At 71.1% G+C, this 230686-nt stretch carries 191 protein-coding genes and 1 tRNA gene (2 of these 192 running past the window's edge); 104 read left to right on the forward strand and 88 right to left on the reverse strand.

The features are described 5' to 3' along the window. Positions 1 to 32 carry the final stretch of a hypothetical protein gene (locus AAFX79_04095; protein MEO1007721.1) on the forward strand. Its footprint begins 745 nt before the window's first position, so only the last 32 of its 777 coding nucleotides appear in the window; the start codon falls outside the window, past its left edge; the stop codon is at positions 30 to 32. A 7-nt stretch (positions 33 to 39) separates the two neighbouring features. Here AAFX79_04095 and AAFX79_04100 read toward each other — a convergent pair whose 3' ends face one another. Both AAFX79_04100 and AAFX79_04105 read right to left on the reverse strand, forming a co-directional pair. Then, positions 40 to 1209 carry a hypothetical protein gene (locus tag AAFX79_04100; protein MEO1007722.1) on the reverse strand — a complete coding sequence of 390 codons (1170 nt, stop codon included), beginning with the start codon at positions 1207 to 1209 and terminating at the stop codon, positions 40 to 42. Next, complete coding sequence (locus AAFX79_04105) at positions 1206 to 1808, reverse strand: RNA polymerase sigma factor (protein ID MEO1007723.1); 603 nt, start codon at positions 1806 to 1808, stop codon at positions 1206 to 1208. Before AAFX79_04105 ends, AAFX79_04100 begins: the two co-directional genes overlap by 4 nt. A 291-nt stretch (positions 1809 to 2099) precedes the next feature. Here AAFX79_04105 and AAFX79_04110 point away from each other — a divergent pair, with 291 nt between their 5' ends. After that, complete coding sequence (locus AAFX79_04110) at positions 2100 to 2942, forward strand: GC-type dockerin domain-anchored protein (GenBank protein ID MEO1007724.1); 843 nt, start codon at positions 2100 to 2102, stop codon at positions 2940 to 2942. A 191-nt stretch (positions 2943 to 3133) separates the two neighbouring features. Then, positions 3134 to 4618, forward strand: coding sequence for a leucyl aminopeptidase family protein (locus AAFX79_04115; protein ID MEO1007725.1), 1485 nt, complete (start codon positions 3134 to 3136; stop codon positions 4616 to 4618). An 18-nt stretch (positions 4619 to 4636) separates the two neighbouring features. On the opposite strand, the gene AAFX79_04120 is transcribed toward AAFX79_04115, so the two are convergent. Continuing rightward, the gene (locus AAFX79_04120) at positions 4637 to 6856 is read right to left on the reverse strand and encodes a glycosyltransferase (protein ID MEO1007726.1); all 2220 of its coding nucleotides are present in this window, start codon (positions 6854 to 6856) and stop codon (positions 4637 to 4639) included. A 179-nt stretch (positions 6857 to 7035) separates the two neighbouring features. On the opposite strand from AAFX79_04120, the gene AAFX79_04125 reads away from it, so the two are divergent. Beyond that, on the forward strand, positions 7036 to 8325 hold the full coding sequence (locus AAFX79_04125) for an NADH-quinone oxidoreductase subunit D (protein ID MEO1007727.1): 1290 nt from the start codon (positions 7036 to 7038) through the stop codon (positions 8323 to 8325). Next, the gene (locus AAFX79_04130; protein MEO1007728.1) at positions 8322 to 8567 is read left to right on the forward strand and encodes a hypothetical protein; all 246 of its coding nucleotides are present in this window, start codon (positions 8322 to 8324) and stop codon (positions 8565 to 8567) included. The genes AAFX79_04125 and AAFX79_04130 overlap by 4 nt, the downstream gene beginning before the upstream one ends. A 39-nt stretch (positions 8568 to 8606) precedes the next feature. On the opposite strand, the gene AAFX79_04135 is transcribed toward AAFX79_04130, so the two are convergent. Further along, positions 8607 to 9386 carry an SDR family NAD(P)-dependent oxidoreductase gene (locus AAFX79_04135; GenBank protein MEO1007729.1) on the reverse strand — a complete coding sequence of 260 codons (780 nt, stop codon included), beginning with the start codon at positions 9384 to 9386 and terminating at the stop codon, positions 8607 to 8609. Between the two features lie 205 nt (positions 9387 to 9591). Here AAFX79_04135 and AAFX79_04140 point away from each other — a divergent pair, with 205 nt between their 5' ends. Next, positions 9592 to 10419 (forward strand): hypothetical protein, encoded by an 828-nt coding sequence (locus tag AAFX79_04140; protein ID MEO1007730.1) that lies wholly within the window; start codon positions 9592 to 9594, stop codon positions 10417 to 10419. Here the strand turns inward: AAFX79_04140 and AAFX79_04145 are convergent. Then, positions 10416 to 11252 (reverse strand): hypothetical protein, encoded by an 837-nt coding sequence (locus AAFX79_04145; GenBank protein ID MEO1007731.1) that lies wholly within the window; start codon positions 11250 to 11252, stop codon positions 10416 to 10418. The genes AAFX79_04140 and AAFX79_04145 overlap by 4 nt on opposite strands. Positions 11253 to 11318: 66 nt before the next feature. On the opposite strand from AAFX79_04145, the gene AAFX79_04150 reads away from it, so the two are divergent. Next, on the forward strand, positions 11319 to 12134 hold the full coding sequence (locus AAFX79_04150) for a lamin tail domain-containing protein (GenBank protein ID MEO1007732.1): 816 nt from the start codon (positions 11319 to 11321) through the stop codon (positions 12132 to 12134). 56 nt (positions 12135 to 12190) lie between these two features. Next, positions 12191 to 12796 (forward strand): NADH-quinone oxidoreductase subunit NuoE, encoded by a 606-nt coding sequence (gene nuoE / locus AAFX79_04155; GenBank protein ID MEO1007733.1) that lies wholly within the window; start codon positions 12191 to 12193, stop codon positions 12794 to 12796. On the opposite strand, the gene AAFX79_04160 is transcribed toward nuoE, so the two are convergent. Beyond that, entirely contained in the window at positions 12782 to 13309 is a 528-nt protein-coding gene (locus AAFX79_04160; protein MEO1007734.1) for a hypothetical protein, read from the reverse strand. The two genes, nuoE and AAFX79_04160, sit on opposite strands and share 15 nt — an antisense overlap. Before the next feature lie 108 nt (positions 13310 to 13417). Here AAFX79_04160 and AAFX79_04165 point away from each other — a divergent pair, with 108 nt between their 5' ends. Both AAFX79_04165 and AAFX79_04170 read left to right on the forward strand, forming a co-directional pair. Continuing rightward, positions 13418 to 13798, forward strand: a complete 381-nt coding sequence (locus tag AAFX79_04165) for a hypothetical protein (GenBank protein ID MEO1007735.1) — start codon at positions 13418 to 13420, stop codon at positions 13796 to 13798. Positions 13799 to 13900: 102 nt separating this feature from the next. Beyond that, positions 13901 to 14575, forward strand: coding sequence for a DUF1579 family protein (locus tag AAFX79_04170; protein MEO1007736.1), 675 nt, complete (start codon positions 13901 to 13903; stop codon positions 14573 to 14575). 19 nt (positions 14576 to 14594) lie between these two features. On the opposite strand, the gene AAFX79_04175 is transcribed toward AAFX79_04170, so the two are convergent. Further along, complete coding sequence (locus AAFX79_04175; protein ID MEO1007737.1) at positions 14595 to 15518, reverse strand: isocitrate lyase/phosphoenolpyruvate mutase family protein; 924 nt, start codon at positions 15516 to 15518, stop codon at positions 14595 to 14597. 119 nt (positions 15519 to 15637) lie between these two features. Between AAFX79_04175 and AAFX79_04180 the strand changes: the two genes are divergently transcribed. Further along, complete coding sequence (locus tag AAFX79_04180; GenBank protein MEO1007738.1) at positions 15638 to 16183, forward strand: hypothetical protein; 546 nt, start codon at positions 15638 to 15640, stop codon at positions 16181 to 16183. Positions 16184 to 16229: 46 nt separating this feature from the next. Then, a complete protein-coding gene (gene apaG, locus AAFX79_04185; GenBank protein MEO1007739.1) occupies positions 16230 to 16676 on the forward strand; it encodes a Co2+/Mg2+ efflux protein ApaG in 447 nt (148 codons plus the stop codon). Here apaG and kynU read toward each other — a convergent pair. Both kynU and AAFX79_04195 read right to left on the reverse strand, forming a co-directional pair. Continuing rightward, positions 16673 to 17962 carry a kynureninase gene (gene kynU, locus AAFX79_04190; protein ID MEO1007740.1) on the reverse strand — a complete coding sequence of 430 codons (1290 nt, stop codon included), beginning with the start codon at positions 17960 to 17962 and terminating at the stop codon, positions 16673 to 16675. The two genes, apaG and kynU, sit on opposite strands and share 4 nt — an antisense overlap. After that, positions 17959 to 19092, reverse strand: coding sequence for an amidohydrolase family protein (locus tag AAFX79_04195; protein ID MEO1007741.1), 1134 nt, complete (start codon positions 19090 to 19092; stop codon positions 17959 to 17961). Before AAFX79_04195 ends, kynU begins: the two co-directional genes overlap by 4 nt. Before the next feature lie 158 nt (positions 19093 to 19250). On the opposite strand from AAFX79_04195, the gene AAFX79_04200 reads away from it, so the two are divergent. Continuing rightward, positions 19251 to 20201 (forward strand): hypothetical protein, encoded by a 951-nt coding sequence (locus AAFX79_04200; GenBank protein ID MEO1007742.1) that lies wholly within the window; start codon positions 19251 to 19253, stop codon positions 20199 to 20201. A 7-nt stretch (positions 20202 to 20208) separates the two neighbouring features. On the opposite strand, the gene carB is transcribed toward AAFX79_04200, so the two are convergent. Then, the gene (gene carB / locus AAFX79_04205) at positions 20209 to 23739 is read right to left on the reverse strand and encodes a carbamoyl-phosphate synthase large subunit (GenBank protein MEO1007743.1); all 3531 of its coding nucleotides are present in this window, start codon (positions 23737 to 23739) and stop codon (positions 20209 to 20211) included. Positions 23740 to 24051: 312 nt separating this feature from the next. Between carB and glmS the strand changes: the two genes are divergently transcribed. Next, a complete protein-coding gene (gene glmS, locus AAFX79_04210; protein MEO1007744.1) occupies positions 24052 to 25890 on the forward strand; it encodes a glutamine--fructose-6-phosphate transaminase (isomerizing) in 1839 nt (612 codons plus the stop codon). 24 nt (positions 25891 to 25914) lie between these two features. Here glmS and AAFX79_04215 read toward each other — a convergent pair whose 3' ends face one another. Continuing rightward, on the reverse strand, positions 25915 to 27294 hold the full coding sequence (locus AAFX79_04215) for an aldehyde dehydrogenase (protein ID MEO1007745.1): 1380 nt from the start codon (positions 27292 to 27294) through the stop codon (positions 25915 to 25917). Between the two features lie 47 nt (positions 27295 to 27341). Here AAFX79_04215 and crtI point away from each other — a divergent pair, with 47 nt between their 5' ends. Continuing rightward, entirely contained in the window at positions 27342 to 28964 is a 1623-nt protein-coding gene (gene crtI, locus AAFX79_04220; protein MEO1007746.1) for a phytoene desaturase family protein, read from the forward strand. Positions 28965 to 28999: 35 nt separating this feature from the next. On the opposite strand, the gene aat is transcribed toward crtI, so the two are convergent. Beyond that, positions 29000 to 29737, reverse strand: a complete 738-nt coding sequence (gene aat, locus AAFX79_04225) for a leucyl/phenylalanyl-tRNA--protein transferase (protein ID MEO1007747.1) — start codon at positions 29735 to 29737, stop codon at positions 29000 to 29002. Between the two features lie 87 nt (positions 29738 to 29824). On the opposite strand from aat, the gene AAFX79_04230 reads away from it, so the two are divergent. The 4 genes from AAFX79_04230 to AAFX79_04245 all read left to right on the forward strand — a co-directional run bounded on the left by AAFX79_04230 (position 29825) and on the right by AAFX79_04245 (position 32957). Then, complete coding sequence (locus tag AAFX79_04230; protein ID MEO1007748.1) at positions 29825 to 30046, forward strand: hypothetical protein; 222 nt, start codon at positions 29825 to 29827, stop codon at positions 30044 to 30046. A 71-nt stretch (positions 30047 to 30117) separates the two neighbouring features. After that, positions 30118 to 30420, forward strand: a complete 303-nt coding sequence (locus tag AAFX79_04235) for a hypothetical protein (protein MEO1007749.1) — start codon at positions 30118 to 30120, stop codon at positions 30418 to 30420. 72 nt (positions 30421 to 30492) lie between these two features. Next, entirely contained in the window at positions 30493 to 32079 is a 1587-nt protein-coding gene (guaB, locus tag AAFX79_04240) for an IMP dehydrogenase (GenBank protein MEO1007750.1), read from the forward strand. An 80-nt stretch (positions 32080 to 32159) separates the two neighbouring features. Further along, positions 32160 to 32957 (forward strand): Bax inhibitor-1/YccA family protein, encoded by a 798-nt coding sequence (locus tag AAFX79_04245; GenBank protein ID MEO1007751.1) that lies wholly within the window; start codon positions 32160 to 32162, stop codon positions 32955 to 32957. Between the two features lie 15 nt (positions 32958 to 32972). On the opposite strand, the gene ychF is transcribed toward AAFX79_04245, so the two are convergent. Beyond that, entirely contained in the window at positions 32973 to 34082 is a 1110-nt protein-coding gene (ychF, locus tag AAFX79_04250) for a redox-regulated ATPase YchF (protein ID MEO1007752.1), read from the reverse strand. 664 nt (positions 34083 to 34746) lie between these two features. On the opposite strand from ychF, the gene AAFX79_04255 reads away from it, so the two are divergent. After that, on the forward strand, positions 34747 to 35121 hold the full coding sequence (locus AAFX79_04255) for a hypothetical protein (protein ID MEO1007753.1): 375 nt from the start codon (positions 34747 to 34749) through the stop codon (positions 35119 to 35121). Between the two features lie 49 nt (positions 35122 to 35170). On the opposite strand, the gene AAFX79_04260 is transcribed toward AAFX79_04255, so the two are convergent. Continuing rightward, positions 35171 to 36121: a fibro-slime domain-containing protein gene (locus AAFX79_04260; GenBank protein ID MEO1007754.1), complete on the reverse strand. Its 951-nt coding sequence runs from the start codon at positions 36119 to 36121 to the stop codon at positions 35171 to 35173. Positions 36122 to 36292: 171 nt separating this feature from the next. Next, positions 36293 to 37207 (reverse strand): fibro-slime domain-containing protein, encoded by a 915-nt coding sequence (locus tag AAFX79_04265; GenBank protein ID MEO1007755.1) that lies wholly within the window; start codon positions 37205 to 37207, stop codon positions 36293 to 36295. 320 nt (positions 37208 to 37527) lie between these two features. Here AAFX79_04265 and murA point away from each other — a divergent pair, with 320 nt between their 5' ends. After that, a complete protein-coding gene (murA, locus tag AAFX79_04270) occupies positions 37528 to 38883 on the forward strand; it encodes a UDP-N-acetylglucosamine 1-carboxyvinyltransferase (protein MEO1007756.1) in 1356 nt (451 codons plus the stop codon). Here murA and AAFX79_04275 read toward each other — a convergent pair. From AAFX79_04275 to AAFX79_04300, 6 genes are all read right to left on the reverse strand, one after another. After that, positions 38880 to 39101, reverse strand: coding sequence for a Trm112 family protein (locus AAFX79_04275; GenBank protein ID MEO1007757.1), 222 nt, complete (start codon positions 39099 to 39101; stop codon positions 38880 to 38882). The two genes, murA and AAFX79_04275, sit on opposite strands and share 4 nt — an antisense overlap. Continuing rightward, on the reverse strand, positions 39098 to 39385 hold the full coding sequence (locus AAFX79_04280; GenBank protein ID MEO1007758.1) for an HPr family phosphocarrier protein: 288 nt from the start codon (positions 39383 to 39385) through the stop codon (positions 39098 to 39100). Before AAFX79_04280 ends, AAFX79_04275 begins: the two co-directional genes overlap by 4 nt. A 29-nt stretch (positions 39386 to 39414) precedes the next feature. Next, on the reverse strand, positions 39415 to 39897 hold the full coding sequence (locus AAFX79_04285; protein MEO1007759.1) for a PTS sugar transporter subunit IIA: 483 nt from the start codon (positions 39895 to 39897) through the stop codon (positions 39415 to 39417). A 7-nt stretch (positions 39898 to 39904) separates the two neighbouring features. Continuing rightward, a complete protein-coding gene (raiA, locus tag AAFX79_04290; GenBank protein MEO1007760.1) occupies positions 39905 to 40210 on the reverse strand; it encodes a ribosome-associated translation inhibitor RaiA in 306 nt (101 codons plus the stop codon). A 62-nt stretch (positions 40211 to 40272) separates the two neighbouring features. Next, on the reverse strand, positions 40273 to 41142 hold the full coding sequence (locus tag AAFX79_04295; GenBank protein ID MEO1007761.1) for a DUF502 domain-containing protein: 870 nt from the start codon (positions 41140 to 41142) through the stop codon (positions 40273 to 40275). Positions 41143 to 41261: 119 nt separating this feature from the next. Further along, positions 41262 to 41334: transfer RNA gene (locus AAFX79_04300), tRNA-Ile, on the reverse strand. Between the two features lie 124 nt (positions 41335 to 41458). On the opposite strand from AAFX79_04300, the gene AAFX79_04305 reads away from it, so the two are divergent. Genes AAFX79_04305 through AAFX79_04315 form a run of 3 tightly spaced genes read left to right on the forward strand, consistent with a single transcriptional unit; the run spans position 41459 to position 46981 of the window. Next, on the forward strand, positions 41459 to 42823 hold the full coding sequence (locus tag AAFX79_04305) for an efflux RND transporter periplasmic adaptor subunit (GenBank protein MEO1007762.1): 1365 nt from the start codon (positions 41459 to 41461) through the stop codon (positions 42821 to 42823). Beyond that, a complete protein-coding gene (locus tag AAFX79_04310; protein ID MEO1007763.1) occupies positions 42820 to 46140 on the forward strand; it encodes an efflux RND transporter permease subunit in 3321 nt (1106 codons plus the stop codon). Before AAFX79_04305 ends, AAFX79_04310 begins: the two co-directional genes overlap by 4 nt. Beyond that, complete coding sequence (locus AAFX79_04315; GenBank protein ID MEO1007764.1) at positions 46133 to 46981, forward strand: alpha/beta fold hydrolase; 849 nt, start codon at positions 46133 to 46135, stop codon at positions 46979 to 46981. Before AAFX79_04310 ends, AAFX79_04315 begins: the two co-directional genes overlap by 8 nt. A gap of 11 nt (positions 46982 to 46992) precedes the next feature. Here the strand turns inward: AAFX79_04315 and AAFX79_04320 are convergent, their stop codons facing one another. The 5 genes from AAFX79_04320 to AAFX79_04340 all read right to left on the reverse strand — a co-directional run bounded on the left by AAFX79_04320 (position 46993) and on the right by AAFX79_04340 (position 51464). Further along, a complete protein-coding gene (locus AAFX79_04320; GenBank protein MEO1007765.1) occupies positions 46993 to 48573 on the reverse strand; it encodes a trypsin-like peptidase domain-containing protein in 1581 nt (526 codons plus the stop codon). A 77-nt stretch (positions 48574 to 48650) separates the two neighbouring features. Next, a complete protein-coding gene (locus AAFX79_04325; GenBank protein ID MEO1007766.1) occupies positions 48651 to 49421 on the reverse strand; it encodes a 7-carboxy-7-deazaguanine synthase QueE in 771 nt (256 codons plus the stop codon). Then, positions 49418 to 50146 carry a 7-cyano-7-deazaguanine synthase QueC gene (gene queC, locus AAFX79_04330; GenBank protein ID MEO1007767.1) on the reverse strand — a complete coding sequence of 243 codons (729 nt, stop codon included), beginning with the start codon at positions 50144 to 50146 and terminating at the stop codon, positions 49418 to 49420. The genes AAFX79_04325 and queC overlap by 4 nt, the downstream gene beginning before the upstream one ends. Before the next feature lie 14 nt (positions 50147 to 50160). Further along, positions 50161 to 50880: a methyltransferase domain-containing protein gene (locus tag AAFX79_04335; GenBank protein MEO1007768.1), complete on the reverse strand. Its 720-nt coding sequence runs from the start codon at positions 50878 to 50880 to the stop codon at positions 50161 to 50163. Next, a complete protein-coding gene (locus AAFX79_04340; protein MEO1007769.1) occupies positions 50877 to 51464 on the reverse strand; it encodes a GNAT family N-acetyltransferase in 588 nt (195 codons plus the stop codon). Before AAFX79_04340 ends, AAFX79_04335 begins: the two co-directional genes overlap by 4 nt. A 62-nt stretch (positions 51465 to 51526) precedes the next feature. Here AAFX79_04340 and AAFX79_04345 point away from each other — a divergent pair, with 62 nt between their 5' ends. From AAFX79_04345 to AAFX79_04370, 6 genes are all read left to right on the forward strand, one after another. Continuing rightward, positions 51527 to 52000 (forward strand): thioesterase family protein, encoded by a 474-nt coding sequence (locus AAFX79_04345; protein ID MEO1007770.1) that lies wholly within the window; start codon positions 51527 to 51529, stop codon positions 51998 to 52000. A gap of 17 nt (positions 52001 to 52017) precedes the next feature. Then, on the forward strand, positions 52018 to 56631 hold the full coding sequence (locus tag AAFX79_04350) for an AsmA-like C-terminal region-containing protein (protein ID MEO1007771.1): 4614 nt from the start codon (positions 52018 to 52020) through the stop codon (positions 56629 to 56631). A 26-nt stretch (positions 56632 to 56657) separates the two neighbouring features. Next, positions 56658 to 57800 (forward strand): LOG family protein, encoded by a 1143-nt coding sequence (locus AAFX79_04355; protein MEO1007772.1) that lies wholly within the window; start codon positions 56658 to 56660, stop codon positions 57798 to 57800. After that, positions 57797 to 58870 carry a hypothetical protein gene (locus AAFX79_04360; GenBank protein MEO1007773.1) on the forward strand — a complete coding sequence of 358 codons (1074 nt, stop codon included), beginning with the start codon at positions 57797 to 57799 and terminating at the stop codon, positions 58868 to 58870. The genes AAFX79_04355 and AAFX79_04360 overlap by 4 nt, the downstream gene beginning before the upstream one ends. 56 nt (positions 58871 to 58926) lie before the next feature. Further along, on the forward strand, positions 58927 to 59898 hold the full coding sequence (locus tag AAFX79_04365; GenBank protein ID MEO1007774.1) for a calcium/sodium antiporter: 972 nt from the start codon (positions 58927 to 58929) through the stop codon (positions 59896 to 59898). A 118-nt stretch (positions 59899 to 60016) separates the two neighbouring features. Then, positions 60017 to 61324, forward strand: coding sequence for an HD domain-containing phosphohydrolase (locus AAFX79_04370; protein ID MEO1007775.1), 1308 nt, complete (start codon positions 60017 to 60019; stop codon positions 61322 to 61324). A gap of 31 nt (positions 61325 to 61355) precedes the next feature. Here AAFX79_04370 and AAFX79_04375 read toward each other — a convergent pair whose 3' ends face one another. Next, positions 61356 to 62987 carry an HlyD family efflux transporter periplasmic adaptor subunit gene (locus AAFX79_04375; GenBank protein MEO1007776.1) on the reverse strand — a complete coding sequence of 544 codons (1632 nt, stop codon included), beginning with the start codon at positions 62985 to 62987 and terminating at the stop codon, positions 61356 to 61358. Between the two features lie 143 nt (positions 62988 to 63130). Here AAFX79_04375 and mqnB point away from each other — a divergent pair, with 143 nt between their 5' ends. The 9 genes from mqnB to AAFX79_04420 all read left to right on the forward strand — a co-directional run bounded on the left by mqnB (position 63131) and on the right by AAFX79_04420 (position 74473). Then, a complete protein-coding gene (gene mqnB, locus AAFX79_04380) occupies positions 63131 to 63901 on the forward strand; it encodes a futalosine hydrolase (protein MEO1007777.1) in 771 nt (256 codons plus the stop codon). A gap of 188 nt (positions 63902 to 64089) precedes the next feature. Next, positions 64090 to 65379 carry a pilus assembly protein PilM gene (gene pilM / locus AAFX79_04385; protein ID MEO1007778.1) on the forward strand — a complete coding sequence of 430 codons (1290 nt, stop codon included), beginning with the start codon at positions 64090 to 64092 and terminating at the stop codon, positions 65377 to 65379. A gap of 25 nt (positions 65380 to 65404) precedes the next feature. Beyond that, entirely contained in the window at positions 65405 to 66367 is a 963-nt protein-coding gene (locus AAFX79_04390; protein MEO1007779.1) for a PilN domain-containing protein, read from the forward strand. Next, the gene (pilO, locus tag AAFX79_04395; GenBank protein MEO1007780.1) at positions 66368 to 66904 is read left to right on the forward strand and encodes a type 4a pilus biogenesis protein PilO; all 537 of its coding nucleotides are present in this window, start codon (positions 66368 to 66370) and stop codon (positions 66902 to 66904) included. Further along, positions 66904 to 67506 (forward strand): hypothetical protein, encoded by a 603-nt coding sequence (locus tag AAFX79_04400; protein ID MEO1007781.1) that lies wholly within the window; start codon positions 66904 to 66906, stop codon positions 67504 to 67506. The genes pilO and AAFX79_04400 overlap by 1 nt, the downstream gene beginning before the upstream one ends. A gap of 70 nt (positions 67507 to 67576) precedes the next feature. Continuing rightward, on the forward strand, positions 67577 to 69571 hold the full coding sequence (locus AAFX79_04405) for an ATPase, T2SS/T4P/T4SS family (protein MEO1007782.1): 1995 nt from the start codon (positions 67577 to 67579) through the stop codon (positions 69569 to 69571). A 137-nt stretch (positions 69572 to 69708) separates the two neighbouring features. Further along, positions 69709 to 71841 (forward strand): GC-type dockerin domain-anchored protein, encoded by a 2133-nt coding sequence (locus AAFX79_04410; GenBank protein ID MEO1007783.1) that lies wholly within the window; start codon positions 69709 to 69711, stop codon positions 71839 to 71841. A gap of 161 nt (positions 71842 to 72002) precedes the next feature. After that, positions 72003 to 72941, forward strand: a complete 939-nt coding sequence (locus tag AAFX79_04415) for a prohibitin family protein (GenBank protein ID MEO1007784.1) — start codon at positions 72003 to 72005, stop codon at positions 72939 to 72941. A gap of 278 nt (positions 72942 to 73219) precedes the next feature. Next, a complete protein-coding gene (locus AAFX79_04420) occupies positions 73220 to 74473 on the forward strand; it encodes a hypothetical protein (GenBank protein MEO1007785.1) in 1254 nt (417 codons plus the stop codon). A gap of 19 nt (positions 74474 to 74492) precedes the next feature. Here the strand turns inward: AAFX79_04420 and AAFX79_04425 are convergent, their stop codons facing one another. After that, positions 74493 to 75305 carry a GC-type dockerin domain-anchored protein gene (locus tag AAFX79_04425; protein MEO1007786.1) on the reverse strand — a complete coding sequence of 271 codons (813 nt, stop codon included), beginning with the start codon at positions 75303 to 75305 and terminating at the stop codon, positions 74493 to 74495. Positions 75306 to 75527: 222 nt separating this feature from the next. Between AAFX79_04425 and hrpA the strand changes: the two genes are divergently transcribed. Beyond that, positions 75528 to 79502, forward strand: a complete 3975-nt coding sequence (hrpA, locus tag AAFX79_04430) for an ATP-dependent RNA helicase HrpA (protein ID MEO1007787.1) — start codon at positions 75528 to 75530, stop codon at positions 79500 to 79502. A gap of 27 nt (positions 79503 to 79529) precedes the next feature. Here hrpA and sppA read toward each other — a convergent pair whose 3' ends face one another. Then, the gene (sppA, locus tag AAFX79_04435; protein MEO1007788.1) at positions 79530 to 80537 is read right to left on the reverse strand and encodes a signal peptide peptidase SppA; all 1008 of its coding nucleotides are present in this window, start codon (positions 80535 to 80537) and stop codon (positions 79530 to 79532) included. A gap of 68 nt (positions 80538 to 80605) precedes the next feature. Between sppA and rsmH the strand changes: the two genes are divergently transcribed. From rsmH to AAFX79_04455, 4 genes are read left to right on the forward strand one after another with little or no spacing between them, the layout of a single operon-like run. Beyond that, complete coding sequence (gene rsmH, locus AAFX79_04440; protein MEO1007789.1) at positions 80606 to 81547, forward strand: 16S rRNA (cytosine(1402)-N(4))-methyltransferase RsmH; 942 nt, start codon at positions 80606 to 80608, stop codon at positions 81545 to 81547. Between the two features lie 5 nt (positions 81548 to 81552). Further along, the gene (locus AAFX79_04445; GenBank protein MEO1007790.1) at positions 81553 to 82434 is read left to right on the forward strand and encodes a LysM peptidoglycan-binding domain-containing protein; all 882 of its coding nucleotides are present in this window, start codon (positions 81553 to 81555) and stop codon (positions 82432 to 82434) included. Further along, on the forward strand, positions 82431 to 82775 hold the full coding sequence (locus tag AAFX79_04450) for a hypothetical protein (GenBank protein MEO1007791.1): 345 nt from the start codon (positions 82431 to 82433) through the stop codon (positions 82773 to 82775). The genes AAFX79_04445 and AAFX79_04450 overlap by 4 nt, the downstream gene beginning before the upstream one ends. Beyond that, complete coding sequence (locus tag AAFX79_04455; GenBank protein MEO1007792.1) at positions 82765 to 84774, forward strand: penicillin-binding protein 2; 2010 nt, start codon at positions 82765 to 82767, stop codon at positions 84772 to 84774. Before AAFX79_04450 ends, AAFX79_04455 begins: the two co-directional genes overlap by 11 nt. On the opposite strand, the gene AAFX79_04460 is transcribed toward AAFX79_04455, so the two are convergent. Both AAFX79_04460 and AAFX79_04465 read right to left on the reverse strand, forming a co-directional pair. Further along, entirely contained in the window at positions 84681 to 85388 is a 708-nt protein-coding gene (locus AAFX79_04460; GenBank protein ID MEO1007793.1) for a hypothetical protein, read from the reverse strand. The two genes, AAFX79_04455 and AAFX79_04460, sit on opposite strands and share 94 nt — an antisense overlap. A gap of 332 nt (positions 85389 to 85720) precedes the next feature. After that, positions 85721 to 88903, reverse strand: coding sequence for a valine--tRNA ligase (locus AAFX79_04465; GenBank protein MEO1007794.1), 3183 nt, complete (start codon positions 88901 to 88903; stop codon positions 85721 to 85723). Between the two features lie 88 nt (positions 88904 to 88991). Here AAFX79_04465 and AAFX79_04470 point away from each other — a divergent pair, with 88 nt between their 5' ends. Continuing rightward, positions 88992 to 90092 carry a tetratricopeptide repeat protein gene (locus AAFX79_04470; GenBank protein ID MEO1007795.1) on the forward strand — a complete coding sequence of 367 codons (1101 nt, stop codon included), beginning with the start codon at positions 88992 to 88994 and terminating at the stop codon, positions 90090 to 90092. A gap of 135 nt (positions 90093 to 90227) precedes the next feature. Here AAFX79_04470 and AAFX79_04475 read toward each other — a convergent pair whose 3' ends face one another. The 5 genes from AAFX79_04475 to AAFX79_04495 are packed head-to-tail and all read right to left on the reverse strand — an operon-like array spanning position 90228 to position 93405. Further along, positions 90228 to 91010 (reverse strand): SDR family oxidoreductase, encoded by a 783-nt coding sequence (locus tag AAFX79_04475; protein ID MEO1007796.1) that lies wholly within the window; start codon positions 91008 to 91010, stop codon positions 90228 to 90230. After that, the gene (locus AAFX79_04480) at positions 91007 to 91291 is read right to left on the reverse strand and encodes a hypothetical protein (GenBank protein MEO1007797.1); all 285 of its coding nucleotides are present in this window, start codon (positions 91289 to 91291) and stop codon (positions 91007 to 91009) included. Before AAFX79_04480 ends, AAFX79_04475 begins: the two co-directional genes overlap by 4 nt. Positions 91292 to 91303: 12 nt before the next feature. Continuing rightward, on the reverse strand, positions 91304 to 91795 hold the full coding sequence (locus tag AAFX79_04485; GenBank protein ID MEO1007798.1) for a hypothetical protein: 492 nt from the start codon (positions 91793 to 91795) through the stop codon (positions 91304 to 91306). Continuing rightward, complete coding sequence (locus AAFX79_04490) at positions 91792 to 92382, reverse strand: sigma-70 family RNA polymerase sigma factor (protein MEO1007799.1); 591 nt, start codon at positions 92380 to 92382, stop codon at positions 91792 to 91794. Before AAFX79_04490 ends, AAFX79_04485 begins: the two co-directional genes overlap by 4 nt. 21 nt (positions 92383 to 92403) lie before the next feature. Further along, on the reverse strand, positions 92404 to 93405 hold the full coding sequence (locus tag AAFX79_04495; GenBank protein ID MEO1007800.1) for a hypothetical protein: 1002 nt from the start codon (positions 93403 to 93405) through the stop codon (positions 92404 to 92406). Positions 93406 to 93552: 147 nt separating this feature from the next. On the opposite strand from AAFX79_04495, the gene prfB reads away from it, so the two are divergent. Further along, positions 93553 to 94657 (forward strand): peptide chain release factor 2 gene (gene prfB, locus AAFX79_04500; protein MEO1007801.1). Its coding sequence is split into 2 segments (ribosomal slippage): positions 93553 to 93624 and positions 93626 to 94657, totalling 1104 coding nucleotides; the frame shifts between segments, so codons are not numbered across the junction. A 21-nt stretch (positions 94658 to 94678) separates the two neighbouring features. Here the strand turns inward: prfB and AAFX79_04505 are convergent. The 3 genes from AAFX79_04505 to AAFX79_04515 all read right to left on the reverse strand — a co-directional run bounded on the left by AAFX79_04505 (position 94679) and on the right by AAFX79_04515 (position 97028). Next, positions 94679 to 95644 carry a hypothetical protein gene (locus AAFX79_04505; GenBank protein ID MEO1007802.1) on the reverse strand — a complete coding sequence of 322 codons (966 nt, stop codon included), beginning with the start codon at positions 95642 to 95644 and terminating at the stop codon, positions 94679 to 94681. A gap of 12 nt (positions 95645 to 95656) precedes the next feature. Next, positions 95657 to 96310: a YceI family protein gene (locus AAFX79_04510; protein ID MEO1007803.1), complete on the reverse strand. Its 654-nt coding sequence runs from the start codon at positions 96308 to 96310 to the stop codon at positions 95657 to 95659. Positions 96311 to 96434: 124 nt separating this feature from the next. After that, a complete protein-coding gene (locus AAFX79_04515) occupies positions 96435 to 97028 on the reverse strand; it encodes a thioredoxin family protein (GenBank protein MEO1007804.1) in 594 nt (197 codons plus the stop codon). A gap of 314 nt (positions 97029 to 97342) precedes the next feature. On the opposite strand from AAFX79_04515, the gene rpsB reads away from it, so the two are divergent. The 3 genes from rpsB (at position 97343) to AAFX79_04530 (ending at position 99699) form a co-directional block, all read left to right on the forward strand. Then, positions 97343 to 98188: a 30S ribosomal protein S2 gene (rpsB, locus tag AAFX79_04520; protein MEO1007805.1), complete on the forward strand. Its 846-nt coding sequence runs from the start codon at positions 97343 to 97345 to the stop codon at positions 98186 to 98188. 98 nt (positions 98189 to 98286) lie between these two features. Beyond that, positions 98287 to 99108, forward strand: coding sequence for a translation elongation factor Ts (tsf, locus tag AAFX79_04525; protein MEO1007806.1), 822 nt, complete (start codon positions 98287 to 98289; stop codon positions 99106 to 99108). A 21-nt stretch (positions 99109 to 99129) separates the two neighbouring features. Further along, entirely contained in the window at positions 99130 to 99699 is a 570-nt protein-coding gene (locus AAFX79_04530) for a hypothetical protein (GenBank protein MEO1007807.1), read from the forward strand. Positions 99700 to 99720: 21 nt separating this feature from the next. Here AAFX79_04530 and mnmG read toward each other — a convergent pair whose 3' ends face one another. The 3 genes from mnmG to AAFX79_04545 all read right to left on the reverse strand — a co-directional run bounded on the left by mnmG (position 99721) and on the right by AAFX79_04545 (position 103650). Beyond that, positions 99721 to 101631 carry a tRNA uridine-5-carboxymethylaminomethyl(34) synthesis enzyme MnmG gene (gene mnmG, locus AAFX79_04535; protein MEO1007808.1) on the reverse strand — a complete coding sequence of 637 codons (1911 nt, stop codon included), beginning with the start codon at positions 101629 to 101631 and terminating at the stop codon, positions 99721 to 99723. A 147-nt stretch (positions 101632 to 101778) separates the two neighbouring features. Further along, on the reverse strand, positions 101779 to 102441 hold the full coding sequence (locus tag AAFX79_04540) for a response regulator transcription factor (protein MEO1007809.1): 663 nt from the start codon (positions 102439 to 102441) through the stop codon (positions 101779 to 101781). A 3-nt stretch (positions 102442 to 102444) separates the two neighbouring features. After that, the gene (locus AAFX79_04545) at positions 102445 to 103650 is read right to left on the reverse strand and encodes an ATP-binding protein (protein ID MEO1007810.1); all 1206 of its coding nucleotides are present in this window, start codon (positions 103648 to 103650) and stop codon (positions 102445 to 102447) included. A 318-nt stretch (positions 103651 to 103968) separates the two neighbouring features. Between AAFX79_04545 and AAFX79_04550 the strand changes: the two genes are divergently transcribed. Both AAFX79_04550 and AAFX79_04555 read left to right on the forward strand, forming a co-directional pair. Further along, positions 103969 to 106176, forward strand: coding sequence for a GC-type dockerin domain-anchored protein (locus AAFX79_04550; protein ID MEO1007811.1), 2208 nt, complete (start codon positions 103969 to 103971; stop codon positions 106174 to 106176). A gap of 90 nt (positions 106177 to 106266) precedes the next feature. Next, entirely contained in the window at positions 106267 to 106893 is a 627-nt protein-coding gene (locus AAFX79_04555) for a hypothetical protein (protein ID MEO1007812.1), read from the forward strand. A 127-nt stretch (positions 106894 to 107020) separates the two neighbouring features. On the opposite strand, the gene AAFX79_04560 is transcribed toward AAFX79_04555, so the two are convergent. After that, complete coding sequence (locus tag AAFX79_04560; GenBank protein MEO1007813.1) at positions 107021 to 110065, reverse strand: VWA domain-containing protein; 3045 nt, start codon at positions 110063 to 110065, stop codon at positions 107021 to 107023. A 10-nt stretch (positions 110066 to 110075) separates the two neighbouring features. Then, positions 110076 to 112544 carry a hypothetical protein gene (locus AAFX79_04565; protein ID MEO1007814.1) on the reverse strand — a complete coding sequence of 823 codons (2469 nt, stop codon included), beginning with the start codon at positions 112542 to 112544 and terminating at the stop codon, positions 110076 to 110078. 102 nt (positions 112545 to 112646) lie between these two features. Here AAFX79_04565 and trpD point away from each other — a divergent pair, with 102 nt between their 5' ends. Next, the gene (gene trpD, locus AAFX79_04570; GenBank protein ID MEO1007815.1) at positions 112647 to 113693 is read left to right on the forward strand and encodes an anthranilate phosphoribosyltransferase; all 1047 of its coding nucleotides are present in this window, start codon (positions 112647 to 112649) and stop codon (positions 113691 to 113693) included. Here the strand turns inward: trpD and AAFX79_04575 are convergent. Next, positions 113690 to 115936, reverse strand: a complete 2247-nt coding sequence (locus tag AAFX79_04575; protein ID MEO1007816.1) for a hypothetical protein — start codon at positions 115934 to 115936, stop codon at positions 113690 to 113692. The genes trpD and AAFX79_04575 overlap by 4 nt on opposite strands. Positions 115937 to 115984: 48 nt before the next feature. Beyond that, a complete protein-coding gene (locus tag AAFX79_04580) occupies positions 115985 to 116740 on the reverse strand; it encodes a sigma-70 family RNA polymerase sigma factor (protein MEO1007817.1) in 756 nt (251 codons plus the stop codon). A 275-nt stretch (positions 116741 to 117015) separates the two neighbouring features. On the opposite strand from AAFX79_04580, the gene AAFX79_04585 reads away from it, so the two are divergent. The 6 genes from AAFX79_04585 (at position 117016) to AAFX79_04610 (ending at position 122675) form a co-directional block, all read left to right on the forward strand. Beyond that, positions 117016 to 117936 (forward strand): hypothetical protein, encoded by a 921-nt coding sequence (locus AAFX79_04585; GenBank protein ID MEO1007818.1) that lies wholly within the window; start codon positions 117016 to 117018, stop codon positions 117934 to 117936. 193 nt (positions 117937 to 118129) lie between these two features. After that, a complete protein-coding gene (locus AAFX79_04590; GenBank protein ID MEO1007819.1) occupies positions 118130 to 119248 on the forward strand; it encodes a rod shape-determining protein in 1119 nt (372 codons plus the stop codon). A 61-nt stretch (positions 119249 to 119309) separates the two neighbouring features. Next, complete coding sequence (locus tag AAFX79_04595) at positions 119310 to 120221, forward strand: hypothetical protein (GenBank protein MEO1007820.1); 912 nt, start codon at positions 119310 to 119312, stop codon at positions 120219 to 120221. Next, positions 120218 to 120778 carry a hypothetical protein gene (locus AAFX79_04600; protein MEO1007821.1) on the forward strand — a complete coding sequence of 187 codons (561 nt, stop codon included), beginning with the start codon at positions 120218 to 120220 and terminating at the stop codon, positions 120776 to 120778. Before AAFX79_04595 ends, AAFX79_04600 begins: the two co-directional genes overlap by 4 nt. A gap of 52 nt (positions 120779 to 120830) precedes the next feature. Beyond that, positions 120831 to 121952 (forward strand): putative sugar nucleotidyl transferase, encoded by a 1122-nt coding sequence (locus tag AAFX79_04605; protein ID MEO1007822.1) that lies wholly within the window; start codon positions 120831 to 120833, stop codon positions 121950 to 121952. Between the two features lie 123 nt (positions 121953 to 122075). Beyond that, entirely contained in the window at positions 122076 to 122675 is a 600-nt protein-coding gene (locus tag AAFX79_04610) for a PEP-CTERM sorting domain-containing protein (GenBank protein MEO1007823.1), read from the forward strand. A gap of 37 nt (positions 122676 to 122712) precedes the next feature. Here the strand turns inward: AAFX79_04610 and AAFX79_04615 are convergent, their stop codons facing one another. After that, positions 122713 to 123705 (reverse strand): CorA family divalent cation transporter, encoded by a 993-nt coding sequence (locus AAFX79_04615; GenBank protein MEO1007824.1) that lies wholly within the window; start codon positions 123703 to 123705, stop codon positions 122713 to 122715. Next, the gene (locus AAFX79_04620; GenBank protein ID MEO1007825.1) at positions 123702 to 127217 is read right to left on the reverse strand and encodes a mechanosensitive ion channel domain-containing protein; all 3516 of its coding nucleotides are present in this window, start codon (positions 127215 to 127217) and stop codon (positions 123702 to 123704) included. The genes AAFX79_04615 and AAFX79_04620 overlap by 4 nt, the downstream gene beginning before the upstream one ends. A gap of 133 nt (positions 127218 to 127350) precedes the next feature. Here AAFX79_04620 and AAFX79_04625 point away from each other — a divergent pair, with 133 nt between their 5' ends. From AAFX79_04625 to prmC, 5 genes are all read left to right on the forward strand, one after another. Next, positions 127351 to 127836, forward strand: coding sequence for a DUF1579 domain-containing protein (locus AAFX79_04625; GenBank protein MEO1007826.1), 486 nt, complete (start codon positions 127351 to 127353; stop codon positions 127834 to 127836). An 87-nt stretch (positions 127837 to 127923) separates the two neighbouring features. Beyond that, positions 127924 to 130827, forward strand: a complete 2904-nt coding sequence (gene polA / locus AAFX79_04630; GenBank protein MEO1007827.1) for a DNA polymerase I — start codon at positions 127924 to 127926, stop codon at positions 130825 to 130827. Continuing rightward, positions 130828 to 132537: an amidohydrolase gene (locus AAFX79_04635; GenBank protein MEO1007828.1), complete on the forward strand. Its 1710-nt coding sequence runs from the start codon at positions 130828 to 130830 to the stop codon at positions 132535 to 132537. After that, positions 132534 to 133148: a GNAT family protein gene (locus AAFX79_04640; protein MEO1007829.1), complete on the forward strand. Its 615-nt coding sequence runs from the start codon at positions 132534 to 132536 to the stop codon at positions 133146 to 133148. Before AAFX79_04635 ends, AAFX79_04640 begins: the two co-directional genes overlap by 4 nt. Beyond that, the gene (gene prmC / locus AAFX79_04645) at positions 133145 to 134020 is read left to right on the forward strand and encodes a peptide chain release factor N(5)-glutamine methyltransferase (protein MEO1007830.1); all 876 of its coding nucleotides are present in this window, start codon (positions 133145 to 133147) and stop codon (positions 134018 to 134020) included. Before AAFX79_04640 ends, prmC begins: the two co-directional genes overlap by 4 nt. Positions 134021 to 134046: 26 nt before the next feature. Here the strand turns inward: prmC and AAFX79_04650 are convergent, their stop codons facing one another. Next, on the reverse strand, positions 134047 to 135762 hold the full coding sequence (locus tag AAFX79_04650) for a response regulator (protein MEO1007831.1): 1716 nt from the start codon (positions 135760 to 135762) through the stop codon (positions 134047 to 134049). Between the two features lie 168 nt (positions 135763 to 135930). On the opposite strand from AAFX79_04650, the gene AAFX79_04655 reads away from it, so the two are divergent. From AAFX79_04655 to AAFX79_04665, 3 genes are read left to right on the forward strand one after another with little or no spacing between them, the layout of a single operon-like run. Next, a complete protein-coding gene (locus AAFX79_04655; GenBank protein ID MEO1007832.1) occupies positions 135931 to 136962 on the forward strand; it encodes an ABC transporter ATP-binding protein in 1032 nt (343 codons plus the stop codon). Then, entirely contained in the window at positions 136953 to 137675 is a 723-nt protein-coding gene (locus tag AAFX79_04660) for a hypothetical protein (protein ID MEO1007833.1), read from the forward strand. Before AAFX79_04655 ends, AAFX79_04660 begins: the two co-directional genes overlap by 10 nt. Continuing rightward, positions 137672 to 139816 (forward strand): hypothetical protein, encoded by a 2145-nt coding sequence (locus AAFX79_04665; protein ID MEO1007834.1) that lies wholly within the window; start codon positions 137672 to 137674, stop codon positions 139814 to 139816. Before AAFX79_04660 ends, AAFX79_04665 begins: the two co-directional genes overlap by 4 nt. Here AAFX79_04665 and AAFX79_04670 read toward each other — a convergent pair. The 8 genes from AAFX79_04670 to AAFX79_04705 all read right to left on the reverse strand — a co-directional run bounded on the left by AAFX79_04670 (position 139775) and on the right by AAFX79_04705 (position 147966). Next, positions 139775 to 140287 carry a hypothetical protein gene (locus tag AAFX79_04670; protein ID MEO1007835.1) on the reverse strand — a complete coding sequence of 171 codons (513 nt, stop codon included), beginning with the start codon at positions 140285 to 140287 and terminating at the stop codon, positions 139775 to 139777. The genes AAFX79_04665 and AAFX79_04670 overlap by 42 nt on opposite strands. Before the next feature lie 27 nt (positions 140288 to 140314). Beyond that, positions 140315 to 141304: a hypothetical protein gene (locus AAFX79_04675; protein ID MEO1007836.1), complete on the reverse strand. Its 990-nt coding sequence runs from the start codon at positions 141302 to 141304 to the stop codon at positions 140315 to 140317. A gap of 41 nt (positions 141305 to 141345) precedes the next feature. Next, positions 141346 to 143919: a hypothetical protein gene (locus AAFX79_04680; GenBank protein MEO1007837.1), complete on the reverse strand. Its 2574-nt coding sequence runs from the start codon at positions 143917 to 143919 to the stop codon at positions 141346 to 141348. Further along, positions 143916 to 144290, reverse strand: coding sequence for a hypothetical protein (locus tag AAFX79_04685; protein ID MEO1007838.1), 375 nt, complete (start codon positions 144288 to 144290; stop codon positions 143916 to 143918). Before AAFX79_04685 ends, AAFX79_04680 begins: the two co-directional genes overlap by 4 nt. 66 nt (positions 144291 to 144356) lie before the next feature. Next, on the reverse strand, positions 144357 to 145901 hold the full coding sequence (gene rho, locus AAFX79_04690) for a transcription termination factor Rho (GenBank protein ID MEO1007839.1): 1545 nt from the start codon (positions 145899 to 145901) through the stop codon (positions 144357 to 144359). Between the two features lie 271 nt (positions 145902 to 146172). After that, positions 146173 to 146811 carry a dephospho-CoA kinase gene (gene coaE, locus AAFX79_04695; protein ID MEO1007840.1) on the reverse strand — a complete coding sequence of 213 codons (639 nt, stop codon included), beginning with the start codon at positions 146809 to 146811 and terminating at the stop codon, positions 146173 to 146175. Next, positions 146798 to 147358 (reverse strand): hypoxanthine phosphoribosyltransferase, encoded by a 561-nt coding sequence (gene hpt, locus AAFX79_04700; protein ID MEO1007841.1) that lies wholly within the window; start codon positions 147356 to 147358, stop codon positions 146798 to 146800. Before hpt ends, coaE begins: the two co-directional genes overlap by 14 nt. 41 nt (positions 147359 to 147399) lie before the next feature. Further along, positions 147400 to 147966: an inorganic diphosphatase gene (locus tag AAFX79_04705; GenBank protein ID MEO1007842.1), complete on the reverse strand. Its 567-nt coding sequence runs from the start codon at positions 147964 to 147966 to the stop codon at positions 147400 to 147402. Between the two features lie 99 nt (positions 147967 to 148065). Here AAFX79_04705 and AAFX79_04710 point away from each other — a divergent pair, with 99 nt between their 5' ends. Next, entirely contained in the window at positions 148066 to 149475 is a 1410-nt protein-coding gene (locus AAFX79_04710; GenBank protein ID MEO1007843.1) for a glucose-6-phosphate isomerase, read from the forward strand. 3 nt (positions 149476 to 149478) lie between these two features. Here the strand turns inward: AAFX79_04710 and AAFX79_04715 are convergent, their stop codons facing one another. The 5 genes from AAFX79_04715 to AAFX79_04735 form a co-directional block, all read right to left on the reverse strand. Beyond that, positions 149479 to 151506, reverse strand: a complete 2028-nt coding sequence (locus AAFX79_04715) for a thioredoxin-like domain-containing protein (GenBank protein ID MEO1007844.1) — start codon at positions 151504 to 151506, stop codon at positions 149479 to 149481. A 63-nt stretch (positions 151507 to 151569) separates the two neighbouring features. Continuing rightward, positions 151570 to 152739, reverse strand: a complete 1170-nt coding sequence (locus AAFX79_04720) for an RluA family pseudouridine synthase (protein MEO1007845.1) — start codon at positions 152737 to 152739, stop codon at positions 151570 to 151572. Continuing rightward, the gene (locus tag AAFX79_04725; protein ID MEO1007846.1) at positions 152736 to 153644 is read right to left on the reverse strand and encodes a hypothetical protein; all 909 of its coding nucleotides are present in this window, start codon (positions 153642 to 153644) and stop codon (positions 152736 to 152738) included. Before AAFX79_04725 ends, AAFX79_04720 begins: the two co-directional genes overlap by 4 nt. Before the next feature lie 53 nt (positions 153645 to 153697). Next, positions 153698 to 154639: a GTPase gene (locus AAFX79_04730; GenBank protein ID MEO1007847.1), complete on the reverse strand. Its 942-nt coding sequence runs from the start codon at positions 154637 to 154639 to the stop codon at positions 153698 to 153700. Then, a complete protein-coding gene (locus AAFX79_04735) occupies positions 154636 to 155454 on the reverse strand; it encodes a type III pantothenate kinase (GenBank protein ID MEO1007848.1) in 819 nt (272 codons plus the stop codon). Before AAFX79_04735 ends, AAFX79_04730 begins: the two co-directional genes overlap by 4 nt. 103 nt (positions 155455 to 155557) lie before the next feature. On the opposite strand from AAFX79_04735, the gene AAFX79_04740 reads away from it, so the two are divergent. The 8 genes from AAFX79_04740 to AAFX79_04775 all read left to right on the forward strand — a co-directional run bounded on the left by AAFX79_04740 (position 155558) and on the right by AAFX79_04775 (position 164441). Continuing rightward, positions 155558 to 156634, forward strand: coding sequence for a hypothetical protein (locus AAFX79_04740; protein MEO1007849.1), 1077 nt, complete (start codon positions 155558 to 155560; stop codon positions 156632 to 156634). A 435-nt stretch (positions 156635 to 157069) separates the two neighbouring features. Next, complete coding sequence (locus AAFX79_04745; protein MEO1007850.1) at positions 157070 to 160417, forward strand: hypothetical protein; 3348 nt, start codon at positions 157070 to 157072, stop codon at positions 160415 to 160417. Positions 160418 to 160558: 141 nt separating this feature from the next. After that, positions 160559 to 160918 (forward strand): STAS domain-containing protein, encoded by a 360-nt coding sequence (locus AAFX79_04750; protein ID MEO1007851.1) that lies wholly within the window; start codon positions 160559 to 160561, stop codon positions 160916 to 160918. Positions 160919 to 160965: 47 nt separating this feature from the next. Then, positions 160966 to 161406 (forward strand): ATP-binding protein, encoded by a 441-nt coding sequence (locus tag AAFX79_04755; protein MEO1007852.1) that lies wholly within the window; start codon positions 160966 to 160968, stop codon positions 161404 to 161406. 186 nt (positions 161407 to 161592) lie between these two features. Next, positions 161593 to 162831, forward strand: coding sequence for an IscS subfamily cysteine desulfurase (locus tag AAFX79_04760; GenBank protein MEO1007853.1), 1239 nt, complete (start codon positions 161593 to 161595; stop codon positions 162829 to 162831). 53 nt (positions 162832 to 162884) lie between these two features. After that, positions 162885 to 163307 (forward strand): Fe-S cluster assembly scaffold IscU, encoded by a 423-nt coding sequence (iscU, locus tag AAFX79_04765; GenBank protein ID MEO1007854.1) that lies wholly within the window; start codon positions 162885 to 162887, stop codon positions 163305 to 163307. A gap of 104 nt (positions 163308 to 163411) precedes the next feature. Next, positions 163412 to 163774, forward strand: a complete 363-nt coding sequence (erpA, locus tag AAFX79_04770) for an iron-sulfur cluster insertion protein ErpA (protein ID MEO1007855.1) — start codon at positions 163412 to 163414, stop codon at positions 163772 to 163774. Between the two features lie 190 nt (positions 163775 to 163964). Continuing rightward, positions 163965 to 164441 (forward strand): acetolactate synthase, encoded by a 477-nt coding sequence (locus AAFX79_04775; GenBank protein ID MEO1007856.1) that lies wholly within the window; start codon positions 163965 to 163967, stop codon positions 164439 to 164441. An 18-nt stretch (positions 164442 to 164459) separates the two neighbouring features. Here AAFX79_04775 and AAFX79_04780 read toward each other — a convergent pair whose 3' ends face one another. The 4 genes from AAFX79_04780 to AAFX79_04795 form a co-directional block, all read right to left on the reverse strand. Continuing rightward, positions 164460 to 164921, reverse strand: coding sequence for a hypothetical protein (locus AAFX79_04780; GenBank protein MEO1007857.1), 462 nt, complete (start codon positions 164919 to 164921; stop codon positions 164460 to 164462). Beyond that, positions 164909 to 165478 carry an N-acetyltransferase family protein gene (locus AAFX79_04785; GenBank protein MEO1007858.1) on the reverse strand — a complete coding sequence of 190 codons (570 nt, stop codon included), beginning with the start codon at positions 165476 to 165478 and terminating at the stop codon, positions 164909 to 164911. Before AAFX79_04785 ends, AAFX79_04780 begins: the two co-directional genes overlap by 13 nt. Next, complete coding sequence (locus AAFX79_04790; protein MEO1007859.1) at positions 165475 to 166494, reverse strand: FAD-dependent oxidoreductase; 1020 nt, start codon at positions 166492 to 166494, stop codon at positions 165475 to 165477. The genes AAFX79_04785 and AAFX79_04790 overlap by 4 nt, the downstream gene beginning before the upstream one ends. A gap of 189 nt (positions 166495 to 166683) precedes the next feature. Continuing rightward, positions 166684 to 168276: a hypothetical protein gene (locus tag AAFX79_04795; GenBank protein ID MEO1007860.1), complete on the reverse strand. Its 1593-nt coding sequence runs from the start codon at positions 168274 to 168276 to the stop codon at positions 166684 to 166686. A gap of 179 nt (positions 168277 to 168455) precedes the next feature. Between AAFX79_04795 and ald the strand changes: the two genes are divergently transcribed. After that, the gene (gene ald, locus AAFX79_04800; protein MEO1007861.1) at positions 168456 to 169571 is read left to right on the forward strand and encodes an alanine dehydrogenase; all 1116 of its coding nucleotides are present in this window, start codon (positions 168456 to 168458) and stop codon (positions 169569 to 169571) included. Between the two features lie 92 nt (positions 169572 to 169663). On the opposite strand, the gene AAFX79_04805 is transcribed toward ald, so the two are convergent. Continuing rightward, a complete protein-coding gene (locus AAFX79_04805) occupies positions 169664 to 170563 on the reverse strand; it encodes a sigma-70 family RNA polymerase sigma factor (GenBank protein MEO1007862.1) in 900 nt (299 codons plus the stop codon). Between the two features lie 372 nt (positions 170564 to 170935). On the opposite strand from AAFX79_04805, the gene AAFX79_04810 reads away from it, so the two are divergent. The 6 genes from AAFX79_04810 to AAFX79_04835 all read left to right on the forward strand — a co-directional run bounded on the left by AAFX79_04810 (position 170936) and on the right by AAFX79_04835 (position 179203). Beyond that, positions 170936 to 171715: a UvrB/UvrC motif-containing protein gene (locus AAFX79_04810; protein MEO1007863.1), complete on the forward strand. Its 780-nt coding sequence runs from the start codon at positions 170936 to 170938 to the stop codon at positions 171713 to 171715. A 4-nt stretch (positions 171716 to 171719) separates the two neighbouring features. Beyond that, on the forward strand, positions 171720 to 173048 hold the full coding sequence (locus tag AAFX79_04815; GenBank protein ID MEO1007864.1) for a CCA tRNA nucleotidyltransferase: 1329 nt from the start codon (positions 171720 to 171722) through the stop codon (positions 173046 to 173048). A gap of 156 nt (positions 173049 to 173204) precedes the next feature. After that, a complete protein-coding gene (locus tag AAFX79_04820) occupies positions 173205 to 174353 on the forward strand; it encodes a hypothetical protein (protein ID MEO1007865.1) in 1149 nt (382 codons plus the stop codon). A gap of 40 nt (positions 174354 to 174393) precedes the next feature. After that, the gene (locus tag AAFX79_04825) at positions 174394 to 175725 is read left to right on the forward strand and encodes a hypothetical protein (protein ID MEO1007866.1); all 1332 of its coding nucleotides are present in this window, start codon (positions 174394 to 174396) and stop codon (positions 175723 to 175725) included. 132 nt (positions 175726 to 175857) lie between these two features. After that, positions 175858 to 177606: a M3 family oligoendopeptidase gene (locus AAFX79_04830; GenBank protein ID MEO1007867.1), complete on the forward strand. Its 1749-nt coding sequence runs from the start codon at positions 175858 to 175860 to the stop codon at positions 177604 to 177606. Positions 177607 to 177667: 61 nt separating this feature from the next. Continuing rightward, positions 177668 to 179203, forward strand: a complete 1536-nt coding sequence (locus tag AAFX79_04835) for a carboxypeptidase M32 (protein MEO1007868.1) — start codon at positions 177668 to 177670, stop codon at positions 179201 to 179203. Positions 179204 to 179271: 68 nt separating this feature from the next. On the opposite strand, the gene AAFX79_04840 is transcribed toward AAFX79_04835, so the two are convergent. The 3 genes from AAFX79_04840 to AAFX79_04850 are packed head-to-tail and all read right to left on the reverse strand — an operon-like array spanning position 179272 to position 180396. Then, the gene (locus AAFX79_04840) at positions 179272 to 179466 is read right to left on the reverse strand and encodes a hypothetical protein (protein MEO1007869.1); all 195 of its coding nucleotides are present in this window, start codon (positions 179464 to 179466) and stop codon (positions 179272 to 179274) included. 14 nt (positions 179467 to 179480) lie between these two features. Next, complete coding sequence (locus AAFX79_04845) at positions 179481 to 179660, reverse strand: hypothetical protein (protein ID MEO1007870.1); 180 nt, start codon at positions 179658 to 179660, stop codon at positions 179481 to 179483. 49 nt (positions 179661 to 179709) lie between these two features. Then, the gene (locus AAFX79_04850; GenBank protein MEO1007871.1) at positions 179710 to 180396 is read right to left on the reverse strand and encodes a class I SAM-dependent methyltransferase; all 687 of its coding nucleotides are present in this window, start codon (positions 180394 to 180396) and stop codon (positions 179710 to 179712) included. A 69-nt stretch (positions 180397 to 180465) separates the two neighbouring features. On the opposite strand from AAFX79_04850, the gene ribB reads away from it, so the two are divergent. After that, positions 180466 to 181635 carry a 3,4-dihydroxy-2-butanone-4-phosphate synthase gene (gene ribB / locus AAFX79_04855; protein ID MEO1007872.1) on the forward strand — a complete coding sequence of 390 codons (1170 nt, stop codon included), beginning with the start codon at positions 180466 to 180468 and terminating at the stop codon, positions 181633 to 181635. Positions 181636 to 181847: 212 nt separating this feature from the next. Continuing rightward, positions 181848 to 182549, forward strand: a complete 702-nt coding sequence (locus tag AAFX79_04860; GenBank protein MEO1007873.1) for a DUF1579 family protein — start codon at positions 181848 to 181850, stop codon at positions 182547 to 182549. Between the two features lie 18 nt (positions 182550 to 182567). On the opposite strand, the gene AAFX79_04865 is transcribed toward AAFX79_04860, so the two are convergent. Next, positions 182568 to 183785, reverse strand: coding sequence for a diphosphate--fructose-6-phosphate 1-phosphotransferase (locus AAFX79_04865; protein ID MEO1007874.1), 1218 nt, complete (start codon positions 183783 to 183785; stop codon positions 182568 to 182570). Positions 183786 to 183932: 147 nt separating this feature from the next. On the opposite strand from AAFX79_04865, the gene AAFX79_04870 reads away from it, so the two are divergent. Together AAFX79_04870 and AAFX79_04875 are read left to right on the forward strand one after the other, a co-directional pair. Next, a complete protein-coding gene (locus AAFX79_04870) occupies positions 183933 to 187073 on the forward strand; it encodes an amidohydrolase family protein (GenBank protein ID MEO1007875.1) in 3141 nt (1046 codons plus the stop codon). After that, positions 187073 to 188392 (forward strand): imidazolonepropionase, encoded by a 1320-nt coding sequence (locus AAFX79_04875; protein ID MEO1007876.1) that lies wholly within the window; start codon positions 187073 to 187075, stop codon positions 188390 to 188392. The genes AAFX79_04870 and AAFX79_04875 overlap by 1 nt, the downstream gene beginning before the upstream one ends. Before the next feature lie 24 nt (positions 188393 to 188416). On the opposite strand, the gene AAFX79_04880 is transcribed toward AAFX79_04875, so the two are convergent. Then, positions 188417 to 188983: a hypothetical protein gene (locus AAFX79_04880; protein MEO1007877.1), complete on the reverse strand. Its 567-nt coding sequence runs from the start codon at positions 188981 to 188983 to the stop codon at positions 188417 to 188419. 100 nt (positions 188984 to 189083) lie between these two features. Here AAFX79_04880 and AAFX79_04885 point away from each other — a divergent pair, with 100 nt between their 5' ends. Continuing rightward, positions 189084 to 190409 (forward strand): aminotransferase class V-fold PLP-dependent enzyme, encoded by a 1326-nt coding sequence (locus AAFX79_04885; GenBank protein ID MEO1007878.1) that lies wholly within the window; start codon positions 189084 to 189086, stop codon positions 190407 to 190409. 38 nt (positions 190410 to 190447) lie between these two features. Further along, positions 190448 to 191002 (forward strand): cysteine dioxygenase family protein, encoded by a 555-nt coding sequence (locus AAFX79_04890; GenBank protein MEO1007879.1) that lies wholly within the window; start codon positions 190448 to 190450, stop codon positions 191000 to 191002. On the opposite strand, the gene AAFX79_04895 is transcribed toward AAFX79_04890, so the two are convergent. The 9 genes from AAFX79_04895 to AAFX79_04935 all read right to left on the reverse strand — a co-directional run bounded on the left by AAFX79_04895 (position 191003) and on the right by AAFX79_04935 (position 200017). Continuing rightward, entirely contained in the window at positions 191003 to 192298 is a 1296-nt protein-coding gene (locus tag AAFX79_04895) for a GC-type dockerin domain-anchored protein (protein ID MEO1007880.1), read from the reverse strand. A 50-nt stretch (positions 192299 to 192348) separates the two neighbouring features. Continuing rightward, positions 192349 to 193674: a serine hydroxymethyltransferase gene (gene glyA / locus AAFX79_04900; protein MEO1007881.1), complete on the reverse strand. Its 1326-nt coding sequence runs from the start codon at positions 193672 to 193674 to the stop codon at positions 192349 to 192351. A gap of 46 nt (positions 193675 to 193720) precedes the next feature. Beyond that, positions 193721 to 194647, reverse strand: a complete 927-nt coding sequence (locus tag AAFX79_04905; GenBank protein MEO1007882.1) for a metallophosphoesterase — start codon at positions 194645 to 194647, stop codon at positions 193721 to 193723. A gap of 22 nt (positions 194648 to 194669) precedes the next feature. Beyond that, the gene (locus AAFX79_04910) at positions 194670 to 195545 is read right to left on the reverse strand and encodes a serine/threonine-protein kinase (GenBank protein ID MEO1007883.1); all 876 of its coding nucleotides are present in this window, start codon (positions 195543 to 195545) and stop codon (positions 194670 to 194672) included. A 348-nt stretch (positions 195546 to 195893) separates the two neighbouring features. Further along, the gene (locus AAFX79_04915; GenBank protein ID MEO1007884.1) at positions 195894 to 196592 is read right to left on the reverse strand and encodes a peptidoglycan recognition family protein; all 699 of its coding nucleotides are present in this window, start codon (positions 196590 to 196592) and stop codon (positions 195894 to 195896) included. Positions 196593 to 196736: 144 nt separating this feature from the next. Continuing rightward, positions 196737 to 196976 (reverse strand): hypothetical protein, encoded by a 240-nt coding sequence (locus AAFX79_04920; protein MEO1007885.1) that lies wholly within the window; start codon positions 196974 to 196976, stop codon positions 196737 to 196739. A gap of 117 nt (positions 196977 to 197093) precedes the next feature. Further along, the gene (locus AAFX79_04925; GenBank protein MEO1007886.1) at positions 197094 to 197675 is read right to left on the reverse strand and encodes a tRNA (cytidine(34)-2'-O)-methyltransferase; all 582 of its coding nucleotides are present in this window, start codon (positions 197673 to 197675) and stop codon (positions 197094 to 197096) included. Positions 197676 to 197694: 19 nt separating this feature from the next. Beyond that, entirely contained in the window at positions 197695 to 199029 is a 1335-nt protein-coding gene (locus AAFX79_04930) for a TlpA disulfide reductase family protein (protein ID MEO1007887.1), read from the reverse strand. Positions 199030 to 199123: 94 nt separating this feature from the next. Next, positions 199124 to 200017: an RNA methyltransferase gene (locus tag AAFX79_04935; protein ID MEO1007888.1), complete on the reverse strand. Its 894-nt coding sequence runs from the start codon at positions 200015 to 200017 to the stop codon at positions 199124 to 199126. A gap of 100 nt (positions 200018 to 200117) precedes the next feature. On the opposite strand from AAFX79_04935, the gene AAFX79_04940 reads away from it, so the two are divergent. Then, positions 200118 to 200975 (forward strand): undecaprenyl-diphosphate phosphatase, encoded by an 858-nt coding sequence (locus AAFX79_04940; protein ID MEO1007889.1) that lies wholly within the window; start codon positions 200118 to 200120, stop codon positions 200973 to 200975. Between the two features lie 10 nt (positions 200976 to 200985). On the opposite strand, the gene AAFX79_04945 is transcribed toward AAFX79_04940, so the two are convergent. The 3 genes from AAFX79_04945 to AAFX79_04955 are packed head-to-tail and all read right to left on the reverse strand — an operon-like array spanning position 200986 to position 203122. Further along, complete coding sequence (locus tag AAFX79_04945; GenBank protein MEO1007890.1) at positions 200986 to 201297, reverse strand: hypothetical protein; 312 nt, start codon at positions 201295 to 201297, stop codon at positions 200986 to 200988. A gap of 43 nt (positions 201298 to 201340) precedes the next feature. Beyond that, positions 201341 to 202309, reverse strand: a complete 969-nt coding sequence (locus tag AAFX79_04950) for an alcohol dehydrogenase catalytic domain-containing protein (protein ID MEO1007891.1) — start codon at positions 202307 to 202309, stop codon at positions 201341 to 201343. A 27-nt stretch (positions 202310 to 202336) separates the two neighbouring features. Then, a complete protein-coding gene (locus tag AAFX79_04955; protein MEO1007892.1) occupies positions 202337 to 203122 on the reverse strand; it encodes a HEAT repeat domain-containing protein in 786 nt (261 codons plus the stop codon). A gap of 82 nt (positions 203123 to 203204) precedes the next feature. On the opposite strand from AAFX79_04955, the gene AAFX79_04960 reads away from it, so the two are divergent. Beyond that, positions 203205 to 203924 (forward strand): hypothetical protein, encoded by a 720-nt coding sequence (locus tag AAFX79_04960; protein ID MEO1007893.1) that lies wholly within the window; start codon positions 203205 to 203207, stop codon positions 203922 to 203924. 2 nt (positions 203925 to 203926) lie between these two features. On the opposite strand, the gene AAFX79_04965 is transcribed toward AAFX79_04960, so the two are convergent. Both AAFX79_04965 and AAFX79_04970 read right to left on the reverse strand, forming a co-directional pair. Beyond that, on the reverse strand, positions 203927 to 204733 hold the full coding sequence (locus AAFX79_04965) for a hypothetical protein (GenBank protein ID MEO1007894.1): 807 nt from the start codon (positions 204731 to 204733) through the stop codon (positions 203927 to 203929). 11 nt (positions 204734 to 204744) lie between these two features. Continuing rightward, on the reverse strand, positions 204745 to 205545 hold the full coding sequence (locus tag AAFX79_04970) for an ABC transporter ATP-binding protein (protein ID MEO1007895.1): 801 nt from the start codon (positions 205543 to 205545) through the stop codon (positions 204745 to 204747). 69 nt (positions 205546 to 205614) lie between these two features. Between AAFX79_04970 and AAFX79_04975 the strand changes: the two genes are divergently transcribed. The 3 genes from AAFX79_04975 to AAFX79_04985 all read left to right on the forward strand — a co-directional run bounded on the left by AAFX79_04975 (position 205615) and on the right by AAFX79_04985 (position 210360). After that, positions 205615 to 206619: an NAD(P)H-binding protein gene (locus tag AAFX79_04975; GenBank protein ID MEO1007896.1), complete on the forward strand. Its 1005-nt coding sequence runs from the start codon at positions 205615 to 205617 to the stop codon at positions 206617 to 206619. Positions 206620 to 206802: 183 nt separating this feature from the next. Further along, a complete protein-coding gene (locus tag AAFX79_04980; GenBank protein ID MEO1007897.1) occupies positions 206803 to 207756 on the forward strand; it encodes a hypothetical protein in 954 nt (317 codons plus the stop codon). Between the two features lie 93 nt (positions 207757 to 207849). Further along, entirely contained in the window at positions 207850 to 210360 is a 2511-nt protein-coding gene (locus AAFX79_04985) for a VacB/RNase II family 3'-5' exoribonuclease (protein MEO1007898.1), read from the forward strand. Between the two features lie 5 nt (positions 210361 to 210365). Here the strand turns inward: AAFX79_04985 and AAFX79_04990 are convergent, their stop codons facing one another. Further along, the gene (locus AAFX79_04990; protein ID MEO1007899.1) at positions 210366 to 212240 is read right to left on the reverse strand and encodes a mechanosensitive ion channel family protein; all 1875 of its coding nucleotides are present in this window, start codon (positions 212238 to 212240) and stop codon (positions 210366 to 210368) included. Between the two features lie 126 nt (positions 212241 to 212366). Next, a complete protein-coding gene (locus AAFX79_04995) occupies positions 212367 to 213356 on the reverse strand; it encodes an ABC transporter substrate-binding protein (protein MEO1007900.1) in 990 nt (329 codons plus the stop codon). 117 nt (positions 213357 to 213473) lie between these two features. On the opposite strand from AAFX79_04995, the gene AAFX79_05000 reads away from it, so the two are divergent. The 11 genes from AAFX79_05000 to AAFX79_05050 all read left to right on the forward strand — a co-directional run. Beyond that, on the forward strand, positions 213474 to 215993 hold the full coding sequence (locus AAFX79_05000) for a secretin N-terminal domain-containing protein (GenBank protein ID MEO1007901.1): 2520 nt from the start codon (positions 213474 to 213476) through the stop codon (positions 215991 to 215993). Positions 215994 to 215996: 3 nt separating this feature from the next. Further along, positions 215997 to 217670 carry a GspE/PulE family protein gene (locus AAFX79_05005; protein ID MEO1007902.1) on the forward strand — a complete coding sequence of 558 codons (1674 nt, stop codon included), beginning with the start codon at positions 215997 to 215999 and terminating at the stop codon, positions 217668 to 217670. Between the two features lie 34 nt (positions 217671 to 217704). Next, a complete protein-coding gene (locus AAFX79_05010; GenBank protein ID MEO1007903.1) occupies positions 217705 to 219309 on the forward strand; it encodes a hypothetical protein in 1605 nt (534 codons plus the stop codon). Positions 219310 to 219342: 33 nt separating this feature from the next. Continuing rightward, the gene (locus AAFX79_05015) at positions 219343 to 220461 is read left to right on the forward strand and encodes a hypothetical protein (GenBank protein ID MEO1007904.1); all 1119 of its coding nucleotides are present in this window, start codon (positions 219343 to 219345) and stop codon (positions 220459 to 220461) included. Then, positions 220458 to 223499 (forward strand): glutamine amidotransferase, encoded by a 3042-nt coding sequence (locus AAFX79_05020; GenBank protein MEO1007905.1) that lies wholly within the window; start codon positions 220458 to 220460, stop codon positions 223497 to 223499. Before AAFX79_05015 ends, AAFX79_05020 begins: the two co-directional genes overlap by 4 nt. A 66-nt stretch (positions 223500 to 223565) precedes the next feature. Further along, complete coding sequence (locus tag AAFX79_05025) at positions 223566 to 224597, forward strand: MoxR family ATPase (protein ID MEO1007906.1); 1032 nt, start codon at positions 223566 to 223568, stop codon at positions 224595 to 224597. Beyond that, on the forward strand, positions 224594 to 225100 hold the full coding sequence (locus tag AAFX79_05030) for a hypothetical protein (GenBank protein ID MEO1007907.1): 507 nt from the start codon (positions 224594 to 224596) through the stop codon (positions 225098 to 225100). The genes AAFX79_05025 and AAFX79_05030 overlap by 4 nt, the downstream gene beginning before the upstream one ends. Positions 225101 to 225124: 24 nt before the next feature. Then, positions 225125 to 226078 carry a DUF58 domain-containing protein gene (locus AAFX79_05035; GenBank protein ID MEO1007908.1) on the forward strand — a complete coding sequence of 318 codons (954 nt, stop codon included), beginning with the start codon at positions 225125 to 225127 and terminating at the stop codon, positions 226076 to 226078. After that, positions 226075 to 228189, forward strand: coding sequence for a VWA domain-containing protein (locus AAFX79_05040; protein MEO1007909.1), 2115 nt, complete (start codon positions 226075 to 226077; stop codon positions 228187 to 228189). Before AAFX79_05035 ends, AAFX79_05040 begins: the two co-directional genes overlap by 4 nt. After that, complete coding sequence (locus AAFX79_05045; protein ID MEO1007910.1) at positions 228186 to 230297, forward strand: hypothetical protein; 2112 nt, start codon at positions 228186 to 228188, stop codon at positions 230295 to 230297. The genes AAFX79_05040 and AAFX79_05045 overlap by 4 nt, the downstream gene beginning before the upstream one ends. Continuing rightward, on the forward strand, positions 230294 to 230686 hold the 5' end (the start) of the coding sequence (locus AAFX79_05050) for an ABC transporter ATP-binding protein (protein ID MEO1007911.1). It continues 540 nt past the right edge of the window; only the first 393 of its 933 coding nucleotides appear in the window; it begins with the start codon at positions 230294 to 230296; the stop codon falls past the right edge of the window. The genes AAFX79_05045 and AAFX79_05050 overlap by 4 nt, the downstream gene beginning before the upstream one ends.

The following is a 230686-nucleotide window of genomic DNA, read 5'->3' on the forward strand; positions in this document are numbered from 1 at the left end:
CCTACCTGCCGAAATCACGGGTGAACGCGTAGCGGAGGTTCACCGCGTCGGCACGAACTGGACGGCGACGCCCGCCCACGGCTGCCACGACGCGGGATCCTCCTCCCACCAGAACAGCGTGGATTCGATCGCCGGCGGCGGCATCGAACCGGCACCGGGCAGCGGATCGCCCGCGATCGCGATGCGGACGCCATCGCCGAGCCGGCCCACCTGGTCGAGCATCCGCAGCATCGCCTCGGGCGAGCACGCCGCCTCCGCGACGAACACCGTCGGCGTCGAGCGCACGACCCGTTCCAGGTCGCCCACGAGGCCCCCATCGGCGTGCCCGAAGCCGCCGTCGATCGGACGGAACACCGCCCGTCCGGGCCCGCTCATCGCGGCGATCAGCTCGCCCCCCGCATCGCGCATCCGCCACGCGGGATCGATCAGCCCCACCGATGCGTCCTCGGCCGCCCTGCGAGAGGCGGCCAGATCGTCCGTCAGCACGACCACGACAAGCCGTCCGTCCATGGCGTGATCGAGCACATCCTCGGCGGGCATGCCGACCCGCGCCGCGAGCACCTCGGCCCACGCCGGCTCGGGAGCGGCGGCAACCGTGTCCGTTGGGGTCAGGAACACAACTTCGCGGGGCGGCGCGTCCGCATCGCCGTCGCGGGCCGCCATCCGCTGCTCATCCTCGGGGCTCTCATCGACCGGATCGTCCGACCCGGCATCGCCGCCCGCGATGGCGATCGGATCGCCCGGGCTCAGGGGCGGCGGGCCGCTCCGCAGCAAGACCGGCAGCAGCTGCCAGGCCGCGAACGCCACCAGCAGCACCGCCGCGATGCCCATCGCCGGCTTAAACCATCCGGGGAAGGACGCCAGCGATAGCGGCGGGTCGGCGTGCGACACGCCAACCGGCGAGCCCCGCCCCGCCAGCACCAGCAGCGACTGCCGCTCGTGCTCGTCCAGCACCGCCTGCGCGACGCTCGCCGGCGGCTGCGGCACATCGAGCGATCCCAGCGCCGCGCGGTCGATCCGCATCTGCTCCAGGGCCGTCGCCAGCCCGGGCTCGCCCCGGATCGCCTCATCGATCGCGCGCAGCGACGAACCGGGCGGAGCATCACCCCGCTCGCGAGCGTCGGCCTCGAGCCAATCGAGCGCGTCGGCCTCGCCCACGCCGCGTAGCCGCGCAATCGCGTCCTCGATGTTGGAGCGTTGCTGGCTCACCCGTGGTCGTCTCCCTGCGAGGCCCGCACGCCCGAGCGGCTGCGTTCCAGATCCTCGATGACGCTCCGCAGCGCCGCACGCGCCCGGAACAGCTTGCTCTTCACCGTGCCGACGGCCACCCCCAGCACGCCCGCGATCTGCTCGTACTCCAGCCCCTGCACGTCCCGCAGCACCAGCACGACCCGATGATCGGGCTGCAGCATCTGCAACCCTCGGGCCACCAGCCGCCGCCGTTCGGCCACGTCGAGGCCATCTCCGCCCCTTTGGACGCCCCGAGCGGCCTCGGGTTCCCCATCTTCGGGCCACGCGGAGCGCGAAGCCGACCGAACCCGTTCCGAACGCAGGTGGGTGTAGCACGCGTTGACGGCAATCCGGTAGGCCCACGTCGACAACGCCGATCGGCCGTGGAACTTCTCAAGGCCCGTGAGCACCTTGATGAGCGTTTCCTGCGTGAGTTCGGCGGCGGCGTCTTCGTCGCCGAGGATCCGGAAGCACACGGCGAAGATCGGCCGCTGGTACCGCTCGACGATCTCGGAGGCCGCCTGGGCGTCGCCCTCGCACGCTCGCCGCACGAGCCGGGCATCATCCTCATGGGCCACGTCGATGCTCCCTCGTCGCGCAACGAGCCGGCAGTCCAGCCTCCGCTCGATCGGCGATTGGGGTTTCCTCCGGACGACAGATTCGGTTGACTTTCCAACGCGTCTCGGTCAAACTGGGCAACAGGTTAGGGGACTCAGGTCCCGCCGTGGGGGTCAACGCATCGCACCGAACGACCGGCCAGGGTGCCGGCGTCGTACATGATGCCAGGGCGTGCGCACGATCTACCTGCCCGGAGATCGCGCCGAGAGGTCACGCCATCGGCACCACGGAAGATACAGGGGAGGTCCGATATGCGGACGTTTACGTGGTGCGCCGCGGCGCTCGGAGTTGCCGCTGCGCCGGCATTGGCACAGGTCACGCTCATCGACGACGGGTTCGAGGACTACGCGGCCGGCAGCGTTCTGACCGGCCAGGGGGGCTGGGACGTGTGGCCCGGCGGCACCGACGCGCTGGTCACCGGTGACATCGCCCGCACCGGCAGCAACGCGTTCTGGGCCAATGGACTCGAGACGGACCAGATCTTCCGGATGCGGGACGGCGGCGGCGTGCCCATCGCCCAGGACGGCACCTGGGAGTTCAGCTGCTTCGTCTACCTGCCGTCGGACGAGCTCGTCGGCGACTTCTACGTCATCATCCTCAACACCTTTAACGACGCAGACCCAGGCAACAGCAACTGGTCGATGCAGCTGCGGGTCAGCTCGCTCGATGGCGTGGTCGAGAGCCAGTTCGACGGCGCGACCACCGACGCCGTTCTCGACGAGTGGGTCGAGGTCAAGGCGGCCATCGACCTGACCAACGACCTGTTCACGATCTCCTACAACGGCGTGCCGCTCGCCGAGGACCTCGTCTGGAGCGAGAACGTCAGCGGCGGCGGCGAGACCCAGATCGACGTGCTCGATCTGTACGCCCCCGACGTCATCCCGGCCTACGTCGACGACGTGCTCTTCGTCGAGGTCTCCGCCGGCTGCCGCGCCGACTTCGACGGCGATGGCGAGCTGACGCTCTTCGACTTCCTGGCCTTCAGCAACGCCTTCGACGCGGGCGACATCGCCGCCGACTTCGACGGCGACGGCATCCTGACGCTCTTCGACTTCCTCGAGTTCAGCAACGAGTTCGACGCGGGCTGCCCCTAGGCGGCAAGTCCCCAGCTTGCCGCGCGTCGCGCGGCTTCCTCTCCGTGGCGGGCGGGCGGCCTCTTCCAAGGGCCGTCCGCCTGTGTTCGTGTCTCGCTACACTGCCCGCCCGCGAGCCGCGGCGGCCGAGCGCGGTCACTCGGAACGGCCCGGGCCCATCCACGACGCACCCTCCGACACGGGAGCCACGCATGTTCGATTCCATCTCGGTCCGCAGCCGCGGCGCCGCCAGCACGCTGGTCATCGGCTACCTCAAGGGCAAGCCCCTCAGCCCCGAGGCCAAGGAACTCGACGCCGACGGCTCCATCGCCGCCGCGCTCAAGCGGGGCGAGGCAACCGGCGAGCCCGGCAGCGTCGCGCAGGTCTTCCCGGCGGGCGGCGATCCCGCCAAGCGCGTCCTGCTCGTGGGCCTGGGCGACGCCAAGGACCTCGACGTCGCGACGCTCCGCACGATGGCCGGCCACGCGGGCCGCCAGCTCGCGGCGGCCAAGGAATCGTCCGTGCGCTTCGAGCTCAGCGGACCGCTGATGGCCGCCCGCCTCGACGTCGCCGAGGCCTACATCGCCCTGGGCGAGGGGCTGGGCCTCATCGGCTGGACCTGCGACGACTTCCGGGGGGAGGCCCGCCCTCCCCGCAAGCGCACCAAGCTGGCGATCACCGAGCCCGTCGCCCTCCGCGCCCGGGCGCTCAAGCACGGGCTTGGCCTCGCCGAGGGCGCCAACCTCGCCCGCACGCTCAGCCAGACGCCGCCCAACATCGCCACGCCGCTGTGGATGGCCCAGCAGGCCGGCAAGCTCAAGAAGCACGGCGTCGCGGTTCGCGTCCTCAAGGGCGCGACCCTGGAGCGCGAAGGCCTCGAGGGCCTGATCAACGTCGGCAAGGCCAGCGAGAACGAGCCGTGCCTCATCCGCATGGAGTACAAGCCCCCCCCCGCGCGCAAGGGCGCCAAGCCCATCGTGCTCGTCGGTAAGACCATGACCTACGACACCGGCGGCCTGAGCCTCAAGATCAACAACAGCATGCGGGGCATGAAGCGCGACAAGGACGGCGGGTGCGCCGTGCTCGGCGCTATGCACGCCATTGCCACGACCATCAAGCCCAAGGTGCCCGTCGTCGCGCTCCTATGTGCAGCCGAGAACAGCATCAGCGATGAGGCCTACCGCCCCGATGACGTGCTGACCTTCCGCAACGGCGTGACCGTGGAGGTCACCAACACCGATGCCGAGGGACGCCTCGTGCTCGCCGACGGGCTCTGCTGGGCCTGCGACAAGGAGAAGCCCGCCGCCATCCTCGACATCGCGACCCTCACCGGCGGCGTCGTCGTCGCGCTGGGCTCCACCTTCGCCGGTGTGTGGTGCGAGGACGAGAAGCTGCTCGGCCGCGTCCAGGATTCGGCCGACGCCACGGGCGAGCGCGTCTGGCGGCTGCCGATGCACCGCGAGTACCGCGACATGATGAAGTCCAGCGTCGCCGACATCATCAACAGCAACCCCAACCGCAAGGCGCACCCCATCCAGGGGGCCGCCTTCCTGAGCTACTTCGTCGACGAGAAGGTGCCCTGGTGCCACATCGACATCGCCGGCACGCACGCCGTCGACGCCGACGAGGGACCCTACATCGCGGGCCCGACGGGCTTCGGCGCCCGCCTGCTCGCGCGGCTGGCCGAGCACTGGTAGCCCCCCGAATCACCCGCCCTAGGTCGCCGCGCGGGCTCGCTCGTCGGCAGCCGTCCGGGCCGCCCTCGGCCGCACCGCAAGCCGCGCCAGGCTCTTGACGCTCTGCTGCAGCCGCACGCCCTTGAGCGCCTGGTTGACCTTGTCGGCCAGGCGATAGCGGATGTTCTCGTCGAGCAGTTCGCGGACGCGCTGATCGAGCTCGTAGCCCTCGCTCTTGGCCAGCTCGATGCGGAGGGCCCGCTCGGGCCGCCGCGCGAGCCCCGGGTGCCGCGCCAGGATGTGCGATCGCAGCGCCACCTTGCGGCTGAAGCCCTCGGTCCGCAGCATGCTGCCGGGACGGATGCGGTAGTGGAACAGGAATTCCGGCACGATCATGCACCGCTCACCGCGGCGCGCGAGGGCACAGTACAGGTCCCAGTCCTCGAAGGCGGTCAGCCGCTCGTCGTAGCCACCGGCGGCGAGCACCGCGTCCCTGCGCAACAGGGCGGTGGCGTTGCACGCCCAGTTGTCGCAGCACAGGATGTCGCGATCGAAGCCCACGGGCAGCCACGAGCCGGTGACCTCGCCCGGGGATTCGCTCCAGAACGCCACCAACGTGCCCACCGCCGCGAGTCCCGGGTCTCGGTCCATGGCCCCGACCACTCGCTCCAGAAAAGCCGGCGCGAGGATGTCGTCGGCGTCCAGCGGCAGCACCAGATCGGCCCGGGCGTGCCGGATGCCGAAGTTGCGGGCCGAACCCAGCCCGCCGTTGGGCTTCCGCAGCACCCGCCAGCGGTCTCCATCAAACTCGCGCTCCAGCCGATCGACCATCGCCCGGCTCTCGGGCTGCGTCGAGCCGTCATCGACGACCAGCACCTCGTAGTCGCCGAAGGTTTGCGCCCGGATGCTCTCCAGCGTCTCGGGCAGCGTGTGGGCCAGGTTGTAGAAGGGCACGATCACCGATACGCGGGGCTGCACGGCCGACGCGATCGGCGTCGCGATCCGGTCCGGCCGCGCGGCGCGCACCGAGCCCATGAGCGATTCCATCCGCGCCACGACGTCCCGCGGCCTGCATAGCGAGGCCACGCGCTCCCGGGCCGCCTGGCCGTAGGCGGCCCGACGCTCTGGATCGGCCAGCAGCGACTCCAGCGTCCGCTCGAGCGCCGCGCTCTCGCCGGTCGGGAACACCGCCCCGCTCACGCCGTCCTGCACGATCTCGGCCATGCCGCCCGCGCTGCCCACGATGCAGCAGCCGCCGATCGCCATCGACTCGAGCAGGGCGTTCGGGAAGTTTTCCCACCGCGACGGCAGCACGATCACGTCGGCCGCCCGCAGCAGCCCGCCGAGCTGCTCCCGGGGCCGCGCACCCTCGATCCGCACGCGCCGGCCGAGTTCGTCGCCGAACGCGGCCTCCAGATCGGCCCGCATCGAGCGCCCGAAGCGGCCGCTCTTGGTGTCGCCGCCGACCATGAGCAGGCGCATCGCCACGCCCCGGCCGAGCAGCCGCGTCGCAGCCTCGGCGAGCAGATCGACGCCCTTGCGCCGTTCCAGCCGCCCGAAGTACAGCACCAGCGGCCCCTCGCCGTCCGGCAGGTCACCGCCGTCGACCGGCGCGTCCGGCGGAGCCTTGGTGAGATCGAACGGGTACGGCACCACCTCGCCCGCGGGCGCTTCGGCGTCGGCCTCGGCGAGCATCCGCTGCGCGTGCCCGAGTAGCGCATGGCAGGGCGACACCAGCACGTCGGCCATCCGCAGGCACTCGAGTTCCATCCGCTCCAGCAGCGCCGTAGGCGTATCGAGCACGTCCTCGCCGTTCAGTGACCGCACCAGCTCGGTGGGCGAGTGCAGCCGCACGCCCAGGACGGCGTCGCCGAACGCGCCCGTGGCGTGCCGATCCGTAAGCGCGAAGTAGCCGTCGGCCCAGTACTCGGGGAACTCGATGTAGTCGAAGGGCTCTCGCTCGTGCAGCAGCCGCAGCACGCGATGGCAGGCCAGGGCGTGCCCCTGGAAGCCATACCTCGCAAAGCGGACCGACTGGTCGTGGACCGTCCGCCCCCGGTGCTTCGGATCGGCGACGTGCACGGCCACGCCCGGCAGGTGATCGGCCGCCAGCGGATCGCCCAGCCCCTCGTGCGGTGCCGTGATGAGGTGCACGTCGTGCCCCGCCGCGGCGTAGGCCCGCGCCATCTCGGCGACGTAGACACCGATGCCCGCCCCGAAATAGGGCGAGACCTCCCGGTTGACCAGGCACATCCGCATGGCAATCCCCGCGTCCGGCGTGCCCGTCCGTGGCGCGCCCCGGGGGCCGCTGCGGCACACAACCGATGGTAGTCGCACGCCCCGACCGGGCCCGGGTCGCCCCGCATGCGGCCGGTCGGGCGGACCGGCTTCTCCTAGCATCCAGAGGTGCGGGAGCCGCCCGCCCCGCGGAGACCACGATGCCATTCACGCTTCGACCGGACCAGGGCTACGACGTCGACATCGAGAACACCGGCTACCTCAGCGAACACGTCGACACCGGCGACCGCTGGACGCTGAACTTCGGCCCCCAGCACCCCGCCACGCACACGACCCTTCGATTGGTCCTCGAGCTCGACGGCGAGCGGATCGCCCGCTGCACGCCCCACATCGGCTACCTGCACAGCGGCTTCGAAAAGCTGGGCGAGGCCCTCGACTACAACCAGTATGTCACCATCGTCAGCCGCATGAACTACCTCAGCCCGGTCGCCAACGACATCTGCTGGCACCACGCCGTCGAGACGCTCTTCGGCATCGAGATCACGCCGCGGTGCAAGGTGCTCCGCACCATCCTGGCCGAGCTGGCCCGCATCCAGGACCACCTGCTGTGCGTCGGTGCCGCCGGGCTCGACCTGGGTGCCTTCAGCGGCTTCCTGTTCGCCTTCAACCCCCGCGAGAAGATCTACGACATCATGGACTTCGTCTCGGGCCAGCGATATCACCCCGACTGGACCCGAGTCGGCGGCGCCATGCAGGACCTGCCCGACGAGGAGACCTTCCAGCGGATGGTCAAGCACTTCATCCACGAGGACCTGCCCCAGGCCCTCAAGGACCTGACCACCCTCGTCGAGCGCAACCGCATCTTCCAGGACCGCACCCGCGGCGTGGGCTACATCAGCAAGGAGGACGCCCTGGCGTGGTCCATCAGCGGCCCCATGGCCCGGGCCTCGGGAGTCGTCCGCGACCTCCGCAAGGACATGCCGTACCTCTGCTACGCCGACAACTGGGACTACGAGGGCGCCGAGGCCGTTCGCTTCCAGGTGCCGGTCTGCGATGACGGCGACGTCTACGCCCGCTTCCTCGTCCGCGTCGAAGAGATCAAGCAATCCATCAAGATCATCGATCAGCTCATCGACAACATCCCCCAGGGCCCGCTCGACGTCTTCAGCGACGCCAAGACCGTCAAGCCGCCCAAGAGCGAGGTCTACGGCTCCATCGAGGGCCTCATCCAGCACTTCGAGCTCATCATGAGCAACCGCGGCTGGAAACCCCCCGTCGCCGAGGCCTACGGCGCCAACGAAACCGCCAACGGCGAGCTGGGCTACTTCATCGTCAGCGACGGCGGCCCCCGCCCCTGGCGGGCACGCACCCGGCCGCCCACGTTCATGAACTACCAGATCATGGCCAAGCTCACCGAGGGCCACATGCTGGCCGACATCGTCGCGATCCTGGGCAGCATCAACGTCGTGGCGGCGGAGCTGGATCGATGAAGCCCCCACGCCGCACGCTCATCGGTGCGACCGCGTTGGTCCTGGCAGCCCCGCTCCTCGGCGGCTGCCAGCGTACCCACACCATCGACGTCGCCAACACGGGCCGCAACCCGATCGTCATCTCGCAGCATCGCGGCGGCGGCGTCTATTCCATCGATCTCGAGCCGGGCGAGTCGGCACGCATGGCGTTGCCCGCAGGCCAGAAGATCAAGCTACCCGACGCGACAATCGTCATTCGCTGAGACCCACGCGGCCGGCTTCGACCCTGCGCCGCGCACTGCTCAGGTCGTCTGCGGCCGGCCCGCCATCGCGTCGTTCAGCCCCGAGAAGGTCCCCGCGTACGCCCCGCGCTCCCGCGCGAACCGCAGCGGCTCGCACCGCTCCACGATGATCTCGTCGCGATCGGGGTCGGCCTCCCACAGCCGCATCACCTCGGCGATGTACTCGTCGAGCGGCATCGCCCGCTCGTCGTTCGCTTGGTCGTCGCCCGTCAGGTGCGTCTGCACGTACGGCGGGGCGATCTCGACCACGTGCACGCCCGTGCCCTCGAGCTGGTACCGCATCGAGTCGCCGTAGCTCGCCAGGGCGGCCTTCGTCGCCGAGTAGGTCGCGGCGTTCGACAGCGGCACGTACGCCAGGCCGCTGGTCACGTGGGCCACCACCGCTCCATCGCGGCCGAGCAAGTGCGGCAACAGCGCGTTGGTCAGCCGGATGGGGCCCAGCAGGTTGGTCGTAATCGTCCGCTCGGCGACATCCCCCGCATCGGCGTGGCCCTCGGTGAACGACTCGAATTGCATCATGCCCGCGTTGTTGATCAGCACGTTGAGCGCTGGGAACTCGGCGGTGATGCTCGCGGCGAACCGCGCAATGTCGGTCGCGTCCGCCACGTCGAGCGTGCGAGCGTGCATGTTCTCGGAGCCGGCCGCGGCCTCCTCGAGGCGGCCGGCCGTGCGGCCCGAGATAACGACCGTGTTGCCCCGCTCGTGCAGCGCCTTCGCCAGGCCGTACCCGATGCCCGAGCCACCGCCGGTGATGAGGATGGTGTTGCCCGTGAGTTGCATGCGTGCGTCTCCCTTCGGTGCCGTTCGAGCGCGACGGTAGCCGTCCTCGTGCGGGTGCGCCGCGGAGCCGCGGGTCCAAGGACGATCACCGACGCGTCGCGAGGCCGAGGCGAGGGCTCGCGCAACCGCACCTTCCCCAACGGGTTTTCCCGACTATGCTCCATCCCACGCCGCCCGCGTCGCGGCGTGCATGGGAGATGTTGCCATGGACTCCATACCGCCGCGCGACGATGCCGCTCCGGCCCCGAGCACCACACTCACCCTCGGCTCCGCCCTGTCGGACGCCCACGGCCTGCTGGGCCGCAACTACGGACTCCTGCTGGGGGCCACCCTGCTGCTGGTCCTGCTGAACCTGGCGATCGTCGCGGTCGCGGGGCTCATCGACGCGGCGTTGGTCGGCCCGGACGCCATGGTCCAGCCGGTCTCCCAGCTGGCGAGCCTGCTCATCACCACGCCCCTTGGCATCGGTGCCGGGATGCTCGCCGCCATGCGCTACCGCGACGGCACGGGCACGCTTAGCACGCTGTTCATCGGCTTCTCGCGATACGGCGTCGTGGTGCTCATCGCCCTGCTCTACATGATCGGCCTCTGGGGGTTCATCTTTATCGGCGCCGTCGTCGTCGGCATCGCCGCCGCCGCGGCCATCGCCGCCGCCGGCAGCGTGGGCCTTGTGGTCCCGATCGTGCTTGGGCTGGCGCTCTACGCCGTGCTGATCTATTTCGCCATCCGGCTGTGGTTCGCGACGATGCTCGCGGTTGATCCGCTGGGGGCGAAGCCCGGGTCCATCGAGGCCATCCAGCTCTCGTGGTACCTCACGCACGGCAAGGTTTCGACGCTGTTCGTCACCGGCGTGGTGCTCACGCTCATCTTGATCGCGAGCATCCTGCTGCTCATCCTGCCGTTCGTGTTCTACGGACTTCCGCTCGCGGCGTGCGTCACGGGCGTGCTGTACGTCCTGGTGTGCCGCCCGACCTTCGACGACGCCGGCGACGCGGAGCCCGACGCCGAAGGCCTCGACCCGCTGCCCGCCTAGGCCAGCGGCCGCCCGCTGCCCACGCCGCTCCACTCGTCGTGCATCGCGATCAGCCGCGCCACGTCGTGGTTTGGCGGCCGCGTCTGGCCGACCTCCTCGATGAGCTCGCACACCGCGAAGCCGCGGCTGGCCTCCTCGTAGGACCGCAGCCAGGCGCGGGTGTCCTCGCTCTGCTCAACGAGCTTGTCGTACGGCAGCTTGGGTGTCGACGCGATGTCCAGCCGCCAGGGCTTGGGCGTGAGCCGGGCGCGGAAGCTGCCCTGGAATCGGCAGAGCCTCGCGTACAACTCGTCGCACCCGAGGCGATGCATGAGCTCGCCCGTTTCTGAGGACGCCGGATCCAGGGCCGGCGCGGGCAGCAGGTACCGCAGCCCCGCGAAGGTGCGGTACACCCGAGCGCCCCGGCCCGAGTCCTCGGCCCCCCACGACCGGAGGGCGTCGAGCGCGCGGCCGCCGTCATCGGGCTTCCATCCGGTCAGCTTGCGCTCGAGCCATCCGGGCTTCCGGGCCGGTGCCAGGTCGACGTCGACGAATGCCAGGCTCGCCGTGTTGAGCACCGAGGCCCCGTAGCGGTTGATCGTGATGGCGCCGATCCGCTCGCCGGCCTCGGTGGTCACGTCCTCGACGATGGGTTCGGGCTGGTCGAGCCGCTGGTACTCGTAGTGGTGCAGCGACGGATCGTCCTGCGCATGGATCTCGGCCGCGAGCCGATCGGCCTTCGCCTGCGCCCGCTCGGCGGCCTCCGCCTCACTGGCGTCGGACGAGCCCCAGGCATCCCGCCGCCAGCCTTCGATCTCCGCATGCCGTCGCGCCCAGAACCTCGCTACACGCATCGCCCCTCCGAGCATCCAACACAAGAACGCCTTGCGAAACCCCCCGATTCTGGGTAGCCTAAGCCCATGAGCCGGCCCGGTTGCATCCTTGTCCTTATGTTGACGCTCGGCCCCGCCACCGTGCTGGCCCAGGCTCCGGATGCAGCCCCGGGAGCCACCCCCGAAGCGGGCACCGAGCTGGTGCGACCCGTCGTGCCCTACCCCCATCCGCTCATCACCGAGGTGCTCTTCGCGGTGCCCACCAGCGGCGGCGATGCCAGCGGCGACGGCAGGCGGCACTCCACCGGCGACGAGTTCGTTGAGGTCACCAATCCGCACGCCGAGCCGATCGCGCTCACCGGCTACACGCTGCGGGACCGCAACCCCAGCGAGTCCAGCCGATTCTCGTTCACATTCCCGCAGCTGATGCTGCTGCCCGGGCAGACCGCCGTCGTCTTCAACGGGCTGGGCTGCACCTGGGATGGCCCCGTGGGCGACGAACACAAGGCCCCACCCTCGACCAATCCCCGCTACGAGCGGGCGTGGGCCTTCACCGCGCGGGCGACCTCCAAGTACGTCTCGTTCGCCAATACCGCCGACTGGGTGCTGCTCGAGTCGCCCGTCGGCCAGCCCGTCCAGGTCGTGGTGTGGGGCTCGCCCGATGACGCCCCCCCCGCCGACGCGCTCCACACCGATCGCGTCGACACCGGGGGGAATGGCAGCGTCCAGCGGCAGGCGGCCCACGAGCCCATGCGGGCCCACCAGCGGCTGACCGGGCGGCCGCACAGCCCGGGCGTCGCCTTCCCGGTGCGCGACGACGAGGCGACCGCCGACGAGGACGCGGACGACCTCGACCCCGGGACGACGCCAAGACCCCAAAGCGGCGGATCACCCCGGACCTAGCATCGCTCCGCCGGGGCGCGCGGCCGCCCCGGCCCAGCACACGACGGAGCACCGCCATGGCCTGGATCGCCAAGCCCTCGGGCACGACGCAGATCGAGCGTCGCGACGAGCCCTACCTGACCGACGCGATGCGCGAGGAGCTCCGCGAGCGCTACCTCCCGCGGTTCGAGACGACCCTCGCCGCCCTGCTGCCCGCGCTGCACATGATCCAGCACGAGTACGGCTGGGTGCCCGCCCAGGCCATGGAGGAGATCGGCGAGTTCCTCGAACTGGCGGCCTCCCAGGTGCTCGATACCGCCACCTTCTACGAGGAGTACGCCCTCGAGCCCCGGGGCTCGCACGTCATCGCCGTCTGCCGATCGATCGCCTGCGAGTTCTGCGGGCAGCCCGAGGTCACCCAGGCCATCAAGGACCGGCTCGACATCGACGTCGGCGAGACCACGGCCGACGGCAAGGTCTGCCTCGTCGAGCTGGAGTGCATCGGCTCGTGCGGCACGGCCCCGGTCATGCTCGTCGACGAGCAGCTGCACGAGCAGCTCACGCCCGAGCGCGCGGCCGAGCTGGCCGACATCGCGCGGACCCAGGACCGCGCCGCCGAGGCCGCCGGCCGCGAGGGCGTCGAGCCCGGCGCCTCGTCGGGCTACGACCTAGGCCATCACTAGGGCGTCCGCCTCGTGCCGGCGCACGTCCGCGGCGATGCGGATCGCCTCGACCAACTCATCCGCCCTCTGGCTGCCGATGAGCAGCCGCTTGGTGCGGCCGCCCGAGTCGTAGCGCAGCTGCGCCCCCCGGTTGCCTGCGACAGTGAGCATCAGCCCGAACGTGCGGGAGGGGCGGATGCCCCAGCCCGTCGAGTTGCGCAGGAAGACGTACTTTGCGGGCTCAACCGACACGATGGCGTCCATCGGGATCCGCCACCGGAACAGGCCGAGCATCGCCACGCGGACCTCGCGCGGCGTCACGACCGTCCGCATCGGCAGCTGAGCAATGACAAGCGGCGTGCCCAGCAGCACGGCCGCGGCCAGCGCGACCTCCGCGATGGGTGCGCCCGAGGCGAGCATCGCCCCGCCCACGAACACCAGCACCGCGACGCACGAGATCGGCACCACGTACCGCACCACGAGGTTCTGGTGCAGCCGCTGCGTCTCGGCGAAGATCGGCTCGTTGCCCTGCATGGCTCTCGGCTTCCTGAAGCGCATCGCGGCGTCCTCCGGAAGCATGCTTGGGAAACCGGCGGCTGGCGTGTCGCGTGGTGCCTCTCCGGCCTCGTCCTCGCGGCCGCGATGCTCGGCTGCCGGCACTCCTCGCTCACCGTCGTCAACGAGTCGTCCGCCTGGCTCCGCGTCACCGGCCCCCAGACGCTGCTCGCCAACGATCCGGCCCCCTTCGGTCTGCCCCCGGGCTCGTCGATCCGCCGGCCCGATTGGATCGAGACCGAGCGGCTGAGGCCCGGACCGCCCGCGGAGCTGCGCATCGAGGCCAGCGACGCGGACCGGGCGCAGCAGACCTTCTGGATCCTCCGCCTGGAGCCCCCCGGGCCCTTTCGGCTGCGGGTCCGCGGCGGGCCCGATCGGCTCGTGTTCGAGCGGATCAACGCCAGCGGCCGCGTGCTGCCCTCCGATGGGCTGGTCGCGACGCCAGATCCGCTCGGGCTGCTCCGCTAGCCGGTGACGTCCGGCCGCACCCCGGGCTCACCCCGATTTGCTTACATAGAATCCCGAACGGCACGGGCGATCGGGTGGTCGCCCGCCGCGGAGGACTCTGCCATGTTCAAGAGCAGCACCAACAGCAGCACCATGAAGCACGGCCGCACCGGGCTGACGATCATCCTGGCCGCCGTCGCGGGGATCGCTTTCGTCGCCGGCCGAGCCAGCGGACCCGACGCCCTCGGCTCCAGCGCGCTCGCCCAAGAGGGCAACCGTGGCGCCCAGGAGGGCAACCAGCCCGCGATGGATCCGTCCATGTTTGGTCGCGCCAAGCAGCACGACCACCTCGACCTGATGCTGGGTACCTGGGAGGGCACCATGCGCTTCCGCATGACCCCCGACGAGGAGTGGACCGACTTCCCCGGCACCGTCACCCGCGAGTGGATCATGGACGGCATGTTCGTGGCCGAGCACGTCAAGGCCACCGTTATGGGCATGGACTTCGAGGGCATGGGCGCCATCGGCTACAACAGCTACACCAACTCGTTCGAGTCGGTCTGGATCGAGAACCTCTCGCCGGCGATCTCGACCGCCAAGGGCACCTACGACGCCGCCAGCAAGACGTGGACCTTCGAGGGGTCGATGCACGAGGCGGGCACCGGCAAGCTGGTGCCGCACAAATGGGTGCACGACGCCTCGGACCCCCAGAAGCACACCGTCTCGGGCTACGCCAAGGACGAGGACGGCCAGTGGTGGCACAGCATGTCGGGCGAGTTGACCAAGACCTCGGGGTGAGACCGGGGTCGACGACGCCCTAGCGGTGCGCCCAGGGCTGTCCGGGCGTGTAGCCGAGCAGGTCGTACAGATCGGTGCGGCTCTGCATCTCGCCGAGCACGGCGTCGACGCCGCCGTCGCGCTTGAGCGCCGCCAGCATCCGCTCGACGGCCCCCATCGCCGCCCGCAGCGACGAGACCGGGTAGATCACGATGCGGTAGCCCAGCTCCGCGAAGCGGGCGTGGGGGATCAGCGGCGTCTTGCCGAACTCGGTCATGTTGGCCAGCAGGTAGGGCGGGTGGTCGCGGCCGGCGACGGTCACGCCCGCCATCGCCCGAGCGAAGGCCGCAAACTCGCCCTCGTCGTGCAGCCCCTCGGGGAAGATCATCGACGCGCCCGACTGCGCGTACCGCGTGGCCCGCGCGATGGCGTCGTCCATGCCCGTGACGCCCTTCGCGTCGGTGCGGGCGCACACGACGAAGTCCGGGTCGGAGGACTCCGAGGCCGCCTGCACCGCCCACTCGATCTTGCTGGCGGCGTGGTCGAGGTCGACGAGCGTCTTGCCGTCGAGGTGGCCGCACCGCTTCGGGAACACCTGGTCCTCGAGGTGCAGCCCCGCCGCGCCCGCTCGCTGATATTCGAGCACGGTGCGGCGGGCCATCTCCTCCTCGCCGAAGCCCGTGTCGGCGTCGGCGAGCACGGGCAGCGGGTCTCCTCCGGGCTCGAGCACCGTCCCGCTGACGACCTCCCGCACCGTGGCGGCGAAGCGATCGAGCGTGAGCAGCCCGACGTCGGGCACGCCCGCGGCCGCGCTCGTCGCGCCGCCCGAGACGTAGGCCGCCTCGAAGCCCGCGCGTGCGACGGCCCTTGCTGCCAGGCCGTTGAACGCACCGGGCGCCATTACGCAGCCCCGATCCATCGCGTCGCGGAGCCGGCGCCCCGGCGTTGGCGTGTTGTTCCCCATGCGGCATGCTACCCGGCAGGACGACCGAGGCCAGCCGGTGGCTCTCGGGCTGCAGGTCGGCTGGAGGCGGGGTCCGAAAACGCCGATGCCATCGAGATCCAGAGACCCGGAGCATGACCATGCCGACCGATGCCGCCCACGCCGACCAACGCTCGCCCGACGCGCCATCGGCCGAGGCCGCTCCAGGGGTGGGCCACGCCGACGCGCCGGAGGCGACGGCCCCGGTGCCCACGTCCGAACCCATCGCGAGCGCGACGCGGGCCGCACTGGTCGAGGCCAAGCCGCTGCCACCCCGCCGCAGCGATCCGTCGCTCGCGCAGGCCGTCGAGCGGCTGGAGGGCGCCCTGCGGACCATCCTGGTGGCGGTGCCCGAGCTGGAATCGCGGATCGCCCGCATCGAGAAGGCCCGCCAATCGACGCGTGCCGACGCGCTGGCGCGCCGCATCGACGAGCTCGAGGATCGCCTATCCGAGTTCGTCGCGACGGCCCAGCAGCAGCGGGCGACTCCACGCCGCACGCCCCGCGCGAAGCCCGCGGCCGACGCCCTGCGTGCCCGCAGCCGCGGCCCGTCCGCAAAGACCGGCCAGCGCAAGCCGACCTCGAGGGGCTCCCGGAGCACGGGACGATCGACCGCGAAGGCCGAGGCCCGCCGCGGCCGCCGGTAGCGCCCGCGCGAGCCTGCTATCCTCTCCGCACCGAAGGAGGGGACCCGTGTCCAGCGGCGGCTCCAGCATCAGCCTGATCGATCCCGGTCCGCACGGCTCGGATACGCCCACCGCGGTGGAGTCCGGCGTGGTCCGCGTCCGCGTCAGGCCCGAGTATCGGCCCGAGCGATCCGACGCCGCGATTCCTCGGCATTACTTCGGCTACCAGATCTCGATCACCTACGACGCGCCCGTGGGCGCACCAGTGGTCACGCTGCTCAGCCGGCGGTGGACCGTGATCGATGCGCACGGCGGCGCGGAGCACGTCGAGGGCGAGGGCGTCGTCGGCCAGCAGCCCTCGCTGCTGCCCGGGGAGCAGTTCGAGTACAGCAGCCACTGCCCCATCCGCACCCGCTGGGGCACGATGGAGGGCGCGTACACCTTCGCCGCCGAGGACGGCTCGACCTTCGAGGTCGCCATCGGCCGCTTCTACCTCGTGTCCGAGGACGCCTAGCCCCGCGCCGGCACTCGGCCCAGCGCGGCGGCGATCGCCTCGCCGCACCGCACAACGTCGGCGAAGCTGTTGTAGAGCGGCACCGGCGCCAGCCGCACGACATCGGGCTCGCGGAAGTCGGCCACAACGCGGCGATCGCCGAGTTCCCGCTGGATTGCCCGCGCGTGCCCGCCCAAAGACACCGAAAGCTGGCAGCCCCGGCGTGCGGGATCCGCGGGCGTGAGCACGCGTGCGTCCGGCGCGAGCGCCGCGAGCGTCCGCTCCAGGAAGCCGGTGAGCAGCAGGCTCTTGGCCCGCAGCGCCGGCATGCCGACGCGATCGAAGATCTCCAGCGACGCCAGCAGCGGCGTCATCGAGAAGATCGGCGGGTTGCACTGCTGCCAGCCGTCGGCTCCGGCTCGCGGCACGAAGCCGGTCTCCATCCGGAAGCGGGTCTCGGGGTCGTTGCCCCACCAGCCCGCGAGCCGCGGGAGATCGGCGTCGCGGCCGTGTTGCTCGTGCACGAAGCACCCGGCGACCGCACCGGGGCCGGCGTTGAGGTACTTGTAGCTGCACCAAACCGCGAAGTCGGCGTCCCAGTCGTGCAGCTCGAGCGGCACGTTGCCCGCCGCGTGCGCGAGATCCCACCCCACCCGCGCACCAGCGCGGTGCCCCGCCTCGGTGATCGCGGGCATGTCGAACCACTGGCCCGTGAGGTAGTTCACGCCCGAGAGCATCACGAGCGCGAGAGCCGGGCCGGCCCGTTCGATCTCGGCTAGCACGTCCTCGGTGCGGAGCGCCGCCTCGCCCGGACGCGGCGCGACGCGGATGGTGTGCTCCCGCGGATCGAGACCCCGGTGCGCGATGTGCGATTCCACCGCGTAGTCGTCCGACGGGAAGAGGTGGTCCTCCACCATGATCTTGGTGCGACTGCCCGCGGGCTGGTAGAAGGTCGCGAGCATGAGGTGGATGTTGGTCGTCAGGCCGTTCATCATCACGACCTCGCCCGGCCGACCGCCGACGAGCCGCGCCCCGGACTCGCGGAACGCCTCGTGGTAGCCGTACCAGGGCCGCCGCGAGCCCTGGTGCCCCTCGACGCCCATGCGGGCCCAGTCGTCCAGTTCCTCCTGCATCAGCGTGGGCACGGACCTGGGCATGAGTCCGAGCGAATTGCCGCAGAAGTAGGCGACCTCGGCGCCATCCTCGCCCGCGGGGATCGCGAAGTTCGCACGCTCCGCGCCGAGCGGATCCTCCGCGTCGAGCCGCCGCGCTTCGGCCGCCAGCAGTTGCAGATCCTGATTGCTCACTTGCCGGGCTCCGCGGTCTCGGCGTGGAAGGTCGCGGATCGCTCGCCCGCGGCCCGGCGTTCCTCCTGCAGGGCCGGGAACCTGTCGGCACCCAGCCCGAGGAATTCGAGCGCGGTGCCGCTGAGCAGTTGCCGCTTGGTGGCGTCGGTCAGGTCGTACATCGAGTCGATCATCGCCCCCGATCGAGCCTCGCCTAGCGGGAACGGATAGTCGCTGCCCAGCGCGACGCGGCGTTCGTCCATCATCGCGATCAGGTATCGCAGTGCATTGCGGCTGTACACGGCCGAGTCCACCCAGAACCGCGCGGGCCGGCCGTAGTCGGCCAGGTAGCTCCACGGGTTGCGCTCGCAGTCGACCGCCACGATGTCCGGCCGGCTGTTGTACCCGTGCTCGATCCGCCCGATCGTGTACGGGAACGAGCCCCCGCCGTGGGCGAAGCACACCCGCAGCTTCGGAAGCCGATCGAACACGCCGCCGAAGATCATCGCGCATACCGCGCGGGCGGTCTCGGCGGGCATGCCAACGAGCCAAGGCAGCCAGTACTTGCCCATCTGCTCGCGGCCCATCATGTCCCAGGGGTGCACCAGGATGCAGGCGTCGAGGTCCTGGCAGGCCGCGAAGACGTCCTGCACCGCCGGCTCCCACAGGTTCCAGTCGGGGGCGCCGGGCCGCTCGATGTGGCTGCCGATCTGCACGCCCCGCATGCCCAGGTCCCGCACGCACCGCTCCAGCTCGCGGATGGCGATGGCAGGGTCCTGCATCGGCAGCGTGCCGAGCGCCACGAACCGATCGGGCCGAGTGCGGCACACCTCCGCCAGGTGGTCGTTGAGCAGCCGCGCAAACTCCAGCGTGTGCTCGGGCTGCGCCCAGTAGCCGAACATGACCGGCACCGTGGACAGCACCTGCACGTCCACGGCGTTGAGCTCCATGTCGCGGAGCCGCGCGTCCACGTGCAGGCAGTTGGGCTTGACGTCCCGGAAATGCCGCCCGTCGATCGACAGCCGCGCACCGCCCGCGAAGGGACCGTCGGCGATGGGCTCGCTGGTCACCCAGCCGCCGTAGCCCGTGCGGGCCGAGAAGTCGGGCAGCTCGGGCGGCAGCATGTGGGTGTGCAGGTCGAGCTTGAACATACGCGCCCCCTCTCGGCAGTCGCGGCACTGTACGGCCCGGCGGGTCACGCGGGCGTCACAAGGCGTGGCGGCCGGCTGGCGAGCCCAGAGTTCCTGTCGTATGTTCGAAGCGAAACCCCATGCGGCATCCGGGTGCCGATGCCGACAGGAGGCACGCCATGTTGATCACGCCGCTCGTTGCCTTGATCCTGGCCGGCGCTCCCACGCTCCAGGACCACTCCGCTTCGCCGCTGGCCCGCGATCGCCAGGCCGTATCCGCCCCCGGCGAGTTCCCCCCGCCGGTTGAGCTGTACGGGCTGAACGTGCGCGTCGCGTCGCTGAATGCCTCGGTCAACGTCCACCGCCAGCAGGACGATCTAATCGCCACGCGGTCGATCGTCGTCAACGGCAGCATCCTCCGCCCCGAGCTCGGCCGGGCTCCCGACCCGGACGCGGACGCCCCGATGCCGATGGCCGCGATCCGGTCCTACGTCCAGCGGCTGGACGGCGACGGCGGCGAGATCCGCATCCACGACCCCAACAGCCGCCGGGACCACCGGCACCAACGCCGCTCGCTCAGCCAGATGCTCATGCCCAACCCCCAGATGCCCCGGGGACGCGGCTTCAGCAGCGGGTGGACGGCCCACACCGTCGTGGACGCGCTGCCGTCGCGGATCGACCGGCTGGACGCGACGCTCGACCTCGTGCGGGCGGGGCGGATCACCATCGAGAGGCTGCCCATCGAGGTCACCGACGAGCACGTGCAGATCCAGCCCGGCGTGCGGTTCCTGCTGCGCACGATCGAGCAGCAGGACCGCTACACGCGGTTCTCGTTCGAGTACTTCATCGACCGCGATCCCGAGAACGCGGGCGAGACCGCCGACGGCCTCGTGGACCTGGCGCCACTGGTGCCCGCCATCCTGCTCCGCGACAAGGACGGCAACGTCGTCCACATGTGGACGCACCTGCAGGAGGTCGAGACCCGCGACGCCCACATCTGCTCGGTGGCCGACGCGTCGGTCTCCACCCAGGCGGCCGCCCGGGCCGCATACCTGGAGGTCGTCGTGCTGGACAAGCTCTCACTAGAACGCGTGGTGATGACGATCCGGGACCTGCCGCTCGCGGGCTGACGCCGGGCTACGAGGGCACCGCTGCCGCGGCGGCCGCGGCGTGCTCCTGGAGCGCCCGCACGCCCCAGTCGCCGGCACGCAGCGCGGCGATGGCGTCCACCGCGGCCCGCGCCGCGCTCGCCGTCGTGATCATCGGGATGGACAGCCGGACCGCCGTCGAGCGGATCAGGCCCTCGTCGGTCTCGCGGCCGCTGTTGGTTGGCGTGTTGATGACCAGGCTGATATCGCCGCTCATCATCATGTCGATGACGTTGGGCCGTGCGCCCGCGGCGATCTTCTGCAGCACGGTCACCTGCACGCTGTAGCGCTCCAGGAAGCGAGCCGTGCCCGTCGTCGAGTAGACCTCGAAGCCCATGGCCCGCAACCCCCGCACGACGGGGAGGATCTCGAGCTTGTCGGCGTCCCGCACCGACACGAACACGGCGCCGCCGGTCGGCAGCGCGTTGCCGGCGGCCATGGCGGCCTTGGCGAGCGCCAGCGGCGGCGAGGCGTCTAGCCCCATCACCTCCCCGGTGCTCCGCATCTCGGGCCCCAGCACGAAGTCCACCCGCGGGAACTTCTGGTGGGGGAACACCGGGGCCTTGACCGCGAACACGCCCGGCGCGGGCACCTCGCGGACCTCCAGCTCCTCGAGCGAGGCACCCATCATCACCTGCGCCGCCAGCCGGGGCCAGGGCGTGTGCTTGCCCTTGCTGACGAACGGCGCGGTGCGGCTGGCCCGCGGGTTGACCTCCAGCACGAAGACCTCGTCGTCCTTGACGGCCAGCTGCACGTTCATCAGCCCCCGCACCCGCAGCGCGCCGGCGAGCCGCTTGGACGCATCCGCCACCGACGCGATCGTGCGGGCGGGCAGCTCGTTGGGCGGCAGGAAGCAGGTGCTGTCGCCGCTGTGCACGCCCGCGTGCTCGATGTGCTCCATGATGCCGCAGATGATGGCCCTGCCACCAGCGTCAGCACCCGCGGGATCGAAGTCGGCCAGCAGGTCGACGTCGACCTCGGTCGCGCCGGCCAGGAACTGGTCGATCAGGATGGGCGCGTCCGCGAGGCTGCCGTCGAGTCCGGCGCTGCGGACGGCCGAATCCACGTACCGCCGAAGCGCACCCGCGTTCTGGCAGATCTCCATGCCCCGACCGCCCAGCACGTAGCTGGGCCGGACCAGCACCGGATAGCCGATGCGGCCGGCGACCTCTTCGGCCTCGGCGGGCGACCGTGCGATGCCGCTCGCCGGCCGCTTCAGCTCGAGCTGCTCGAGCAGGCCGTCGAAGCGATCCCGATCCTCCGCGAGGTCGATGGACGCCAGGCTCGTGCCGATGATCGGCGTGCCCGCCAGCGCGAGCCCGTGCGCCAGATTCAGCGGCGTCTGCCCGCCGAACTGCACCACGCAGCCCAGCAGGCGGTCGTCCCCGCCCAGCGCCTCGGCCACGTTGAGCACGTCCTCGAGCGTGAGCGGCTCGAAGAATAGCAGGTCGCTCGTGTCGTAGTCGGTGCTGACCGTCTCCGGATTGGAGTTGATCATCACGCTCTCGAAGCCCATGTCTCGGGCGGCGAAGGCGGCATGGCAGCAGCAGTAGTCGAATTCGATGCCCTGGCCGATGCGGTTGGGCCCGCCCCCCAGGATGATCACCTTGCGGGCGTCCGTGACGCGGACCTCGTCGTCGACGCGGCGGGCCTCGCCCGTCTCGGCGTTGTACTCGACGACGTCGGACTCGTACGTCGAGTAGTAGTACGGCGTAGCAGCCTCGAACTCGGCGGCACAGGTGTCCACAAGCTTGTAGGCCGGCCGGATGCCCAGGCCGTCGCGGTGCCGGCGGACCTCGAGGATGGTCTCGGACTGGATGGCATCGAGGTATACGTTGGCGAGCTGCGCATCGGAGTAGCCCAGCTGCTTGGCCCGCCGCAGCACGTCGCGGGGCACGTCGCCCAGCGTCGGGAAGGCCAGCAGCTCGTCCTCGAAGGCCACGAGCTCCGCGATCTGGTGCACGAAGAACGCGTCGATCCTCGTGGCCTCGCAGACCCGTTCGATCGACCAGCCCATCTTGAGCGCGTACCGCACGTAGTACAGCCGCCCCTGGCTGGGCACCGAGAGCTTCCGCAGCAGCTTGGTGTCGTCGATGGGCCACTCGATGGGCTGCCCGTCGGCGGTCCGCAGCCCGGTCGAGCTGATGGCGTGCGACGCGTCGCCGGGCCGCGCAAAGTCCAGCACGAGCTGCTCTCGCTCGACCGCCCGCATCGCCGTCAGCCACTTGTCGTTGCGGTCCAGCCCCAGGCCGAAGCGCTTGACCTCCATGGAGCGGATGGCCTTCTGGAGGCTCTCCTTGAACGTCCGCCCGATGGCCATCGCCTCGCCCACGCTCTTCATCTGCGTCGTGAGCGTCTCGTCGGCCTCGGGGAACTTCTCGAAGGTCCACCGGGGCATCTTTGTGACGACGTAGTCGATCGAGGGCTCGAAGCACGCGCTCGTCGTCGCCGTGATGTCGTTGCGTAGCTCGTCGAGCGTGTAGCCCAGCGCCAGCCGCGCGGCGATCTTGGCGATCGGGAAGCCCGTCGCCTTGCTGGCCAGGGCGCTCGACCGAGACACCCGGGGGTTCATCTCGACGACGACGAACTCGAAGGGCTCCTCGCCGTCGTCCCGCGGCGCGGGATTGGGATTGACCGCGAACTGCACGTTGCTGCCGCCGGTCTCGACGCCAACCGCCCGCATCACCGCAAAGGCCGCGTCGCGGAGGATCTGGTACTCCTTGTCGGTCAGCGTAAGGATGGGCGCCACCGTGATCGAGTCGCCGGTGTGCACGCCCATCGGGTCGATGTTCTCGATGCCGCAGACCACCACGCAGTTGTCGCGGCGGTCCCGCACGACCTCGAGCTCGAACTCCTTCCAGCCCAGCAGGCTGCGATCGATCTGGACCTGGCCGATCATGCTCGCCGCCAGCCCGCTGGCGACCTGCGTGCGGAACTCCTCGGTGTTGTACGCGACGCCGCCACCCCAGCCGCCCAGCGTGAACGCCGGCCGGACGATCGCGGGCAGGCCTAGCTCTGCGAGGGCCTCCATCGCCTCGTCGAGGCTCGTCACCGTCTGCGACGGCGGCAGCGGCAGATCGATGCCCTCGCACACCTCGCGGAAGGCCTCGCGGTCCTCGGCCCGGTGGATCACCGTGCGGTCCGCGCCGATCATCTCGATGCCGAAGCGTTCCAGCGTGCCGTCGTCGTGCAGCGCACACGCGCAGTTGAGGGCCGTCTGGCCGCCCAGCGTCGGCAGGATCGCGTCGATGCCCTCGCCCCCGCTCTCGGGGTCGCACTCCCGCTCGATGACCTTCCGCACCGCCTCGGGCGTGATGGGCTCGATGTACGTGCGATCCGAGAACATCGGATCGGTCATGATCGTCGCGGGGTTGGAATTGACCAGAACGACCCGGCAGCCCTCGGCCCGCAGCGCCTTGCACGCCTGGGTGCCCGAGTAGTCGAATTCGCAGCCCTGACCAATGACGATCGGGCCGGAGCCCAGCACGAGGATGGAGCGAAGATCGGTCCGCTTGGGCATCCGGGTGCGGCCTCCGGGGCGGCGCCCCGCCGACGGCGGGTCGGCCTGGCGCAAAAACTCGCAGAGCGTAGGCCCGATCGCGTCCCGAATACCGTCTGGACGCACCTGCGACGCCGCATCGCGGGAACACGCACCGTACATACGCTGTACGCGGATCCCTTGGGTGGCCGCCGGAATGCGTCGCCCCCGTCCCCAGCCGCGCGTGATCGCGAACTTGTGTCAAGTCGCCGACGGTAGAGGTCGGATCTAGGAGTGGCCCCGGCAACGAGAGCGGGGCCCGGATAACTCCGATCGACAGAGGAGAGCCCCGGCATGTGCGGAATCGTCGCCTACATCGGATCGCGGCAGGCCCGCCCGCTGCTCATCGAGGGGCTCAAGCGGCTCGAGTACCGCGGCTACGACTCGGCGGGGATGGCGATCATCAACGGCGGGCTCCAGGTCGCCCGGACCGTCGGCCGCGTCGCCGCCCTGGAGAACACCGTCGAGCAGCGGGGCGGCTTCGACGGCACACTCGGCATCGCCCACACACGCTGGGCCACCCACGGCGCCGTCACCGAGGCCAACGCCCACCCCCACCGCGACGACCGCAGCGGCATCGCGATGGTGCACAACGGCATCATCGAGAACTACGCCGCCCTTCGGACCTACCTCACCGAACGGGGCCACACGTTCACCAGCGAGACCGACACCGAGGTGCTGGCCGTCCTCATCGGTGAGCTCTTCGATCCCGACAACGGCCTGGACCTCGAGCAGGCGGTCCAGGCCGCCCTCCGCGAGGTCACCGGTGCCTACGCCATCGCGGTCATCTGCGAGCGCGAGCCCGGCACGCTGGTGTGCGCACGCAAGGGCTCGCCGCTCATGGTCGGCGTGGGCAACGGGGAGTACGTCGTCGCCTCCGATCCCTCGGCCATCGTCGCCCACACCAACCAGGCCTTCCCCCTCGACGACTACAACGTCGTCAAGATCACCCGCGACCGCTTCACGACCAGCACCATCCACAACGTGCCCGTGACGCCCCGCGTCGAGCAGCTGGAGCTGGACCTCGAGCAGATCGAGCTGGGCGGATACGCCCACTACATGCAGAAGGAGATCTTCGAGCAGCCCCAGGCGCTGCGGACCTGCATGCGGGGGCGGCTCGACCACGACGAGGGCCGCGTCGTGCTCGGCGGGCTCCGCCAGTTCGCCCCCCAACTGGTCCGCAGCCGGCGGGTGATCCTGGCGGCCCAGGGCACCGCGCTGCACTCGGCCATGATCGGCGAGTACCTGCTGGAGGACCTCGCCAAGATCCCCGCCGAGTGCGAGTACGCCAGCGAATTCCGCTACCGCAACCCCATCATCGAGGAGGGCGTGGTCGTCGTCGCGGTCAGCCAGAGCGGCGAGACCGCCGACACGCTCGCGGCACTGACCGAGGCCAAGGACCGCGGCGCCCTGTCGCTGGGCGTCATCAACGCCGTCGGCTCGACCATCGCGCGCACGACCGACGCGGGGGTCTACCTCCGCTGCGGGCCCGAGATCGGCGTCGCGAGCACCAAGGCGTTCACGGGCCAGGTCGCGGTGCTCACGATGATCGCCCTGTTCATGGCCCGTCGCCGCTTCATGTCCACCGACCAGTGCGCATCCCTGATTCGTGAGCTGGAACAGGTTCCCGAGAAGATCGAGCGCGTGCTGGAGCGCAACGACGAGATCCGCCGCCTCACGCAGCGGTACGTCGAGCGTGAGAACTGGCTGTTCCTGGGCCGGGGGTACAACTACCCCACCGCCCTCGAGGGCGCCCTCAAGCTCAAGGAGATCAGCTACATCCACGCCGAGGGCATGCCCGCGGCCGAGATGAAGCACGGGCCGATCGCCCTCATCGACGAGGGCATGCCCGCGGTGTTCATCGCGACCAGGGGCAGCCAATACGAGAAGGTGATGAGCAACATAGCCGAGGTCCGCAGCCGTAAGGGCCACGTCATCGCGGTCGCCACCGAGGGCGACGAGAACATCGCCTCGCACGTCGAGGACGTCGTCTACATCCCCGACGTGCCCGAGTGCCTCAGCCCGCTGCTGGCCGTCGTGCCGCTGCAGTTGCTGGCCTACCACGCCGCGGTCATGCGGGGCCACGACGTCGACAAGCCCCGCAACCTGGCCAAGAGCGTCACCGTCGAGTAAGGGCCGCCCGAACCAGGCCTCGCGCTACCGTCCGTACCACCACCGCACGAACGAGCGCAGCCGCTCGGCCTGCCGCGGCGTCGGCGGATCCGCCGGCACCCGGAGCCGGCGGCTCGTGGTCGAGACGTGCACCGGCCGCGTCATCGCCAGCAGACCCTCGCGTCCCTGCGACGCGCCCCACCCGCTGCGGCCCAGCGCCGGGATGGGTGATCCGGGGTGCGCTGACGGGATCACCGCATCGTTGATGGTCACGGCTCCCGTGCTCAGCCGGTGCAGGTCGTCGGTGCGGCCGGCGTCCCGCGTGAACAGGCACGTGGCCAGGTGCTGGCCGAAGGAGCGGCTAAGCTCGAATGCCTCGGCCCGCGAGCCCACCCGCAGCAGCGCCAGCACCGGACCGAAGTGCTCGCCCCGCGCAAGCTCGTCCGTTGGTTCGCAGGCGACGACATCGGGCCGGAGGAGCCGCCCCTCGCCCGCCGCGCCCGCCAGCCGCCTCGCGTCGGTCGCTTCGCCCTCGTCGCACATCTGCACGGGTTGCATCGCCGCGAACTGCGAACGGAGCGCCGCCTCGAAGCGATCCGCGATGGACTCCGCCACGAGCACCCGCCTCGGCGCCATGCAGGTCTGACCCGCGTTGAGCCGCACGGCCGCCGCGATCGATCGGGCCGCAAGATCCGCGTCGGCGTCCTCCAGCACGATCGCCGAATCGCAGCCCGTCAGCTCCAGCGTGCTGGGCACGAGCCTGGCGGCGAGTCGCTCGGCGATGCGGCGGCCCACCGCCGTCGAGCCCGTGAACACGAGGTGGTCGATCGGCTCGTCCTCCACGAGCGCGACGCCGGCCTCCCGCGTCGCCGGCAGCGACCGCAGCGCGCCCTCGGGCACGCCGGCGTCCACCGCGAGATCGAGCAGCAACGCCTGCGTCCGCGGACAGCGCTCGCTGGGCTTGACCACGACGCGGTTGCCCCCGACCAGCGCCTGCACCAGCTGGATGCCCAGCAGCTGAACGGGGTAGTTCCAGGTCGCGATGATGCCGACCAAGCCCAGCGGCTCGCGCCGCATCCAGTGCCGCTGGCCGAGCTGCCAGATCGCGCCGCCCCGCCGCCGCCGGGGCCGCAGCAGCCCGCGGGCGTGTCGCTCGTGCCAGCGGCAGCTAGCCAGCAGCGGCATCAGGTCGCTCACCAGCGTCTCGAAGGAATCCTTGCCGATCTCGTCGGCCGCGAGCTCCGCGAATTCGCCCTCGGACCTCGCGATCGCGCGTCGGAAGCGGCCCACCCACGCCAGCCGCTCGCGGAGCGTCCACGCGTCCGCCGCGCTGGTGGCCTCGCCGCGCGGCGTCGCCCCGGGGAGCACGCCGCCGCTTGCTGGATGTCCCCTCGTCGGAGCCGCTGCCTCGCCCGCCTGCGCCATCGACGCAAGTATAGTGATTGCTTTGGACGCACACCCGCGGAGACCTCATGCCCACGAGCACGACCCCGGACGCCCACGCTCCCGTCGCCATCGTCGGCGCCGGCCCCGGCGGCCTCGCCGCGGGCGTGCTGCTTGCCGCCAGCGGCGTGCCGGTCCGCATCTACGAATCGCAGCCCTACGTTGGCGGCCGCACCAGCCGCATCAGCATGCAGGGCGAGAGCGGCGAATTCCGCTTCGATTGCGGCCCCACCTTCTTCCTGATGCCGTACGTGCTCGACGAGATCTTCCGCGCCGCCGGCCGGAGGCTCGCCGACGCGGTCGACCTCACGCGCCTGGATCCCATGTACCGCCTGCTGCTGGGCCGCCCGGGCGAGGAGCCCATCCGCCTCGATGCCACGCAGGACGTCGACGAGATGGCGCGACGGATCGGCGCCATCGATGACGAGGATGGGCGGGCCTTCCGGCGGTTCATCGCCGACAACCGGGCCAAGCTCGTTGCGGCCGAGCCCATCCTGCGCCGCCCGATCCGCGGCCCGCTCGACCTGCTCAAGCCCGATGCCGTCCGGGCGCTGCCGCACATCAATCCGCACAAGAGCGTGCACCAGCTGCTCTCGAAGTACTTCCGCCATCCACAGGTCCAACTCGCCGTCAGCTTCCAGAGCAAGTACCTGGGCATGAGCCCCTACGACTGTCCGAGCCTGTTCACCATCCTGCCGTTCATCGAGTACGAGTACGGCATCTGGCACGTCGACGGCGGGCTCAACCGCCTCTGCCACGCGATGGCCGGGATCATCGAGGACCTCGGCGGCGAGGTCCGCATGGATGCGCCGGTCGAGCGACTGAGCTTCGAGGGCAACCGCGCCACGGGCGTCGTGGTCCGTGGCGAGCACCAGGCCCATCCGCACGTCGTGCTCAACGCCGACGCACCCTGGGCGCTCAAGTCGCTGCTGCCCGCCGATCGCCTCGCCCGCGTCGGCGGCTACGACTCGCACGAGCGCATCGATGCCAAGCGGCATTCGTGCAGCACCTTCATGATGTACCTCGGCCTCAGCGGCGAGGTCGACCTGCCGCACCACACCATCTACGTCTCCGCTCGATATCAGGAGAATCTCGACGAGATCTCCAGGCTCGGCACGCTGAGCGAGGACCCCTCGGCCTACTGCTGCAACCCGGTGGTGACCGACGCGTCGATGGCCCCGCCCGGCTGCACCGCGCTCTACGTGCTGGTGCCCACGCCCAACCTCCGCAGCGGCGTGGACTTCGACGCCGAGCGCAACCGGCTCCGCGCCGACGCGATGGCGCAGCTCGAGCGGGTCTTCGGCATCGAGGACGCCGAGGCCCGCATCCAGTGCGAGCGGATCATCAGTCCCACCGACTGGTCCCGGATGAACATCAACCTCGGGGCGACCTTCAACCTAGCCCACAACCTGGGGCAGATGCTCCACCTCCGCCCGCGGCACCGCCTCCAGGGACTCGACGGCGTCTGGATGGTCGGCGGAGGGACCCACCCCGGCAGCGGCCTGCCCGTGATCTTCCTGTCCAGCCAGATCACCGCGAGCCTGCTGTGCCAGGACCTGGGCGTCCGCTACGCCGGCGCCGAGCACACGACGCCGGGCCTGCCCAGCACACAAGCCGCCGACGAGACGACCCTCGCCAGCGTGATGTCCTGACCGGGCCGCGTGCGCAAGCGCCAACGCATGCTCGCTCACCCGCCCGGCTCGGCCATCCCGACGATGCCGGGCATCGCCAGCTCCCCGGGTGCGGGCCACGCACACGACGCCCGCACGGCGTAGTCCACCGCATGCAGGTAGTCCTCGCCATCGACCTCGATCGCGCCGAAGCGGCCGAGGTGCTCGGTGTAGAACTGGGTGTCGAGCACCAGCGCGCCGATCCGCCGGAGCGTATCGACGAGGTGCACCATGCACACCTTGCTGGCGTCGGTGCCGCCGGCGTCGGCCGCGCTGAACATGCTCTCGCCGGCGAACAGGCCGCCCACCAGCACGCCGTAGAGCCCGCCCACGAGCATCGGCCCGCCATCGCCGTCGAGCCATGCCTCGATGCTGTGCGCATAGCCCGCGTCGTGCATGTCGTCGTACGCCCGCATCAGCTCATCTGTAAGCCAGCAGCCGGTGTCCCGCTCGCCGTCGCGGGCACACGCGCGGAGGACATCGGCGAACGCCAGGTCGGTCGTGATGCGGAACCGCCCCGACCGCACCCGCTGCCGCAGCGATCGACTGATGCGGAAGACCGGCGTGCCCGCGGCCACGCCGTCGCCCTCGACCGCAAGCGGGATGACCGCCCGCGGATCCGGCCGATACCAGTGCACGGCGCCGCTCTCGGTGTCGGCCATCGGGAACACGCCGCTGGCGTAGGCCCTCAGCAGGAGATCCACCGAGAGCTCGATGGGCGGCTCGGGATCGCGAACGGGTTCTGTTTGGTCCATCAATGCTCTTGCAATTCTGCGCGTGGCGTGCTGCAATACAAGCGGCCGAACCCCCAAGGATTAGGCGGACAGCCGGGAGGCGATGCGATGGAAGACGTGCTGCACCAGGTGCTCGACGAGGACGTGCTGATCTTTCTCGTGGGCGGCACGATTGCGATCACCGCGATCGTGTTCGGTTTCGTGAGTTCGACGGTCAAGGGCGTGGCCCGCGAGAAGACCCGCCGGGAGATCGCCGCCTACATCGCCGAGGGCTCCATGACCGCCGACCAGGGCGAGAAGCTCATGAAGGCCCAGCCCGACGACGACTAGCGGCACGCCGACGCACTCGGCCGCACCAGTCCACCAGTTGGACCACCAACCGGACTACCAGGAGGTCCCCGATGGAAGGCACCGTCGACGGTTCGATGATCGCGCTCATCAGCATCTGCGGCGGCCTGTCGATCGCCGTCCTGGCGCTACTCGGCGGCTTCGCGACGTCGCTGACGCGCACCCGCGAGCGAGAGAAGACCGCCCGCGAGGTGGCCGCCTATCTCGCCGAGGGCTCGATCAACGTCGAGGAGGCCGAGCGGGTGCTCAAGGCGGCCCACCCGCGGTTCGAGATGCCCGACCTCACCGAAGCCGGCCGCGGCTGCCGCAGCCGCCGGGCCGCCGCCGTTGCCGCGAACGCCGGCATCCACGCCTAGCGGTTCGCCCCGGTCCGTCCCGCCTCGCGCCGCACGCGGTTGACCGGAGCCACCGGTCCGCCAAGCATGAGCATGGCGACCGACACGATCCAACCGCCCTCGACCAGGCCACAGAACACCCAATCCGGCACGGGCTCGACCCCCAAGGTCGTGCTCGATGCGATCACGTTCGATGACGTGCTGCTGCTGCCCCGGCTCAGCGACGTCATGCCGGGCGATGCCGATACCTCCACGAGGCTCTGCCGGGGCATCCGCCTCCGCGTGCCGCTGGTGTCGGCCCCCATGGACACCGTGACCGAGGCGCCGCTGGCCATCGGCCTGGCGCTCGAGGGCGGCATCGGCATCATCCACAAGAACCTGCCCGTCGAGGAGCAAGCCCGCCAGGTCACCCAGGTCAAGCGGTCGGCCAACGGCATCATCACCGATCCCATCACGCTGGGCCCCGAGGACACCGTGGGCCGCGCCCGCGAGCTGATGGCCCAGTACAACGTCTCGGGCTTCCCCGTCACCGACAACGGCGCCAGCGACCTGCGCAACAAGGGCCGCGTCGCCGGCATCCTGACCCGCCGGGACCTCAAGTTCGTCGAGGACATCTCCACGCCCGTGCGCAACGTGATGACCAGCGACCCGCTGATCACCGCGCCGGCGGGCACCACGCTGGCCCAGGCCGAGGTCATCCTCAACGAGAACAAGGTCGAGAAGCTGCTGCTCGTCGACGAGCACCGCAACCTGGCCGGCCTGATCACCATGCGGGACATCGAGCGGCTCAGCCGATTCCCCGACGCCAGCACCGACGACCGGGGCCGGCTGCTCTGCGGCGCCGCCGTGGGCGTCCACCAGCACGACCGCGTCGAGGCCCTCATCGCCGCCGGCGTCGATGTCATCGTGGTCGATACCGCCCACGGCCATAGCCACAACGTGCTCGAGACCGTCCGGCAGATCAAGGTCGCCCACGACATCCAGGTCATCGCCGGCAACGTCGCCACCGCCCAGGGCGCCCGCGACCTCGCCCGGGCGGGCGCCGACGCGGTCAAGGTCGGCATCGGCCCGGGCTCGATCTGCACCACCCGCGTCGTCACCGGCGTGGGCGTGCCCCAGATCTCGGCCGTCTTCGAGGCGCTCCGCGGCGTCCATGAGGCCGACCCGAGCGATCCGGTGCCCGTCATCGCCGACGGCGGCATCCGCATGTCGGGCGACCTCGCCAAGGCCATCGCCGCCGGCGCCAGCTGCGTCATGCTCGGCGGGCTATTCGCCGGCCTCGACGAGAGCCCCGGCGAATTGGTGATCTCCGGCGGCCGCCGCTACAAGAGCTACCGCGGCATGGGCAGCGAGGGCGCGATGAACCGCGGATCGGCGGACCGCTACGGCCAGGCCGACAAGCTCGCCGGCGGTTCGGGCCGCCCGAGGCAGAAGTTCGTGCCCGAGGGCGTCGAGGGGCTCGTGCCATACCGCGGGCCGCTGGCCGAGTTCGTCTACCAGCTCGTCGGCGGACTGCGGGCCGCGATGGGCTACACCGGCTGCCGCACCGTGGATGACTACCGCCGCGACGCCCGCTTCTGCCGCGTCACCGCCGCTTCGATGGTCGAGAGCCACCCGCACGACATCCGCATCACCAAGGAATCGCCCAACTACACCGTCGAGACCAGGGGCGAGGGCTGAGCCCGGCCCACCACGCAAGAATCGAGTCCCACGCACGCCGGACCGATACCATCGGATAGATCAGGCAAGGAGACGCGACCATGTTCAGCACCGGCAACCCGGCGATCGCACAGGCCGAGTCGGCCTTCGGCAGCGGCGACTGGGCCGAACACACCGCCGCCCCGAAGGTGATGACCTACACGGGAACCATCATCAACTCGGGCATCCTGCTCACGCTGACCGCCGGCACCGCCGCAGCGCTCTGGGCGACCGCCGCCGACGGCTGGGCCTTCCCGCTGGCCATCGGCGGCGCGATCATCGGCCTCATCCTGGCCCTGGTCATCATCTTCAACCCGAAGACCTCGCCCTTCCTCGCCCCGGTCTACGCCATCGTCGAGGGCGCCTTCGTCGCGGGACTCTCCGTGTTCTGGGCCGGCTACGCAGCCTCGAAGCAGGCCGCATCCACGCAGGCGGGCGGCGTGGTATCGCAGCTGGATACCAGCCTCGTCGCCCAGGCCGCCGGCCTGACCTTCTCGATCGCCGCGGTCATGCTCGCCGCCTACGCCCTGCGGATCATCCGCGCCACGCCGCTGGTCGTAAAGATGATCGTCTTCGCCACCGGCGGCGTCGTGCTCTTCGCGCTGGCCAGCATCCTGCTGTCCTTCATGGGCATCCGGCTCTACGAGTTCGGCGGGCCCATCCACATCGGCATCGCCGGCGTGGTTGTCGTCGTCGCCGCCTTCAACCTCGTCATCGACTTCAAGATCATCGAGGACGGCGTCGCCGCCAAGGCCCCCAAGTACATGGAGTGGTACGCCGGCTTCGCCCTGCTCGTCACGATCGTCTGGCTCTACGTCAGCCTGCTCAGGCTGCTGGCCCTGCTCCGCGGCAGCGAGTGAGCCCGGGCACGCGGGTCATACGTTGAACAGGAAGTGGCAGACGTCGCCGTCCTGCATCTCGTAGTCCTTGCCCTCGACGCGTAGCTTGCCGGCCTCCTTGATGGCCTTCTCGCTCTCGTATTGCTCGAGGTCCTCGACGCCGTAGACGTTGGCGCGGATGAACCCCCGCTCGAAGTCGGTGTGGATCACGCCGGCGGCCTGCGGGGCCCGGGCGCCCTTCCGCACCGTCCAGGCCCGGATCTCCTTCTCGCCGGCCGTGTAGAAGCTCTGCAGGCCCAGCAGCCGGTAGGCCTCGCGGGCGAGCTTGGCAAGCGCGGGCTCGTCCATGCCGTAATCGGCCAACATCTCGAGCTTGTCGGCCTCGTCGAGCTCGGCCAGCTCGCTCTCGATCTTGGCGCACACCGGCACGAAGGCGTTGCCCTCGCCCTCGGCGTGCGACCGCACCCGCTGGGCCAGCTCGCCCTCACCATTCACGTCGCCCTCGTCGACGTTGGCCATGTACAGGATGGGCTTGGCCGTGATGAGCCCCAGTCCGCGCCAGGCCTTCGCCTGCTCGGCATCGATGATCTCGCCCGCGATGACCCGCGCCGGCCGCCCCTCCTCGAGCACCGGCGCGATCTTCTGGAGCACCGCGTACCGCGCGACCGCCTCGGGCTCGCGGCTCTTGGCCGCCCGCTCGGCCTTCTTGAGCGCGCTCTCGACGCCCTGCAGGTCCGCGAGCAGCAGCTCGGTGTTGATCGTCGCGATGTCCCGCATCGGGTCGATCGAGCCGTCGACGTGCAGGATGTCCTCGCCGCCGGGCGCGTGCTCGAAGCAGCGGACCACCTCGATGATGGCGTCCACCTCGCGGATGTTGCTCAGGAAGGCGTTGCCCTTGCCCGCGCCCTCGCTCGCGCCTCGGACCAGCCCAGCGATGTCCACCAGCCGCATCGCCGCGGGCAGCACCCGCTGCGTCTCGATGTAGCGGTGGATCCGCTCCAGGTTCGGGTCGGGGATGGGCACCGTGCCGACGTTGGGCTCGATGGTGGCGAACGGGTAGTTGGCCGCCAGGGCGCCGGCGTTGGTCAATGCGTTGAAGAGGGTGGACTTGCCGACGTTGGGCAGCCCGACGATGCCTGCATCCATGATCCGGAGGTCCTCGATCCGCCCTGGTCGACCGCGGGTGCCGCCGAAAGCGGGGCCAAAGGTAGGCCGCCGCGTCCGCGTGGCGGTTATCCTGCCCGCCCCGTCACGCCCGGGCTTGCCGATCGCCCGGCCCGTGGTCTACTAGGGCATCGCCCGGGTACACTCCCGCCGAGCGCTCGTAGCTCAGCAGGATAGAGCAACGGTTTCCTTCGGAAAGAGGGGCCCGGCTCCGGAAGGGGCCGAGGCGAACCGGGTGAACTCGGGGAACCCCTCCCCGGCGGCTCGATCGATCGCGGTCGCCTCCGCCGGCGGGCAATCCCGAGCCGAGCCGTCGGCGGGGTGCGGACGCGAGTCCGCGGCCGGCGGAAGGTGTAGAGACCAGCGGGTGAGCCGCCCCGGCAATACCCCCGCACCGGACCGGCTGCCCGTGCAGTCCAGCCGATCCGGAAGCGCCCGGCGCCCTACCCGAGCCGCGACGGTTCCCAAGAACCGGGCCCGGCGGGCGAAGAGATGGTCCGGACCGCGGCGAAAGCCGTGGAGCAGTCCGAAACCGTAGGTCGGAGGTTCGAGTCCTCCCGGGCGCGCTTGGCAGCAGGCACTCGCCGACGGAAGGATCCGCCGGCGCACGCATTCGGATGGAGCCGTCGCGCCGCCGGGAGGTCCCGTGCGCTCCGTCCACCGCACCACAACGCTCGTGCTGCTCGCCTGCGCCGCCGTCGCGCTCGCCGGCTGCGCGTCGGCCGTGCATCGCCGCGCCCAGGGCCCGCAGATGGCAGCGGCCGAATCCTGGGCGACCGCGCTGCCCGCGCCGGGCATCCAGCGGGACACCCTGGCGATGGCCAGGGCCGACACCGCGCTCGGATTGTCCCCTCCCGGATTCACCCGGACCGCCGACGCGTGGCCCGCTCCCGATCGTGCGACCATCAAGCAGACCCGCCGCATCCACCTCAACCGCAACTTCCGCACGCTGCTGTTCTTCACCACGCCGCGGGGAACGGCAACACGCCGCGCGCCACGGTACCCGTTCGGGCGCCCGTGACGCACGGCGTGCTGGAGCAAGCGTGGCGCGTTCGTCTCGCCGTTGAGACCTAGTCGAACGCGTTCCTGGTGCTCGGCAGCTCGACGGAGCGGAGCTGGAGCGTGGTCTCGATGCGGAAGTTCGAGCGGGTGTAGTGCCTCTCGGCGAAGAACACCTTCAACTCGTACTCGCCGCCGTCCTCCAGGAAGTTGAGGCGGTTGAGGTCCACCGTCTGGCTGACCGCGCCGTGCACGCCGCCGATGTCGATGACCATCTTGCCGTCCACGAACACCCATACGTCGTCGTCGCCGAAGAAGGTAAACACGTTCTCGGCGTCGGCGTCGTAGATGAACTCGGTCGCGAGCTCATAGGTGAAGTGGTAGTTGTGGCCCCACTGGTCACCGGCGGGGTTGCCGTAGAGCTCCCCGTCGATGGGGAAGAAGCCCTCGACCTCACTCGTGCCGCCGACGTCGTGCGCGTGGAACACGTACTTGTTGGTGCCGGCCTGGCGATCCAGCGTGATGGCCATCGGCATGGCCGCGTTCACGCCGGGCACCGTGCGGAACCACTGCGAGAAGCTCTCGCCGCTGGTGTACACGCTGCCGCTCTGCGCCGAGAGCTCGCCCGTGCTGTCGCCCTCCTGGGCGTCCATGTAGTCCACTTCCGAGACGAACGGGAACATCCTGCGGCCCTGAGCGTCGGTGAACGAGCCGCTGATCTTGTAGCCCTGGCCGTGGCCCTCGCGCAGCTGCGGCTTGCCGTCGGCATCGAGCTCGAAGTCCACCCAGCCGACCCGCAGGCCGGTGTTGTACCGCTGGAAATCCGGATGGCCCTGCTCGTTGTGCGGCCGGAAATCACGGACCGTCCCGATCAACTGCAGCTGGTTGGGCAGATCCGCGTGCGGATCGCCGCCGACGCTCTGCTGCCCGCTGCTCGTAGCAGCGGCCATGGCGAGCATGCCGGCCGCGCCGGCGACCAGCGCGGCCTGCGAGAACCGCCAGCTACGTGGCTTGTTACGCATGGTGCCTCCTTCCGCCGGTCCTCCCGGCTTGCCCCTCCACTACGGAGCAGCATTCAGGGAAAACATCCGATTCAATAAGAAGGCCGGCAACCCACTGGAGGTTGCCGGCCCAAAGAACGATCCGTCTGTGCAAGCCCGGCAAGAGCCACCGACCCTGCCGAGTGCGACGCCCTAGTCGAATGCGCCGTTCGTAGTCGGCAGCTCGACGCGGCGGAGCGTCAGCGTCGTCTCGATGCGGAAGTTGGACTGCGACGTCCGCCGCTCGGCGTGGAAGATCTTCAGGCCGTACTCCTCGCCATCCTCCAGCCACTCCAGACGCGTCAGATCGAGGAACTGCTCCCGCTTGGGATGCAGCCCGCCCAGATCGACCACGAGCTTGTCGTCGATGAACACCCATACGTCATCATCGCCGGTGAACTTGAAGATCGGGTTGCTATCGGCGTCGTACACGAAGGTCGTGTCGATCATCGTGGTGAAGTGGAAGTTCTGGCCGTCGCGGAAGTCGCCGTAGCCCTGGCCGTTGATCGGGAAGAATCCGCCCGCGCTGGCGTAGGGCTCGTGCGAGGCCGAATCGAACACGTACGTGTTGGTCCCCGGCGTGCGAACGAGCTTCAGCGGCACGGTAATGCGGACGTTGCTGCCCGCCACGTCGCGGAACCACTGCGAGAAGCTCTCCTCGGAGTAGAAGCCGTTGCTCGCGGGGCCGTCCACGAGCGTGCCCGCCACGTCGCCCTGCGCCGGATCGAACAGCGCGGGGTTGATGTTGCGGCCGCTCGAATCCTGGAACTCCTTGGAGATCTTCGACCCGCGGAGGTCCCGGACCGTCGGCAGGCCGTCCTCGTCGAGGGTGTCGTTGACCAGGCCCACCGTGGTCGTGCCCGAGAAGGCCTGGAAGTCGGGGTGCGAATCCGGGAAGTCGCGGATGACCGCGTCCAGGAAGAGGGCGTCGGGCAGATCGTCGGGCGTGGCCTCCGGGCCATTCGAGCCGGTCGCGAGCGCCGAAGCCCCGCCGAGCGCCACCATGCCGGCGGCCCCCGCGAGCACGAGAGCCCGGGTGATGCCGCGATGAGCCGTGCTGGTCCGCATGATCAACTCCTTGTCGCCGGAGGGCCGTGTCGCTAGTCAGCGTCCCTCGAATCAGCCCCTGGAACCCCTGCTGCACCGCAGCACCACGCCCCGAAGCTACCAAGCGACGCTCCCGACGAGCAAGCAACAGCCCAAGCGACCGCATCCGACCGCGTCGATCCTGCGGGTCGCCCGGGTCGCGCAGGCCCCGCCGAAGTCCGATGCCGCCGCCGCCCGATGATCCCCGTCGGCGGGCGCGCCGGCGGATCGGCGTGTTTTCGGACCGCCCCGGGCTGCGTAGCCTGCGGTCCGCCACGACGGCGACATGGAGGACGCAACGCATGGATGCGTTCGTGATCGAGGGGGGTCGGCCGCTCAGCGGCCGCATCGACGTCCACGGGTCCAAGAACGCGGCGCTGCCGATGCTGGCCGCCGCCCTGCTCACCGACGACGCCATCGAGCTCGGCGACGTGCCCTGGCTGGCGGACATCGGCAACATGTGCCGCCTGCTGGCCGAGCTGGGCTGCGAGGTCGCCGACGACGCCCCCACCGCCCGGGGCCGCACCGTCCGCGTGCAGGCGAGCGACCCGTCGCAGAGCCACGCCCGCTACCAGATCGTCCGCACCATGCGGGCGAGCGTCTGCGTGCTCGGCCCGCTGCTGGCCAAGCGGGGCGAGGCCCGCCTGTCCATGCCCGGCGGCTGCGCCATCGGCCAGCGCCCCATCGACCTGCACCTCCGCGGCCTGGCCGCCATGGGCGCCACCGTGAGCCTGACCAACGGCGACATCGTCGCGAAGGCCCCTGCGGGAGGCCTCCGGGGCGCCCGCATCTTCATGGGCGGGCCCTTCGGCTCGACCGTGCTGGGCACCGCCAACGTGATGTGCGCCGCCACGCTGGCGCGCGGCCGCACGGTGATCGAATCGGCCGCGTGCGAGCCCGAGATCGTCGATCTGGGCCGGCTGCTGCACGCGATGGGCGCGCAGCTGTCGGGCGTGGGCACCCCCCGCATCGTCGTCGAGGGCGTGCCCGAGCTGCACGGCGCCGCCCGCCGCGTCATGCCCGACCGTGTCGAGGCCGGCACCTACGCCATGGCCGCCGCCATGACCGGCGGCGAGCTGACCATCGACAACTGCCCGATCGACGGCCTGCTCGGCCCGCTCGACACCCTCCGCGGCGCGGGCGTCGAGATCGACGAGGGCCCCCACGCCCCGCTCGACGCGCCGGGAGGCGATCCGGTCCGCACCACGCTCTTCGTCCGCCGCACCGGCCCGCTCCGCCCCGTCGAGATCACCACCCAGCCCTTCCCCGGCTTCCCGACGGACCTGCAAGCCCAGGCCATGGCCATGCTCACGCTGGCGGAGGGCAACTCGGTGGTCACCGAGAAGATCTTCCCCGAGCGCTTCCTGCACGTGGCCGAGCTGATGCGGATGGGCGCCAGCATCATCCGCCACGGGCCGACGGCCGTCATCAGCGGCGTGCCCAAGCTCGTCGGCGCCCCGGTGATGGCCAGCGACCTGCGCGCGTCGGCGGGCCTCGTGCTGGCGGGCCTCGCCGCTCGCGGCCGCACCGTCATCCGCCGCGTGTACCACCTCGACCGCGGCTACGAGAAGATGGACGAGCACCTGACCGCGCTGGGCGCGCACATCGAGCGCGTCAACGACGCCGTGCTCGACGACGCCGAGGCCTACGCCAGCTAGCCGGGCTCGCCGCCTCGGTCCGAACCTGGCCGCTCATCGTCAGAGCGGTCTCGGGCCGCGTCGGCGATCAGCACCGGGATGCCGTCCCGGACGGGATATCGGATCGGCTCTCCGTCGACGTCGGCCCAGCGGCCGTCCGCGGACAGCCGCAGTGCGCGGCCCGTCCGCGGGCACCGCAGCTCCTCGGGCAGCCGCACGGGTTCGCCGCTCTCGCTCATTCTTCGTCGAACCCCCGGGCGACGAGGTCGGCGATGGCCGAGCACGCCGTCTCGCAGTCCACGCCGACGCACTTGACGGACAGCTCGACGCCCTGGGTGGCCGCCAGCAGCATCATCTGCATCACCGACTTGCCGTCGACTTCCTGGTCGTCGCGGCGGACGCGGACGTCCGAGTCGTACTGCTGGGCGAGCTGGACGAACGCCGTCGCCGGCCGGGCGTGCAGCCCCAGCCGGTTCACCACGGTCACCCTGACCTCGCACTCCTGCGGCAACGTCGACTCCATTCGGCCGGGTTTTCTCGACCTGGTTCTTGTCAGCCCGGCAGCTTCTGGTGATCGGCCTCGTGCAGCAGCTCGACGATCTCCTTGCGGCCCTCGGCCTGCCGCAACGCCCGGCGGAACGCCTCGTTGCCCAGGCTCTTGAAGATCACCTCCATGGCCTTGAGATGGTCCTCGGGGCTCGCCACCGGGCTGAGCAGCAGCACCACCGAGTACACCGGCTGGCGATCGAGGGCCTTGAAGTCGATGCCCGCCGAACGCCGCCCGATGGCGGCGGTCAGCTTCGACACCGCCGGGTGCTTGACGTGGGGCACCGCGACGCCCCGGCCGAAGCCCGTCGAGCCGCTGCGTTCCCGCCGCAGCACCGCCTCGACGATCTCCTCGCGCTCGGCCTCCGGCGCCACGCCGACGGACACGAGCGAGCCGACGAGCTCGGTGATGACCTCGTCCCGCTCGCTGGACGCGAGTTGGGGCACGATCGCGTCGGCGGCCACGATGGCGGAGAGCTTTAGTGCCATGGGCGACTCACCGCCTCTCGTGGAGCTTCTCGTTGTGGTCCCTGAGCTGGCGGATGGCCTTGTGCTGCGCCGAGTCGATCGCGGCGTACACGTCCGCGCCCGTCTCCTTGCTCACGAAGTCGTTGTGGTGCTCCACGTCAACGATGAGCTCCACGGTGAACTCGTCGCCGCTGGCCCGCTCCTGCCGCTCGATGGTCCACGTGACCTGCTGGAGCCCATCGTGGAAGCGATCGAGCTTGCCGGTCTTCTCCTCGGCGTGCTCGCGGATGGCATCGGTGATGTCCATGTGCCTGCCGATGACGTCGATGCGCATGGCGCAACCCTCCTGACAAACCCAGACCCGTCCGGCCGGCGTTTAGCATACCCGCCCGCGGGTCACGGGGCCTGCGCATCCCCGGAGGCCGCTCCGGAGGGCCGCGTGGCGTCCTCCCCATTGCTCTCGGGCGGCATGAATCGGTCGGGCACGAGCGTGCCGCCGGTGATGAAGAATCGGATCGCCTCGTCGATGGTCAGCGGCACGTCGATGGCCTCGTCCTTGGGCACCGTGATCGTGAAGCCCGTGAACGGCGTGGGCGTCGATGGCACGAACACCGCCAGGCAAGGCCGACCCGTCTGCTCCTGGATCGGCATCAGCGAGTCGCTGGTCACCAGGCCGAGCGTCCAGATCCCACGCCTGGGGTACTGCACCATGACCACCCGCCGGAAGGCCACCTTCCGCTCGCCCATCACCAGATCGACCAGCTGCTTCACGTGCGGATAGACCTGCTTGAAGCCCGGCACCTGCGAGATCAGCTGCTCCAGCCGGGCGTAGACCCGCCGGCCCAGGTAATTGCCCAGCAGCAGGCCGGCCAGGTAGATCAGCACGATGGCCACGAACAGGCCCGCGCCGCGGAGGTACCAGTGCTCGGACCAGAAGTCCCGCAGTTGCTGGCGGACCAGGTACTGCCGCGCCGCCTCCCGCTCTCGATCGCGGAACGGCTTGCCCTCGGGCAGCGCCAGGAACTCGTCGACCTCCTCGGGATCCACCGAGAAGACGTCGGGGAGGTTCTCCTCGGGCACCACCGCCGGCACCGCGTTGATCACCACCGTGCGGATGCCCGTGTTGATGGGCTCGGCCACGTTGGAGAACACGAACACGAAGGCCTGCCACAGCAGCCACAGCGTCAGGATGGACGGCAGCAGGACCGCCAGCCCGCGGCCAAAGAATCGCTTGAAGTCCTGCATGAACGTGTCCTGGCGGGTCACGCGGGGCCCTCCACGGAGCGGCGAGCGCGGCGGCGAATCGGAACCCGCACGCAGCGCCATCCTTGGCCTTCGGACACGTTGGGTTGCGAACCCGGACGCCTCGGCCCCGGGCCGCTCAATGGGCCTGACAGGACTTGAACCTGTGACCTCACCGTTATCAGCGGTGCGCTCTACCGACTGAGCTACAAGCCCTTCCGGCCGAGTGTATCGACAAGATCAGGGGAGTCAACGACTGCGGACCCCCGAGGGGCCCCCGCTGGTCGACCGCCGCGTAGGCTTTGCTCCGCCAACGGAGGGGTGCGCCGCCACCGGGTACATGCCAAACACCAAAACCAGCCGCCTCCGCACGCACCTCCCCGCCATCACGCGTGCGGCCGTCGCGGTCCTCGCCCTGGGCGGGGCCCTGGGCCTCTACAAGATCCTCGAAAACACCAAGGCCCAGCCCACGCGGGCCAGCGAATCGGCCGGCCCGCCGCTCGTCCGCGCCGTTGGCGTGGTCCAGACGCCCCTGGCCCGTCCGTGGACGGGCTACGGCACGGTGGCGGCCATGTCTGCCGCCCGCGTCAGCACCCAGGTCGCCGGCCGCGTCGTGGAGCGACCCGAGACCGTCGAGGCCGGTCTGCCCGTCCGCCGCGGCCAGCTGCTCGCCCGCATCGATCCGACCGACTTCGAGCAGCGGGTCGAGTCCTGGCGGGCCATCGTCGCCACGACCGGAGCCCAGATCGAGCAGCTCGACATCGAGCAGGCCTCCCTCGATCGCCAGCTCACCCTCGCCATCGAGGAGGCCGACATTGCCCAGCGGGACTACGACCGCGCCCGCCGCGTCTTCGAGGAGCGCGGCGGCGGCGCGCCCACCGAGCTCGACCAGCGCCTGAGCGCGCTCCGCCGCATCGAACGGGAGGTCGCCACGCTTCGCGAGCGATCGCAGGCGGTGCCCACCCGCCGCGCCGCGCTCGACGCCACCCTCCGCAGCCAGCAGGCCGACCTGCGGCTCGCCCGGGAGCAGCTCGGCCGCACCCGGGTGGTCGCGCCCATCGATGGCGTGCTCCAGACCGTGGCGCTCGACGAGGGTGACTTCGCCAGCGTCGGCCAGGAGGTCGCACGCGTCGTCGACCTGTCCCGCCTCGAGGTGCCGCTGTCTCTGCCGGTGTCGGCCGCCAACGCCATCCGCGTGGGTGATCGAGCCAGCATCACCCTCGACCTCGCGGGCGGCCCGAGTTGGTCGGGCACCATCGCCCGCCTCGCGCCCGAGGCCGACGCCGAGACCCGCACGCTGCCCGTCTTCGTCGAGGTCCGCCAGGACGTTCGGATCGAGGATGGCCGCATCGCGGCGGCCGACGATCTGCTGCGGCCCGGCCAGTTCGTGACCGGCATCGTGGTCTCGTCCCGGGCCGAGCCGAGCCTGGCCGTCCCCCGTCGCGCGATCGTGGACGGTGCGGTGCTGGTCGCCCGCGCAAATTCGCAGCCCACGGTGCGGCGTGTCGAGGTCGAGTCGCTCTTCACGTATGAGGGCAGGCTGCCGGGCGCGCCGGCCGGCGAGACGCAGTGGGTCGTCGTGCGTGGCTCGCTGGACCCGGCCGCACGGGTCATCGTCTCCAACCTCGATGAGCTGCGCGGCGGCATGGCGATTCGCCTCGATCCCGCGGATGCAGCGAGCGCCGCGATCGGCGGTGCGCCGTGAGCCTCGCGGCCTTCGGCGTCCGCAAGCCCGTCGTCGCCAACCTGGTGATGTTCGCCCTGCTGGGCGCGGGCGTCCTGCTGGGGCTGGGCCTCCAACGCGAGTTCTTCCCCGAGGTGCGGCCCAACCGCGTCGTCGTGTCGGCGCCCTACCCGGGCGCCGCCCCCGACGAGATCGAGCGGGCGCTGGCCACCAAGATCGAGGACCGCGTGGCCGACCTCCGGGACGTCGTGGAGATCAACACCACGGTGACCGAGGGCAGCGCCTCGCTGCTCATCGAATTTGCCGAGGGCACCGGCATCGACTCGGCCGTCGCCGACGTCAAGCGGGAGGTCGATGCGCTCCAGGACCTGCCCGAGCAATCCGAGCGCATCGTTGTCGACAAGCTCGAGCCCAACCTGCCCGCGGTCATCCTGTCAATATTCGGCGACGTGCCCGAGCGGGATCTCAAGGACGCGGCCCTCGAGGTACGCGACGACCTCCGCGCACTGCCGGGCATGGGCGACGTCATCGTCGACGGCATCCGCACCGACGAGATCCGCGTCGAGGTGAGGCCCGACGCCATGGTCGAGCACAAGCTCAGCCTGCCGGCCATCTCCGATCGCGTCCGTGCCGCCATGCAGGAGCTGCCGGGCGGCACGCTGCGGGCCCCGACGCAGACGCTGTCGGTCCGCACCGTCCGCGTCGAGGAGCGGGCCGACCAGGTTGCCAGCATCATCGTCAAGTCGGGCGGCGACGGACAGGTGCTCCGGCTGGGCGACATCGCGGAGATCACCAGCGGCTTCGCCGATACCGACCTGATCAGCCGCCTCGAGGGCAAGCCCGCCGTCAGCATCACCTGCTTCCAGGTCGGCGACAGCGACGTGGTCAACATCGCCGAGATGGTGAAGGCCTACACCGCCGGCATGCGGGGCGAGCCCCTGGAGCTGACCATCTCCGAGCGGATCGCCACCTTCTTCCGGGGCCTGCAGAACCAGCAGCTCGAGCGGCAGGGCAAGCCGCTGAACACCACGCCGGTCTCCGATCGGCTGCTCGCCTACGAGCGGGGCCAGGCCTGGATCGGCCGGGTGCCGGGCGAGCCCCGCATCACGACCGACCTCGCCCGATTCGTGACGGGTCGCCTCAACCTGCTGACCCGAAACGCGCTGCAGGGCGGCGTGCTCGTGTTCCTCGTGCTGGTGCTGCTGCTCAACTGGCGGGTGTCGTTCTGGGTGGCCATCGGCCTGGTCGTCTCGCTGGCGGGCACCATCGCGATGATGCGGGTCGCCGGCATCACGCTCAACCTGCTGACCATGTTCGGGCTGATCGTCGTGATCGGCATCCTCGTCGACGACGCCATCGTCGTGGCCGAGAACATCACCTCTCGCCACGAGCGCGGCGAGGGCCCGCTCGAGGCCGCCATCAACGGCGCCCAGCAGGTCACCTGGCCCGTCACCACAACCGTGCTCACCACCATCTGCGCCTTCCTGCCGCTCGCGCTGATCCAGGGACAGATCGGCGACTTCCTCGCGGCCCTGCCCGCGGTGGTCGCGTGCGCACTAGCGGTCTCGCTCATCGAGGCGTTGTTCATCCTGCCCAGCCACATGGGCCACACGCTCGCCCGGGCCGACCGAGCCAAGCGCCGCGGCAAGATGTCCTACTTCACCCGCCTCGAGAACCGCTACGACCGCTGGCGGGACGCCCTGTTTACCCGGGGCCTCATCCCCGCGTACACGCACGCCCTCGTGTGGTTCGTGCGGCGACGCTACCTGGCGCTATCGCTCAGCCTCTCGGTGCTCATCGCGTCGGCCGGCATGATCGCCGGCGGACGCCTGGAGTTCATCTTCTTCGAGAGCGAGGACGCCGAGTCGATCAACGTCACGCTGCAGATGCCCATCGGCACGCCCGTGCAGCGGACCGACGAGGTCGTCAGCGCCATCGAGGCGATCGCCGCCACGCAGCCCGAGGTCAACAGCGTGTATGCGTCGGCGGGCGCCATCGGCGACGTCAACGGCGAGGGCGGCGACCGCGCCCAGCCCCACCTGGGCCAGCTCTTCCTCGAGCTCAATCCCGTCGAGCAACGCGACCGCACCAGCGAGGACGTCATCCTCTCCATCCGCCAGGAACTCGGCGAGCTGCCCGGCGTCAAGAGCCTCCGGTTCGAGCCCATCGGCGGCGGGCCGGGCGGCGTGGCGATCTCCATCGGCATCACCGGCGAGAGCCCGACGCAGATCATGGCCGCCGTCGACGACCTGAAGGCCCAGCTCGCACAGATCGAGGCCGTCTTCGACATCGAGGATGACGCCGACGCCGGCCAGCGCGAGCTGCGCTTCGATCTCAAGGACGGAGCCGCCGAGCTCGGATTCACGCGGGCGAGCCTCGGCGAGCAGATCCGCGCGGCGATCTTTGGCCTCGAGCCCTTCACCTTCGCGGGCAACCGCGAGGACGTCGACGTCCGCGTCACGCTGCCCAAGAGCGTCCGCTCCAGCCCGGCGGCCCTCGAGAACACCTACGTCTTCACGCCCGCCGGCGTGCCCGTGCCGCTCATCGAGGTGGCGCACATCGAGGAGGGCCGCGGATACGCCACGGTTCGCCGCCTCGACCGCCGCCGCATCGTGACCGTGTCGGCCGACGTCAACCGCACGCTCGGCAATCCCGAGGAGATCGTCGCGGCGCTGCGGCCCGAGCTGGGCCGGCTCGAGCGCGAGTACCCGAGCATCCGCGTGGTCGAGCGGGGGCGGCAGAAGGAGGTCTCCGACAGCTTCGCCACGCTGCCGCTGGGCATGTCGGTGGCGTTCGGCCTGATCTTCGTGATCCTTGCGTGGCTCTTCGGCAGCTACACCCAGCCGCTCATCGTGATGGCGGCCATCCCCTTCGCGACCATCGGCATGATCTGGGGGCACATCGCCCTGGGCTTCTCGATGACGTTCCTCTCGCTCATCGGATTCGTCGCGCTCTCGGGCATCGTCGTCAACGACTCGCTCATCTTCATGGAGTTCTTCAACCAGCGCCGCCGCGCCGGCACGGGGTTGGCGCTCGCCCTGGTCCGTGCGGGCCGCGCGCGGCTGCGCCCCATCATCCTCACGACCATCACCACCGTGCTGGGCCTGACGCCGCTCATGCTCGAGCGATCCTTCCAGGCGCGCTTCCTCATCCCCATGGCGATCACCATCGCCTTCGGACTCATGTCGGCCACGGTCATCATCCTGCTCGTGCTGCCCAGCCTGCTGGCCATCCTGGACGACATCCGCGCGTTGGTCCGCCTGTTGTGGCATGGGTCGGCCAGCCCCGCGCGAGACGAGAATGCCGCCGACGAACGCACCCCCGCATCGGATGCGTAGCTCGCGGGCCGTGCTCCGCCGCATGGTGGTTTCGCTTGCCATCGTGGGGTTGCTGCTCGTGGCCGTGTACTTCGTGCTGTCGCCCGACCGCGCGGTGCTCTTCCCGCGCTGGGCGGTCGACCCGCTGCCCCCGCCGCCGGCCGACGCCGAGCAGCTCGATCTCTTCACCGACGCGGGCGATCCCATCGTCGCCTGGCTGCTGGAGCCCGCGTCCGGGGGCCCGCATCCGGCCGTGCTGCTGTTCCACGGCAACGCCGAATCGATCGCCAGCATGCTGCCGACCGCGCGGATGTACTCCTCCTGGGGCGTCGCGGTATTACTCGTGGAGTACCCGGGCTACGCGGGCACGCCCGGCCGGCCGACGCAGCGGAGCACGACCGCCGCCGCCGTCGCCGGGTACGACGCCCTGGTCGCCATGGACGGCATCGACGACGACCGGATTGCGGCGCACGGGTTCTCGCTCGGCGGCGGCGTGGCGGCCCAACTGGCCGATCGACGGCCCCTCCGCACGCTCGTGCTCCAGTCCACGTTCACCAGCGTCCGCGCGATGTTCGCCCGCAATCGCGTGCCGCCGTTCCTCTGCCGAGACCCCTTCCGCACCGACCGCGTGCTCGGGGGCTTCGACCGCCCCGTGCTGATCATCCACGGTACCGGGGACACCATCGTGCCCATCGAGCACGGCCGGGATCTCGCGGCGATCACTCCCGACGCAACCCTGTTTGAGATAGCCGGCGACCACAACGATCCGCCGCCCGACGAAGCCGCGTACATGCGCGCAATCCGGACGCACCTGGAGCGCGCCGGCGTGCTCACCGATCCGGGCGGTCCACCGCCCGGATGAGCCCGGCCGCCCTAGCGCGCCCCGCCGCGGAGCTTGACCTGCGAGCGGTGCACCATGCCGCCGTGCTTCCACTTCACGCCGATGCCCGACGCCAGGTCGGACTCGGTGAGGGCGAGCAGCAGCTCCTCGGCATTGGCGACCAAGCGGCCGTCGATGCTCATGATCACGTCGCCCGGGCCGATCCGCAGCGCCGCCGCGGGCGAGTCGGGCTCCACCGTGTTGACGATCACGCCCTGCCGCACGTCGAGGAGGTTGAACTGGTCGACGATGAACTCGTCGACGGTCAGGCCCGTGATGCCCAGCTTGTCGAAGCTCACCGCGCTCTCCAGCCGGCGGTTGAGCTCCTCGCGGCTGGCCCGCGTCCGCAACGCCAGGATCTCGGCCTGGCTGGTGACCGTTGGCGTGACCGTGAGCTCCTCGCCGCTGCGATCCACGCCCAGCTCCACCGGCTCGCCGGGGCCGATCAGCCCCGTCAGCTGCCGCAGCCGCCCGAAGGACTCGACCGGCCGCCCGTTGACCGTCGTGATCACGTCGCCCACCTGCAGGCCCGCCACCTGGGCCGGCCCGCCCTCGTACACCCGTTCGACGAAGACGCCCAGCGGCAGCGGCATGCCGGTCTCGGCGGCCACGTCGCCCGCGTTGGCAAGCTCCACGCCCAGGTAGCCCTGCTCCAGCCGGCCGTTGTCGCGGAGGTTCTCGTACACCCGCACCACGATCGAACTCGGGATCGCGAAGCCGATGCCGTTGGAGCCGCCCGACGACGTGGCGATCATGCTGTTGATGCCCACGATCTGGCCGTGCAGGTTCACCAGCGGCCCGCCGCTATTGCCCGGATTGATCGCCGCGTCCGTCTGGATGAACTCCTCGACGCGGTAGCTGCCCGCGTCGGCCATCGAGCGGCCGCCCACCGAGCGGCCCTTGGCGCTCACGATGCCCGCCGTCACCGTGTGGTCGAGCCCGAATGGGCTGCCCACCGCCACCACCCAGTCGCCGACCTGAAGCTCGTCCGAATCGGCGATCGTCGCCGGAGTCAGGCCCTCGGCGTCGAGGTACAGCACCGCGAGGTCCGTCCCGGGATCAGAGCCGACGACGTCGGCCACGACCTGGCGGCCGTCCGACAGCGTCACCAGCACCTCGTCGGCGCCGTCGATGACGTGGTGATTGGTCAGCGCGTAGCCGTCACCGGTCACGATCACGCCCGAGCCCACACCCGAGTTGATCCGCTCGGTCTTGCGCGCCAGTTCGCGGCCCAGGATGTCCCGCCGCACCCGCACCACGTTGCGGGCAGTCTGGATATGGATCACCGAGGGCTCGATGGTGCTCGACGCGCTGCGGAACACCCGGCTGAGGCTCGACGCGAACGCCAGCTCGGCCCGCATCGCCTCGTCGGGCGTCGACTCGAGCTGGTCGGCCTTGGTCTTCATCTGCAGCGTTAGCGGCTCGGGCTCGAGCGGACGCAGCTGCCCGTCCTGCTGGCCAGAGGCGGCCGACACCGCGACCGCCGTCGCGGGCGATGGCGGCAGCGCCACGCCGGCCAGAACCGCCAGCAAGAGGGCACAGGTCGTTGCGATGGCCGTGAATCGAAATGCCATGCTGGCCTCCTTCCCAACGCGTGTCGTGTACGACGCGGGACGCGCCCGGGCGGTTCGGCCGTCACGCCCCGGCCAGGTTACGTGCCCCGACGATCCCCGAACAACTCCACGTGCAGCCGGTGGGCGTACCGCCAGCCTCGGGCCAGGCACGCGTCCACCACCCACGCCACGCGGTCCGCGTCGGGGATGGTCACCCCTTCGGGCATGAGCAGCACGTCGGCCGGATCCAGGCCCCGAAGGCCCGAAACGAACTCATCGATCTCCGCGAGATCGTCGCCGCTCGTCACGACGAACTTCACCTGGTGCTCCGAGTATTCGCCGAGCAGCGACCGCAGCACCGCCGGCCGCAGCCGCGTTGCCTCGTGCCGCCGGGCCCAGCGGCCCCCGGGGTCCCGTGGATCGCCCGCGGGCGTCGAGTTGGCCAGCTTGGGGCTGATGCTCATCAGGTCGCACGCGAGGCTCCGGTGGATCGTGCCAGCCGTCTCGATCGTGATGTGCCAGCCGGCCGCCCGAAGCCCGCTTGCCAGGGGCTCGATCGCGTCGAAGAGCATCGGCTCGCCGCCGGTCAGCACCGCGTGCCGCACGCCCCGGGACTGCACGCCGCGGGCTTCGGCCAGCAGATCGTCGACGGCCCGGGTGGTCCCCTCGGGCGCCCAGCTCGCGTAGGGCGTGTCGCACCAGGTGCACCGCAGGTTGCAGCCGGCGACGCGGACGAACCACGAGGGAACGCCCGTTAGCTTGCCCTCCCCCTGCAGCGACACGAAGGTCTCGGCGATGGGCAGCACCGCGGCGCCCGCCGGCGCGTCAGCGTTCAACGTACGCGAAACCGGCAGCGACGCGCGGCTCATCGCGTGCTCCCGACCGGCTCGCCGGCGTACCGCGTCGGATCGGCGATGCCCGCAGCCTCGAAGCCCGCGTGCCGCAGCCGGCAGGCCTCGCACCGGCCGCAGGCCCGCACGCCATCCGCGTCATCGGCGGGGTCGTAGCACGATGTCGTCGCGGCGAAGTCCACGCCGAGATCCGAACCGAGGCGGACGATCTCGGCCTTCGAGAGATCGACCAGCGGCGTGTGGATGCGAACGCCCACGCCGCGCTCGGCGCTCCGCTTGGTCGCAAGCGCGGCGGCCGCCGCGAACGCCTGTATGAACTCGGGCCGGCAGTCGGGGTAGCCCGAGTAGTCCACCGCGTTGACGCCGATGAACACGTCGCCGGCGTCGAGCGTCTCGGCGTAGGCCACGGCGATCGAGAGGAACACGAGGTTGCGAGCCGGCACGTACGTCGCCGGGATGCCTCCCGCGGCGACCGGATCGCGGTCCTTGGGCACCGCGCCGCGCCCGGTCAGCGCGGACGCCGCGAAGGGCGCCGGATCCAGCTCGAAGAGGCGGTGCGACGCGGCGCCCATCGCACGGGCCAGGGCCTCCGCGCACTCGATCTCGCACCGGTGCCGCTGCCCGTAGCCGAAGGTCAGCGCGTGGCACGCAAAGCCCCGCGACGCCGCCAGCGCGAGGCAGGTCGCGCTGTCGAGCCCGCCGCTCAGGAGCACCACCGCCGGCTTGTGCTCGTGCGTGGTCATTGCCCGCCACATTGTTACGCCGGCTTGCGCAGGATGGCACCCCGCGCGGCGTGCCCCCGCTCCAGGAACTTCTTCTCGAAGTTGGTGCCCACCAGGCCCCCCTCGGGCGCCTCGGGCAGCCGCTCCAGCGGCAACCGCTCGAAGACCGGCGGCGACCCGCCGGCCGCAGCCCCACCGCCCGGCGCGCACCAGCGGCTTAGCTGTTCCTCGTAGAACGCCCAAAGATCGGGATGGTCGGTCGCCAGCCGCAGTTCGCCCCCCGGCACCAGCACCCGGTGGCACTCGGCCAGGAAGGCATCGCCAAGCACGCGGTTCTTGTGGTGCTTGCGCTTCGGCCAGGGGTCCGAATAATACAGATGCACCACATCGACGCACCCATCGGCCAGCCGCCAGCAGAAGAAGTCCACCGCGTCGGCCCGCAGCATCCGGACGTTGGCGAGCATGCCCGCCTCGCGCCGCCGGCGCACCCGGTCGGCCGCGTAGTAGTACACGTCGGCCGCTTTCTCGATGGCGAGGAAGTTGTGCTCGGGCCGCCGGGCGGCGGCTTCGACCAGGTAGCCGCCCTTGCCCGGGCCGACCTCGATCTCGAGCGGGCGATCGGGGTGCGCAAACCATCGACCCGGGTCGTGTCGGGCGGCAGCGGGATCCGATAGCGCATCGTCGGGCAGCGGGCCGAGTTCCTCGGGCGTCACGCCCACGACGCCCGGCGCGTCGTCGTGCTTGCCGCCGGTCATGCGCCCTCCCCGAGCGTCTTGCTGAGGATGAGGCTGCGGTAGTTGGTGTAGGGCCACCGCCAGTCCTGCACGACGCGGTAGCCCCGGCGCTCGTAGTAGCGTCGCAGCGGCTCGTCGGGCTCGGCCATGCTCAGCGCGAGCTCCCGCTTGCCGGCGTGGAGCGTCTCCCGCTCGATGCGAGCCAGCAGCAGCGAGCCGACGCCCGCGCCGTGCATCCGTGGATCGACGGCGAACTGCGAGAAGTGGGTGGCGTCGTGCCGCAGGAACCAGGCCGGGAACGCCGCGTCCTCGCGCTCCTGGAAGAGGATGGTGCCCACGAGTCGCTGGGCGAAGCCGTCCGAGGGCGAGCCGCCATCGCCGGCCAGGGCGACGAAGGTCTGCCCGCGGTAGCAGCGGCGGCGGGTCTGCTCGATGGTCTGCCGGCCGGCAAGCGGATCGAGGCCCATCCGCCGCTGGCCCTCGTAGGCGCGGTGCAGCAGGGCCGTGATGCTCGCGATGGGATCCGTCGCCGCCAGCGCGCGGACCGAGATCGCCGCCGAGGACGGCGCGGGCGGGCGTGGTCGGCCTTCGTCAAGGGGAGACATGCGGCGGTTCGGCGTAGGGCGTGCGGGGTCCGGAGCGAAAGCCGTAACGCTAGACTCCCTGCGTGAGCACCTCCGCATCCATCGCGGGCGATCGGACCCAGCCGGGTGACATCGCCGCCAGGGCCGTCGAGCTCCGCGTCCGCTACTGCGAGTGCGACCCGATGGGCGTGGCGCACCACGCGAGCTTCGCGCCGTGGTTCGAGCTGGCTCGCACCGAATTGCTCCGCCGCAGCGGCCGGACCTACGCGGCGATGGAGGCGTCGGGGATCTACCTCGTCGTGGCGAGCATGGAGATCCGCTTCCGCCGGCCCGTCCGCTACGACGACGTGCTGCGGATCGGCTGCGAGGCGTCGATGGTCGGCCGGGCACGCCTCCGGCACGACTACGCCGTGGAACTGCTCGAGCCGGGCGACGAAGACTCCCGGAGGATGGCCGCCCAGCCCCTGGCGACCGGGCACACGATCCTCGCCTGCGTCGATCGCGAGGCCCGCCCGACCCCCGTGCCCGATTGGCTGCGGGAGCTGGCCGAGGCGTAGGACGCGCCCGCCCACCCATGCCACGCACCGCGAACCACACCAAGCCCGCCGACGCGGCCGACCGGCCGGAGAAGCCCCGCCGTGGGAAGCGGTGGCTCCGCCGCGCGATCGTCGCGGTGCTGGTCGGCATCGCGCTGCTCGTCGGCGGCGCGCTGGCGATGCTCAGCCCGCTAGCGGGCGTGGTCCTCCGGCCGCAGCTCGCGACGCAGCTGGGCGTCGACGTCCGCGGCGGCAGCCTGCGCCTCACCACGAGCGGCGACATCGAGATCTCCAACGCGACCTTCGTCGTGCCCAACGGGAGGCCCGGCATCGTCATCGGCGATGCGGCCCGCGTCCTCACCGTGCGGCGGGGCGTGATCACGCTCGATTGGCGGGGCCGCTCGGGCGGCGGGCCGCTCGTCGAGCGGGTCGATCTCTTCGACGCGGTCGTCCGCGTCAGCAAGCCGCTGGACCGCTTCGACCTGAACATCCTGGACATCCGCCCGCCCGCCGGGGGCGCCGGCGGGCCGCTGCCGTCGGTCGTGGTGCACCGCGCCGACCTGGTGCTGGCCGAGCACGACGGCACCGGTGATATGACGACGCTGCGTGAGCTGCCCATCACGGCGACGCTCTCGCCCTCGGCCGACCGCACGGGCGCGTACGACATCGAGCTGCGGGAGGACGCGACGCGCAGCACGAGCGCGCAGCCGATCAAGTTCGCCGGCATGCTGCGGCCCGACGGCTTCAGCGGACGCGTGGGCGCGCTCGACATCGCCGACTTCGGGCCCGAGACGATCCCGCTGCAGCTCCGCGAGCTGTACACCGAGCTGCGGCTGGCGGGCCGCACGCGGGGCGCCCGCGTCTTTTACGACGAGACGACCGACGTGCTGGAGGTGGTGCTGGACGTCCGCGGCGGCGGCTCGCCCGCGCCCTTCGCCGAGGACGCCGCCACGCCCGCACGGCTCGAGCTGCACATCCCCGCGCCGGTCGACGAGGCCGGCACGCTGCGGGCGCTCATCCCCGCCAGCGGCAGCGGCACGGTGCGGCTGGTGCAGCGGCCCGCGCCTCGCGGCGTCACGCCCGTGCCCTGGCAGAGCGTGCAGGCGACCCCCGAGCCCGGCGAGCCCGGCGTGGGCACGCGGCGGCTGTACATCGAGGGCGACCTCGACACCACCATCGAGGATCTCGCCTGCGACCTGGACTTCCGCATCTGGCTCGGCGGCGGCGAGCCGCTGTATAGCTTCGGCCTGGAATCGCGGGACGAGTATGCCTTCACGCCCGACGCCCCGTTCTTCGACGTGGACAACGAGATCCTCGGCAAGCTGGGCGAGTTATTCGAGGACCTGGGCGTCGAGGGTGGCATCGAGTTCGCCGCCAGCGCGGCCCAGGTCGCCGACGGCGCGGGCACGCGTCAGATCGTCGAGGGCTCGGGGCTCATCCGCCGGGGGAAGCTGCGGTACGCCCAGTTCCCCTACCCCGTGATGGACGTCGATGGGCTGATCACCATCCGCGGCGGCATCATCGAATTGCAGGACGTGCAGGGCCGGACACCCGCGGGCTCGCCCGTCGCCGCCAGCGGCCGCATCCTGCTCGACGAAGAGGCCACCGGCGTGGACCTGACGATCGAGGCCTTTTCGGCCCCGTTCGACCAGACGCTCCGCGAGACGCTCGACGCGGTGAGCCCGGCCATCCGCGAGATCGTGATGAACGAGGCGGCGCTCGCCGAGCGCCGCGAGGCGGGCCTGCTGCGCGCGCCGGGATCCCCGGGTGCGTCCGCGCCGTTCTTCGAGCTCGGCGGCGACATCGACGCGACCGTCCGCGTCGTCCGCGAGAAGGGCCGCCTGGGCAGCACCTCGGTGCTCGTCGAGGCGTCGAGCGAGCGGTTCGGGCTGCTGCCCGAGGCCTTCCCCGTGCCGCTCATCGCACGGGACGTGGTGGTCCGCGTCGACCTGCCGCCCGAGTACGAGTCAGCGGAAGCGGGCGAGCCGCAGATGCTGGAGGTCACCGCGCCGAGCGGCACGATCTCGACGCTGTCGGGGGGCCGGGCGTCGATCGACCTGAGCGTCCGCGTGCCGCTCGGGGCGGAGGAGCTCTCGACCGCGATCGACCTGGAGGTCGACGCTCGGGGCGTGCCGGTATCGCCGCTGCTGATCGAGGCCATCCCCGAGCCGAGCGAGCCGGGGTCCGGCACGCCCTCGCCGCGGCGGCTGCTGACGCGGCTCGATCCGGCGGGCCCCATCGACGCGACGGTAGCGGTCGGGCGGTCGCACCGGGCCCGCGTCGACTGGCGAGCGGAGGTCCGGCCGGACCGCGTCGAGCTGCGGCCGCCGGCCCTGGATCCCACCCGCGATCCCATCCGACTCGTCGGCACGACCGGCGTCATCCGCGTGGACGAGGACGGGCTGACCGGCGACCTGCGGGCGGCCTGCGAGGACGGCGGCGGCATCACCACGCAGCTGCGCGTCGACAACGAGGAGAAGCGCGTGCTCGCGGTGGTCAGCTCGGTGGCCCTCAACCTGCAGGCGCACGTCGAGGACGTCATCGCGCTGTTCTCCCCCGACCTTGCCAACCAGCTGGACGAAGAGCGTCGGCTGTACCACATCGAGGGCGCGGCCAACTTGACCGCCAGCGTGCTGTCCACGCCCGAGCGTGTCGGCGCCGAGGTTCGCATCAGCCAATTACGGGACGTCCGCTTCGATTGGCTCGGCGGACGGCTGGAGCTGGACGACAGCCGCGGCGCCATCATCGTCAACAACACCGACCAGGGACCCATTGCGCGCTTCGAGCGGCTCGTGGCGCAGGGGGCGTACAACGGCGAGCCGTCGGGCCGGTTCCGCCTGCACGGCAGCATGCCCTTCGGGGCCCTGCAGGAAGCGGGCAGCCTGTACCCGGACCCCACCGCGCTCGAGATCGAGGTCCAGGGCGGGAGCATCGAGGGCCCGCTCTTCCGAACGCTCGTCGGCGACCGCATCGGCGAGGCCGGCGCGGAGATCTACGAAGAATTCGAGCCCACGGGCGAGTACGACGCGATGGTGGCGCTCCGCACCGCCGGGTACGCGGGCGGCGAGGGCGTGCGCTCGGTCCGATCGTTCGAGCTGTCGCCGTACGACCTGGAGTTCACTCGCCGCGGGGTGCGGCACCGCGTGCCGTGGATCAGCGGGCTGCTGACCGGCGACGAGCAGCCGTCGCCCGACGGTACGTCGCTCTATCGCGGGCTGATCGATGACCTGACGCTGGGCGGCGACGGCTGGTGGATCGGCCTCGACGGCCAGTGGAAGGCCGAGGACAACGGCGCCGTCTTCGGCGCCACCACGCTGGAGGGCGAGCTGGCCCCTCCCCCGCTCGACGCGGAGGGCCGGCCGGTCGCGGTGGAGCTGCTGCCCGAACCGCTGCTCGCGCTGCAGCTCGACGCCGTCGCCGCCTCCATCCGCGGGCTGGAGCTGGCGCGGGCGGGCCCGCTCTCCCTGCCCCCCAGCCGCCTGGAAATCGAGACCAACCCCGAGCGGCCGGTCCGCGTGGATCTCGACCTGCGGCTGGAGGCACCCGACCTGCGCGTCGGCAGCCGCGCGACGGGTGCGGCCGGAGCGGGCGATGGCGACGCGGACGACGACGATGCACCGCCGAACGAGGAAATCGCAGACGGTCGCGGTGCGGCGGCCGGTGCCTTCGGCCTCCGGCGTGTTGCCGCCCGGCGCCAAGCGGGCACGAGCGAGGACGCCCTCCCGGGTTCCGCTTCGCCGGCGATCAACCAGGCCCGCACCCACCTGGTCCGGGTGCTCGACGCGGCGGTGGGCATCCGCGTGCGGCCCGATGAGGCCGACGAGGTCGCGTCGATCGAGGTCCACGCGAGCCGCGGCGAGATCCGGGGCATCGCGGCCATGCAGACGCGCACGCACGCGGTGGTTCGGCCCGGCGGCCGCATCGAGTTCCCGCACGTGCTCGTGGGCACGTCGGGCGGGCGGGTCACGGGCACCGCGATGGTCCAGCTGGGAGCCGAGCCGGGCGACCCGGTGGGCTACGAGATCGACGCGACGGGCGCGGGGCTCAAGACCGAGCGGGTCATCGCGGGCCTGCAGGATCGCCCGGCGGCCGATCTCGCCAGCGCGGGCGACATGGACATCGCGCTGGGGCTGTCGGGCCGGCTCGGATCGCCCGACACGCTCATGGGCCGCGGGTCGCTGCGGATCCGCGGCGGCTCGCCGGTCGACCTGCCGCTGCCGATCCGAGCGGCGATCGAGGCGCTCAACGTCCAGGTCGGCGGCGCCCGATACGACGAGGTCAACGGCGAATTCCACATCGTGGGGCCGACGATGTCGTTCAGCCATCTCACGGCGGGCTCGGACGCGGTGGTGCTCAGCGGCCTTGGAACGGTGGACCTCATCGACGGCCGCATCGCGCTGGACATCACGTCGGTGCCGCGCAACGACTCCGTGGTGCAGGCCACGCTGCGGGCGCTGCGGGACGTGATCGTCGCCGTCGAGCTGGGCGGCACGCTGAGCGATCCGCAGACGCGGCCCAGGCCGCAGGCGCTCACGGGGCCATTCGATCGGCTCCGGCAGTTGCTGCAAGGCGGCCTGACCGCCGAGGAGTGGCGCCGCGAGCGGCTGCGTCGCTTCGCGAGGCAGGGCACCCAGCCCGACAGCGGCTGGTGAGCACGCGCGACCCTACCCTCCGCGGAATGCACGACCAACACGCAGGACGCAACCGTGCCGGCACCCCAGAAGGGGACGCTCCGGCGGGCGGCCACCGCGATGACGCGCCGCCGACCTTCAAGGGCCCGGACTGGCGGGACATCTCGACGCGGATCGACGCCCTCGTCGAGAGCGTGTCGCTACCCACCAGCGGCGGCTTCGAGAAGAAGCTGGTGGCCGATCTCGTCGCCGCCGGCCTCAAGCTGCTCACCGACGATCGCGATCGCGGCGAGCTGAAGCTCATGACCGCTGCCTTCAAGGAGCTGCGGTACGCGATGCGGGTCTTCGGCCGCTACGCCGACGCGCAGAAGATCACGATCTTTGGCTCGGCCCGCACGCCCGAGGACCACCCCGACTACGCAGCATGCGTCGAGTTCAGCCGGCGGATGGCCGAGGCGGGCTGGATGGTGATTACCGGCGCGGGCGACGGCATCATGAAGGCCGGCCACGTGGGCCCGGGCCGTCGGGCGAGCTTCGGGGCGGCGATCCGGCTGCCCTTCGAGACCACCGCCAACAGCGTGATCCACGGCGACGAGAAGCTCATCCACTTCCGCTACTTCTTCACCCGCAAGCTCATCTTTCTGTCGCAGGCGCAGGCGGTGGCGCTCTTCCCGGGCGGCTTCGGCACGATGGACGAGGCCTACGAGACCCTCACGCTCATCCAGACGGGCAAGGCGGGCATGCTGCCCATCGTCATGCTCGAGGGCCAGGGCGAGGGTGGAGGCGGGGGCTATTGGGACGAGTTCCACGCCTTCGCGCGCGACGCGCTGCTCTCGCGGGGCATGATCAGCGACGACGACACGGCGCTCTACCACCACGCCGACACGCCCGAGGACGCGGTGCGGCATGTGCTGGACTTCTACCGCAACTACCACAGCTCGCGATACGTGGGCGACCAGCTGGTCATCCGCGTGCGGCGGCCGCTGGGCGAGGACGACCTCGGGGTGCTCAACGAGTCGTTCGCCTCGCTGGTGAAGGAGGGCCGCATCACCCAGGGCGGCCCGCTCGAGGACGAGGACGACCACCTGGATCTTCCGCGGATCGTGTTCGCGCACACGCGTCGCGATTTCGGCGTGGTCCGCCGGCTCATCGATCGCATCAACGAGCTGGACGCGGGCGCCGCCCCGTGATCCGGCTGGCGGTCGCCTGCGCACTGGCGGCGGCGTGCGGTGCACCACTGGGATGCGGCGGCCGGACGGTCGTGATCGCCGACGCCCCGCCGGTGGACGTGCGGCCCGTGACCGACCTGGCCGGCCACGGCTGCGAGATCCGCGTGTGGGCGATCGAATCCCAGCGGCGCAGCCTGCAGGAGCAGAACGCGAGCCTGGCGGAGCTGTGGGACCAGTGGCGGGCCTACGAAGAATCGCGCGGCGACGAAGAGCTCTCGGAAGATGACGCCGCAGCCGCAAGCATCGCTTCGGACGTCGGGCCCTTCGAGACAGCCGAGGGCGAGCGGATCGCCTCGTTCGAGCAATTCGTAGACCTGATGCGCGACGCCGGCGGCGAATCGAGGGCCCTGCCCGAGTCGCCCGCCGACCTCGCCCTGGCCTTCGATCCCATCGAGTCGCAGCTCTGGCGCGCGAACGGGCTGCGGCTGTTGCTCGTGCCCCTCGACGAGCTGTCGAGCGTGCGCGAGGGGCTCGGCGTGGATCGGCCGCTCGAGCGCACGTGGATCGGCGAAGCGACCTCGTGGACGCACGTTGCGCGGGGACCCGCCGGCGGTCCGCGGACGCTGCGGGGCGACCTCGGGCCCATCGACCTGCCGGCCGGCAGCATGGCGCTCTTGGGCCGGTTGTGGGCCGCACCGGGCCTCGCCGGTCCGGTGCTCCGCGTCGAGATGGTGCCGCAGTTCGTGCCCGTACGCGGGCGGGCGGTGCGCGGCGGTGGCGCCTGGACGACCCGCGAGCGACCGGAGGACGCCGACGCGGGCCCCGTGTTCGATCGCTTGGTGCTCGAGGGTGCGATCCCGCCCGGGCATGCACTGGTGATCGTGCCCGATCGGGGCCCGCCCGACGCCGCGGCGCCGCGGGTCGGCCCGGTCGTGCCCCGCAGCCGGCTGGGCCCCGAGATCCTGCGGCGACGCGGCGGTGATGGCCTGCTCCGCGGCATCGCGCTGGTGCTCGTGCCGGTGCTGCCCGAGCAGTGGGACTTGTCTCGGCCCTGGGAGGACGCCGCGGGGCGTGCACCGGTCGTGCGCTAGCATCGCCGCCGTTCGAGGCCGATCGACCGGCCGATCCGCATGGAGGCGCAACCGGATTGGGCACGCTGCTCGCGATCCTGTGGCTCGTGCTGGGGCTGGCGGCTCTGGTCGCCGGCGCCGAGGTCATGCTCCGCGGCGCGGTCTCGCTGGCGCACCGCCTGGGTGTGCCCACGTTCATCATCGGGCTGACCGTGGTGGCCTTCGGCACGAGTGCGCCGGAGCTGGCCGCGGGCGTGGGCTCGGTGGTCAAGGGCGAGACCGAGCTGATCGTCGGCACCGTGGTGGGCTCGAACGTCGCCAACATCGGGCTCGTGCTAGGGATCGCGGCGCTCATCCGCCCCGCGCGGGTGCGGGCGGCGGTCGTCCGGCGCGAGGTGCCGGTCATGATCGGCGTGAGCATCCTGTTCATCTTCGCGATGCTGGGCGGCGCGGTGACCCGGCTGGACGCCATGCTGCTGCTGCTGGGCATGGCGGTATTCCTGACGTGGGCCATCTACAGCAGTCGGCACCTCGACGCGGGCGACGCGGCCATCGTCATCGAAGCCGAGCAGGAGGAGCTGGCCGAGGGCCGCCCGCGGGTGAGCATGCGGCGGAGCATCGTGCTCGTGGTGCTCGGGCTGGGCTTGATGGTGCTGGGTTCGGATCGTGCAGTCGAGGGCGCGCGCGAGATCGCCGTGGCCCTGGGCGTGCCCTCGTTCATCATCGGGCTGACGCTGGTGGCCTTCGGCACCTCGCTGCCCGAGGTGGTCACCTCCGTGGTGGCGGCGCTGCGGGGCCAGTCGGACATCGCCGTGGGCAACGTACTGGGCTCGAACATATTCAACGTGCTGGCGGTCATCGGTGCGTGCGCGGCGCTGGACACGCTGACGGTGCCCGATGCCGTGCTAGCCCGCGATGCGTGGGTGATGCTGGGCTTCGCCGTCGTGCTGCTGCCGGTGATGCTGACCCGCTTCGTCATCACCCGGGCCGAGGCCGCCCTTCTGCTGGCCGGCTATGCCGCCTACGTCGTGGTGCTAGCCCTGGCCTAGTCCGCATAAGCCGCGTCGGGGAGCATCGTCCCTCGGAGGGACGGATCGTGGCGCGTGCGGGCGAATCGCCGGCCCGCGGCTGCCGATGGAACAGGTGCGTTCCCCCCGCGGAGGCAGGATGCTCCGAGTCGCGATCCGAGAAGCCGCCCCCGGCATGCGCCTGGCGCTGCCCGTGTACCACCCGCGTCGGCCGGGCACGGTGCTGCTGAAGGCCGGCGTGGCGCTCGACGAGAAGCTGATCGAGCGGCTCCGCGAGATCGAGCTCAAGGAGGTCTGGATCAACTATCCGGGGATGGCCTTCCTGGGTCGCTTCGTCAGTCCCGAGATGCAGCGGGCCCGCTCGGAGTTATCGCACCACATCCTCTCGGCCATCGACGTCGCCTCCAGCGGCGCTCTGGCGGAGCTGGACTACACCGAGTACCGCCGCGCGATCGTCCAGGTTGTCGAGCAGCTGCTCCGCTCGCCGTCGGCGGCGTACTTCGTCGAGGAGCTATGCGCCACGAGCACGCCGCACGGCCGGCACGCCAGCTCGGTGTGCTTCCTGAGCCTGCTGATGGGCCTGAAGCTGGGGGACTATCTCGTCGCCGAACGCTCGCGGCTGCCCGCTCCCCATGCCCGCAACGTCACCTCGCTGGGGATCGGCGCCATGCTCCACGACGTGGGCATGCTCCGGCTGCCGCCCGACGCGCTCGGTCGGTGGAACCGCCACCACGACGAATCCGATCCGGAATGGCGCAGCCATGCCAAGATCGGCTTCGAGATGATCCGCCGGTCGGTGGATCCGTCGGCGTCGGCGGTCGTGCTGCACCACCACCAGGCCTTCGACGGCTCGGGCTTCCCGCGTCGCCGGGCGCCGGGCGGGGGGTCGATCGTCGTCGCGGGCCAGGACATCCACGTCTTTGCGCGGATCGTGGCCGTCGCGGACGCCTTCGATCGAATGTGCAACTCCGCCGACGCGCCGGGCGCCGAGAAGCACCCCCAGCAGCGGCGACCGAACGTCGCGGTGCTCCGCGAGATGTGCCTGGGCCCGTCCGCGGCTCGCTTCGATCCCATGGTGCTGCGGGCGCTGATGAACTGCGTGCCGGCCTATCCGCCGGGCTCCGTGGTCACGCTGAGCTCGGGGGAGCACGCGGTCGTGTGCAACTGGCGGGTGCAGGACCCCTGCCGGCCTCGCGTGCTGCCCATCGCCGAGGGACTCGCGGGCGCGGTGGGCGTCGGACCGATGGCGGGCGGGGGCATCCTCGACGCCGCCGAAGAGCCGGCGGACACCATCGATCTCGCGATCACGCCCGATCTGTGCATCGCCGAGGCGGACGGATTCGATGTCTCGACGGAGAACTTCTTGCTGCCGACGGGCGATGCCTTCAGCGTGGACAAGGCGGTCCGCGCGCAGCTGAACCGCGCCGAGTCGCTCAAGGCTTCCTAGCACGCAGAGTCTCGAACACGATGCGGCCGGATTAGCCGCTCTTGGAGGCGTCGCCACCCGCGGCGCTCGCCGCGCGGCGGCCCTCTCGGGGGGCCGGCACCGGCTGGCCCGATTCATCCAGTCGGAAGCCGACGGCCTCGAGCTGCGAGGCGTCCCAGTCTCGGGCGAGGATCTCGCCGGCCTCGGGCGAGCGGACCAGCACGGCGTCGCCCGCGCCCAGCCCGGCGCGGATCTCGGCGTGCGTCTCGCTGCGGCGGCCGACGCGAACCGGCACCTTGCCGAAGCGGCGGCCCTCGGGGATGAACACGTATCGGAGCCGGCCCTCGTTGAAGATCGCCTGCACGGGCACGGTCAGGGCGTCGTCGACCTCGTCGAGCACGATCGTGGCCTCGGCCCGCATGGAGGGCTTCAGCCGATCGTCCTCGCCCGCGTCGATGGCGATGCGAACGGTGTACTCGCGGAGGTTGGGATCCCGCCAGCTGCCGCTCTCGGCCAGCACGCCGACGGACTCGACCCGGCCGCTCAGCACGCGGGAGTCGAGGGCCTCCATCTTGACGCGGGCCGGCTGGCCCGGGCTCAGGCGGCCGGCCAGCGACTCGTGGACGCGGACCGAGGCGACCATCTCGGTGGTGTCGGGCAGCACCATGATGATCTCGTTGGGCGAGACCTCGGTGCCGGCCTGCGGCGGATCGGGGTTGCGCCAGCGGCCGTTGCGGGTGCTGGATTGGTAGACCACGAGGCCCGCACTGGGCGCGGTGAGCGTGCAGGCCTCGAGCTGGTCCTGCAGCTTGGTGAGCCGCTCCTCGCGGAGCTCGAGCTGCCGGCGGGCGTTCTTGCGGCTCGCGTCCTTGCTGGCCAGCTCGATCTCGTTCTGCTTCTTGACCCGCTCGACCTTGGCCTTGGCCTCCTCGACGTCGGAGGTCTTCTGCTTCTCGTCACGCGGCCGCTGGTAGTCGACGTAGATCTCCAGTGCGAGCGTGGCCTGCTTGAGCTTGGACTCGGCCTCCAGCAGATCGATCTGCTCCTGCTCGAAGTCGTTCTTGCTCTTGAAGTCCTTCGCGAACAGCTGCTCGCTCTGCTCGAACTTGGTGCTCAGCCGCTCGTGGGTGCGCCGGGCGCTATCGGCCTCGGACGCGAGCTGCTCCTGCATCTTCTTGTCGTCGCCCTCGCGCCACTGCATCAGCGCAAGCTCGGCGAGCTCGAGCTCGAGCATCGCGGCCCGCAACGCCGAGTCGTTGTTGCTGATCTGGATGAGGTAGGCGTTCTCGGCGGCCTCGAGGTCGGCCCGCGCGGTCTCGACGCGGCTCTCCTCCTCGGTGATCTGCTCCTCGATCTGCTCGGAGTTGAGGCGGACCAGCACGTCGCCCTCGGCGACGCGGGTGCCCTCCTTGATGACCTCGACGATGGTCGCCCGCATGTCCAGCTCGTTGCGGATCTCGACCTGGTCGCGGGCCTCGAGCTCGCCAGTGGCAACGGTCTCGATGCTGAAATCGCGGACCTCGGCCTGGACGACGTCGGTGCCGTGGCCCATGCCGGCGTCCTCGGCCGCTCGGACGACGTACCACGAGCCCGCGCCGACGAGCCCCACCGCGGCCACCGCGATGCCCAGCTTCACCACGATCGAGCCACGCCGCAACGAGCCAGGCCAGAACGGATTGGTCATGGAAGAACTCCCGCCGGCGGGCGTGATCGCCCCGGCTACGTCGATATCGTCGTCCTCACGAACGGAGAACACTAGCGTTCAACAGCCTGGATGCCCCGCCGGTTTCGTTCCGTCGCCGGAAGCCCGCGGGTTTCCTGATCGGCATGGGGAAAGACGAGCACGCGATGATGGTCGACCCGGATACGCCCCCACCCGACGACGCCGGCCCTGGCCCGAGCCCTGGTGCCCGCCGGACGCTGCTCGTGGTCGCCGCCGACGCCGAGCGGCAGGCGGTCCAGGAGGGCTTCGGGCGGCCCGGGGGCGACTTGGCGGCCTGGACGCCCCAGCCGCTGGCCGGGTGCGCCGACCTGCTGATCTCGGGCATCGGCAAGGCGAACGCGGCGGCCGCCACGGCCACGGTGCTGGCGGGGGGCGGCTACGGCCGGGTGCTGAACCTGGGCATTGCCGGCAGCCTGCCGATCGCCGATCCGCTCCCCATCGGGGCGTCGATCGCGGCCACCCGCTCCATTTATGCGGACGAGGGCATCGCCCTGCCCGACGGCTCCTTCGTGGGGTGCGCCGCCATGGGCTTCCCGCTGGGCCCGTTTGGCGATTGGGGCGTCTCTGCCGATCCGGCGCTCCTGGACCTGGCGGGCCCGCTCGTGGACGTCACCGCCCCGATCGCGACCGTGTCCACCTGCTCGGGTACTGACGCCATCGCCCTGGAGGTCGTCCGGCGGACCTGGGCGGTGGCCGAGACCATGGAGGGAGCGGCCGTCGGGCACGTGTGCGCCCGGCTGGGCGTGCCCTACCTGGAGCTGCGGATCGTGAGCAACACGACCGGCGACCGCGACGGCCAGCGGTGGGACTTCTCGCTCGCGGTCGAGCGGCTGCGCGACCTGGCCAGCCGGCTGGCGGCGGCGCTGGACGCCTAGCCGCACTCCACCGATAACCCGACCCGCACAGCCGGCACGGTCCTGCCGATCGTGCGGGCCCCCGCAGAGTCCGGGACCGAAAAGCGACACCGGGCGGCTGGATGCGGCCGCCGGGCGAGCCGATGCCTTGGGCGATGCCTCGGCGTGGCTATTGGGCCCCGCCGGCATCCCGGGGGCAGGGGTTCACCGTGGCGTTGTCCTTCAAGAAGCTGTCCGCGCTGGGATCGGCCAAGCTGATGGGCGGCTCGCTGTCGCCCATCGCCTTCGATTTCGGAACCTCGCAGTTCAAGATCCTCCAGATCACGACGGGCGCCGCGCCGCACCTGGTCGCGGCGGCTGCCATCGAGATGCCCTCGCGTCTGCGGCGGGACCCCGAGGCACGGCTGGCCTTCCAGATCGAGGCGCTGCCCAAGATGGTCCGCGCGGGGGGCTTCAAGGGCAAGCGGGCGGTGTGCTCCATGCCCGCGTCTATGTCCTTCTGCAAGCACCTGAAGGTCTCCAAGACCGATGGCATCTCGACCGAGGGCCTGATCAAGGCCAAGCTGCAGGCCTCGCTCAACTGCGACCCCTCGGGGCTGGTCTACCGGTGGGTTCCCGTCGAGAGCGGTACGGGCCGCGGCCGCGACGAGGTGATCTCGATGGGCGCGGCGCGGGACGTGATCCAGCGTCTGATGCGGGCGGTCAAGGCCGCCAAGCTCGAGCCGGTGGCGATGCACAGCGACTTCCAGGCGATCCTCAGCGCCATGCAGGCGTGCGCGCAGCAGATCGACGACCACGAGGACAAGCCGACGCTGTACCTCGAACTCGGCAGCGGCGGCACCCGCGTGCTCGTCGGCGACGGCGACAAGCTCGTCTTCGCCAAGCAGGTCGAGATCGGTGGCCGCCACCTCGACGAGTACGTCGCCCGGCAGCTGAACATCGACCTCGAGACGGCGCGGTCCACGCGGCTGGGCCTCGAGTCGCTCGTGCCCGCCGCGGCGGCTGCCGAGCCCGAGGCCGCCGAGGAGACCCAGCCCGCCGCGACCGCGGGCAAGTCGGGCCTGGCGATGCTCGAGGCCGCCATGAAGCGGTCCAAGCCGAGCACGGCAGACGAGAACGGCAGCAGCGCCATCATGTCGGCCCTCGACGAGACGGCCGTGGGCATGGAGAGCCTCGACGAGGCCATGGAGCGGACCGGCGCCGACCTGACCGAGCCCCTGGAGATCCTCACCGACGAGGTGCAGATGTGCGTCCGGTATTACAACGCGCTGCGGCCGGGCCGCAAGGTCGAGCGCGTGGTCTTCCTGGGCGGCGAATCCCGCCAGATGGCCCTCTGCACGCACGTGGCGCGGCGGCTGAAGCTGCCCGCGAAGATCGCCGACCCCCTGGCGAGCGTTACCCGGACCGGTCATGAGCCCTGCATCGGGACGGATCTGCGCGGAAGCCAGCCGGGATGGGCGGTCCCGCTGGGCCTGTGCGTCCGACCAACCGATCTTTAGACGAGTCGATTTCGGGAGGAGCGCGATGCTCGGATCACCTGGAAACTCTGGCAAGCAGGGCGGTTCGCTCGGCGGGGGCTTCCTCCCGGAGGACTACGTCCAGCGGAAGGCCGAGAACCGCGCCAACGTTATTGGCCTCTCGCTGTTCTGCGCCGTGATGGGCACGGTGGTCGCCGCCTTCTTCGTGACCAACCGCAGCTGGACCACCGTGCACCAGGAGCGCGAGAGCATCGCGCGGCAGTACTCGGCGGCCGAGCCCGAGATCGAGAAGCTGATCGAACTCGAGGAGCAGAAGGAGCAGATGCTCCAGAAGGCCGAGATCGTGACGGCCCTCATCGAACCCATCCCCCGCAGCATCCTGATGGCCGAGATCGTCACTCGGATGCCCGAGGGCATGACGCTGCTGACCGTCGAGCTGGACGGCAAGCGGGTGGCCGAGGCGGCGACGAACAAGAACGCCAAGCCGACCGATAGCCGCGCCTCGGCGCGGGGGCGGCAGACGCGCTCGCTAGGCGGCCGCAAGGCCGGCGCGAGCGCCGAGACCGAGACGTCGTCCAAGATCCTGCCCCCCCGCTACGACTACACGCTCCAGATCGTCGGCGTCACGCAGGCGAACACCGAGATCGCCGACTACCTCGAGGCGCTCAAGGCCTCCCCGCTGCTGCGGCGCGTCGAGCTGGCGTACGTCGAGTCGCAGAAGATCAAGGAACTCGCCCTCCGCAAGTTCGAGATCTCGGCCCAGATCGATCCACGGGCCGACGCGCGGGGCATCGAGCCCGACCTCGAATCGGCCGACGCCATGAAGCTCGAGGGCAACAAGATCCCGCTCGAGACCGCTGATACGACGGGCGATGAGCCGCCGGCGATCGAGCCGGTCGAGACGGTCGAGTCCGACGGCCCGGTTGAGGTCGCGGACCCCGGCGCTGAGCCCGCCGCCGAGGATCCCGAGGCGTTCACCACCGTGCCCGATGACCCGGGAGGCCAGTAGATGAAGTTCGGCGTCCGAGAGATCGTGCTGCTGGTCGTGCTGTTCGCCGTGCCACTGGCGAGCTATTGGTTCGTGTTCCGGCCGCAGAACACGCAGATCGAGCGGGCCCGCGAGGAGATCGCGCTGCGGCGCGACAAGCTCGAGCGGCTGCAGCAGGAGAGCGCCCGCCGCGGCACGCTGGAGGCCGCCACGCAGGAGATCTCCACGCGGATCGACGCGATCGAGGCGCGCCTGCCCACCAACAAGGAACTGGCCGACGTCGTCCGGCAGATTTCGGACCTAGCGACCGACGCCGACCTGCAGCAGCCGACCATCGTGACCGAGAAGCCGGTGAAGGCGGCGCTCTACCTCGAGCAGCCGCTGAAGGTGGAGCTGCAGGGCGACTTCCGCGGGTTCTACCGCTTCCTGCTCGAGCTCGAGCAGATGGAGCGGATCACGCGGATGACCAACATCAGCGTCAAGCGATCGGACTCGATCGACGGGCACATGATGGCCGAGTTCACGCTGAGCATCTACTTCCAGGATGAGGAGGCGTGATGAGCACCGATCCCGTCGGCCCCCCCGAGGGCGTCAGCGATGAGCAGCAGGGCTTCGAGGCCTACTCGCTCGAGACCAAGCGGAAGATCCCGGTGCAGCTGGTGGTCGTCGCGGTGGTGCTCGTGGTCGCGGGCGGCGTCATCTACTGGATGCACCTGCGGGGCACCTCGCCGGCCAAGAAGCTCAAGCCCGTCGAGATGAAGTTCACCATCGAGCAGACGCAGGCCCGCCACTTCGAGGGCGAGGAGCGGATCATGCGGGAGCTGACCCGCTCGGGCCCGCCGCCGCAGGTGCCGCTAGAGGACATCGACGCCAACCCCTTCCAGCTCGATCGCACGCCCGACGTGCAAGAGGCCATCCTGACCGGGCAGCCCGAGCAGACCGTGGCGCCCGACATCGCGCGGGCCGAGCGGCTGCTGGACAACGTCGTCGTCGAGATGGTGCTCGACAATCCGCGCAACCCGCTGGCGAAGATCAACGGCACGATCTACAGGCTGGGACACGAGGTCGACGGCATGCTCGAGGTGGTCGGGATCTCGGGCCGCTCGGTCACGCTCCGCTACAAGACGGTGATGCGGACCATCGAGATGGACGGCAAGTAGCAGCGTCGCCGAACGCCGCGAGCAGACTCCGCCGACCAGCGCCGCACGCCCGGACCCTCGCGAGGACGCGATGAGCAAGCACAACCTCGACGACATCCTCAGCGAGCTGGGCGGCGATCCGAGCAAGCCGGGCAAGAGCGGCAAGCACCGCATCGACGAGTCGGAGGAGGCCTTCAGCCCGCTGCCCTCGATGCCCGCCCACCAGGGCGCCGACGCCAAGCAGTCGATCGAGGACGACCCGGCCGTCAAGCGGCACACCGACGCCCCCGAGGCGCAGGTCGGCAAGGCCATCAGCGACGTGCTGTCGCCCGAGGAACTGGGCGAGGGCTTCGCCGACGAGGGCGACACCAGCGAGCTGGCCGATGCGCTGATCGCCAGCGGCACGGTCGGCGCCGGCGACGTCGCCGAAGCGCAGAACATCGTGCGACAGACCCCCGGGCGGCGGCTGGTCGACGTGCTCATCGAGCGGGGCGCCGACGAGGCGGGAGTGCAGCAGGCCGTCGCGACCGCCAACGGGCTCGCCTTCGAGCGGGTCGACCTGGACCGCGGCCTCGACGGCGGCTTCGACGGCATGATGCTCCAGCGGCTCGGCGGCGAATTCTGCAAGGAGCAGCAGGTGCTGCCGCTGCGGATGGAGGGCCAGCGTGCCGTCATCGGGCTGGTCCGCCCCGACGACGTCTTCCTGCTCGACGACCTCCGCGAGCGGCTTGGCGTCGTAGGCGTCAAGGTCGTCGTCGTCACCAGCCTGGACATCCGCACGGCGCTCGACATCGCCGGCATGGGCGAGCAGGAGCCCGCCGACGACGTCGACCTCTCGGAGATCCTCGACCAGGTCGACGAGCAGGACGTCCAGGTCGACGAGAAGAGCGACACCCAGGAGGTCAACCTCGAGCAGCAGGCCGGCGAGGGTCCGGTCATCCGCTACGTGAACTACATCATCCAGCAGGCCATCAAGGAGGGCGCCAGCGACATCCACGTCGAGCCCGCCGACAAGAAGCTCAAGGTCCGCTTCCGCATCGACGGCGTGCTCTTCGAGGGCATGAACCCGCCGGCGGCCATGTCGGCAGCGATCACCAGCCGCCTGAAGATCATGGCCAACCTGGACATCTCCGAGCGCCGCATCCCGCAGGACGGCCGCATCCGCTGCCAGGTCGCCGGCCGCAAGCTCGACCTCCGCATGTCGACGCTGCCGAACACCTACGGCGAGAAGACGGTGCTGCGTATCCTCGACACCAAGTCGATCAACGTGCAGCTCGAAGATCTGGGCTTCTCGCCCGACGCCCTGACCATCTGGCGGGGACTGGTCACCGAGCCCCACGGCATCACGCTGGTGACCGGCCCGACCGGCTCGGGTAAGACGACCACGCTGTACTCGTCGCTGCGGACGCTCGACAAGAACAAGATGAACATCTCGACCGTCGAGGATCCGGTGGAGTACCACCTCGACGGCGTCACGCAGACCCAGACGCACGAGAAGATCGGGATGACCTTCGCCAAGGCGCTCAAGGCGCTGCTGCGGCAGGACCCCGACGTCATCATGCTCGGCGAGATCCGCGACATGGAGACCGCCCTGACGGCGGTGCAGGCGGCGCTCACGGGCCACCTGGTGCTCAGCACGCTGCACACCAACGACGCGCCCTCGAGCATCACCCGCCTGGTGAACATCGGGCTCGAGCCCTTCCTCGTAGGCGCGGCGGTCAACGGCGTGCTCGCCCAGCGGCTGCTGCGGCGGCTGTGCAAGCACTGCAAGAAGCAGGACCGCCCGGGCGAGGAAATGGCCGACTTCCTGGAGATGCAGGGCCTGCCCAGCGACCAGGTGTGGACGGCGGTGGGTTGCGACAAGTGCCGCGGCACCGGCTACTCGGGCCGCGTGGGCATCTACGAGCTGCTGGCGGTCGACGATCAGCTCCGCGACATCATCGCGGGCAACCCCAACGTCAGCGAGTTCCGCCGGCTGTGCCTCGAGCGGGGCATGGTGTCGCTGCGGATGGACGGCATGGCCAAGGTCCGCGAGGGCCTGTCAACCGTCCAAGAAGTCCTCCGCGTGACCGACGGCGGCCACTAGCCGCCCCGGCGACTTCAAGCCGCGGGCATTCCCGGACTTACCTCCGAAACGACCCTGAGCTAGGCCGCGTATTGCCGGCCGGAGGCGCCGTTGTATCGGCTTGGGGGACGAGCCGGGACGGGCCCAGGAGAATCGACATGCTTCCAGACTCTGACGCCCGCCGCGGGCGGTTCCTCGCGGGGCTCGCCGGCCTTGCCATGACGTGCGCTGCCGCCTCGGCCCAGCCCTCACCGCTCCACCAGTACGACATGCCCATCGGCATCGACTCGGGGCCGCTGGCTCTGCCCGGGCTGCCCGCCGACGAGCACCAGGTCATCTACAGCGCGACCGTCGCAGCGCCCGGCGCCGTCTGGACCCGCGTGAGCTTCGGCGAGGTCGATCTGGCCGACGATGCGATCATCCGCATCACGAGCCTCGAGGACGGCTTCGACCAGCACCTCAACGCCACAACGCTCCGCCAGTGGCGCAGCACGAGCGCCTACTTCAACGGTGACACGCTGCTGGTCGAGGTGCTCGCCCGGCCCGGCGGCGGCGTCAGCCGCATGGAGATCAGCAAGCTCGTCGCGGGCGATGGCTTCGGCGCGGGCGCCTTCGATTCGATCTGCGGCCCGACCGATGATCGCGAGCTGTCCGACGACCCCCGCAACGCACGGCTCATGCCCGTGGGCTGCACGGCCTGGCTCATCGACGATTGCGCCAAGTGCTTCCTGACGGCCGGCCACTGCACGTTCTCGGCCACGGTCGTGCAGTTCAACGTGCCGCTGTCCTCTTCGAGCGGCTCGACCCGCAACCCGGACCCCGAGGACCAGTACCCGGTCGATCCGGCGTCCATGCAGTCCAACGGCGGGCTGGGCATCGGCAACGACTGGGCCTACTTCGGCACGTTCGCCAACTCCGAGACCGGCCTGACAGCCGCCGAGGCGCAGGGCGCCACCTACATCCTCGCCGATGAGGCGCCGTCGTCGACCGGTGACATCCGCATCACCGGCTACGGCAGCACCCGCGGCACCGGCGCGCCGCTCGAGTGGAGCCAGGTGCAGAAGACCCACACCGGCCCGTTCGTGGCCAAGAGCGGCTTCGGCCTCTCATACCAGACCGACACCACCGGCGGCAACTCGGGCTCGCCGGTCATCGACGAGACCACCGGGATGGCCATCGGCATCCACACGCACGCGGGATGCAGCGCCACCTCGGGCAACAACGGCACCGCCGTCGACCGCCCCGAGCTGCAGGACGCCCTCGAGAACCCGCAGGGCGTGTGCTGCCCGCCGCTGACGGGCATCGAGATCGCGGCCCCCGACCTGGACCTCATCCCGCCGGGCGAGCCCTTCGAGTTCGCGGTGACCATCACCGAGGTCGACGGCACGCTGGATCCGGATTCGGCGGAGCTGGTGTTCGACATGGGCGGCGGCTTCGAGTCCGTGCCGCTGGTGGCCCTAGGTGGCGACCAGTTCAGCGCCACGCTGCCGGCCATGAGCTGCGGCGACACCGTGCCCTACTACATCCGGGCAACCTCCGACGGCGAGGAGGCGACCGCGCCGCTCGGCGCCCCCACCACCGGCACCTACGACGCGATCGCCGCCACCGCACGGCTCAACATCGCCAGCTTCGATTTCGAGTCCGGTGCGGGCTGGACCGTCCAGGACACCGCCCTCTCGACGGGCAGCTGGGATCGCGGCGTGCCCGGGCCCTTCGGCCGCGGCGCGCCGAGTGCGGACTTCGACGGCTCGGGGTCGGCCTACGTGACCGGCAACTCGGTGGATGAGGACGTCGACGGCGGCCCGACGGTGCTGACCTCGCCGATCATCGACCTCAGCGGCGCGCCCGACAACGCGGTGCTCAGCTACGCCCGCTGGTTCAGCAACGACGACGGCGACGACGTGCTGACCGTCGAGATCTCCGACGACGCCGGCGCCACGTGGACCCGCATCGAGAGCACGGGCGACGAGGCCTTCTGGCGGGTCGTCCGCGTCCCGATCTCGGACTTCGCCAGCCTGACCAACCAGGTGCAGCTGCGGTTCACGACCTCGGACAACCCCAACGACTCGGTCACCGAGGCCGCCATCGACGCCATCAGCATCGACGGCCTGGCCTGCGGCGACTGCCGCGCCGACATCGACGGCGACGGCGACCTGACCGTGTTCGACTTCCTGGCCTTCCAGAACCTCTTCAACGCCGGCGACCTCGCCGCCGACTTCGACGGCGATGGTGCGTTGACGATCTTCGACTTCCTGATGTTCCAGAGCGAATTCGACGCCGGCTGCCCCTGAGCCGGTTCGCGAGGGCACAGGGCGGCCCCCGGGCCGCCAGGAGCGTCCCCTCCTTGGAGCAAGCCGGGGCCGATCCCAGCGATCGGCCCCGGTTTGTCTTTGGGTTTTGATCGCAATCGGATGACGCCGAAGGCCAACAATGCCGGGAAGGGAGGATGCACATGGCTCCACGTCCGATATCCGAGGCCCGGCCCCAGCCGTCGAAGGCCACCAAGATCGGCATCGTCGCCGCGGTGGTGGTCGTCGCCGGCCTGATCATCGCCAGCCGCTGCTACCACATCGTGCCCGCGGGCCACGTCTCCGTAGCGACGTGGTTCGGCGAGGTGCAGGACGAACCCCTGGCCGAGGGGCTGCACTTCCCGGTCAACCCGCTGCTGAAGTTCCACCAGTTCGACGCGCGCCAGAAGACGCACATGGAGACGGCCGGCGTGCCGAGCCAGGACCAGCTCACCACGATGATCGACGTCTCGGTGCAGTACCGCATCAAGGGGCCGATGGCGCCGGCGATCTTGCAGGACACCGGCACCGCGGAGCAGGCGCTCGAGGTGCACGTGATCCCGAAGGTCCGCTCGCTCATCCGCGAGCAGGGCAAGAGCATCGTCCGCGCCGAGGACTTCTTCCAGGAGACCACCCAGCAGCGCTTGCAGCAGCAGCTGCTCGCCGGGCTGCGCGAGTTCCTCGACCCCAAGGGCATCGAGGTGAACGACGTGCTGCTCCGCCAGATCGATCTGCCCCAGCGGCTCGTCTCGCAGATCGAGCAGAAGAAGGAGGCCGAGCAACAGGCCGAGCGGCAGAAGGCCGAGCTGGAACGCTTCCGCACCGAGCAGGAGCAGACGGTGGCGCAGGCCGAGGCCGAGCGACGCGCGGCCGAGGAGGAGGCCCTGCGGCTCAAGGTGCTGGCGGACGCGCGGGCCTACGAGATCCAGAAGATCAACGAGGCCATCGCCAGCAACCCGGCGTACATCCAGCTCCAGGCACTCGAGGCGCTGCAGGCCATCAGCAAGGATCCAGCCTCGAAGCTCTACTTCATGGACGGCACGAGCCCCAGCCCGCTGCCGCTGATGAACCTGGGCGAACCGCTGGCGGGCGGCGGGAACTAGCCCTCGCGGGAATGAGAAGCTGAGTGGGGCCCGAGGCAATCTCGGGCCCCCTTCGTTGGTGGCCAGGACACCGGCGGCGCCGGGCGTCACGCGCTTAGGGCTGCTGCGGTCAGGCCCTGACCCGGTTCACGGTGCCGCCCTCGCACCGGGCCCGGCCACCAACGAGAGGGGCCGCTCGTCCTTGCCGCGGGCAACCCAGCACTCGCCGCGATCGTATGGCCGATAGTGGGCGTAGTCTCGGATCGATCCGGTCCTTGTCGAGCCGATTCGGAGCAGCGATGACCCAGCACGGCGACGCACGCGAGCCCGGGGGCCTGCGGAGGCAGGTGATCGTCACCGCCATCCGCATGGGCTTCCTGGTGGCCTTCCTGACGGTCGCCTTGCTGTTCATCTTGCGGCCCTCCGACGCCGCCGCGGGCGCCAACGACCCCCGCTTCCACTGGGCGGTCACGCTCGCGCTGGCGGGCATCGTGGCGATCGCGGCGATCGCGGCCGACCTGCTGACGCCCCGCAAGAAGATCGCCACGCTCGTGAGCATGTTCGTGGGGCTGGTGCTGGCGACGCTCGCGACGGTCATCCTCGGCGCAATCATCGACGTCGTCGTCCAGGCCTGGGACATCAACCGGCCGGAGTTTGCGGCTCTCGCGAAGGTGCTGCTGGGCATCAGCCTGGCCTACCTGGCGATCGTCACGGTGCTCCAGACCGAGGACGACTTCCGCCTCGTCATTCCCTACGTCGAGTTCAGCAAGCAGATACGGGGCCCGCAGCCGTGGCTGCTGGATAGCTCGGCGCTGGTCGACGGGCGCGTGGTGCCGCTGGCCGAGACCGGGCTGTTCCAGGCGCGGCTGATCGTCAGCCAGTTCGTGATCGACGAGCTGCAGCGGCTCTCGGACAGCAAGGACAAGCTGAAGCGCAACCGCGGCCGCGCGGGGCTCGACGCCGTCCGCCGGCTGCAGCGTTCGTCGGCCATCGAGGTCGTCGTCGAGACCGCGGGCCCGCACGCCGACGAGGTCGACCAGGCGCTCGTCGAGCTGGCCCGCCGCCTGCCGGCGACCATCGTGACCACCGACAGCGGCCTGGAACGGGCGGCGTCGATCCACGGCGTGCGCGTGCTCAACGTGCACGACCTGGCGCAGTCGATGCGGCCCAACGTCATGCCGGGCGAACAGGTCGAGGTCTACCTGCTGCGGGCGGGCGAGCAGCAGGGCCAGGCCATCGGCTACCTGGACGACGGCACCATGGTCGTGGCCGAGGACGGCGGCGAGCGCATCGGCGAGCGGGCGATGCTCACGGTCCGCAGCACGCTGCAGACCTCGGCGGGCCGCCTCGTGTTTGCGCGGTCGGCCGGCAGCGACGACGCCGAGGAGGCGGCGGCATCCCTCGACGCAACCCAGCCTCCGCCCGCGGCAGCCGCAACTCCGGGCGTGGAGGCGGACGAGGCCGCCGAGCCCGCCCGGGTGGACGCCCGCGGCCCGGGCCGGCCGGCGCGCACCCCGGCGCGGCCCCGCAGCGGCCGCAATCCGCGTCGCTAGGCGTGCCGCCGGTGAGCCGCTAGCCGCAGCCGTCATCGAAGAGGTCGATGAACTCCAGGAAGTCGAAGAGCGTGAACAGGCCATCGCCCGTGAAGTCGGCGAGCGGATCGCCGTCGAAGAACAGCCGCTGGTAGTCCAGGAAATCGAACAGGTCGAGGGCGCCGTCGGCGTTGATGTCGGCGCGGCAGGCCTGCGAGTACAGCACGTTGATGCCGGCCGTCGCCTGGGCATCGCCGGCCATCGTGGCCACGTTCGCCGACGCCTCGACCTGCAACTCGTATTCGCCGGGCGCGAGGTCGCCGGTCAGCACGAAGCCCTCCGGGTGCGTCGCCGCGCGGAACACGATGGTGCCCCCCGATGCGCCTGGCGCCATGATTTCGCCCTCGCCGGAGACGCTCAGCGTGACCGACGTCGAGCTCGCCCCCCCGCCGCCCGACGGGACATCGAAGCGGCCCGAGAGCACGAAGGGGCCCTGCTCCGCCACACGAACCGTCAGCGTATCGGTAAGGAAGACACTCGAGCGGACGCCGGGATCGGCGATGGGCATGCCCCGCGCGGTGAGCGTGGCGTCGGCCTCGAAGGTCAGGTCGCCCGCCGGCCCGGAGTCGATGACCGCGCCCGCCGTCGCGGTGCCGCCCGAGGATTCGCCGACGATCTCGAGGTCGACGAGGAAGGGCACGTATCCGGTCCCGAGCACGACCTCGCGCTCCGGGTCGGCGAAGAGGACGACCGACGCGGTCCGGCCCGCGGCGTCGATGGGTGCCTGCGCGGTGACGCTCGCGCACGCTACGGCGCACGCGCCGGCCGCCGCGAGAATGTGTGAACATGGCATCTCTGCTGCTCCTTGGGCGCGACCCCGATTCGGGGGTTCACGTGCGTTGAGCTTACCACACGGCGCTGCGGGGTCGATGGGCTTTGCCGACGGGACTTTGGGCGTGCGCCGCTCTGAGGTCGCAACACGTTGGCGCGCAAGGTCTTGCGTTCTTTGTCCAGGATGTCCCAGGGTCCCCATCCCCGCGGATACCGGCGGCGATCTAGATACGATCAAAGACCGATGAAGGCCCTGCTGAGCGACATCGACGCCCTCCGCGACGCCCTGCCGGCGGCGATGGCGTGGGACCGGCGACGCGTGCGCCGCGACCTGCGCGCCCTGCGGCGGTCGGTGCTGGATGGCGGCGACGCCGACGCCGACGCCGCCCGCGAGGCGATCGCTGGCCTCCGCGACCGCCTCGAGTCGTCGATCGAGCGGCGCGAACAGCGGGCCAGCCGGCTTCCGGCGCCGGACTTCGACCTCGACCTGCCCGTGCTCGAGGCCCGGGCGGACATCGAGGCGGCCATCCGCGAGCACCAGGTCGTCGTGCTCTGCGGCGAGACCGGCTCGGGCAAGACCACGCAGCTGCCCAAGATCTGCGTCAACCTGGGCCGCGGGGCCGCGGGCATGATCGGCCACACGCAGCCCCGCCGCATCGCGGCGCGCAGCGTCGCCGGCCGCATCGCCGACGAGCTTGGCTGCGAGCTCGGCGGGCTGGTGGGCTACAAGGTCCGCTTCGACGAGAAGCTCGGCGACGAGACCGCCGTCAAGGTCATGACCGACGGCATCCTGCTGGCCGAAACGCAGCGGGATCGGCTGCTGGAGCGCTACGACACGATCATCGTGGACGAGGCCCACGAGCGGAGCCTCAACATCGACTTCCTGCTGGGCTTCTTGAAGCGGCTGCTGCCGAAGCGCCGCGACCTGCGGGTGGTCATCACGAGCGCGACCATCGATCCCGAGCGGTTCAGCCGCCACTTCGAGGATGCGCCGATCCTCGAAGTCTCGGGGCGGACCTTCCCCGTCGAGATGCGCTACGAGCCCCCGCAGGCGGACCTCACCGACACGCGGGAGCTGGTGCGAGCCGTCGTCGACGGAGTCGGGGCGGCCTGCGCCGAGGGCCAGGGTGACGTGCTCGTCTTCCTGCCGGGCGAACGCGAGATCCGCGAGGTCGCCGACGCACTCGGCAGGCGCAAGGACGCGACGCGGACCATCCTGCCGCTGTACTCCAGGCTGTCGGCCGAGGAACAGCAGCGGGTGTTCCGGCCCGGCGGCGGCCGGCGCATCGTGCTGGCGACCAACGTGGCCGAGACCTCGATCACCGTGCCGGGCATCCGCTTCGTGGTGGATCCCGGGCTCGCGCGACTGAACCGCTACAGCCCGCGGACGCGCGTGCAGCGGCTGCCCATCGAGAAGATCAGCCGGGCGTCGGCCGACCAGCGGGCGGGCCGCTGCGGCCGCGTCGGCCCGGGCGTCTGCATCCGGCTGTACGCCGAGGACGACTACGAGTCGCGGCCGCGGTTCACCGACCCCGAGATCCTGCGGACCAACCTCGCGGGCGCCATCCTGCAGATGAAGGCGCTGGGGCTGGGCTCGATCGACGACTTCCCGCTGCTCGAGCGGCCCGATCGCCGCGCCGTGCACGACGGCCTGGGCACCCTCCGCGAGCTGGGCGCCCTCGACGAAGAGCAGCGGCTTACCAAGATCGGCCGGGAGTTGGCGCGGCTGCCGATCGACCCCCGCATTGGCCGCATCCTCATCGCCGGCGCGAAGGAGAACTGCCTCAACGAGGCGCTGGTGATCGCCTCGGCGCTCTCTGTGCAGGATCCCCGAGAGCGACCCTTCGACAAGAAGGAGAAGGCCGACGAGCTGCACGAGGAATTCGACCATCCCGACTCGGACTTCCTGGCGTTCTGGAACCTCTGGAACTTCGCGCACGACGGCCGCAGCCGCATCAGCACGGGCCGGCTGGGTCGGCTGTGCCGCGATCGCATGCTGTCCTTCACGCGGATGCGGGAGTGGCTGGACACGCAGCGGCAGCTCCGCGGGCTGATGGTCGAGCTGGGCTACCACGTCAACGCGAGCGACGCCCCCTATTCGCACGTGCACAAGGCGATCCTCGCGGGCTTCCTGGGCGGCATCGGCCGCAAGGGCGCGAAGCGGGAGTACGAGGGCGCGGACACCAAGTTCCACGTCCATCCGGGCAGCAGCCTCAACGGCGGGGACCACGAGTGGATCGTCGCCGCCGAACTCGTACGGACTACGAAGCTCTACGCGCGCACGTGCGCGCGCGTGCGGCCGACGTGGATCGAGGAGGTCGCCGGCGAGCTGTGCAAGCGGAGCTACGACCACCCGCACTACCGCGAGACCACCGGCAAGGTGTACGCCCTGGAGCGGGTCACGCTATTCGGCATGGAGATCATCGCGAAGCGGCGGGTCGATTACGGCCGCATCAACCCGAAGGAAGCCCGCGAGCTGTTCATCCACCACGCGCTGGTGATCGGACAGCACAAGAGCGACGCGAAGGCCATCCGCGAGAACCGCGAGCTGGAGAACCGCCTCAAGAAGCTCGAAGAGAAGGCCCGCCGGCGGGACCTCGTCGCGAGTACCGAGCGGGTGTTCACCTTCTACGAGCAGCGCATCCCCGAGGAGATCTGGACGAGCGAGCGCTTCGAGACATGGCGGCGCAGGACGGAACGCGACGCGCCCGACGCGCTGCAGATGGCCCCCGAGGACCTGCTGCTCAAGGACGTGTCGGCCATCACGCCCGAGTTGTACCCCGATCGCGTCGAGGTCTCGGGTGCGGGGCTGCCGCTGCGGTACCGCTTCGAGCCGGGCGAGAGCGACGACGGCGTGACCGCGGGCGTGCCCATCGAGGCCCTGGGTCGCATGCGCACGAGCGACCTGGACTGGCTCGTGCCGGGCCTGATCGCCGAGCGTGCGCGGGCGATGCTTCGCGGGCTGCCCAAGGCCATCCGGCGGCACATCGACGGCAACGCCGTGTCGGCCGCGTTCGTTCAGTCGCTCGGCGACGACGCCCGGGACCGCGAGGACTCGCTGGCCGAAGCACTGGCGGACTTCGTGCAGCGGCAGACCGGGCTGGAAGTGGATCCCGCGGAGCTGGCGGCGGCGCACGTGCCCGAGCACACGCGACCGAACATCCGCGTGCTGGACATATCCGGCACGCCGCTGGCCGAGAGCCGCGACCTCATGGAGCTCAAGCGGCGGCTGTCGGGACGTGTCCGCCGCAGCCTGCTGGCAGCCGACGACCGCTGGCCCGACCGGCAGAGCATCACCGAGTGGGACTTCGGCACGCTGTCCGAGGCGCTCGAGATCACTCGGCCTGGCGTGCGCGTCGTGGCCTACCCCGCGCTGGTCGACGCGGGCGAGAGCGTCCGCACGGCCATGGTCGACCATCCCGAGGCCGCCGTCGCCATCAACCACCGCGGCGTGCGGCGGCTGCTGATGCTCGCGGCACGGCGGGAGCTGCGACAGCAGGTCGAGAAGCTGCCGGTGATGGACGGCCTCGCGGCGACCTACGCGGTGCTGGGCGCGAGCGGCGACCTCAGGAGGGACCTGCTGACGCTTGCGGCCGACCTGGCATTCCTGGGCGATCGCGAGTTGCCCCGGACGCGGGAGCAGTTCGACGCGGCGCTCGGTGCCGGGCTCGAACGCCTGGGGGCGGCGGCGGACGAGGCCGCCTCGCTGAGCGACGAGATTCTCGCGCGGGCGGTCCGCCTGCGGAGCCGGACCGAAGAGGGCGGCCCACCAGCGTGGGCGGCTCCGATGGCCGACATCGCCGAGCATGTTCTCGCGCTGACGCCGCCGGGATTCCTGTCGGGCACGCCGCTCGAGTGGCTCCGACGGCTGCCCCGCTACCTCGACGCCGACCGCCTGCGGCTGGACAAGCTCCGCAACGCGGGCCTGGAGCGGGACGAGCGGCTGATGCGTTCGATCGCGGCGCACGCGGACCGCTGCCGCCGGGCGATCGCCGCGGGCCAGGATGCCCTCGACCGCTGCCCCGCGCTGGCCGAGTACCGCTGGATGTGCGAGGAGCTGCGGGTGTCGACCTTCGCCCAGGAGTTGGGCACGGTCCGGCCCGTGAGCGACGCGAGGATGGAGCGGCTGTGGCGGCGGGCGATCGAGGACGCCGCCACGCAGGTGCCCGAGGCCGCCGGCGTGTCGTGGTCGGCCGCCGACGAGACCGTGCCGGCGTGAGCAATACTCAAGCCAAGGATCTGGCGGTCACGGCAGATACAGGTAGTACGCGACGCCGGGCCGCATGCCCGTCGGCAGCCCGAGACTCGCGGCATCGACGCGGATCCCGCTGACCGACGCGTCGGCCACCGCCATGGGCCTCGCGAGCGGCGCCTCGGCGTAGATCGTCTGCGGCGGCCCGCCCCGCGGCGCGTACCGAACCAGCGTCGCCGACTCCAGACCCGCGAGCTGCACGGCCTGCAAGAAGGCGGTCCGCACGCCGCCCAGCTCGTCGACCAGTCCGAGCCGCCTGGCGGTCTCGCCCGTGAACACCCGGCCATCCGTTAGCTCGTCCACCGAACCGGTGGCGAGGGCGTCGCGGCGCTGCACGACCAGCCCGCGGAACCGGCCGTAGTACTCGTCGACGAGGCCCTGCAGGATGCGGTAGTGGGCCGTCCGCACGGGCGCCAGCGGGTTGGCGATGTCCTTGTTGGGCCCGCTGGTGACGAAGCGGGACTCGACGCCGATCCTCTCGAGGCCCTCGCTGACGTTGAGCGAGGCCACCACGACGCCGATCGAGCCTGTGAGCGTGGTGGGCTCGGCGACGATGCGGTCGCCCGCGAGGGCGGCGTAGTAGCCGCCGCTGGCGGCGACCTCGCCCATCGAGATAACCACGGGCTTGCCGGTGCGCTCGCGGAACATGCGGATCTCGCGGTAGGCCATCTCGCTGGCGGCGACGCTGCCGCCGGGCGAATCCACGCGGAGCACCACGGCCCGCACGCGGTCGTCGGCCTCGGCCATCGCCAGCTGCCGCCCGAGACTCGCCAGCGGCCCGGGGCGGCTGCCCAGCAGGCCCTCGTCGGGGGCGTCGACGATCACGCCGCGCAGCGGGATCAACGCGACGCGGTCGCGGCTGCCCTCCTCGCCCACGGCCAGCACGGGCTGGGGGCGGAGCTTCTCGCGGCCCGAGCCCAGGCTGGCGTTCACGGAGATGCAGCCCGCCAGCATCGCCGAGGCGATCAGCAACGGGACGGCCAGGCGTGTCATTGCTCGCATGGGCCACTGTAATCGGTCAGCAACTGGAAAGGACCGGCGGGGTTCCCGCGGAGGCTCAATCATCCTCCGTGGCCGAGCAGGACGCATCCAGGGAACCCCGGCACGTGCCGGTCCTGCCACGAGAGGTCTTCGAGTTGCTCGGGCCGCAGCCGGGGGGCTGCTACGTTGACTGCACGGCCGGGCTCGGGGGCCACGCCAGCCAGGCGGCCGGGCTCGTGGGCCCGGACGGCACGGTGGTGCTGTGCGACCTCGATGCGGGGATGCTCGCCCGGGCCGAGGCCAGGGTCCGCGACGCCGCCGTGGGCTGCCGCGTGCTGGCGGTGCAGGGATCCTTCGCCAGGCTGCCCGAGCGGCTGGCCGAGTTGGGGCTCGCCGCCGACTGCCTGCTGGCCGACCTGGGCTTCGCCAGCCCGCACGTGGATGATCCGGATCGCGGCTTCTCGTTCCGCCGCGACGGCCCACTCGACATGCGGCTGGACCCGACCTCGGGCCCGTCGGCGGCCGACCTGATCGCGACGGCGAGCGAGGCCGAATTGGCCGAGATCCTGTGGACGTTCGGGGAGGAGCGCAACGCCCGCCGCATCGCGCGGAAAGTTGTGGCCTCCCGCGAGGCCGCGCCGATAGTCACCACGCGGGGGCTGGCGGCGTTGGTGCGATCCTGCACGAGGGGCGGATCGATCGACGCGGCCACCCGCACGTTCCAGGCGCTACGCATCGCCGTGAACGACGAGCTGGGCTCGCTGTCCTCCCTGCTCGCGTCGATCGGTGACGCGGCCCGCCTGCCGAGCGGCTCGACTTGGGTGGCACCGGGGGCTCGCATCGCCATGATCTCCTTCCATTCGCTCGAGGATCGCCTCGTCAAGCGGGCCTTTGCCGACCTCGCCAGCAACGGCCTGGCCGAGCGGCTGACCCGCAAGCCCGCGACCGCCTCGGACGCCGAGGCCGCCGCCAATCGCCGAGCCCGATCGGCCAAGCTGCGGGCCGTCCGCCTATCGACTACGCGGAGCTGAGGGGGATGCCGGGCGTGACGCGGGAGCAGAAGCTCGCACTGGTGATCGGCTTCGCGGCGGTGATGCTGGTGGGCCTGCTCATCAGCGACCACCTCGCCGCGGTGCGATCGCAGTCGCTCGACGAGTTCAGCCCCGACGAATCGGTCGTGGTGCAGCCACCCCGCAACGAGACGCCGAGGTCGCGGCGGGCGGTGGCCATCCCGCTGATCCCCGGGGACGGCACACCCGCGGCCGGGCCACGCCCCGACGCACCAGACCCCGAGACGCGGGCAATCGAGCGGCCCGCACCCCGAGAGCAGACACCCCTCCGCGAGACGCTGCTCGAGCAGGCCACCGATCGGCTGGCTCGCGGCGCCGAGTCGTTCGCGCTGGGCGCGCGAGACCTGGCGGCCAACATCGCCGAGCTCGACGTGCGGGAGATGGCCCGGCTCGACCAGGCACCCGCGACGATCCGCGTCGCCGACGAGCCCGCGCCGGCCGAATCCGCGGATCGCGATGCCGATGCGCCGCCGGAGGAGCGGACCATAGACCACCGCGTTGCGAAGCTGGAGACCCTCAGCGGCCTCGCGCGGCGGTACTACGGCGACCCCAACGCCTGGCGGAAGATCGCCAGGGCCAATCCCGGACGCGTGGGCGACAACGGCTCGGTCCGCGAGGGCGTGACGCTGCGGATCCCGGGCCCGATACAGGCGCCGCCGCCCGAGCGCGAGGCGACTGCCGCGTCGCAGACCTACACCGTCCGCAGCAACGACACGCTCAGCGAGATTGCCCAGAAGGTGCTCGGCACGATGCGGCGGCAGGACGAGATCCTCCGCCTGAACCAAGACGTCATCCGCGACCCCGACGACCTGCGGCCCGGCATGGTCCTCCGGCTGCCCAGCACGTGAGCAACGGACCGAGGCCAACCGGCGGGGCCCTCGCGTGGAAGCTGGGCTGCTGCGCGGTCGCCATCGCCTGCATCTCGGTGACGCTGCTGGTCATCCGCCAGGCGCGGACGCAGGCGGCCCACGAGTTCGCCACGCTGAGGCTGCGGGTGCTCCGCTCGGGCGAGGACTCCGCCCGGCTGCGAGCCGACATCGCGCGGCGGATCGGGCCGGCGCAGCTGCGACGAATGCTCGACGAGATCGATGGCCCGGGCGCTCCGGTCGAAGGCCAACCACGGGTTCCAACACCGCCGCTGGCGGGGATCGCTGCCGTGGCGTCGGCGGGTGCGGGCGATGGCGAGTAGAACCAGCGATCCATCGGCCGGCCGCGCCCGCTGGGTGGCCGCGGCCCTGGGCATTGGCGCGACGGCCTGGCTCGCCACGGTGCTCGTCCGCGTCGCGTGGCTGCAGATCGCCCCGCCCGAGCGGATCGACGCGGTGCTCGCCGCCCGCGAGCGGCAGCACACCATCCGCGTGCCCCGCGCCGACGTCGCCGACCGCCGCGGCCGGCCGCTCGCGGTCTCCCGCTACGTCCACCGGGTGTTCTTCGATCCGGTCCGCGTCGCCGAGGAGGTCGAGGCCGGCCGGATCACCGTCGCCGAGCTGTCTTCGGCGCTCGCGTGGATGACCGGCGAGGACGAATTCGACGTCGATCGGCGGGTGCGATCGGTGCTCCGCGAGAACGAGGCGCGGCAGCGCGAGGCCCGACGGGCGTCCACCGACGCGAACGCGATCGCCGACCCGATCATCCGCTACGTCCGCGTGGGAGACCGCCTGGACGACGAGCGGCTGGCGATCGTCCGGGCGCATCCGCTCCCCGGCATCCACCTGGAGCGGGAGGCCATCCGAGACCGCGTGGGCGGCGACCTGGTCGCGCCCATCCTGGGCAAGATCGGCAGCGATCCCATGTACGACGAGGGCATCGAGCGGATGCTCCGCGCACGCCTGGAGGGCGAGCCCGGCACGATCACGTACACCCACGACGCGGGCGGCCGCGCCGTGTGGATCGGCGCGGGCGAGGCCGAGGCGCCGCGGGCCGCCGACGCGATGCACCTGTCGATCGACCTCGAAATCCAGCGGATCGTCCGCGAGGAGCTGGACCGCGCGGTGGAGGACGCCGACGCTGCGGGCGGCCTGGCCATCGCCCTCGATCCGCGTACGGGCGAGGTCCTCGCGATGGCCGACGTGCTGCGGCCCATCGAGAACGAGCCGTACCCGTGGATCGACGGACGGCTGCCGCGGGAGGAATGGCCCCGGCACGTGGACCTCACCGGGCGGTACGCCTTCGTACGGCCCGACCCTCGGCGAGAGGACGACCCGGCGATTGCGCGCAACCGGGTGATCGAGGACGCCTACGAGCCGGGGTCGACATTCAAGGCCCTGGTGTGGTCGGCGCTCATCGACCACGATCCCACGCTGCTGGACGAGGTGTTCGAGGCCGCGCCCGGCGGCGTCACGATGATCGGCGGCCGCCGGCTGCGGGATACGCGGGCCAACGGCGAGCAGACCTGGGAGCAGGTGCTCGTCAACTCTTCGAACATCGGCATGGCCGCCGGCGTGCAGCGGATCCCGCCGGCGGATCTGCGGCGGACGCTGTCGGCCTTCGGCATCGGCGAGCGGACGCGGCTGAGCCTGCCCGACGAGGCGCCCGGACGGCTCCGCGGGCTGCGGGACTGGGGCGAGTACACGCACGTCTCGGTCTCGTTCGGCCAGGAGGTGCTGTGCACCGTCGCGCAGATCGCTCGGGCGTTCTGCGCGATCGCCCGCAACGGCGACGAGGCGGGCACGGTCCCCGCGCTGCGGCTGACGGCCGTGGGATTGGACGGCTACGACGGCCTGGTCGCCCGCCGCGCGGTCTCGCCGGCGGCGGCGCTGCGGACGCGCACGGCCACCCTGGGCATCATCGAGCGGCTCGACGCCAAGATGCGCGACGAGCGGCCGTTCTCGTACCGCATGTTCGGCAAGTCGGGCACGGCCCAGGTCTCGCCCGAGAAGCCGCACGACTGGCAGCGGCTGCCGCCCGGCGCGAACGCCTACCTGCCCCGGCAGTACGTCTCGAGCTTCGTCGCGGGCGCGCCGCTGGGCGAGCCGCGGATCGTCGTCATGGTGAGCATCGAGGACCCCGGCCCCGACCTCGTGCGATCGAGGCAGTTCTACGGCTCGAGCGTCGCGGGGCCGTCCGTGCGGCGGATCGTCGAAAGGGTGCTGCCCTACCTGGGCGTGCCGCCCGACGCGGAGCTGGCATCCAGCGATGAGAGGCCCGAGGCCGCGGACGCGGCGAGCGCGTCGGCGAACGCCGAGTAGCGCTGCTGCAGATCGGGCATCGACGTCTGCGTGAAGTACGCGATCGTCGCGACGCCGAGTTCGTCGGCGGCCACGGCGACGAACCGCCGCGCCAGGCGGCCGTAGGCGGCGTCCTTGAGCAGCCGCTGCACGCCGGCGTGGAGCCGCTCGTCGCTCCGCAGGAAGAGCCCGAGCGACCAGAGCTGGGCGTAGTAGTCGATCGCCGACGGAGGATCCTCGGCCAGCAGCGTCGTGGGATCCGCGGATACGAGTTCTGCGAGCGGACGCAGGCCGCCGCGGGCGTGGAGCGCCAGGAAATGGTCGCGGCGATCGGGATTGGCCTCTGGCACGAAGGCGTAGCGACCATCACGCTCCACGAAGCCCTCAGCCAGCACGCCCGTCATCTCGTCGACCCACGTGGGCGGACGGTCCCGAAAACGGCGCTGCACGTACTGGTGCCAGCCCTCGTGGGCGGCGATCTTGAGGGTCAGCCGCCGATCACCGCCGGGGGGCGCGAACAGGACGGCTCGCCCTCCCGCCGCATAGCCGCCGACATCGATGGCCAGCAGCGGATCGGCCGACCGCGCGATCGACTGCGCAGTGAAGCTCGCCCATTCGTCCCGAGACGCGAACACGAAGACCGGCGGGCGGCCCGAGAGCGGCGGCAGCAGCGGCCGCCCGCCCTGCAGCCCCGCGACGCGTCGGTGCCGCGCGAGCGCCGCCTCGAGGAAGGCCGGCAGTTCGGCGAGCAGTTCGGCATCATCGAGCGTCGTCAGCAGCGTGTAGCTCGGGGTGACGACCTGCGTGCCCGGGCGACCCTGGTACTCCCAGGGCTGCTGCCGCAGGACGGCCGCGGCGCCCGTGGGCGGCGGCGGAGGCGACGCGCAGGCGGCCAGGAACGCCAGGACCGCGAGCGCAACGGAGAGCGCCGCGGCGAGTCCGGCCGTCGGCGTTGGCGCGCGACCGATCAGCCCAGATGCTCCAGCGCCTCGCGCGTCGCGGCGAGTTGGGTCTTGACCTGCTCGAGCTGGTCCCGCGTCTGGTTGACGAGTTTCTCGGGCGCCTTCTCGGTGTAGCCGGGGTTGGACAACCGGCCCTCGAGCGTGGCGCGGGAGCCGTCGAGCTCCGAGACGAGCCGTTCGAGCCGCTCGCGTTCGGCCGACTGGTCGACCTCGTCGGCCAGGTTGCTCAGCCGCAGCTCGAGGTCACCGAAGGCGCAGGTGGCCGATGCGCCGTCGGGCTCGCTGGTGGTCACCTCGCCGAGTTCGGCCATCGTGCGGACGACGCCGGCCATGCCGTCGAGCGACTCGATCAGCTCAGCGGGTGCGTGCAGCGTGATGCCGCGGCGGGGCTTGACGTTGTGCTTGGCCCGCACCTCGCGGATGGCCGAGACCAGCCGGCGGGCGGACTCGACGGCCTCGATGGCGCCGCGGTCGATCCGCGCCGCGTCGCACGCGGGCCAGCCCGCGGTCGCGAGGACATCGCCCCGGCGGGACTGGGCCAGCTCGAGGCCGTCGAGCGTGGGCAGCGGGAACTCCGCGAGCCGCTCGTGCAGCGACTCGGTGATGAAGGGCGTGACGGGGTGCAGCAGCCGCAGCATGGCCTCGAGGGCGACGCGGAGCACGCCCCGCTGCGCGGCGTTCTCGCGGATGGTCGGCTTGATCGCCTCGAGGTACCAGTCGCAGAAGTCCCGCCAGAAGATCTTGTACAGCAGCTCGGCGTAGGCGTGGAACTGGTAGCTGTCGATCGCGGCGTCGGCGGCATCGATGGTCTCGAAGAGCCGGCCCAGCATCCAGCGATCGACCGGCTCGAGATCATCCCGGGCGATGCTCGCCGGCGGTGGATCGCACTCGCCCAGGATGCCCATCGCGAACCGGGCGGCATTCCAGAGCTTGTTGCAGAAGTTGCGGCCGATGTCGAACTTCGGGCTGGTGTTGCGGCCGGTCTTCGCGTCGGCCTCCACCGGCATGCGGACGTCCTGGGTCTGCGTGGTCATGTGCGCCAGCGTGAAGCGCATGGCGTCGGTGCCGTGGGTCTCGATGATGTCCATCGGGTCGACGCCGTTGCCCAGGCTCTTGCTCATCTTGCGGCCGTCGCCGTCCTGGATCATCGCGTGGATGAAGACGTCGGCGAAGGGCGGGCGGCCCGCGCCGGGCTCCTGGCCGTCGCGGGTGGCGAAGTAGCGATTGAACATCACCATGCGGCTGACCCATAGCGTGATGATCTCGCGGGCGGTGCACAGCACGCTGGTGGGGTTGAAGGCCTCCAGCAGCCCGTCGAATTCGTCGCCCGCGATGGCCGGCTCGGGCCAGCCCATGGTGCTCAGCGGCCAGAGCGCGCTGCTGAACCACGTGTCGAGCACGTCGGGGTCGCGCTCGAAGCCAGCGTCCTCGAGGAGCTGCTCGAAGTCGATCGTGCCGTGCTTCTCGGTCTCCACGGCGCCAGGCCGCCGAACGCACACCACGCAGGCCAGATCCTCGCAGTCCTGGATCTCCTGCGGCTCGCGGAGGGGCACGCCCATGTCCGAGGCGCTGACGAGGTGGTAGAGGATGGGCGTCGTGCTGTCGTGGTCCCGCAGCTTCATCATGAGGTCGACCAGGCGATCCTGGCCCGAGCCCTCCTCGCCGATGAAGCTGCGGAAGGTGCCGAACTGCTTGGTCCACACCGGGATGCGGTGGCCCCACCACAGCTGGCGGCTGATGCACCAGTCCCGCAGGTTGTCGTGCCACTGCTCGTAGGTCCTGGCGTAGCGGGCGGGATGGAAGCGGACGGCCGAATCGGTCCGCACGCCGTCGCGGGGCTTGTAGCCCTCGCTCTCCCGCTGCTCGCGCACCAGCGCCCGCTGCGCGCTGCCGCGCAGCCGATCGTCGGTCACGCGGACGTACCACTGGTCGGTGAAGTAGGGCTCGATGGCGGCGTGGCTGCGGTAGCTGTGGCCGACCGAGTGGCGGTACGGCCGGGTGTCCTCGAGCAGGCCCCGCGCCTCGAACTCGCGGCAGACGAGCGTGCGCGCCTCCTCGCGGGGCTTGCCCAGGAACACGTGCGACGCATCGGCGCCGTCGGGGTCGGCCTCGCGCCAGCCGTGGGCGTCGCTGATGGAGGCGTCGGGCGCCATCACGTTGAGGATCGCCAGATTGTGCCGGCGGCCGATCTCGAAGTCGTTGGTGTCGTGCGCGGGCGTGACCTTCAGGAAGCCCGTGGCGTAGCGGGCCTTGGCGTCGTCCGACTCGGGGTCGGCCATCACCACGTAGTCGTCCTCGACGATGGGGATGACGCGGCCGACGATCGGCAGCTGGACGCGAAGGCCCCGCAGCGACCGCGCCCTGGGGTCGTGCGGATTGACGGCCACCGCGGTATCGCCCAGATAGGTCTCGGGCCGCGTCGTAGCGACGGTGACCCACGCGGGCTGCTCGTCGGGGGTGCCGGCGGGCACGTCCGGATAGCCCCGGGCGGCCAGCTCGGACCACGTGACCGGCTCGGTGTCCCCGGGATCGCCGGCGTTCGCGGGCGGATGCACCAGCGGGTAGCGGAGGTAGTAGAAGGAGCCAGCAATCTCCTTCATCTCCACCTCGTCGTCGGCCAGGGCGGTGCCCGTCACGGGGTCCCAGTTGACCAGCCGCTTGCCGCGGTAGATCAGGCCGTCGCGGAAGAGGACGAAGAACGCCTCGCGGACCGCGCGAGCGCAGACGTCGTCCATCGTGAACCGCTGGCGGGCCCAGTCGCAGGAGGCGCCCATGGCCCGCAGCTGGTCGGTGATCTGGGCCTCGTAGTCGTCCTTGAAGGCCTGCACCCGGGCAATGAATTCGTCGCGAGAGAAGTCGGTCCGCCGCTTGCCCTCGTCCTGCATCAGCCGCCGCTCGACGACGGTCTGCGTGGCGATGCCGGCGTGGTCGGTCCCGGGGATCCAGGCGGTCTCTCGCCCGCGCATGCGGTGCACGCGAACGAGCACGTCCTGGATCGAGTTGTTCAGGGCGTGGCCCAGGTGCAGCCGGGCGGTGACGTTTGGCGGGGGTATGACGATCGCGTAGGGCGTGCGTTCGCCCCGCAGCACGGTCCGCGGATCGGCGGCGAATGCGTCGGCGGCGTCCCACCGCTCCCATGCCCGGGATTCGGCGGCCTTCGGGTCGTATTGCTTGGGAAGATCTGCCATCATGCAGGGCCGACGCGCGGGTCTGCGGCGAGTTATTCCGCCGTCTCGGGGGTGAAACCCGAGTGTAGCAAGCCGATAGTTGGGAGTGATGGATGCACGCGATGAGGCCCGGCTCGCCCTGGATCGCCTGCCGTCCCGTTTCCCGACGGACGGCGACGCGCCGAAGCGTTCGGCGTGGGGATCGATCGCGGTGGGCACACTCTCGATCGGGCTGATCGCGGCGCTGGCGGTGTTCTGGCAGACGGGCAAGCCCGGTCCGCTGGTCGCCTCCGCCGCCACGCCCAGTGCGCTGAGCGTGGAGGAGATCGACCGGACGATCGAGCAGGGCCGCACGCTGATCGCCGACGGCACACCCGAGCAGGCCGTGCCCTTGCTCGAGCAACTCGTCGACGTAGTGCCGACGGACCGCGACTCCCGCGTGGCGCTGGGGCAGGCCTACCTCGCCGCCGGCCGCGACGACCAGGCCTACCAGCAGTTCGCCCAGACGCTGCGGGACGGCCCGCCCGATGCGCAGCTCCAGTTCGCCGCGGGCACGCTGGCCTCGAAGCTGGGCCAGCCCCGCGTGGCGATCGGCCACCTTCGGACGGCCCACGACGCCGACCCGAGCAACCCCGACTACGCGCTGTTCCTGGGCCAGGCCGAACTGAAGGAGGGCCGCCTGGACCAGGCCCGCGCGGCGCTGGTGCGGTCGACGCACGCCCGCCCGGAGGATGCCCGCGCCTGGGGCATGCTGGCCGAGATCGCCCTCCGCGAGAATCGTCCCGAGATGGCGCTGCAGCACGTCGGCCGCGCTCGCCACCACGACCCCGAGAACGACGCCTGGAAGATCATCCAGGCCCGGTCGCTCAAGCGGCGAGGAGAGGCCGCCCAGGCGACCGCGGTGCTCGGCACGCTCTCGGACCAGGCCAAGCTGTCCAAGCCCGTGGTGCGGCTCGCGGGCGAGTGCTTCGGGATGCTCAAGAGGCCCGACCAGGCGGCGGCGCTCTACCGCCTGGCGTCCGACGCGAAGCCTAAGGACGGCGAGCTGGCCTTCGAGGCCGCCGTCTGGCTGGACAAGGCCGACCAGCGGCCCATCGCCCTGACCTACGCCAAGCGGGCGTTCGAGGCGGACCATCCCTCGGCCGAGGCCCTCGTCGAGAAGCTCAGCGACCAGCGCGAGTTCAAGGCCCAGCCCCGACCGGCGGGCTAGAGCATCTTCGAGTGCTCCGTCGCGGCCGTCCGGCCGCGACGCTCGCTCTCGTACGGCCTCGCCAGAGTGAATCCGGCGGGCCTGAACGAACGCACGTGCTGCGCCCGGATCGAATCGGCTCTAGGACGAGTCGCCTCAGGCAAGCCAGCGGCCGCCGTCGAGGCGGACGACCTCCCCCGTGACGTACGTCGCCTCCAGCGCGAGCCAGCGGACGAGGCCGGCGGCGTCCTCGGGCGTGCCCGTGCGGGCCAGCGGCACGCGGGCCATGTAGCGCTCCTGGCCCGCGCTGTCGGACTCGTAGCCGTCCTCGGGCCAGGCGATGACGCCCGGCGCAACCGCGTTGATGCGGGCGTGCGGCGCCAGGTCCCGGGCAAGGGACCGCGTCATCTCGACGAGGGCGGCCTTGCTCATCGAGTACGCGTTGAACCGCGACCGCGGGCGGCCCAGCACGTGCATGTCGGCCATGCACACGACCGCCCCGCCGCCGGGCATGGACGAGGCCATCAGCCGATCGGCCAGCCGCGCCGTGATCAGCAGCGGCGCAGCGGCGTTGACTGCGTACATCCGCATCACGTGCTCGGCATCCAGCGGCCAGGCACCGTCCAGCCCATCCTGGTGGCCCAGCGGGAACGGGGCGTAGACCGACGCGTTGTGCACCAGCACGTCGAGGCGGCCCGCGGCGTCGGCGGCCTCGACGCACGCATCGGCGGCGGCATCGGGCTCGGCCATGTCGACCCGCGCAAGGTGGACCCGGGCCGCGTGCCGCCCGCGGAGCTCGCCCGCCAGCGCCTCGGCTTCGTCCTTGCTCGAGCGATAGGTCAGCACACAATCGAGGCCCGCGCGTGCCAACTCGAGCGCGATGGCGCGGCCGACGCGGCGGGCCCCGCCGGTGATGAGTGCCACCGGGCGATCGCTCACGGCTCGTCTCGGCGGCGGCGATCATCGCCGGGTTCCTCGTCTGCGTCATCATCCGGCACGGCTGCCCGGCGGCCGGCCTCGGCCCAGGCATCGGGGATGTCGGACGTCGGCCGCCGTCGCTGCCCGCCGCGGGCGTTGGCGCGGCGCATCGCGGTCACCAGGGCGAGCAGCACCACGAGGGCCACGCCACCGAGCGCGAGCCCCAGCAGCGCCCACCAGCCCCGCAGCAGGTCGCTGCGTGGAGAGGCGGTCGCGACGAACTCGAGCACGGCGGGAGCCACGCCGCGAGGTTATCACCCGGCCGATGCGAGGATCGGGGTCTCGCCGCCGCGTTGGCTGGTGGGACCGCCCGGCGCGGCGGCGACCTCCAGGCCCACGACGCGGACCTCGTTGCCGACGCGGATGATGCCAGCCCGCGCCCCGCTCTCGCGGAGCAACTCGACGGCCTGGGCGTCGTCGATGCGGCGCACCCGGGCGGTGTCGGCCGCCGCGAATTGGCGCGCGACGCCGTCCCTCGTTGACGCCCGGACGACTCGGACGGCGGAAGCCGGTGCTCCCCCTGCGGCCTCCGCGATCGTGCGCTCCGCGGTCGGCGGGGCGGCGGGCAGCACGGAGGCAACGACGCCGGCGGCGAGTGCGACGACCATCGAGCCCAGCGCAACCTGCACGCCGCGGCGGCGGACGCCCCGCCGGCGGCTCGCCGCCTGCGCGAGCACGAGGATTTCGGCCTTGCGGCGGGCGAGCGTGTCATCGGGCTGCGTATTGCTGTGCTCTTGCGGAGTCATGTCTTGCCCTCCGATGGGTTCGAGTCGGTGTCCGCGCCCGCGCCGAGGCGGCGCACTCCACGGCGCACCAGCCCGTGCGCGGCGTTGCGGCTGATCCGCATGGCCCGCCCCACGGCCGCGAGGCTCAGGCCGTGGCCCACGTGCATGCGGACGGCCTGCCACTCGCGATCGCTGAGCTCCTGCATGGCGTCGATCATCTCGGCCTCCGGGGCTTCGGTCGGGCGTGGTCCGTCTTCGCGCTCATGGCCGGTGGAGCGCTCGCGCTTCCTTCGGGACGCTTCGGCGCGGAGCAGGTCGATGGCCGACGACGCGATCGCGCGGCGCATCCAGGCCCCGACGGCGGCCCAGGTGTCGAGCCTCGGCATCCGCCGCGCGGCCCGCAGCATGGCGTCCTGCACGACGTCGAGGCAGAAGGCCTCGTCGCGGCCGGTAAGCCCGCGGGCGTCGAGCAGCGCACGATCGAAGACGTACTCGTACAGCTCGGCGAAGGCCTCGGGGTCGCCCCTCGCGATGCGCGCGGTGATCGCCCGGGCGTGCTCGTCCGGGCGATCCTGGGGCGTCGGTGCGTCATGGTCGTGCTCGGGCACGCAGGCCCTCCGGCGGGATTCTTACCGGGCTCCGGCGGGCGGCTCGGCCTGCTGCAGCGCGGCGCGCAGGTCCGCGTTCTCGTCCTGGACACGGGCGAGCTTGCGCTCCAGATCGCTGACGGTGGCCACCAGCTGGCTCATGCGGCCGCGGAACTCGGCGATCTCGCCGTCGTGCTGCACCACCCGGCGCTCGGCCTCGAGCTGGGCGCTCTCAAGCTGCCGCCGCACTCCGGCGACCTCATCCCGCAGCCGATCCGCGAAGAGCGCGCGGTCGCGCATCCGGATGGCCTCCTCCTGGGTCGTGACGCCCAGCAGCTGCATGATCTGGCCGCCCAGCTCCGCCCGGCGGTCGTCCTTGTTGTACGCGGCCGTGCGATCCAGGCTGTTCATGGCCTGCTCGATCGCACGGGCCTCGTTCTTGGTGACCCGGGCGAACAGCAGCTTGGTGTCCTCGTGGAACTGCAGCTCGGCGCCCGTCTCGCCGTTGATCTCGAGGCCGATCTGGATGGCGGTCAGCACGGCGTCGTCGGTGAGGCCGGTCTGCTGCTGCAGCAGGGGCGCAAGCGAATGGACGACGGTGTGGCGGGACCCCGCGGGCGTCCGCTGCTCGCCATCGGCGGCCGGGGGATCGTCGGCGTACATCGAGACCAGCAGCACGGGCGTCGGTCCGCCGGTGTTGCTGACCTCCCAGGTGGCCTCGCGGCCGTCGGGCAGCGTCGCCGGCACGGACTCGGACAGCGCCGCGATCGTGCGCAGGGCCGAGTAGACGTCGGCCTGCTCGAGCTGCACCGGCGGCACCCGCAGCGTGCCGGCCTCGGGGGCGTAGATGATGTTGACCGGCGTGTCGCCAGAGGCCGCCCGGATCTGCGCGACCAGCTCGTCGAGCGAGCCACCCCCGAAATCGACCGACACGATCGGCATCTGGGTCAACCGCTGCGGGCGATCTTGGGCGGTCGCCGTGGATGGCGTTGCGAGCACCAGCCCGAGGGCGAGTGCGGCGGCGAGGAGCGTTCGGGTACGCATGGGGTAATGCCTCCTGGGTGCGGGCCGCGTCGGCAGCCGGTGTGGTTCTCCGCAGCTAGAGACGGAGCCGATGGCCCGGCGCGTCGTGTCGGACGAAGAAATTCGCCCTAGACTCTGGTTCGCGCGACAGTCCCCAACGGAGCCCGCATGCACTTCGAAGCCCACCAGCCGGTCATCGACGACCTCGAGGCGCGGATCTTGACCATCCGCGACTCTCTTTAACTACGACCAGAAGCACGAGCGGCTCGGCGAGCTCGAGGCCAAGATGGGCGATGCGGCGTTCTGGGACGATCCGGCGGCCGCCCAGGACGTCGTCGGCGAGCTGAAGCTTATCAAGGCCCAGATCGGCCCGGTCGACGACGTCGTGGGCGCCTTCGACGACGCCAAGGTCGCCTACGAGATGGCCCGCGAGGGCGACGACGCCGACCTGCTCACCGAAGCCGACGAGGCGCTGCACGCCATCCAGGGCCAGATGGAGAAGGTCGAGCTGCAGAGCCTGCTCAGCGGCGCGCACGACCACCGCGACTGCTTCTTCACGATCTCGGCCGGCGACGGCGGCACCGAGGCCAACGACTGGGCCGAGATGCTGCTGCGGATGTACCTCTACTACTTCGAGAACATGGGCTGGAAGGTCGAAGAGGTCAGCAAGACCTTCGGCACCGAGGTCGGCGTCGACCGCGTGACGCTGCACATCAAGGGGCCGTTCGCCTTCGGCTACCTCAACTGCGAACGGGGCAGCCACCGGCTCGCCCGCGTCAGCCCGTTCAACGCCCAGGGCAAGCGGCAGACGAGCTTCGCCACCGTCGACGTCACGCCCGAATTCGAGGAGGCCGACGTCGAGATCCCCGACAAGGACCTGGAGATCACCTTCTTTGCGCGCTCGAGCGGCCCGGGCGGCCAGAACGTCAACAAGGTGGCGTCGGCCTGCCGCGTGGTGCACACGCCCACGGGCCTGATGTTCGTCGCCAGCACGCACCGCGACCAGCCGCAGAACAAGCGGCAGGCGCTCACGCTGCTGCAGGCCAAGCTCGAGCAGATCGAGGAGGAGAAGCGGCAGGCCGAGATCAAGGAGGCCGCCGGCGGCGACCTCGGCCGCGGGTGGGGCACCCAGATCCGCAGCTACGTGCTCTACGACAACCGCGTGAAGGACCACCGCACGAGCGTCGAGGCCAACCCCACCGAGGTGCTCAACGGCAAGATCGAGAAATTCATCGATGCCGAGCTGAAGCGGCGGCGCTCGGAAAAGAACTAGCGCGGAACGATCGAGGATGCCCTAGTAGCCGTAATCCGCGGCGGTCCCCCCGTCGTCCTCGGGCAGGGTGATCAGCCGCTGCAGGCCGACGGCGGCGTGCAGCGGCAGCGCGGTGAGCGCGAAGGTCACGATCCCGAGCAGCCACCACCGCTTGATCCGCGTCGCCAGCAGGCACGAGGCGAATAGCCCGATCGCCGCCAGGGCCGCCAGCGCGACGGGCCAGGGCGACGCCGCCCCGAGCGTGCGGGCGTGGACAAAGAGCGCCGCCGTCGCAAGCACGACAAAGGCGCCAAGGCCCCGGATGATCATGCGACCGGCCGAACGCTTGAGCACCACGCAGACCAACAGGGCCGAGGTCGCGATCGCGATGAATGCGGCGTACTGCCTGGGCGGCACGTTGAGGGAGCTGAAGAAGAGGACGCCGGGCACCGCGACCAGCGCGATGGGCAGCACGAGCAGCGGCATCAGCCGGCCGTGCCGCTGGGTGGCATGCCGCAGCCCGCACTCGGCGAGCAGCACGGCAAGCCCGGTGATCGCGGCGTTGGCGGCGACCCAGCCCCACAGCATGCCGGACGACTCGAACGCCGGCAGCGGCCCGAGTAGTCCCCAGTTGAGCAGGCCCGCGCCGAGCACCGAGACGACCAGCACGAACCACCACCGCGACGGGCCGGCGGCGATGAGTGCGGCGAACACGCCGGCGAGCCCGAGCACCGCCGGGATGCGGTTCGCGACGTTGATCGGCCACCAGCCGTCGTAGGGCTCGAGCGTCCGCATCGAGAGCACGACGGCGGCGGCGAGCGCCAGGCCCGACGCCAGCAGCACGACCCGCTCGAGGACGCTCCGCGGCGCGAGCGGCTCGCCCACGCCCTCGGGCTCGAGCGGCCCGCGGCGGAGGGCCAGCAGCGCGCCACAGACCGTGAGCGCGACGACGGCGATAGTGCCCGGCAGCACGCCGGCGATCAGGGCATCACGGACGAATGGGTTCATGGAACGCCGGGGCTACTGCTCGATGCCCTGGAAAAAGACGATCAGGTCGACGCGATCGCCAAGCACGCCCTCCTGGATGTACTTGGTCATGCCGAAGTCCGAGCGATCGAAGCTGAGCCGCGCCTCGTAGCCCGACCGCTTGCCGCGGAACTCACCCTCGCCGGTGTGGGTGAGCGTAGCCGACACGGGCTTGGTCTGGCCGAGCAGGGTGAGCTTGCCCTCGACGGTCCAGCCGCCGTTGCCCGACGTGCGGAAGTTGGACGCCGTGAAGGTGCTGGTGGGGAACTGCCGCACGTTGAAGAAGTCGGCGGCGCGGAGGTGGCCGTCGCGGTCGGCGTTGCCCGTGGCGACCGAATCGGTGTTGATCGTGACGCTGAGCTGGCTGTTGGCAGGGCTGGCGTCGTCCATCGTCATCGAGCCGCTGATGCCGTGGAACATGCCGTAGAAGGGCGCAGCGCCGGCGTGGGTGATCTTGAAGATCACGCCCGAGTGCACCGAATCGAGCTGGTAGGAGGTCGTGCCGAGAGCCACGGACTCGGCCGGTGCCGGCGCGGACGACGCCGTCGCGGGCCCGGCGCCGAGGCCCGCCGTCGCAACGACGGCGGCGAGCGCCGCGGCTCCGGTGCCGATCATGCCAACGCCGCACAGAGTTCGGTTCAGTCGCATCGTCGTGCTCCTCAATTGGTGCCCGTCATGGGTCGGTACATGAACTGGTTTGCGAGTCGATGACGCGGTGCGCGGGCATCGCATCCCGGGTCAGCGCGCCGGCTTGGGTCGAGCAACGCCCCGGTCAGCCCCAGTATTCCGGCTCGTTGCCGGGCTTCCACTTGATCGAGCATCCCGTGCTCGGCTGCTGGGCCGGGTTCTGCTCCTGGCCGGTCATGGCGGCCTCGATGGCCATCCGCAGGTCGTGCCCCGTGACGGGCTCGTCGTTGCCGGGGCGGCTGGCGTCGAGCTGGCCCCGGTACACCAGCCGCTGGTTGGCGTCGAAGACGTAGAAGTCGGGGGTGCAGGCGGCCCGGTAGGCCTTGGCGACCGATTGGTCGGCGTCGTAGAGGTACGGGAAGCTGAAGCCGTGCTCCTGGGCGACCTCGTGCATCCGCTCCGGCGCGTCATCGGGGTGGGTCTGGACGTCGTTGGGCATGATCGCCACGAAGCCCAGGCCCTTGGCGGTGCAGTCGCGGCCTAGGCGGCCGATCTCCTCCATGATGTGCTTCACGAAGGGGCAGTGGTTGCAGATGAACGCCACCACCAGCACCTTGGTCGTCCGGAATTCGTCCAGCGAGACGGGGGTACCCGGCTCGCGATTGCCCGACCAGTCCGCCAGGTTGAAATCGGGCGCTTCGGTGCCCAGGTCGAGCATCGTGGATTCGACGGGTGGCATGATGCGGGCTCCTCGCTCGATCGTGGATGTCTGATTCGGGGCGTGTTCGATGTGGCGGGCGGATGCTAGCGAGGGCCGGCGCGGGCGATGCGGCCTACGCTTCCTCTCGACGCCGCGATCCCGGCGTCGCGGCGGGTTTTCCCAGATGCGTGCCGGCCTGAGTGGTTGGTCGCCGCAGCCACGAACTCCCGCGTGGTTCTCACTGGCGGCCTCGGCCGCCACCGGAAGCGCCCTGGGCGGGGCGACGCGGGCCGGCTCGCCGGCCGCGGACGGATCTCGATCCCGCCGGTGCCGCTGCACGAAGGACACGCGTCATGACCGACCAGCCCAGCAGTTCGCTCGTCAAGGACCTCATCGAAGCCGGCATCCACTTCGGCCAGCGCTCCAGCGCGTGGAACCCGAAGATGAGCCGCTACATCTACGACAAGCGCAACGGCATCCACATCATCGACATCAAGGAGACGGTCAAGGGCCTGCTGCTGGCCAAGAAGTACATCACCAACACCGTGGCCGAGGGCCGCGACGTGTGCTTCGTGGGCACCAAGCGGCAGTCCAAGGACATCCTGGAAGAGCGGGTCAAGGACGTAGGCATGCACTGCGTCACCGAGCGGTGGCTGGGCGGCATGCTGACCAACTTCCGGACTATCCGCAGCCGGCTGAAGCGGCTCGAGGAGCTCGAGGGCATCGAGCAAGAGGACAACTTCGCCAGCTACTCCAAGAAGATGGAGAGCCAACTCCGCCGCGAGATGGGCAAGATCCGCCGCAACCTCGACGGCGTGCGGGCGATGGACAAGCTGCCGGGCGCCCTAGTCATCATCGACGTCCGCCGCGAGATGACCGCGATCAAGGAGGCCCGCAAGCTGGGCATCCCGACGATCGCGCTGATCGATACCGACGGGGATCCGGACGTGGTCGACATCCCCATCCCCGGCAACGACGACAGCATGCGTTCGGTCGACGTGGTGGTGCGGGAGCTGTGCAAGGCCATCGCCGAGGGCAAGCAGGGCCGCACCATCACCGACGCGACCAAGGCGGGCGACGCCCAGGCCGACGAGGCCCCGCAGCGACGCCGCAGCCGCAGGGCGCAGTACGCGGCCGACGCACCCATCCCGGCTCCCGAGGAGCCCAGCGACGCCTCGCCGGCCGTTGCCGAGAGCTGAACCGATTCCCGCGCCGCGTTCGATCGGCGCGCACGACGAGCGAACACACAAGCCAGCGCCGCCGTCGGGCGGCCGCTTTGGATCCGGAGACTAGAGCGATGACGCAGACACAGGTCAGTGCCAAGGAGGTCATGAAGCTCCGACAGCGGACGGGCCTCTCGATGATGGAGTGCAAGAAGGCCCTGGTGGAGGCCGAGGGCGACCACCAGCGGGCCGAGGACCTCCTCCGCAAGAAGCTCAAGGGCAAGATGGACACGCGGACCGAGCGGTCCGCGGGCGAGGGCCGCATCGCGGTGGCCGTCGAGGGCGACAAGGCCGCCATCATCGAGGTCCGCGCCGAGACCGATTTCACCGCCAAGAACGAGAAATTCGTGGCGATGACCGATCGCGTCGCCGCCGCCGTGCTCGCCCACGACGCGGGCGAGGTCGGCCAGCCCGACGACGCCGCCAAGGCCATCGACGAGCTGCGGATCTCCACGGGCGAGAACATCAGCTACGGCCGGGGCAAGGTGCTCCAGGCCGACGGTGCCCGCTACGCCAGCTACGTGCACCACGACGGCAAGACCGGTGCGCTGCTGCAGGTGCAGGGCGACGCGAGCGAGGACGTGCTCCGCGACGTGTGCATGCACATCGTCGCAGCGGTGCCCACGCCCGCGGGCGTCCACGCCGACGACGTGCCCGCGGACATGGTCGAGAAGGAGCGGAAGTTCCGCCTCGAGCAGGCCATGGAGAGCGGCAAGCCCCAGGAGATCGCCGAGAAGATGGTCGAGGGCGGCATGCGGAAGTTCTTCGAGTCGGTCGCGCTCATCGAGCAGCCCTTCGTGAAGGACCCGGCCATCAAGATCAAGGACCTGGTGGGCTCGGGTACGACCATCCTGCACTTCGAGCGCTGGGTCGTCGGCGAGACCGGCGACGAGTAGCACCCAGCCGGGAGCGTGCACGTGGGCGAGCGGTACACCGTCCGGGCCAAGGTCTTCGACATTGCCCCGCAGTTCTACATCCGGGACGCCTCGGGGCAGACGGTGGGCTATTGCCGCCAGAAGCTCCTCCGCTTCCGCGAGGAGGTCATCCTCTACACCGACCAGTCCAAGAAGGCCGAGCTGCTGCGGATCAACGCCCGCAACATCATCGACTTCTCGGCCACCTACGACGTCAAGCTGCCCAACGGCACGCCCATCGGCTCGCTCCGCCGCAAGGGCCTCAAGTCGACCTTCATCAAGGACGAGTATCTCGTCTTTGACGGCGGCGAGAACCAGATCGCGACGCTCTCGGAGGACTCCGCCTGGCGGGGCATGCTGCGGCGGGCCAATGACCTGGCAGCCACGGTCTTCCCGCAGAAGTTCCACCTCCGCGACGACGCTGGCGCCGACATCGCCACCTTCCGCCAGCACTTCAATCCGCTGGTCTACAAGCTGAGCATTGCCGTGCATCGCGAGGACGAGCGGCTCGACGACCTGATGCTGATCTCGACGGGGGTGCTGCTCGCCGCCATCGAGGGCCGGCAGCGCTAAGGCCGGTCCAAGGGACGGCCCTCACCCAGCCCGTTCGAGCCGGGGCACGAGCACCGAGAGCAGCGTGACGTCGGCGGGCGTCACGCCCTCGAGCCGCGACGCCTGGCCGAAGGTGCCGGGCCGGAACCGCTCGAGCTGCTGGCGGGCCTCGGTCCGCAGCGCCGTCATCGCGGCGAAGTCGACGCCGGGCGGGATGCGGCGCCGCTCCATGTCGCGCAGCCGGCGGATTTCGGCCGCCTGCCGCCGGACGTAGGGCTCGTAGCGAATCTCGGCCGCGACCGTCCGCAGCACCCGGGGGTCGAGCGGGCGGCCGCCGGCGAGCGCCGCGGCGTCGGCCTCGAACCGCGCGTCGGTGTACGCCTGGGTGCGGAGCACGTCGCGCATCGGGCGGCCGTCGACGCGGGCGGCCAGCACGAGGCCGCGCACGTGCTCGAGTTCGCGGGCCCGGGCCTCGTATGTAGCACGCCGCTGCGCACCGATCGAGGTGGTTCCGAGCAGGCCAAGCTCCAAAGCGCGGGGCGTGAGGCGGTCGGCCGCGTTGTCCGACCGCAGCAGCAGCCGATGCTCGGCCCGGCTGGTGAACATGCGGTAGGGCTCGACGGGCGTCCGCGTGACGAGATCGTCCATCAGCACGCCCGCGTACGCCTCGTGCCGCCCGAGCACGAAGTCCGCGTCGCGGCCCGAGGCGAGCAGCGCCGCGTTAACGCCCGCGATGAGCCCCTGCGCCGCCGCCTCCTCGTAGCCGCTCGTGCCGTTGATCTGGCCCGCGAGGAACAGCCCGCGGTACGCCTTGGCCTGGCCCGTCGCCTCGATCTGGTGCGGCCGGACCATGTCGTACTCGACGGCGTAGCCCCACCGGTGCACGTGCGCCCTGCCGCAGCCGGGCAGCATGCGGACGATCTCGGCCTGGACGTCCCGCGGCAGGCTGGTCGCGATGCCGTTGCAGTACACCCAGTCGGTCTCGAGGCTCTCGGGCTCCAGGAACACCGTGTGGCTCGTGCGCTCGGCGAAGCGATGCACCTTGTCCTCGATGCTCGGGCAGTACCTGGGGCCGGCCGCGAGATCGCCGCGGAACATCGGCGCGCGATGCAGGTTCGCGCGCACGAGGTCGTGCGCCTCGGGCGTGGTCGCCGTCTTGCGGCACGGCGTGGGTTCGAGCACCGGGAATCGCTCGGCCGCAACATCGCCGATGCGCCAGCCCCGCTCGCGCGAGCCGCTTCGCGGCGTGAGCGCGCTGAACGGCTCGGGATCGTCGTCGGGCGGGTGCGTCTCCAGGCGGTCCCACTCGATGCTGCCCTTCGCCAGCCGAGGCGGCGTGCCGGTGCGCAGGCGGCCCAGCTCGAAGCCCATGTGCTCCAGCGTTGCCGAGAGGCCGACCGCGGGCGCCTCGCCGTCGCGGCCGCCCGGCGTGCGAACGTCGCCCGTGTGCATCAGCCCGCGCATGAACGTACCCGTCGTGAGCACGACCGCGTCGGCGTGCAGCGCTCGGGGAGCGCCGCCGGCGGACTCGATATGCACGCCGCGGACACGCCGGCCATCGAGCACGAATGCATCGACCGAGGCTTCGACGATCTCGATCTCGGGTCGCTGCTCGATCAGCGATCGGACGGCCCGGGCATACGCCAGCTTGTCGCTCTGGGCGCGGGGTCCGCGGACGGCCGGCCCGCGGCTGCGGTTGAGCACGGCGAAGTTGATGCCCGTGGCGTCGGCGGCGAGGCCCATGAGCCCGCCGAGCGCGTCGATCTCGTTGACGAGTTGGCCCTTGGCCAGCCCGCCGATCGCCGGGTTGCAGCTCATGACGCCGATGGTGTCGCGGCGGAGGGTGACCAGCGCGACCGACCCCGGCTCTCCCAGGAGGTTGGCCGCCGACCACGCGGCCTCAACGCCGGCGTGACCGCCCCCCACCACGATGACCCGGTACTCGCTGGTCACGGATGATCGTAGTGGGGAGCGCTCCCCTGACGCCGTCTGGATGCGGGAGTGCTCGGGCGTCCGCTCAGGCCCGCCGGATTCACTCCGGCGCGGCCGCAACAAAGCGAGTGTGCCGCCGGAGGGCCGCTACGGAGCGCTCGAGAACTCCTAGATCGTGCTGGTGTCGTGCTCGGCGCAGTCGGTGGCCTCGGCGACGCCGACGGCGATGGCCATCTTCACCAGGCACGGCAGCGTCTGGGCCTTCATCTTGCTCATGACGCGGCTGCGATGGACCTCGATGGTCTTCTCGCTGAGGCCCAGCTTGGCGGCCACCTGCTTGTTGGCATAGCCGGCGACCACCAGCTCCATCACCTCGCGCTCGCGGGGCGTGAGCGATTCGAGCCGCTCCTGGATGCCCGAGACGCCCTGCACCGACTCGCGGCGCTCGGCGTCCAGCTCGATGCCGCGGGTAATCTGCTCGAGCAGCTCCTGGTCGCGGAACGGCTTCTCGAGGAAGTCGATGGCGCCGCGCTTCAGGGCCTGCACCGCCATGGGTACGTCGCCGTGACCGGTAATCATGATGACCGGCAGCTCGACGCCGCGGGCCTTGAGCGAATCGAGCAGTTCCATGCCGCTGGAGCCCGGCATGCGGACGTCCAGCACGAGGCAGCCGGGTGTCTCCGATTCGAACTGGTCGAGGAAATCATCGGCGTTGGGGAACGTCTCGACGTGCAGCCCCACGGATTCGACGAGCCAGCGGAGCGAGTCCCGCATGGACGGATCGTCGTCGACGATGAACACGGTCGCGGTGTCGGTCTGAACCTGGGTCATGGGTTACCTCCCGGAGGATCGGTGTGGATCGCGGGACTGCCCGCCGTTGAGGCGCGCCGGCAGCACCGGCAGACGCAGCTCGAAGACCGCGCCACCCCCCTGACGGTCGCGGGCGGTCATCGTGCCGCCGTGGACTTCCGCGATGGTCTTGCAGATGGAAAGCCCGAGGCCCATCCCGCGGGCCTTGGTGGAATAGAACGGCTGGAATAGCTTGCCCTTGTCGCCCGCCTTCAACCCCCCACCGTTGTCGGCCACGCGGAGGAACGCCATGCCGTCCTCGCCGACGCCCGTCTGGACCTCGACTCGGCCGTCTCGCACGCCCGCCTCGCGCACCGAATCGGCGGCGTTGCGGATCAAGTTGAGCGCGACCTGCTGCATCTGGACGGCGTCTCCGCGAATATGCGGCAGATCTTCGCACAGCGCAATCCGCAGGTGCTGGCGCTTCGCCGAGGCACTTGCGACCGCGAGGTCAATGGCCTGTCGCACGGGCTGGTTCAGGTCGATCTCGCAGTACGAGGTCGACGACTGGGAGGCGAACGACCTCATGCGTCGGATGATTCCCGCAGCGAAGCTCGCGAGTTCGGCGCAGTCGCGGATGGCCTTCTCGAGCTGGGCGGAATCCATGTCGCCCCGCTCCAGCCGCCGCAGGCAGCCGTTCATGTAGTTCGAGATCGCGCCAAGCGGCTGGTTGAGCTCGTGGGCCATGCCGCTGGCCAGCTCTCCGAGCGAACTCAGCCGCCAGTTGTGCGCCAGCTCCTCGAGCTTCTCGCGATACTGCTGCTCGACCAGCTTCGACTCGGTGAGCGACTCGTGGGTGATCACCGCGTAGCGGCGGCCCTCGTAATCGAAGCCCGAGACCCGGACCTGGAACCAGCGCTGCCGCGTCGGGCTGTCGCAGGGATACTCCACGTAGGCCGCTTCTTGGCGGCCCGAGAGGACCGCTCGCAGCCCGCTGGCGACCTCGCTGGCTTCCGCCGGGCCATCGCCCGAGGCCGAATCACAGACTCCGAGGTAGTTCAGGCCCACCCCGGAGCTGGCGTTCTCGTAGCCGTTCTCCCGGCCGAATCGCCTCCACGCGGCGTTGACCGCCAGGATGACGCCGCGGTCGTCGAGGATGGCGACCTCCGAGGGCGCCGCATCCAGCGCAGCGGACATCAGGGCCTCGGGGTCGGCCGCCGGGTGGATGGTGGATGGAGACGAGCAGGTCATGGGCACGTTCCGTGGTTTCCCGTATAAATCCAACCACTCTGGGACATCGGGCAATCCAATTCGGCGCATAACGGCGGGAAAATGGCCGCACGAATACGGGATATTACCTATTTTTGGCCACTTTTGGGAGATCTCGAGGGTTGGGGAGAAGGTAACGGATGGAACCCCGGGCGGCTAGCCGGTGTACCGATTGGTCCCAGAACTTGACCACACCGGCCACTTTGGGCCGTTTTTGCAGACCGTTCGGCGGTATTGCTGGTAGACTGGACCTCGACCGAGAGACCGTAGAAGCCCACGAGGCGTGATAGGAGAGATCCCATGAGCGAGAACCCCCGTCGGGCGGCCATCTTGGCTGCCGCGGCAGGACTGGTGTTTGCCGCCACCGCGAGCGCCCAGTCCTCGTGCCCCGCCGATCTGGACGGCGACGGCGAACTGACCGTCTTCGACTTCCTGGAGTTCCAGAACCTCTTCGACGCCGGCGATCTCCGAGCCGATTTCGATGGCGACGGCGAGTTGAACATCTTCGACTTCCTGGCCTTCCAGAACGCCTTCAACGACGGCTGCCCGGAGGACCCGATCTCGATCGAGCTGGCCAGCGTTGATCTGCCGGCCTTCCCGTTCGCCGACTTCGTCGAGACCTTCGACGAGGGTGAGGCGATCACCATCTCGATCGATCCCTCCAAGGTCACCATTCCGAGCGGCCTCGTCGACGTCTACCTCGTCGAGGACAAGACCGCCTCGGAGTGGGCGAGCGACCCGACCCTGACCGACGCCCGCGGCTTCCCGCAGCCGTCCAACTTCAGCGGCGGCGCCTCGACGGCGGACAACCAGGTCGCCCAGGGCGGCGTGGGCTTCCTGAACGCCGACGCCGGCGAGAACATCGGCGTGCCCTACGACGTGGTCGTCGACGTCGACGGCAACGGCGAGCTGAGCGACGGCGACTTCATCGACGGGCTCGATGAGGTCGGCTTCTGGCTCTTCAAGGACCTGACCACCTCCGGCCCGGCCGCCACCACCCGCGTGAGCACCTACACCGCCACGTTCCCGGGCATCCCCTCCAGCCGCGACGAGCAGCGGCTGACCTACCCGACCGACATCGCGACCCGCGATAACGTGCCGGTGGTGATCATCGCGCACGGCAACGGCCAGCAGTACGTCTGGTACGACTACATGCACGACCACTTCGCCAGCCACGGCTTCGTGGTCATGAGCCACCAGAACGACACGGTGCCGGGCATCGAGACGGCCAGCGAGACCATCCTACGCCACACCGACTACTTCTGGGGCAACCTGGACACCATCGCCGGCGGCGTGCTCGAGGGCCGGCTCGATAAGAGCAACACGAGCTGGATCGGCCACAGCCGCGGCGGCGAGGGCGTCGCCCGCGCGGTCGACAAGATCATCGACGGCATCTACACGCCGGTGAACTACTCGCTGAGCGACCTCAACTTCGTGTCGAGCATCGCGCCGACCGACTTCCTGCTGACCTCGCGTTCGAACCCCCACGGCGTCAACTACCACCACATCGCCGGCGCCGGCGATGGCGACGTCAACGGCGGCCCCACCTCGCCCATCGTGCAGTACTTCGCGCTCTACGAGCGTGCCAACGACGGACCGGGCGACGAGCAGCGGACCAACACGTACATCCACGGCGCCGACCACAACGACTTCAACTGCTGCGGCTTCAACGACTACACGGGCCCCGCGGCGCTGCAGATCGGCCGCGCCGAGGCCCAGCAGGCCGCCAAGATCATCTGGCTGGTGCTCATCCAGAACGCCGCCCGTGGCAACGAGGCGGCCATGGAGTACATGCAGCGCCAGTGGGAGTCGACCAACCCCGAGGGCGTCCGCGACACGACCATCGTTGACCTGGAGTTCAAGGCCGCCTTCGACCTGACCGAGAAGACGATCATCGACGACTTCCAGAGCCAGCCGTCGGCCAACGTCGCCAGCTCGACCGCGGCGATCACCTTCAACGTCTCGAACGTGACCGAGGGCCGCATCGACGACGGCAACACCTCGTTCACCTGGACCTCCAGCGACCCGATGAACGGCATGACCCGCGGCAACAACGGCGGCGACCAGACCCGCGGCGTCGTCTTCGACTACAACAGCGACCGCTTCTTCGAGTATGAGCTCCCCGGCCTGCCGGTGTTCACCGACTTCACCGAGTACGAGAAGCTCTCCTTCCGCGTCTGCCAGGGCACCCGCCACCCCGAGACCACCGCGGTCACGGGCGACCAGACCTTCACCGTCACGCTCCGCGACAGCTCGGGCGGCACCAGCTCGATCAACGTCGGGGTGTACGGCGGCGGCGCCGAGGAGCCCTTCCCCCGCACGGGCGCCGGCTCGGGCGCGGGCTGGGGCAACGAGTTCGAGACCATCCGCATCAACATCGAGGACTTCGTCCGCGATGGGGTGGCCCTCGACCTGGAGAACATCGAGGCCGTCCGCTTCGAGTTCGGTCCGTCCTTCGGCACGCCCCGGGGCCGCATCGGCTTCGATGACCTGGAGCTGCTGAAGTAGGAATTCCAACGCTGATGAGGAAGAGTCGCCACGCCTAGGCGTGGCGCACCTGAACGACCCAAACCGACCAACCATCGGAGTCAGAGAGCCATGAAGTTCCTGAACATGACCATCGCCGCGAGCGCCGTTGCCGCCGTCGTGACCGCCGCTCCGCCGCAGCTTCCCGCCACGCCGGCGCCCGTCGCCGACATCGTCTTCGCCCAGCCGTTCACCCTCGACGAGGGCGAGCGGAGCACCTGGCGCAAGGACAAGCCCATGGTGGATAGCGGCTACATCGTCGTCCTCAAGGTCAACCCCGACCTGGTGTACCCCCGCCAGACCGCCGAGCCCGTGCTCTACATCGGCGACACCACCGCGCAGCGGATGAACGTCGGCTACCGCTCGGGCCACGTCGTGGCCATCGTCGGCGCCGAGATCGCCGGCGACGACGCCATGGACCTGTCCAAGGTCAAGATCTGGTTCGGCACGCCCGAGCTGCCCGAGCGGGTCGATCCGGCTCGCATCGCGCAGGAGTCGGGCTTGGCCGACGAGGCCGGCATCAAGCCGTTCTCGCAGCAGAAGATCGACGCGCTGCTCGCCCAGAACGAGACCCTCGAGGAGGCCAACATGAATGGCATCCTCGATGACGTCGCCGGCCTGATCCGCCGCTTCAGCCCGCAGGAGGAGAGCCTCGCCGACGGCCTGGACGCGAGCTCGGGCAGCAGTTCCGGCAGCTGATCAAACTCGCCCGCGAGGCGACATCCCCAGCACCAATCCCACGCCCCCGGCCTCATGCCGGGGGCGTGGTCGTTTGATGCGTGCCAAAGTTCGCTGCAGGCCCGGCTTGGCCGCTAACGCAGGTGAATTAGCCGTCGTCCTCGAACCGCTTGCGTGCGCGACGCTTGGCAGCCAGCAGGCCGCCCTCGGCCGCGTCGTCCTTCTTGGGAGCCACACGCTCGACCTTGGGCGAGGCCTGCTCCCGGCGTTGCTGGTTGGCTGCTCGCTCGGCCCGGGCGCGGAGGATCCGCTGCTGGGCCTCGAAGGCGATGCGCTGGGCGTCCTCGTCGGTAGCGGCAACGTCTACGGCGGTGCGGGTCCGCTGCACGCGGCTGGTCGCGCGGGCGCCGCCGCGGCTGCGGATGGCGCCCACGCTCGCACCCGCGGCGCTACCCCGCTGCCGAAGGCCCCGGGTCGCTCGCAGCCAGTCGGCCCCGAACGCCGAGCTGAGCAGCCGGTCCCATGCCACGCGGCGGGTGCCAACGTCTAGGAGGAGCACGGCGAGGGCCCAGGCCAGCAGCGTCCGCCACAGCGGCGTGCGGGCCTCGATGGGGCCGATGTCCCCGCGATCGAAGAGCAGCTCGGCGTCGCCCGGCGTGAGCACCCGGCCGCCCGTCTGCTCGGCCAGTGCGCGAAGCAGGCCCGCGTCCGACGAGAGCGCACGGAACTCGCTGCCGCCGCTGACCGTCACGCCCGCGAGCATGGGCGGCAGCGGCCGGCCGTCCTGCGTGCCGCGGACCACGAGCACGTACGAGCCGGGCTCGTCCGCGTCGACGGCGGCCTCGTAGGCCCCCGGACCGACCTGCGACAGCGCGGCCTGGCCGACCTGGCCCGACGAGCCGTAGACCGTGACGCCGCCTCGAACGAGATCGAGCGGCACGCCGTCGTCGTCGGCGGCGTTGAGCTCGGTGCGGATCAAGCCGTCCTCGTGCCGCACGCGGAGGTCGAGTCCCGAGTCCTCGACCGAGCGGCTCATGGCGCGGGCGAGCTGGCCCCAGAACCGCTGGTAGCCCGGCCAATCCACCCAGCGAGAGGCCCACTCGTGCGCATCGCTCGTGAAGGCCGCCACCTGGCCCACGCCGACGTTCCAGTGCGCCAGCAGCGGCTCGCCGCGGCGGGTGGCCATGGCCAGCGTGACCGACGCGTCCTCGCGGGGGCGTGTCAGGTTGACGCCGCCGAGCCTCGGCAGCTGCGTCAGGCCCGCCGTCACCGCCGAGGGCGCGGGCAGCACGACGGGCGTGATCGCCCCCTCGCGGACCAGCGGCGTGCGGGCGACGCGGACCTCCTTGAGGAAGACGCGGGGCAGCACGTTGGGATTGATGACGTGGTAGTACGAGCCCTGGGCCGCGTCGGCCACCTGCTCCATCGTGCCCAGATCGGCGCCGTCCCCCACCGCGATGGTCGAGACGGTGACGCCGTCGCGGTGGATGTCCTCGGCGATGCCCGCCAGCTGGTCGGCGTCCATCGCGCGGCCGTCGGACAGCACGATCATGTGCTTGACCTTGGCGTCGGCGGCGGCGAGCTGCTCGGCGGCCAGCCTCATGGCCGGCGCGATGCGCGTGCCGCCGCCCGAGCGGATGCCTCGGATGGCCGCCGCTGCGCGATCGGGATCGTCGTTGGGCCCCATGGGCAGCACCAGCTGCGTCGCGCTGTTGAACGACACGACGCACACGCGGTCACTGGGATCGAGGGCCGCCACCGCGATCGCCGCCGCCTCGTTGGCGATGTCCTGCTGCGAGCGGGCCGAACCCAGCACGCCGCGGCGCATGCTGCCGGAGCTGTCGAGCACGATGGCGATGGCGATCTCGGGCGTGACGGCCCGCTGGGGCAGATCCAGGTGCAGCGGCAGGATGGGCTCGAGCGGCGATCCCCGCCAGCCGCCCGCGCCGAACGAGCGCGGCCCGCCCACCATCACGAGCCCGCCGCCCATCTCCGAGACGAACGTCGCCAGCGCCCGCTGCGTGCCGCGGTCGATCTCGTCGGCCGCGACGCCCTGCAGGATGACCAGGTCGAAGGCCTCGAACTCGATCAGGTCGCTCGGGATGCCGACGGGCGGCCGCAGCTCCGCGGTCAGCCCCGCGTCGGACAAGGCGCGGCCGAGCAGCGCCCCGGGGCCGTCGGGCGCCGCGCCGCTCACGCCGTCGACGACGAGCACCGAGCCATCGCCCGGCGACAGCGTGAAGGCCGACCCGGTGTTATTCTCCAGGGCGGTGTCGGCCCGGATGCCACCGCGCTCTTCGGGCTCGAAGACGGCCCGGAAGCGGTGCACCCGGCCCGGCGGCAGCTCGACCTCCACCAGTTCGACGCTGCGGCCGGCATCGAGCAGCACGCGACGCCCGGTGCCCGGATCGGCGCCGTTGGCGTCGACTTCGCGATCGTTGAGCGTCAGCCGCAGCACACCGGCGGCCGGCGCGGTCGCGCGGAGGCCGACCCGCACGAGCACCGTCGCGCCCGACGCGGTCCGCGGCGGCGCATCGACGAACTCGACCGAGACCTCCCGTTCGACCCGGTACTCGATGGGCAGCACGTCGATCGGCAGACCGCCGCGGGCGCCCTCGCCTAGCAGCCGCGCCCGAGCGAGGTCCTCGGCAACGGCGAGGGCGTCGCCCTGTGTCTCGTTGCCGTCCGACAGCAGCAGGATGCGGCCCGCACTATCCGCCGGGATCATTGCGGCCGCGAGCCGAAGCGCCGCAGCGATGTCCGTTCCGCCCGAGCCCACCTGGGGCAGCGGGCGATCGGCGATGTCGCTCCGCGTCGGTGCGGCCACGGGCTCGGTGCCGCGGGCGAACGCCACGACGCCCAGCAGGTCCTCGTCGTCGCGCGCCGTGGCCGCCGATTCGAGGAACGCCCGGATCCGCTGCGCCGCGCCCTGCCCGTCCGCGCCGCCGTAGCGATCTACGGAGGCCGAGACGTCCACCGCGGCCACGACGGCGAGTCGATTGGTCTCCTGCACCGAACTCGCGCCCGCGAGACCCGCCGACAGCAGCGCGATGAGCACGAGCCGGGCGACCGCCGCGGAGACGCGCCGCGATGCGGTCATCGACACGAACCGCCGGTACGCCACGTAGCCCAGCGGCGCCGCGAGAAGGAGCAGCATCAGCCACCACGGGTTGTCCCACGCAAGGCCCATCATCGCGGCGGCCTCACCGCGATCCGCCTTCGGCCGGCGCGGCCTCGGCGGGCGCCGGCGCGAACTGCTCGGCGTACCGGCGGAAGACGCGGCGGATCAGCTCGCTCCGCCGCCGCGGCACGCGCTCCTGCTCGATGGCGTCCTGGGCGCCGCGGGCGGCCCGCCGCACGTCCCGCGCTATGCCCTCGACCGGACGGCCCGGCGTGTCGCGGCCCTCGCCGAACCACTCGGCGACGGTCTGCATCGCGTCGGCCTCGCCGGGCTCCTCGGGGCGGGCGTCGACGATCTCCTGCTGCCACGGATTCGTCGCAGACGGCGGCGCACCAGATCGCTGGTCACCGTCCGCGCCGCCCGGAGCGGCACCACCACCGTCCGGCCGCCCGCCGGCATCATCGGCCGGCGCATCCTGCTGCTGGTCTTGCTCGCGGAGCCGCTCGAGCAATTCCCGCTGCTCGTCGGGCGACATGCGATCGAAGGCCTCGCGGGCCCGCCGGCGGAGATCCTCGGCCTGCCGCTGCCGCTCCTGGGCCCGCTGGGGCCGCTCGGCCAGGTCCCGCAGCCGATCCGAGAGGCGACCGCCGCCCTCGCCCTGCTGACCCTCTTGATCTCCTTCACCGTCCTGGTCGGACTCTGCGCCGTCCGAGGGCTGCGATGCGTCCGGCCGCTGCGTGGGCGTGCCGCTCGGACTTTGCTGCCCCTGCTGCCCGGGCCGCTCGCCGGAGGCATCCTGCGCCTCGCCGGGCTCGCTGGGCGATTCGGATTGCGACGCGCCATCCTGGGCTTGATCCGCGATGGTCTCGTCGGGAGCGGCTTGGTCCGGATTTGGCTGACCGGGATCCTGCTGCGCCGGATCGGCTTGTGATGGATCCGGCTGCTGCGCTCCCGCCGGCTGCGAACCGGGTGATTGCTGCGGCGCCCCTTCACTCGCGGTCTCGCTCGATTGCTCGCCCTGCTGCGCGTCCGGTTGGCCACCTTCGGTCTGCTGGCCGGGCCGCTCGCCCTGCCGCTGCTCGCCCGGTTGTTCTGCCGGTCGCTCGCTTGCTTGCTCGGACGGCTCTGCGCCCTGACGCTCGCCGGCCTGCTCGCCTTGCTGGGTCTGCTGCCCCTGCTGGGATTGCTCGCCGCTCCGCTCCTGCGATTGCTCGGACTGGGGCGGCTCGGCTCCGGGATCCCGCGGGGCGGCCGGCTCGCTCCCCTGATCGGGTCGCTGGTCGGGCGGCTGCGCACCGTCGGGCGGTGTCTCGGCCGGATCCTGGATCTGGTCGGCGGCCTCCCGCAGGGCATCGCTGAGGTCTTGTGCGCCCTCGGGTCGATCGGGCCGCGGGGCCTCGTCGCTGGATGAGCCGGCGTCCTCCTCGGCGGGATCGCCGGGCGGGGTCGCCGGCGTGTCGCCGGCCTCCGGCGGGTCCGAAGGCGCCTCGCCTGCGCGGTCCTGCGTCGCTTGGGCGGCCCGCTCGACCTGGTCGGCGAGATCGCGGAGCGACTCCGCCGCCCGATCGCGGTCGGGCTGCGGCGCGGTCCCGTCGGCGGCGGCCGACTGCTCCAGCTGCTCGGCGACCTCCGCCGCCCGCTGCAGGTCGCCCCGCTGGAGCGCATCTTCCAGGCGGTCGGCGAGTTCGGACAGCGAGCCCTCCTCGGCCGGCGGCTCCGGCGTGTCGCGGCGCTCGAGTCGGGAGAGCGCATCGCGGAGGGCCTGGTCCTCATCGAGGTCGCGCTGCGAGGACTCCTCGATCGCGTCGGCGACCTCCGCCGCCGCAGACGCCGCCTCGGTGGCGGCGGCCGCCGGGTCCGCGCCGGCGGCCAGCTCGTCCTCGATCTCGCGGAGCCGCTCGAGTTGCTCCTCGATGCGGGCCCGCTCGGCGGGATCCTCGTCATCGGCGGGCAGGTCGACGACGCGGTCGGCCAGGCCGCGGACCTCGTCTTGCACGGCCTGGCGTTGCTCCTCGCTGGCCACCGTGCGGACCCGCGGCGACGGTCCCCACGGCGGCAGGTAGGCCGCCAGCAGGAACGCCCCCGCGACGAGTGCGGGCCAGGCGAGCCAGCCGCGGCCGAGCCGAACCGGCGCGACCTCGGCGGCGCGGACCGATGTCGCCCGCCCTTCGGCCTCCCGCACGGCCAGGGCGGCGAAGCCGGCATCCTCGCCGGCATCCGCGGACAGCTGCCAGGCGTTGCTGATCGTGTCGGGCAGCCCGGCGTGCGCGTCCGCCGCGGCAGCCGCGTGCTCGGGCCGGACGTCCGCCAGGGCCGCGATCGCGACGCCCGCGGCAACGCCGGCGGCCACGACGCCGGCCACTGCGACCCACGCCCAGGGTGCCTCGCCGAGCCATCGCGACGCCGCGACGAGGCCCGCCGAGGCACCGCCGGCGATCGCGAGGGACCAGGCCACGCGGTCCAGGGCGATCCGCAGCCGCCACCTCGACCGGATCCGCCCGATGAGGCGGGTCGTCTGTGCGTCGGCTCGTGGTTCGGTGCTGCGTCCCATAGCGTCCGCGGGGGCGTCGCGCTCTCGCGCCAGGTCGACGCCGTGCCGCCTCCGGTCCATACGCACGCGGGGGCCCCGCGGTGCGTCTGGTACTGTATCGGCATGGATGCGCACGACGTGCTGGGCCGGCTCTGCGCCGGGTCGACCCTCGGGGAGGAGGAGGCCTACCACGCCTTCGGGTTGCTCCTAGGCGGCGAGCTGGACGACGCCCAGATCGGCGGGCTGCTCGCGCTGATCCAGGCCCGCGGCGCCACCGTCGACGAGCTGGTCGGCGCCGCCCGCGTGATGCGCGAGAAGGCCGCGGCCGTAACGCCCGACGGCGCGCCCGAGGGCACGGTCGTCCTGGATACCTGCGGCACGGGCGGAGCGCCCAAGACGTTCAACATCTCCACCGCGTCGGCCATCGTCACCGCGGCGGCGGGACGCGGCCGCATCCTGGTCGCCAAGCACGGCAACCGCAGCCGATCGGGCCGGGGGTCGGCCGAGGTCCTTAGCGAGCTGGGCGTGAACGTCGATGCGCCGCCCGCGGTGCAGGGGCGGTGCCTGGGCGAGGCGCACGTGTGCTTCTGCTTCGCGATCCACCACCACCCCGCCGCGCGGCACGCCGCCGGGGCCCGCCGGAGCCTGGGCTTCCCGACGATCTTCAACGTGCTCGGCCCGCTCACGAATCCGGCCGGCGCGCCGCGGCAGCTCATGGGCATCTACCACGCCGATCTCGTCGAGCCGCAGGCCCGGGCGCTCGCGCGGCTCGGCGCCGAGCGCGCCATGGTCGTGCACGGCCGCGACGGCATGGACGAGGTCTCGACCACCGGCCCGACCATCGTGGGCCGCGTGGAGGGTGGCACGGTGACCATGGACGAGATCGACGCGGCCGACTACGGCCTGCCGAGAGCGACGCTCGACGACCTGCAGGTGCCCGACCTGCGGAGCGCGGCGGACGTCGTCCGCGGCGTGCTCGAGGGCGAGCGGGGACCCAAGCGGGACGCGGTGGTCGCCAACAGCGCGGCGGCGCTGCTGATCTGCGATGCGTGCGACACGATGGAGGCGGGGATCGAGCGGGCCGAGGCGGCGATCGACTCGGGCGATGCGCTGCGGACCCTGGGCAGGCTCGCCGAGCTCTCGCAGGCGAGTGAGAACGGCGCCGGCTAGTCGGCCTCGAGGCTTCGGATGGCGCTGGCGAGCTTCTTGCCGCGCTCGCCCCGCACGATCAGCCGGGGCTCGGGCACGTTGGGGTCCGCCTCGCTGGCGGCGATCCAGTAGACGCCGTCGGTCTTCTTCTGGCCGGCGACCCAGCCCTTGGCGGCATCCCAGCCCTTCGTCGACCGAAGGTCCTTGAGGCCCAGCGTCCGCCGCAGGTCGGCGATCATGGCGCCGATGGTGTCCTGGTCCTTGCGGGCGGCATCGTGCAGGTCGAGCACCTCGACGCCCGCCTGCCGCAGCGCCGACAGCCGCGTCTCGATGGCGTGCCGCGACTCGGGCGACAGCGCAGTCGCGTCGCGGACGACCAGCAGCGTGCCGTCGAGCCGCTCCTTCGAGGACGCAAAGTGCTCGAGGATCGCGGCCGGGGAGGGCGCGCTGCGCGGCCCCTGGGCGGAGGCGTGCTCCTGCGCGGCCTGCGGCGCGTAGGGGTCGTAGAACGAGTTGTTGGCCCGGTCCATCGCGGGCCGCAGCACCAGCAGGCCGACGCCGATGACCGGCATGACGATGAGGACGATCGCCAGGCCGATGCCGAAGCCCCCGCCCCGCTGCTTGCCCCGGGGCGGCGCACCGTGTGCCACGCGTCCGACGCGGCGATCGTGGGCGCGCCGCTGCGTCGCGCGGGCGCGGCCGCGGGCGTCGGCGACCTGCTCGCGGGCGGTCTTGCGGGCCGACACCGGCGTCGCGGCGCGGGCAACGACGACCGGTTCCGCGGGTGCCGCGGAGGCCTGCACTGCGGGGGCCGCGTCGTCCACGGCGAAGCTCCCCGTCCACCAGTTGAGCATGCGGACCCGCGAGCGTCCCTTCGCGGGCTGCGCAGGGGCCTCGGACTCGTCGGCGGGCGGGGCGTACGCGGCCCGCTGGACCACGGGCTCCTCGGCCCGGGCCTCGGGCTCGGCGGACGCGTGCTCGACCGCGTCGACGGTGCCCCGCATGCTGGGCAGCTGCGCGGGCTTGACCGCGAAGGCATCGTCGGCCGCCAGCACGAAGCGCACGTCCTGGAGCATCTCATCGGCCGAGCGGTACCGCTTGTCGTAGTCGGTCATCGCACGGCGGACGATCCACCGCACACTCTCGGGGCAGCGCTGCGAGATCTGGCTCAGCCCGCCGTGCGCGGGGAAGCTGTTCTCGACCACCGAGTAGAGCACCGCGCCGACGGCGTACACGTCGAACTTGGCGCCATCAACCTCGTTGACCTTCACGCCCCGCAATGCCATCCGCACCATCTCGGGATCGCGGAAGTACTCGGTGCCGTGCGTGGTCAGCGTCATGGCCGACCGCAGGTGGGTGATGAGCCCGAAGTCGACGAGGCGCGCCTTGTCGCCGTCGACGATGACGTTGTCGGGCTTGACATCCTTGTGCCACAGGCCGCCGGCGTGGTAGCCCGAGAGGGTCTCGAGCAGGTCGGCGGTGTAGCCCAGCGCGGCGTCGAGGTTCGCGTCGGTCAGGCCGCGGTTGCCCGAAACGGCGTGCAGCCGCTGGGTCAGCCGGGTGAGGCTCTCGCCCGGCGCGTACCGCATGACGTAGTGGAAGCGGCCCTCGGTCAACTCGTGCTCGAGCACCAATCCGAGCTTCTTGGCCGAATCCAGCGACCGGCTCTCGCGGACGATCTGCGGCAGGCTCGAGCCCTCGCCCAGCCCGAAGGCCTTGATGACGACCTTCTCGACGTCGTCGATGCCGCGGCGCTCGAAGGCCGCACGCTTGGAGGCATCGGGCACGGCAATGTACAGCTTGCCGCCCGAACCGCCGCCCGGCAGCGAGCCGACGATCTCGTAGCCGTCGAAGCGACCGACGCGACGGGACGGCTTGTCGGGGCCCGGCGCGGCGGCCATCAGATCGGGAATGCGGCGCTCGAAGCCCTCGGTCAGCGGCGTCAGGCACAGCAGCTCGGCGGGATGGCCGATGAGCACGCGGTAGATGGCCGCCCCCAGCGTGCGGATCTCGTCGCTCACGCCGCGGCCGTAATGGCCCACCTTGGACCAGTGGGCGATGACGATGTTGGCCACGACCAGGATGCTCAGGATGGGCACGGTGATGAGCACGCCCAGGATGCGGAGGATGTCGCTCAGCTCGCCCACGATGAAGCCGCCCAGCTTCCGCAGCACGAACGCGAGCGCCTTGAAGGCGTAGATGATCGCGATGATCGCGGCGGGGATGATCAGGACCAGGGCCAGGATCGTCAGCAGCGGTGACATGCCGGATGCCTCCTCCTCCGCGCCGGGCCTCCGTCGCCCGGCGGGGGGTCAATCCTCGACGGCGGCCTGCTCGTCCAGCCGGCGGAGCTCGGCCTGCCGGTGGTAGATCTCGCAGATCGCCTCGTCGAAGAGGTCGTCGTCCGCCTTGGTCGGATTGAAGTCCAGCCCGTTTCGCGCCGCCTCGCCCAGCTCGTCGGCGGTGAAGCTGAACTGCTCGACCATCATCCGCGCACGATCTCGGACCATGCCCCGCACCTTCGCCAGCCGGCGGCTCACCGTCGGCTCGCTGACGCCCAGCTGGGCGGCCACGTCCCGGCCGCTGAGCCCGTCGAGCACCCGCATCCGGTAGATCGAGAAGTCCATGAACTCGGCCTCGCGTTCCACGGCGCGGAGGGCGGCCTCGATCTTGGCGCGGAACACCGCCGCCTCGTAGGCCGCGTCGGCGCCCACCGTCGAGGGCACCGTCGCCCACCGTTCGTCGAGGGCAACGGCCTTCTTGCCCGAGCCCCGCTTCTGGGCCATCCGCCGATCGATCTCGTCGCCCAGCACGTGCTTGGCGATCGCCAGCAGCCACGTGCTGAAGCGGGCCCCCCGCGCCGGGTCGTACCGCTCGATCGAGTCGCTGAGCGCCGCGAGCGTCTCCTGGGACAGATCGCGGACGGTCTCGGCGCCGATGCGGCCCTTGCCCCAGCGGGTGAGTTGCAGGCGGACGACCGGGCCGAACGTCTCCCAGAGCTCGAACCAGGCGGCCTGGTCGTTGTCCCGCAGCCGCCCGATAAAGCTGGTCGTCACAGCGCTGAGCATCGTCGCTCCTCCCCTGGGCTCGGCCCGGATCGCCATCCGGGGTGCGGCCTGGGTTGCCTCCATTATGACGCCCCGAAGGCCCCGGCCGGTTCGGCCCGAGGCGTCGATCCTCGCCGGCTTCTTGGGAAGCGGGCCGCACGACTTGCCCCTGGTGTGAAATCCGGCGGGTCCGGCTCCCAATCACGGTGGCGTCAGGGCGTCGGGCCGCGTGGAAGGCCGACGCCGGCCGCCGGGACCAAGCCAACCCCCGGGGGAAAGCTAAGGAGGTCGTCACGATGCCAGTGATCAAGACTCTCGTTCGTGTAGGCGTGATCGGCACCCTGGTCGGCGGTGGTCTTCTCGCCGTGGCCGGCCCGGATCGAGTCGGCGCCGCGCTCAGCCAGGCCCGCGATCGCGTCAACGACGCCATCGACAGCAACATCGATGATCCGGTGAAGATGCGGGCCCAGCTCCGCAAGCTCGAGGCCCAGTACCCCGAGCGGATCGCCCGGGTCCAGCAGGATCTCAACAGCCTCGACCGCCAGGTCGTCGGCTACGAGCGCGAGCTGGCCGTCGCCAACCGCGTGGTCGAGCTCGCCCACGAGGACCTCGCGCAGATGCACGGCCTCTTCGACCAGGTCGAGACCGCGCAGGCCAGCGCCCGCCCGGGCACGATCGTCCGCGTCCGCTTCGGCGGCGAGAGCATGGACCTGGACACCGCGCAGGCCCGGGCCGTGCAGATCCAGAAGACCAAGGAGGCGTACGCGGTGCGTGCGCAGGACATCGCCCGGGACCTGGACCTGCTGGGCCGCCAGCGGGAGCGGCTCGTCGAGCTGCGGGACAAGCTGCACGCCGAGCGCGCCGACTTCGAGGCCCAGCTCTGGCAGCTCAACCAGCAGATCGATGCCATCGCCCGCAACGAGCGGATGATCGACATGATGGAAGCCCGCCAGAAGACGCTGGACGAGCTTGGACCCTTCGAGGCCAACAGCGCACAGCACGTCTTCGAGCGCATCGCCCAGACGCGGCACGAGCAGGAGCAGCGGCTCGAGCAGCTCGATCGCCGCCGCGAGCGGCTGAGCTACGAGGACCAGGCCAAGCTGAGCCTCGAGGGCTCCGCTCCGCGGCAGGTCATCGAGCTGGGTGCGCCGGTCCTCGAGCTGCCGCAGGTCGAGGTCGACCAGCAGCCCAAGGCCACCGGCCGGAAGGTCTTCTAGCGCCAGCTAGCGACAGGCGAACCCCGCGCGGCACCGCGCCGCGTGGCTCGCCGGCCCGACTCCCACCCAGGGGCTCCGGAGCGAATGCGCCGGGGCCCCTGTCTTTGATGAAGTTCGGCGTGCAAGCGGCCGATAGGCTCACGGATTCCTATAATCTCACGCCTGCCGCACGCCGGGGCCGATGGATCGCCCCATGCGGAGCATCCGTCGCAGCGCGATCGCGGCGGCCGGCCAGGAGGGCGACGCCCCGGTGCGGTATCTCGACCGGCTGACCAGCTTGTTCAGCGTGGACATGGGCATCGACCTGGGCACGTGCAACACCCTGGTTGCCGTCCGCGGGCAGGGCATCGTGCTCAACGAGCCCAGCGTGGTCGCCGTGCGCAAGGGCACCAACGAGGTGCTCAAGAACGGCCAGGCCGTCGGCTGGGTCGCCAAGGAGATGCTCGGCAAGACGCCCGGCTCGATCGCGGCGGTCCGTCCGCTCAAGGACGGCGTGATCAGCGACTTCCAGATCACCGAGGCCATGCTCGGCTACTTCATCCGCAAGGTAAACCAGCTGACCCGCAACTGGGGCTTCGTGGGGCCCCGCGTGGTCATCAGCGTGCCCAGCGGCATCACCGCGGTCGAGAAGCGGGCGGTGTTCGATTCTGCCGAGCACGCCGGCGCTCGCCGCACGTACCTGCTCGAAGAGCCCGTGGCGGCGGCCATCGGCGCGGGCCTGCCGGTCGCCGAGCCCACCGCGTCCATGATCGTTGACATCGGCGGCGGCACGACCGAGGTCGCCGTCATGTCGCTGGCCGACATCGCCGTCTGCGAGAGCGTCCGCATCGCGGGCGACGACATGGACGAGGCGATCATGAACCACATGCGCCGAACTTACAACCTCATGATCGGCGAGCAGACCGCCGAGCGGATCAAGATCGAGATCGGATCGGCCGCCGGCATGCAGGACGAGAGCACCGTGGAGGTGCGCGGCCGGGACATGATCAGCGGCCTGCCCCGCAAGGCGACCATCACCAGCGAGGAGATCCGCGAGGCGCTCAACGAGCCCATCGGCCAGATCATCGAGACCGTGACCCGCACGCTCGAGAAGATCGAGCCCGAGCTGGCCGCCGACCTCGTCGAGAACGGCATCATGCTCGCCGGCGGCGGCGCCCTGCTCCGCGGCCTTCCCGACGTGCTCCGAAAGGCCACCGGGCTCAATTGCCAGCTCGCGGAGGATCCGTTGACGTGCGTCGCCCGCGGAACGGCGATCTACCTCGAGCACATCGAGGAGTGGAAGGCCACGCTCGAGAACGACATCGACGTCTAGATTCGCACGCTCAGACCCCGGCGTCCGACGCTCTGCACCGGCGGGCGCACAGGCCGACGCCATGGCTGGACCACTCTCCAAGCGACCGAGCGCACGCACCCTGCTGCGGGTGACGCTCGTGCTGCTGGCGATCATGGCCGTCGCGCCCATGCGCTACACCCGATGGACGTCGGCCTTCTCCGACCTCGCGCTCACGGTGACGGCGCCCGTCAGCCACGCGATCAAGTGGGTCGCCGATCCGCTGACCAGGCCGCTCCGCCCCGGGGCCGATCCGGCGCTCGCCGAGCAGTACAAGCAGGAGCTGGACGCCAGCCGCAAGCGGGCGCTCGACCTCGAGGTCCGCGTCGAGGAACTGGAGGCCCTCGTGCTCGAGCTCCAGCGGGGGCTCGCGCTCACGCCCGACGTGGACATCCGCCAGGTCGCGGCCCCGGTCATCGGCCGGCTGAGCGACCCGGCCAGCATCGACCTGCAGGTGCGGGCCGGCAGCGGGCGGGGCGTGGTGCCCAACGCGGTGGCCGTGGTCGAGGGGTTGCAGCTGCTGGGCCGCGTCGAGCGGACCACCGCGGCGTGGTGCATCGTGCGGCCGATCACCAGCTCGGCCGCCGGGGGCATCGACGCCGTCGTGCTCACGGGGGAGGATCTGGCCAGTGGCGTGGCGTGCCGGCTCGAGCCCACGGGCGACGGCCTGCTCCGCGGACCGGCCACCTGGGTGTTCGAGCCCAGCCGCCAGGGCCCCGTCGAGCTCGCCGCGGGGCTGACCGTCCGCCTGCGGGACGACACCTGGCCCGGCAGCGCCCAGATGCTCGTGCTGGGCGAGGTCGTTGCGGTCGAGCCGGCGGCCGACGAGCCCACGAGGACCATCGTGACGGTGTCGCCGCTGGTGCCGCTGGAGCGGGTGAGCGAGGTCGTGCTCCGCGTGCCGCTCGACCCGACCGAGGACGAGACGGTCGGGGACGTGGAGGGCGGCCCGTGAACTGGATCGCCTTCGGCGTCGTTGGCTACGGGCTGCTGGGCATCGAGCGGGGCGCCCGCGATGCGCTGGCGATCGGTCCGGTGCAGCCCAGCTTCCTGCTGCCGCTGGCGGTGTACGTCGCGCTCAGTGCGCCACCGGTGCAGGCGCTCTGGGCCTGCCTCCTGATCGGGTTGGCGATCGACCTGACGGGCCCGTGGTCGGCGAGCGCCGGCGGCGTGCAGCCGCTCATCGGTGCGCACGCCCTGGGCTACGTGCTGCTCGCGCAGCTCGCCCTGATGGTCCGCGGCAAGCTGGTGCGCAACCACCTGGCGACCATGGCCGTCCTCGCCTTCATCGGGGGAATTGCGATCAATATCGTTGTCGTCGCGCTGCTCGCCCTGCAGCGGTTGTACGGCTCGGGTATCGCAACCGAACCGCTCGAGCGCCTCGTGGTCCAGCTCGGTGCATCGGCGTACACCGCGTTCCTGGCGGTCCCCATGGGCTTCGCGCTCGCCGCCATGGCGCCGCTCTTCGGCTTCCAGAGCACCGCGCCGCGGAGCTGGATGCGGCGGGCGTGACCCTGCGCTCTCCGATACCGTGGCTTCCAGACCCCGCCCGGAGACCCGACGCGTGGAACTGACGCTCTTCGACGACGGCAACGGCAAGCTGGCGCCCATCACCGATCTGCGGCCGGCCTTCGGCATCCGCATCGGCGCGTTCACCACGCTCGAGCGATGGACTCACGCGGGCCACGCCGTAGTCGGCCTGCGCGTCCCCAAGCGGGACGCGGCGCTCGCGACGTCGCGGCACGGCGACCTGGGCGTCAACGACGACGCCGCGGGTGCGGTCTTCGTGAACGGGCGGTGGCCATTGGGTGCCGAGCACGCGGAGGCCCTGGCCGGCCTCGCGGACGGCGAGGGCCTTGCGGCGGGCGACGATCTGCTAGCGGTCCGCGTGCCCGAGAGCGGGCGCTTCGTGGCCGATATCGCCGCCTGGCGCTGTGCACCACTGGACGCGCAGCTGCTCGATCGGCCGTGGCACGTGCGTTCGCTGCGGGATGCGTGCCTGGCGCACGATCTCCGCGCGCTCTCGCCGATGGGCGCCGCGACGGTGCACCCGAGCGCCCGCATCGCCCCCACCGCCGTGCTGGACGCCGGCGGCGGGCCGATCTACATCGCCGAGGGCGCCCGTGTGTCGCACCACGCCATCATCATCGGGCCGGCGTATGTCGGCCCGGGGTCGACGGTGCTCGAGCAGGCCCGCATCCGGCCGGGCACCGCGATCGGACCGGCGTGCAAGGTCGCCGGCGAGGTCGGGGGCACCATCTTCCAGGGCTTCGCCAACAAGGCGCACGACGGCTATCTCGGCGATTCGTTCGTCGGCGAGTGGGTGAACCTCGGCGCGGGCACGACCAACAGCAACCTTCTGAACACGTACGGCGAGATCGTCGTCGACCGCCAGCGCACGGGCGAGACCTTCCTCGGCTGCACGCTGGGCGACCACGTGAAGACCGCCATCTGCACCCGCATCATGACCGGCGCGATCGTGGGCACGGGCACCATGTGGGCCACCGGCCGCCCGATCGCGGGCCGCATCGAGGCCATGCGGTGGGCCACCGACGCGGGCGAGAAGCCCTACCGCATCGAGCGCTTCCTGGAGGTAGCCCGCGCGGCCATGGCCCGCCGCGATCGCGAGCCGAGCGAGGCCGAGATCGACCGGCTGCGGTCGCTCGCGGATCGAGGAGTGCCCTAATCTGGGCCCGATCCGCCGAGTGGACGCAACGGAACCGCAACGCCGGGCCATCCGCCGCACCTACGCTGGCAGCGGCCGCGGGAGGCGCGGGCCGACGCGCACCCAAGAGAGAGGAATCGAGCCATGCCTTCGATGCACCGCGTTGCCATCACGATGGGCGGTTTCGCCGCCCTCGCCGCCGCCGCACAGGCCCAGATCGCCTGGGACGAGTCGGTCTCGGGCGACATCTCGGGCGATCCCGACGCTCCCACCGCGATCACGCTGGGCCTGGGCAGCAACATCATCACGGGCCAGGTGTTCGCCTCGGACGACACGCGGGACTTCGTCACCTTCACCATCCCCGATGGCCAGGCACTGGGCGAGCTGCGGCTGCTCGAGTACTTCGACATCACCAGCGGCGATCCCGGCAACCGCGGCTTCCACGCGATCAACGCCGGCGCGACGAGCTTCATCCCCGGCCCCGATACGGCCGCCTTCTTCCTGGGCGGCGATCACCTCGACCCCGCGCCGGCCGGCACCGATCTGCTCCCGCTGCTGGCGGCGGCCCCGCTGGCGGGCACCGGCTTCGACACCCCGCTCGGCCCGGGCACCTACAGCTACGTCGTGCAGCAGACCGGCCCGGAGGTTACCGGCTACAGCATCGATCTGGTCGTGATCCCCGCGCCGGCGACGCTGGCGGGGCTCGGCGTCGCGGGGCTGCTGGTGGGCCGACGCCGCCGCTAGCGCACCGTGCGTCGCGGGTGGACCGTGCCCACCAGGCTCAGAGCCAGCGCGCCCATTTGAGCACGCCGATCTCGAGCGCGACGAACAGCAGGCCGACGCCGCACCAGAAGGCGAAGGCCCACGGCTGCGTCGTGAACGGCACGCCCGCGACGTTGATGCCCAGCACGCCCGTCAGGAAGCCCAGCGGCAGGAAGACCGCGCTGATGATCGCCAGACCATAGAGCCGGCGGTTCAGCCGCTCGGCGTCCTGCCCCGAGAGTTCCTGCCGGGCGGTCTCGGCGCGGACACCGTGCAGCTCGAGGTCCTCGGCGACGCGGGTGGCTCGATCCGCCAGTTCCTGGATGGCTCGGGCCGCGTCGGCGTCGATGAGCGACCTGGGCGCCGCGTTCAGCTCGGTGAGCGCGTCCCGCAGCGGCACGACGTACCGCCGCAGCACGAGCGTTCGGAGCCGCAGGTCCGTCGCCTCGCGACGGGTGGCCTGCTCGCCGTCGTCCATGACGCGCTCGAGCAGCTCGTCGACGGCCTCGCCGACATCGACAACGGTCGGCGCCATGCGATCCAGCAGCCGCTCGAGCAGCATGACCAGCAGCGCGCCGGCGTTGGGGACGGCTTCGTTGTCGGGCGGCAGCAGCGCCTTGGCGAGATCCTCGGCCGCACGGAGCCGGCGGAGCACCACCGTGGTCAGCCGGCCTGGTTCGAGCCACGCGCGGATCGACACCATGTCCTCGGGCCTGGCGCCCTCGGCCAGGTTCACGCCGCGGCCGATGAACAGCACGCCCTCGGGCCGCACCACGCACCTGGGGCGGGTCTTGACGATGAGCATCGCGTCGGCGACCTCGGGCGGCGTGGCGTCCTCGATCCACCGCTGCGCGGCCTTGCGGTTGTGGTCGAGGTGCAGCCAGACCCAGGGCTGGGGTCGCCACTGTTCGAGGAAGAGTTCGATGGGCTCACCGGGCATGCGGGCCACGCCCGCGGGCGACGCCGCCAGCAGCACGCCCGGCTCGCGGGCCATGGGCTCGAAGGTGATCACGCCTGCTCCAGCACGCGGGCGTCGATGCCCTCGCCGTCGCCGGCCTTGCGGACGATGTCGGCCAGCGGCCCGATCGACCGCACGTGCAGGTCGCGCTGCGGGAAGGCGATCTCGATGCCCAGCTGCTTGAAGCGCTCGGCGACGCGGGCGTGCAGCTCGGTGCGGGTGTCCAGGAAGTAGTCGAAGTGCTCGATGTACACCCGCAGCTCGAAGTTGAGCGTGCTATCGCCGAAGCCCATGAACAACGCCCGCACGCGGGGCTCGCGCATTACGTGCGGCTGGCTCTGGCCGATGTCCAGCAGCGTGCGGGTGACGATCCTGGGATCGGTGCCGTAGGCGACGCCCACCGGCACGTCGACGCGAACGCTGGGATCCGACAGCGTCCAGTTGATGAAGCGGTCGGTGATGAAGACCTTGTTCGGGATGACCAGCTCGCGGAGCTGCCAGTCCTGCACGGTGGTTGCCCGCATGCGGATCTTGGTCACCTTGCCGCTGGTCTGGTCGACGGTGACGGTGTCGCCGACGCGGACGGGCCGCTCGACGAGGATGATCAGCCCCGAGATGAAGTTGGCGAAGATCTCCTGGAGCCCGAAGGCGAGTCCGAAGGTCAGCGCGGCGGCGAGCCACTGCACCTGCGACCAGCCGATGCCTAGCGCCCCGAAGCCGATCAGGATGCCGATGATGCCCAGCATGTACCGCAGGATGGCCGAGATCGCGAACCGCGCGCCCGCGTCGAAGGGCAGCCGCTTGAGGACCGTGATCTCGAGCAGGCCCGGCAGGTTGCGGGCCAGGACCCAGGTCAGGATGATGACGATGAGTGCGCCGCCCACGTCGGCCAGCGTGATGACGCCGATGGGCTCGGACTCGCCCGAGCCACCCGCCGAACCGAGCCCGGGGAACAGCGTGGGCGAGGCGTCGGCGGCGGCCTGCTCCTCGCCGTCGGCCTGGTCGAGCAACTGGGCGACCTCCGCGCCGAGCAGCTCGGAGTTGGCCCGCTCGGGCACGAGATCCACGGTGGGCCAGATCTGCACCCGCTCGAACATCCGCAGCGCCGGCAGCTGCTCCACCCACAGGGCATACATGCCGATGACCACGCCCAGCACGACGAAGGCGGTCACTACCCGGCGGGTCTGGGCGTCGACGTCGGCGGCGTCGAGCTCCCGCTCGATGTCGGCCTCGGCGGGCCGCTCGCCCTCGCCCTCCTGCCCGCCCTCGCGCCGCTGGCGGGCCCGCTCGACGAGCAGCCGGCGCCGTTCGATGAACAGCCAGCGGAGCACCAGCGAGTGCACGACCGTGACGGAGACGACGAGCCACATCGTGAAGTGCAGCCGCTCGTCGAGCTCGACGGCGGTGTAGAAGTAGCCCAGCGCCGCCAGGGCCGCGAGCACCAGGGGCGTGACCGCGAGCACCGGGAACCATACCCAGCGCAGGCGGCTCGACAGGCTGCCCGGCTTGCGGACCAGGTGATTGCGAACGAAGGGCCGCCACGGCGCGAACACGCCGATGTAGAGCACCGACAGCCCGACCATCGCCAGGACGAACAGCACGCGGCCCAGCGCGTTGTTGAGGTCGGCATCGGGCTGCGCGTGCAGCGCCACGATCGCGACGGCCAGCGGCAGGCCCACGACCTCGCTCACCAGGATCCAGCGGCGGAACTGCAGGAGGCCGTCGCGGCGCCAGCGGAAGTGGGCGTCGGCCAGGCCGTCGGGCCGCGAGCCCTGGCGGACGAACTCGGCCACGAAGGCGAAGACCGCCGCCGCCTCGAAGCCATCGGCGAGCGCGCGGGCGAGCTCGTCCTCGGGCACCGCCAGCAGAACCCCCGCCAGCAGCAGCGTGAGCGCGGGCGGCAGCGCCATCAGCACCGTGACGGGGATGGCCCGCACCGTGAGCGCGAAGCTGTCCGTGCTGAAGCGTCGGACCCGGCCCGCCAGCGTGGAGAGCTCCCGCTTGGCCATCCGCTTGAGCACGAAGGCGATGGGCACCGCCAGCGTGAGCAGCACCGCCGGCACCGTCGGCCGCAGGTCCTGGGCGATGCCAAGCCACGCCGATCCGATGGGACGCGAGCGCCCATCGGGCCCGATGCCGCCGGTGAGCCAGGCGACGCCGTCGGTCAGATCGCGGGGCCTGGGCACGGGACTGCCCGGCACGCTCCGCGTCCACAGGATCCGCTCCTCGATGAAACTCCGCAGCTCCCGCGAGGTCTCGCGGAGTTGCACGAGCGAGACGAGCAGGTTGGTCGCCTCCTCGAGATACTCGCCGTACTCATCCCGCAGCGAGCCGAGCACCTCGACGTGCGACTGGACGATCTCCTGGACGCCCGCCTGGGCCTGCGGGCTCGCGTCGCGCGCCAGCCGCTGCACGGAGGCCTGCACGTCGCCGTATCGGTCGAGCCGCTCCTCGACGCCGATGAGCTCGAACTGGGCGTCGCCGATGCTCCGCTCCAGCCGGTCCAGATCGGCCTGTTCGACCCGCGGGATCTTGCCGAGCTCGGTTCGCAGCAGCAGGCTGACGGCGTCGGTCAGCCCGGTGGCGCGGACTCGGGCCGCGGTGTTGCGCGCCCGCACCTGCAGCTCCTGCAATTCGCGGGCGCGGTTGAGCGAGCGCTGCTGCACGCGGGCCAGCCTGGCCACGATGCCGTCGGGTCCGGTCCGCTTCTGCGTCAGGGCGCGGGTGTCCTCGAGCACCTCCTGGACACCCGGGATCTCGAGCGCCGGCCGCAGCCGATCCTGCTCCAGCTGCCGATCGGCCTCGCGGCGCTGGGCCTCGGCCTCCCGCGTGCGGAGCTGGCCCTCGAGCTTCTGGAGCTCCTCGACCAGGCGGCCTAGCAGCTCGGCCCGCCGCTGAGCGCTCGACCGCCGAAGCGGCAGCAGCTCCCGCCGGGCGGCGTAGCTCGCGGCCGTGGCCCGCAGCCGCTCCACTTCGGCGCGAGCGGCGGCCCGTTCGGCCCGCTTCTGCAGCCGCGTCGCCTCGATCAGCGGCTCGGAGCCGGTCAGCCCCGCGATCTCCAGTTCGAGCTGCTCGATGCGGGACTCGAGGTCGGCGATCCGCTGGGGCGCCTCGGCCTCGAAGGTCTGGCGGAGCGTGGCCTCGCCCTGCAGCCGGCCGACCTCGGCCTGCACCGCCTCGAGTTCGGTGGTGGCGGCCTCGAGCTGGCTGCGCACGCCCGCGACGGTCGGCTGGGGGTCGACGCCCAGGGGCAGCGGTTCGGGCGGCTTCGCTAGCGATTCGGCCAGCTCTCGCATGGCCTCCGGGGCCGCGTCGGCGGCGGCCCGCTGCTGGGCCCGCTCGGCCTCGGCTGCATCGGCCCGCTGCAGGGCCTCCAGGGCCGACCGCAGCACGCCGGTGACCCGCTCGATCTCCTCGGCCGACAGGGCGGTGTTGGCCTCGACTGCCGAGATGCGGCCGCGGATCTCGTCCGCCGCGGGCGCAGCGAGCGGATCGGCCTCCTGGGCGAACCCGAGGCTCAGCGGGAACAGCAGCAGGCACAGCAGCACGGCTCGTGGGGACGCCATCGGCCCGGATGCTACGCGAGGGAGCGCCGCCCATGCCGCTCAAGACGCCAGCGGTCCGCAGCACGTCGCGAGAACGCACCACCGGATGGCTCCGCTAGACTGGCCCGCGGGGCGATGCACCAAGGAGCGCACGATGCAGGCCAAGCCGCACGCCGAACACGCATGGCTCGAGCAACTCCTGGGCGAATGGACGTGCGAGAGCACCTGCCCGCCCGCCGCCGATGGGCAGCCCGAGGTTACCCGCGGAGCCGAGGTCGTCCGCTCGCTCGGCGGCCTGTGGGTTGTCTGCGAGGGCCGCGGCGACGTGCCGGGCGCCTCGGACGCCCGCTGGACCATGACCCTGGGCTACGACCCGCGGCGGAGCCGCTTCGTGGGCAGCTGGTTCGGCTCCATGCTCACCAACATGTTCGCGTACGAGGGCACGCTCGACGACGCCGAGCGTGTGCTGACCCTCGAGACGACCGGCCCGGATTTCGAGGACGCCTCCAAGCCCGACCGTCGCTACCGCGACGTCATCGAGGTGCGCAACGCCGACGAGCGGACGCTGACCTCGCAGATGCTCACCGACGCCGGCGAGTGGGCGGAGATGATGCGGGCGACCTACCGGCGCACGACCTAGCCATCGCACAATCCGCGGCCGTTGCATGCCCACCGTCGCGAGCGGGGTCGCTCCGGAGCGGCCCTACTCGCTCTAGCATCGCCCGCCATGAAGACGCTCTACCTGATCGATGGCTACGCCCAGTTCTTCCGGGCGTACCACGCCATCCGCACGCCCATGACCAGCCCGGTCACCAAGGAGCCCACCAACCTGACCTTCGGCTTCGTGGGCATGCTGCTCAAGCTGCTGCGGGGCAAGGACGGCGGCGCGGGCCGCGTCGGCGATCGTCCCGACTACGTCGCGGTCGCCATCGACGTCTCGGGCGATACCGAGACCTTCCGGTCGGAGATCTACCCCGAGTACAAGAAGAACCGCCCGCCGCCGCCCGAGGATCTGCCGCAGCAGGTCGAGCGGTGCCTCGAGATCCTGGGGGCGATCGGGGTCCCCGTGCTGGGCGCCGCGGGCTACGAGGCCGACGACGTCGTCGCCACGCTGGCCCGCACGCAGGCCGGCAGGGCCAACATCCGCACCGTCAGCAAGGACAAGGACCTCAAGCAGCTGCTGCACCCGGCGGGCGACGGCGATCGCGGCGCCTTCGAGCTCTACGACGTGCACAACGACGAGGTGATCACCGCCGACTCGCTGCGGGAGGAGTTCGACGTCACGCCCCAGCAGTGGCGGGACGTCCTCGCGCTCGCGGGCGATACCGTCGACAACGTGCCGGGCGTCGAGGGCGTGGGCCCCAAGACCGCCGCCAAGCTGATCGCCGAGTGGGGCTCGCTCGAGGAGCTGCTCGCCAACGCCGACAAGATCAAGGGCAAGCGGGGCGAGCGGATCCGCGCCGCGGGCGACCTGCTGGAGCAGAGCAAGACCCTCGTCACCCTCGTCGACGACGTCGAGGTCGACTTCGATCTCGACGCGGCCGCCTTCGATGCACTGCGGCCCGAGCAGCTCCAGCCCTTCCTCAAGGAGCTGGGCTTCAACCGCTACCAGGACGAACTCAAGAAGCTGCTGGGCGACGACCCCGAGGCGGTCGCCGACATCGAGGCCAAGCCGACCCCGGCGCCCGACACAACGAAATCCGACGCCGGCCAGGGCAGCCTGTTCGATCGCCCGATCGACGACGATGCCGCGCAGGACGGCAGCTACACCATCGTCCGCACCAAGAGGCAGCTCGCCGCCGTCCGCAAGGCCATGAAGGCCGCCGACATGATCGCCGTGGACACCGAGACCACGTCGCTCCGCGCCATGGAGGCCGACCTGTGCGGCCTGAGCGTCGCGGTCGAGGAGGGGGCCGCCTGGTACGTGCCCGTCCGCTCGCCCGAGCCCAAGGAGCATCTCGACGAGGGCACGGTGCTCGATGCGCTCCGCCCGATCCTGGAGGACGCCGATAGGCCCAAGACCGGGCACAACCTGAAGTACGACGTGCTGGTGCTCCGCCGCGCGGGGGTGGAACTCGCGGGCGTCGCCTCCGACACGATGATTGCCAGCTACCTCATCGATGCGTCGCGGTCGTCGCACTCGATGGACGCCCTCTCGCTCGCGCTGCTGGGCCGCGAGAACATCTCGATCAAGACGCTCATCGGGACCGGCAAGAAGCAGAAGCGCTTCGACGAGGTGCCCCTCGAGCAGGCCGGCGAGTACGCCGCCGAGGACGCCGACGTGTCGCTGCGGCTGCACGCCGCGATGGCGCCCGAGCTGGACCGCATGGGCCTGCGCGCCCTGTACGACGACGTCGAGATCCCGCTGCTGTCCGTGCTCGCCGAGCTGGAGTGGAACGGCATCCGCGTCGATCCGAGCGAACTCGAAACGCAAGAGCAACGCCTGCAGGGCCGCATCGATGAACTCAAGGGGCAGCTCCAGGACGAGGCCATGGCCGCCTGCGGCCGCACCTTCGAGCCCGACTCGCCCAAGCAGCTGGCCGGCGTCCTGTTCAACAAGCCCGACGCGGCCGACCCGGGCCTGGGCATCAAGCCGCTCAAGCGGGGCAAGACAGGTCCCTCGACCGACGCCGAGGTGCTCGAGAAGCTGGCCCAGGACGCGAGCATCGAGTCGCCCATCCCGCAGCTCATCCTCGAGTACCGCCAGCTCAGCAAGCTCGTCAATACGTACCTCGTCAGCCTGCGCGAGGAGATCAACGCCGAGACGGACCGCATCCACGCGAGCTTCAACCAGACCGTGGCCGCGACCGGACGGCTGTCGTCGAGCGATCCCAACCTCCAGAACATCCCCATCCGCACCGACGTGGGCCGCGAGATCCGCCGGGCGTTCGTCGCGCCCGAGGGTCGCGTGCTCATCAGCGCGGACTACTCGCAGATCGAGCTGCGGATCCTGGCGCACCTGTCCGGGGACCCGGCGCTCGTCGAGGCCTTCGAGGAGGGCCGCGACATCCACGCCGCCGTCGCCTCGCAGATCCACGGCGTGCCGCTGGGCGAGGTGACCAAGGAGCAGCGCAATGGCGCAAAAATGGTCAACTTCGGCATCGTGTACGGCATCACCGCCTTCGGGCTCGCGCGCCGGCTGGGCATCGGCAACACCGAAGCGGGCGAGATAATCGACGGCTACAAGAAGCGATTCGCCGGCATCACGACCTTTCTCGAGGAGTGCGTCGCCCAGGCGAAGGACCAGGGCTACGTCGAGACGATGCTCAAGCGGCGGCGGCCGATCCCGGACATCGAGGCCAGGAACCCCGCGCGGCGCTCGCTGGCCGAGCGGATGGCGATCAACTCGGTCGTCCAGGGCAGCGCCGCCGACCTCATCAAGCTGGCGATGGTCGACCTGCACCGCCGGCTGAGCCCGCACGCCGACGCGCTCCGCGGCGGCAGGCCACCCGAGATCGACGGCGTGCGGATGCTCCTACAAATCCACGACGAGTTGGTGTTCGAGGCCGACGAAGCGGACGCCGAACCCGCTCGCGACCTGATCGTCGACCGCATGCAGAGCGCCATGAACCTGCGCGTGCCGCTGGTGGTCGACGCGAGCATCGCGGGCAACTGGTACGAGGGGAAGTAGATGCCGCGGATGACCAACCTCGCCAACGCTGTCGCTGCCGTGGTCTCTACTCTGGCGGCGTGCTGCGCGGCGGCATTCGCGGGCCCGGACCACATCTACTACAACGCCAACGCCTACACCATGGACGCCGACCGCCCGCGTGCGTCGGCGATCGCGATCGAGGACGGCCGCTTCATCGCCGTCGGGTCGGACGCCGAGGTGCTGCCACTGGCCGACGCCGGCACCGAGCTGCACGACCTGGGCGGCCGGACCGTGCTGCCCGGGCTCATCGACGCCCACGCCCACCTCGCGGGGCTGGGCCAGCTCGAGACCGGCGTGGTCGACCTTGCCGGCACGACCAGCTACGCCGAGGTCATCGAGCGCGTCCGCGCCCGCGCCGCAACGACGCCCGATGGTGCGTGGATCATCGGCCGCGGCTGGGACCACGAGAGCTGGCCGGTCCGCGACGGCCGCCGAGAGCTGCCCCGCCACGGCGAGTTGTCGGCCGCCGCGCCCGACCATCCCGTGTGGCTGTCCCGCGTCGACGGGCACGCAGCGCTGGCCAACAGCGCCGCCATGGACGCCGCGGGCATCACCGCCGACACCAGCAGCCCCGAGGGCGGCGAGATCATCCGCGATGAGGGCGGCCTGCCCACGGGCGTCTTCGTCGACAACGCCGAGTCGCTCGTGCAGCGGGCGATCCCCGCGTCGGCCCTGCCCTCGCCGCGCGAGACCATCCTCGCGGCGCAGCGGATGTGCTTCGCCGTCGGCCTCACGGGCGTGCACGACATGGGCGTGCACCCAAGGACCATCGAGCTCTACCGGGACATGGCCGACGCAGGCGAGCTCCGCCTCCGGATCTATGCGCTCGTGTCGGGGCCGTACGCGATACGCCACTTCGAGCAGAACGACCCACTCATCGGCGACGTCGTGACGGCGCGGGGCACCAAGCTGTACGTCGACGGCGCGATGGGCTCCCGCGGGGCATGGCTGCTCGAGCCCTACGCCGACAGGCCGACCGGCCCCGATGGCGAGCCGTACGCCGGGCTGGCCGTCAGCGATCCCTCGCTCATCGAATCTGTCGCGGCCCACGCATTGGAGCGTGGCTACCAGGTGTGCACGCATGCCATCGGCGACCGCGCCAACCGCGAGGTGCTCGACGCCTACGAGCGTGCAGCGGCCTCCGAGGATGCCGATCTGCCCACGGCCCGCTTCCGCATCGAGCACGCCCAACTGCTGCACCCGAGCGACATCGACCGCTTCGCGGCGATGGGCGTCATCGCGTCCATGCAGCCCACCCACTGCACCAGCGACATGCGGTGGATCGACGCCCGCGTCGGCTCCGAGCGGGCCCGCGGCGCCTACGCGTGGGCCAGCCTGCTGCGCACCGGCGCGGTCATCGCCGGCGGCAGCGACTTCCCCGTCGAGAGCCACAACCCGTTCCTTGGGCTCTATGCGGCCGTCACCCGGCAGAACCTCGCGGGCTCGCCCGACGGTGGCTGGCTGCCCGGCGAGCGGATGACCCGCGAGGAGGCGCTCCGTTCCATGACGCTGCACGCCGCCCGCGCCGAGTTCGCCGAGGACCGCAGGGGCTCGATTGCGCCCGGCAAGCTCGCCGACATGATCGTGATTGACACCGACGTGATGACCTGCGAGCCGCGAGGCATCGCGGATGCCCGGGTGCTGCGCACGATCGTCGGCGGCGAGGTCGTCTTCGAGACCGCGCCATGACGGCGCCCGAGCCATGGTCGCAGCCCGAGCGCTGGCCGCTGCCCATCGAGACCGAGCGGCTCGTGCTTCGGGCGCCGACGCACGACGATGCCCCGGCGATGTTCGCCGCGATCGAGGCCAGCCGCCCCAGCCTGCACCCCTGGCTGCCCTGGCCCAAGACCGAGAACCACAGCCTCGCGCAGACGCACTACACCATCGAGACGTTCGCCCGCCAGCGCGCCGAGAGCCCGACGCCGCACCTGCACCTGGCCATCTTCGACCGGGCGAGCGGCGCATACCTGGGCGGCACCGGGCTTCACACCTTCCGCCCCGACGCCCACCAAGCCGAGACCGGCTACTGGATCGCCCAGGAGCACCGCCAGCGCAGCATCTGCACCGAGGCCGTCATCGGGCTGACGCGGGCGTGCTTCTGCGCGCAGGCCGAAGGCGGTTTCGGACTGCGGCGAATCGAGATCTGCTGCTCGGCGCACAACGCGGCGTCGGCAAGGGTCGCGGACCGGGCGGGCTACGCGGCCGAGGGACGGCTGCTGGCGCATCGCTGGGTCGATGGATACGGCTGGAGCGACACGCTGATCTTCGCGGCGCTCGCCGGCACCTGGAGCACGCCATGACCACCGCGGCGCCCCAGGCGTGGACCACGCGGCGATTGCTTGCGTGGATCGGCGGCAAGCTCCGCGAGCGTGACATCGACGACGCCAGGCTCTGCGCCGAAATGCTCGTAGCCCACGTCCTCGGATGCGAGCGGCTCCGGCTGTACATGGAGGCCGACAGGCCCGCATCGGCCGACGAGCTGGCGATGCTCCGCGAGCTGGTGCGGCGGGCGCTGTCGCACGAGCCCGTGCAGTACCTCGTGGGCGAGGCCTCGTTCTACGGCATCTCGTTGCTCGTTGATCGCCGGGTGCTGATCCCCAGGCCCGAGACGCAGACGCTCGTCGACGAGGTCGTCGCGGCCATCAAACCGATCGCCGCGCCGCGCGTGGCCGACGTGTGCACGGGCACCGGGTGCGTGGCGATCGCGGTGGCGAAGCAGGCGCCGCACGCAGTCGTCAATGCGGGCGACATCGACGACGACGCGCTCGCGGTCGCGGGCGACAATCTGGAGCGCACGGGCGTGGCCGACCGCGTGTCGCTGCACGCGGGAGACCTGCTCGGGGCCCTGCCGGAGGACTCGACCTACCACGCCATCGCAGCCAATCCGCCCTACATCCCCGACGATGAATGGGCCGGTGTCGCCGCCAACGTCCGCGACTTCGAGCCCGAGCACGCGCTGCGAGGCGGCGTAGACGGCATGGATCTGGTCCGGCGGCTGATTGACGACGCGCCGCAGCGGCTCGAGCCCGGCGGGGTGCTTGCGATCGAGGTGGCCTCGACGCGGGCGGCACTCGCGCTGGAGATCGCCGAGGCGAGCGGCCGGTATGCAGAAGCGCGGATGGTTCGCGATTTTGCGGGCCGGCCCCGGGTGCTCGTGGCGCGGCTTGGCTAGGCCGCCGATGGGATCGGGGGGGGGCGCTAGCCGGACGTGTGAACGCCGTCCGACTCGCTCGCGGCGTCCTCGGTCCGCAGCACCGAGCGGATCTCCTCGAGCAGCCGCTCGACCTGGAAGGGCTTGAACAGCACGCAGCTGAGGCCCTCCTGGGAGGCGCGGACGATGCTGTGGCTCGGGTCGTAGCCGAAGCCCGTCATCAGGATGACCGGCACGTCGGGCAGGGCGCGGCGGGCGGCCGAGAACAGCTCGTAGCCGTTGCGGTCGGGCATCTGGATGTCGCTGATGACCAGCTGGAAGGGTCGGCCGCCGTCGGCCGACGCCTGGACCGCTTCGATCGCCTCCGCCCCGCTCTCGCACACGCACACGTCGGCACCACGGTTGCGGAGCACGTCGGCGATGACGCGGCGGACGGCTCGCTCGTCGTCGGCCACCAGCACGCGGGCGCCCTCGATCAGCGGCTCGCGCTCCTCGGAGGCCATCGCCCGCTCGACGCCCAGCAGGGCGCGCGGCCCCTCGGCCACGCGGCGGACGCGATCGCGGATGGACTCGACATCGGTGCCGATCCGCTTCAACCGCGACGCCAGGTCGGGATCGTTGCCGACCTTCTCGCGGAGCTGCTCGACGATGCTGGCGATGTCGTCCAGTGGCTCGCGGAGTTCGCCCTGCACGCGGCCCGACACCGTGGCGTTGGTCTCGCACCGCTCGACGACGAGCAGGTCCAGCACCCGCAGCGCCAGGGCGAGGTGGCGGGCGAAGTGCTCGGCGAAGCGGCGGTCTTCCTCGTCGAAGGCGCCCGGCTTGAACGACTCGACGTCGAGCACGCCGATGACCCGGTCGTGCAGCCGCAGCGGCACCACCATCGCGCTGCGGGCACCCTGCAGGCACGGCAGGAATCGGGCGTCGCCCATCGCGTCGTTGCAGATCTCAGACACGCCCGTGGAGGCCACGAAGCCCGCGATGCCGTTGCCCTGCCGCGAGGGATACAGATCGAGCTCGGCGGCCTCGGGGCTGAGGCCCTCGGAGATCACCAGTTCCAGCTTGCCGGTCTTGTCGTTGATCAGCCGGATGGCGAAGTGGTCGAAGTTGAGCAGCTTGTGGGCCGTCTCGATGATGCGGCTCTCGAGCACGCTCAGCCGCTCCATGGCGTTCTTGGAGCGGACGAATTCCGGATCGATGGACACGAGGTCCCGGCCGGCCTGCTCGATGGCGGTCATGCGGCGGTCCAGCCGGCGGGCCTCGGACACATCGCGGATGACCGCGACCAGCCGGGAGTCGGCTACGCCTCCGCCCTCGCCCTGTGCGAGCGAGACGATCACGTCGTACCAGGCGTTCGCGTCCTCGTCGCCGACCTCGACGCACCGCGCGACGAGCTTGCCGCGCTGCTCGCGCTGGGCGACCAGCCAGTCGATGCTGTGGCGCGCGGCCGCCCGGATGCGCTGCCCCACCGACGGGTCCAGCGTGCGGAAGAAGGCGTTGGCCCAGATGATGGTGCCGTCGGTCCGCATCAGGCACACGCCCTCATTGACGGCATCGAGCAGCGCGTAGGCCCGGTCGAGCTCGCTGAATTCCGGCGCGGCCGCCCCGGCGCTGAGCACCCGGGCGCCCGGATGCTCGGCGAGCCGCTGGGCGAGTTCGTCCGGGGTGCAGAAGACCACGTCCGCGTCGTCGCGGATCGGAAGCTCGGAAGCCGCCTCGGCCGTCGAGCCGACAATGATGATCGTGTTGGAACGCTCGACCATCGCCACACCGCCTGCGGGCTGGCCGATCGCCGGATCGGGCGATCGGTTCGGCGAGTCCTTCGCCCCAGCCCCCGAATCTACGCCGTATATACCAATCGGCTCCCGGCCAGACATTGTTTCATCCGATCCTAATCGGCTTCCCGGGCGAACCGGGCGCAGGCGGGTCCGATGATCGAAGTCCGAAACCTGCACAAGGCGTTCGGCCGCTTCCACGCCCTCCGGGGCGTCGGCTTCGACGCGCCCGAGGGCCAGGTGACCGGCCTGCTGGGCGCCAACGGCGCCGGCAAGAGCACCACCATCCGCGTCATCACCGGGTATACGACCCCCGACGTGGGCTGGGTCCGCGTCGGGGGAATCTGGCCGCACCGCCGCCCGCTGGCCGCCCGCCGGGCCATCGGTTACCTGCCCGAGTCGGCCCCAGCCTACCCCGAGATGTCCACGGAGGCATTCCTGGCGTATCGGGCCTCGCTCTACGGGATTCCACGGAGAACGCGGCGGGGCGCCGTCGAGCGGGCGATCGAGAGCTGCGCATTGGGCCCCGTGCGGCGGCGGCGTGTGGGCCACCTCAGCAAGGGCTACCGCCAGCGGGCCGGGCTCGCGGCGGCCATCCTGCACGATCCGCGGGTGCTGATCCTCGACGAGCCGACCAACGGCCTCGACCCGGGCCAGATCAACGAGACGCGGTCGGTCATCCGGCGGCTGGCCGAGGGCCGCACCGTGCTGGTCAGCTCGCACATCCTCCCCGAGATCGAGCGGAGCTGCGACCGCGTGGTGATCCTGGCCGCCGGCCGGCTGTGCGCCCAGGGCAGCCTCAGCGATCTGCTCGGGGCCGCGGACGACGAGCTGGCCTGCGAGGTCGCCTTTCCGCTGGCGGGGACCGCAGAACCGGCACGGTCGGCCGTGGCGCGGACGCCGGGCGTCTTATCGGTCGCCGCGGACGAGCCCGGCCCGAAGCTGCGACGCTGGCGGGTGCGCTTCGACGCCGGCACCATCACCGAGCCCGACCTTCGGGCCGTCGTGGGCCGGACGCTCTCGACCTACCAGGCCGAGGTCCGCCTGCTCGAGCGGCAGACGCCGACGCTGGAACGCGTCTTCCTGGCGCTGACCGAGGCCGCCAGCGGCGATGAGGGCGAGAACCGCGAGAAGTGCGACCACTCCAGGGACGATCCCGGCGCCAAGGAGCCCAAGGCGTGCGCGTAGCGCTGCTGCTGGCTCGGCGGGAGTTCGCCTCGCTGTTCCGCGTGCCGGTCGGCTGGCTGGTGCTCGCGCTGTACGCGGCGCTCTGGGGCGGCATGTTCGCGCAGTTCGTGCTGGTCGAGGGCGCACCCGCCACGCTGCGGCCGATCTTCGCGACCGCCGGCTGGCTAATGCTGCCCCTCGCGCCGGCGATCTCGATGCGGCTGCTCAGCGACGAGTACCGCACCGGCAGCTACGAGACGCTGGCGACCGCGCCGGCGAGCGACGCCGCCATCGCGCTGGGCAAGTTCCTCGGGGCGGCCGCCTTCCTGCTGGCGATGCTCGCCTGCACGCTGCCCACGGTGGGCGTGCTGCTGGCGATCTCCGATCCGATGCCCGACCCGGGGCCCATCGCCGCGGGCTATCTGAGCGTCACGCTCGTGGGCGTGCTGTTCCTGTCGGTGGGGTTGACCGCGTCGAGCCTCACCAGCAGCCAGACCCTGGCGTTCCTCGGCGCGATGATCGCGCTGCTGGCCTGGCTGCTGGCGACGACCGTCGGCCGCCAGCGGGCCCCGGCCTGGCTGGCCGATGCGCTGGGCACCATCGACGTGACCGGCCGGCTCGCGGGATTCGCCAAGGGCGTGATCGACACGGGCGACGTCGCCTTCTTCCTGGTCGCCAGCGGCTGGTTCGTGCTTGCCGCGTCGATGATCCTCTCGATCCGGAGGTGGGCGTGATGCGCTCCGCGGGCCGCTGGCGGCGGCGGATCCACATCGCCTGGCTGGCGGCGACCTTCCTGGTCGCCAACCTGGTCAGCGCCGCCTTCCTGGTGTCCATCGCCGACCGGCACCGCGTCCGCATCGATGCGACCGCGACCGGCGAGCACCGCCTCGCGCCCCTCACGCTGCGGCTGCTCGAAGCGACGTCCGAGGGCGGGGGCTACGAGCTGGTCGTCGCCGCCGATACGACACGGGTCGATCCGCGTGCCTGGCAGGCGTTGCTCGACGTAGGAGCCGAACTGGAGGCGACCGGCGCGATGGACGTCTCGCCGCTGGCCGCGAGCAATGCGCAGGCCGGGCTGCAAGAACTGGCCCAACGGCTGGCGGACCGCGACGCGGACGCCATCGCGGCGCAGGAGTCGGCGCTGCGGGCCGCGATCGAGGACGTCCGCCTCGCCGCGGGCGTGATCGAGACGCGGGTGGCCGCCGAGCTGGCCGCCATCGCCGCCGTGCTGGAGGACCTCGGCCCGGGCACGGCCGCGGCCGCCCGGGAGTACGCCGGCCGGGCCGAGTCCGCCCCGCTGCTCGCCCGCGACCTCCGCTCGGCAGCGGACGCTGCGGAGGCGGCGCTCGCAACGCCGCTGCTGGCCGGCGTCGAGACGCCCTCCCTCGACCGCGCCCGTGCCGCCCTGGCCCCCGCCGCCCGGACCGCCGGCGGCCAGCTGGCGCTGCTCTCGGGCGAAGCGGCCGGACTCGCCTCGAACACCGACGCGCCCGAGGGTGTTCGGCCGCCGGCGGCCGCGCTCGAGCGATCGTCCGAGGACGCCGGCGAGCGGTGCGCCGCGGCCGCCGCCGCCATCGACCGCCTGGAGCTGCTAGACGTCGTCCGTGTGCTGCGGAGCGCCGGGACGGCAACGGTGGCGATCCTCGTGGGCCCGGGCACGCCCGTCGCCATCGACACCGAGCAGCTTCTTCCGCCGCCCGGCGTGCTGAGGCCCGAGGCCGCGACCGCTCCGGCGCTGCGGCGCCGCACCGAATCGCTGATCGGCAGCGCCCTGCTCGGCGCGACCGATCAGCTCGGCCCGATCGTCGTGCTGACCCACGCCGAGTCGGCGCGGCTACTCGAGCTGGAGGGTGCCTTCGGCATCGCGGCCGCATACCTGCAGCGCCGGGGCATCGAGGTCGTCGAGTGGCCCGTCGTGCTCGAGGACGAACCGGCCAAGCTCACCCGGCTCGATCCCGCGGGCGTGCGGCCGGCGGTCTACGTCGTGCAGAACACCTACAGCGGCCGCGGGGCCAGCGGGCCGCTCGCGCAGACCGGGGCCCAGCGGGCGGCGGAACTCGGCCGCGTGGTCGACCGCTTGATCGACTCGGGCGCGCCCGTGCTGCTGAGCGTCACGCCCAGCGAAATCGCCGTGTCGGGATCCCAGGATCCGACGGTGGCCGGGCTCGCGCTATTCGGCCTGGTGGCGCGCAGCGAGGCGACCATCCTCGCGACCGACGCGGCGAGCACCTCGATCGGGTCCCCCGCCGGTTTCGTGCGGACCGACCAGTTGGTCCGCGCACAGAACGGCGAGCACGCGGTGCAGGGCGCCATCGCCGGGCTGGCGACCTACCTGCCGTGGCCGATCGAGGTCGAGCGCGCCGCCAACCCACCGGCGGGCACGGATGCCACACCGCTGCTTGCGATCAACGAGCCCGGCGGGTGGCAGGAAACGCAATGGACGGGCTACCGGCGGATCGGGCGGGAGCGCCGCGCGATCGTCGCCGATCCGCCGACGCCCGATCCAGAGACCGAGGACGTCGAGGGTCCGTGGCCGGTCGCATGGGCGGCGTCGCGTGCGATGGACGGCGGCCGCGACGCCCGGCTGGTGGTGGTCGGTTCGAACGACTGGTTCATCGACGAGATCGTGTCGCAGGGCGAATCGATCGACGGCCGCCAGGTCGCCGACTTCCCGGGCAACCTGGCGCTGCTCGAGGCCGGCGTGCTGTGGCTGGCGCATCGCGACGAGTTCATCGCACGGGGCGCGAGCGTGGCGGACGTCGCGACGATTCGCGACTTGCACGGGGGCGTCGCGACGGCTATCCGCTGGGGCCTGGTGCTCGGGCTGCCGTTGCTAGTGCTCGTCGTTGGTGGCGTCTGGCAGCTCCGCCGCTGAGCGGCCGGACTCGGCCTGGCCGAGGCGCGATCGCCCCAGTATCTCTCGCACGTCACGCGATCGGGATTCTGCGGCAGCAGGACGCTCGACAACGGCCGCGGCGCGGCGCTCGGCCGCTTCGGCCGTGGCGCGGTCGTACTCCACGCCGCACTCGGGGCACTGCTCCGCGAAGCCCGGCACACCCGTGAGGTCGTAGCCACACTTCTGGCAGCACCACGCCGCGGGCCGATGCGGGATGGCGACCACGAAGAAACCCACGAGCCCGATGAGGATGAGGTAGCCCCACAGCAAGAACTGCAGCACGGGCAGGTACATGTCGTAGGACACCCACGCGTTCATCTGCGTGTGCAGCAGCATGAAGCCGAGGATGCCCAACTCCCCCACCGCGACGCACGCGACGCCGAGCCAGCGGCGTCGCCATCGGCAGGCGCCGTACCACACGAGCAGGGCGTAGGGCACGAAGAGCAGCACGCCAGAGAGCCTAGCAAGCGAACCCTGTCATACGTTCGCGTCCGACGCACGTGCGGATCTTCCCTGGCCGCGTTCGGAGGCTCCGCCGCGGCGGTGCCGACGCAGCCGACGGATCGTGAGCGCAAGCCCCAGCAGCCCGACGGGGATCGACACGAGCACCTCGGCCGCGCGATTGAGGACGTCCGCGGTGAGGCCCTGACCGAGTTCGATGCCGCCCCCGGCGACGGCCGCCGTCGTGAGCGCGCCGCTCGCCAGCGCGCCGATCATCCACTCGCGCAGGCCCAGCCCGTTGCCCGCGATGGGCACGAGCATGGCCAGCTGGCTGGCGATCGCGAGGGCCATCGCGCCCGAGGCGTCGATGGGCACGCCGATAACGCCGAAGGCCAGCGCGTAGCGGGCCGCCCAGATGGTCATGTCCAGGCTGCGCAGTCCTGTCGCGATCGCGTATCGCGCGACCAAGGGTCGGGCACGGAACGACGACGACGCGACGAACCCGCCCAACACCACCGGCCCGATCGCCATCGCCAGCCAGGCCACCCCGGCGGGCACGCCACGGAGCAGCAGCGCAACCGCCAGCAGCACGCCCGCCGAGATCGCGGTGCTGGCGGCGCCCTCGGCCAGCGCCCGGGCCGACTCCCGCACGCGGATGCCGTTGACCATCTTGTGGTAGGTCACGCGGCTGACCAGGCCCGGCCTCATGGGCAGGTAGTTGAGCAGCCAGGCCAGGCCGATGAGCCCGGTCATCTCCGTCCAGCCGAGGCGGCCGAAGCGCTCGGTGAGCACCCAGAGCGACGTGGCGATGACAAGCCAGTTGAGCGCGGGCAGCGCGAAGAGGGCCACGACCTCCCAGGCGGGCCGCGCCCGCATGGCGGCGTAGGCCTCGCGGAGGCCGTCGGGATTCTGCCAGAGCGCCGCGACGATCGCGGCGACCACGAGACCCGCGCCCAGAACGAAGCCCGCGACGCGGATCGCGGGCCGCCCGCGGAGGGCGTTGACCCGGGCCGCGGCGGCGCGCACCCGTGCGGAGCCCCGACGCGGCCGCGGGGCGCGCAGCGGGGTCACGGCCCGGGCGTCGCGGGCTGGCCAGACGGTTGCCGAGTTGGCTGTCGATCCGCGGCCGCGGCGATGCCGCTCGCCGTGAAGCCCCGGAACGCCGCGTAGGTCGCCCGGCCGTCTCGGAGCCGGGCCCGCAGCAGGGCGGCGAGTTCGGCAACGCGAGGGTCCTCGGCGGACGATGCGCGGTCGAATGCCTCATGCTCGGGATCGCTACCCCTGGTCAGCAACGCAGCGGCGAGCAAGGCCGGCTCCTCGCTCGCGAGCGCCGCCTGATCGAACGGCGCGAGCGCCGCGCTCATCCGCGCGTTCGGCACGGCGCCCAGGAGCGCGAGACGCGCCTCGGGCGATAGCTGGGCGAAGCGCTGCGCTGCGGCGGCGACCACGGGCGCGTAGAACTCGGCGGTCCGCCGCAGCCGCGCGGAATCCGGACCCGCGATGCTCGCCTTGATGGCGGCCGCCAGGGAGGTAAGCACGCCCTCGGCGTCCGCGATGAACCGCGTGGCGAGCCGATTGGACGGCAGCTGTGCCTCGGGCAGCGGGCGACGGACGACGAGCCCGGTCTCGGCGGTGAGGCACATGGGCCCCGCTCGATAGCTCTGCCCGCCGGAGGCCACGAAGCCCTGCATCGCCCGCCAGCGCACGCGTGTGGTCCGCGTGCCGCAGGCCTCCAGGAACCAGCCCGTGAGCCCGGCGCCGACGAGCACCTCGGCCTCGAGCGTCTCGCCGGGCTCGAGCCGCAGCCGATGATCGAGCGAGGCCACCTCGGGCACGGCCAGCCCACCGAGGCTGTCCAGGTCCGCGTCGATGGAGGGCGCCAGCAGCACGCGGCTGTTGAGCGGCGCGTTGGGCCCGACGGCGAGCGGCATGGGCGAGGTGTTCCGAAGCCGGATCCGCAGCCTCGTGAACGACGTCGGATGCTCCTCGCTGCGGGGCGAGGCCACCGACAGATCCATGAAGCGTTCGGGCTTCTCGGTCATGCGATCGAGCCAGGGCGGCACCGCGGACGCGAGCGAGGACAGCGCGGCGGCGTGCTCGAACCCCGGATTGACGCCCAGGTCGAACAGCCGCTGGTTGGCCCAGGCGCCCCACGTCGTCGCGGGCACGCCGCGGGCGAAGCCCGCGAGCCGCGGCAGGGCGTCCTCGACGCGGCCGTGCTCGAGCAGCGCGTGCGTGTAGGCGATCGACGCCAGCGGCACGACGCCGATCTTGGACTCCAGCACCGCCAGCCGCGTGTCGGCCTCGGGCGTGCCGATGGCATCGAGCGCCGCCAGCAGGTGGTTTACGAGGTTGAGCTGCTCGCGCGAGGGCTCGACGGCAGCCGGATCGATCTCGGCGAGCGGGCCCTCCTCGGCCATCGCACGATCGAAGGCCTCGTTGGCCTGGCGGATGTCGGCCCGCACCAGCTCCCGCTGCGTGCCGGCGATGATCATCGCGATGCCGTTCTCGGCCCGCACGCGGGTGGCCAGCAGGGCGACCTGCCGCGCCTCGTCGCGATCGCGGACGTTCAGGAGCAGCTGCTGCAACCGCTGGCCCACGGCGCGGCGGAGGTCCTCGGACGCCCGCGAGGCCGCGGCGTCGTCGCCCTCGGCGGTCGCCATCAGCATGCGGAGCATCGAGGCATCGGGGGGCGGCACGATCTGCTCGGGGGTCTGCATGCCCTCCAGCGACTGGCCCCGCTGCTGCATCAGCTCGCGGATCGACTCCAGACGCGCCCGCTCTTGGAGCAGCGGCAGCTCCAATTCGTTGGCGAGCCCACGCGGCCCGTCGGCCAGCCAGCGGAGCCGCACGCGGTGCAGCGCCGCCGCCGCGCCGCCGGGCGTGCCCGCCGCCGTCCGCAGCCGCTGCTCGAGCTCGAAGAACCGCAGCGCCTGCGCGAAGGCGCCCCGCTGCGCCAGCTCGTCGCTCACGGTCTTGTAGACGTTGGCGTCCACGGGGTCAGCCATAAGCAGGTTGAGCAGCAGCTCGAAGCGGCCCGCGGGATCGGCGCCGCCCTGGTCGTACACGGTCAGGATGAGCGAGGCGGCCTGCTTGTTTGTCGGGTCCAGCTCGCTCGCGGTGGCGAGCCAGTCCACGAACCGCTCGGTGTCGCCGGTTTCGCGGGCGAGCAGGGCCGCGTCGAGCGCGAGCCGGCTGCGGACGGTCGCGGGCAGCCGCCCGCCGCCCGCACCAAGCAGCCGCTCGTAGGCCGCCATGCGATCCTCGACGGTCTGCATCGCGTCGATGCCGCTGGCGATGACCCGCAGCAGCGCCACGTCGTCGTCGGGGTCCAGCCGGACCAACTCGCGGGTGAGCGCCAGGGCGTCCCCATCGCGGCCCGCGGACCACGCCGCCTCGATCTCGGCCCGCAGCAGCGGCACGTCCGCCGGTGAGAGCGACCGCGCAAGCCCCAGCCCGAGCTGGGCGATGCGGTAGTCCCGCTCGTCCGGCGAGGCCTGCATCCGCAGGTCCATGAGCGCCGCGCGGGCCAGGCCCTGCGGCGCATAGGCATCGGGCGGCGCGGGCTGTGGCTGCGACCACGCCGCGGCGGAGAGCAGCAGGACGGCGAAGATGCCCGCGAGCGGGCGGAGCGCCCTCACGGGCCGGCTCCGGACCACACCGCCCACGCCGTCGCGACAAGCCCAGCACAAATCAGCACCACGATCGCCACCTCGATGATCCAGCCCACGTGCCGGCCGGCCTTGGGAAACAGCCGATCCGCCACGAGGAACATGAAGACGAACACGCCCATGGCGATCGCCGTCACGCCGCCCAGGAGGGCCGCCGAGGAGAACATCGGCCAGGTCTGCCGGGCGCTGAACGCCAACCAGAGCCCGGCCACCACGAGCGAGGCCGACCAGACCGAGGCGACGCCGACGAGCACCCCCAGGGTCAGCCGCCGGAGCGTCCGGGGCGAGGGGAGGCGGCCGGCGAGGGCCGGGGGCCGCGGCGTCGAGTCCTGGTCGGGCATGCATGCCCCCTGCAACGCTCGGGTCCGGGGCCCGGTTCGCCGCAATCCCCCGCACCGCGGCGGGCGTCAGCCGAGCCGCATCGTCATCAGGAACTCGGCGTTGGTCTTCGCCTTGCCGAGCCGGCCCTGCAGCAGCTCCATGGCCTCTACCACGTTCATATCGGCCAGGACCTTGCGGAGCTTGTAGATCAGCTCCAGCTCCTTGGGGTCCAGCAGCAGTTCCTCGCGGCGGGTGCCGCTGGCGGTGACGTCGATGGCGGGCCAGACCCGCTTCTCGACCAGGCGCCGATCCAGGTGCAGTTCGCTGTTGCCCGTGCCCTTGAACTCCTCGAAGATGACCTCGTCCATCTTCGAGCCCGTGTCGACCAGGGCCGTCCCGATGATCGTCAGGCTGCCGCCGTCCTCGATGGCGCGAGCGGCGCCGAAGAACTTCTTGGGCCGCTGCAGCGCGTTGGCGTCGATGCCGCCCGTCATGATCTTGCCCGAGTGGGGCTGCTCGGCGTTGTACGCCCTGGCCATGCGGGTGATCGAGTCCAGCAGGATCACCACGTGGTCGCCGAACTCGACCATCCGCTTGGCCTTCTCGATGACCATGTCGCACACCTGGACGTGCCGCGTCGAGGGCTCGTCGAAGGTGCTGGCGACGACCTCGACCTGATCGGCCGTGTTGCGGCGGAAGTCGGTGACCTCCTCGGGCCGCTCGTCGACGAGCAGCACGATGATCTGCACCTCGGGGTGGTTCTTGGTGATCGACTGGGTGATCTTCTGCATCAGCACCGTCTTGCCGGTGCGGGGCGGCGCGACGATCAGCGCCCGCTGGCCCTTGCCGATCGGCGCAACGAGATCGATCACCCGCGTCTCAATGCTGCTGGGGTCGGCCTCGAGGATGAACCGCTCCTCGGGGTGCAGCGGCGTCAGGTCCTCGAAGGGCTTGGTGCGGTGCGCCTGCTGGGGCTCGCGGCCGTTGACCTCGTCCACGCGGAGCAGCGCGAAGTACCGCTCGCTCTCGCGGGGCGGGCGGATCAACCCGCGGACCACCATGCCCTTGCGCAGGCCGAATCGGCGAATCTGGCTGGGGCTCACGTAGATGTCGTCGGGGCCGGGCAGGTAGCTCTGCTCGGCGCTGCGGAGGAAGCCGAAACCGTCGGACATGATCTCCAGGGTGCCGTCGCCGACGAGCAGACCCTGGCTGGCGGCGCGCACCTTCAGCAGCTTGAAGATCAGGTCCTGCTTGCTGACGCCCTCGACATCCTCGAGGCCGTCCTTCTCGGCAAGCTCCTGCAGTTCGTCGAGGGGCATCCGCTGCAGGTCCGAGATGCTGAGCGCCTGCTTGAGCACCTCGGGGTCGGCGTTGGCCGCGACCTTCTCGATCTCGGCGGCTTCCCGCTCCAGCTCGTCGTCGGTTGGCAGGCCGTGGTCGACCGGCGAGCCCTTGCGCTTCCGCCGCTTGCGGCGAGGCCCCCCGTCGCTGTCGTTGCGGCGGTTGCGCGGCCCGCGGCGGCGTTCGCCGTCCTCGGTGCCGTTGGCGCTGCCGCCCTCGGCCCGCGACGCGGTGCTCGTGGGCTTCTCTTCCCGGGCGTCGCCCGACTCGGACGCGGAACTCTTGGCCATCGCTTCCTCGCTGGTCAGCCAAAGGGGGGCGGAGGGGCCGCGGACGCGGCGCGTCGCCGGTGTGGCTGGAACGACGGAGCCACCCCTCCTCGGTCTCTCGCCTTGCTCGGGTTGCCGCCGATCGGATTGCGACCGAACGAATGTGCACCGGGCCGGGGCCGTGCGACGAACTCGACTGGGTGAGAGAAGGGACGCCACCGGAGTTCGGTGGTCGGCAAAGCCTACGCCCGCGGCCGGCCGCCAGCAACCCGCCTCGCCGGGACGGCCCGTGCTAGCCCTGGGCCGCGAGTCCGATGCCGTGCAGGGCCCGCAGGACGGCGTCGCGAAGCCCAGCCAGATCACCCGTGTTCGGCACGACCGCGGTGCTGCGACGCCGCTTCTCGTCCAGGGGCATCTGGGCCGCCTCGCGGCGATCGAGCTCGGCCTCGTCCCACCCCCGCCGCCGCACGCGGGCGAGCCGTTCGGCCCGCGGCGTCTCGACGAACAGCACCGCGTCGCACTCGGCATCGACGCCGGCCTCGAATAGCAGCGGCGCATCGACGACCACGCCGCGGACGCCCGACTCGGCGGCCCGTCGCAGGAGGTCGGCCCGCTCGGCGTGCAGCATCGGATGCAGGATGGCCTCGAGCGCCCGCCGCGCCGCATCGTCGCCGAAGACGCGCGCGGCGATGGCCCGCCGATCGAGCCGCCCGTCGCGCACAACGCCATCGCCCAGCGCCGCCACTACGCGGGCCCGCACGTCCGGCCGCGCCAGCAGCGTCCGCACGCCGGCGTCCGAATCACTCACCCAGAATCCGAGTTCGGCGAGGATGCTCGCCACGGCGCTCTTGCCGCTGCCGATGCCGCCGGCCAGGCCGAGGACCATCGGCCGCTGCGGGGCGGTCGCACCCGACGGGTCAGCCGACGCCATCAACGACCTCGGGCTTGAGGGTGGCAATGTCGGGCAGGTTGCGGTAATAGCCGTCGAAGTCCAGCCCGCAGCCCACGACGAACTCGTCGGGGATGTCGAAGCCCACGTAGTCGGGCGTCGCCTCGACGGCGCGTTCGACCCGCTTGCTGAGAAGCACGCACGTCCGCAGTTCGGCCGGCCCGCGGGCCCGCAGCAGCTCGCCCACGCGGGCAAGCGTGCGGCCGCTGTCGTAGATGTCATCGACGACGAGAACGAACGCGCCCGAGAGATCCTCCGGACCCTCGCCCCGCAGCGTGACGCCGGCGGAGCTGGTCGAGCGCCCCGGGTAGCTGCTGGCCTCGACCAACTCGATGGAGAGCCGCAGCGGCAGCCGCCGGATCAGGTCGGCCGTGAACACCATCGCGCCGGTCATGATGGGCACCACGACGAGGCGGTCGGCGCGGGCCGATGCCGCCTCGATGTCGCGGGCGATCCGGTCGCCCAGCTCGCCCACGCGGCCGGCGATGCGGTCGCGATCGATCAGGATGCGGTCCAGGTCGCGGTGCATGGAGGCGACCAGTGTAGTAGGGGAGGGACCGCGCCCCGCCGTCAGCTGTGCAGCCCCAGGATCCGCCCCTGCCGCCGCTCGTCGCTGTAGCGGCTCAGCGCGTTCTCGATGATCGGGTGGGCGGCCTCGGCGGGCATGATCTCGTCGACCTCGACCTCCTTGCCCTCCAGCACCTTGTAGTCCTCCAGGAAGCGCTTGAGCATCTTGAAGGTGTGCTGCGGGAAGTCGCTGGCCTTCTGGTAATCGTCGTAGATCGGGTCGTGCGCCAGCACCGCGATGATCTTGTGGTCGGCCTGCCCGTCGTCCACCATGCTCATCATGCCCACGGCGCGGGCGTGCACGAGGCACATCGGCACCACCTGCTCGGCGCTGAACACCAGCACGTCCAGCGGGTCCTCGTCCTCGGCGAGGGTCTGGGGGATGAAGCCGTAGTTGGCCGGGTAGTAGACGGCGCTGGACAGCACCCGATCGAGCTTGAGCATGCCGCTGCGCTTGTCCAGCTCGTACTTGTTGTGGCTGCCCTTCGGAATCTCAATGACCGCGCGGAAGTGCCCCGGCAGCGGCTGGCTGCACGAGCCGGGCGTGACATCGTGCCAGGGGTGGATCATGCACGCAAATATAGCCGCAGCCCGCCGAAAGCCCGCCTTCCGGGCGAACCGGCGCGCGTTTGACCACGCCGGGCTCGGCACAGGCGGTACGCTTTGTCCATGATCACGCTCGACGTCGCTCGATGCCTCGCCCCGGCCGTCCACGACCACGGCCTGGACCCCGACCTGCTGGCCGACGACGGGCCCGGCGGCGTGGCGGCAGCCGAGCTGACCAAGCGGCTCGAGGCGTCCCGCGGCACGGGCATGGAACGCTGGCGGCTGCTGGCCGAGGACCCCATGCGGGCGCAGCACCTCGCGGGCGTCCGAGAAGTGCGGGATCGATACGCCGGCACGCTGCGCAACCTCGTCGTCCTGGGCATCGGCGGGTCGGCCCTGGGCAACATCGCGCTGCAGGCCGCCCTCAACCCGCCGACGCACAACCTGCTGCCCGACCCCCAGCGCCGCAGCCCCAGGCTCTTCGTGCTCGACAACGCCGACCCCGTGCTGTTCCAGGGCACGGTGGACCTAGTGGCGGCCGACGACCCGGGCTTCGAGCGGACGCTGTTCGTCGTCATCAGCAAGAGCGGCGAAACCGCCGAGACCGCCGCCCAGTTCCTGATCGTCCGCGATCTGCTGCAGAAGGCCCGGGGCGACGCCCACAGCGACCGGCTCGTGGCCATCACCGATCCCGACCGGGGCACGATGCGGCGGATCTGCGACGCCGCGGGCTACGCCACGCTCCCGGTGCCCGAGGGCGTCGGCGGCCGCTTCAGCGTGCTGAGCCCCGTTGGCCTCCTCAGCGCCGCGCTGTGCGGCATCGACGTCGAAACGCTCCTGGAGGGCGCGGCGGCCATGGAGCACGCCTGCCGCAGCGAACGCCTGAGCGAGAATCCCGCCGCCCTGCTCGCGACCACGCTCGTCGAGCTGGGCGCCCGCTGCGGCAAGGGCGTCCACGTCATGATGCCCTACGCCAACCAGCTCGACCCGATGGCCGACTGGTGGCGGCAGCTCTGGGCCGAGAGCCTGGGCAAGATCGTCCCGGGCGTCCAGGGTACGGTCTTCGCCGGCTATACGCCGGTGAAGGCCCTCGGCGCCACCGACCAGCACAGCCAGGTGCAGCTCTACCGCGAGGGGCCCAACGACAAGGCCGTCATCTTCCTGGAGGTCGAACGCTTCGCGAGCGAAGCTCCGATTCCGGTTGGTCTCGGCGAGGACGCGCTGGCCTACCTCGAGGGCGCCAGCCTCGCGCAGTTGCTGGCGGCCGAGAAGCGGGCCACCGAGTACGCCCTCACCGAGAGCCGCCGGCCGAATCTGACCATTCGCCTCCCCGAGATCAACGAGCACACCATCGGCGAGTTCATCATGCTCTGGCAGGTCACCACCGCCTACGCGGGCCTGATGCTCGGCGTGGACGCCTACGACCAGCCCGCCGTCGAGCTGGGTAAGCAGGCCACCTTCGCGCTCATGGGCAAGCCGGGGTTTGAGCAGTTGCGGGAGCGCGTCGAGGGCGTGCCCGCCCCGTCGGCGTAGGACCTACTCCACGATCGCGGCCAGCGACGCCTCGCTCGACTCACCGGCCGCCACCTCGACCGCCCAGGCCAGGTCCACGGGCACGCACAGGCCCTCGTCGTCGTAGCAGTACGCGAAGGCCAGCTCGACCCGCAGCGACGCCCCGTCGGCGACGGCCTCGCCCGGCACGCCGATGGTCTTGGGCAGCTCGCCCGTCGCCCATGTGCTCTGCGCGACGACGGTGCCTTCCGCGTCGAGCACGCGGGCGACCATCGGCAGCTCGGCGTTGGCCTTGGCGCCCTCGGGCAGGGTGGGCGCGAGCGTGAGCATCGCGTCCCGGCCGGCCGCCAGCGACACGCCCACCTCGACGGCGGGGATCTCGAAGGCCTCCTCGGCCACCGGATCGAGCCCGTCGAAGCTCACCTCGACCCAACGCGAGCCGTCGGCGCTGATCCGCACCACGCGGTGGTTGTTGGTGTCGGCGATGAACACGTCGTCGCCCTCAACCCACAGCCCCGCGGGCTCGGCCAGCTTCAGCGTCGAGGGCGGCGCGTCGAGATCGCGATCCACGCCCGTCCACGTTCGGCTGGTCTGCGCCGTCGGATCGACGATCTTGATCTTGTCGTTGTAGGTGTCGGCCACCAGCACGCGGTCGCCCTCGGGCGTCGGCAGCAGCTTGGCGCCGATGCAGTGCTGCAGGCGGGCGGTCGGGTACGCGCCGTCGATGTCGCCGAACTCGAATAGCCCATTCTCGAAGGCGTACTCCACGTTGTGGCCCACGATCGTCCTGACCTGGCCCAGCTCGAGATCGACGGCCCGCAGGCTGCTCGACTCGCTGTCGGCGAAGTACAGCGTGCCGCCGTCGCTCGACAGCGCGAGCCCCGACGGCTGCGCGAGCGCGGCGTCCATGGCCGGCCCGTCGAGGCTGTTCTCCCGGCCCGAGCCGGCGATCGCCGCCGCGCTCCAGCTCGCCGTGTCGGCCGCCCAGATCTGGTGCGTGCCCGCCATCGCGATGTAGAGGTTCTCGCCGTCGGGGCTCAGCGCGAGGTCCCAGGGCGAGCCCAGGCCCTGCTCGCGGCCGGCCTTGCCGCCCCGCCGGTCGTAGGACTGCTCGCCCGTGCCCAGCACCGTCGACACCTCGCCGCTGGCCAGATCGATGGCCCGCACGACGTGGTTCTTGGTATCGGCGACGAATAGCGTGCCCGCCTCACCCCGATCCGCGTCATACGCAAAGCCCTGCGGATCATGGAATCGGGCGTCCTCGTAGGCGGCGTCCACCAGGCCCCGGCGGCCGCCGCCGAAGATCGCTCGGACCTCGCTGCGGCCCTGCGAATCGGGGTAGGTCGACGCCACGATGCGGTCGTTGGAGCTATCGGCCACGAACAGCCAGCCCCGCGGATCGCGCTCGCTCGGCGCAATCGCCAGGATCTTGCCCGGGTAGCGCAGCCCAGCCGGGCTGGCGACCTCGGCGTCGGGCACGATCGTCACCTTCTTCTCGGCCAGCGTCCCCGCCTCGCGGGCCTCATCGAGGGCCTTGCGGATGGCGCCATCCAGAAGTTCGCGGTTGCCCTCGCCCGCCGCCATGCCGATGGCCTTGCCGTCGGCGCCGATGAGCACGAAGGTCGGCCAGCTCCGCGCGCCGTACTGCCGCCAGATCTGCATCCGATCGTCGACCACGACGGGATGCTTCACGTCGTAGCGGAACATCGCGTTGCGGATGCGGCTCCGCTCGCCCTCGGCCTCGAACTTGGCCGAGTGCACGCCCACGACCACGAAGGGCTCGTCGGCGTACTTGGCCTCGAGGTACTCCAGGTCGGGCAGCACGTGCAGACAGTTGATGCAGCAGTAGGTCCAGAAGTCCAGCAGCACGACGTGGCCCTCGAGGTTGCCATCGAAGCGCAGCGGCGTCTGGGTGTTCAGCCACCCCAGGTTGGGCTCGAGTTCGGGCGCCACGATCTGTCCCTTCGCGGGCCGCACCAGGTAGAGGCTGGCGACGGCGGTGAGCAGGACGGCGGCCAGCGCCGCCGACATCCTTGCGTTGCGTCCGAACATGCGGCGTCCTCGTGGGGTTCTGGGGCGGGCCCGGTCGCGGAGACAACCCGGCTCCGGGCGGCCCTATTCGCCTTCTTCGAGATCAAGCCGGGCGTACGGCACCGCGTGCGCCGGATTCACCCGCTCGACCATCCCACTACGAAGGTGCGCTAGCAGGCGGTTCATGTCGCCCGGGATTGGCGCAACGGGCGCCATGGTTTTCCCCGTGATGGGATGCTCGAAGGCCAGCAGCGCCGCGTGCAGCATCTGCCGATCGATGGTCCCGGCCTCCGTCGCGTCGCCGCCGGGCAGCTCGAACGCCCGCCCGCCGTACATATCGTCGCCCACGATCGGCCACCCGCGGTCGCTCAGGTGCACGCGGATCTGGTGCGTGCGGCCGGTCTTGAGCTCCAGCTCGACCAGGCTGAACCACTGGTCGCCCACGGGGCGGTCGTGCAGCCGGTAGACCTCCCGCACCCGGCAGATCGTGACGCTCGGCTTGCCCAGCTGGTCGTGCCGCACCACCATCTTCTCGCGGTAGCCCTTTTCGCGGCTGGGATGCGGACCGATGGGCGCCTCGATGACCTCGACCGCAGACTCGACGCGGCCGTGCACGATCGCGAGGTACCGCTTGTCGGTCGTACGCTTCTCGAACTGCGCCGCGAGCTTCCAGTGGGCCTCCTCGGTCTTGGCGAAGGCGATGCAGCCCGTGGTATCCCGATCGAGCCGGTGGACCACGCCCGGCCGCGCGAACTCGGTGCCCACCGGCGAGAGCGCGCCCCCACCCTGCCCGCGGAAGCGCCACGCGAGCGCGTTGAGCATGGTGCCGCGGTTGTGCGATCGTGCTGGATGCACGATGATGCCCGCCCGCTTGTTGAGCACGATGATGTGTGCGTCCTCGAACAGCACGTCGAGGGGGATGTCCTCGGGCTCGATCTCGCCGCTGGGCGGCGGCGGCAGCACGAGGTCGATCGCATCGCCGCCGCGCAGCTTCGTGGACGCGCGGGCCGTCCTGCCGTTGACGACCGCGTGCCCGTCCTCGATCAGCCGCTGGATCTGGCTGCGGCTCATGAAGGGGATGCGGCTGGTGAGATAGCGATCGAGGCGGTCGTTGATGTCCCGCTGGAGCGTGAGCACGACGCGACGCGCGTCGGGATCGTCCGGGCCGGCCCGCTCGACCGCCGCCCGCAGCGCGTCCTGGTCCACCTTGCCGCCGGGATCGAGCAGGCCCCCGTCGGCCGCGGCGCCGCTCACGGCCCGCCGGGCGCGGCCGGGGGCTCGGGCGTCGGATCCGTCGCGGGCTCGGTGGTCGTTGGCTCAGGGTCCTCGGGGGGGAGCACCAGCGGAGGCGTCTGCTCGCCGGGCTGGTCCCCGGGCTCCCCGCCCAGCAGGTCGCCGAAGTCGCCGGGATTGCCCAGGCCGAACGGATCGTCGCCGGCATCCGCGGGCTCCTCGACGACGGCCGCGGACGGCAAGTCCGCGCGAGCGGGGAGCACCACGGGCTGCGCGAGGGCGTCGAGGGACGCCAGCCGCGCGTCGATGACCGCGGTCATCCCGCCGTAGCCGGCCGCCCGATCCAGCTCGCGGGCCCGCTCGTACCGCAGGCGGGCGTCGTCGAGGTCGCCCGAGCTCTCGGCGACGGCCGCCAGCCCGAGGTTCGCGCGGATGGCGTGCACCGCCTCGCCCGCGCCCGACCCGGCATCGGCGGCGACCCGCTCGAACAGCGTGCGCGCCTGGGCAAGGTACATCTCCCGCAGTTCGCCGTCGAGCAGTTCTTCGGCCGGATAGGTGCCGTCGGGCTGCGGCTGGGCCCCGAGGACCACGCCCCGGCGCACGGCGTCAAGGTAGGTCCGCGCCGCCTCGTGCCGCGCCGCGAGCGGGATGCCCTTCACGTCGCCGAACTGGTCGGCCAGGGCTACCAGCGTGTCGGGGCTGGCGGCGTCGCTCGAGGTCGCCAGCGTCCACTGGCGGAAGGCCTCATCGACGCGGTCCTCGGCCTTCTGGTCGAGCCAGCGCTTGCCGTTGATGGCGGCGAACACCAGGCCGACGGCGATCAGGGCGTAGGGCCCCCACTTCTTGAGGAAGTCGACGAAGTCCTGGTTGATCCGGGACTCCTCGAGGCCGGCGCGCTCCTTGATCTGTGCCTGGCGATCGTCCATGGTGGCTCCGCGGGGGCTCGTTCGACGGGGTTTCGTTCAACGAGACCCAGAGTCTACGACCGCCAGAACGCCCACGCCCCGGGATGCTCCACCGCAGCGCGGCCGACCAGGGCCTCGAAGATCTGCGCCGCCAGCGAGCCCAGCCCGTCACCGCGCAGCGCGCTCACCGCAACGTCGGCCCACGCGGGGCGGCCCTCCGCCGCGAGATCAAGCCGCAACGCCACACGCAGCACCAAGGCGTCGAGCGGCGGGATCCGTGGTGGCGGGGCGCGGGCATCGTCGCACCACAGCACGAGGTCGGCCGCGGCGATGGCGGCTTCCGCCAGCGTCTGCGCCCCAGCCAGCACCTCATCGGCGGACGCGTCGCGGCCCGGAGCATCGAGATATCGGACCGCGAGCCCGCCGATCTCGGCCTCGAACGCCACCGCGTCTCGCGTGACGCCCGGCCGATCGGCCACCCTCGCGACCTCGCGGCCCGCGATGGCGTTGGCCAACGTCGACTTGCCGACGTTCGACGACCCCGTGGCCACCACCAGCGGCGGACGAAGCAGGCGGGCCAGCCGCCGGGCCACCCCGGGCGGCACCTCCGCGACGCCGGCCGCCCAGCGGGTGGGTTGGGCCAGGAGCACGCCAACCGCATACGAACCTCGAACGCCGCCCAACGCCGCCAGCACGCGGGCCTCCACTTGATCCGACGCCTCGGGCCAAGCGGCCGCGGTTGCCGGCTTGATGCCTCCGCGGGCGAGGGCGGCCTCAAGCTCCCGAAGAACCTCCGCGCCGCCGTGCGGCGTGAGCAGCAGCGTGTCCTCGGCGGGCCGGATCACGAGCAGCGTGTCGACGCCCTCGATCCGCCGCAGGCCCACGCCGCCGGCCGGGGGCGGCTCGATGCCCAGGGCATCGCGGGCCGCCGACGGATCGCCGGTGATCTCGATCACGGCGACCGCTGACTGGGCGCCGCGGACCGTGAGCGTCCGGGCAAGAGCCGGGGGGCTCACTCGTCGTCCGCGTCGTCGGCCCGGGCGAGCGCCGCGGCGTAGGCCTGCGCCAGGCCGGCGAGCTGGAGGTCGGGCACGACGTGCTCGACGATGTCGTCCTCACCGAACAGGGCCGCCGCGTCGCCGCCGGTGGCGATGACCCGCGGATAGCCGCCGTACGCCTGGGCAAAGCGATCGACGAGGGTGTGCACGAGCCCCACGGCCGCGTGCCGCACTCCCAGGGCCATCGCCTCGCGGCTGTCGGCCCCCCAGGGGTCGGCGTCGCCGGTGGCCGAGGCCAGGGCGTCCGACGCCGAGAGAGCCGGCAGCGTTGGCGCGGCCCGTGCGAGACCCTCGAGCATGGCGGCGATGCCCGGGCAGATGGCCCCGCCGTGGTGCGTGCCCAGGCCGTCCACGAAGTCGACCGTGATGGCGGTGCCCGCGTCGGCGACGATGCAGGCCTGGTCGGCCATGCGGAAGGCCGCCAGCGAGCACAGCAGCCGGTCGATCCCGATCCGCTCGGGCTCGCGGACCGTGGTCTGGATGGGCAGGCCGAAGTCCTCGCCCGCGATGACCGCCTCCACGCTCCCCTCACCCAACGCATCGAGCACCGCGTCGAGTGCGGGCCGATGCACCGAGGCGACCACGAGCGGCGCCCCGGCGTGGTCGTCGAGGACGCCGCGGATGGCCTGGGCAACGCCGCCGGCGTCGCCGCTGGGGTGGGCCGTGGCGTGCTGCACCCCCCCATCGGCCAGCGCGGCGACGCGGCATCGGGAGTTGCCCACCGCCAGCAGGCAGGCGACGAGGTCCGGCGGGATTGGGTCGTGTCCGGGCATGCGGGGGGCCCTCGGTCGCGGGAGGCGGCGGCCGGCCGGGGCCGCCGAGGTGGGATCTTTGTCACGGCTGCCGTCCGGCGGCCCGATGGGGAATGATCCAGTAATGCATCGCTGCGTTGTCAATCCCGCGGTCGAACGCATCCGCATCAACGGATTCGCGTTTCCGTTAGGGGTCTATCCAATCGAGCCGGTCTCACCCAAGCCCGGCTACACCGTGGACTTCGAGCCCGCCGACGGCGACGAGGAATGGGAGGAGTGGCCCGACCGCTACGTCTACGAGGTGCTGGTGTCCGCCGAGCGGCTCCGCTTCCTCTGCTCGGCCATGTTCAGCCTGCTGCCGGGCCGAATCTACCCGATCCTGGACGTGCTGGGCAACGACGCCTTCCGCGAGATCGACCCGTACATCGCCTACGAACTGGTCGGCACCGACGCGCTCTACGACGGCATCCGCTGGTTCGAGCCCTTCCTGTTCGAGGACGGGCTCTGCGGCTTCGGCGCCATGAGCGATGACCCGTTCATCTACTTCTTCGTCGACGAGCACAAGGTGCTGACCATCCGCGTCGAGACCGCCCAGAAGGAGCGGGTCGATCGGCTGCTGGCGGCCTTCGACCTGGCGGCCCTGCCGGGCGAGATCCAGGCCGCCGACGCGGTCAACCACGAGCACCGCAGCGTGCTGCTGACGCCCGAGGATCGCCCCGAGCTGCTCGGGCACGATGAGGTGGCCGAGGGCCTCGTCGACCTGTGGGGCATGACGCTGAACATCGACGTCGAGCAGAACACCGACGACGACGGCCGCGAGCTGGGTATAACCGCTTGGCGATGCGTGGTCCGCGACGTGGACGACCGACCAGACCCCAAGCGCAGCCGCCGGCGTTACGCCGAGGTGCTGCTCACCGCGGGCAGCTGGCGGGACGCCGAGGAGCTGGCGATCCAGGCGGCCTCGCAGCTGCCCGAGCGGCGGCTGCAGTTGCCCAAGGCCGCCGCGGCGGCGGGCGACGGCGGCTCGACGCCCGAGGCCGACTGGTCGCCCGAGGACGCCGACGAGCCCTTCCTGCACGTAGTGACCGCCGACCGGCTGACCGCCAACGAGTTGCGCGAGCTGGCGGGGGCGCCCATCCCCGACGAAGCGCTCGCCGCGGATGCAAGCGGGCGGATCCTCCGCGCGCGATGGCTCGAATAGCGCCGCGCCACGCGACTCGGTTCGACCCTCGCCTGGGCCCGAAGGAGCCCGAAAGAGATGGACCCGCGAGTTGGTCGAATGGGTGGTTGCATCGACGCGAGGGGGTGATTATCCTCCCCGCACGCGCAGCGAGCCGGTGTGGGCTCGTGGCGTGACCGCGGCGCGTGCCGCGGCGTGCAGCGCCCAGCGCGCGGGCCCGGTATCGCCCGCGTGGATGCCACGGCCGTCGGCCTCCGCGTCGAGCCCAGCCCCGCAGCAGCCAACGAGTCCCCGTCGAAGCGCCTCCCCGTCCGAAACACCCCAGACCCAAGGCCGCAGAGTCCAGGCACGGATTGCCGGCGTCAAGCGTCCGCCACGTGACGAGCAATCCCCCCGCGGCTTCCGGCCGTGTCTGAACCCAACCGCGTCCGAACCAGTCGTATTCCGGAGTTTGGCATGAGCACCCTCAGGACCCCCCGCAGCCTTCTCGCCCTGGCCCTGGCCACCTCGGTCCACGCCGCCGCGCTGGCCAACGTCGCCGACCCGGGCTCGCCCGAGTCGCTGCAGTCGGTCCGCGCCCAGGCGGATCGGCTGGTGACCGACGGCCAGTACGTCCGGGCGCACGCCATCCTGCTCGAGGCGCTCAGCAATGGCCAGGGCGACGCCAGCGAGCGGGGCGCGACGCTGGTGGCGCTCGAGGGCGTCCGCCGCAAGCTCGCCGACGCCGACCGCGAGGAGATCGCCCTCCAGCAGGCCGAGCTGGCGATGGACCGCGGCAACCTCGCGCTGGCGGCCCGCCGGGCCGAGGGCGTGCTGGAGTCGGCCAAGGAAGAGTCGGCCATGTGGACGCGGGCCGACGCGCTGCGGGCGGACATCACCCGCCGGCAGGAGGCGCTGAGGCCGGCGGTGCTCGATGCCCTCGACCAGGCCGGCCGCGACGTCAAGGCCGAGCGGTACGCCCAGGCCAAGGGGCAGCTCTCCTTCGTGCGGCGGTCGGGGCTGGAGCTGCAGGGTCGCGAGGCCACCGGGCTGACGCGGATGGAGCAGCGGATCGCCGACGCCGAGCGTCGCCTGGGCCGCATCTTCGACCTCGAGCCGCTGGCCGCCGGTGCGGTGCAGGCCGGCGTGGTCCGCACCCGGGAGGACGGCGGGCAGGATCAGCCGCAGGCCGGCCAGGACCAGCCGCTGGGCGATCCCGCCGAGCTCTTCGTGCAGGCCCGCCAGCAGGACGCGCGACTGAACCTCAGCCAGGCCGACGCGGCCTTCGAGCGGGGCGAACTGCGGGAGGCAAGGCGGCTGTACGTGCTGGTCCGCGGCAACGCCGATGTGCTGACGCCCGAAGAGCGGCAGCTGGTCAGCGACCGCATCGACGAGATCAACATCCGGCTTGGCGACGGCGACCTGGGACAGGCCACCGAACCCCTGGGCCAGCAGAATATCCTCCGCCGGCAGAACGCCGAGGCGCAGTTCGGCGTGGGCGTGCGGGAGGTCAACCGCCTGCTCGATCAGGGTGACCTCTCGGGGGCCCGCAACGAGCTGAGCCAGACCCGGCTTCGCTTCCAGGGCGACCGCGACGTGTTCTCGCAGCCCGAGGTCGACGCCCGGCTCAACCAGCTGGCCGACCTGGAGGGCCGGATCGAGCGGCGGGCCCAGCAGCTGCTGGACGACCGCGACCGCGAGATCCGTGCACAGGCCCAGGAGGACGCCGAGCGGAACCGCAGCGAGCAGCGCAACCAGCGGCAGCGGCAGATCACCCAGCTGCTCGAGCAGGCCCGCGAATTCCAGAAGGACATGCGCTATCGCGAGGCCCTCGATCGCGTCGAACAGGTGCTGGTGATCGATCCGATCAACTCCGCGGGCCTGCTGCTCAAGGAGCTCTACGAGCACATCATCCTGTACCAGGAGTACAACAGCATCCGCGACGAGCGGAACAAGAACCTCGCGCAGCTCTCGGTCGACAACGAGCGGGCCCTCATCACGCCGCCCAACATCGTCAACTACCCCGAGAACTGGCCGGTCATCAGCCAGCAGCGGGAGGCCCGGGCCGACTTCGTCGACACCCCCGCCAACCGCCGGGTGCTGGCGCAGCTCGAGAACACGCCCGTCCAGGTGACGCTCCAGGACAACCCGCTGGAGGATGCGCTGACCTACATCGCCACGCAGGCGCAGGTCGACCTGGACGTCAACTGGGACGCCCTCGACGAGCTGGGCATCGGCCGCAGCGATCCGGTGACGATCAAGCTCAGCGGCGGCGTCGACGCCTCGAGGGCGCTCTCCCGCGTGCTCGATAAGGCCAGCATCGACGAGTTCTCGCAGGCCGACTGGGCGATCGTCGACGGGCTGCTGACCGTGTCCTCGGCCGACCGCCTGCTCGACGAGACCGACGTGGGCATCTACGACATCAACGACCTGCTGCACATCGTGCCCGAGTACGACGAGGTGCCCGAGCTCGAGCTCGACCAGGCGCTGCAGTCCGGCCAGGGCGGCGGCGGCGGCCAGAGCCCCTTCCAGAACAACAACGACCAGGACCTCGAGCAAGTGCCGCTGCAGGACCGCATCGACGAGATCATCGAGATCATCGAGGGCAACATCGAGGACGATCGCGGCTTCGTCGAGGGCCGCTGGACCATCGGCAACTACCGGGGCCTGCTGATCATCAAGGCCACGCCCAAGGCCCATCGCCAGATCGGTGGGCTGCTCAACAAGCTGCGGGCCCAGCAGGCCCTGCAGATCAACGTCGAGACCCGCTTCCTGCTGGTCGACCAGGACTACTTCGAGCAGATCGGCTTCGATCTGGACATCTACTTCAACGCCGACAACCAGCAGGTCCGCGACGCCCAGCTGGGCGGCCCGCTGGGCCCGGGCGATCCGACCATCCAGGCGGCCGACTTCTTCGACTTCGGCGGCGCTCCGCTCGGCCGCCCGCGCGTGGTCTCCGGCGGCGGCGTGATCGACGCCAACGGCGACGGCTTCAACGAGGCCACCGCCGCCCAGGGCGTCACGGCGCCCACCAGCGGCTTCTCGCCCATCGGCTTCGGGCAGGATTCCTTCGGCCTCGCGGCGCTCCTGGCGCCGAGCGAGGGCCTGGCCTCGGACATCCTGAGCGCCTCGCCCGCGCTGGGCATCGCCGGCCAGTTCCTCGACGACGTGCAGGTCGACTTCCTGGTGCAGGCCACGCAGGCCGACCGCCGCTCGACGCAGCTCACGGCTCCGCGGCTGACCTTCACCAACGGCCAGATCGCCAACATCTTCGTCGCGACGCAGATCGCCTACGTCGGCGACCTGCAGCCCATCGTCAGCGATAGCGCGGTCGGCTTCGACCCGACGGTGCAGGTCGCCACCGAGGGCGTCACGCTGCTGGTGCAGGGCACGATCTCGTCGGACCGCCGCTACGTCACCATGAACGTGGACGCGGGCCTGGCGACCATCGACGGCTTCGACACCCAGGCGGTGACCGCCGTCGCGGGCGGCGCGCTCGTCAGCTCCGACGACGTCGCGTCGTTCATCGAGCTCCCGCTGGTGACCGTCACGCGGGTGCGGACCACGGTGACGGTGCCCGACGAGGGCACGATCCTGCTCGGCGGCCAGCGGCTGGTCAACGAGTTCGAGGTCGAGACCGGCGTGCCGCTGCTCAGCAAGCTGCCGGTGCTCAACCGCTTCTTCACCAACCGCATCGAGAGCAAGGAAGAGCAGACCCTGCTGATCCTGATGAAGCCCACCGTCCTCATCCAGAGCGAGGAGGAGAACCAGAGCTTCCCGGGCCTGCAGGACGCCCTGACCAGCAGCCCGCTGCTGGGCGGCTGACGCCCCGCCGCGTGGCATCCACGCCCCGCCCCGCGAGACGACGACACGGTCCACGCCCGGCCTTAGCGCCCGGCGGGGGCCGTGTTGCTACGCTTGCGCCGGGCTGGCCGCGGGGATCGGCCCGCCACGGGAGTGCCGCGCATGTCCGCCGATGAATCCAGGCTGCGCATCACCAACCAGGACGGTGTGATGCGCGTGGAGTTTCTCGATCGCAACATCCTCGACGAGGCGAGCATCCAGCGCATCGGCGAGGAGATCTCTGAGCTGATCGATGGCTCGCCCGATCCGAAGCTGCTCATCAGCTTCTCGGAGGTCGACCACCTGTCGTCCGCCGCCCTCGGGACGCTGATCACCATCAACAACAAGATCCGCAATCGGTCCGGACAGCTACGGCTGGCGGACATCGATCCGCAGATCCAGGAGGTGTTCAGCATCACCAAGCTGGATCGCATCTTCACGATCCACGAGAACTCCGAGGCCGCCCTGCAGAGCTTCGCGTAGTTCGGCGGCCGACCGCCGGATCGCCCACGCCAGAGGCAACCGCCCGGATGGACGACGCCCCCGACACCAACGGCATCCATGCGTCGACGCGCGTCACCAACGACCGCGATCGCATCGATGCGCTGTGGCGGGCCATCGAGGCCGCCATGGCCGGCCGCGGTTACCCGCAGGCCTCGCAGTTCGCGGTGCGGCTGGCCCTCGAGGAGGCGATGACCAATGCCTTCCGCCACGGCCTGCGGGACCTGCCCGAGGATACCCCCATCACCGTCGACTACGGCATCGATCGCGATCTGGTCCGCATCGCGGTCGAGGACCCCGGCCCGGGCTTCAACCCCGACATCGTGCCCGACCCCACGCTCGACGAGAACCTGACCCGCCCCGGCGGCCGCGGGCTGCTGCTCATCCGCGCCTATATGACGCGGACGTCCTTCGCCAACCGCGGCCGACGGCTAGAGATGGAGTACGAGCGGCCCGCCGGCGGCGACTAGGCCCGCCGGCGGGGATGGCCTGGGGGGGCCCCTAATCCCGCGACGCCAAACCCGTGCCCACCCCGCAACCGCTCGCCGATCGACAGATCTTTGCTAGAATAGAATGGTTCTAAAAAGCTCTCGTTGGTCCCGAACATGGGGCCGCACACGGGAGTGCTAACATAGACCCACCACGCAGGAGGCGTCATGTCCGTATCGCTGCCCATCTACCTTGATAACGCCGCCACGACCCGCACCGATCCCCGGGTGGTCGAGGCCATGCTGCCGGCCTTCACGCAGGTCTACGGCAATCCGGGCAGCCGAAACCACGCCTTCGGCTGGGCGTCCGAGGACCTCGTCGACACCGCCCGCCAGCAGGTGGCCGGGCTGATCGGGGCCGACCGCAAGGAGATCATCTTCACTTCGGGCGCCACCGAGAGCAACAACGTGGCGATCAAGGGCGCCGCCTCGATGTACGCCAAGGCGCCGGCGGGCCAGGAGGGCCGCGGCCACGTCATCACCGCGCTGCACGAGCACAAGGCCGTTCTGGATCCGTGCAAGCGGCTCCAGAAGGAGGGCTTCGACGTCACGTACCTCGAGCCGGGCGCCGACGGCCTGATCACGGCCGCGATGGTCGAGGGCGCACTCAGAGAAGACACCATCCTCGTGACGGTGATGTGGGCCAACAACGAGCTCGGCACGATCAACGAGATCCCCGAGATCGGGGCGCTGTGCCACGATCGGGGCGTCGTCTTCCACACCGATGCGACGCAGTGGGTCGGCAAGATGCCCACGGACGTCAACCGCGACAACATCGATCTGCTGAGCCTCAGCGGCCACAAGATGTACGGACCCAAGGGCGTGGGCGCGCTCTACGTCCGGCGGCGTCGCCCGCGGATCCGACTGACGGCCCTCCAGGAGGGCGGCGGCCAGGAACGGGGCTTCCGCTCGGGCACGCTCAACGTGCCGGGCATCGTCGGGCTGGGCAAGGCCTGCGAGTTGTGCGCGGCCGAGATGGACGACGAGCGGGAGCGGCTGCTGGCCCTCCGCCGCAGGATCGAGGACGAGATCACCCGGCGGCTCGACACGGTGCAGGTCAACGGGCACGCCGACAAGCGGATGCCTCACCTGACCAACATCTCGTTTGGATTCGTCGAGGGCGAGAGCCTGATGATGGCCACCAAGGAGATCGCGATGAGCTCCGGGTCGGCGTGCACGAGCGCCAGCCTCGAGCCCAGCTACGTGCTCAAGGCGCTCGGCGTCGGCGACGATCTGGCGCACAGCTCGCTCAGGATCAGCCTGGGCCGGTTCAACACCGAGGCCGAGGTCGACTACACGATCGACAAGATCGTGCACGCCGTCGAGAAGCTGCGGGAGCTCAGCCCGCTGTACGACATGCACAAGGAAGGCATCGACATCACGAAGATCGAGTGGCAGTCGCACTAGCCCGCCGGGCGAAGCATCCGGGTCACTCGAGCAGTCCTCCGAAGGGAGACACCATGGCATACGGCGACAAGGTCATCGACCACTATGAGAACCCGCGGAACGTGGGCTCGTTCGGCACGCAGAAGGAGATCAAGGAGCGCACCGACGTCGGCGTCGGCCTCGTGGGCGCGCCCGAGTGCGGCGACGTGATGCAGCTGCAGATCAAGGTCGACGAGAACGGCACCATCGAGGACGCCAAGTTCAAGTGCTTCGGCTGCGGGTCGGCCATCGCCTCGAGCTCCCTGGCCACCGAGTGGCTCAAGGGCCGCACCCTCGACGAGGGGCTGGCGATCAAGAACACCGAGATCGTCGAGGAGTTGAGCCTGCCGCCGGTGAAGATCCACTGCTCGGTGCTGGCCGAGGACGCCATCCGCGAGGCCATCCACGACTACAAGGCCAAGAACGGCATCGAGAGTGAGCCCGCCCACGCCCACTAACGCGCCGGGTGCGGGATGCCCCGCCCTTATGGGACATCCGTTTCCTGAACACCGCTGGCCCGCCGGCCGTTTATACTGGTAGGAGCACGACCAAGGAGCCCCGCATGACCGCAACCGCCGACACCACCGAGATCCACGCCGTCACCGTGACCGAGCTCGCGGCCAAGGAGATCCAGCGGATCATCGAGGAGCAGGAGCTCGATGCGGCGAAGGTGCATCTGCGGGTGGGCGTCAAGGGCGGCGGCTGCTCGGGCTTCAACTACATCCTCGACCTGACCGAGTCGGTTCGCGACAGCGACGAGGTCATGGAGCAGCACGGCATCCGCGTGGTCTGCGATCCCAAGAGCCTGCTCTACCTGCACGGCACCGTCGTCGACTTCAAGGACGAGATCATGGGCCGCGGGTTCGTCTTCCAGAACCCCAACGCCACGGCCACCTGCGGCTGCGGATCCAGCTTCTCGGCCTGACGCCCGATCGCGTCCGGTGGCAGCATCCGAGACGCCCGGATTTGCGGTCTGATTTTCGTGCGTCCGGCGTGCGGAAGCGCTGTATCCGGACCATTCGTTCGGGTATTCTTGGCAATTGGTGGAGTTGGACCGCACGTCCGCCGACGCGAGGTAGTGCGCGAGCGGAATGGTCCGTTGCCAGGGAATCTCGATGGCTGCAGAGGGCACGACGCCACTCGAAACCACGCAGGGCTACGCGACGCCGACGGTCACGCAGTTCAGCGTGTTCCTGGATAACCGGGTGGGCAAGCTCCACGAGCTGGTGGGCGCCTTCGAGCGGTCGGCCGCCAAGATCTGCGCCCTGAGCGTGCACGAGGCCTCGGACCACGCCGTCGTCCGGCTGATCACGAATCGGGCCGCGATCGCCAGCCGCATCCTGCGGGAGCAGGACCTGCCCTACGCCGAGAAGGAAGTGATCGTGGTCGAGCTGTCGGAGGGCCACAGCCTCGAGAGCCTGTGCCTCTCGCTCCTGGGGGCCGAGCTGAACATCTTCTTCGCCTACCCCCTCATGCTCCGCCCCAACGGCAGCGCCACCATCGCGTTGTCGGTCGACGACATGACGCTGGCCGGCCAGATCCTGCGGCGGAAGGAGTTCCGCCTGTTCGGCGAGGGCGACCTGGCGGCCTAGACGACACGCCCCCCGAACCTAGTCAGCGGCCCATGCTGGTAGTTCCGCGGGTACGACGTGCTGGATTCGCCAGTGCTGATCGACGCCGTAGTAGCCCGGCTTGCCGCGTCCTCCCGGCAACACGTAGCAGTCGTCGAATCTCTGGAGAGCAACGAGCAACAGAACCGGTGCGTCTCGGTCGGTCGCTATCCAGTCATCGCGATCGGGGTTGATGGCGACGCGCGCGGCCGTGCCACCGGATGGGCTTAGGCCGTCGCGCTCCGCGGAAGCTATGGCCTCCTCGACCGATGCGCCCCTAGCGATGCTGAGTTGCAATGGCGCGACGAGTTGGTGCAGGCGATTGACGCACGCCGCCTGTTCGCCTCGGCTCGCTTGATGCATGCGGCGAAACGCTACATACCCCAACGAGTTCACCAAGACCATCGCGCCGACGAGCGCGAGTAGTGCCCAATATCGGCCGCCACGGTTCATGGGCGCCACGGTGGCCGCTCCTCCTGGTTCAACCGCACCTGCCAGTACCCCACATCCAGCACCCGCCCGAACTTCTCGCCGACGGCCTCCAGGGTGCCGGCGTGGCGGAATCCGCGGCGCTCGTGAAGGCGGACGCTGGCCTCGTTGGGCAACGCGATCGCGGCGATGGCGCTGCGGAAGCCGCGCTTGCGGAGGGCCTCCAGCAAGGCCCGGTACAGCTCACCGCCCACGCCCCGGCCTCGGTGTGCTTCGGCGACGTAGACGCTGACCTCGACGGCGGATGCATAGCCGCAGCGCGGGCTCCAGGGCTTGGACCACGCGAAGCCCGCGATCGCGTTGTCGGCCACGGCCTTGGCCTCGGCGACCAGCCAGGGATAGCGATCGCCGGCGTCGGCCATCGCGTCGGCGATCTCGTGTTCGGGCCTGGGTTCGGTCCAGAAGCTCGCGGTGGTGTGCTCGATGGCGTGGTTGAAGATGGCGGCGATCGCCGGCACGTCGGCAGAGTCAGCGGAGCGGATCGACGCGCCACTCGTCGTGGGGCTGCGGATCACGGCGTCCTGCGTCACACGAGCGCGTGCTCGCCCAGCCAGTGCTCGGCGTCGAGGGCGGCCTGGCAGCCCATGCCCGCGGCGGTGATGGCCTGGCGGTAGCGAGCATCGGCGACGTCGCCGGCGGCGAAGACGCCCGGGATGTTGGTGTGGCTGCCGCGGCTCTTGAGCTCCAGGTAGCCCGCGTCGTCGAATTCCAGGCCGCTCTCGCGGAGGAACTTGGTGGCGGGCGTGTGGCCGATGGCCACGAACATGCCGTTGACCTCAAGCTCGCTGGTCTCGCCGGTCTCGGTGTCCTCCAGGACGAGGGCGCGGAGGACCTCCTGGCCGCTGTTCTCGTCCTTCTTCGACAGGCACTCCTTGACGACCTTGTTCCACAGCATCTCGACGTTGTCCTTGCCGAGCGTGCGCTCCTGCATGACCTTGCTGGCCCGCAGCTCGTCGCGGCGGTGGATGACGTAGACGGTGCTCGCGAACTTGCTGAGATGGTGGGCCTCCTCCATGGCGGTGTCGCCGCCGCCAATGACGGCGACGGGGTTGCCGCGGAACATGGGCAATGCACCATCGCAGATGGCGCAGGCGCTGACGCCGCCACCGTTCTGCGCCAGCCGCAGCTCGCTCTCCAGGCCCAGCCAGTTGGCGGTCGCGCCGGTGGCGATCACGACGGAGAGCGCGCGGACCTCCTTGCCCGACGCCAGCTTGAGCGTGTGCGGCGTGCCGGGATCCTCGCTGAAGTGGACCTCGGCGACGTCGTCCGACACCACGCGGGCACCGAAGCGTTCGGCCTGCTTCTGGAAGAGCTGCATCATCTCCGGGCCGGCGATGCCCTCGGGGAAGCCGGGGTAGTTCTCGACGTCGGTGGTCAGCATCAGCTGGCCGCCGGGGAGCACGGGCCCGGGATCCTGCTTGGGAATGCCGACGATGCAGAGAGGGTCGAGCTGGGCCCTGGAGGCGTAGAGGGCGGCGGTCCAGCCCGCCGGGCCGGAGCCGATGATCACGATCTTCTCGATGCCGTCGCCGTTGCCGCTGCTCATGTCGGGGCCGCCTCCTGGTCGCCGGTGCGGATAGAACGCGTGGAAAGGAGCGAATCGTAGCGGGCCCCGGGTTGTTCCCAAGCCTGCATGGCAATCCCGCCCCGATCGCCCCGGGGGCGGACCGAGGTGCCATTCTCGGAGCGGTTTGCGGCGATGTCCTCGGCGGTCGCGGGGGAACCGGCGACGGGACTAGTTCAGTTCGTTCTGGGCGGCAAGGAACTCGCGGTAGACCGAGAGCACGGGCGGCCAGATCAGGTAGTCGCCGTCGTAGAGGGCCCGGGTGTTCTCGCGGACGCGGCGGGCGGTGTCGTCATCGGTATCGGGCCCCACGGACCAGAGCACGAATTCGTCGTCGGTGATGCCGACGTCGATGCCGAAGTTGCGCTGGTTGAGCATCACCACGTCGACGGGCAGCGGCTGGGGGCCCAGCCGCGGGTCCACCGGCAAGTCGATCCTGGGCCGCAGGTACTTGAACTCGTTGGCCAGGCTGCGGCCCCGCGCATCCTCACGCGGAGCGAACGGATCGAGCTCCCGCTCATCGATGATCGCCGGTCGGAGGGCGTTGAGATCGTTGGGCAGCGTGCCGATGCGGTCGGCGTAGGCGACGACGCCCAGCGCCTGGCGGGTGCCGAGGACCTCGACCTGGAGGATGCGCCGCTCGTTGAACAGGCCGGTCATGTCGGGCAGCACCGATTGCACGACGGCATGGCGGACCGGATCGAGGCGGTCGTACTCGCGGACGAGCTGGTGGCCCGGCGCGAAGTCGTCCTGCGGCCAGAGGTTCCGCCAGTCGTTGTGCACGTCGGCGAGCTTCTGCCGAGTGTCCAGCCCGTCGGCGTGCGCAAACGAGACGCGCTCCCAGCGGCCGGCGTCGCCGAAGCGGCGCAGTGGCGTGTCGGTCGAGGTGAGCGCCGACATCACGGCGGCGAAGCGGTCCGACGCCTGTCCCCGCGGCTCGAAGATCCGGCCGAGGATCTGCAGGCCGCCCTCGTAGTTGCCCGCCGGGAAGCGAAGCCGGTCGAACAGCAGGAAGCCGCGGCGGCCCGGGGTCAGCCGATTGATGGCGACCTGGATGTCGTCGTCGCTGAGCGTCGGAGACGACGCGTTGTAGTCGACAAAGGCGATGTCGCGCAGCCGGATGGCCGCATCGATCATGGTGCGGTAGCCCCAGGCAACCTCGGCATGGAACTGGCGGTCGGCCATCATGCGGCCCACGTGCATCAGGTCGACGAGCACGTCGAGCGCGTCGGCCCCACGTCCCTCGTCCAGCCGGCGGGTCGCCTCGACGTGGGCGAGCACCACCATCGTGCTCATGGCTGGCAGGTAGCGGTGCTCAGCGGCGGCCATGGTGGGCGGATCGCCCAGCTCGGTGTACAGGTCGGCGCGGACCAGCGTCGCGGGCACGCCGCCGATGCCGTAGGGCTGGGCGATCAGCATCGACCCCGTCGCGTCGGGCACCCGGGTGATCTCGTCCATCGCAGCGATCACGGCCTGCTGCTCGGCGGACGTGGCCCACGCGATGGCGGTGTTCCAGTCGGCCATGCCCGGTCCGAGCAGCATGGCGCGGATGGGGCGGCCATCTTCCAACTCGCCCAGGTCGCCCGGCGGGTCGGCCATGCCGGCCAGGGCGGGGAAGAGGATCGCGTGGGCATGCAGGTCGGCCGGCACCCGTGCGAAGGCGGCGTTGGCGCGGTCGACGAACTCGTCGCCCCGGGCCGCATCGGCGACGGCGAGGACGGCCACCAGCGCGACGGCCAGCCATTGGATCGTGCGGTGCAGCATGCGGACGAATCTCCCAGGCAGCGGGCGGTTGTGGTCCCCGACGGCGGGCGGCATCGTAGCCGAATCCGTGCCCGTGGTCGCAATCCCCGCGGGCCGCCGGACCCCGGATTGGGGCGGCGTACCATCGCAGATGCGCACGCGGAGGCGGGCAGTTCCCCGGCTCCCGGAGGACCGGAAGCATGATCGTTGGCGTTCCCACCGAAGTGAAGCCCGATGAGTACCGCGTGGGGCTGATGCCCGTGGGCGTCGACCTGCTCATCCGCGATGGCCACGACGTCGTCATCCAGTCCGGGGCCGGGCACGGCATCGGCTGCCAGGACGAGCACTACACGGCCATCGGGGCCCGCATCGTTCCGGATGCCGCGACCGTGTGGGCCGAGGCCGACATGATCGTGAAGGTCAAGGAGCCACAGGCCCAGGAGTGGCCGCACATGCGGTCGGGGCAGGTCGTCTTTACCTACTTCCACTTCGCGGCCGACCGGGACCTCACGCTGGCCTGCCTCGACCAGAAGATCATCGCGGTGGCCTACGAAACGCTCGAATCACCAGGCCACATGGGCCGCCCCACGCTGCCGCTGCTAACGCCGATGAGCGAGATCGCCGGCCGCATGGCGACGCAGGAGGGCGCCAAGTACCTGGAGCGCCCCCAGCAGGGCCGTGGCGTGCTGCTCGGCGGCGTCCCGGGCGTCGAGCCCGGGCGGGTGCTGGTGCTGGGCGGCGGCGTGGTGGGCACCAACGCCGCCAAGATCGCCAGCGGCATGGGCGCCGACGTCATCATCATGGACGTCGACCTCGACCGCATGCGGTACCTCGAGGACGTGATGGCCGACAACGTCACGACCATCTACTCGGATCCGCACGCCATCCGCAAGTACCTGCAATGGGCCGATCTGGTCATCGGCGCCGTGCTGCTGCCGGGCGCGAAGGCGCCCCACCTCGTCAAGCGGGAGGACCTGGCGATCATGCCCGATGGCGCGGTGATCGTCGACGTCTCCATCGACCAGGGCGGCTGCGTCGAGACCAGCAAGGTGACCACCCACGGAGAGCCCACCTTCATCATCGACGGCGTCGTCCACTACTGCGTAGGCAATATGCCCGGCGCCGTTGCCCGCACCAGCACGCACGCCCTCAACAACGCGACCATCCCCTGGGCCCGCCGGCTGGCGCACCACGGGCCGCGGGCCATCGCCGAGCGGGACGCGGGATTCGCCATGGCCATCAACTGCGCCGACGGCCGCCTGCTCAACGGACCGGTGGCCGAGGCGCACGGCCTCGAGGTCGCGACCGCGACCTAGCGCAGACCGCTGGCAGCTCGCTTCGGGCCACAAAAAAAAGAGGGAGTCCGGTGGCGGACGCCCCTTCTGCTTTCGTCGTGGGAGATGCAACCCTACGACACGCCGCGGCGGCGGGCGGCCGACATCGCCCGGGCCCGGGCCCGCTCGGCGGACATCGGCTCGCCCGTGCGGGTGCGGTTCTCGCGGAAGAACCGCGACGGCCGCTCGTCGGACATCTGCTCGTTGAGCCGCGTCATCGCCTCGTCGACGATCTGGCGGACCCGCTCGCGGCTGAGGCCGACACGCTCGGCGATCTGCTTGAGCGTCAGGGGCTCGGTGCCTTCTAGCCCGAAGCGGGCCGACAGAATCTCGGCCTCGCGGTGGTCGATGGTCTCCATGAGCCGGCGGAGCGTGGTCAGCTCGTCGCTGCGGAGGGGGTGGTCCTCCGGGCGGGCGAGCCGCTCGTCGGCCACGAGGTCCGACAGGCCCGGGGCGTCGCCGTCGCCCACGACCGACTGGGTCTGGGCGCGGGCGGCCCGCATCGCGCGGCGGATGGCGCGGATCTTCTTGACCGGCAGGTCCATCCGGTCGGCGAGGGCCTCGGTCGACGGCGGGTAGCCCAGCTCGCCCTCGAGGTCGCGGGCAACCTGCCGCATGCGGGCGATCAGCTCGACCATGTACGCCGGCACGTGGATGGGCCGCGAGGAATTGATCAGCGCCCGCTTGATGGCCTGCTTGATCCACCACGAGGCGTACGTGCTAAAACGGGCGCCCTGCTCGGGATCGAAGCCCTCGACGGCCCGCATGAGGCCGATGTTGCCCTCCTCGATGAGGTCCGAGAGGCTCAGGCCGCGGTTGCCGAAGTTCTTGGCGATGGCGACGACCAGCCGCAGGTTGGCCCGGATCATCCGTTCGCGGGACTCCGGGCACCCGTCCTGCTGGATGCGGTATCCAAGCTCTCGCTCCTCTTCGGCCGAAAGAAGGGGCGTTTGCTTGATCTCGTCGAGATACATCTGAAGCTCGGACCGAAGGCCCGGCGACGACGCAGCTTGCCTGGTTGCAGCACTCACTTGACTCATCCCACCTTTCGCGGCGGCCGCTGTTCTCCCCAGCGCGGCCGCCGGCCTCCTACCCCACGTATTCGCTGCTTCGCCGCAACGGATTCATCGATCCGCCCCGCCGGGCGCTCGATTCCGTTGCCGCGCAGCAGCGGCTACGAGGTCGGTATCGCCCGTCAGGCGCTTTTGCAACGCCTGTGCCGAGACCGGCTTGCCTCTCTCCAAAGACCGGCGGGTTTCGGCGTCAGCGATGGTGGGCGTCTTCCCTCGAGGAATATGCTAGCAGGAATGTCCCAGCCGCCGCAAGCCGAAATACCGGATCGAACGATGGCACGCGACATATCGGACATCCTGGGCGAATGGCCGTTCGACCGCACAAGACCGAACATTCGCCTAATACAAGGCGAGGGCGGCACGCCGCTGCTGCAGGTTCGCCTCGACCTGGGCCTGCTGCAGATGCACGTCGACGGGCGACCGGACGGCCAGAATCCGCACGGCTCCCGAACGCTCCTGGAGCACTACGAGCACCTCGCCGACGAGGCCGATCTGATGGCCGCCGCGGGCCAGGCCGAAGAGCCCATCGAGCTGACCCCCGAGGACTGCAAGCTGCTGCGCGAGGAGGCGGCCCAGTTCTACCACCGCTACGTCGCGCTGCTCGTGCTCAACGACTTCGACGGGGTCATCCGCGACACGGGCCGCAACCTGAGGCTCATCGAGTTCCTCCAGCAGCACGCCCGCGAGGAGCAGGACAAGCGGTCGATGCTGCACTACTGCCCGTTCATCCTGACCGTCCGCACGCGGGCCCTGGCGGGCCAGATGCTGCGGGCCAACGAGACCAAGGTCGCCGTCGCGATGATCGACGAGGGCCTCGAGGCGCTGCGGCAGGCCTTCGCCGACGCGGGCGAGCCCGAGGCCTTCGAGGCCTCCGCCGAGCGCCGCACCCTGATGGGCATGCGCGAGGCGATCCAGCCCAAGCTCATGCCCAGCCAGTCGGCCGAACTCGAGCAGCGGCTCGAGCGGGCGCTCGAGGACGAGAACTACGAGCTGGCGGCCATCCTCCGCGACGAGATCAAGTCGCTGCGGGGCCAGCCGCCCGGCGACGCCTGACGCGATGCACGGCCGCCCCCCACCGCCCCCCGAGGCTCCCGGGCCGCCCGAGCCCGGCGACCCCCCGGAGCGGCTGGCGGCGATCCGCATCATCGGCGATCTGCGAGAAGCCGGGCACGAGGCCTATCTGGCCGGCGGCTGCGTCCGCGACGAACTGCTGGGCGTGGCGCCGGGCGACTACGACGTCGCGACCAACGCCACGCCCGAACGCATCGGGCGGCTGTTCCCCGCCACCCGCCACGTCGGCGCGAAGTTCGGCGTCATGCAGGTCCGCCGCGATCGCGCGTGGATCGAGGTGGCCACCTTCCGCACCGACGGCTCCTACGCCGATCGGCGGCGGCCCGACGAGGTCTGGTTCAGCGACCCCGAGGCCGACGCCGAGCGGCGGGACTTCACGATCAACGCCCTGTTCCTCGACCCGCTCGCGCCCGAGTCGGAATGGACGCCGCGGGACGGCGCGCCGGCGGTGCTCGGGCGGGTGATCGACTTCGTGGGCGGGCTGGGGGATCTAGCGGCGGGCGTGGTCCGGGCCGTGGGCGACCCCGAGCGCCGCCTGGCCGAGGACCAGCTGCGGGCGCTGCGGGCGGTTCGGTTCGCCGCGCGGCTGGGGTTCGAGATCGAGCCCGCCACCGCCCACGCCATCGCGCGACACGCGGCCGAACTCGAGGGCATCAGCCCCGAGCGTATCGGCGGTGAGCTGCGGCGGATGCTCGGAGTGCCGTCCCGAGCGCGGGCCGCCGCGCTGATCGAGTCGCTCGGGCTGGATGCCGCCGCCCTCGGCGAGCCCTCCCGCGGACCCGGCGCCTCGATACCCAGGCTGGCGGGGCTTCCGACCGATGCGGGTGTCCCGGTTGCGCTGGCGGCCTGGGCGCTCGATCGGGGGCACGACGGCGATCCGAACTCGTCCAGGTGGCTGCACCGCTGGCGGGCCGCGTTGTGCCTGAGCAACGCCGAGAGCGACGCCGTGGCGGCCGTCCTGCGATGCCGGCGGGGCCTGGCCGGCTTCGGGTCGCTGCCGCGTGCCGCCCGCAAGCGGCTGGCGGCAGCGCCGGGGTTCTCGGACGCGCTGCGAGTGGCCCGGGGCGAGGATCCAGAGCTCGCGGGAGCCGTCCGGGAGGCCGTGGAGGTCCTCGCGGGCGAGCCCGGGGGCCTCGCCCCGCCGCCCTGGGTCACAGGGCGGGACCTGATCGAGCGGGGCATGACACCCGGACCCCGATTCGCCGAGATCCTCGACGAGTTGTACGATGCTCAGCTGGAGGGGACGGCGGGCGATCGGGATGCCCTGCTGGAACTTCTCGCGCGTCGGCGCGTCCAACTCGACGCGGAGCCGTGAGCCCTGTTGCCCGGACCGGCCGCGGCATCCAATCAGAACCCAATCGTCCGCGCGTCGCCGGACGCTCACACGGGAGGATCCACCAGAATGCCGAGCACCAGCACTTTCCGCCGTTGGTCGCCGCGGGACGCATCGCGCGGCCCATGGCATCCGGCGATGATCCGCGTCGCGGTCCTGATGCTGATCGCCGTGCTGGCGATCGCGCCGGCGCAGGTCGCTGCCCAGGAGCCCGCGCGGGTGTTCACCTTCACGCTCGACGGCAGCTTCGGCAAGGATATTTCGCAGACGCCGATCCGCGAGGCGATGGAGAAGGCCCGCCAGCTGCAGGCCGACTACGTCATCATCAAGGTCGACAACGACTGGTTCCAGTTCGGCGATCCGCTCGAGGAGGCGCTGCCGGACGACGAGGGCAACTTCGACCAGTTCTTCCGCACGAAGGTCATGCGACCGATCTTCGACGAGGAGCTGGAGCAGTGGGACGAGGAGCCCCGGATCGTGTTCTGGGTCAAGAATGCGATGGGCGGGGCGGCCTTCCTGCCGTTCATGGCCGAGGCGATGTACTTCCATCCGGAGGGTCGCATCGGCGGCATCGGCGGCGTGTTTGCCTCGATGGAGGGCGTGGGCGACCGCGTGGTGGTCGAGAAGCAGGTCGCGCTGCGGCTGTCGACGGCCAAGGGCGTGGCGATCGCGTCGGGCTACGAGCCGCGGCTGATCGAGGCGATGGCCCGCGGCGACTACGTGCTGTCCTACGAGCTCGTGGGCGGGCGGCCGGAGTACCACGAGCGGATGCCGGCGGGCACGCACGAGGTGCTGCTGACCAACGACGCGTCGCTCGAGCAGAACGCCGACACCATCCAGATGCGGGCCCGCGGCGAGGGCCGCAACTACCTGACGCTCAAGGCCGACACGGCCCAGACCCTCAATGTCTCCAGGGGCACCGTCGAGACGCTCGACGACCTGCTCTTCGAGCTTGGCATCGCCCGCAACCACGAGATCGTCGGCAGCGGCGACGACATCATGGACGACTGGTCCGACGGCATCGAACGCTCCCAGGAGCAGCTCACCCGCCTGTGGCGGGAGTTCACGCAGATCCAGGTCGAGGGCGACTGGACCGACCGGCGTCGCGCCCGAGGCCAGCAGCGATCGAAGCTCGAGCAGATGATGGGCATCCTCCGCCGCTACGAGGAGTCCATCGTGCCCTACGAGTTCGGCTTCGGCTTCGGCAACGCCTCGCAGTGGATGGGCCAGCTGCGGCTCATCATCCAGCGGATCCAGCTCCAGCAGCTGGCCGACGAACGGGACTAACACCAGAACCACGACGATGCGCACGCACGGGAGAAACCACATGTTCGGATTGAGGCTCCAGAGCGCCAGGCTCTCGCTGTCCAGGATCCTGGTCTGCGCCGCCGCGGTGCTGATCGCTTCGCCCCTCGCGCTGGCCACCGATCGGCTCACGCTCAGCGACGGCACGGTCGTCGAGGGCGAGATCCGCCGCGAGCTGAACGGCAACGTCTGGCTCGAGAACGCGACCGGCCAGACGCAGTACTACAGCGCCGCCCGGATCGTCAAGATCGAGCGCGACGTGAACGACACACCCGCCGAGCCGAACGAGCCCGGCGTGAGCGATCCGGCCCCATCCATCGATTCGCCCACTCCGGGCGACGCGACGGCACGCGAGCCCGAGCCGCGCCGGGCTCGCTCCGGCGCCCCACGGGCTGCGGTGCTGAGCTACGGCGATGCCGATAGCGATCGCGGCATGGTGGGCACCTATCTCACCGCCGAGTCGCTGCGGCGGGCCATCCCGCTGCTCGAGGAGGAAGAGGTCGACATCGTCGTCTTCCGCGTCAACTCGGGCGGCGGTGCGGTGCTCGAGATCGAGCGGCTCTCCGACGTGCTGCACAACGAGTACAAGCCCAAGTTCCGCACCGTCTCGTGGATCGATTACGCCATCTCGGCGGCCTCGCTGAGCCCCCACACGCTCAACGAGCACTACTTCATGGAGCGTGGCGCCTACGGCGGCAACACGGCGTGGTTCGGCCGGCTCCAGGCCGTCAAGGGCCGGGATCTCGAGGAGATCCTCTACATGGCCGAGAAGATCAGCGAGCGCGGCGGGCACGATCCGAAGCTCATCCGCGCGATGCAGATCCTCGAGCCGCTGTCGGCCGACTTCGACGAGAACGGCCGCATGATCGCCCTCTACCAGAACACCGAGGGCGAGTACATCATCAACAAGCCCGAGCGGGTGCTCGCGCTGACCAGCGACGTGGCGACCAAGATCGGCTTCGCCGACGGCGTGGCCGACACCCTCGACGAGCTCGCGGCGGCCATGGGCCTGACCGAGGTCGAGTGGGTCGGCAAGGAGGTCGAGGGCGTGCCGTGGCCCGTCAGCAAGGCCGAGCAGCACCTCATCGATTTCCGCGCCCAGACGGCCAAGGACGAGCAGCGGATCAACGAGTACGGCGAGGGCTACCAGGTCGCCGTCGATCTGGCCCAGGGCGCTCCGCGGGACGAGCGCGGCAAGTTCGTGTCCTTCGCCCGCCGCAACCTGAGCAGCATCAAGCGGATGGTGAACAACAACCCCAACCTGGCGCTGTTCATCCTGGGGATGGATCCCGAGAAGCAGTTCGAGCGATGGTACGAGGAGCAGGAGCAGCAGCTCCGCGACCTGCTGAAGTAGCGCACCCCGCCCGCCGCCGAGAGGAACTCGAGGCCGCCCCGTTCGGGCGGCCTTTCTCGTGCGCCGGTCTACCATGCAGGCCGCCGGCGGACGCGGAACCACCCGGCCGGCGGCCAACCACGGAGGCTTGCCATGTCGACCGCGCCCACCGCCGCCAACCCGATCCCCGAGGACATCGACGCCACCCGCTGGGCCAACGTGCAGCCGCTGTTCGAGGAGCTCACCAGCCGCGAGGTGCGGACGCAGGACGAGCTCGAGCGGTGGCTCGTGGACCGCGGCGAGCTGGAGGCCGCGTGCAGCGAGACGCAGGCCAACCTCTACATCGCGATGACCTGCGATACGGCCAGCGCCGACAAGAAGAAGGCCTACACCGACTTCCTGGAGAACGTCTCGCCCAAGCTGCGGCCGGCCCGCTTCGAGCTCGACAAGAGGCAGGCCGAGCTCACCGACGCCCTCGGGCTGGACGACGCCCGCTACGGCGTGCTCAGCCGCGACACCAAGGCCGAGGTCGAACTCTTCCGCGACGAGAACGTGCCGCTGCTGACCGAGATCGACAAGACCGAGCAGCGCTACACCGAAACGGTCGGCAACATGACCGTCGAGTTCGACGGTGAGGAGAAGACCCTCCCGCAGATGAACGTGTACCTGCAAGAGACCGATCGCGACGTCCGCGAGCGGGCCTGGCGGCTGACGGCCGAGCGCAGGCTCCAGGACGCCGACGCCATCGACGGCATCTACGACGAACTGCTCGATCTCCGCCACAAGGTCGCCACGAACGCGGGCTTCGAGAACTACGTGGGCTATGCCTTCGAGTCGATGCATCGCTTCGACTACACGCCCGAGGACTGCAAGGCCTTCCACGACGCGGTCGCCGGGGTCGTGGTGCCCTTCAAGCGGCGGCTCGACGAGGACCGCCGCCAGAAGCTGGGCGTCGATCCGCTGCGGCCTTGGGACCTGAACGTCGACGTCAAGGGCCGCGCCCCGCTCAAGCCGTTCACCAACGGCGCAGACATGGTCGCCAAGTCGCAGGCAGCCTTCCAGAAGATCGATCCGCGGCTGGCCGAGATGTTCGCGACGCTCGGCGACGGCACGAACGCGAGTGGTCCGGCCGACGGCGCCAAGCTCGACCTCGACAGCCGCAAGGGCAAGGCCCCCGGTGGCTACCAGTACATGCGGGACCGCATCCGCGAGCCGTTCATCTTCATGAACGCCACGGGGCTGCATCGCGATGTAGAGACGATGGTGCACGAGGCGGGCCACGCCTTCCACAGCATGCAGTGCAAGGACGAGCCGCTGCTGCACTACCGCCACAGCCCCATCGAATTCGCCGAGGTGGCGAGCATGTCGATGGAGTTGCTCAGCATGCCCCACTGGGGCGGGAGCGACGGCTTCTACCCCGACGCCGCCGATCACGCCCGGGCGAGCCGCCAGCAGCTGGAGAGCTCGATCTCGATGCTCGCGTGGATCGCGACCATCGACGCCTTCCAGCACCGGATCTACTCCAACCCCGGACACGACCGCGACCAGCGGACGGCCTGGTGGCTCGAGCTGGACGAGCGCTTCGGCCACGCCGTCTCCTGGGACGGGCTGGACAAGGAGCGGGCGTGGCTGTGGCAGCGGCAGCTACACCTGTTCAGCCATCCGTTCTACTACATCGAGTACGGCATCGCGCAGCTGGGCAGCCTGCAGCTCTGGTTGCGTTCGCAGGAAGAGGGCGAGGCCGTTGCCGTCGATGCCTACCTCGACGCCCTCGCGCTGGGCGGCAGCAAGCCGCTGCCCCAGCTGTTCGAGGCCGCGGGCGCCAGGCTCGACTTCTCGGTGGACATGATCAAGCGGCTGACCGACCGCGTCGAGGCCGAGCTGGCCAAGCTGCCCGAGTAGCCGACCGAGCAACTGCGCAAGTAGTCGGCCGAAGAGCAACTCGCGCACGGGAGAGCACGACATGACGATCTACGCCGATCTGTGCGCGTACCAGCGCACGTCCGCCACGCTGGGCTCCGTGGCGGCCCTGCTCGGGTGGGACCAGGAGACCTACATGCCGCCCGGCGGCGGGCCGGCCCGGGCCGAGCAGCAGGCCATGCTCGCGGGGCTGATGCACCAGCGGTCGACGGCGGGCGAACTCGGCGATCTGATTGCGGCGTGCGAGAACGGCGCCGCCTCGGTCCTCGACGACACCCAGCGGGCCAGCGTCCGCGAGATGCGGCGGGACTACGACCGCGCGACCAAGCTGCCCCAGGATCTCGTCGAGGAACTGGCCCGCACGGGCAGCCAGGCGCAGGACGTCTGGAAGGACGCCCGCAAGGCCAGCGACTTCGCGACCTTCGCGCCCTGGCTGGAGAAGATGGTCGACCTGTCGCGGCAGAAGGCCGACTGCTATGGCTTCGAGGCCGGCGGCGAGCGGTACGACGCGCTGCTCGACGAGTACGAGCCCGGAGCCACCGCCGACCAGATCGAGGCCGTGTTCACCCCGCTGGGCGAGCAACTGAGTGCGCTCGTCAAGGAACTGACCACCAGCGGCGCCGCGCCAAGCGACGCGCCGATCCGGATCCACGCGCCCGAGAGCGGCCAGCACGAGCTCGGTCTCTACGTGCTCGATCGGCTCGGCTTCGACCTCGAGACCGGGCGGCTGGACACCACTACGCACCCGTTCTGCTCCGGGCTCGCGCCGGGCGACACGCGGCTGACGACGCGGTACGACGAGGCGTTCTTCCCCAGCGCCCTCTACGGCACCATCCACGAGGGCGGGCACGGCATCTACGAGCAGGGCCTGCCCAAGCGGAGGACCCATGACCACACGGGCGGTGAGGTGCCGCTCTTCGGCACGCCTCTGGCCGACTCGATCTCGCTGGGCATCCACGAGAGCCAGAGCCGCATGTGGGAGAACTTCGTGGGCCGCAGCCGCCCGTTCTGGGAGTGGCTGCATCCGACCGCCCGCGAGCACCTGCCGGAGCTGGGCGGGCACTCCATCGACGCCGTGTTCGCCGCGTGCAACATCGTTGAGCCGAGCTTCATCCGCGTAGAGGCCGACGAGGGCACGTACAACCTGCACGTGATGCTCCGCTTCGAGATCGAGCGGGCGCTCATCGCCGGCGATCTGACGGTGGCCGACCTGCCGGGCGCGTGGAACGAGAAGGTGCGGCAGTTCCTTGGGCTCACCGTGACCGACGACGCGCACGGCTGCCTGCAGGACGTGCACTGGAGCTTCGGCCTGTTCGGCTACTTTCCGACGTACACGCTGGGCAATCTCTACGCCGCCCAGTTCTGGCGGACGATCAACGCCGCGATCTCCGGCCTCGACGACCAGATGGCCCGCGGCGAGTTCGGCCCGCTCAGGGCCTGGCTCAACGAGAACATCCACGCCCACGGCCGCCGGTACGGGGCGGCCGAGCTGTGCGAGCGGGTCACGGGCCGGCCGCTCGAGTCCGAGCCACTGCTGGACTACCTGGGCGGCAAGCTGCGACCCGTCTACGGGCTCTAGCGGCGATCACATTCCGTCCGAGCCGCATGCGTGAGCACGCGGCTCGGACGGAGGCCTGATGGCACGCCTCAGTAGACCCCTACCACCTTGAGCACGACGGCGGCCACGAGCGCCAGTCCGCACGCGATGAGCACGAGCTGGCCGATGTTGGCGGCCTCGTGGTCGTCTAGCGGGTTCATGTCGTGGGACACCAGGCCGGCGGCCACGTGGATCACCACCTCGACGACGCGTCCGGTGGCCAGGCTGCCGGGGAGGTGCCGCATGCGTTGCTCCGGCCTTACGGGATCACGCCCAGGATGAACAGGATCAGCAGGATGTCGAGCAGGAACCAGGCGAACTCGAAGGCGGCACGCCCGGTCTTGCGAGGCGTGTAGGTGAGGGCCTCGTAGGTCGCCCACAGGTTGCGCACTGCGGCAACGCCGAGCACGACCACGATGATCCACCAGATCCAGTGCATCGCCGAGGGTATTCCGGAAACCGGGGCCGGCGATTCAGCAACGACGCAATCAGCCGCTCCGCTTGCGAGCGACGAGCACGCCCTCGCGGATGGGCAGGCAGCAGGCCTCGTAGCGCTCGTCGACGGCTACCAGCCGGTTGACCGCGTCGGCGGCGTCCCGGCTGTCGCTGCTGCCCGGCTCGTCGTCGATCCACCAGCTGCTGCCGCCACCCAGCATGTTGTCGGCGACGAGCAGCCCACCGGGCCGGAGCATAGCGGTCGCGTGGGGCAGGTAGTCTGGGTATTCGCTCTTGATGGCGTCCAAGAAGACGATGTCCACGCCCGCGGGGTGCTCGGCGGCGAGCCGCTCGAGTTCGGGCGTGCCGTAGCCGCGGATGATCTCGACGCGATCGCCCACGCCGGCGTCGTCGAAGGCCCGCTCCGCGAAGTCGGCGTGTGCGGCCTCGGGCTCGATGGTCAGCAGCCGGCCGCCCTCGGCGAGCCCCCGCGCCAGCCAGATGCCGGAGTAGCCCGCCAGCGTGCCCACCTCGACGATGAGCCTCGCATCGACGAGCCGTCCCAGCAGCAGCAGCAACCGGCCGACCGAGGCCGAGATCGCGATGTCGGGCAGCCCCGCCGCGACCGCCCTGGGCATCAGGCCGGCCATGAACTCGTCGGGCTGATTCGGGGGATGGCCGAAGACCCCGTCGAGGTAGTCGCAGGTGTGCCGCCAGCGGTCGGGGGTCATGTGCACCATGCGCGACGGTAGCCCCGCATCGCGTTCGGCCGGGGGCGGACCCGCGAACCACTCGGGCTACGCTGCGGCATGAGCGACGCCTTCGCCACCATCCCCGAGGTCCTCGACGAGCTGCGTGCCGGCCGCATGGTCATCCTCACCGACGACGAGGACCGCGAGAATGAGGGCGACCTGGTGCTGCCGGTGCAGTTCGTCACGCCCGAGGCGATCTCGTTCATGCTCCGCGAGGCCGCGGGCTACCTGTTCGTCAGCCTGACCGAGGCCGACTGCGACCGCTTGGACCTGCACCCCCAGACCGCCCGCAACACCTCGGTGCGGGGCACGCCGCTGATGGTCTCGATCGACGGGCACCCCAAGCACGGCTTCACCACCGGCGTGAGCGCGCCCGAGCGGGCCAAGACCATCCTGATGACCATCGATCCCTCGACGGGGCCGGGCGACTTCGTCCGCCCCGGACACATCAACCCGCTACGAGCCCGCGACGGCGGCGTGCTGGTCCGCATCGGGCAGACCGAGGGCTCGGTCGATTTGTGCCGCCTCGCGGGGCTCTACCCCGCGGCCCTGGGCATCGAGATCATGCGGCCCGACGGCGAGATGGCCCGCGTGCCGGACCTCGTCGAGTTTGGCCGCCGCCACGGCCTGAAGATGTGCTCGGTCCGCCAGATCATCGAGCATCGCCTGGCGGGCGAGACGCTCGTCCAGCGACTCGACCCGGCGTGCGGCACGCCCATCGAGACCGAGTGCGGGCCCTTCACGCTGCTGGCCTTCCGCTCGGTGGTCGATCCGCTGCCGCACCTGGCGCTCACCGTTGGCGGCGTGGGGGACCTTGCGCCCAGCGGCACCGTCGTCGTGAGCGACGAGCCCACGCTCGTCCGCATGCACCGCCGGGACCTGCTAGGCGACATCTTCCTGGCCCGGGACGGCGGCGCCGACGCAACGGGCCAGGCCCTCCACCGCGCCATGCGGCGGATCCAGGACGAGGGCCGCGGCGCGGTGGTCTACCTCCGGCCCAGCGGCGTGGGTGACGCCCTGGGCCAGCGGCTGACCAGGCCCTTCGACGCAAGCGAGGCCGATACGCCCCGGCAGTCGATCTCGCCCTCGATGCTCGAGTACGGCGTGGGCAGCCAGATCCTGCGGGCCCTGGGCGTCCGCCGGCTGCGGCTGCTGAGCAACTCCGATGTGGGCTACCCGCAGCTGGAGGCCTTCGGGCTGTCGATTCACGAGCGGCTGGCGTTCTAGCAATACCTATTGCAAACCAAACATACATCGACTAGGGTGGCCCGCGATGCGACACGGGTTCCCATGGATCGGCCGAGGGAATCGCGGGCTACGATAAATGGGTCACATATTGGTTACCCTTTTGTGCCCCGCTGCACCCGTTGCGCCCCGACCGGCCGCGCGTAGCGCCGGCGGGCACCTCCCCCAACGCACCCCGCAATCGGAGAGAAACCATGCGAGTCACGACTTCCGCGATCTGTGCCACCGTTGGCATCGCCGCCGGCCTGAGCTTCGCCGCGGGCCTGCTGCTGGGCGGCGCGTCCGGCTCGACCGCCCCGGTCGCCCAGGAGGGCCAGCCCCAGGACATGGACGCGATGATGGAGGCCTGGATGCAGGCCGCCGCCCCCGACGACCACCACAAGAAGATGCACTACTACCTGGGCACCTGGAAGACCGAGGTCAAGTCGCTCATGCCGGGCGGCGAGGCCTGGACCAGCGCCGGCACCGCCAACTTCAGCATGATCATGGGTGGCCGCTTCCTCAAGCAGGACTACCGCGGCGACTTCATGGGCATGGAGATGCAGGGCATGGGCCTGCAGGGCTACAACAAGGTCAACCAGAGGTGGGAGAGCCTCTGGACCGACAACATGACCACCGCGCTGCACTACAGCACCGGCGAGACCACCGACAAGGGCTGGGCCTACCACGGCACCGAGACCGACCCGATGACCGGCGAAACGCTCAAGGTCAAGGACGAGCTGGTCAAGCACGGGGCCGACCACTTCACCTTCACCCGCTACTACCCCAACCCCGAGGCCGAGGGTGAGATGATGCCGGGCTTCAAGATCGACTACACACGGCAGGCGGCAGGCCGGGACGCCGGCAATAGCGGCAATAACGGCGGCAACGCCATGGGCGGCAACCGGGGCCGCTAGCCCAAGCCTCCGCTCGCGCTAGCCGTCGAGGCCGGCGAAGGCCGGCAGCTCGCCCACGAGCGGCCGGATGTAGTCCATGAACGCGTCCGACACGTTGGCGTGCCCGTCGAGAAACTCGGCGGGCAGGTGGCGTGTCTGCGCGGCCACCGCGGCCAGCGACTGGCTGCCCATCGCACTCGCGTAGGTGGCGCTCGGCCGCCGCTCGATGGTGACCGACAGCCCGTGCTTTCCATCGGCGGCGAGGTCGGCGGCGGACTCCCCCACCCGGCGGGCCTCGTCGGCGTCCACGGGCGAGGGATCCGGGAAGCACCGCTGGAGGTAGCCGAAGGTGTCGGCCCGCACCCGGGGGGGCTTGCCGCCCTGGGGCGCGAGCCGGGCCTTGAGCAGGTCGGCAAGCTGGTCGCCCAGCGCGCCCGAGCCCGAGAGCTGGACGTTGCCGTGGGCGTCCTTCTCGCCGCCGACGAGTGCGGCGCCGATCGCCGTGCCCTCCTTGTCCTGGATGCCCTCGCTGACGGCGATCTGGCATCGGCCGTACTCGTCGAAGATGCGTGCCACGTCGTCGACGAAGCGATCGGTCTCGAAGGGCACCTCGGGCACGTACACGAGGTGCGGGCCCGCGCCCTCCCGCCACCGAGCGGCGGCGGCCGCCGCCGTCAGGAAGCCGGCGTGGCGACCCATGACCACGTTGATCTTGATGCCCGGCAGCGAGGCGTTGTCCATGCCGTCGGCCATGTGCGCCATCGCGACGTACCGCGCCGCGGACGGGAAGCCCGGCGTGTGGTCGTTGCCGGGCAGGTCGTTGTCGACCGTCTTGGGCACGTGGTAGCACCACAGCTCGTAGCCGGCCTGCTGGGCGCGTTCGTGGACGATGCGGCAGGTGTCGGCGCTGTCGTTGCCCCCGATGTAGAAGAAGTAGCGGACGCCGTGCTGCTCGCAAGCGCGGAAGATCCGCTCGCAGTACGCATCGTCGGGCTTGTCCCGCGTGGAGCCCAGCGCCGCCGAGGGCGTGGCGGCCACGCGATCGAGCACGTCGTCGGTGGTCCCGGTCAGGTCGACGAAGGAGCCCTCGGTCAGCCCCCGGACGCCGTGCCGCATGCCCAGCACGCGATCGACGGCGCCGGCGTCGGCGAGCGTCCGACGCAGCCCGCGGACGACGCCGACGAGCGACTGGTTAATGACGGCGGTGGGCCCGCCGGATTGCCCGATAACCGCAGCGCCCCTGGGCAGATCGGCCATGGATTCCCCTCCCTCGTGGATGCGGCGTGACGCCGAAAGCGGATTGTTGCCGCTTCTCGGACTCAAGACCGCGGGCCATCGGGGCGAAGGAGTTCCCAGACCCCCACCCCTCCCGCTATGCTGCGCGGACCGAGGAGAGGCCACGCCATGCCCAGATTCCGCCACGCGTCCCGCGTGCTGCTCGCCGGGCTGCTGCTATCCGCCGCACCAGCAGCGGCGCAGTCGACCAGCGATTCGCCGCTCGCCGATCGCCCCAACGGCCCCCGCCGCAGCGAGCCGGCCCGGACGGCGCTGGTCGGCGGGACGATCCACGCCGGCCCCGACGCCGAGCCCTTCGTGGGCACGCTGGTGTTCGCGGGCGGCCGCATCGTGAGCATCACGCAGGGCGAGGCCGCGACCCTGGCGGGCACCCTGGTGCATGACGCCTCGGGGCTGCATTTGTATCCGGCCTTCATCGAGCCGTTCTACGAGATCGACGTCGACGCGCCCGCGCCACCCGGCTCTCCCGGTGCGCACTGGAGCGCGAAGGTCACCCCCCGCCGCAACGCGCTCGACGCCGAGTGGCCGGGCGAGTCGACGCGGGGCGAGCTCCGGAACCTCGGCTTCGCGGTCGCCGGGCTGTCGCCGGACGGCGGCATCTTCCGCGGCTGGACGGGCGCGATCTCGCTGGCCGAGCCCAGCGACGACATGAGCAAGGAACGACCGACGATCCTGGCGGAGAGGGTCTCGCAGGTCGTCGCGTTCGAGTCGAGCGGCTGGGGCACCCGAGCATATCCGACGTCGCAGGTCGGCGCCGTTGCGCTGGTCCGCCAGACGCTGCTCGACGCCGAGTGGCAGACCCGCCAGGGCGGCGGCGTCGCGAATGCGCTGACGCCCATCGGCGACCGCGATACGCCCATGTGGTTCGATACGCCTGGCGAGCTCGAGGCCATCCGCGCCGCCAAGATGGCCCGCGAGTTCGGCCGCCACGCGGTCATCGTCGGCAGCGGCCAGGAGTACCAGCGGCTCGACGCGTTGATCCAGGAATCGGCCGACGCCCGGAGCGGTCTTCGGTTCGTCCTGCCGCTGAATTTCCCCGAGGCACCGCGGGTCACGAGCGTGGCCCAGGCCGAGAGCATCGACCTGGGCACGCTGATGGCCTGGGAGCAGGCGCCGACAAATCCGCGGCGCGTGGTCGAGGCCGGACTCGGCGTCGCGTTGACCTCCAGCAAGCTCTCCAAGCGGAGCGACTTCCACAAGAACCTGCGGCGGGCCATCGAGCACGGCCTAGCCGAGGAGCGGGCGCTCGCAGCGCTGACCACCGAGCCCGCGCGGCTGCTGGGCATCACCCGGCACGCCGGCACCATCGAGGCCGGCAAGCTGGCGAACGTTATCGTCGCGACCGGGCCGATCTTCGACGCTAAGAGCCAGATCCGCGACCTGTGGATCGAGGGGCGGCGGCACGAGATCAGTACTCCCAAGCCGCCGAGCCTCGAGGGCACGTGGGAGCTGACGCTCGCGGATCGCTTCCGCCTCGACGCCACCGTGGACGCCAAGGGCAAGGCGACCATTTCCGACCCGGCAATCGAGGGCGGCGACACCCCCACCGCCAGCGCCACGATCGAGCGCGCGAACGACACGGTCACCTTCGTCTTCGACCACGAACCCTTCGGCATGCCGGGCATCTTCACGCTCACCGGCACGCTCTCGGGCGATGCACTCATCGGCACGGGCGCACGCTCGGACGGCAGGGTCTTCGAGTTCACCGGCGTGCGGCAGCCGCGGGATGCGGACGAGCAGCAAGAGACCACCCGGGTGGACAGCAACGACGCAGATCTGCCACCCGAGGATCTCGGCGGCTACCCCTTCGGCCCCTACGCGATGGCCGAGGTGCCCGCCAGCGAGAGCCTGCTCATTGTCAACGCCACGGTGTGGACCGTGGCCGACCGCGGCATCCTCGAGGACGCCTGGGTGCTGGTCCGCGACGGCACCATCCAGAGCGTCGGCACGGGTGGCTATCCGAAGATCGCCGTCGATCGCACGATCGACGCCGGGGGCCGGCACGTCACGCCGGGCCTGGTCGACGCCCACAGCCACACGGGGACGTGGACGGGCGGCACCAACGAGGCGGGCCAGGCCGTCACGGCCGAGGTCCGCATGGCCGACACCACCGACCCCAACCCGGTGAACTGGTACCGCCAGCTCGCCGGCGGCGTCACCACCGTCAACACGCTGCACGGGTCGGCCAACCCCATCGGCGGGCAGAACGTCATCCAGAAGGTCCGCTGGGGGGCCGTCCACCCCGACGACATGCACCTTGAGGGCGCGATGCCCGGCATCAAGTTCGCGCTGGGCGAGAACGTGAAGCAGAGCAACTGGGGCGATCGCTTCACCACCCGCTACCCGCAGACCCGCATGGGCGTCGAGACGCTCATCCGCGATCGCTTCCATGCCGCCCAGGAGTACGCCGCCAACGGCAACAAGACCGCGAACGGGCGCACGGACACGGAGCTGGAGGCCCTCGCCGAGATCCTCGCGGGCGAGCGGCTCATCCACTGCCACAGCTACCGCCAGGACGAGATCCTGATGCTGTGCCGCGTGGCCGAGGACTTCGGCTTCAAGATCGGGACGTTCCAGCACGGGCTGGAGTGCTACAAGGTGGCCGAGGCCGTCAAGGAGCACGCCATCGGCGCGAGCATCTTCAGCGACTGGTGGGCGTTCAAGGTCGAGGTGCAGGACGCGATTCCCTATGCGGGCCCAATCCTGCACGAGGCCGGCGTCAACGTCAGCTTCAACAGCGACAGCGATGAACTCGCCCGCCGCATGAACGTCGAGGCGGCCAAGGCTGTCAAGTACGGCGGCCTCTCGCCCGAGGAGGCCATCAAGTTCGTAACCATCAACCCGGCGATCCAGCTCGGCATCGGCGATCGCGTCGGCTCGCTCGAGCCCGGCAAGGACGCCGACATCGCGATCTGGAGCGGCGACCCGCTCTCGACCATGAGCCGCTGCGAGCGGGTGTTCATCGACGGTCGCGAGTACTACAGCCTCGAGCGGGACGCCGCGCATCGCTCGCGGATCGCCCGCGAACGCGAGCGGCTCATCCAGAAGCTGATGCGCGAGCAGGCCAAGCTCGGCCCGCCCAGGGACGACGAGCCCGAGGCGGACGATGAGGACGACCGCATCCGCCGCGGCGTCTACGCCTGGTTCCACGGCACGGAGGACCGAACCGGCGCCGGTGCGAGCATGTGCGGCGCGTGCGGCATGCTGCCGGCCGAGTACCTCGAGATGATCCAGCTGGAGGGCCGCTGATGCTCCGCCTGATCGCCACGCTGGCCGTGCTGCTGCTCTCCGCGGCGGCGTTCGCCCAGGACCTGACCCCCCGCGCCGAGGCCCCCGAGGGTTCCGTCGCCATCGTCGGCGCCACCATCCACACCGGCGCGGGCCGGACCATTCGCAGCGGCTACGTGCTGTTCGAGGGCGGCACCATCCGCGACATCGGATCGGGCCGACGACCGTTCGGCGACGACGCCCGCGTGATCGACGCCCGCGGCATGCACGTGTACCCGGGCCTGATCAGCGCGACGTCGCGGCTGGGTCTGACCGAGATCGCCTCGGTCCGGGCGATGCGGGACTTCTCGGAGGTGGGGTTGGTCAAGCCCGAGGTCCGCGCCGTCGTCGCAGTCAACCCCGACTCGACGCTGCTGCCCGTCGCCCGCACCAACGGCATCCTGATCGCCGGCACCGTGCCCAGCGGCGGCGTGGTGCCGGGCCGGATGGGCATCATCCGCCTCGACGGCTGGACCTGGGAGGACATGGCCGTGCGTCAGGACGCCGGGCTCGTGCTCAACTGGCCGAACGTGCGGCCGGCGACATCGGGCCGCCGCGGAAGCGACGCCGAGGCCGCCACCCGCCGCCGGCTCGCCGAGATCGACGCGCTCTTCGACCAGGCCGAGGCCTACCACGCCGCCCGGTCGGCGGACGAGTCGACGCCGGTGGACCTGGTGTACGAGGGCATGCTCGGCGTGCTGCCGTCGGCCGAGGACCAGAGGCCGATCTTCATCAACGCCAGCGACATGGCCCGCATCCAGTCGGCCGTGACGTGGGCGGTGGGCCGCGGCCTGAAGCCCATCATCGTCGGCGGCCGCGATGCGCCCAAGCTCGCCGATCTGCTGACGACGCACGACGTGCCCGTCATCGTCAACGGCACGCACAACTTCCCCAGCCGCAACGATGCGCCGCACGATGAGGCGTTCACGCTGCCCAAGCGGCTGCAGGACGCGGGCATTGCCTGGTGCCTGACGTCCGGCAATTCGGACGAGAACGTCCGCAACCTGCCCTACGAGGCCGCTACCGCGGTGGCCTTCGGCCTGTCGCAGGAGTATGCGATCGCCGCCATTACGCGCTGGCCCGCGGAGATCCTGGGCATCGCCGACGCGTACGGCACGCTGGAACCCGGCAAGAGCGCGACGCTGCTGGTCACCAACGGCTCGCCCCTCGAGATGACGACCACCATCCACCACGCCTTCCTGGATGGCGCCGAGGTCGACCTGTCGAACAAGCAGACCGTGCTGCGGGATCGCTATCGCGAGAAGTACCGCCGTCTCGAACTGATCGAGGTCGACCCCTGATCGCACCGCCGAGGGCATCGCGGCCTAGGGCGCCAGGACGAAGTCGCTGCTGGTCGTCCCGCTGTCGTCGTCGCCGATGACCTGCATGTAGACCACGCGGATGGTGATCCGCCCCGCGAAGCTCGAGAAGGCGGCCTGGGGTCGCTCGCTGGCGGCATCGAGCTCCGCGAGCGCGGGCGGCAGCCACTCGGGCATCGCCGCCTCGGGCACCTCGAGCACGTAGGTCCGCGTGACGTGGTCGTAGAACTGGCCGTTGAGGTCCAGGTCGCTCAGATTAATCTCGGCCCAGGCGAAGGGCTCGATGGCCTCGCCCTCGTACTCGCCGGTCGCGAAGATCTGGACGTTGACCCGGCCCAGCCCCTTGGCGTCGTCGTTCCACGCGTCGAGGAACTGGAAGTGGATGCGCAGGAAGTGCGAGCCGTCGGGGTTCACGCCCGCGCGCGTCAGGTCGTGCACCACCACCCGCACGGGTACGAAGGGGTAGGGTGGCGGCTCGCGGGTCCACAGTTCGCCGCGCCAGTCCCGCGTGCCGTCGTCCGAGCCGCAGCCGGGCGGCACACCAATGGCGAGGGCCGCCAGAACGGGGACCACGGCTCGCGCACGCACTCGTCTCGCAGCCCGCATAGCGTGGCAACCATACCCCCCGCTGCGAACCGCCGCACGCCCGCAAACCGCCCGGAGCACGCCGCCGATGACGACCGCCGCGACGCCAGCCCGAACCACGGCCCCGACCACGGGCGGATCCGCCGACGCGCGATGGTGGATCCACGAGCCGGGCGTCACGTTTCTCAACCATGGCTCCTTCGGCGGCTGCCCCGCGGCGGTGCTCGAGACCCAGGCGGCCTGGCGCGCGCGGCTCGAGGCCGAGCCCGTCCGCTTCTTCGGCGAGGACCTCTTCGGCTTGCTGGATTGGGTCCGCGGCGACGTCGCGGGCTTCCTCGGCTGCGATCCCGGCGGCCTCGTGTTCGTGCCGAACGCGACCACCGGGGTGGCAACGGTGCTGGCGAACCTCGATCTGCGGGCGGGCGACGAGATCCTGCTCACCGACCACGAATACCCCGCGTGCGCCAACAACCTGAGGCACGTGGCGGCGCAGAGCGGCGCGACGCCGGTGGCGGCGACGCTGCCGTTCCCCGATCCGACGCCCGACGCGATCGTCGAGGCCGTCCTCGGCCGCGTCACCGAGCGAACGCGGGCCGCCCTGATAAGCCACATCACCAGCGCGAGCGCGATGGTGCTGCCCGTTGAGCGGCTCGTCCCCGAGCTCGAACGCCGCGGCGTGAGGACGATCGTCGACGGTGCGCACGTACCCGGGCACCTGCCGCTGGATCTCGATGCCCTCGCCCCGAGCTACTACACGGGCAACCTGCACAAGTGGGTGTGCTCGCCCAAGGGGTCGGCCGTGCTGGGGGTTCGGGAGGATCACCGGGACAACTTCCGGCCCATGGTGCTCTCGAACATGGCCGAGCAGCCGCCGGCCGACCGGCCGCGGCTGCACACCGAGTTCGACTACGTCGGCACGCAGGACCCCACGGCGGTCCTCACGGTGCCCGCAGCGCTGCGGATCATGGCCGCGATCGCGCGGAGCGAGCCGCCCCGGCGATCGCCCGCCGCCGAGTTGCCGCCCGATGGCGTTCTGGATGAGGCCTGGTCGACGATCCGCGAGCGCAACCGCGCACTGGCGGTCGAGGGCCGCCGGATCGTCTGCGACGCGCTCGAAGCTGCTCCACCGGTGCCCGACGAGATGACGGCCTGCATCGCGCTCATCGCGCTGCCGCCGCACGACGACGACGCGCGGGCGCGTCTCGAGGCCCGGCCAACCCGATACCACGATGCGCTCCAGGATGCGCTGCTGGCCCGCCACCGGATCCAGGTGCCGGTGCACTCGATCCCGGGCCCCGGCGGCCGCGTGCGGTGCGTGCGGATCTCGGCGCAGCTCTTCAACACCCGGGAGCAGTACGCCGCGCTCGCCGAGGCCCTCCGCGAGGAGCTGCGGCGGGAGCGTGGGGGCGGCTGATGGGCCCGGGCTGGCTCGTTTCGTATACTGTCTACCAGATGCCGGCCGCCGACACACCCACGCCATCCATGTCGCCCAAGCTCGCCGATCTGGTGGGCTATCTGCGTGGATTGAGGGGGCGGGCGGACCTCGAGGTGCTCGAGGACTTACTCTGTCGGCTCGACGTGGCCCGGTGCGACATCGCGCCGTCCTGCCGCTTCGGGGTGCGTGGCTATCGGCGGAACACCATCGCCCGCGGCGAGTGGTTCGAGCTGCTGGCGCTGTGCTGGCGGAGCGGGGATGCCACGCCCATCCACGACCACGAGGGCTCCAGCTGCGCCTTCAAGGTCATCGAGGGCGAGGGCACCGAGATCCAGTACGAGCGGACCGCGTGCGGCCAGGTCTGCCCGACGGGCCGCACGCTGATGCAGCCGGGCTACATCTGCGCCGCCGCCGACGCCGACATCCACCAGGTGGCCAACATGCAGGCCCCGGGCCTGGACCTGATCACGCTGCACGTGTACTCGCCGCCCATCCAGCAGATGAGCACCTACGCCTTCGCGTCGGGCGATGTGCCGGGCGGGCTGCCGGCTGACGTACCGGGTGACGGCTAGCTAGTCGCAGCCCGCATCGAAGGCGTTGCCGAAGGCTAGGAAGTCGAACAGCGTCAGCCGGCCATCGAAGTCGAAGTCGGCCGCCACGCTGCCGGCATCGAACAGGTTGCCGAACTCCAGGAAGTCGAAGAGGGTCAGTTCGCCGTCTCGGTCGACGTCGGCCGGGCACTCGGGGATGAGCAGGAAGGCGTTGCCCAGCACGCCGAAACGGACGCCCGTGCCCACGATCCAGCCCCGCTCGTTGACGTGATCCGCCCGCTGCAGCAGGCCCCAGCCCTGCGCGGCGGCCTCGGGCACGAGATCGTTGAGCTCGAAGAAGGGGCCCCCGGGGCCGCCGGGCATGCAGAACGCCCGGATGCCGTCGAATGGCGGGGTATCGAGATCGGCGTACCAGCCGACGATCTCGCCTCGGTCGTTGATCGATCGCGCGTTGCCCTGCGGTCGCCCGAAGCCCAGCGGCTCGAGCAGGTGGATGGGCTCGTAGCCGCCGCCGTCAGCCCTCCACATCGTGGCGTACTCGGGCTGCGAGATGTCGAACTGGGCCTCGCCCACGATGTCGCCGGCGGCGTTGGCGTCCCACGCACGGCTCGTCACGCCGGTGATGCTCGGGTGGTCGTGCAGGTTGATGACCACGCCGTCGCGCCACGCCCGGGCTCGATCCTGCAGCGAAGTCCGGAACCCGGCGACGAGTCCCCGCTCGGTGATGGCCCAGGGCCGCTCGAGATCGCCCAGGTCGACTAGTGCGCCATCGACATCGAGCAGCCAGCCCTTCGGATCCCGGCCGCCCGTCATGTTCTCCTGCTCGCCGTGGCCGACGATGCGGCCCGTGGCGTTCCGTGCAATGGCCGAGGTCAGATCGAACGCGGGCGGCGAGGACAGCCGATCCGCGATCGGGGATGGCTCGCCCTCATCGTCCCACTCGACCGCGACCGCGTCGATGATGATGAGTGTGATCGAGCCGATCTGCTCGAACGTGATCTCCATCGACGAGCCGAGCAGCTTCCCGTCGTTGCCGACGAATTGGACCTCGCTGGCATTGTCACCCGCGCGGAGCAGCATCGGCCGCTCGACCGAGGCGCCCTCGTCGGACCACAGCAGGCCCACCGGCTTGCCCTCGACCGGCTCGAAGCCGATGCCACCGATCGGTCCGGCATCGCTCGCGAAGGTGGCGTCGACGATGCCGAACTCGGGCGTCACCTCGCCCAGATCGATGATGCGGTAGGTGGGCTGCGACCACGCGATGGACGCCGCCGTCCCGAGAAGGGCGCCGGCCACGAGTGCGATCCTGGCGTGCATGTCGTGCTCCTCTGCTGCCCATCCGCCGGCAGAGTCTACCGGCCGCCGACCTACACGGATGCACCCACCCCATGCCCCGCGTGCCCCGGCAGCGGGAAGGCGCTGCAGAACTCGCGGACCTCGGCGCGCACCGCGGCGGCCTCGCTGGCGACCACCTCGCCCTTCAGGCCCGCCGCCAGCACCCGATCGATCAGGCCGGCGACGCGGGCCATCTCGGCCTCGCCGAAGCCGCGAGTGGTCACGGCGGCCGTGCCCAGGCGGATGCCGCTGGTGACGCGGGGCGGCCTGGGGTCCTGGGGCACGCCGTTCTTGTTGCAGACGATGCCGGCCCGCTCGAGCCACTGCTCGGCATCGGCGCCGGTCAGGTCCTCGTGCTTGGCGCGGAGGTCGACGAGCATCAGGTGGTTGTCGGTGCCGCCGCTGGTGATGCGGTAGCCGTGGCCCTGCAGCGCCGACGCGAGCGCCCTCGCGTTGGCCACCACCTGCGTGGCGTACCGGCGGAAGTCGGGCGTGAGCGCCTCGCCGAAGGCCACCGCCTTGGCCGTCACTACGTGCATCAGGGGGCCGCCCTGCGTGCCGGGGAACACCGCCCGATCGAGCTTCTTGGCCAGGTCGGCGTCGTCGGTCAGGATCAGCCCGCCGCGGGGACCGCGGAGCGTCTTGTGCGTCGTCGTAGTGACCACGTGCGCGTGCGGCAGGGGCGACGGATGCACCCGCCCGGCAACGAGGCCCGCGATGTGCGCGATGTCCGCGACGAGCAAGGCGTCGATCGAGTCGGCGATCTCGCGGAAGCGCTCGAAGTCGATCACCCGCGGATAGGCCGAGTAGCCGCACATCAGCACCTTCGGGCGGTGCTCCTCGCAGATGGCCGCCACGCGGTCGTAGTCGATCTGCTCGAATTGCGGGTGGTCCTCGTCGTAGTGCAGCGGGTAGTGCACCGGGTTGAACCACTTGCCGCTCATGTTGACCTTCAGCCCGTGGCTGAGGTGCCCGCCGTCGGCCAGCACCAGCGATGCGAAGGTATCGCCGGGCTTGAGCAGCGCCAGGAACACCGCAGCGTTCGCCTGCGCGCCCGAGTGCGGCTGTACGTTGGCAAACTGCGCGCCGAACAGGTCCTTGGCGCGATCGATCGCGAGCTGCTCGGCCTCGTCGTGGTGCGCGCAGCCGCCGTAGTAGCGGGCGCCGGGGTAGCCCTCGGCGTACTTGTTGGTCATGCACGACCCGGTGGCGGCCATGACCGCCGGTGAGGCATGGTTCTCGCTGGCGATGAGCTCGATCGTCGTCGCCTGGCGGTCGGCCTCGCGGTCGAGGATCGCCGCGACCTCCGGATCCCGGGCGCGGATGGACTCCAGGCCGTCGTCGTGCACCGTACTCATGGGCAATGCTAGCGCAAGGACCCCCGGTGCCCGTGCGGGTTGCGGGCTAGCCCGTGGTCTCGGGCGGCACGCCCAGCCGCTCGGCGAACAGCGGCGCCTCCTGCGGATCGGGCGGGCTGGCCAGGTCGATGGGCAGGTACACGCCGTTGGCATGGTCGCTGTTGAGCACGACCGCGCACGGCGGCACGAAGCGGGCCCCCTCGGGCACCTTCTCGTGCCCCAGCACGAACATCGTGACCCCCCACCGCTCGACGAGGTCCTCCAGGCTCTCGGCGTCGTAGTGGCGGCCCCACACCATCATGTGGGCCGACCCCTTGAGCGGCTGGTAGTCGTCGTCGGTCAGGTCGCGATCCAGGATGCCTACGTCGAATCGGCCCATCATCGCCGGGCTCGGCACGCTGTGGCTGCACAGGATGCGGCCCCTGGGCGTCTCGCACCGCAGCGCGAGGGGCATGGCCCGCACGAAGGCCTCGATTCCAGCATGCACGCGATCCGCATCGTCGCCGAACATCCGCTCGACGCCGTCGTTGAACGCCTCGACGACGCGGACGCCGTCCTTCACGATGCCCGATCCGACGATCTGCGCCAGCTCGTGGTTGGCCAGCAGCACGTGCACGTGCTCGGGGAAGGCCGCCTTGAGCGCCGCCACCCGGGCCAGCGCCCGGTAGCTGAAGTCGATGCCGCCCACGAGGTTCTCGCCGTGGATCAGCTCGTGCAGCGTCAGGTGACTGCGCTCGTCGGCCGGGGTCTCGGCGGGGTCGCCCGACAGGCCCGCCAGCCGCACCAGTGCCGCGAAGTGCTGCGGGTTGTCGTGCAGGTCGCCCGTGGCGATGAGACGACCCGGGGCCTCGACCACCTCGATCGAGCCCCGCCGGCACGCCGTCGTCCGCGAGGCCTCCGCGGCGCGGTAGAAGACCTCCGCCACGGCATCGGCCGACGCGAGATCCAGGTGCTCGAACGCGAAGGCACGCATCGGGTGCGCCGCGGCGGGCGGCTCAGCTGGCCGCCGACGGGCGGACCTGCCTCTCGGCCTCGGCCCGCACGATGCCCAGGATGAGGTTCAACCGGTCGGCGACGTAGGCCATCGACTCGGGCCGCTTGGCCGGATCCACCTCGACGCACTGCATGATCACGTCGTTGAGCTTGGGGTGGATGCGGGGATTGAGCTCGCTGGCGGGCTTGGGCTTCTCGATCAGGCTGTCGTCCAGCGAATTCACCAGGCTGTTGTTGTCCGCCAGGGCCGTGGGGATCCGCTGCTGCGTGAGGCACGCGTACATGGTGGCGCCCAGGTTGTACACGTCGGTCTTGGGCGTGATCGCCCGGCGATGCACCTGCTCGGGGGCGATGAAGTCCGGCGTGCCCTGGATGCGGGGCTTGACCGTGCCGGTCGCGCACGACTGGCCGAGGTCGATGATCTTGGCGGTGCCATCGGGCTCGATGACGACGTTGTTGGGCTTCATGTCGGCGTGCACGAAGCCCCGCTCGTGCATGTGCGCCAGGGCCTGGGCCGTCTGGAAGAAGGCCGAGATCGCCTCCTCGAAGGTCTTGGGCGGCTTGGCCTCCATCGACACGCCGTCAACCAGGTCCATCACCAGGAACAGTTCCTTGGTCTGCAGGAGTTGCTTCTTCTTGATCATCCGCCGGATCTTGCGGATGTTGGGATGGTCCAGCTTCGTCGAAACCTTGAACTCGTACTCGGCCTGCTCCAGGAAGCGCTGGTCCTTGGCGTCCTCCCGCTTGACGTGCTTGAGCGCGCAGATCTGCTTGCTACGCTCGTCCTGCGCAAGATAGATGATCGACGCCGCCCCGCGACCGAGTTCGTCGAGCACGCGGTGCCCTTCGATGACATCTCCCTTGCGAAGCGGCTGCACCGTGCGTCCTTCTCCCTGCTGCCGAGCGCCGCCCGGACGGCTCCCCGTGCGATCCGGCATCCCGGGCGGCGGCCGGCGACGCGGCGCTCGCCCGGTCGCGGGGCTCCGCCCGACCAAGCAAGTACGGTAGCCGGTCTATCGGCCGATGCGGTCCGTCCATCGCGGCGAAACCCGCGGCCCACGCCGGCCGAAACCGGCAGATCGTCCTCCCCGCGGAGCATGAACGCGAATGCACCCAGCGCGAATGCACACGCGCCCGGAGGTCCCGAGGCTCCGTCTATGTGTTCGACGCGTCGGCTGCCCGGTTTCACGCCGCGGCGGCGGGCCGCGGGCATGCGACGGCGCCGCTTAGCGAGCCGGGATGCCCGACTCGGCAAGGCGCTGGTAGAAACCCTCGCGCGGGAAGAAGCGGCCCGGGCTGGAGACCTCGGCCAGATCTTCATGCAATTGGATTCTCGACATCGGAATATCGAGCTCCCGGGCGAGGGCCGACACGGCAACCACGAGCCGATCCATCTGGCGGCGGCCGAAGGGCTCGAGCCGTCCGTCACCGACGAGGCAGATGCCGATCGAGTCGCGATTGAGCTCGAGCGAGCGTGGGCCGGCGACGTGGGCGCCGGGCTGTTGCTTCTGCCAGCGAGACCCAACGTGCAGCTCGCCGTCGGCCATGCCGCGGCCGTTGCCGATGATGAAGTGGTAGCCGAGCCCCGCGAGGCCCTGGGCCTCGTGCTGGCGGGCGATCTGGGCGGCGTCGCCGTGGCGGCCCTGGCTGTGGTGGATCACGATCCGCGTCCACCGCGAGCGGTCGAGGCCCTCGGGCGGCGCGGTGATCGTCTCGAGCGGCACGCTCGCGTTGGCGGCGGCCATCGGGATGATGCGGCCTCCCACTGCCGGCGCCCGCTGGCCGTCGATGGCCAGCAGCACCATCGCCATCAGCAGCATCGAGCACGCGAACGAGCCGACGATCAGGCCCTGTCGAGAACCAAACAAGACCCGTGCAAATTCGGGGGCACTGCTCGCGTCCTTGCGGGGGCCTTGGTGCTTCATCCGGTGCTCTGTTCCGTGCGCGTGTGCGGGCTGCGGCCTTGCAACCCGTGGCAGTGATCGGACAACCCCTCCGGCGTGCTTCGCAAAACGTCCGTGGATGTCGCGGCCGCGCCGGTTTGTACCGATCGGCCCGTCCTGCCAAACCTATCGCGGCGCCAATCGCCCTGCAATGTTGGGACGCTGGCGCCCAAACTCGTCCCGTACAAACGCCTCGGCATCCTGGTTTCTTATGCGGTCGTACCGCTGGAAGGGCGAACGGATCTGGCTGCCGCTCACCAGCGGATCCCGGCAGCCGGCGACCGCGGCCGACGCAACGACCACCGCCACGCCCGCGCAGAGTCGGAGTATGCAGCGGCGTGCCGGATTGCGGGGCGTCGTCGCCATGCACCAAGAGTGTACCGCCCGTCTTTCGACGGGCGGTACACCGGAGGAGGAGAGAGAGATGCTGCGTGCTCGTTGCTTGTCGCGGCCTCTTGCGAGCCGCACAACGAGCACACATAGCTATACGCTGGGGCCCCGGTTTTGTTCTCGAACGGCCAATATTTCCGCGGTCCGCCGCCCCCGATCGACCAGCTCGCCGGCGTCCCCGACGGCCGCCTCGCCGCGGGCGACGAGTTGCCGCACTCCCTCGCAGAGCGCCGCGCAGACGGCGGTGGCGAGGTTGAGCGAACGCTCACCGGCGAGCATCGGCAGGTGCACGCAGCGGTCCTCATTGCCACGCAGGACGGAGCCGGGCAGGCCGACGGTCTCCCGCCCGAACACGAGGTGGTCGCCGCGGCGTAGCGGAGCCTCGAAGGCCGGCCGGCCGCGGCGTGCGGTGAAGTACCACCGCGTCGGGTTGGGATAGGAGCTCTCGTATGCCGGCCAGTTCGCGTGGACGGAAGGGGCGAGCCGGGGCCAGTAGTCCAGCCCGGCGCGGCGGAGGGCCTTCTCGTCGAGGCTGAATCCCAGCGGCTCCACCAGGTGGAGGGCCGCACCCATCGTCAGACAGGTGCGGCCGATGTTGCCGGTGTTGTTGGGGATCTCGGGCTCGTGCAGCACCACGCCAAAGAACGGATCGGCCGGGGCGGGTGGGTGCTGCATGGCTCGGGGCGGGCGGAGCTCAGTTGCCCGTGCGGGCAAGGAACTCGGCGTCGAGGCGGCGCCGCTCCTGCACGGCCGGATCGACGGCGACCATGCGGTCGAGGGCCGCTCGGAACCGATCGTTGCGCGGGGTGCCCATCCAGCGGAGCGTGCCATCGCTGCTGTAGAGCATCACGATGGGCCAGGGGAAGCGGCGCTGGAGGCGTCGGAGGATCTGCCGCGGCTCGGTCGAGGTCTCGTTGAGCGACGTCGCGAGCCACTCGAACTCCCGGTCGAAGGCCGTCGACTGCTCGAACTGGGTGCCCCGGAGCTGCCGTTCGATCGTGCGCTGGAAGGCCTGCTCCGCCTCGGCGACGCGCTCGGGGTTGCTGCGGTAGTCGCTGGGGTTGACGTCCAGCAGCGGCACGATCGTGCTGACGACGGCGACGTCGCGACCGTAGTCCTTCTGGAGCTGGCCCATGTAGCGGTGCAGCCCGTCGTAGCTGGCCAGTAGCGTGGGCGACCAATAGTGCACCACGATGACGCGGCCCTGGAAGTTGGGCTTCTGGCCGATCCAGTTGACGCTGCCGGCGTTCAGATCGAGCACCGGGCGATTGCGATCGCTCTGGAACCGGCCGCCCGTGTCGCTCTCGTAGTCACGCCAGCGAGCGGGCCAGTCGGCGTCGTCGTAGGCAATCGCGTCGACGCCCGCAATGGTCCAGTCGGGGATCTGGGCGATGTCGCCGCGGCTCACGCTGGCGATCCGCTGGCGATCCCGCATCCGCTGCTCGGCGGCGGACTCGAGCTTGGCCTCGACGCCCGCGGCGTCGTCGAAGCTCTCGTTGACGAGCCTCCGCGTCGCCTCCCGCAGCGCGCTGCGATCGATGTCGGCGTAGCGCAGCTGGCCCGCGCGGTCCACGAGGTAGTAGTCCGGGTCGAGGTCGACCTTGAGTGCCTCGCGGAGCTTCGAGCCCGCGTCGCGGGCGAAGGGAAACTCGATGCCGCGGCGGGCGGCGATGTCGGCGGCTCCCTCGTAGGCCTCGTCGGCGTGCACGCCGATGACGACCAGCCCCTTGCCGCCGTGCTGCTCGGCCATCTGCTGGGCGGCCCGAGCGGCGGGGATGGACGCGCTGTGCCAGCTGGCCCAGGTGACCAGCAGCACGGGCCGGCCCTCGATGTCCTGCGGCCGCACGGGCGTGCCGACCCAGTCGGTCAGCCCCTCGAGCAGGCTGGCATCGAAGCGGCTGAGCTCCATGGCGTTGAGGGCCTCTCGGCGCTCGCCCGCGCCCTCGCGGGTGATGTCGGGCTCGGCCTGGCCGAAGGCCGTTCCGGTAGCGACGCCGAGGCAGGCGATGGTCTGCAGCAATCCGCGCATGAGTTCGTCCCTTCGAGAGATCTCCGTCCGATCCACTAGGATGCCCGAGCGACCCGCCGCCGGCAGAACGCCCGGGCCACGGACACGCCCCACTCTATAGACGTGAGCCGGCGGCGGAAGTTCCCTCGTTCGGGGCCGGTTCGCACACGGCCGCCAGGGCGATGGCCGCCGCCACCGCCACGTTGAGCGAATCGACGCCGGGTGCCATGGGGATGCGAGCCCGATGCCGGCAGGCGGACATCGCCGCCTCGCTCAGCCCCGGACCTTCGGCCCCGACCATCAGGGCCACCCTGGCCGGCGGGCTCCGCAGTTGCAAGTCCGCAATCGGGATGGCATCGGCTTCGGGCGTCAACGCGAGCGTCTCGAAGCCGGCCCCGTCGAGCACCTCCAGGTCGCCCGGCCACTCGTCGGCGGTCGCCGTCGGCACGCGGAGCGCGTGGCCCATGGACACCCGCAGCGCCTTGCGATACAGCGGATCGGCGCAGCCGGGCGCCAGCACGACGCCCCGGCGCGGCGGCCCGAGGGCCGAGAACGACCTGTAGAGCGATCCGATGTTGTCGTGGTTGGACAGGCCCTCGAGCACGAGCAGGGCGTTGCAGGATTCGGCGAGCTCGGCGACCGACGGGCCGGGCGTGCGGCGGCCCAGCGCGAGCACGCCGCGGTGCATGTCGAAGCCCACGATGCGTTCGGCCAGGGGGCGCTCGGCGATGAACACGGGGGTGCCGCCGGGCAATCGCTCGAGTTCGGGCCGCAGCGTCTCGAGCCGCGTCGGCGTGATGAGCACCGACTCAACCGGGTAGGCCGAGGCGAGCAGCTCGCCGGCGACGATCTCTCCCTCGGCGAGGAATCGACCCCCCAGCCCGGTGCCGCCGTTCCGCTGGACGCGGAGCCAGGCGTCCTTCTGGTTGCGGTAGGGCACCAGCCTGGGGTCGTCGAGGTCGTCGACCGGCGTCCAGGCGGGGCCCGTGGTGCTCGCGTCGGGGGTCACGGGTGATTCTGCACGCCGGATCGCCCGATGGCTACCGTCGACGCCCGCTGGTTGCCGCGCGTCGACTGGCGACCCTCGGACGCACCGGAGACCCCCAGGCATGGACTTGTGGCAGGCCATCGTGCTGGGGCTGGTCGAGGGCATCACCGAGTACCTCCCGGTGAGCTCGACGGGGCACCTGATCCTGGCGTCGGGGCTGATGGGGCTCGATACGCCCGAGAACAAGTCGGCGGTCGACGCGTTCAACATCGTGATCCAGGGCGGGGCGATCCTTGCGGTGCTGGGGCTCTACCGCGAGCGGGTCTGGCAGATGCTGCGGGGGCTGCTGGGCCGCGACCGCGCGGGCCTGCGGCTGGCGATCAACATCCTGATCGCCTTCCTGCCCGCCGTCGCGCTGGGGCTGCTGTTCGAGGAACTGATCGACCGCTACCTGTTCCACGCCACGCCGGTGCTGATCGCGCTGGCGATCGGCGGCGTGTACATGATCGTGCTGGATCGCAAGCTCGTGGCGCCCCGGCGGAAGGCCGACGCGGGGCGGACCATCGAGGAGCTCACGCCGCTGCGGGCCCTGGTCATCGGGCTGATGCAGTGCGTCGCCATGGTGCCGGGCACGAGCCGCTCGATGATGACCATCACCGGTGGCGTCGTCGTCGGCCTGAAGCCCAAGGACGCGGCGGAGTTCAGCTTCCTGCTCGGGCTGCCGACGCTGGGCGGCGCCTGCGTGTACAAGCTCGCCAAGGACCTGCGGGGCGACGAATCGAGCATGCTCGAGCAGCTCGGCTGGGTGAACCTCGCCGCGGGGATCGCCGTCGCGACCGTTTCGGCGGCACTCGCGGTCAAGTGGCTCGTGGGCTTCCTCAACACGCACGGCCTGGCGGTGTTCGGCTGGTACCGCATCGCGCTCGCGGGCGCGCTGCTCGCCGCCGTCCTTGGGGGACTGGTGCAGATAGGCGGCTAGGCGGCGGCCCCTAGACGCTGAAGAACCACAGGAAGTAGGAGATCGAGAGCGTCAGGAAGGCGCTCTTGGCGAAGATGGCGTCGATCAGCACCACCAGCTGGGCCCCGCTGACCACCAGACCCGCAAAGCCAAACCAATCGGGGCGCTTGATCAGCGCGATGATCGACGCGACGAAGGCGAAGGGCGACGCGAGCCCGCAGGTCACGAAGCCCGCGAAGGCCAGCAGCGCCGCCATCCGGCCGGGCGTGCCGGGCACCGGCTCGTGGGGCTGCAGCGGCGCAGAGCCGGCGTGGCGGAACTTGACCTTGCTGAGGATCGCCATCCGCGTAGATGGTACCGCCAGGGGCCGGAATCGGCCCGGCGGGTCAGAACTCGACGGCGACGTAGAGCAGTTCGGGCCGGGACAGCACCCGGGGCGCCTCGGGCGCTCGCACGCGGGCCTCGATGAGGCCTGCGGTGTCGATGTCGCCGCGGGCGAGCATGGCGAGCGCATCGGAGACGGGGCCGTCGCGGGCGCCGAGCAGCTCTAGCTCGTTGCGGACGACCGCGCTCAGGTCGGCCGTCGCACTGGCTTCGGACGCGCTGGCGAGGATGATGGTGCCACGCGGCCGGACCAGCCCGAGCGCCAGGTCGAGCGAGCGCTCGGAGCCCATGCAGTCGACGACGACGGTCTGGTCCTCGCGGCGGCCGACCTCGTCGGCGTGGCGATGCTGGATGCCCCACTTCTCGGCGCGGCCGAAGACCTCGGGCCGCCACCCCAAGATGCGGACGGTGGCGTTGAGCTGCGCGATGACCTGGGCGGCGAGCAGCGCGTTGAGGTTGTCGCCCAGCACCGTGACGTAGACCTTGCCCTGCATGCGGATCATGCGGGCGGCGTGGATGGCCCGTGCCAGCGGCTGGGCGAGCAGCGCCACGGCGTCGTCCATGCCGTCGGGCACCAGCGCGAGGTTCCGCCATGGGATCGCCACCGATCCGGAGAGTGTGCCATCCAGCCGGCCCGCGCCGAGGGTGTCGCCGTCGCGGCAGTGCTGCGGAACGCCCGCGCGGCACATGTCGCAGGTGCCGATGGCCACGCGGGAGGCGCACGCCACGCGGGCCTTGAGCAGCCGATCCCGGATGCTCGTGGGCGCTTCGTCGCCGACCTCGGAGACCACGCCGACGAGGTCGCGGCCCAGGATGGCGTCGGCCCGAGCGTCACGGGCGGCAGCGGCGACGCGCTCGGGCACGTCTCCCGCAAGCCGCACGCGGACGACCGCGTGGTCGGGCGGGCAGCCGGGCGTGGCGGCGGCGTCGAGGAACGAGGGCTGCGATCCGCGGGCGGCGATGGCTTCCAAGCAGAACTCCGTGCGTAAGCCCGCCGCCTACCGGGGCGCCCGAGAGAGCCCGATCGGCGTCGAGGGCGTCTCGTTGGGCGGCGGCGGCAGCACCGGCACGATGTACTCGTACCAGGCCCTACTTCGGCTGAAGACCGGGTAGATGTACTCTTCCTGGCCGGCGAACCAATCGCTCTCGCTATCGGACCAGCGCTGCCAGCGCTCGAAGTCCAGCCCGTAGTCCTGGCCCGTCAGCGTCGCCAGCGAGCCTGCGGCCGAGCGGTGCACCGTCAGGCTCTGCTCGAGGTCGGAGCGCAGCGATTCGATGAGGGCGAGCACCACCTCGCTCTGGGGGTACTGCCCGAGCGCGAGCGCCGCCTCCACGCGGATGGTCTCCTCGGGCTCGATCTCCGGATCGATCAGCTCGATCAGCCTCGGGACGGCATCGGGGTCGTGCATCCGCTGCAGGCCCATGGCCGCCGCGCGGCGGACCAGCGGATCTTCGTCGTAGAGCGCGTCGATGAGCAGCGCGGCGTCGGCGGCGCGACCGTGCGCCGCGATGCCCCGCGCCGCGGCGGCCCGGACGCTGGCGTACTCGTCATCGAGGTTCTCGCGGAAGATGTCGACGACGAGTTCATCGGGCTCGACGAGCTGGTTTGCCAGCCGCACCGTGCCGCGATAGCGTGCATCCGGGTCGTACGGATCCTGCGCGAGCTCGGCGACGTTCTCCTGCGGACCCGCGAACAGGTTGTTCAGCACGCTCCCCTCGCCGAGTTGTGGCGCGAGTTCGTCCAGCGCACAGCCCCCCAGCAGCACGGGAATCAACGCCAGCATGACAACGGCAGGGCACTCTGCACGATGCGTGGATCGAGGAACGCGGAACATCCGGCATGCTATCGGCGCCGCGGCCGCCGGCGTGGCCCTGTGCTGCGCGGCGGGCTGGGGCAATGGCTGCGGGGCGGGACCGCCCGCACCCTCCATGGAGGCGATGCCCGACCTGGGCGGGCCGGTCTTCTACCTGCCCGGGCCCTTCGAGGCGATCAACACGCGGCGAGTCGGGACGGGGCCGGCGATCGAGGAGTTCGTGGAGGTCTCGCCCGAGGCGGATGGCGCGTGGACCGTCCGATTCCGCCGCGCCGGCAACGACGCCGCATCCGTCGTCGGCGTGCGGCGCCTGGCCGACGGGCGGCCGGCGACGGAGTTCCTCGTCGACGCCCAGCGCAACGAGACGGCGGTGTTCGACCCGCCGCTCGCGCTCGTGCCCCGGCCGGGCGCGGCGCTCCCGGCGACCGAATCCGCCGACGTGCGGCTGTACGACGGCGTCTGGACGCCGGAGGAGGCACGCGCACGCGAGCCCTCGGAGCGGGGGACGGCCGAGCGACGCTTCCGGGGCATCGAGCAGGCGTCCTGGAGCGCCGAGGACGATCCGCGGCCGGCCTGGACGCTGCACCACGACCTCGTGCTGGTGCTGTCGCCGGCGCGGGTCCGCCAGCGGTACGAGAGCACCGCCGTGCCACGGCTGGGCATCGTCGACGAATCACTGGCGCTGCGGGTTTCGGTCTTCGGCGTGCCCGTGCAACGCCGACGTGAGGCCGTAGAACTCACCGAGATCGTGGTGCCGCGGGCCGAGCCCTAGCCCTAGGACTGGCCCCGTTGCTCGCGCAGGGCGATCGGCGGATCGAGGATCTCGCGCATCAGGATCGCCTGGCGGAGCGCGGCGCGGGTGAAGACGCCGCGCTGCGCGGTGCCACGGGCTGCGCGGAGGATCGCGTCGCCGGAAGCCTCGGCGGGTACGGCGGGCATAGGGGGCGCCGCCACGGATGGCCGCCGACGCTCGGCCGACGGCGTCGGCGTGGGCCGTTCCCGCCGGCGTTCGGGCGTCCGCGTGCGGGGGGTGGGCTCGGTGGCGCGGCGGGCGGGCGATCGGCCGGCCGAACCCGACGACGTCCGCCGGCTGGGCTGCGGAGCCGGCCGTGGCTGCGGGCGGGGCTGGCCGGCCTGCCGCTGCGACGTCGGCGTGCGGACCTGTGCCTGCGGTTGCTGCGCGGGCCCCGGCGACTGCCGCCGGGCGGGCTGCTGGCGGCGCTGGGCCTCGGCGGCCTCGCGGCGGCGGCGGATCTGCTCCTGGAGCTCGCGCTGCCGCGCCTCGGCGGACTGCCTCGCGCCCTCCTGGCGGCGCTTGGCGAGTTCCTCCAGCCTCTGGCGGGGCGTGAGCTGCTGGGGCGCAGGAGTCGCGGCCGGCGGCGATCGGGATGGCCCCGATGCGCCGGCCGTCTGGGATTGCCCGGTGCGGAGGGCCTCGAGCCTCGCACGCCCCCGCTGCTTCTCCAGCCGCTTACGCTGCATCGCCTCATCGACCTGCTTGAGGATCCAGCCGGCGGCCGTGACGCCGATGGTCAGCAGGAAGATGAGCAGGCTGATGTTGCCTTGGATCCATTGCCACATAGTGATTCACGCTAGGGAGCCGGGGCGTACGAGGGCAGCGCCACGCGGCGATCCCCCGTCGCCGTGCTGTATCGGTCGAACCGGGCCCCGAACACCGCGCCGAGGGATTCGGGGTCGGCCAGTTCGGCGGCGTCGAGCCTGGCACAGCGGCCATCGGATGCGATGGCGATCACGCGGGTGGCCAGCGCCGCGGCCCACAGCAGGTCGTGGGCCACGAAGGCGATCGCCACGCCGTGCTCCGACAGCGTCCGCAGCGCCCGCGTGAGGTGGCCGACGTGGGCGGTATCCAGGGCGGCCGTGGGCTCGTCGGCCAGGAGCACCGCGCCCGCGGTGGGCGCAGGCCCCAGCTGCGCCAACGCCCGGGCGATGGCGGCCCGCTGCTGCTGGCCCACGCTGAGCCGCGGCATGGGGCTCTCGGCGAGCGGGCCGAGGTCCAGGGCGGCGATCGCCTCGTCCACGCCCTGCCGGCCCCCGGCGGCGTAGGTCCCGAAGCCGACGTACTCGCGGACGGTGTACGCGAAGGCCAGCGACTGCCGCTGGGGCACGAGCGCGAGCCTGCCCGCCCGGGCCCGGGGGGACCAGGACGCCACGGGCCGTCCGCCCAGGCGGACGGCGCCCGCCGAGGGCCGAAGCACGCCGGCGAGCAGCCGCAGCAGCGTGGTCTTGCCGGCGCCGTTGGGCCCGATGATCGCGACGCGATCGCCCGGGCCGAGGGCGGCATCGAGCGGGCCGACGCCCCCGCCGGCCGCGAACTCGTACCGCACCGCGGAGGCCTCGAGCGACGGCCCGGCGGCGGGCTCGGGAACATCCATGCCGCTACGCTACCCGCTCGATGGACGCGGCGACGAGCATGCGTTGCCCCAAAGGCCCGGAGCACGGCGATGGCGAACCAGAACGGCGACACTTCGGGGGCGGATCGCGGCAGCGTGGCGGTGACGGGCGCGACGGGCTTCGTCGGCCGCGCCGTCGTGGATGAGCTGCTCGAGCGTGGGTGGCGCGTGCGGGCACTCGCCCGCGGCCGGGAACGCGCGAACCAGTGGATCGGCGACGACCGCATCGAGGTCGTGTACGGCGACGTCCGCGACCCGAAGACGACGGGCGATCTCGTCGCGGGGGCTTCGGCGGCCATCCACCTCGTGGGCATCCTGCGGGAGGGCCGCGACCAGAAGTTCGAGGAGCTGCACGTCGACGCCACCCGCAACGTCGTGCGGGCCTGCCGCGACCGGAAGGTGCGGCGGTACGTGCACATGTCGGCGCTGGGCGTCGACGACGAGGGCCGCTGCGAGTACCAGCGGACCAAGTTCGAGGCCGAGACCATCGTCCGCGGCAGCGATCTGGACTGGACGATCCTGCGGCCGAGCCTGATCCACGGGCCGGGCGGCGAGTTCGCCGAGCTGATCGCCGGCTGGTCGCGGGGCGAGATCCCGCCGTTCATCGGCCTGCCCTACTTCCGCCGGCCCGAGGCCGACCTCCGCGTGCCCCTGGGCGGGACCGACTACGTCGACCCCTGCGTGCAGCCGGTCTTCGTGGGCGACGTGGCGGCGTACTTCGCCGAGGCGCTCGAGCGGCCCGAGACCATCGGCGAGGTGTTCAACGTGGTGGGCCCCGAGCGGATGAGCTGGCCCGAGATGCTCCAGTTCGCGCACGGGCACGTGCCGCACGCCAAGAAGGGCCTCAAGCCCATGTGGGTGCCCGCGGAGATCGCGGCGGCGAAGGCCCAGGTGGCGAGCTTCGTCGGGCTCGGGCGGCTGCTGCCCTTCGACGCGGGCATGGCGACCATGGGCGGCCAGGACTCCACCGCCGAGATCGATCGCGGCCGCGGCTACTTCGACGCCGAGCCGAAGTCCTTCCGCGAGAGCTTCCCGGAGTATGCCGGCACGCTCTAGGGGCGATCCCTCGCATCGATCGGCTGAGCGGGCTACCGGACCGTTCACCGCGCGGGCGGCGCCGGTCGTGCCGGCCACGCCGCATGCCATTCGTCCCGCTTCCATCCGTCGCGCGCCACCCCCTCGCCGGCCGGCGGCATCGGGCCGATGCACACCGGGGGAGATGGGTGAGGAGCCGACCGGATGGCAACGACGGGGACGCGACCAGTGTGTGACCTGCCGATTTCGGAACTGCCGTCCGCATCTGCGTCGGTGGTCGTAAGCCTGAGCCGCAAGGGCATCGTCACGATCGGCGACCTGCTGGCCGCCGACTTCGACGAGGTGGCCTACCAGCTCGACAGCTTCGACGACGCGGAGGTTCTGGTGAAGGAGGCGCAGGCGATGGCCGATGGCACGCAGGGCGAGGACGCGCAGCCCGAATCGCAGCAGGACGGCAACGCCGACGGTGCGGCCGACGAGACCACGCCCGAACAGTCCACGCCCAACCAATCGAAGTCCAACGGACCGACCTCGCAGCAGCGTGCGACCGAGCCCAAGCCAACCGCCGGCCAGGTTGGTCTGGCGACGGCGATGCAGGCCGTGCTCTCGCTCGACGGCGGCGCCTTCGCCTCCATGCAGGCGTCGGGCGCCGCGGCCCAGCGGCTGGCGGCCGCGGCGCTCATCATCCAGCACGGGGGCGGCGAGGACGAGGCCGTCGCCGCCGGCCTGCTGGACACCATCGATCCCAAGGCCCCCTGCGTCGACCGCGAGGACGCCCAGGTCCGCTTCGGCGAGCCGGCGGTCGATCTGCTCGAGCGGGCCGAGCTGCTGCTCACCGTGCCCATGAGCCCGAGCGGCAAGCCCTCGAACGTGCACGCCAAGCTGGTCGAGGTGGCCGACGCGTCGGCCCTGCTGGTGGCCTCCAGCGGCGCCGTGGCCGCGGGCCGGGCGGTGCTGTCCCGCCACCAGACCGTGGGCGACGCGGTATGGAGCCTCTTCCAGGGCGGCCGCGAATTCGCGCTGTGGTACTTCGGCTCGATCGCCAAGGGCCTGGGCCCGGCGCTCAAGCGAGCGGGCCACGACGCCCTCGCCCACGAGCTGTGGTCGGTCATCCGGGCCCTCGAAGCCGCGGGCGGCGAGGAACGCAAGGCCGCCTGAGTCCATCCGGCCTCTCGGCCAGCTCCGATCAAGCCAAGCCCGCGCCCAACGCTCCCCGGGGCGTTGCACCGATAGCCTTGCCGTCCGGGCGACGTGATCGCCCGCGACGGAGGTTTCACCATCGCTCCTGCCGCCCAATCCGACGCCGTGCTGAAGTACCGCAGCCTCGTGCTGCGACACGTGGGGCACGAGCAGTACGAGCCCACGCTGATCGCGTCGCTGGCCGAGGAGCTGCGCGCCGACGATGTTTCCGAGTTCGAGGCCGCCATCCGGGGCCTGGCCGACGCCGGCGAGATCGCCGTCGGCCACGCGGGCCACGTCTCGCTGCCGACGCTCGAGAGCCTGGGCGAGGAGATCGAGGGCGTCTTCCAGCGCACCGGCAAGGGCTTCGGCTTCGTGCGTCCCGACGTCAAGGTCCGCGAGGGCCAGATCTTCTGCCCCGCCGAGGCGACCCTGGGCGCGTTGTCGGGCGACCGCGTCCGCGCGCAGGTCCGCCGCGATCGCAAGCGGGAGGCCTCGGGGCGCGGCGGCTTCGGGCCGCAGTACGTGGCCGCGATCGTGGAGATCGTCTCCCGCAAGCGATCGAGCTACGCCGCCACCATGCAGCAGCGTGGGCAGACCTGGCTTGCAATGCCCGACGGCGACACATCCATCGGGCCGATCGTGATCCACGACGCCGAGAGCAAGTACGTCAGCGAGGGCGACAAGGTTGTCGTCGATCTCGTCGAATACCCCGAGGGCGGCGCGCTAGCCGAGGGCGTCATCACGCGGGTGCTGGGCGAGGCCGGCAAGCCCGACGTCGAGACGCAGGCGGTGATCGCGGCCTACGGCCTGCCGCCCGACGAGTTCCCCGATGCCTGCCTGGACCAGGCCCGCGAGGCGACGCGGCGCTTCGACGCCGCGATCGAGGCGTTCCTCTCCGACGGCCCCACCGCGCTGCCCGGCCGCCTCGACCTGACCAAGCAGTTCATCTGCACGATCGATCCGCCGGACGCCAAGGATTACGACGACGCGATCTCGATCACGCGGACCGACGACGGCTGGGAGCTGGGCATCCACATCGCCGACGTCGCGTTCTTCATCGATCCCGGCTCGCCGCTGGACCGCGAGGCCCGGGACCGCGGCAACAGCGTGTACCTGCCCCGGCACGTCATCCCGATGCTGCCCGAGATTCTCAGCAACGGCATCTGCTCGCTGCAGGAGCGGGTGCCCCGCTTCGCCAAGTCGGTGTTCATCCACTACGACCTGTCGGGCCGGGTGACCAAGACGGGCTTCGCCCAGTCGATCATCAACTCCGCCAAGCGGATGACCTACCTCGAGGCCCAGGCCCTCATCGACGGCAACGAGGAAGAAGCCAAGAAGCACGCCCGGACGGCGACCGACTACACGCCGAAGCTCAGGAACACGCTCAAGGCGATGGACGGGTTGGCCCGGACCATCCGCGAACGGCGGCGGCGGGCCGGCATGATCCACCTCGACCTGCCCGACGTCGAGCTGATCTACGACGACAACGGGCACGTCGTCGACGCCGAGCCCGAGGACGACGCCTTCACGCACACCATCATCGAGATGTTCATGGTGGAGGCCAACGAGGCCACCGCCCGGCTGTTCGAGCGGATGCACGTGCCAGTCATGCGGCGCGTCCACCCCACCCCCGCGCCCGCGGGCATGGAGGAGGCCGGCAAGGTCGCCAAGGTCGCGGGCTACAGCATCCCCAAGAACCCGACGCGCGAGGAACTGCAGGCCCTCCTGGACGCCACCCGCGGCAAGCCCAGCGCGCGGGCCGTGCACATGGCCGTGCTCCGCACGCTGACCAAGGCCGAGTACTCGCCGGCGGCCATCGGCCACTTCGCGCTGGCGAGCGACGCCTACTCGCACTTCACCAGCCCGATCCGCCGCTACGCCGACCTGCTGACCCACCGGCTGCTGCAGGCGTTCCTGGCGCTCACCGACAACGGCCAGAATCCGCCCGCGGGAGACAAGCAGATGAAGCTGCTGGGCCGCAAGCTGGCCGATCACGACGCCTACATCGAGCAGCAGGACCTCGTGGTCATCGGGCGGCACATCTCGGACACCGAGCAGAACGCTACCGAGGCCGAGCGGGAGCTGCGGGCCTTCCTCGTCCTCCAGCTGCTGAGCAACATGGTGGGCGAGGTTTTCGACGGGGTGATCACCGGCATCACGCCGCGAGGCATTTACGTGCAGATCGACAAGTACCTGGCCGACGGCTTCATCCGGATGGTCGACCTGCCGGGCGACACCACGCGCGAGGGCCGCACGCCCAAGTGGATCCAGGTGCGGGACACGGGCGCGCTGGTGGACAAGCACTCGGGCCGCTCGTTCAACTTCGGCGACCGCGTCCGCGTGCAGATCGGCGCCGTCGACCTTCCCAAGCGGCAGCTCGAGCTCTTGATCGCCGACGCCGACTCGCGGGCCGCCGGCAAGGCCAAGCCGGTCGAGGGGCTCACGCTGGGTGGGGGCGGCGGCGGGCTGGAATCCGCCGGCGGCACCGGCTTCAAGAAGATGCCCGGCGGGACACGGCGCAGCCGGAAGAGCAAGGCCCGCGACAAGGGCAAGAAGGACTACCGGCGGGACAAGAAGTAGCGCCGCTACCCGTCGCCGCCAACGGTGTCGGCCCACTCGGGAGCGCGGTAGCTCACCGGGCCGGGCCGGCGCTCCTGCCAGTCGGCCCCCTTCGTGACCTCCCGCGCGGCCCGCACCCCGTGCTTGCCGGCGTCGGCCTCGATCTCGGGCGGCTCCGGCGGCTGCTCCTGCAGCACGTGCAGCGTCTGCGTCGGGAAGGCGAATCGCACGCCCAGCCGCTCGGCCAGCCGCATGACATCGAGCAGGAATCGCTCGCGTTCGCGGAGCTCGGTCGCCCAGTCGGGGCAGGCGTGGAACATGTACACCAGCACGTCGATGCTCGAGGCGCTGAACTTGTTGAGGTAGACGTGGAAGTAGTCCTTCCGCGTGTAGGGATGGCGGCGGACGAGGTCCCGCACGCCCTCGCAGAAGGCCGACACCGCATCGGGCGGCGTGTCGTAGGTCAGCCCGATGTGGGTCCTGAAGCGGCGGTAGCGGCGGCGGCCGTAGTTGTCGACCGTGGCGCGCACCAGCGTGGCGTTGGGCACGGTGACCAAGGAGTCGTAGAACGTGCGGATGCGGGTTGAGCGCATGCCCAGCTCTTCGACGGTGCCCTCGACGTCATCGACGACGACCCAGTCGCCGACCTCGAAGGGGCGGTCGGCGATGACCGCGATGGACCCGAAGAAGTTCTCGATGGTGTCCTTGGCGGCGAAGGCGACCGCCAGGCCACCGATGCCCAGGCCCGTCAGCAGCGGCAGGATCTCCTGGTCCAGCGAGTTGGCCACGTAGATCACGCCGAAGACGACCACGATCACCTTCGCGACCTTGCGGCCCAGGGGCACGAGCAGGTCGTCGACCTTGGTGGTGCTCCGCTCGGCCCGCTTCATGAGCACGTCGCCCGCGAGGTCGACCAGGCGGAATCCCGCCCAGATCGCCGCCAGCACGAGGATCGTCAGCACCGCGACGCCGATGATGACCTCGGCCAGCCGTCCGAGCCCCAGCAGGTGCTGCCCCCAGTACCACACCGTGGCGGCGGCGAGCAGCGCAAAGGGCCGCGTCGCGCGGCGCACGACCTTGGGGTCGGCCTCCACGCCGCGGCGGGCGAAGAACAGCCACCACAGGAACCGCAGCAGCAACGCCGCGAGCAGGTCGGCGACGACGCCCGCCGCCACGATGGCTGCGATCAGCAGCCACTTCCACACCGGAATGCCGACCACCTTCGCCCAGACCACCCGCTCGGAGAGCAGCGGCTCGAGGTTGGCCGAGACCCAGGCCTCGATGCGGAGCGGCAGCGTCAGCTCGCCGTCCTCGTCGCCCCACTGCACGGGCAGGCGGGCGACCTTGCGGAACAACTCCTCGGAGCCGTCGACCGTTGCGCTCGAGAACGCCCATCCGCCGTCGGCGTCGGCGACGAGCGCGATCTGCTGCTCCTCGGCGACGCGGGCCGCCTCCCGCTGGCCCTCCAGGATCGAGCCGCCGTACTCGTACGGGAAGTACGCGAAGCGCTGGATCGGCTCGCCGCGCTCGCGGGCCCGCTCGAGCGCGGGCCGATCCGGCAGCGCAAACCGGGAGATGGTGCCCATCCGCTTGAGGGCCTCGTGCAGCCGGATGGCGGTGTTGACCGCCGACACCGCCTCGGGCCCCGACAGCCCGAGCACGCGAGCGAGATCATCCTCGGCGTCGGCCCGCTCCCGGGAGAAGGCCGGACTCTCGCGGTAGGTCTCGACGGCCCGCAGGAAGGTCATCATCGACGCCCGGGGGCTCTCGAAGCGTGGGTCGACGGGCTCGGTTTCGGCGGCCGGCGGCTCGGGCGGCGGCGTGTCCTGCGCCGCCGCCACGGGCGCATGCAAGAGCGCCCCCGCCATCACGGCCACGATCGGGATCCATCGGTGCAGCATCGGCGATGCTAGAGCATGACGAGTTTGGGTGGATTGCTCGGACAGTCCGGCCGGCGTCGCCGCGGCGCCGGCCTCATCGAGCGAGTGTGCGGCCGGACGGCCGCTACGGAGCATCGCAAAGAAGGTCTAGCGGAGGTCCATCGGCTCCCAGGGGAAGCCGGCGGGCATGCGGTCCGGGCGGTCGTGCAGCCAGGCCACGAGCCACTCGAAGGCGTCGACGAGCCGTGGTCCCGGGCGATTGAACATCTGGTTGCCGTTGACCAGCGCGACGCGGCCCGTACGCACGGCGGGTAGATCGACAAACCAGGCGTTCTCGGCGAGCTCGGCGGCGACGCGGCGGGTCTGCGCCAGATCCAGCCCGCACGGCGCGATCACCAGCGCCTCGGGCGCCGTGGCCGCGAACACCTCGGGCGGCACCGCGATCGATCGGCCGGCGACCCGCTCGCTCTGCATGGGGCCGATGGCGGCGCCGGCCTGGTGCTTCGCCACGGTCTCGTTGAGCGGGTGCCGCCCGCCGGCGCGCTCGATGAGTTGCACGTTCCAGTGGCCGGCGATGAAGAGCGGGTCGGTCCACTCCAGAAAGCCGACGACGGGCGCGGGGCCGAAGGTCGCCACGATGTCGGCGGCGGCGAAGAAGCGCTCCCGCAGCGCCGCGACGGCGCGCGTCGCGTCGGCGGTGCGTCCGATCACCTCGCCGATCCGCAGGCAATCGTCGTAGACGTCCTCGGGCGTCTCGGGGCGGAGCGTGACGACGGCAGGCGTGCGGCCAGTGGACGCCGCGATCGCGCGGGCGGCGGCCTCGACCGCCGGCAGATGGATGGCGCACACATCGCAGAGATCCTGCGTCAGAATGATGTCGGGCCGCAGCGCCTCGAGCGTCTCGGTGTCCAGGACGTAGAGGGAGTCCTCGGCATCTCGATCCTGGCGCACGAGGCGGTCGACCTCGCGGGCTGCGCCGGGCTTCACCCCCAGCGCGGTGCGGGCCGACGTCAGCACGGACAGGTGGTCGAGGCCGGCGGGATGATCGCACTCGTGGCTGCGGCCGACGAGCAGCGACGCCCCGCCAACCAGGCAGAGGATCTCGGTGGCCGATGGGAGCAGGCTGGCGACACGCATGCGGGGTGGCGGCTTGCTGGAGGATCGTTCGGATTGCCGATGAGCGGATCGCGGCGGCCCGGCGGTGGCCCGCGGCGCTCGACCCTGATAGAACCGTAGCCCGCGCGGAGAAAGACGATGGCCGCAACGCACGCCGACACCACGAACGAGCCCCGTACACGCCGGGCGTCGACGGCCGCCCGGAGGCTGCTGCGAGCCGCCGGCCTGTCGGTTGGCGTCGCTTCGATGTCGCTCGCGCAGGATGGCACCCAGCAGCAGCAACAGCAGGGCCGGCCCCAGGGCGAGCAGGCCCAGCGGCAGCAGCAGCGCGTCACGCCGCCGGCCGCGGACGACGTCATCACCATCAGCCCCTTCGCCGAGCCCGTGGAACTCCGCATCTTGCTGGACATCGCCGTCCGCGAGCTGGGCGTGCAGATCGCCGTCGACACCTCCCTGACCGGCACGGTCGTCATCACCCAGGAGCTGCGCATCCCGAGGAACGAATTCCTCGGCGTGATCAACTCGTTCCTGGAGCAGAACAACTTTGCGCTGGTGCCGGGCGCGCTCGAGGACTTCTACGAGGTTCGGCCAACCGGCAACATGCCCGTTACGACGGGCGACTCGCTGCCGACGACGCTGATCATCCGCACGCCCAACAGCAAGCCGAGCATCATGCAGCAGGCCATCTCCGCGCAGGTGGCGGCGACGAGCGGGCAGATCCGGCTGTCGGCGCTCGACGAGCTCGGCGTGCTGATCGTGACCGCGACGCCGGGCAAGGTCGTCGAGGTGCGGCGGCTGGTCGAGTCGATCCTCTCCGAGCGGAGCGAGCAGGGGCTGATTCCCTTCGACCTCCGCTTCGTGTCGGCCCCGGCGGCGCGGGAGCGGGTGCTCCAGTTCGCGGGCGTCGAGTCCCAGCAATTCGCGGTGCCCGCAACGCCCACGCGGGGGCAGGGCCGCGACGACGGCCAGGGACCCTCGATCGTGTCGGCCCTGAGCAACCTGGGCGAACGGCTGATCGTGGCGCCGACGGGCAACCGGCTGATCTTCCGCGGCACGCCCGACGAAGCCGTCCGCGTGGCCGAGCTGCTCGAGCTGGTCGACCAGCGGGACACGCTCGAGCCCCGGCGGTACTTCACGGGCACAGTGACGCGCGACATCGGCCGCTTCGCGGAGCTGCGGGGGCTCGGCACCGTCATCGAGGTGACCACGGCCGACGCCGCCGGCGGTCTTGGCGGGGTGGCCGCGCCGCGGCAGATCCCGGTGCGGGGCGTCGGCGTGGTTGGCGGCGATGCGGGCCAGCAGGCCGGCGGGTCGCTGATCGCCGTCGACGAGGCCCAGCAGTCCATCGTGTACTACGGCACGGCCGAGCAGCAGGACCTGTTCGCCGAGTTCGTCGAGCGCTTCCGCCCGGGCGACGACCAGATCATCATCCGTCCGTACCGGCTGTCCTGGGCGGACGCGGAATCGGTGGCCGATCTGCTGACCGAGCTCGTCGAGGGGACCCGCCGCGCGGTGGATAGCCCGTTCCAGCAGGGCTCGGAGCGCGTCGGCGCGCTGCCGCTGCAGCCCCCGCCGGGCCAGGTCCAGCAGGGCCAGACGCCTCTTGGCGATGCGACGGGCGATGTCCAAAGCGAGGAGGCGTTCGTCACCTTCGACGAGGGCACCAACCAGGTGTTCGTGCGGGCGCCGCAGCGGCTGCAGCCGCAGTTCGAGCGGATCATCCAGACCATCGACCGCCGGCGGCCGCAGGTGTTCATCGACGCGAAGATCGTGGCGGTGACGTGGTCCGACGACATGCGGCTGGCCTTCGAGACGCAGTTGATCAACGCCGGCGGCTCGGGCGGCGTGCTGCAGCAGAACTTCGGACTAACCGAGGCATCCGGCGACGCCACGGAGACCAACGTGGTGACCGACGCGCTGCTGGGCCTGACGGCCGCCGTCGTCCAGACCGACTTCGTCCCCATCATCATCAACGCGCTGCAGAACCAGGTGAACGGGCGGATCCTGGCGTCGCCGCAGTTGTTGGTGGACGACAACACCGAGGCGTCGATCGCCTCGATCGAAGAGCAGCCCTTCACGACCGCCACGCAGGGCAGCGAGACGACCGAGGTCTCCTTCGGCGGCTTCGAGGAGGCGGGCACCACGCTGACGGTAACGCCGCAGATCAACGCCAACGGCTTCGTCACGCTGTCCTACGACGTGGAGTTGTCGGACTTCATCGGGGCCGGCTCGGACGGCATCCCGCCGCCCAGGACGCAGAACAACGTCACCTCGGAGTCGGTCACGATCCCGAGCGATTCGACGATCGTCGTCGGCGGCATCACCGTGGACGACGTCGCGGACACGATCATCAGCGTGCCGCTGCTGGGCGACATCCCGCTCATCGGGCTGCTCTTCCGCGACACCAACCTCAGCGACAGCAAGACCACGGTCTACGTGTTCATCACGCCCACGGTGCTCTACAACCCGACGATCTCGGACTACGAACTGCTGACCGAGGGACCGCGGGAAGTCGCCGGCCTGGGCGACGACCTGCCGCCGCTGGAGACCTCGATGGTCCGCGTGCTGCTGCCGCTGGACATCGACGATCCGCTGCGCAGAGAGTTCGAGGAGCCCATCGAGATCGAGGGCCCCACGCCGCTGGGCGACGGGCGGTAGGCGATGGGCAAGCTCGCGCTGCGGGGCAGGGGCAACGGAACGAACGGCGACGCCGGCGCCAGCGGCGCTCCGTCGGGCGAGAACCTGCCGGGGGTCGCAAGGGCGCTGCGCGTCCCGCGGCTGACGGCCGAGGCGCTGCGGGCCTTCCGCCAGATGCCCGGCTCGGACACCGAGCCCTGGGACCTGCTGATCTCGGCCATGGCGACCGACGAGCAGACGTCGCTCAAGCTGCTAGCGGAGCGCACCGGGCTGCCCTTCGTCGCCGAGCCGCGCCTGAGCGAGTCGGCGATGCGGTTCTACGAGGTCGTGCCGCCGCCGGTGGCCCGCGAGCGGCACGTGGGCGGCGTGAAGAGCGACGGGCGGGTGATGACCGTCGCGACGGCGCAGCCCATGCAGCCGGCCTTCTTCGCCGAACTCGAGGACCACCTGAACATGCCGGTGCGGCTGGTGCTCACGCCCCGCGCGGTCGTCCAGAGCCTCGTGAACCGCGGCTACGAGCAGCGACAGGACCTCGTCTCGGAGATCATCGAGGAGATGCCCCTCGACGAGGGGGCCATCGCCAGCGCCGCGGGCTCGATCGGCTCGTCCAACGACCTGCTCGCGCTCGCGCGGCAGGGACCGGTCATCCGCCTGGTCAACATGATCCTCTTCGAGGCCCTGCGGCGGCGGGCCAGCGACGTGCACATCCACCCCGAGGAGACGCGGCTGACCATCCGCCTCCGCGTGGATGGCATGCTCGTGGACGCCTTCAGCCCCCCGCTGTCGCTGGCGGCGGCGATCTCCAGCCGCCTCAAGGTCATGACCGAGCTGGACATCGCCAACCGGCATTCGCCGCAGGACGGCCAGACGACCGTCCGCGTCGGCAGCCACAAGGTCGACATCCGCCTGAGCGTCATCCCGACGGTGCACGGCGAGCGGATCGTGATGCGCCTGCTCGACCAGGGGCAGACGCGGCTGAGCCTCGACACCCTCGGCATGACGCCCGAGATGCAGCAGGAGCTGCAAGAGACCGTCGATCGGCCCAACGGCATGCTGCTGGTCACGGGGCCCACGGGTTCGGGCAAGACGACGACGCTCTACTCGGCGCTCGCGATGGTCGACCGAGACAGCCGCAACGTGATGACCATCGAGGATCCGGTGGAGTACCGCCTCGAGGGCATCAGCCAGATGCAGGTCAACGTCAAGCGGGGCGTGACCTTCGCCACGGGCCTACGCAGCCTGCTGCGGCAGGACCCCGACGTCATCCTGGTCGGCGAGATCCGCGACCACGAAACGGCCGAGCTCGCCGTGCAGGCGTCGCTGACGGGCCACCTCGTGCTCGCGACGCTGCACACCAACGACGCGCCGAGCGCCATCCCTCGCCTGCTGGACATCGGCGTGGAGCCGTTCCTGGTCACCAGCTCGCTGCTGGGCGTGATGGCGCAGCGGCTCGTCCGCAAGCTGGCCACGAAGGAAGAGAAGGCCGAGACCGGCGAGCGCTACCGCGGGCGGATGGGCGTGTACGAGCTGATGCGCATGAACGACGAGCTGCGGACGCTGACCGCGCAGCGGGCCGATGGCGTGCTGCTGATGGAGGCCGCCAAGCGGGCGGGCTTCAAGCCGATGATCGAGGATGCCCGCGTCAAGGCCCAGAAGCGGCTGACCGACGAGGACGAGATCCGCCGCGTCCTTGCCTAGGGCGGATCCGCCGGCCCGGTCCATACGATCGCGAATGGGGGGACGCGACCCACGGCAGGGCGGCATGCCCGGGTCCGTCCGGACCGTCGGGGTGCTCGTAGCGTGCGCCATCGTGGCCGGCGTACTCGGGTGCGCGGTTGCTCTTCCGGCCGTGTGGACGATGGTCGACGTGCTTAGCAGCGCCCGGGCCGGCGATGCCGAGGTCGGCTGGCTCGGGCTGGGTGCATCGGGTGGACGGCGGCTGGCGCTGACCCTCGGCGTCGCGCTCGTCATCGCGGCGCTGGCCACCGCGCTGGGCTGGCCGATCGCGCGTGTGCTGTCGCGTGGCCCACGGGTCGCGTCGTGCGTGCTGGTCGCGCTGCCGCTGCTAATGCCGGCCTACCTCGCGTACTCGGGCTGGGGTGAGCTGCGGGCTCCCGACACCGTGCTGGGCCAGTGGCTCGCGCGGGGGCCGTCGTGGCGGGCGATCGCGTTCGGCAAGACCCTGGCGATCCTCGGGCTCGCGGCATGGTCGGCGCCGCTGGCGGCGCTGGTGCTCGCGCCCTCGCTGGCGACGGTTTCTCGGCAGCAGATCGAGGCGGCCGCCGGAGCCTCGCCCGTGCGGCGGCTGTGGCTGCACGCGCGGCTGGCCCGGGGAGCGCCTCTGCGCGCCGCGGCGCTGGTGTTCCTGGTGATGCTCGGGTCGGCGGTGCCCTTGCACCTGGCGCAGGTGGAGACGCTGGCCATCCACGTCTGGCGGACGCTGGCCGAGACGGGCCCGGACGGCCGCTGGCGGGCGTGGCTTGCCGCCTGGCCGCTGCTGGTGGTCGCGTTGGTCGCGGCGGCCTGGATCGCGGGCTCACTGACGCGAGGCGCCGCGCCCGGCGGGGTGGCCCCGCCACGCTGCCCGAAAGCGATGCGTGCGTTCGCCATCGGCATCGTCGGGGTCGGCGTGGTCGCGCCCGGCGCGTTGATGGCGTGGCGGGCGGGCGGAGTCGCGCCGATCGTGCGATTCGTCGACTTCCACGGCGCCGCGATCGCCGATTCGCTCGTGCTCGCCGCCGCTCTTGGCGGCCTGGGGGCGGCGCTGGCGGTCTCGGTGGGCTACCTGCTCGGCACGCGGGCGCGGCTGCTGGGCGTCGCGGCCATCGCCGGGCTCGCATTCACGGCGCTCACGCCCGGCGTGCTGGTCGGGGCGGCGTTCGCGCGGCTGGGCGTGGCGGCGTGGTGGCCGCTCGATGGCGTGACGCTGCACGCCCTGGCGATGCTGGCCCGCTTCGGCGTCGTGGCGGCCGTCGCGGGCGCGCTGATGGTCCGCGCCGAGCCGGTCGACCTGGCCGACGCGCGGCAGCAGCTGGGCGACGGCGGCCCGGCGTCGTGGCTGCGGGCGACGGCCCCGGCGACGCTCGGGCTCTCGTCGCTCGCCGGGCTCGCCACGGCGGCCCTTACGCTGCACGAGATCGAGGCGACCGTGCTCGTGCTGCCCGCCGGGCGCGGCAGCCTTGCGCAGGTGCTCCTGGATCTGCTGCACTACAACCGCGAACGGGACCTTGCGGCGGGCACGGCGCTCGTCGTCGCCGGCGGCTCGGCGCTCGCGATCGCGGCGGCCGGCGTCGCGGCGGTGCTCCGGCGGAGGGCATCCCGATCCCCGATCGGGTGAACCCCGGGCGCGATCCACCGGTAGGATGGCGGCGTGCAAGGAAGGCAGGACGCTCCGGATGGCCCCCGCGGCACGAGCCACCCCGCGCGGGGCGGGTGGGCCGCGGCATCGATCCGCGTCGTGCTGGTCGCCGCGGCCTTCATCCTGGCCGGACTCATGCCGGCGTGCGAGCACGCGGCCGGAGCACTCGAGCCGGCCGCGGTCCGCTACATCGGGCAAACGGGCACCTCGCCGGGCCAGCTGCTGTACCCGCGGGCGATCGACGCCGACGGCCGGTACCTGTGGATCATCGACAAGACCGCCCGCATCCAGCGGATGGACCCCGCGACCGGGCTCGTCGACCTGTGGTGGACCACCCCCGTCAGCGTGCTCGGCAAGCCGACGGGCATCACGGTGCTCGCCGACGCGGTGCTCGACGGCGAGGTCGTCGCCACGCCCGACCGGCCGCTGGTGATGGTCGTCGACACGCACTACCACCGCGTGCTGCTCTACCGCCCGCCGGATGCGCACGGCCCGGACATGCGCGCCCCCGCCGACGCCGAGATGATCGCGCGCTTCGGCGCGTTCGGCGACGGACCCGGACAGTTCGTCTACCCCACCGACGTCGCGGTACTGCTGGGCGAGGACGGCCGGACCATCGAGCGGTTCTTCGTGAGCGAGTACGGCGGCAACGACCGCGTACAGGCCTTCGACGACCGCTTTGCGTTCGAGTTCGAGTTCGGCGAGCCCGGAAGCGTGATGCTGGGCGACGAGGGCGTGGTCTTCGAGCGGCCACAGTCGCTGGCGATCGTGGGCGAGGAGCTGATCGTCGCCGACGCCTGCAACCACCGGCTGGGCCGATTCACGCTCGATGGCGAGCACCTGGGCTGGATCGAAGGCGATGCGTCCGATGCTGCCGACGGTGGCGACGACGAGGGCTTTCGGTATCCCTACGGCCTGACCGCGGTGCCGGGCGGCGTGCTGGTGACCGAATTCGGGGGCGGTCGCGTGCGGCGGGTCGACCTTGCGCGCGGCGGCTCGATGGCGACATGGGGCGGCTCGGGCGAACTCGTCTCGCCCTGGGCGGCGGCGGTCGTCGACGACGATCTGCACGTGCTGGATTCGAGGCGGGACCGCATCGCCGTGGCCGACGTTCCCGGGGGCGGATCGTGACGCCGGGCGGGCCGGTGCTGGCCGTGCTCACCGTCGGGCCGATCGAGTTCGCGCAGCCCGCGTGGCTCTGGCTGCTCGTGGTGCTGGTGCCGCTGACGCTGCTCATCGGCCGCAAGAGCCTCTCGGGCATGGCGACGGCGAGCCGCCGCGTGGCGCTCGGCGTGAGGATCGTCGTGCTGGCGATGGTGGTCGCGGCGCTCGCCGAGCCCCACTTGCGGGACGAGGCCGAGGACGTCGCGGTCACCGTGATCACCGATCGCAGCCGATCGGTGCCGCCGCCCGCGCAGCAGCGGGCCCGCACCTACGCCCGCGGCCTGCTGGACGCGCACAAGGCCCAGACCGATCGCTTCGGCAGCATCGCAACGGCGCGGGAGGCGTTCATCGGTTCGCTGCCCAAGACGCTGACCGACGACGTCGAGCAGACCTACAGCGGCCGCACCGACCAGACCGACCTGGCCGAGGCGCTCCGGCTCGGTCTGGCCATCCGCCCGCCCGATGCGGCCTACCGCCTCGTGCTGATGACCGACGGCAACGAGACCGCGGGCGACCTGCTGGCCGAAGCCCGCGCCGCCCGCGCCCAGGGCGTGCCCATCGACGTGCTGCCGCTGCGGTACAGCTACCGCAACGAGGTCATCGTCGAGCGGCTGCTCGCGCCGGCGACCGCGCGGCGAGATGAGAACGCCAACCTCCGCGTCACGCTCAACTCCGAGGGGCCCGCGGAGGGCACGCTGTCCATCCTCGCCAACGGGCGGCCCATCGACCTCGACCCCACCAGCGAGGGGCTGGGCGAAATGGTCTCGCTGCGGCCCGGTCCCAACACCTTCGTGGTGCCCATCCGCGTGCCCGCGGCCGAGGCGCTGCAGTTCGAGGCCGTCTTCGAGCCCGCGGGCGGTGCGGGCGAGCAGGACACCATCCTGGAGAACAACCGGGCGCTCGCCACGACGTTCGTCGCCAGCGAGGGCCGGGTGCTGGTGCTCACGCAGGAGGGCGGCGACGCGGGCGCGTTCGTGCGGGCGCTGCGGGATTCGGGCATCGCCGCCGATGTGCGTGAGGCGGCGCAGATCCCCGATACGCTCGCGGCGCTGAGCGCCTTCGACGCGATCGTGCTGATGAACCAGGCCGCCGCCGACTTCAGCTTCCAGGCCCAGGACCAGATCCGCCAGTACGTGCACGATCTGGGCGGCGGGCTCGTGATGATCGGCGGGCCCAACAGCTTCGGCGCGGGCGGCTGGCAGAACACGCCGCTCGAGGACGTGCTGCCCGTCCGCCTCGACCCGCCGCAGAAGCGGCAGCTGCCCCGCGGCGCGCTCGCCCTCATCATGCACTCCATCGAGATGCCCCAGGGCGTCTTCTACGGCCAGCAGACCGCCAAGGCCGCCGTCGACGCGCTGACCCGCAAGGACTTGGTGGGCATCAACGAGTTCACGGGCTTCGGCGGCAGCACGCGGTGGGTGCTGCCCATGAGCGAGGTCGGCGATCGCTCGCCGGCGTATCGGGCCATCGACGACCTGCGATTCGGCGACATGCCGACGTTCAATCCGTCGCTGCAGATGACCTACGACGCGCTCGTCGAGGCCGACGCGGCCGTCAAGCACGCCATCATCATCAGCGACGGCGACCCCAGCTACAGCAACCGCATCCTCGCGCAATTCCAGAAGGCGCAGATCACCATCAGCACCGTGGGCGTGTTCCCCCACTCGCCGGGCGACTTCAATTCGCTCAGGAACATCGCCCAGCAGACCGGCGGCAGGTTCTACCCGGTCACGCAGCAGGCCCAACTGGCGACGCTGCCGCAGATCTTCATCCGCGAGGCGCAGACCGTCAAGCGGCCGCTGATCTGGGAGGGCACGCCCTTCGTGCCCACCATCACGCCCGGGCTGACCGAGGCGATGCGGGGCATCCGCGGCGTGCCGCCCATCATGGGCTACGTCGTCGCCGGCGAGCGCGAGGGGCTCGCCATCGTCTCGATGCGGGGCAAGGAGAACGACCCCATCATGGCCCAGTGGCAGCACGGCCTGGGCCGCGTGCTGGCCTACACCTCCGACGCGCTGCCCCGCTGGAACACCATGTGGCTGGGCTGGGGCGAGTACCAGAGCTTCTGGGAGCAGCACGTCCGCTGGACCATGCGCGCCACCGGCGACGCCAACGTCCGCGTCACGACCGAGACCGACGGCGACCGCACCCGCGTCATCGTCGAGGCGACCGATCCGGGTGGCCGGCGGCTGAACTTCGCGCAGTTCGCCGGCCGCATCGCGACGCCCGACGGCTCGGGCGCCGAGATCAGCCTGCAGCAGACCGGCCCGGGCCGCTACGAGGGCAGCTTCGACAGCGAGGACGCCGGCTCCTACGTGCTCAGCCTGGGCTACGACGCGCCGGGCCAGGACGGCGCCCGCCTGGAGGGCACGGTGCAGGCGGCGGTCGATCGGCCGTTCGCCGACGAGTTCCGGGCGACCCAGGCCAACGAGGCCCTGCTCCGCCGCGTTGCGGAGCTTACCGGCGGGCGGGTGCTGCCCGACGATCCCGCCGCCGAGGACGCCAACGTCTGGCGGCGCGACGGCGTCGAGATGCCCGTGGCGCTCAGCAGCGTGTGGCTGCCCACCGCCATCCTCGCCATCGGCCTCTTCCTCGTCGACGTCGGCGTCCGCCGCGTGCGGATCGACGTCATGGGCTTCCTTCGCGTGCTGCGGCGCGGCGCGCGGTCGGGCGAGAAGACGGCCGCCCAGCAGATCGATGCGCTCCGCGAGGCCCGGGCCAAGGCCCAGCAACGCCTGGCTCGGCCCGACGCCGGCCCGAGCGAGAAGGTCCGCGCGGCGATGCGCGAGGAGGACCGCCGCGCCACCGCCAAGGCCCGCTTCGAGGTCGACGAGGCCGACCTCAAGGGTGCGGGGCCGAGCGTCGTCGAGTCGGCAGACGGCGCGGCCAGGCCGGCCCGGCCCGCGGCCGAAGCGGACGCGACAACCAACCAGGACGACGAGGGCATGTCGCGGCTGCTCAAGGCCAAGCGGCGCACCCGCGAGGAAATGGACGACCAGCAGTAGCACCCGGTTCCAGCACCCGCTCGGGGCGAATCGGCCGGAGGGAAGACCATGGCAGACAACCACGACATGCACACGCCCGAGGAGGTCAAGGCCGCCTGCAAGCAGTTCGGCGAGAGCTTCGTCCGCCTCCGCGAGGAAGTCGGCAAGGTGGTCGTAGGCCACACCGACGTGGTCGACGCGGTGCTCATCTCGCTCTTCGCTGGCGGCAATGTGCTGCTCGAGGGCGTGCCCGGGCTCGGCAAGACGCTGCTGGTCCGCACGCTGAGCGAGGCGCTGCACCTGGACTTCAGCCGCATCCAGTTCACGCCCGACCTCATGCCCGCCGACGTCGCGGGCACGACGCTGGTCAGCGAGGATCCCGAGACCGGCCGGCGGACCTTCGCGTTCCAGAAGGGCCCGATCTTCGCCCAGATCGTGCTGGCCGACGAGATCAACCGCGCCACGCCCAAGACGCAGTCCGCCCTGCTCGAGGCGATGCAGGAGCGGAGCGTGACCGTCGGCGGACAGACGCACGCGCTCGAGCAGCCCTTCATCGTGCTCGCGACGCAGAACCCCATCGAGCAGGAGGGCACCTACCCGCTGCCCGAGGCGCAGCTCGACCGGTTCCTCTTCAAGATCAACGTGGGCTACAGCCAGCTCGACGACCTCATGACGATCCTGGACCGGACCACCGGCGAGGACACGCCATCGGTCGAGCCGGTGATGGACGGCCCGGCCATCATCGAGGCGCAGCGGCTCGTCCGCGGCGCCATCGTCGCGCCGCACGTCAAGGAGTACGCCGCCCGGCTGGTCCTCGGCACGCACCCCGGCGGCCAGTACGCCGCGGGCGGCGGCGGCGGCCCCGTCGAGAAGTACATCCGCTGCGGCGCCAGCCCCCGCGGCGCCCAGGCACTCCTGCTGGGCGGCAAGGTTCGCGCCCTGATCGACGGCCGCTACCACGTCAGCTACGCCGACATCCGCGAGACCGCACTGCTCGCCCTCCGCCACCGCGTGCTGCTCAATTTCGAGGCCGAGGCCGACCGCATCGATCCGGACGACGTCGTCCGGAAGATCCTGGAGCTGACGCCGACCGAGCCGCTGACGACGAGGGTTGCATGATGAAGAAACTCCCTGCGATCGCCTTCTCCATCTTCGCCACGAGTCTCGTGTGGACCACGAGCGGGTGCGCCGGTACGAGTGAGGGGGCCGCACGCAGACATGCCGGGGAGATGCTCGTTGTGGTACAACGAGGCGATGAGTGGAAGCTGCACGAAGCGAGGCAACTCGCCGACGGCGCGGAGGCGCTGGGCTTGCGTGGACTGGTCGTCGAATTCGATGCGGAGTCCGAAGCGCGCCCGACTCCGTCCTTGCTGTTCGCCAGGCGGGATGAAGCTCCGTTCGAACTCGACGTGATGCTCTTCGCTGCGCAAGGTACAGACGCCATGGACGGCTGGCTGGAACTCCGGGAAACCAGCTCCGCCCGTGCAGGCGTCGATCGCCTAGTCGGCCACGTTCGAGTTCAAACCAGTAAGGGCTGGGCGCGCGTGCAGATTCCGATCGATTCCCTGGCCGACGCCCGGGAGCCGATGGAGCTCACGTGGATTCCAATGGAACAGGATTAGAAGACCGGAGCCGAAGAACCACGCATGCTGCGCACCGAGAACCCAAAACGCCCGCAGACCGTCGACGACCTGCTCGACGCCGCGCTCGTGGCGCAGCTGTCGCGCGTCGACATCCACAGCCGCAAGATCTTCCGCGGCAAGCTGCAAGGCGAGCGGCGGAGCAAGAAGCGCGGCGAGAGCGTCGAGTTCGCCGACCACCGGCCCTACGTCGCCGGCGACGACCTCCGCCACGTCGACTGGAACATCTACGGCCGCCTCGACCGCCTCTTCCTCAAGCTGTTCATGGAGGAAGAAGACCTCTCGCTGCACCTGGTGCTGGACTGCAGCGGATCCGCCGACTGCGGCAGCCCGAACAAGTTCGCGTTCATGCAGCGGGCGGCGATGGCGTTGGGCTACATCGGGCTGGTCAACCTCAACCGGGTCAGCGCGACCGCCATCGCGAGCTCGCAGGACGACAACGGCGACGGCACGGGCGTGCTGACCTCCGTCCGCAACCTGCGCGGTCGCCGAAGAGTGCACGAGCTGGGCCGCTGGATGTGCAGCCTGGAGCCCGGCGGCGACCTGCCCTTCACCGAGGCCTGCAAGCGGATCGCCCTCTCGCGGACCGGCCGAGGCGTGATGGTCGTGCTCAGCGACCTGCTCATCAAGGAAGGCTACGAGGACGGCCTCCGGCTGCTGACCGGCCGCGGCTACGACCTCGTCGTGCTCCAGGTGCTCAGCCCGCAGGAGCTGGAGCCCGATGCCGCCGGCGGCGTCGCGGGCGACCTCCGCCTGCGGGACGTCGAGGACCGCGACCACGCCGAGGTGACCATCTCGGCCCCGCTGCTCAAGCGGTACAAGAAGGTCGTCGAGGCCTACATGCGGCAGGCCCGCCTGTTCTGCGCCGCCCGCGAGATCACGCACCTGGGCGTCCGCAGCGACACGCCCATCGACACGCTGCTGATGGACTACCTCCGCAAGCGGGGGGTGCTGCGATGACCTGGCTCACCCCCGCCCTCGCCGGCATCGCCGCCGCGATCGCCATCCCCTCGCTGCTGCTGCTGTACTTCCTGAAGCTGCGTCGGCGGGATGTCGAGATCAGCTCCACGCTGCTGTGGAAGAAGGCCGTGCAGGATCTGCAGGCCAACGCGCCCTTCCAGAAGCTGCGTCGGAACATCCTGCTGTTGCTCCAGCTGCTTGCGCTGGCGGCGGTGCTGATCGCGCTCGCCCAGCCGCAATTCGAGGGCGAGCGGGCCACGCGGGGCCGCCACGCGATCATCATCGATCGCGGCGCCTCCATGCGCACCCTCGACGGCATCGACGGAGACGGCCTGCCGGGCGTGACGCGGCTCGAGGAAGCCAAGCGCCGCGCCATCGAGCTGGTCGAATCGCTCCGCGAGCCGGGCATCCTCTCCGGTTTCGGCGGCGACAGCTCGGCCGACGAGGCGATGGTCGTCGCCTTCGACAACACGGCCGAGGTCGTGCAGCCGTTCACGAGCGACCGCAGCCTGCTCCGCGCCGCGATCGAGTCCATCGAGCCCAGCGACGCGAGGTCGCTCATCGACGAGCCCCTGCGGCTCGTGCGGGCCCAGGCGCCCCGCCGCACCCGCGTCGACGAGCGCGACGGCGGCATCGTCGAGCTGCCGCCCGACTCGGTGGGCACGATCCACGTCTACAGCGACGGCGGAGTCGAGGGCGGCGGCGAGGTCGATCTGCACCCCGAGGACGTGATCGAGTACGTCGCCATCGGCGACGAGGACGCCGGCAACGTCGGCATCACCGCCATCGACGCCAAGCGGCAACTCCGCACGCCCGAGGAGGTCTCGATCCTCGTCGGTCTGCAATCGACCGCCATGGCCGAGCGCACCGTCGCGGTCGAGCTGCTGATCGACGGCGTGTCGGCCGCCGCCCGCAGCGTCACGCTGCCGCCGGCCGAGATGCGGTCGACCAGCGACGAGTTCGGCCGGGCCCAGGAGCGACTATCGCCGGCGACTGGAGGCCTGGAGTTCCGCATCGAGCGGGCGCGCGGCGCCACCATCGAGGCCCGCATCGCCGACGGCTCGGGCCTGGCGCCCGACGCCTTCGACCGCGACGACCGCGCCTGGGTCGTGCTGCCCGGCGCCAAGCGGCTGCGGCTCGCGCTCGTGACGCGGGGCAACCTGTTCCTCCGCGAGGGGCTCGGCGCATTGCCCGTCGAACGGGTCGAGGTCTTCACGCCCGAGGGCTTCGCCGGCATCCGCGACCCGTTCGCCCGCTTCGATGCCGTCGTGCTCGATGGCTGGCTGCCCGAGCCGCCCGAGGCCGCGCCCTTCGGACTGCCGCAGGGCGGCTGGCTTGTGTTCGATGCGGTGCCCGCCGGGCCCGAGGGGCTCACCGACCTGGGCGCAACGGGCCCGACCGAGATCGTCGACTGGTTCCGCGACCATCCGACGCTCCGGGGCCTCACGCTCTCGGGCGTCTCGATCTTCGAGGGGCGGCCCGTCGAGCTGCCCGAGGGCGGCGCCGGCACAGTCATCGCATCGACCAGCGAGGGGCCGGCCATCGTCGCGCTCGACTCTGCCCGCACCCGCGTCGTCTGCGTGCCGTGGAGCGTGGCCGAATCGACGTGGGGCCTGGATCCCAGCTTCATCGTGTTCCTGGGGCAGGCCGTCCGCTACGTGGCCGAGGGCGGCCCGGGCGATGCGCTGCGGGCCAGCCGCCCGGGCGACACGCGCATCGAGGTCCTGCCCCGCGGCGTGGAGTCGGCCCAACTGGTCAAGCCCGACGGCGAGCGGCTGGCGATCCCGGTGGACCCGACCGGCCGCGCCGTCGTCGGATCGCTCGCCGACGCCGGCCTGTACGCGCTGCGCTGGGACGGCCCGCCGGGACCCGCGGACGAATCGGTCGACGGCGACGCCCGCCGCCGCTTCGCGGTGAGCCTGCTCGACGGCGGCGAGTCGAACATCCGCACGGCCGCGACGCTGACCATCCGCGCCAACGAGATCGAGGGCGCCACCGCGGGCGGGGCCGCCGCCCGCGCGCCGAAGCCCGTGTGGCCCTGGCTGCTCGTCGGCGCACTCGCCATCCTCATGGTCGAGTGGTACGTGTACAACCGCAAGGTGCAGCTGTGATCGGCCTTCGGACGGTCGCGCTGCTGGCGGCGCTCCTGGTCCTGGCGTGCGGCCCGACGCGCGGGCAGGATTCGACGCCGGCCGACGAATCGACGGGCACGGCCGGCGACGCAGTCGAGGCGCAGCTCGCGAGCCCCGTCACCGTGCTGCTCGACATCGGGTACGCGGGTGTGCTGCCCGGGGGTGCGTGGGCGCCCGTGCGCGCGGTGCTCACCGGCGGCGACGATCCCGTGCAGGGCGTGCTCCGCCTCCGAGTGCCGGTGTCGGCCGACGAGACCATGATCTTCGAGACGCCGGCGGCGACGACGCCGGGCCGCGAGACCATCGTGCCCTTCGCGGCGTGGATACCCCAGGAACTCTTCGAGCTCTCGATCGAGTTCGTCGACGCCCGCGGCCGCCCGATCGCCGGATCCCGATACACGCGGACGGGCGAGGAGGGCACCATCCGTCTCACCGCGACCACGCCGGCCTCGGTGATGCACGCCGTTGCCAGCCCCTCGCTCCGCACCGCCCTGACCGACATCGGCGTCACGGTCTCGTCGGCCATCCCGCGGACGATCGGCGGCGCGCCGTGGATCCCGGGCAACGCCATCGCCTATGACGGCCTCGATGCCCTCGTTGTCGACGGCCAGCGGGGGCTCGCGCTCGAGCAGCCGAACCTGCGGGCGATGCGCGAGTGGCTCGCGGGCGGCGGATGCCTCGTCGTCGCCAATGCGGACGAGCTCAACATCGAGGCAATCCTGGGCCCGCTGCGGCCCGAGGGGCTGTCCATCGGCCAGCCCGAGGACGCCGCCGTGCCGGGCATCGAGGGGGCACGGCTTGTCCGGCCTATCCGCCTGTCGCCCTTGCCCGCGGGCTGGACCGGCGAGGGCGATCTGGGCGGCGGCCGATGGGTCTACGCCAGCGGGCCGGTCGGCATGGGATGGCTGGTGCTCTCGGCCTACGACCCGGATTTCCTAGCCGACGACGGACTGCGGGGTGCTTCGATCGACGCGTGGCGGGGCGTCCTCCGCACGGTCTTCGAGTCGGGCCGGGCGCAGCGATTTGATCAGGCGGCCCTCGGCGACTACGGACCCACGCGCGACGAACGCGCCACGCTGCTTGCGTACGACAAGATCGGCGAGGTGCCGCCCGTTGGGCTGGGCATCGCCGGCGCAATCTTCCTGCTGGTGCTCGGGCTCGCGGTCATGGTCGGCCTCGGCGATCGGCTGCTGCTGCGGCGGCTGCACGCCACGTCGAAGTGGTGGCTCACCTCGCTCGCATGGATAGGCGTCGCGTCGGTGGCCGCGTACTGGATGCCGTCCCTCGTCCGCGACGGACCGACGCTGGTCACCCGGCTGCGGGTCGTCGACGTGCACCAGCCCGCGGGCGTCGCCCGCGTCCAGGGCATGGCGGGCGTGTTCCTCAACCAGCCGCGGTCGATCGAGCCGGCCGACCGCGGACGGCCGCTGTGGCTCAGCCCGCAGGCCAACCCCTACGAGTACCGCGTCGCGCGCGGATCGGCGACGGGCGGGTTCCGGATGCGGCCGACCGCGGGCGGCTACTTCTGGCCCCAGCCCATCCGCTCGGGCATCTGGACGCTGACGACCCTTCGCGAGCAGGGCGTCGCCGCCACGCCCGCGTCGGCCGAGGTCACCCGTGAGAACGGCGCGCTGCGGCTGCGGCTGTCGGGCATCGACGCCGATCGCCTGCTGCACGCCGCGGTGCGGACCGGCGGCCGCTGGTGCGACCTGGAGCGCACCACGCCCGCGAACAACGGACGCGACCTGGTCTTCACGCCCGCGGCGTCGGCCTGGAGCGAGTGGCCCCCCCGCGTCTGGACGCCCCGAACCGATGAGCAGCGCTCGAGTCGATGGTGGCGGCCCGAGGAACCCCTCAGCCGGGGGCTGAGCCGACCGGGCGAACTGCTGGGCCTGCCCGACGCCTCGACCAGGACGCCCGCGCTCGACGCCCTGAGCGACGACGACGGGTGGGCCGTCGTACACCTGCACCTGCGTGACGAGGAGCCCGGTTCGATCGACGCGGGCGACGCCCGCCACCTGACGCACACGATCTGCCGCATCGCCGTCCCGGTGCGCGGCGACGCCGCCTCCGGAGCCGACCCATGATCGAGGCCCGCAAGCTGACCAAGCGATACGGACGCGTGCTCGCGCTGGACGACCTGACGCTGGACATCGCCGCGGGCGAGGTCTTCGGCTTCATCGGCCCCAACGGCGCGGGCAAGAGCACCACCATGAAGATCCTGGCGTGCCTGCTGCGGCCCGACTCGGGATCGGCCACCATCGACGGGTTGGACATCCACCGCGACGGCCGCCACATCCGCCGCATCATCGGCTACATGCCCGACTTCCTGGGCGTGTACGAGGACCTGACCGTCGACGAGTACCTGCAGTTCTTCGCATCGGCCTTCGAGGTCCCCCGCGGCAAGCGGCGCTCGGTCGTCGACGGCGTGCTCGAGCTGACCGACCTGACCGACAAGCGGCGGTCGCCCGTCAGT

The organism is Planctomycetota bacterium (assembly GCA_039819165.1).
GTDB lineage: Bacteria > Planctomycetota > Phycisphaerae > Phycisphaerales > UBA1924 > JAHCJI01.

What these genes read in the sequence shown, in the direction of transcription:
- AAFX79_04545 (MEO1007810.1), bottom strand. Translation starts at nt 103,650, where the DNA reads ATGACCTGCTCGTCTCCATCCACCATCCACCCGGCGGCCGACCCCGAG.
- AAFX79_04955 (MEO1007892.1), bottom strand. Translation starts at nt 203,122, where the DNA reads ATGCTGGCGTTGATTCCCGTGCTGCTGGGGGGCTGTGCGCTGGACGAA.
- AAFX79_05040 (MEO1007909.1), top strand. Translation starts at nt 226,075, where the DNA reads ATGACCTGGCTCACCCCCGCCCTCGCCGGCATCGCCGCCGCGATCGCC.
- AAFX79_04715 (MEO1007844.1), bottom strand. Translation starts at nt 151,506, where the DNA reads ATGTTCGGACGCAACGCAAGGATGTCGGCGGCGCTGGCCGCCGTCCTG.
- pilO (MEO1007780.1), top strand. Translation starts at nt 66,368, where the DNA reads ATGAAGTTCGGCGTCCGAGAGATCGTGCTGCTGGTCGTGCTGTTCGCC.
- glyA (MEO1007881.1), bottom strand. Translation starts at nt 193,674, where the DNA reads ATGAGTACGGTGCACGACGACGGCCTGGAGTCCATCCGCGCCCGGGAT.
- AAFX79_04850 (MEO1007871.1), bottom strand. Translation starts at nt 180,396, where the DNA reads ATGGTGCACATGACCCCCGACCGCTGGCGGCACACCTGCGACTACCTC.
- AAFX79_04650 (MEO1007831.1), bottom strand. Translation starts at nt 135,762, where the DNA reads ATGGTCGAGCGTTCCAACACGATCATCATTGTCGGCTCGACGGCCGAG.
- iscU (MEO1007854.1), top strand. Translation starts at nt 162,885, where the DNA reads ATGGCATACGGCGACAAGGTCATCGACCACTATGAGAACCCGCGGAAC.
- AAFX79_04180 (MEO1007738.1), top strand. Translation starts at nt 15,638, where the DNA reads ATGCCGACCGATGCCGCCCACGCCGACCAACGCTCGCCCGACGCGCCA.
- AAFX79_04175 (MEO1007737.1), bottom strand. Translation starts at nt 15,518, where the DNA reads ATGGGGAACAACACGCCAACGCCGGGGCGCCGGCTCCGCGACGCGATG.
- AAFX79_04610 (MEO1007823.1), top strand. Translation starts at nt 122,076, where the DNA reads ATGCCTTCGATGCACCGCGTTGCCATCACGATGGGCGGTTTCGCCGCC.
- tsf (MEO1007806.1), top strand. Translation starts at nt 98,287, where the DNA reads ATGACGCAGACACAGGTCAGTGCCAAGGAGGTCATGAAGCTCCGACAG.
- prmC (MEO1007830.1), top strand. Translation starts at nt 133,145, where the DNA reads ATGACCACCGCGGCGCCCCAGGCGTGGACCACGCGGCGATTGCTTGCG.
- AAFX79_04655 (MEO1007832.1), top strand. Translation starts at nt 135,931, where the DNA reads ATGATCGAAGTCCGAAACCTGCACAAGGCGTTCGGCCGCTTCCACGCC.
- AAFX79_04505 (MEO1007802.1), bottom strand. Translation starts at nt 95,644, where the DNA reads ATGAACCCATTCGTCCGTGATGCCCTGATCGCCGGCGTGCTGCCGGGC.
- AAFX79_04710 (MEO1007843.1), top strand. Translation starts at nt 148,066, where the DNA reads ATGATCACGCTCGACGTCGCTCGATGCCTCGCCCCGGCCGTCCACGAC.
- AAFX79_04920 (MEO1007885.1), bottom strand. Translation starts at nt 196,976, where the DNA reads ATGGCGACGACGCCCCGCAATCCGGCACGCCGCTGCATACTCCGACTC.
- AAFX79_04540 (MEO1007809.1), bottom strand. Translation starts at nt 102,441, where the DNA reads ATGACCCAGGTTCAGACCGACACCGCGACCGTGTTCATCGTCGACGAC.
- AAFX79_04930 (MEO1007887.1), bottom strand. Translation starts at nt 199,029, where the DNA reads ATGCGCGGATTGCTGCAGACCATCGCCTGCCTCGGCGTCGCTACCGGA.
- nuoE (MEO1007733.1), top strand. Translation starts at nt 12,191, where the DNA reads ATGGCCTGGATCGCCAAGCCCTCGGGCACGACGCAGATCGAGCGTCGC.
- AAFX79_04905 (MEO1007882.1), bottom strand. Translation starts at nt 194,647, where the DNA reads ATGCGTGCCTTCGCGTTCGAGCACCTGGATCTCGCGTCGGCCGATGCC.
- AAFX79_04405 (MEO1007782.1), top strand. Translation starts at nt 67,577, where the DNA reads ATGAGCAAGCACAACCTCGACGACATCCTCAGCGAGCTGGGCGGCGAT.
- guaB (MEO1007750.1), top strand. Translation starts at nt 30,493, where the DNA reads ATGGCGACCGACACGATCCAACCGCCCTCGACCAGGCCACAGAACACC.
- AAFX79_04325 (MEO1007766.1), bottom strand. Translation starts at nt 49,421, where the DNA reads ATGAGCCGCGCGTCGCTGCCGGTTTCGCGTACGTTGAACGCTGACGCG.
- AAFX79_04735 (MEO1007848.1), bottom strand. Translation starts at nt 155,454, where the DNA reads ATGCCCGGACACGACCCAATCCCGCCGGACCTCGTCGCCTGCCTGCTG.
- polA (MEO1007827.1), top strand. Translation starts at nt 127,924, where the DNA reads ATGAAGACGCTCTACCTGATCGATGGCTACGCCCAGTTCTTCCGGGCG.
- AAFX79_04145 (MEO1007731.1), bottom strand. Translation starts at nt 11,252, where the DNA reads ATGCGTGTAGCGAGGTTCTGGGCGCGACGGCATGCGGAGATCGAAGGC.
- AAFX79_04415 (MEO1007784.1), top strand. Translation starts at nt 72,003, where the DNA reads ATGGCTCCACGTCCGATATCCGAGGCCCGGCCCCAGCCGTCGAAGGCC.
- AAFX79_04550 (MEO1007811.1), top strand. Translation starts at nt 103,969, where the DNA reads ATGAGCGAGAACCCCCGTCGGGCGGCCATCTTGGCTGCCGCGGCAGGA.
- AAFX79_04595 (MEO1007820.1), top strand. Translation starts at nt 119,310, where the DNA reads ATGGCTGGACCACTCTCCAAGCGACCGAGCGCACGCACCCTGCTGCGG.
- AAFX79_04285 (MEO1007759.1), bottom strand. Translation starts at nt 39,897, where the DNA reads ATGGCACTAAAGCTCTCCGCCATCGTGGCCGCCGACGCGATCGTGCCC.
- AAFX79_04400 (MEO1007781.1), top strand. Translation starts at nt 66,904, where the DNA reads ATGAGCACCGATCCCGTCGGCCCCCCCGAGGGCGTCAGCGATGAGCAG.
- AAFX79_05005 (MEO1007902.1), top strand. Translation starts at nt 215,997, where the DNA reads ATGGGCAAGCTCGCGCTGCGGGGCAGGGGCAACGGAACGAACGGCGAC.
- AAFX79_04760 (MEO1007853.1), top strand. Translation starts at nt 161,593, where the DNA reads ATGTCCGTATCGCTGCCCATCTACCTTGATAACGCCGCCACGACCCGC.
- AAFX79_04755 (MEO1007852.1), top strand. Translation starts at nt 160,966, where the DNA reads ATGGACGACGCCCCCGACACCAACGGCATCCATGCGTCGACGCGCGTC.
- AAFX79_04245 (MEO1007751.1), top strand. Translation starts at nt 32,160, where the DNA reads ATGTTCAGCACCGGCAACCCGGCGATCGCACAGGCCGAGTCGGCCTTC.
- AAFX79_04865 (MEO1007874.1), bottom strand. Translation starts at nt 183,785, where the DNA reads ATGGCCGATCTGCCCAGGGGCGCTGCGGTTATCGGGCAATCCGGCGGG.
- AAFX79_04805 (MEO1007862.1), bottom strand. Translation starts at nt 170,563, where the DNA reads ATGTATCTCGACGAGATCAAGCAAACGCCCCTTCTTTCGGCCGAAGAG.
- AAFX79_04725 (MEO1007846.1), bottom strand. Translation starts at nt 153,644, where the DNA reads ATGGACGATCGCCAGGCACAGATCAAGGAGCGCGCCGGCCTCGAGGAG.
- AAFX79_04815 (MEO1007864.1), top strand. Translation starts at nt 171,720, where the DNA reads ATGCACGGCCGCCCCCCACCGCCCCCCGAGGCTCCCGGGCCGCCCGAG.
- AAFX79_04685 (MEO1007838.1), bottom strand. Translation starts at nt 144,290, where the DNA reads ATGCCCGACCAGGACTCGACGCCGCGGCCCCCGGCCCTCGCCGGCCGC.
- trpD (MEO1007815.1), top strand. Translation starts at nt 112,647, where the DNA reads ATGGATGCGCACGACGTGCTGGGCCGGCTCTGCGCCGGGTCGACCCTC.
- aat (MEO1007747.1), bottom strand. Translation starts at nt 29,737, where the DNA reads ATGGACCAAACAGAACCCGTTCGCGATCCCGAGCCGCCCATCGAGCTC.
- AAFX79_04160 (MEO1007734.1), bottom strand. Translation starts at nt 13,309, where the DNA reads ATGCAGGGCAACGAGCCGATCTTCGCCGAGACGCAGCGGCTGCACCAG.
- AAFX79_04890 (MEO1007879.1), top strand. Translation starts at nt 190,448, where the DNA reads ATGCCGGCCGCCGACACACCCACGCCATCCATGTCGCCCAAGCTCGCC.
- AAFX79_04980 (MEO1007897.1), top strand. Translation starts at nt 206,803, where the DNA reads ATGGCAACGACGGGGACGCGACCAGTGTGTGACCTGCCGATTTCGGAA.
- AAFX79_05030 (MEO1007907.1), top strand. Translation starts at nt 224,594, where the DNA reads ATGATGAAGAAACTCCCTGCGATCGCCTTCTCCATCTTCGCCACGAGT.
- AAFX79_04280 (MEO1007758.1), bottom strand. Translation starts at nt 39,385, where the DNA reads ATGGAGTCGACGTTGCCGCAGGAGTGCGAGGTCAGGGTGACCGTGGTG.
- AAFX79_04320 (MEO1007765.1), bottom strand. Translation starts at nt 48,573, where the DNA reads ATGGCATTTCGATTCACGGCCATCGCAACGACCTGTGCCCTCTTGCTG.
- AAFX79_04420 (MEO1007785.1), top strand. Translation starts at nt 73,220, where the DNA reads ATGACCCAGCACGGCGACGCACGCGAGCCCGGGGGCCTGCGGAGGCAG.
- AAFX79_04195 (MEO1007741.1), bottom strand. Translation starts at nt 19,092, where the DNA reads ATGTTCAAGCTCGACCTGCACACCCACATGCTGCCGCCCGAGCTGCCC.
- erpA (MEO1007855.1), top strand. Translation starts at nt 163,412, where the DNA reads ATGACCGCAACCGCCGACACCACCGAGATCCACGCCGTCACCGTGACC.
- AAFX79_04635 (MEO1007828.1), top strand. Translation starts at nt 130,828, where the DNA reads ATGCCGCGGATGACCAACCTCGCCAACGCTGTCGCTGCCGTGGTCTCT.
- AAFX79_05010 (MEO1007903.1), top strand. Translation starts at nt 217,705, where the DNA reads ATGGGGGGACGCGACCCACGGCAGGGCGGCATGCCCGGGTCCGTCCGG.
- AAFX79_04260 (MEO1007754.1), bottom strand. Translation starts at nt 36,121, where the DNA reads ATGCGTAACAAGCCACGTAGCTGGCGGTTCTCGCAGGCCGCGCTGGTC.
- AAFX79_04825 (MEO1007866.1), top strand. Translation starts at nt 174,394, where the DNA reads ATGTTCGGATTGAGGCTCCAGAGCGCCAGGCTCTCGCTGTCCAGGATC.
- AAFX79_04120 (MEO1007726.1), bottom strand. Translation starts at nt 6,856, where the DNA reads ATGCGGATGTGCCTGGTCAACCGGGAGGTCTCGCCCTATTTCGGGGCG.
- AAFX79_04215 (MEO1007745.1), bottom strand. Translation starts at nt 27,294, where the DNA reads ATGGCGCAGGCGGGCGAGGCAGCGGCTCCGACGAGGGGACATCCAGCA.
- glmS (MEO1007744.1), top strand. Translation starts at nt 24,052, where the DNA reads ATGTGCGGAATCGTCGCCTACATCGGATCGCGGCAGGCCCGCCCGCTG.
- AAFX79_04445 (MEO1007790.1), top strand. Translation starts at nt 81,553, where the DNA reads ATGCCGGGCGTGACGCGGGAGCAGAAGCTCGCACTGGTGATCGGCTTC.
- AAFX79_04925 (MEO1007886.1), bottom strand. Translation starts at nt 197,675, where the DNA reads ATGCAGCACCCACCCGCCCCGGCCGATCCGTTCTTTGGCGTGGTGCTG.
- AAFX79_04820 (MEO1007865.1), top strand. Translation starts at nt 173,205, where the DNA reads ATGATCCGCGTCGCGGTCCTGATGCTGATCGCCGTGCTGGCGATCGCG.
- AAFX79_04575 (MEO1007816.1), bottom strand. Translation starts at nt 115,936, where the DNA reads ATGTCACCGCTGCTGACGATCCTGGCCCTGGTCCTGATCATCCCCGCC.
- AAFX79_04590 (MEO1007819.1), top strand. Translation starts at nt 118,130, where the DNA reads ATGCGGAGCATCCGTCGCAGCGCGATCGCGGCGGCCGGCCAGGAGGGC.
- AAFX79_04750 (MEO1007851.1), top strand. Translation starts at nt 160,559, where the DNA reads ATGTCCGCCGATGAATCCAGGCTGCGCATCACCAACCAGGACGGTGTG.
- rho (MEO1007839.1), bottom strand. Translation starts at nt 145,901, where the DNA reads ATGGCCAAGAGTTCCGCGTCCGAGTCGGGCGACGCCCGGGAAGAGAAG.
- AAFX79_04620 (MEO1007825.1), bottom strand. Translation starts at nt 127,217, where the DNA reads ATGGCGTCCCCACGAGCCGTGCTGCTGTGCCTGCTGCTGTTCCCGCTG.
- AAFX79_04745 (MEO1007850.1), top strand. Translation starts at nt 157,070, where the DNA reads ATGAGCACCCTCAGGACCCCCCGCAGCCTTCTCGCCCTGGCCCTGGCC.
- AAFX79_04470 (MEO1007795.1), top strand. Translation starts at nt 88,992, where the DNA reads ATGGATGCACGCGATGAGGCCCGGCTCGCCCTGGATCGCCTGCCGTCC.
- AAFX79_04830 (MEO1007867.1), top strand. Translation starts at nt 175,858, where the DNA reads ATGTCGACCGCGCCCACCGCCGCCAACCCGATCCCCGAGGACATCGAC.
- AAFX79_04835 (MEO1007868.1), top strand. Translation starts at nt 177,668, where the DNA reads ATGACGATCTACGCCGATCTGTGCGCGTACCAGCGCACGTCCGCCACG.
- AAFX79_04125 (MEO1007727.1), top strand. Translation starts at nt 7,036, where the DNA reads ATGCCATTCACGCTTCGACCGGACCAGGGCTACGACGTCGACATCGAG.
- AAFX79_04990 (MEO1007899.1), bottom strand. Translation starts at nt 212,240, where the DNA reads ATGCTGCACCGATGGATCCCGATCGTGGCCGTGATGGCGGGGGCGCTC.
- AAFX79_04940 (MEO1007889.1), top strand. Translation starts at nt 200,118, where the DNA reads ATGGACTTGTGGCAGGCCATCGTGCTGGGGCTGGTCGAGGGCATCACC.
- AAFX79_04130 (MEO1007728.1), top strand. Translation starts at nt 8,322, where the DNA reads ATGAAGCCCCCACGCCGCACGCTCATCGGTGCGACCGCGTTGGTCCTG.
- AAFX79_04465 (MEO1007794.1), bottom strand. Translation starts at nt 88,903, where the DNA reads ATGGCAGATCTTCCCAAGCAATACGACCCGAAGGCCGCCGAATCCCGG.
- AAFX79_04495 (MEO1007800.1), bottom strand. Translation starts at nt 93,405, where the DNA reads ATGCGTACCCGAACGCTCCTCGCCGCCGCACTCGCCCTCGGGCTGGTG.
- murA (MEO1007756.1), top strand. Translation starts at nt 37,528, where the DNA reads ATGGATGCGTTCGTGATCGAGGGGGGTCGGCCGCTCAGCGGCCGCATC.
- AAFX79_04350 (MEO1007771.1), top strand. Translation starts at nt 52,018, where the DNA reads ATGCCACGCACCGCGAACCACACCAAGCCCGCCGACGCGGCCGACCGG.
- AAFX79_04845 (MEO1007870.1), bottom strand. Translation starts at nt 179,660, where the DNA reads ATGCACTGGATCTGGTGGATCATCGTGGTCGTGCTCGGCGTTGCCGCA.
- AAFX79_04170 (MEO1007736.1), top strand. Translation starts at nt 13,901, where the DNA reads ATGTTCAAGAGCAGCACCAACAGCAGCACCATGAAGCACGGCCGCACC.
- AAFX79_04775 (MEO1007856.1), top strand. Translation starts at nt 163,965, where the DNA reads ATGGCTGCAGAGGGCACGACGCCACTCGAAACCACGCAGGGCTACGCG.
- AAFX79_04915 (MEO1007884.1), bottom strand. Translation starts at nt 196,592, where the DNA reads ATGAAGCACCAAGGCCCCCGCAAGGACGCGAGCAGTGCCCCCGAATTT.
- AAFX79_04565 (MEO1007814.1), bottom strand. Translation starts at nt 112,544, where the DNA reads ATGGGACGCAGCACCGAACCACGAGCCGACGCACAGACGACCCGCCTC.
- raiA (MEO1007760.1), bottom strand. Translation starts at nt 40,210, where the DNA reads ATGCGCATCGACGTCATCGGCAGGCACATGGACATCACCGATGCCATC.
- mqnB (MEO1007777.1), top strand. Translation starts at nt 63,131, where the DNA reads ATGGGGAAAGACGAGCACGCGATGATGGTCGACCCGGATACGCCCCCA.
- AAFX79_04425 (MEO1007786.1), bottom strand. Translation starts at nt 75,305, where the DNA reads ATGCCATGTTCACACATTCTCGCGGCGGCCGGCGCGTGCGCCGTAGCG.
- AAFX79_04970 (MEO1007895.1), bottom strand. Translation starts at nt 205,545, where the DNA reads ATGGATGTTCCCGAGCCCGCCGCCGGGCCGTCGCTCGAGGCCTCCGCG.
- AAFX79_04275 (MEO1007757.1), bottom strand. Translation starts at nt 39,101, where the DNA reads ATGAGCGAGAGCGGCGAACCCGTGCGGCTGCCCGAGGAGCTGCGGTGC.
- AAFX79_04965 (MEO1007894.1), bottom strand. Translation starts at nt 204,733, where the DNA reads ATGTGGCAATGGATCCAAGGCAACATCAGCCTGCTCATCTTCCTGCTG.
- AAFX79_04895 (MEO1007880.1), bottom strand. Translation starts at nt 192,298, where the DNA reads ATGCACGCCAGGATCGCACTCGTGGCCGGCGCCCTTCTCGGGACGGCG.
- ald (MEO1007861.1), top strand. Translation starts at nt 168,456, where the DNA reads ATGATCGTTGGCGTTCCCACCGAAGTGAAGCCCGATGAGTACCGCGTG.
- AAFX79_04790 (MEO1007859.1), bottom strand. Translation starts at nt 166,494, where the DNA reads ATGAGCAGCGGCAACGGCGACGGCATCGAGAAGATCGTGATCATCGGC.
- AAFX79_04390 (MEO1007779.1), top strand. Translation starts at nt 65,405, where the DNA reads ATGCTCGGATCACCTGGAAACTCTGGCAAGCAGGGCGGTTCGCTCGGC.
- AAFX79_04560 (MEO1007813.1), bottom strand. Translation starts at nt 110,065, where the DNA reads ATGATGGGCCTTGCGTGGGACAACCCGTGGTGGCTGATGCTGCTCCTT.
- AAFX79_04370 (MEO1007775.1), top strand. Translation starts at nt 60,017, where the DNA reads ATGCTCCGAGTCGCGATCCGAGAAGCCGCCCCCGGCATGCGCCTGGCG.
- AAFX79_04140 (MEO1007730.1), top strand. Translation starts at nt 9,592, where the DNA reads ATGGACTCCATACCGCCGCGCGACGATGCCGCTCCGGCCCCGAGCACC.
- hrpA (MEO1007787.1), top strand. Translation starts at nt 75,528, where the DNA reads ATGAAGGCCCTGCTGAGCGACATCGACGCCCTCCGCGACGCCCTGCCG.
- AAFX79_04165 (MEO1007735.1), top strand. Translation starts at nt 13,418, where the DNA reads ATGCTCGGCTGCCGGCACTCCTCGCTCACCGTCGTCAACGAGTCGTCC.
- AAFX79_04340 (MEO1007769.1), bottom strand. Translation starts at nt 51,464, where the DNA reads ATGTCTCCCCTTGACGAAGGCCGACCACGCCCGCCCGCGCCGTCCTCG.
- AAFX79_04150 (MEO1007732.1), top strand. Translation starts at nt 11,319, where the DNA reads ATGAGCCGGCCCGGTTGCATCCTTGTCCTTATGTTGACGCTCGGCCCC.
- coaE (MEO1007840.1), bottom strand. Translation starts at nt 146,811, where the DNA reads ATGGCGTCGGCTGACCCGTCGGGTGCGACCGCCCCGCAGCGGCCGATG.
- ribB (MEO1007872.1), top strand. Translation starts at nt 180,466, where the DNA reads ATGAGCGACGCCTTCGCCACCATCCCCGAGGTCCTCGACGAGCTGCGT.
- AAFX79_04705 (MEO1007842.1), bottom strand. Translation starts at nt 147,966, where the DNA reads ATGATCCACCCCTGGCACGATGTCACGCCCGGCTCGTGCAGCCAGCCG.
- AAFX79_04305 (MEO1007762.1), top strand. Translation starts at nt 41,459, where the DNA reads ATGCCAAACACCAAAACCAGCCGCCTCCGCACGCACCTCCCCGCCATC.
- AAFX79_04375 (MEO1007776.1), bottom strand. Translation starts at nt 62,987, where the DNA reads ATGACCAATCCGTTCTGGCCTGGCTCGTTGCGGCGTGGCTCGATCGTG.
- AAFX79_05035 (MEO1007908.1), top strand. Translation starts at nt 225,125, where the DNA reads ATGCTGCGCACCGAGAACCCAAAACGCCCGCAGACCGTCGACGACCTG.
- AAFX79_04740 (MEO1007849.1), top strand. Translation starts at nt 155,558, where the DNA reads ATGCATCGCTGCGTTGTCAATCCCGCGGTCGAACGCATCCGCATCAAC.
- AAFX79_04510 (MEO1007803.1), bottom strand. Translation starts at nt 96,310, where the DNA reads ATGCGACTGAACCGAACTCTGTGCGGCGTTGGCATGATCGGCACCGGA.
- AAFX79_04580 (MEO1007817.1), bottom strand. Translation starts at nt 116,740, where the DNA reads ATGCTCAGCGCTGTGACGACCAGCTTTATCGGGCGGCTGCGGGACAAC.
- AAFX79_05000 (MEO1007901.1), top strand. Translation starts at nt 213,474, where the DNA reads ATGGCCGCAACGCACGCCGACACCACGAACGAGCCCCGTACACGCCGG.
- AAFX79_04115 (MEO1007725.1), top strand. Translation starts at nt 3,134, where the DNA reads ATGTTCGATTCCATCTCGGTCCGCAGCCGCGGCGCCGCCAGCACGCTG.
- AAFX79_04860 (MEO1007873.1), top strand. Translation starts at nt 181,848, where the DNA reads ATGCGAGTCACGACTTCCGCGATCTGTGCCACCGTTGGCATCGCCGCC.
- AAFX79_04230 (MEO1007748.1), top strand. Translation starts at nt 29,825, where the DNA reads ATGGAAGACGTGCTGCACCAGGTGCTCGACGAGGACGTGCTGATCTTT.
- AAFX79_04485 (MEO1007798.1), bottom strand. Translation starts at nt 91,795, where the DNA reads ATGACTCCGCAAGAGCACAGCAATACGCAGCCCGATGACACGCTCGCC.
- AAFX79_04235 (MEO1007749.1), top strand. Translation starts at nt 30,118, where the DNA reads ATGGAAGGCACCGTCGACGGTTCGATGATCGCGCTCATCAGCATCTGC.
- AAFX79_04975 (MEO1007896.1), top strand. Translation starts at nt 205,615, where the DNA reads ATGGCGAACCAGAACGGCGACACTTCGGGGGCGGATCGCGGCAGCGTG.
- AAFX79_04870 (MEO1007875.1), top strand. Translation starts at nt 183,933, where the DNA reads ATGCCCAGATTCCGCCACGCGTCCCGCGTGCTGCTCGCCGGGCTGCTG.
- rpsB (MEO1007805.1), top strand. Translation starts at nt 97,343, where the DNA reads ATGACCGACCAGCCCAGCAGTTCGCTCGTCAAGGACCTCATCGAAGCC.
- sppA (MEO1007788.1), bottom strand. Translation starts at nt 80,537, where the DNA reads ATGCGAGCAATGACACGCCTGGCCGTCCCGTTGCTGATCGCCTCGGCG.
- AAFX79_05025 (MEO1007906.1), top strand. Translation starts at nt 223,566, where the DNA reads ATGCACACGCCCGAGGAGGTCAAGGCCGCCTGCAAGCAGTTCGGCGAG.
- AAFX79_04840 (MEO1007869.1), bottom strand. Translation starts at nt 179,466, where the DNA reads ATGCGGCACCTCCCCGGCAGCCTGGCCACCGGACGCGTCGTCGAGGTG.
- hpt (MEO1007841.1), bottom strand. Translation starts at nt 147,358, where the DNA reads ATGCACCGCGACCTGGACCGCATCCTGATCGATCGCGACCGCATCGCC.
- AAFX79_04875 (MEO1007876.1), top strand. Translation starts at nt 187,073, where the DNA reads ATGCTCCGCCTGATCGCCACGCTGGCCGTGCTGCTGCTCTCCGCGGCG.
- AAFX79_04640 (MEO1007829.1), top strand. Translation starts at nt 132,534, where the DNA reads ATGACGGCGCCCGAGCCATGGTCGCAGCCCGAGCGCTGGCCGCTGCCC.
- carB (MEO1007743.1), bottom strand. Translation starts at nt 23,739, where the DNA reads ATGCCCAAGCGGACCGATCTTCGCTCCATCCTCGTGCTGGGCTCCGGC.
- AAFX79_04795 (MEO1007860.1), bottom strand. Translation starts at nt 168,276, where the DNA reads ATGCTGCACCGCACGATCCAATGGCTGGCCGTCGCGCTGGTGGCCGTC.
- AAFX79_04455 (MEO1007792.1), top strand. Translation starts at nt 82,765, where the DNA reads ATGGCGAGTAGAACCAGCGATCCATCGGCCGGCCGCGCCCGCTGGGTG.
- AAFX79_04555 (MEO1007812.1), top strand. Translation starts at nt 106,267, where the DNA reads ATGAAGTTCCTGAACATGACCATCGCCGCGAGCGCCGTTGCCGCCGTC.
- AAFX79_04625 (MEO1007826.1), top strand. Translation starts at nt 127,351, where the DNA reads ATGCAGGCCAAGCCGCACGCCGAACACGCATGGCTCGAGCAACTCCTG.
- AAFX79_04585 (MEO1007818.1), top strand. Translation starts at nt 117,016, where the DNA reads ATGCCAGTGATCAAGACTCTCGTTCGTGTAGGCGTGATCGGCACCCTG.
- AAFX79_04515 (MEO1007804.1), bottom strand. Translation starts at nt 97,028, where the DNA reads ATGCCACCCGTCGAATCCACGATGCTCGACCTGGGCACCGAAGCGCCC.
- queC (MEO1007767.1), bottom strand. Translation starts at nt 50,146, where the DNA reads ATGACCACGCACGAGCACAAGCCGGCGGTGGTGCTCCTGAGCGGCGGG.
- AAFX79_04885 (MEO1007878.1), top strand. Translation starts at nt 189,084, where the DNA reads ATGACGACCGCCGCGACGCCAGCCCGAACCACGGCCCCGACCACGGGC.
- AAFX79_04200 (MEO1007742.1), top strand. Translation starts at nt 19,251, where the DNA reads ATGTTGATCACGCCGCTCGTTGCCTTGATCCTGGCCGGCGCTCCCACG.
- AAFX79_04410 (MEO1007783.1), top strand. Translation starts at nt 69,709, where the DNA reads ATGCTTCCAGACTCTGACGCCCGCCGCGGGCGGTTCCTCGCGGGGCTC.
- ychF (MEO1007752.1), bottom strand. Translation starts at nt 34,082, where the DNA reads ATGGATGCAGGCATCGTCGGGCTGCCCAACGTCGGCAAGTCCACCCTC.
- AAFX79_04315 (MEO1007764.1), top strand. Translation starts at nt 46,133, where the DNA reads ATGCGTAGCTCGCGGGCCGTGCTCCGCCGCATGGTGGTTTCGCTTGCC.
- AAFX79_04265 (MEO1007755.1), bottom strand. Translation starts at nt 37,207, where the DNA reads ATGCGGACCAGCACGGCTCATCGCGGCATCACCCGGGCTCTCGTGCTC.
- AAFX79_04810 (MEO1007863.1), top strand. Translation starts at nt 170,936, where the DNA reads ATGGCACGCGACATATCGGACATCCTGGGCGAATGGCCGTTCGACCGC.
- crtI (MEO1007746.1), top strand. Translation starts at nt 27,342, where the DNA reads ATGCCCACGAGCACGACCCCGGACGCCCACGCTCCCGTCGCCATCGTC.
- AAFX79_04110 (MEO1007724.1), top strand. Translation starts at nt 2,100, where the DNA reads ATGCGGACGTTTACGTGGTGCGCCGCGGCGCTCGGAGTTGCCGCTGCG.
- AAFX79_04135 (MEO1007729.1), bottom strand. Translation starts at nt 9,386, where the DNA reads ATGCAACTCACGGGCAACACCATCCTCATCACCGGCGGTGGCTCGGGC.
- AAFX79_04945 (MEO1007890.1), bottom strand. Translation starts at nt 201,297, where the DNA reads ATGGCGATCCTCAGCAAGGTCAAGTTCCGCCACGCCGGCTCTGCGCCG.
- AAFX79_04355 (MEO1007772.1), top strand. Translation starts at nt 56,658, where the DNA reads ATGCACGACCAACACGCAGGACGCAACCGTGCCGGCACCCCAGAAGGG.
- AAFX79_04995 (MEO1007900.1), bottom strand. Translation starts at nt 213,356, where the DNA reads ATGCGTGTCGCCAGCCTGCTCCCATCGGCCACCGAGATCCTCTGCCTG.
- AAFX79_04335 (MEO1007768.1), bottom strand. Translation starts at nt 50,880, where the DNA reads ATGACCGGCGGCAAGCACGACGACGCGCCGGGCGTCGTGGGCGTGACG.